This window comes from Nocardioides agri (assembly GCF_013778305.1).
Lineage (GTDB): Bacteria > Actinomycetota > Actinomycetes > Propionibacteriales > Nocardioidaceae > Nocardioides > Nocardioides agri.
Map to the genome: position 1 here is coordinate 111,558 of NZ_JACEIC010000002.1, position 223,447 is coordinate 335,004.

Consider the following 223,447-nt stretch of genomic DNA (forward strand, 5'->3'; position numbering starts at 1 on the left):
ATCACGCCGCCCTTGAGCATCTCAGCCATGCCGCGCTTGACGCGGGTGGTGCCGGTGCTCGTCTCGTCAGTGGTGCTCTCAGCCATGCTCAGATCGTAGTGCGGGCCTCGGCCAGTGCCTGACGCCGGACCACCCACACCCGCTGGCCGACCGTGATCGTCGACGCGATCGCGAGCGTCCACAGCGCGATCGGCAGCAGGATCGGCAGGTCGAGGATCTCGCTGAAGGCGGTCATCACCAGGATCAGCACGAGGCGATCGGCCCGCTCGGCGATGCCGACCTTGACGTCGAAGCCCAGCGTCTCGCCGCGAGACCGGGCGTACGACGTGACCGCGCCCATCAGCAGGCAGACCAGGCTGAGCACGAGGTAGACCTTGCTCGGCTCCTCCCACGCGAAGTACAGCGCGAGACCCATGAAGATCGCGCCGTCGCCGATCCGGTCGAGCGTGGAGTCCCAGAACGCGCCGAACTTGGTGACCCGGCCCGACGTGCGCGCCATCGTCCCGTCGAGCAGGTCGCTGAAGACGAACGCCGTGATCACCAGGCACCCGGTGAGCAGCTCGCCCTGGGGGAAGAAGATCAGCGCGCCGGCGCAGACGCCGAGCGTGCCGACCAGCGTGACGGCGTCGGGGCTGACGCCCAGGCGCAGCAGCAGGTGGGCGATCGGGGAGATGACCTTCGTCCAGAAGGCGCGGAAACGTTCCATCATGGCGGCAGCAGGCTACCGGGCCGCCGCCCAGGTCAGCGGGTCAACCCGCTTGGGGAACGGTCTGCGGGTGGTCGATCACCGGCTCGAAGGCGAGCTCGGCGGCGCCGATGAGCGGCGAGTCGTCGCCCAGCCCGGCGGATCGGATGACGGTGTCCGCACGCTGGTAGACCAGGGCGCTGCGGTGCATCGCCTCGTCGACCTGCTGCTCGGCGGCGCGCCAGACCTGCGCCAGGCAGCCGCCCAGGACGACCACGTCGGGGTTGAAGAGGTTGACGATCGCGCGGATGCCGACCCCGCACCACTCCGCGACCTCCTCGACGGCCGCGGCCGCCCGGGCGTCGCCGGCCCGCGCAGACGCGATCACCTCGGCCACCGCCGGCGGGCCACCGCCGGACAGTCGCCCTGCGTGCTGGAGCAATACGTTCTCGCCGACCTTCATCTCCCAGCAGCCGACCGCACCGCACCGGCAGACCGGCCCCTCGGTGTCGACCTGCATGTGGCCGACCTCCCCGGCGTACCCGCTGGCGCCGGTCAGCGGACGGCCACCGACGAGGAAGCCGCCACCGATGCCGACGCTCGAGGACAGGTAGGCGACCTCGGAGAACCCCACGGCAGCACCGCGGATGTGCTCGGCGAGCACACCGAGGTTGGCGTCGTTGCCGGTCGACACCGGCAGGGACAGGCGCTTGGCGAGCAGCTCGGTGAAGGGTTCGTCGACCCACCCGAGGTTGGGTGCGAATCGCACCAGCCCGTCGTCGGCGCGCACCGCGCCCGGGACGGCGACGCCGACGCCCAGGCAGCGAGAGTGAGCCGAGGAGGTGAGGATGTCCTCGACCATCTGCGCGACCGAGTCCACGACGTGCGCGACGTCGTGCTTGCCGCGCTGGTGGCCCCGGGTACGGCGGGCGAGGACCTCGCCGCCGAGGCCGACCTCGGCGACCGCGATGCGGTCCACCCCGACGTCGACCGCGACGACCACGTTGTCCGTGCTCGGCACGACCAGGTTGGACGGTCGACCGCGCCCACCCACCACCGGCGTCTGCTCGGTCACCAGACCGAGCGACTGGAGCTCGCCGGTCAGCGCGCCGATCGTGCTGCGGTTCAGCCCGAGCTGCTTCGTCAGCACTGCACGCGTGGTGGGACCGTGCGTGTGCACCGTCTGGAGGATCGCGCGCAGGTTCGCGCGACGGAGCTCCTCGGTGCCGACGCCGATGGGGGTGGGCATACGGCTAGACCCGGCCGGATGCGGTCGCCCGCCGCCGGCTGATCGCGTCCACGGAGGCGGCCAACAGCAGCACGGCGCCGGTCACCATGTAGTACACGCTCGACGGCTGGTCGAGCAGGATGATGCCGTTGCGGATCACGGCGACGACCAGGCCGCCGATGACCGCGTCGGTGATCTTGCCCTTGCCGCCGAACAGGCTCGTGCCGCCGATGACCGCTGCGCCCACGGCGAGCAGCAGCGTGTCGCTGCCACCGGTGTTCGGGGAGACGGAGTTCGTACGGCTCGCCGCCAGGAAACCAGCCAGGGCAGCGATCGTCGAGCAGGTCATGAAGCAGCTGATCTTCACCCACGGCACGGCGATGCCGGACCGACGAGCGGCCTCGGCGTTGCCACCGGTGGCGTAGACGTGCTTGCCCCACGACGTGCGCGACAGGGCGTAGCCGAGAAGGACGACGAGCGCCAGGATGATCACGACGACGTTCGGGACGCCCTTCAGCGACTTCAGGGCCGGGTTCGGGCTGCGCTCACGCGAGAGGTACGCCGTGAAGGCCACGACCAGGATCGCGAACGCGCCGGACTTGATCGCCCACAGGAGCATCGGCTCGGCGCTGAGCCCCTTCGCCCGCCGCGTGCGGATCTTCAGGAGGTTCGTCCCGGCGTAGCCGACGACGGTGAGCACCGTCAGCAGCCAGCCCAGCCAGATCGGCATCGACCCGTTGTTGAGCTTGAGGACGAACTCACTGCGGAGGCCGATCGTGCCGCCCTCGCCGATGATCCAGAGCATCACGCCTTGGAGTGCCAGGAAGAGCGCCAGGGTCACGACGAACGACGGGATCCCGACCCGGGCGACCAGCAGGCCGATGAACAGGCCGATGAGCGTGCCGGTGAGGATTCCCGCGAGCAGCGCCGGCACCAGCGGCCAGTCGTGGTTGGTGAGGGTGACGCCGAGCACGGCGGCGGCCGCACCTCCGGTGAAGCCCGCGGACAGGTCGATCTCGCCGAGCAGCAGCACGAAGATCAGGCCCATCGCGAGGACCATGACGGCCGCGGACTGGCCGATCAGGTTCGCGAAGTTGAGCTCGGTCGTGAAGGTGTCCGGCCGCAGCACCGAGAACACGATGACCAGGGCGATCAGGCCGAGGACAGCCGGCAGGGAGCCGACGTCACCGCCACGCACCTTGTCGAGGTAGCCACGGGCGATGGAGCCGAGGCTCGCTCGCTCCTCCGGGGGAGCCTGGGTGGTGGCGCTCATCGGTCTACTCCGTTGGTCGTGTCGGTGCCGCGCTTCTCGGAGGAGCCGGTGGTGATCAGCTCGACCACCTCGCCGCGGGTCACGTCGTCCTTGCGGACCTGGGCGACCAGCTGGCCGAGGTAGAGGACGGCGATGTCGTCGGCGACCTCGAACACGTCGTTGAGGTTGTGGCTGATCAGCACGACGCCGAGGCCACGGTCGGCCAGGCGCCGTACCAGCAGGAGGACCTGCTCGGTCTGCGCGACGCCGAGGGCGGCGGTCGGCTCGTCGAGGATGACGACCTTCGAGTTCCAGAGCACGGCGCGCGCGATCGCGACGGTCTGCCGCTGACCACCCGAGAGGGCGGACACGTGGGTGCGCACCGACTTCAAGGTACGCACCGAGAGACCGTCGAGGGTCTCGCGGGCGCGCTGCTCCATGGCGTTGTCGTCGAGCCGGACGCTGCGCCCGAGCTCGCGGCCGAGGAACATGTTGTCGACGACGTCGAGGTTGTCGCACAGGGCGAGGTCCTGGTACACGACCTCGATCCCGAGCTGGTTGGCGTCTCTCGGGCCGTGCACCTTCACGGGCTTGCCCTCGAAGTGGTACTCGCCCTCGTCGAAGGCGTGGATGCCGGCGATGCCCTTGATCAGGGTGCTCTTGCCGGCACCGTTGTCGCCGACCAGCGCGGTCACGTGACCGGGCCGGACGTCGAGGTCGACGCCGCGCAGCACGTGCACGGCGCCGAAGCTCTTCTGGATGCCCCGCAGGCTCAGCAGCGGCTGGCCCGACGTGGTCGGTGCTGCCTCTTCGGCGGCTGGGACGGACACAGGGGTCTCCTCCGTCGGTGGATGGAACGCAACGCGCACCCGAGGTGCTTCGCGTCGCGGTGAAAAGGGGCTCGGGGGCCCGTCCCGGTAGGGACGGACCCCCGAGCGGTGCCTTGCGGCGCCGGCGTCGTTACTTGATGCCGGCCTTCTCGCAGGCCTTGGCGAACTCGTCGACGCAGATGTCCGACGCGCTGGCGAAGCCGTCGTCGATCACGCTCTGCACCTTATCGGCGGTGACCCACACCGGGACGGCGAGCGAGGACGGGACGTCCTTGCCGGTCTCGGTGTCCTTGACCGAGCCGGTCGCCAGCGACGACGGGTCGTCACCGTTGATCAGCGCGATCGCGAGGTCCGAGGCAGCCTTCGCCTCGAGGTCGGTGTTCTTGTAGACCGTGCCGCACTGGTAGCCAGCGAGCACGTTCTGCAGGCCCTCGACGGAGGCGTCCTGACCGGTGACCGGGACGGTGCCGGCGGTGCCGTTGTCCTTCATGCGGGCGATGATGCCGCCGGCCATGGTGTCGTTGGCCGACACGACGCCGTCGATCTTGCCGTTGTTCTTCGTGTACAGCTGCTCGTAGGCGTCACCGGCCTTGGTGGCGTCCCAGAAGCCGCTCTGGTCGCCGACCAGCTTGTACTGGGTCATCGGCTTGAGGACCTCGTCGTAGCCGGACTTGAACAGCGCCGCGTTGTTGTCGTTCGGGTCGCCGTTGATGTAGATGATGTTGCCCTTGGACTTGCCGTCCGCGTCGAGGCAGTCCGCGAGGCCCTGGCCCATCAGCCGGCCGACCTCGACGTTGTCGAACGACACGTAGTACGACGCGCCGCCGCCGAGCGTCAGGCGGTCGTAGTCGATGCTCTGGACGCCGGCCTCGGTGGCCTTCGACAGACACGCCTTGCCGGACTCGGAGTCCAGGTTGACGATCATCAGGACGGTGACGCCCTCGTTGATCATGCTGTCGCAGATCTCGCCGAACTTGGCGACGTCGCCGCCAGCGTTGTCGATGATCGACTCGACACCGGCGTCGTCGAACGCGGCCTGCAGGCTCGGCCGGTCGTTGGCCTCCCAGCGCGGGGAGGTCGTCTCGTCCGGCAGGATGACCCCGACCTTGCCCTCGGCAGCCGGCGACCCGCTGCTGTCGCCGCTGTCGCCGCTGTTGTTGTCGCTGTCGCTGTCGTCGCCGCACGCGGACAGCGCACCGAACGCCAGCACTCCGACCGCAACGAGAGACGCCATCCGCGCCCCCTTGCTCCTGACCATTTCCTCGACCTCCATGGCTTGGTACCTGTGATGTGACGACCATCACGGTATATGTTGTCCGGGACAACATACTTAGCCGGGCCATGCGCAGCAAGCACTTCCAGCGCGCGTGTTTTGTTGCACGTTCAAACCAAGTGCAGCCCCGCCTGAGCGTAACCAAATCGTGATCGAGACGAGGACTCCGATGACTGCGAGCAGCACCGATCCGACCGCCTTCACCCCTACCCGCGAGGACCGCTTCTCCTTCGGCCTCTGGACCGTCGGCTGGCAGGGCGTCGACGTCTTCGGCGGCGCGGTGCGACCCGTGCTGGACCCCGCCGAGGCGATCCACCGGCTCAGCGACCTGGGCGCCTACGGCATCACCTTCCACGACAACGACGTGTTCCCGTTCGACGCCTCCCCGGCCGAGAAGGAGCAGCACCTAGCGCCGTTCCGCAGGGCGCTCGAGGAGACCGGGCTGGTCGTGCCGATGGTCACCACCAACCTCTTCTCGCACCCGGTCTTCCGCGATGGTGGCTTCACCAACAACGACCGCGACGTCCGCCGCTTCGCGATCCGCAAGGCCGCCGACCAGATCGACCTCGCCGCCGAGCTCGGCGCGAAGATCTTCGTGGCGTGGGGCGGTCGCGAGGGTGCCGAGTCGGGTGCCGCGAAGGACGTCAAGGACGCGCTCTCCCGCTACAAGGAGGCCTTCGACGTGCTCGGTGCCTACTCCGAGGAGCAGGGCTACGGGCTGCGCTTCGCGATCGAGCCCAAGCCCAACGAGCCGCGCGGCGACATCCTGCTGCCGACCGTGGGGCATGCGCTGGCGTTCATCAACGAGCTGGAGCGGCCCGACCTGGTCGGCCTCAACCCCGAGGTCGGCCACGAGGAGATGGCATCGCTGAACTACGCGCACGGGCTCGCCCAGGCGCTGTGGCACGGCAAGCTCTTCCACATCGACCTCAACGGTCAGACCGGCCCGCGCTACGACCAGGACCTGCGCTTCGGCGCCGGCAACGCCCGCGGTGCCTTCTGGACCGTCGACGTCGTCGAGAACGGCGGGTACGACGGTCCGCGGCACTTCGACTACAAGCCACCGCGGACCGAGGACATGGACGGCGTCTGGGAGTCGGCCCGCGCCTGCATGCGCAACTACCTGATCCTGCGCGACAAGGTCCGGGCCTTCCGCGCCGACCCCGAGGTCCAGCAGGCGCTGCTCGACGCCCGGCTCGACCAGCTCGCCCAGCCGTCCCTGGCGGCCGGTGAGACCGTGGCCGACCTGCGGGCCGAGTCCTTCGACCCCGACGCCGCCGCTGCCCGCGGCATGGCCTTCGAGCGCCTCGACCAGCTGGCCCTCGAGCACCTGTACGGCGTGCGCTAGGCCCCCACGGCGCGATACCCACAGACGTAGTGGTCGTTCCGGGCCGCCCGGAACGACCGGTACGTCGCTGGCTATCGGGACAGGGCGCCGATGACGTCGGCGGCCGCCACGGCGGGATACCCACAGACGTAGTGGTCGTTCCGGGCCGCCCGGAACGACCACTACGTCGCTGGCTATCGGGACAGCGCGCCGACGACGTCGGCCACCGCGGTCAGCGCGCCGGCGGCGTACCAGGTGACGCCGGCGGCCTCGACCTGCGCGGTCGTGCCACCGGCGCCGCGGATGATCGCGGCGCCGGGGAGCTCGTCCCACGGCGGGACGGAGTGCTGGCACACCACGTGCAGCCGGCCCTCGGCGACCGCAGTCGCGTCCATCGACCCCGAGCCCAGCATCCGCAGCGTCGCCGCCTGCCCGGCCACCCGGTCGAAGACCGTGCCCACCTCGCTCTCGAGGAAGGGCGGGTGCAGGTAGGTGGCCAGGCACGACGCGGCCAGCGGCCGGTCGGTGATCCGGGGCAGGCGCTGACCGTTGACGGTCGAGGGCAGGTCCGGACCGCCCACGAACGTGCGGCCCGACGGCGCGTGGTGGATGGCGCCGAGCACGAGGTCGTCACCGTCGACCAGCGCGACCGCCGAGCACCACCAGTCCAGGCCCGCGACGAAGTTGTAGGTGCCGTCGACCGGGTCGACTACCCAGCGCCGGCCGGACGTCCCCTCGTGCGCGGCGCCCTCCTCCCCCAGCACCCCGTCGTCGGGTCGCTCGACGGCGAGGGTCTCGACGACCAGCCGCTCGGCGGCCCGGTCCGCGGCGGTCACGACGTCCGAGATCGACGCCTTCTCCTCGGCCTCGAGCCCCTCCTCGCGCATCCGGCTCGCCAGGGTGCCGGCCTCGCGCACGAGCCGGGCGGCCAGCTCCGCGTCGTTCACGTCCACGCCTCTGCGAGCAGCGAGCGGGTGTCGGAGAGCAGCTGCGGCAGGGTCTTCGTGCCGGCGAGGACGGTGATGAAGTTCGCGTCGCCGGACCAGCGGGGTACGACGTGCTGGTGCAGGTGCTGCGACAGCGACCCGCCCGCGATCCCGCCGAGGTTGAGCCCGATGTTGAACGCGTGCGGGCCGCTGACCTCGCGCAGCACCCGCACGGCCTGCTGCGTCATCGCCATCACCTCGTTGGCCTCCTCGGTCGTGAGGTCCTCGAGCTCGGCGACGTGGCGGTGCGGCAGCACCATGAGGTGCCCGGGGTTGTAGGGGTGCAGGTTGAGCACCGCGAAGCACGTCTCGCCGCGGTGCACGACGAGGCTCTCCTCGAGCGGCCGGTCGGCCATCGAGCAGAAGGGACAGCCCTGCTGCTCGGCGGGCTCCGTCGGGACGATGTACGCCATCCGGTGCGGGGTCCAGAGGCGGTCGAAGCCCTCGAAGCCGTCGCGCTCCTGTCCCACGGGGTCGCTCATGCAGGCAACCCTAGGGTGAGCCCATGGAGCTCCGACCCGCGCGTCCCGACGACATGGCGACCGTTGCGGACATCTGGCACCGCGCCTGGCACGTCGCCCACCCCGGCCACGTGCCGGACGGGCTCACCCAGGGCCGGACCCTCGCGGCCTTCCACGAGCGCACGCCCAGCAGGGTCGCCGACACCACGGTGGCCGAGGTCGACGGTGAGCTGGTCGGGTTCGCGATGGTCGCGGGAGACGAGGTGGAGCAGGTGTTCGTCGACCCCGACCGGCACGGCACCGGCGTCGCCGGCCCGCTGCTCGCGGCTGCGGAGGAGCGGGTCGCAGAGGCGGGGTACGACGTGGCCTGGCTGGCCGTCGTGGTCGGCAACGCGCGCGCCCGCCGCTTCTACGAGAAGCACGGCTGGAGCGACGCCGGCGACCTCCCGTACGAGGTGAGCGCCGGCGGGACGACCTACGTCTCGCCGTGCCGCCGCTACGAGAAGCGCCTCCTCTAGTACTGCTGGAACCAGCGGCCGAGGTCGCTCACGCCGGGACAGGTGACGTCGTGGTCGCGCCGGTCGGCGACCCACTGCCCCATCACCGGTTCTCCGCCCTGGATCATCCAGTCGTCGCCGCATCGCGCCAGCGCCTCCTCCTGAGAGGTCTGGCCGGCGGCGCGCCACTCGGGCACCCGGAGCGCGAGGTCGCCGACCACGTCGCTCCACAGGAGCGGGGTCGAGTAGACGCCGACGGCATAGCCGGCGTCCGTGTAGCCACGCGCCGACCCCTGCACGACGGCCGCGTTCGCCGTCAGGTCGTCGCTCCACTCGAAGTCCGGCACGTGCTCCACGTCGAGCCACACGCTCGGGGAGGCGAGGCCCGCGGCGCGCATCGTCGCGACGTTGGCCAGCGCCTGCTGGTAGCCGGCGTTCGCCAGTGCGCCCAGGTCGGTGGCGGCGTCGAACGGGCCGCGGCCGCCGTACGCCGCGACCTGCTCCTCGGACGGCTGGCTGACCACGGCGTACGCCGCTGCGAGCAGGTGCCGCTCGCGGATCCAGGCCACCTGGTCGGCGAGGCAGGGGTTGGCGGTGAAGCCGGGGCCGTTGGTCAGCCCGACCACGACGTACCGCGCCTGCGGGAGCGGCATCGGCCGGCCGAGCGTGCGCCGCTCGGGGATCCCGAGCCCCTCGGGGCACTGCGGCCAGCCGATGTCCGCGCCCAGCACCGGCCGGCCGCCGGCCGTGGCTGGGTCCGTGACGGAGGCCGTGGCGGTCGGCACGGGCAGCTCCGCGGCACGCTGCTCGGCGAGCTGCGCGAGCGCCTGGAGCCGCGCCGCCTCGGGGTCCGCCGTGGGCGTGACGACCGCCGTCGGCCTCGGCGAGGCGGACGGCTCCGGCGCTGCCTCGGGGTCGGACGAGCAGCCTGCGAGCAGCGCGACCGCGGCGACGAGCACCGCGGCGCGCCGGATCACACCTGCTCGCGCGAGGCGACCGCGTCGGCGACCCGCTGGATCGCCTCGTCGAGCGGCACCCCGTTGTCCTGGCGGCCGTCGCGGTAGCGGAAGGAGACCGCGCCCGCCGCCACGTCGTCGGCGCCGGCGATGACCATGAACGGCACCTTCTGCAGCTGCGCGTTGCGGATCTTCTTCTGCATCCGGTCGTCGGAGTCGTCGACCTCCACCCGGATCCCACGGGCCCGCATCTGCTTGGCGACGTCGTGCAGGTAGTCGGCGAAGGTGTCGGCGACCGGGATGGCCTGCACCTGCACGGGCGCGAGCCACGGGGGGAATGCGCCGGCGTAGTGCTCGACGAGGACGCCGAAGAAGCGCTCCAGCGAGCCGAACTTCGCGGAGTGGATCATCACCGGCTGCTGACGGGAGCCGTCGGCGGCCGTGTAGTGCAGGTCGAAGCCCTTCGGCTGGTTGAAGTCGTACTGGATCGTCGACATCTGCCAGGTCCGGCCGATCGCGTCGCGCGCCTGCACGGAGATCTTGGGGCCGTAGAACGCGGCCCCGCCGGGGTCCGGCACCAGGTCGAGGCCGGAGCCGACCGCGACGTCCTCGAGGACCTTGGTGGCAGTCGCCCAGTCCTCGTCGGTGCCGACGAACTTGTCCGGCTTGGAGTCGTCGCGGGTCGACAGCTCGAGGTAGAAGTCGTCGATCCCGAAGTCACGCAGCAGACCGAGCACGAAGTCGAGCAGGTGCTTGACCTCGTCCGGCGCCTGCTCGGGGGTGACGTAGGAGTGCGAGTCGTCCTGGGTCAGGCCGCGGACGCGGGTCAGCCCGTGGACGACGCCGGACTTCTCGTAGCGGTAGACCGACCCGAACTCGAAGAGCCGCAGCGGCAGCTCGCGGTAGGACCGCCCGCGCGACCTGAAGATCAAGTTGTGCATCGGGCAGTTCATGGCCTTGAGGTAGTAGTTGGCGCCCTCGAACTCCATCGGCGGGAACATGGTGTCCGCGTAGTACGGCAGGTGCCCGGAGGTGTGGAACAGCCCCTCCTTCGAGATGTGCGGGGTCCCGACGTACTGGAACCCCTCCTCGATGTGGCGCTGGCGGACGTAGTCCTCCATCTCGCGCTTGATGACCCCGCCCTTGGGGTGGAACACCGCCAGGCCCGAGCCGATCTCGTCCGGGAAGCTGAAGAGGTCGAGCTCGCGGCCGAGCTTGCGGTGGTCGCGCCGCTCGGCCTCCTCGATCCGGTGCAGGTGCTCCTCGAGCGCCTCCTTGGACTCCCAGGCGGTGCCGTAGATGCGCTGCAGCTGCTTGTTCTTCTCGTCGCCGCGCCAGTACGCCGCCGCGGTGCGCATCAGCTTGAACGCCGGGATCCGCTTGGTGGTCGGCAGGTGCGGGCCGCGGCACAGGTCGCCCCAGGCGACCTCGCCGTTGCGGCGCACGTTGTCGTAGATCGTGAGCTCGCCGGCGCCGACCTCGACGCTGGCCCCCTCGGCGGCGTCGTCGGACTTGCCCGAGCCCTTGAGCCCGATCAGCTCGATCTTGTAGGGCTCGTCCTTGAGCTCGCCGATCGCGTCGTGGTCGGTGGTGACGCGGCGCTCGAACCGCTGGCCCTCCTTGATGATCTTCCGCATCGCGGTCTCGATCTTCGCGAGGTCCTCGGGCACGAACGGGGTCTCGACGTCGAAGTCGTAGTAGAAGCCGTCCTGCACCGGCGGTCCGATGCCGAGCTTCGCCTCGGGGTAGAGCTGCTGCACGGCCTGCGCCATCACGTGCGCGGTCGAGTGCCGCAGGATGTCGTGACCGTCCTTGCTGTCGATGGCCACGCCCTCGACCTCGTCGCCGTCGGCGAGCTCGTAGGACAGGTCCTTGAGCCCGCCGTTGACGCGCGCGGCGACGATCGAGGGGTCCTCGGCGAAGAGCTCCCACGCCTTGGTGCCCGTCGTCACCGACCGGTCCTCACGCGCGTCGGCGTGGGCGAGGACGATCTTCAGGTCGGACACGGGTGCTCCTTGTCGTGGGGGACGGACCCCTCGATCGTATCGACCGCGGTCCCCCACCCGCGCGGCGGTTTCCGACCAGGGCGCCGGTACGCCGCCCGCTGGACGAGGCCGTTCACGAATCAGGCCCCGGTCCGGTCTTCTGCGCCCGCGTCCTAGCGTTGTGCCGTGGACGTGAACCTCGACGACCCCCGCCGCGACGACGTGAGCGCGCTGCTCCAGCAGCACCTCGACGACATGCACTCCGAGTCGCCTCCGGAGAGCGTCCACGCCCTCGACCTCGACGCGCTGACCGCGCCCGGCATCACGTTCGTCACCGCACGAGCGGACGGCGTGCTGCTCGGCTGCGGCGCGATCAAGGTCGTCGCCGACCACGGCGAGATCAAGTCGATGCGCACCACGGACACCGCCCGCGGCCGCGGCGTCGCGACCGCGGTGCTCGGCTGGCTGCTGGAGGAGGCACGGCGCCGGGGCCTGACCCGGGTCAGCCTCGAGACCGGCACGCAGGACTACTTCGCGTCCGCCGTCCGGCTCTACCAGCGGCACGGCTTCGTCGACTGCGGCCCGTTCGGCGACTACCGCCTCGACCCCTACTCCCGCTTCATGACCATCGCCCTGGACTGACAGCAGAAGGCCCCCACGCTGAGCGTGAGGGCCTTCTCGACGGTGGGCGATACTGGGTTCGAACCAGTGACCTCTTCGGTGTGAACGAAGCGCGCTACCACTGCGCCAATCGCCCGTGCGGAGAGCGACTCTAGCCCAAACTCCGGCACCGATCACATTCGGGGTGCCAGCCGCGTCACGTACGGCTCGCCCGCCCGTCTCGTCTTCGTGAACCAGCCGAGCTCGCCCCACGTCACCCAGCGCGTCGGGCTCCAGTGCCTGGACGCTCGGGGCCGCAGCGTCGAGCTGCCGGCCGGGCTGCGGTACGACCCGCTCGACCCGTGGGCGGTGGAGATCGCCTTCGGCCGAACGGGCGAGGAGGTCCGCTGGCTGATCGGTCGGGAGCTGCTCATGGTCGGCCGCACCGACCCCGTCGGCGAGGGCGACGTGCTGGTGTCGCCGAGCATCGACGAGCGGGGGCGCGCCTCGGTGATCCTCGAGCTGTGCTCGCCCAGCGGCCGGCTGATCGCGCAGCTGTCCACCAGGGAGCTCACGGCGTTCCTGGACCGCACGGTCGCAGCAGTGCCACCCGGCACCGAGCAGGTCGACCTCGACAGGCTGGTCGCAGCCCTCGTCTCAGCCTCCGAGTAGCTCCGGCTCGCGCTGGCGCCAGAGCGCGGCCACCTCGGCCGTGACCGGCCCGGGAGCTGCCAGAGGGCGGCCGTCCCAGCTCGCCACCGCCTGCACGTCACGGGTGGTCGAGGCGAGGAACACCTCGGTGGCGTCGGCCACCACCTCGATCGGCTCGTCGACCTCGCGGCCGCCGTACCACTCCAGGATCAGCGCCCGGGTCACCCCGGCCAGGCAGCCGCTCGCCAGCGTCGGCGTGCGCAGCTCGCCGTCGACCACGTAGAAGACGTTGGAGCCGGTGCCCTCGCACAGGTGACCTGCCAGGTTGGCGAAGATCGCCTCGCTGGCGCCAGCCTCGCGGGCCACGGCGAGCGCGACGACGTTCTCGGCGTACGACGTCGACTTCACGCCGGCGAGCGCCCCGCGCTCGTTGCGCGGCCAGGGCACCGTCACCACCGCGGTCGTCTCGGACCAGGGCGCCATCGCGTCGGCGGCCACCACGACGGTGGGCGGCGCGTCCCCGCGGCCCGACCCCATCGGCGCCGGCCCACCCGTCACGGTGATCCGCAGCCGTCCGAGCGGCAGGTCGGCGCCGTCGAGGACAGCGGCCACCCCACGGCGTACGTCGTCGTCGTCGACCCCGGTCAACCCGAGCGCCTCGGCCGACCGCTGCAGCCGAGCCAGGTGCCGGTCGAGCGCGAACGGCCGACCGTGGACGACCTTGATCGCCTCGAACACCCCGTCGCCGACGGTGAGCCCGTGGTCGGTCACGGACACCGCCGGTCCGGTCGGGTCGGCGAGCAGAGCACCGTTCAACCACACGCGCATGCCGTCACCCTAGGCGCGCAGCGGGCGCCCGACCGATGCCGCAACTCGCCCGAGGGGGGTGGATTTTGCATGGTCTGGGGCATCGGCTACTGTTCTGACCGCACGCCGACCGGGTGACCGGACGGAGCGCAAGCGGACGTAGCTCAGTTGGTAGAGCGCAACCTTGCCAAGGTTGAGGTCGCGAGTTCGAGCCTCGTCGTCCGCTCGGAGAGGTCTCTCCCAGGTTTGGCCTCCACGGTGGGTTGGCCGAGAGGCGAGGCAACGGACTGCAAATCCGTGTACACGGGTTCAAATCCCGTACCCACCTCCATGCAGTCCCTCCCCACAATTCAAGACCCGGGCGATTGGCGCAGCGGTAGCGCGCTTCCTTGACACGGAAGAGGTCACTGGTTCAAACCCAGTATCGCCCACCAGCAACGTAAGACCCCTGACCTGCGGAGACGCAGTCCAGGGGTCTTGTGCATGTCCATCCGTGTCGGACCGTGCGCCCCTCTCGAAAGAGCCGAGTCGCCTCGAGAAGTGGGAGACCGAGCGAGTCGCCGCCGGAGTGACGCGCCGCACGGGAGGTGTCGGCGATCACCGCACCGGGTATCACCAGCGCATGAACTCCGAGTTCCTGAGCTGGGAGGTCGCTCGGTGCCCAGCCTGTGGGCGACGGTCGATGGTCGTCACCTACGAAGGGCTGGCCGACCCCGCCCGACCCGAGGTGGCGGTCGTGTGGCTGCCGACCCACGGCGCCTGCGAGCACGGGTGCGACACGCACGACCACATGCTGCCGGGGCTCTCCCACGACGCCGCCTGACCCGCCCCTCGGTCAGTCGTCGTACGCCGGGAGGGTGAAGCGGAAGACCGACCCCTGCCCGACGGGGTTCGGCAGGGCCTCGATGGTGCCGCCGTGCCGGGTGACGATCCGCCGCACGATGGAGAGGCCCAGCCCGCTCCCCTCGTAGTCCTGGAAGTGCGCCCGGTGGAACTCCTCGAAGATCCGCTGCCGGTCCTCCTCGAGCACGCCGATCCCGTTGTCGTGCACCTCGACGGTCACCAGCCGGGCGTCGCTGCGGTGCCCGATCACCGCCACCTTCGGTTCCTCCCCGGGCGCGACGTACTTGAGCGCGTTGCCGATCAGGTTGTCGAGGACCTGCCGGACGAGGACCGGGTCGCCGAGCACGGCCGGCACCGGCTCCGAGCTGACCAGACCGTCGGCGTGCTGGGCCGCGGCGACCTCGCTGACCAGGGCAGCGACGTCGATCGGCCTGACGTCGAGGTTGCGCGCGCTGCTGGTGGCGTGCGCCAGGAGGTCGCGGATCAGCTCCCGCATCCGGCGTGAGGAGGACCGGACGCGGGAGACGAACTCCTGTGTGAGCTGGGTGTCGAGCGCTCCGGCGTCCAGCTCGTCAGCGATCATGTCGGTCCACCCGTCGATCGCGGCGAGCGGGTTGCGCAGGTCGTGGGCGACGACGCCGGCGAACGCCGCGAGCTCCTCGCGGTGGGCGTGCTCGCTGGTGCTGTCACGGAGCAGCACCATCGCCCGGTTGCGGTCGTGGGCGTCGTCGTGCGGCAGGGGGATGGCCGAGACCGTGAGCACCCGCTCCCCCACGTTCGCCACCCGCACGACCACCAGCTCGCCCTCGACGCGCTCGCCGCGCAGCGCCCGGGCGGTGGGCCGCTCGGCGGCGGTCATCTCCACGCCGTCGATGGTCCAGCTGGTCATCGAGAACCGGGACTGGGTGCTGAGCTGGTCACCGAGCCCGAGGATCCTGGCCGCTGCGTCGTTGTGGACCAGGAGGTCGCCGGTCTCGTCCACGACGAGGACGCCCTCGGTCATCGACCCGATGACCGCGGCGCGCACGCTCTCCTCGTAGCTCACCTCCTCCTGTGCCCGGCGCAGCGCGTCGGCGAGCGCCTGCCGCTCGTCGCGACCGGTCGCGATCGCCAGGCCGGTGATCGCGATCGTCGCGATGTAGAACTGGGCGATCAGGAACCCGACCTCGATGTCCTCCACCGCCGCGAACGGGCCGATCCCCCGGAGTGTGAGCGCCATCGTCGCGAGGCCCACCACGAACGAGTGCGCCGCGCTGAGCAGGGTCGTGAACCGGGCGCCGAACCACACGGTCGCGGCGAGGAGGGGGAAGGCCAGCGGCAGCTCCTCGAGGCTGAACGCCAGGCCGTACATGACGACCGTGAAGAGGGCAGCGGCCAGCAGCTCCAGCGGGCCGGCGTCCGGTCCCCGGAGTGAGGGGCGCGGCCCCGGCGAGGTGATGCGGTGCCCGACCATGATCGCGAGCGGTACGACGACGAGGGCGCTCCCGAGGTTGCGCCCGAACCACAGCAGGCTGTCCACCGGGTCGAACGCGAGCCCGAGCGACGGGACCGCGGCGGACGCGGCGACACCGACCACGGCCCCGATCCCCAGCGCGAGGAAGAGCGTCCCGCCGAGTCGGGCGATCGTCCGCGGGGTGTCGAGCCCCCGGCTGCCTCCGCACCCCCACACCTCCGGGCACCAGCGGCGCAGCAGGGCGACCGCGAGCCACGTCTGAACGACGTTCGAGACCGCGAACACGGCGGCGAGGGCCGGCTCGGCACCGACGAGGAGGTTGACGAGGTAGAGCGCGCCGGCCATCAGCAGGCTGTCGATCGACACCACTCGCGCCCCGCGGACCAGCAGCCACACGATCGGCAGGCCGCCCGCCGGCCAGAGCTCGCTGGCGAACACCGACCCGGCGAGCTCGCCGTCGCGGGTGAGGATGCAGAGCCCCAGGATCAGCGCTGCGCAGACAATGCCGAAGCCCAGGCCGGCGTACTCACGCGACCTCGTCCGCACACGCGGCAGCGCGCTGCCGTCAGGGCCCCCACCCACGCCGAGCAGGGTAGTCCGGCCCGGTCACGGAATGTGGGGAACCGCGCGATTACGGCTCGTCGGTCGCGAACTCCTCGTTGTGCGTGCCCGGCCGGGGCGCCCACGGCAGCTCGCGCGCCGGGCGTACGACGATGAGGCGGTCGCCGCGGGCCAGCTGGGTGACCACCGGGTCGAAGTAGCGGTAGACCCGCTCGTCGCGGACCACGGCGATGACCTGGTCGGGCAGCTGCTGGGGCTGCTTGCCGACCTCGGAGACGATCAGCTCCCGCTCGGCGACCTCGAGGCCCTCGCCGTAGGTGAGCAGGTCCTCCATCACCGTGCCGAGCGTCGGCGACAGGGAGGAGAGGCCCAGCAGGCGGCCCACCGCGTCGGAGGAGGTGATGACGGAGTTGGCGCCCGACTGGCGCATCAGCGCGACGTTCTCCTGCTCGCGCACCGCGGCCACGATCCACACGTCCGGGTTCAGCTGGCGCACCGTGAGGGTGGCCAGCACGTTGGAGTCGTCACGGTCGGTCGTGATGATGACCTGCTCGGCCTCGCTGACGCCCGCGCGGCGCAGCACGTCCCGCCGGGTGGCGTCGCCGGTGACGACCGCGAGCCCGTCGGCGTGCGCCTCCTGGAGCGCGGCCGCGCCCGGGTCCACGATGATGATGCCCTCGCGGTCGAGCCCGTTGTTGATGAGTGTGTCGACGGCCGCTCGGCCCTTGGTGCCGTAGCCGATCACCACCACGTGGGACTTCATGTTCTTCCTCCATCGGGCGTTCCGGAAGTGCTCGCGGCCCTGGGAGGCGAGCACCTCGATGGTCGTCCCGATCAACAGCACCAGGAACGCGATGCGCAGCGGGGTGATGACGAACGCGTTGATCATCCGCGCGTGCGGGGCGACGGGCGCGATGTCGCCGTAGCCGGTCGTGCTCAGCGTGACCGTCGTGTAGTAGATCGAGTCGACCAGGTCGACGCCGAAGTTCGGCGGGTCGTTGCCGTCGCGGTACGCCGTGCGGTCGACGTAGACGATCAGCACGGTGACGATGAGGATCCCCGCCGCCAGCAGCAGCCGGCGGCTCAGCTGCCACCACGGGGACGCCGTGCTCGCCGGCAGCGACAGCTGCCCGCGGACCCGTCCCTGGGTGATGTCGCTCGAATCGTCCGGCACGGTCGTGAATCTAGTGGGTGTCCGGTCGGGCACCGAGGCGGCGTAGCCGTTGCACCAGCTCCGATCGCGCCAGCACCGTCGAGGCCTGCGGGAAGACGGTGTCGAACGAGGCGTTGACCGCGGCACCGACGAGCACCGCGATCGAGACGAGGTAGAGCCACAGCAGCACCGCGATCGGCGCGGCGAGCGGGCCGTAGATCGACCCGGAGCCGGTCGCGGTGACTGTCAGGAACCACCGGAGTAGGAACGAGCCGAAGATCCAGCAGCCGAGGGCGAAGGTCGCGCCCGGCAGGTTGAAGCTCCAGTTGGTCCGCACCGGCACGGACACGTGGTAGAGCGTCGCCAGGAAGCAGATGCTGATCAGGACGACGACCGGCCAGTAGAAGTGGATGAGGAGGTCGAGCCGCTCCGGCAGCCAGTCCTGCACCAGGTCCGGGCCCGCGACCACCAGCGGGATCATGAAGACCGCCAGCACCATCGACACGACGTAGAGCAGGAACGACAGCGCGCGCGCCTTGACGATCCCGCGGTGCCCGCCCAGCCCGTGCATGATCGTGATGGTGTCGACGAAGACGTGCAGCGCACGCGAGCCCGACCACAGCGCGAGGATGAAGCCGAGCGAGATCACGTCGAAGCGGCCCGGCCGGAGCACGTCGTCGATCGTGGGCACGATGATCGTGTTGACCGCGTCCTGGGTGAGCGCCTGCGCGGACAGGTCGATGACGGCGACCCGCACCTGCTCGACCTGGTCGGGGCTGAACTGGTCGGCGACGAAGCCGATCGCGCCGGCCAGCGCGAAGATCAGCGGCGGCACGGAGAGCACCGCGAAGAACGCCGCCTCGCCGGCCAGGCCGGTCACCCGGTAGCGCAGGCACGACCCGACCGTCGTCACCAGCAGCCGCCACACGAGCTCCGCCTGGACCCGCAGCCAGAGGCCCAGGCGGTCGGCGAGAGCGGACGCGGGTTCCCGGGACTCCGCACGCTCCGCCGCAGGCATGGATCTACCGTAAGCACATGGCTTCCGACATCCGGGTAACGACGAACCAAGCCCCGCCGCTGGTTGGTCACAATGTGGTCACCGCCGACGCCGCCCTCGTCGAGGCGGTCGCCCGCCACGCCGCACCCGAGGTCGTCGACGACATCGCCCCGATCGGAGCGCTCGCCGGCACCGCCGAGGGCCGTGAGCACGGGATGCTGGCCAACGAGCACCACCCGCGCCTGACGCCGTACGACCGCTACGGCAACCGCATCGACGAGGTCGAGTTCCACCCGTCGTGGCACTGGCTGATGGAGCGCGCGGTCGGCCAGGGCCTGGCCGCGGCCCCGTGGGAGTCCGACTCGCCGCACGCGCACGTGCGCCGCGCCGCCGGCTTCATGGCGTGGTCGCACACCGAGCCCGGTCACGGCTGCCCGATCTCGATGACGTACGCCGCGGTGCCCGCGCTGCGGGCCGACGACGCACTGGCGAAGGAGTGGACGCCCCTGCTGGCCTCGCTGTCCTACGACCCGGGCGTCCGCGCCGCGTCGGGCAAGCGCGGCGCGCTGGCCGGCATGGGCATGACCGAGAAGCAGGGCGGCTCCGACGTGCGCGCCAACGTCACCGAGGCGCGGCGTACCTCCGTCGACGGCGAGTACACCCTGCACGGCCACAAGTGGTTCACCTCGGCACCCATGAACGACGTCTTCCTGGTGCTCGCGCAGGCCGAGGGCGGGGTGACCTGCTTCGTGGTGCCGCGGGTGCTGGCCGACGGCACCCGCAACCGCCTCGACGTCGTCCGGCTCAAGGACAAGCTCGGCAACCGCTCCAACGCGTCCTCGGAGCTCGAGTTCGAGGGCACGGTCGCGCACCGGCTCGGCGACGAGGGCCGGGGGGTGCGCACGATCATCGAGATGGTCGCCGCGACCCGGCTCGACTGCGTGCTCGGCTCCACGTCGCTGATGCGGCGCGCCGTCAACGAGGCGACCTGGCACACGGCGCACCGCTCGGCCTTCGGCTCGCTGCTCGTCGACAAGCCGCTCATGCAGAACGTGCTCGCCGACCTCGCGGTCGAGGCGGAGGCCGCCACCGCGCTGGCGATCCGGCTCGCGGCGGCGGTCGACGACATCGCCGACCCGCACGAGGCGGCGCTGCGCCGGATCGCGCTGCCGCTGTCGAAGTTCTGGGTCTGCAAGCGCACGCCGGCGCTGGTCGCCGAGGCATTGGAGTGCCTGGGCGGCAACGGGTACGTCGAGGAGTCCGGCATGCCGCTGCTCTACCGCGAGGCGCCGCTGAACTCGGTCTGGGAGGGCTCGGGCAACGTCAACGCCCTCGACGTGCTGCGCGCCCTCGGTCGCGAGCCCGAGGTGCTCGACGCGTGGATCACCGAGGTCGGCCGAGCCCGCGGTGGCGACGTCCGCCTCGACCGCGCGATCGAGGACACACTGGCGCTGCTCGGCTCGCTCATGGGCGACCCGGCCTCGCTCGAGGTCAACGCGCGCCGGCTGGCCGTGCGGATGGCGCTGGTCCTCCAGGGATCGCTGCTCGTGCGGCACGCCCCCGCCGAGGTGGCCGACGTCTTCTGCGCCTCGCGGCTCGGCACGTCGTACGACGGCGTCTTCGGCACCCTCGACGGCGGCGACCTGCGGGCGATCGTCGACCGCGCGACGCCCGTGACCGCGTGAGCAGCCTGCCCATCGGTCAGCTTCGGCGTCTCGTGACCTGCTAGGCAGGTGCCGGTTCGCGCTCGCGCTCCGGCACCTCGTCGATCATCGTCCGCTCGTCGAACGGCAGCTCTCCGGCGAGCACCTTGTCGAACCGCTCGCGGTCGAGGCCGTCGGTCCAGTTGCCGATGAGCACGGTGGCGACCGAGTTGCCGGCGAAGTTCGTCAACGCGCGGGCCTCGGACATGAACCGGTCGATGCCGACGATCAGCCCCACGCCGTCGACCAGCTCGGGCCGGTGCGACTGGAGGCCACCGGCGAGGGTCGCCAGGCCGGCACCGGTGACGCCGGCGGCGCCCTTGGAGGCGATGATCATGAACACCAGCAGCGAGATCTGCTCGCCGATGCTGAGCGGGTCGTCGAGCGCCTGGGCGACGAACAGGGTGGCCATCGTCAGGTAGATCGCGGTGCCGTCGAGGTTGAAGGAGTAGCCGGTCGGCACCACGATGCCGACGGTGGTCTTGTCGACACCGGCGTGCTCCATCTTGGCGATCAGCCGCGGCAGCGCCGACTCCGACGAGGAGGTGGCCAGGATCAGCAGGAACTCGCGTGCCAGGTAGCGGAACAGCGAGAAGATGTTGACGCCCGCGAAGACCCGCAGCACGGTGCCGAGCACCCCGAAGACGAACACCGCGCAGGTCAGGTAGAAGCCGAACATCAGGATCGCGAGGCTCTTCAGCGCGTCGGCCCCGGTCTCCCCCACCACCGCCGAGATCGCGCCGAAGGCGCCGACGGGAGCGGCCCACATGATCATCGCGAGGACCCGGAAGACCAGCTTCTGCGCGTACTCGACGACGGTCAGGATCGGCTTGCCGGCGGGGCCCATCTGCTGGAGTGCGAACCCGATCAGCAGGGCGACCAGCAGTGTCTCGAGCACGTCGCCCGAGGTGAGCGAGGAGAACAGCGAGTCCGGGACGATCCCGAGGAGGAAGTCGACCGTGCTGCCGTGCCCCTCCTCCGCCTGGGCGGCGCCGGCTGACGCGACCTCGTCGTCGATGTGCAGCCCGTCGCCGGGGTGCAGGAGGTTGCCGACCACGAGGCCGATCGTCAGCGCGAACGTCGACATCGCCAGGAAGTAGAGGATCGCGCCGAGCCCCACCTTGCCGACCTTCGCGGCGCTCGCCACCGACCCGACACCGAGGATGATCGTGCAGAAGATGACCGGCTGGATCATCATCGTGATCAGGGCGACGAACGCTTCGCCGAGCGGCTTCAACCGGACCGCGAAGTCCGGGAAGAGCAGTCCCACCAGGATGCCCAGCCCCACGGCCACGACGACCGCGACGTAGAGCCAGTGGGTGCGGTTCTTCGGCGGAGGTACGGCGTCGCCGTGCGTGCGGTCGACGGTGGCAGTCATGTCGTCCTCCCGAGACGAGGCGTGTGGACTACCTCACTGCGTACCCGGGGGGACGATCGACAAACGGTGCCTCAGGAGAGGTCGATGCCCGGGTAGAGGGGGTGCTTGTCGAGCATCTCGGCGGACGCGTCCCGCACCTTGTCGGCCACACCCTCGCCCAGCGTGTACGACGCCTTCGACGGCTTGCCGTCCTTGGTGGTGCCCGGCTGGGTGTTCTGCAGCACGTGCACGATCAGCTCGGCGACCCGGTCGAACTCGTCGTGGCCGAAGCCGCGGGTGGTGAGCGCCGGGGTGCCGAGCCGGACGCCCGAGGTGTACCAGGCGCCGTTGGCGTCGTGGGGCACCGAGTTGCGGTTGGTGACCACGCCCGCGTCGAGCAGCGCGGACTCCGCCTGCCGGCCGGTGAGGCCGAAGGAGGAGACGTCGAGCAGGACGAGGTGGTTGTCGGTGCCACCGGTGACGAGCGTGGCGCCGCGGGAGAGGAAGCCGTCGGCGAGCGACTTGGCGTTGTCGGCGATGCTCTGTGCGTAGACCTGGAACGAGGGCTGGCGCGCCTCGGCCAGCGCGACCGCCTTGGCGGCCATCACGTGGGACAGCGGACCGCCGAGCACCATCGGGCAGCCGCGGTCGACGTCGGCGGCGTACTCCTCCTGCGCGAGCACCAGGCCACCGCGCGGGCCGCGCAGCGACTTGTGGGTCGTCGTGGTGACGACGTGCGCGTGCGGCACCGGGTCCTCGTCGCCGGTGAACACCTTGCCGGCGACCAGGCCGGCGAAGTGCGCCATGTCGACCATCAGCGTCGCGCCGACCTCGTCGGCGATCTCGCGCATCTTGGCGAAGTTCACGCGGCGCGGGTACGCCGAGTAGCCCGCCACCAGCACGAGCGGCTTGAACTCGCGCGCCTTCGCCGCGACCGCGTCGTAGTCGAGCAGACCGGTCTCCGGGTCGGTGCCGTACTGCTGCTGGTGGAACATCTTGCCGCTGATGTTGGGGCGGAAGCCGTGCGTGAGGTGGCCCCCGGCGTCCAGCGACATGCCGAGCAGGCGCTGGTTGCCGAGCTCGTGGCGCAGCGACTCCCAGTCCTCCTCGCTGAGCTCGTTGACGTTCTTGGCGCCCAGCTTCGCGAGCGCCGGCGTCTCGACCCGGTGCGCGAGGATCGACCAGAACGCCACCAGGTTGGCGTCGATGCCGGAGTGCGGCTGCGCGTAGGCGTAGGGCGCGCCGAACAGCTCGCGGGCGTGCTCGGCGGCGAGCGCCTCGACGGTGTCGACGTTCTGGCACCCGGCGTAGAAGCGGTGGCCGACCGTGCCCTCGGCGTACTTGTCGCTGAACCAGGTGCCCATGGTGAGCAGCACGGCCGGCGAGGCGTAGTTCTCGCTGGCGATCAGCTTGAGCGAGCCGCGCTGGTCGACCAGCTCCTGGCGCGTCGCCTCCGCGATGCGGGGCTCGACCGAGGCGATCACCTCGAGAGCCTGCCGGTAGGCGCTGCTGGTCAGGGAGTCGATGCGCTGGTCGCTCATGCGCCAAGACTAGAGCCGTCGCCCGTCCACCCGGGAAGGGCCTGCGGCCCGGGAATGTGACGTGGGCCGCACAGGTTCCAGAGGATGAGCGGGTGCACCCGGCGCCGTGTCTCACATCTTGAAACGCCGTCTCGCATCACGAGATTTCGCCTTGTGGGCAGGCGGTCCAACCCCTGAGACTTCTTGACATGACCTTCGCTGCAACGACGACGTACCTCGTGGCCCGGCGCCACGTGGACTTCGGCCGTACCCGCAGCATGATGTGTTGGCATTCCTGATCAGTCGCCGTCCCCCAGGCCGCTGACCTCCCGGCAACGTCGCCGGTCGCAGGTCGCGAGCCCCGCCTCGTCAAGGAATCGCCAGAGATGTCTGACCTCCGATTCACCGCCAAGCGTGCCGAGCGCACCGAGATCCCCCGCCCCAAGCGTGGCGAGGGCCAGTGGGCGCTCGGCTACACCGAGCCGCTGAACAAGAACGAGCAGTCCAAGAAGGACGACAGCCCGCTCAACGTCCGCGACCGGATCCTCTACACCTACTCCAAGCGCGGCTTCGACTCCATCGACCCCGCCGACCTGCGCGGGCGCTTCCGCTGGATGGGCCTCTACACCCAGCGCAAGCCCGGCATCGACGGCGGCAAGACCGCGATCCTCGGCGAGGAGGAGCTGGACGACCGCTACTTCATGCTGCGGGTCCGCTCCGACGGCAAGCTGCTCTCCCCCGCGACGGTCCGCGCGCTCGGCCAGATCGGCGTCGACTTCGCCCGCGACACCGCGGACGTCACGGACCGCGAGAACATCCAGTACCACTGGATCCGCATCGAGGACGTGCCGAGCATCTGGGAGCGCCTCGACGCGGCCGGGCTGCACAGCCTCGAGGCGTGCGGCGACTCCCCGCGACCGTTCCTCGGCTCGCCGGTCGCCGGCGTCGCCGTCGACGAGATCATCGACGGCAGCTCCGCGCTGGCCGAGATCGAGCGCCGCTACATCGGCAACCCCGAGTTCGCGAACTTCCCCCGGAAGTTCAAGACCGCGCTGACCGGCCACCCCTCGCACGACGTGGCGCCGGAGATCAACGACGTCGCGTTCGTCGGCACCGTCCACCCCGAGCACGGTCCGGGCTTCGACCTGTGGGTCGGTGGCGGCCTCTCGACCAACCCGATGCTCGCCCAGAAGATGGGCGTCTGGATCCCGCTCGAGGAGGTCCCCGACGCCTGGGAGGCCGTGGCGTCGATCTTCCGCGACTACGGCTACCGCCGGCTGCGCTCGCGGGCCCGCCTGAAGTTCCTCGTCGCCGACTGGGGCATCGAGAAGTTCCGCGAGGTCATGGAGAACGAGTACCTCGACCGCGCGCTCGTCTCGAACCCCTCGCCCGAGTCGCCGGTGGGCCACCGCGACCACATCGGCGTCCACGACCAGAAGGACGGCAAGAAGTACGTCGGCGTCGCACCGACCGCCGGCCGCGTCTCCGGCACGCTGCTCGTCCAGCTCGCCGACCTGCTCGAGGAGTACGGCGTCCAGGGCGCCCGCCTCACGCCGTACCAGAAGATCGTGCTCATCGGCGTCGAGCCGGCCGTCGTCGACGCGCTGCTCGACCGGCTGGACGCGATCGGCCTGTCGGGCCGTCCCTCCGGCTGGCGGCGCAACACGATGGCCTGCACCGGCATCGAGTTCTGCAAGCTCGCGATCGTCGACACCAAGAACCGCGCCCGGGACCTCGTCGACGAGCTCGAGCGCCGCTTCCCCGGCCTCGACGCGCCGATCACCGTCAACGTCAACGGCTGCCCCAACGCCTGCGCCCGCACCCAGGTCGCCGACATCGGCCTGAAGGGCCAGCTCGTGCTCGACGACGACGGCCGGCAGGTGGAGGGCTTCCAGGTCCACCTCGGCGGCGCGACCGGCCTGCAGGCCAACTTCGGTCGCAAGCTGCGGGCCCACAAGGTGACCAGCGCGGGCCTGGACGACTACATCACCGCGATCGTGACCAACTACCTGGCCGACCGCGCGGACGGCGAGTCGTTCGCGACCTGGGTCGCCCGCGCCGACGAGGAGCTGCTGCGCGGCGACAAGACCCTGGCGCCCCTGCTGGAGGGCCGGGTCTCATGAGCGAGCGCGCCGTCCCCTTCCACTGCCCCTACTGCGGGGAGGAGGACCTGCGCCCGCACGAGTCCACCCACGGTGGCTGGGAGTGCCGGTCCTGCATGCGCGCCTTCTCCCTCAAGCTCATCGGGCTGCTCCGACCCCAAGGAGGTCAGTCATGACCGCCGCAACCACGATCACCGCCCGCAACAACCGCGCCACCCACACCGAGGGCCGCTCGCCCGAGGAGCTGCGCGAGCTGGTGTCCCACTGGGGCGCCGAGCTCGAGCTCGCCCCGGCCGAGGACATCATCGAGTGGGCGGTCGCGACGTTCGGCGAGCGCTTCTGCATCACCTCGTCGATGGGCGACGCGGTGCTCGCCGACCTCGCGTCGAAGGTGGCGCCGGGTGTCGACGTCGTCTTCCTCGACACCGGCTACCACTTCGTCGAGACGATCGGCACCCGCGACGCCGTCGAGGCCACGATGCCGGTCAACCTGCTGACGATCACGCCGGTGCAGTCGGTGGCCGAGCAGGACGCCCAGTACGGCAAGGACCTCTACAAGACCGATCCCGACCTGTGCTGCGCGCTGCGCAAGGTGCAGCCGCTCCAGCAGTCGCTGGCGTCCTACGACGCGTGGGCGACCGGCCTGCGCCGCGCCGAGACGCACAACCGGGTGATCGCTCCGGTCATCGGGTGGGACGCCAAGAAGCAGAAGGTCAAGGTCTCCCCCATCGCACGCTGGTCCGACGAGCAGGTCGAGCGCTACATCGCCGAGAACGGCGTGCTGGTCAACCCGCTCGTCTACGACGGCTACCCCTCGATCGGCTGCTGGCCCTGCACCCGGCGCGTCGCCCCCGGCGACGACCCGCGCAGCGGCCGGTGGGCCGGCACCCACAAGACCGAGTGCGGGATCCACTCATGACGCCCCGCACCTGGCAGACCGGCAGCGTGGCCGGTCCTGCACACCCCGCAGAAACACGCACAGCGAAGGAGGCAGTGTGATGGCTGCTCCTGCTCTGGTGGCCCTGGCTCACGGAAGCCGTGACCCGCGGTCCGCCGCCACGATCAAGGCCCTCGTCGACGAGGTCAAGGCGATGCGCCCCGACCTCAAGGTCGAGACGGCCTTCCTCGAGCTCTCCAAGCCGTCCTTCCAGACGGTGGTGGACCGCCTCGTGAAGGCCGGCCACGAGGAGATCGTCGTGGTCCCCCTGCTGCTCACCGAGGCCTACCACGCCACGGTCGACGTCCCCCAGGCGATCGCCGAGGCGACGCAGCGGCACCCCGGCCTCCAGGTGCGGGCCACGGCCGTCCTCGGCCTGGAGCCGCGCTTCCTGGAGGTCCTCGACGTCCGGATGCGCGAGGCGCTCAGCGCCTCCCGGGTGCGCGAGCTCGACGCGCTGGTGCTGGCCGCGGCCGGCTCCAGCGACCCGCTCGCCAACCAGGCCGTCGCCCGTCTCGCCCGCGTCTGGGGCGCGCGGCACAAGCTGCCCGTGGTCGCGGCGTACGCCTCCGCTGCGCCGCCGGCCGCCGGCGAGGCCGTCCGCCAGTTCCGCGCCGAGGGCCGCCGCCACATCGCGGTCGCCTCGCTCTTCCTGGCGCCGGGCTTCCTGCCCGACCGCGCCGCGGAGCTCGCGCTCGAGGCCGGTGCGGTGGCCGTGTCCGAGCCACTGGGCGCGCACCCGGAGCTGGCGCGCACGATCCTGGCGCGGTACGCCGTGGGCGCGGTCGAGCTGGTCCCGGTCTGAGTTCAGGCAGACCGGCGGCGGTAGGCCGCGAGCGCGAGGGCGTGGGCCACGACGAGGATGCCCAGGCACCAGGCGACGGCGAGCCAGCCGTCGGTGCCGACCGGCTGCTGCTCGATCAGGGCGCGCAGGGTGTTGACGATCGGGGTGACCGGCTGGTGCTCGGCGAAGGCCTGCACCACGGTCGGCATCGTCTCGGTGGGCACGAAGGCCGAGCTGATGAACGGCAGGAAGATCAGCGGGTAGGCGAACGCGCTCGCGCCCTCCATGGTCTTCGCGGACAGGCCGGCGCCGATCGCCAGCCAGGTCAGCCCGAGGGTGAAGAGCACCAGGACACCGGCGATGCCGAGCCAGGCGAGCACGCTCGCCCCCGACCGGAAGCCGATCACCACCGCGACCGCGAGCACGACCGCGAGGGAGATCACGTTGGCGACGAGCGAGGTCAGCACGTGCGCCCACAGCACGGACGAGCGGGCGATCGGCATCGACTGGAAGCGCTCGAAGACGCCGCCCTGGACGTCGTTGAAGATCCGTAGGGACGTGTAGGCGACCCCCGAGGCGACCGTCATCAGCAGGATGCCGGGGAGCATGTAGTTGACGTAGGCGACCGAGCCGGTGTCGATCGCACCGCCGAAGACGTAGACGAACAGCAGCATCATCGCGACCGGCATGATCGCGGTCGTGATGATGGTGTCCACGCTGCGGGTGATGTGCCGCATGGACCGCCCGGTGAGGACGACGGTGTCGCCGATCGCGTGGGTCGCGCTCATGACTTCTGCTCCGCTCCGATGATGGCGAGGAAGATCTCCTCGAGGGTGGGCTGCTTCTCGACGTACTCGACGTGCGCCGGCGGGAAGAGCTGCTTGAGGTCGGCGAGGGTGCCGTCCGCGATGATCCGGCCCTCGTGGAGGATCGCGATCCTGTCGGCGAGGCGCTCGGCCTCCTCGAGGTACTGCGTGGTGAGCAGCACCGTGGTGCCGCGCGCGGCGAGCTCCTTGACGCTCGCCCACACCTCGGTGCGCGCCTGCGGGTCCAGGCCGGTGGTCGGCTCGTCGAGGAACACGACCGGCGGCTCGCCGATCAGGCTCATCGCGATGTCGAGCCGGCGCCGCATCCCGCCCGAGTACGTCGCGACCTTGCGGGCGCCGGCCTCGACCAGGTCGAACCTCGCGAGCAGGTCGTCGGCGACCCGACCGGCGTCCGGCAGGTGCCGCAGGCGGGCCACCAGCATCAGGTTCTCGCGCCCGGTGAGGATCTCGTCGACGGCCGCGAACTGACCGGTCAGGCTGATCGACTCCCGCACGTCCGCGGCCTGCGCGGCCACGTCGTACCCCTGGACGCTGGCGGTGCCGGCGTCGGCGCGCAGCAGCGTGGAGAGGATGCGCACGAGCGTCGTCTTGCCGGCGCCGTTGGAGCCGAGCAGCGCGACGATGCTGCCCTGCTCGACGTGGAGGTCGACGCCGCGCAGGACTGCGAGCTCGTCGTAGGACTTCTCGAGCCCCTCCACCCGGATGGCGGTGGCGGTGGCGGTCATGCCTCCCCCCGCTCCGCGTCCTCGATCGCCCGGACCAGCCGGGCGCGCTCCTTGTCGATCCAGCGCTTGCCGACGTAGGCCTGGGCGAACGTCTCGGCGAACTCCACCGGGTCGTCGCCGACGATCGCGCGCACCGGGGTCCCGTCGACGGCCGCGCGCTCCCACAGGTCGGCGAGGTCGGCCGACATCTGCACGATGGTGTCGCCGTCGGTGATGCCGCCGTAGTACATGAAGTACCGGTTGAAGGCCTCCGCCGACGCGCGGTAGGGCTCCGGGAGCGCCTCGACGCGGGCCTTGGTCTCCTTGTACTGCTTCTTCTGGGCCAGCGACCCGGTGACCTTCTCGATCCACTTCGATGCCATGTCTATTTCTCCTCTTCGCGGAGCCGGTCAAGGCGTTCTGCGAGGAAGCTCCAGGTCCTCCAGAACTCGTCGAGCTGCGTCTGTCCCTGGTCGTTCAGGGAGTAGACCTTGCGCGGCGGCCCCTTCTCGGACGGGACCTTCTCCACGTCGACGAGGCCGCGCTGCTCGATGCGCACGAGCAGGGCGTAGACGGTGCCCTCGGCGATGTCGGTGAAGCCCTGGTCGCGCAGCCAGGCGGTGATCTCGTAGCCGTACGCCGGCCGGCCGGCGAGGATCGCGAGCACGATCCCCTCCAGCGTGCCCTTGAGCATCTCGCTCATCTGCTTGCCCACGAGGCCTCCTCTCACTACTCAGTGTTGTTGACTACCAGTACATAGTGACACTGAATACCGGGTCGTGCAAGCCGGTACCTGAGGCGGGTCGACCGGCACCTGGGGTGGACGCGGAGGGCCGCTCGTCGTCCCTAGCGTCGGGAGCATGACGATCCTGCTGTCCGACCCGCGGGTGCGTGCCGTGCCGGTCGTGGAGTGCGGCGAGCCGCTCGTCCGGCTGCCCCGAGACCTCTCCCCTGCCGGTGCCGTGGTGCGCCTGGGCCTGGCCGAGCGGCTGGTCGCCGCCGACGCGCTGCTGCCGCTCGGCGTGCGGCTGCGGGTGGTCGACGGCCACCGGCCGGTCGAGCAGCAGCGCGCGATCATCGCGTCGTACGCCGCGACGCTGCGGGCGCTGCACCCCGGCGCCGGCGAGGCCGACCTCGAGCGGCTGACCAGCCGCTTCGTCTCGCCGGTCGACGTAGCGCCGCACGTGGCCGCCGCGGCGGTGGACCTCACGCTGGTCGACGCGTGCGGGGAGGAGCTCGACCTGGGCACCGCGATCGACGCGACCCCCGAGGAGTCCGACGGGCGCTGCTGGACCGCGGCCGACGGCATCGGCGCCGACGCGCGGGCGCACCGCGACCTGCTCGCCGAGGTGCTCGGGGCGCAGGGGCTGGTCAACTACCCGACCGAGTGGTGGCACTGGAGCTTCGGCGACCGCTACTGGGCGCTGGTCACCGAGGCCCAGCACGCCCTCTACGGCCCGATCGCCCAGGCGGTGGCGGCATGAACCACCCCACGAAACCGCGGAGCTCCCCCGCTTCGCTCCTCCACTCCACGCTTCCGCGGGGACCCCGATGAGCGCCCTGGCGGTGCTGGCCCCGCGCCTCGGCAGCGGCCCGCGCCTCGACATCGACCTCGGCGCGGTCGCCGCCAACACCCGGCTGCTCGCGGGCCGGGCCACCGGAGAGCTGATGGCCGTGGTGAAGGCGGACGGGTTCGGCCACGGCGCCCTCGGCGTCGCCCGCACCGCCCTCGCACACGGCGCGACCAGGCTCGGCGTCACGTCCCTGGACGAGGCGTGGGCGCTGCGCGACGCCGGCCTCGCCGTACCGCTGCTGAGCTGGCTCAACCCCGTCGACGCGGACTGGGCGACGGCCGCCGCCCGCGACGTCGAGGTCGCCGTGCCGAGCCTCGAGCACCTCGCCGCCGTTGCGGCCGCGCCCGGCCGGCACCGCGTCCACCTGCACGTCGACGCCGGCATGGCCCGGGACGGCGCCGACCCCGCGTGCTGGGCGCAGCTGTGCCGCGCGGCCCGCCGGGCCGAGCAGCGCGGCGAGGTCGAGGTGGTCGGCGTGATGGGCCACCTCGGCTGCGCCGACGACCCCAGCGACGAGTGCAACGCGCTGGGCCGCACCCGGTTCGCGTGGGCGCTCGAGACCGCCCGCGCGACGGGCCTGCGGCCGGTCGACCGGCACCTCGCGTCGACGGCGGCGACGCTCACCGACCCCCGCGCGCACCACACGATGAGCCGCGTCGGTGCCGGCCTGGTCGGCATCGACCCCTCCGGCACGGTCGCGCTGCGGGCGGGCCTGACGCTGACGGCACCGCTCGTGTCGGTGCGCCGGGTGCGGGCGGGGACCGCGGTCGGCTACGGCCACGCACACCGCACCGCGCACCCGACCTACCTCGGACTGATCCCGCTCGGGTACGCCGACGGGCTGCCCCGACCGGCCTCGGACCGCGCCGAGGTGCTGGTGCGTGGCGCTCGGCGCCCCCTCGTCGGCCGGATCTCGATGGACCAGTGCGTCGTCGACGTCGGCCCCGGCGGCGCGGAGCCCGGCGAGACCGTGACGATCCTCGGCCCCGGCGACGACGGCGAGCCGACAGCCGCCGACTGGGCGGGCTGGTCGGACACCATCGAGCACGAGGTCGTCACCGGCCTCGGCGCCCGGGTGCGGAGCCGGACGTGAGCGCCCGCACCCGCGTGGCCGTCATCGGCGGCGGCCAGAACTGCGAGCACGAGGTCTCCCTCGCGTCCGCCGCCTCCGTCGCGGCGGCGCTGGACCCGGGGACGTACGACGTGGTGCCGTTGACGATCGACCGCGACGGCACCTGGCGCGACCGGGGGCTGCGCCCGATCGGACTCAGCGGCGCGGCGCAGGTGCTGCGCGGCTGCGACGTCGTCTTCCCCGTCGTGCACGGGCCGCGGGGTGAGGACGGCGCCCTCGCCGCGCTGTGCGAGCTCGCCGGCCTGCCCTACGTCGGCTCCGGCATCCGCCCCGGCGCGCTCGCCATGGACAAGTGGGCCACCAAGCTGGTTGCCCAGGCCGTCGGCATCGCCACCGCGCCCGGGGTCCTGGTGAGCGCCGCGACCGCAGGTCACCTGAGGTGGACGCACCCGGTGGTCGTGAAGCCGGTGGCGGCCGGCTCGAGCCGGGGCGTCAGCCTCGTGCGGTCGGTCGAGACGCTGCGGCCCGCGCTCGACGCCGCGCTGGCCCTCGACGACCGGGTGCTCGTCGAGGACGTCGTGGAGGGCCGCGAGATCGACATCGCGGTGCTGCGCTGCGCGGACGGCGCCGTGGTCGCGTCGCCCGCGCTGGAGATCGTGGCCGACGGCATCTTCGACTACGACGACAAGTACGGCGGAGAGGCGGACCTCCGGGTGCCGGCCGCCCTCGACGACGTCGACGCCAAGGCGCTCGAGGACGCCGCACTCGCGGCGTACGACGCCCTCGGCTGTGCCGGCGTCGCTCGCGTGGACTTCTTCCTGACCTCGGCCGGGCCCGTGCTCAACGAGGTCAACACGGTGCCGGGGATGACCGAGCACTCGCAGGTGCCCCGGATGTTCGCGGCCGCCGGGCTGGGCTACGCCGACCTGCTGGACGAGCTCGTCCGGAGCGCCCGCTGAATGTGGAACGCTGACCGCATGACGTGGCGCAGCTGGCTGCCCGACCTCGCAGTCGGCCTCGGGGTGCTGCTGGTCGGGCTCGTCGAGATCTTCAGGATCGACGCCTCCGCCTACGTCGACGACCCGCGCCCGGCTCTCGTGCTCGTCGTCGTCGGCATCGCCGGTGCCGCGGCGCTCGCGCGGCGGCTGCCGTCGGTCGCGCTCGCCGTGGTGTGGGTGGTCGGCACGCTCCAGGTGCTGACCGGCACCCAGCTGCTGATGACCCAGCTCGCGATCGGCGTCGTGGCGTTCGGCGCCGCCCGCTGGGGCAGCGCGGCGACCGTCCTGGCGAGCGCCCTCTCGATCCCGCTGGCCGCCGCGATCGCGGTCGTCTGGATCTCCCCCAGCGTCTTCTACACGGCGCTGGACACCGCCGGCTTCGAGATGCTCGTCGAGAGCACCCGTTTCGGTGACCGCTGGCAGGTCACCGCCGCGGTCGCCGGCATGGCCGTCCTCGGCGTGCCGTGGCTGGCCGGGCTCGCGCTGCGCTTCTCGGCCCGCGCCGACCAGTCCCGGGCCTCGCAGGTCGCCGCCGAGGCCGAGCGCGACCAGGCGGAGGAGATCGCCCGACTGCGCGAGCAGCAGGCCCAGCTCGCCCGCGACGTGCACGACGTCGTCGGCCACTCGCTGGCGGTGATCCTGGCCCAGGCGGAGTCGGCGCAGTACCTCGACGACGTCGACACCCAGGGCCTCAAGCGGACCATGCAGAACATCGCCACCTCCGCCCGCAGCTCGCTCGACGACGTGCGCCAGGTGCTCGCCTCCACCTCGGGCGCCGTGTCCGCGCCGACCCGGCAGGTCGATCTGGACGCGCTGGTGGAGGGCGTCCGCGCCAGTGGGCACGAGGTGGTGTCCACCGAGGTCGGCATCGCGCAGCCGATGCCGCCGGAGCTCGAGGTCGTCGCGTTCCGGGTGCTCCAGGAGATGCTCACCAACGCGATCAAGCACGGCCGCCGCGACCAGCCGGTCCGGGTGGAGCGGCACTGGGAGGGCGACCTGCGCATCGAGGTGCAGAACACGCTCGACACCACGGCGCCGGAGACCGAGCCCCTGGTGCGGCTCGACCCGGCCGCACCGCCCCCGCCGGCCGGGCAGGGGCTGGACGGGATGCGCCGCCGCCTCGAGGCGGTCGGCGGGCGCCTCGACGTACGCCGACGGCTCGACCCGCCGACCTTCACCACGACCGCCTGGGTGCCGGTGAGGCCGCGATGACCGAGCCCATCCGCGTCCTCCTCGTCGACGACCAGGACCTCTTCCGCGAGGGGGTCCGCGTCATCGTCGACGCCCAGGACGGCATGGAGGTCGTCGGCGCGGCCGGCGACGGGCGCGAGGCGGTCCGGCTCGTCGAGGAGCTCGAGCCCGACGTCGTGCTGATGGACATCCGGATGCCGGAGATGGACGGCGTGGAGGCGACCCGGCAGATCTTCCTGCCCGAGCGCACCGCCCGCCGGGAGCGGCCGACGCGGGTCATCGTGCTCACCACGTTCAACCTCGACGACCGCGCGGCGACCGCGATCCGCTACGGCGCCAGCGGCTTCCTGCTCAAGGGCACCACGCCCGTGATGCTGCGCGACGCGATCCGCACGGTGCACGCCGGCAACGCGGTGCTCGCGCCGACGGACCTGTCGGCCCTGCTCGAGGGGACGTTCCGGGAGCAGACGCCCGCGCCCGCGTCGTACCTCTCCCTGACCGAGAAGGAGCGCGAGGTCTTCGGCGCGGTCACCCGCGGCCTGTCCAACACCGAGATCGCCGGGCAGGTCTTCCTCAGCGAGTCGACCGTCAAGACCCACGTGGGCGCGATCCTGCGCAAGCTCGGGCTGCGCGACCGGGTGCAGATCGTGGTCTTCGCCCACGAGCACGGACTCGCCCAGAGGCCGGGCTAGGAGACCAGCCGCTCCAGCAGGTGCTCGAGCTGGCGGGCCGGGTCGGCCGTGACGCCGCCGTGCACCGGGCCGGGCTGGATGACCGTGCTGCGGGGCGCCTTGACGAATCCGAACCGCTGGCTCATCGGGCGACCAGCGGCCGCTCCGCCCCGCGCGTCGCCAGCGCAGACGCCCTCGACGAACTCGAGCGCCTCGCACACCTGGTCGAGGTCGAGGCGCGGGTCGAGGGCGGTGAGCCGGTCGCGGTCGACGTGCCACGCGGCCTGCAGGAAGTCGGTGGCCTGGCAGTAGAGCACCACCCCGACGTTGACGAACTCCTCGCGGTCGACCCGCGGCACGCAGCGCAGCACGACGTACTGGTAGGCCAGGGAGGTCATCGAGCCACCTCCGCCGCGTCGTCGGCGAGCGGCAGCCACTGGCGCGTGCCGAGGCGAGCGGTCAGGAACGAGACGTACGCCGCGCGCACGGCGTCCGGCGTCTCCGCCCCTGGCACCGGTTCGAGCCACTCGTCGGGGACCTCCGCGAGCACCTCCGCGAACACCTGCTCGTCGAGCAGCGTGCTGATCTCGGCGTCGGCGTCGGCCAGGCCGGTCGTCTGGGAGCTGAAGACGTGGTCCTCGATGCTCCACGGCTGGTCGGCGAACCGCTGCTCGGCGCCCTCCTTCTCCAGGGCGCCGCCCGCCCAGGCGTGGTGGAAGTACATCGAGGCGCCGTGGTCGATCACCCACACGTCGCCGTGCCAGACCAGCAGGTTGGGGTTGCGCCACGAGCGGTCGACGTTCGCGGTGAAGGCGTCCAGCCACAGCACCTTCGCCCCCACGCCCGGCTTGGCGATCGCATGGCTGTCGTAGCCGAACGAGCCGGGCAGGAAGTCCACGCCGAGGTTGAGACCGGCGCTGGCGTTGAGCAGGTCCTGCACCTCCTCGTCCGCCTCGTAGCGGGCGATCTCGGGGTCGAGCGCGAGCGCCACCAGCCGGGGCGTGCGCAGCCCGATGCGCCGGGCGAGCTCGCCGACGACGACCTCCGCGACCAGGACCCGCAGCCCCTGCCCGGCGCCCCGGAACTTGCACACGTAGGTGCCGAGGTCGCTCGCCTCGACGATGCCGGGCAGGCTGCCGCCCTCGCGGAGGGGCGTGGCGTAGCGGGTCACGGCGACGATCGGGAGCACGGGCGCCAGCCTAGGGTTTCGCACCCGATCCTGCGGATAGGGTCGTCGTGGCGCCCGATGGAGGCGCCGTTTCCGGGAGGACAGGACACCCATGAACGTTCGTCGTGCCATCAGCTCAGTGATCGCGACCATCCTGGTCGGATGCGCTCTCGGGGTGGCCGGCGCCGCCCCCGCCTCCGCGCAGGAGGCGACCGTCGTCTCGACCTACAACTCCAGCGGCCAGTGGGTCGAGGTGAGCGACTACCAACAGCAGCCGGGAGTGCCCGTCTACGGATCGCAGTACTACTACAACATCGTCATCCAGACGGCGTCCGGCAGCGCGGCGATCGGCACCGACGCCGTCACGACGCTGCAGCAGCTCGACGCCGGCTCCTCGACCTGGGTCACGGTCGCCCAGGCGACCGGCCCCTACCTGAGCGGCTACACGAAGGCGCTGACGAGCGGGACGTTCCGCGTCACCTACAGCGGCAACCCGAACTTCGCGCCGACCAGCGCCGACGCGCCCTACCAGGTCCAGCGCAAGGTGACCGTCCAGAACAAGGGCGTCCGCCGGGTCCTGCTGGTCGGCAAGGTGGCGCCGACGTACCACGGCAAGGTCCTGATCCTGAAGAAGGCCGGCAAGAAGTGGAAGACGTGGAAGGTCCTCCGCACGAACAAGCGGAGCGTCTTCAAGACGGGCCTGCCCGCGCCGCGCCACGGTCGCTACTACTGGCGCGCGGTCATCAAGCCGAGCGGCGGCTTCGTCGCGACCGACAGCGGCATCTTCTACACCTACAAGCGCTGAGGCCGGCCGAGGTTCAGCCGAGGACCCGGCGGACGTCGAGCGTGCACCCGACCACCGTGTCGACGCTTCCGTCCTCCTGGGGCTCGTCGAACCACAGGCCCTCGGTGAAGCCGACCTTCGCGAGCAGCCTCAGCGAGGCCGCGTTGCGGTGGTCGGGAGCAGCAAAGTAGGCCGTGGCCTCGGGGAACCGGTGGCGGGCGCGCAGCATCCACGCCCACAGCACCCGGACCCCGAGGCCGCGGCCGCTCCACTCCTCGGCGAGCGCGTAGTCCACGCCGATGGCCGTGGGATCGGGGCCGAGCACGGCGTACTCGGGGTAGTCGCCGACCCGGTAGTCCTGGACGAACCCCACGGACCGCCCGTTGACCTCGGCGATCCACATCCGGGTCGGGGTCATCCCGTCGATGCTCGGGCCGTACTGGGCGGCGACGCGCTCGGCCGTCGGCTCGCCGTCGGACGCCCACCAGCGGTGCAGGTGCTCGGACTGGCGCCAGCGAACCACCTCCGGCAGGTCGCCGCGCGTCATCGCCCGGACCGCGACGCGGTTGTCGTGGTCGACGACGAACCGCTTCACCTCGCCGGAGAGGTCCAGCGGCACCGGCTCGACGTGCAGGCTCGCGACCGTCCGACGCGCGGCCGCGGCCCACGCCTCGCCCTCGCGCGCGACGCCGGCGAGCTCGTGGCCCCGGTCCTGCACGACCAGGCGCAGGCTCATCTGCGTCGGACCACCTGCCGGGCCGGCTCCCGGACCGCGGTGCCGAACAGCTCGCAGGCCAGGACTTCGCGCTCAGCCGCCACGCCGACATTGTGTCGGGTCGGTGGGGTCAGTCGTCCATAGCCGTCTCAGGCCCCTCCCGGCCCGAGGCCGCGAGCTCGTCCTTGACCACGGCGAACGCCAGCCCGGAGCCGTAGCCCTTGCGAGCCAGCATCCCGACGAGGCGGCGGGTCGCCGTGGTGTCATCGACCCGGCTCAGCGAGCGCAGCTTCTTGCGCACCAGCGCCCGCGCCGCCTCCTCCTCGTCCGCCGGGTCGATCTCGTCAAGCGCCTCGCGGGCGACCTCGTCGTCGACGCCCTTGCGGCGCAGCTCCTGGGCCAGCGCCCGGCGGGCGAGGTGCTTGCCCGGCTGCCGGGAGGCGATCCACGAGCGCGCGAAGGCCTCGTCATCGACCAGGCCGACCTCCTCGAACCGGTCGAGGAGACGGGTGGCGACCTCGGGCGGGACGTTCTTGGCGCTCAGCTTGTCGGCGAGCTCCTTGCGGCTGCGCGCCTGCCCGGTGAGCTGGTCGAGCAGGATCTTGCGGGCGACCGACTCCGGGTCGGCCTCCGGGACCTGGACGGCCGTGTCCTCGGGGGGCGGGGCGCCGCCTCGTCGCGAGACGGGACGTCCGTTGTCCTCCACCGCCGGGGCCGCGGCAGGGGCGGACGCGCGGCGTGTCCACGCGTCCACCCCCGTCGAGACGTCACCGAGCCAGTCGGGCGGCGGCCGGTCCTCCTCGAGCGTCATGTCGTTGCTCCTCAGTCCCCCGAGGCCACCGTCAGAAGGAGTCGACGCCGATCGGCTCGTCGGAGAGCGGCGCCTCCTGGTCGACCTGCGGGCCGACGCCGAGCTTCTCGAGGATCCGCTTCTCGAGCTCGTTGGCGAGGTCGGGGTTGTCCTTGAGGAACTTCCGCGAGTTCTCCTTGCCCTGGCCGAGCTGGTCGCCCTCGTAGGTGTACCAAGCACCGGCCTTGCGGACCAGGCCCGCCTCGACGCCGACGTCGATCAGGCCACCCTCGCGGCTGATGCCCTTGCCGTACATGATGTCGAACTCGGCCTGCTTGAACGGCGGGGCGACCTTGTTCTTGACGACCTTGACGCGGGTCCGGTTGCCGACCATGTCGGTGCCGTCCTTGAGCGTCTCGATGCGGCGCACGTCGAGGCGCACCGAGGAGTAGAACTTCAGCGCCCGGCCACCGGTGGTGGTCTCCGGCGAGCCGAACATGACGCCGATCTTCTCGCGCAGCTGGTTGATGAAGATCGCGGTCGTCTTGGAGTTGTTGAGCGCACCGGTCATCTTGCGCAGCGCCTGGCTCATCAGGCGGGCCTGCAGGCCGACGTGGCTGTCGCCCATCTCGCCCTCGATCTCGGCCCGCGGCACGAGCGCGGCCACCGAGTCGATGACGATCAGGTCGAGGGCTCCGGAGCGGATCAGCATGTCCGCGATCTCCAGGGCCTGCTCACCCGAGTCGGGCTGGGAGACCAGCAGGGCGTCGGTGTCGACGCCGAGGGCCTTCGCGTACTCCGGGTCGAGCGCGTGCTCGGCGTCGATGAACGCCACGATGCCGCCGGCCGCCTGGGCGTTGGCCACGGCGTGCAGCGCGACCGTCGTCTTGCCCGACGACTCGGGGCCGTAGATCTCCACCACGCGGCCACGCGGCAGACCGCCGAGGCCGAGGGCGACGTCGAGGGCGATCGCCCCGGTCGGGATCACCTCGAGGGGGGCGCGGGTCTCGTCGCCGAGGCGCATGACCGAGCCCTTGCCGAACTGTCGCTCGATGTTGGCGAGGGCGGCGTCCAGGGCCTTCTCGCGGTCTCCTCCAGCCATCTGCTGCTTCCTTGTCTCTCGTCGGGTTCCAGGCACATCGGCGACGTTAGAGCGAGCCACCGACAGCGCCTGATCAGCGCCGTCCAGATCTGTGGAGAACCTCGTTCGAGTCGTGCCTGTGGAGAGAAACTAGCCCGAACACCTGTTCGATGCCGGCATTGGCCCCGGCGTGTCCGCGCGCTCCTCGGCGCTCAGCCGGGCAGCAGCACCCGGAACCGGCAGCCGGCCGGGCCGCCGACGTTCTCCACCTCGACGACCCCGCGGTGCGCCTCGACGATCCCCTTCACGATCGCCAGGCCCAGCCCCGCGCCGTGCTGGGCCTCGGACTGCTGGGCGGGCTCCGGCTGGGGCGTCCGCGCGGCCGCGCCGCGCCAGGCGACGTCGAAGACGCGGTCCATCTCCTCCGGGCTCAGGCCCCCGCACTCGTCGCGCACGCTCAGCTCCACCCCGTCGGGGACGGCGCGGCCGAGGATCTCGACCGTCCCGTCCGCCGGAGTGTGCCGGACGGCGTTCATGACCAGGTTCGTCAGCACGCGGCTGAGCCCCGCAGGGTCGGCCACCACCTCGACGCCGTCCTCCGCGCTGCCACCCAGCTGGACGCTGAACGCCCGCGCGACGGGGTCGGCACCCGCGATCGCCTCGCTGACCAGGTCGACCAGCGCCAAGGGCTCGGGGTTGATGGCCAGGACGCCGGCGTGGATGCGGGAGAGCTCGAAGAGGTCGTCGACCATCCGCGCCATCCGGTCGACCTCGACGCGGATCTGGCGGTGGTAGCGCTCCGGGTCGGCGGCCATCCCGTCCTCGAGGGCCTCGGTCATCGCCCGCATGCCGGCGAGCGGGGTGCGCAGGTCGTGGGAGACCCAGGACACCAGCTCGCGGCGAGAGCTCTCCAGCCGCGCCTCGCGGAGCCGGGACTCGGCGAGCCGCTCGCTCGTCCGCGCCAGCTCCTCCGAGAGGGCCTGGAGCTCGCTGGGCCCGCGCGGGTCGGCGACGTAGGACCCGTGCAGGTCGAGGGTGCGCGCGCCCTGGCGCAGCGTCTCGGACCAGCGCGAGATGGCCGCACCGAGCGCCAGTGCCACCACGAGCGCGACCACGCCGGCCACGGCAGCGACCAGGCTCACGACCTCCCAGTCGTGGTGGGAGATGAACATCAACCGGGAGACCGCGACGACCCCGGCCAGCACCGAGCCGATCGACACGACGACGATCAGGCCCAGCTGCCACCGGATCGAGCGGTGCCGCACCAGCCATGCGGCGAGGAGGCCGACGGCGCCGACGCCGACGGCGCACCCGGCCGCGACCAGCACGATCTGCACCTGGTCATCCGTCATCGCGAGCCTCCCAGCGGTAGCCGACACCCCACACCGTCACCAGCCGCTCGGGGCGGGTCGGGTCGGCCTCGACCTTCTCCCGGAGCCGGCGGACGTGGACCGTGACCGTGGACTGGTCGCCGACCGACCAGCCCCACACCTCGCGCAGCAGGTCCTCGCGCGAGTACGCCGTGCCCGGGTGGGCCAGCAGGTAGCGCAGCAGCTCGAACTCCCGGCCGGTCAGGGCCAGCTCCGCGCCGTCGCGGGACGCCGTGCGGGCCGCCTCGTCGATCACCAGGTCACCGTCCCTCAGCCGGCGCGGCACGCTCCCCCGCGCGCTCCGCCGCAGCACCGAGTCCACCCGGAGCGCCAGCTCGCGCGGGCTGAAGGGCTTGGTGACGTAGTCGTCGGCCCCGACCTCCAGCCCCACGACCCGGTCGGTCTCCTCGCCGAGCGCGGTCAGCATCACGACCGGGACGTCGCGGGTCTCGCGCAGGCGGCGGCACACCTCGATCCCGTCGATGCCGGGCAGCATCAGGTCCAGGACGACCAGGTCGGCCGGCGCCTCGGCCATCGCCCGCAGCGCCGCCTCACCGTCGCCGGCCTCGACGACCTCGTGCTCGTGCGCGCGCAGGTAGGAGACGACCACCTCGCGGACGGTGTGGTCGTCGTCGACCACCAGGACCCGGGCCATCCTCACCTCCTCGCCGACCGCGAGCGTACGAGTGCGGCCACGGCGACCGCCAGCGCCGTCAGCCCCGCGAGCACCAGCCAGCCGGTGGTGTAGTCGCGGTCGAGCAGCGTGGGGTTGTCCGCCCGCGCGCCGAACCGGCCCAGCACCGGCACGGCCAGCAGTGTCAGCGGCCCGAGCACCACGAACCCCACGACGAGCGGCGCGCGCAGCGCGACCGGTGCCAGCCGGACGGCGAGCCCTCCGAGTGCCACGGTCACGACCGCGAGCACGGCGTCGTGAAGCAGCACGCCCGCGACCAGCCAGGTGGCGACGCCCAGGAGGTCGTGGCCCCGGCTGAGCAGCAGCCAGCCGCCGTACGCCGCCAGCAGCAGGCCGAGGGCACCGAGCGCCGTCCGCACCGCCCCGGTCACGCGGCCACCTCCAGACGGGACACCCACTTGGTCTGCAGCACGCCCGGCCGGTTCGGCGCGATGATGCGGGCCGGGTACCCGTGGTCGAGTGCGAGCGGCTCACCGGCGAGCGAGAGCGCCAGCAGCGTGCGGTCGTCCTCGACGAAGCTCGCGTGCAGACGGGTCGTGCGGTAGGGGCCGGACTCCTGCAGGGAGGTGACCACGACGTCGGCACCCGACGGTGCCCCGACGAGGTCGAGCAGGTCGCGCACCCGCACCCCGGTCCACACGCCGGAGGCGCTCCAGCCCTCGACGCAGGCGATCGGCAGGGTGCAGGAGGCCTGGGGCAGCGCGAGGAGGTCCGCCCGGGTGAAGGTCCGCGACCGGTCACCGTCGGCGACCGTGAGCAGGTAGTCGTCGGCGGTGGCGCTGGCCGTGACGCCGGCCGCGGCGGCGGACTTGTTGATCGGGACACCTGCCGGTCCGTCGCCGGACCGCACCCCGAGCACCGACACCTGCCGCAGCCACGGCACCGTGCTGCCGGCGGTCGCGAGCACCGCGACCCCGGCCGAGAGCCAGGTCGCCCGCAGCAGACCGCGGCGAGAGAGCACGCCGTCGGCGGTCGCCGCCGGCCGGTCGTACGCCGTGGCGTCGACGTCCGCCCGCAGGGCTCCGCGGATCACGGGCAGCTTCACCGCGACGTGCAGCAGCAGCGCGCCGACTGCGACCCACGCGATCGCGTAGTGCGTCGATCGGAACGAGAACGCCCACGGGTACCACTGGGCGGAGTTGGCCAGTCCCGTCGCCAGCTGGAAGACGGCTGCGGCGACGAGCACGGCGATCGAGGCCCGTTCGGCGAGGTCGACACCGAGGCGGCGCCAGCCGCGCTCGGGCGGGCGGAAGAGCAGGGGGTAGACGGTCCAGAGCTTGACCAGCAGCAGCGGCACGGCGGCCGTGCCGGTGACGACGTGCAGCCCTTGCGTCACCCGGTAGCCCCAGGCGGGGCTGGCCGGGAACGGCACCGGGTGCGCGGCGTTCTGGGCGTAGTGGCTCACCAGACCCGTGGCGAAGCAGACTCCGAAGCAGATCCCGAGCCAGAGGCCGACCCGCGCCGTGACCGCCGCGCTCCGCAGCCGGGAGCCGAACGAGGCGTCGGACGGGATCCTCATGCTGCCGCCGCGAGCACCACGCACCAGCGCGAGCAGCACTCGAGCCGGTCGACGACCGCGAACCCCGCGCGGTCCACGATCGCGTCGATCCCGTCCATCCCCACGACCGCCCACGGGACCACCTGGGTGGCGCCGCCGTGCTCGACCGCGGCGTAGTCGCGGACCGCCTCCGTGCCGGGCTCCGCCACCTCCGCCACCACCCGGCCGCGGGGGTCGAGGAGGGTCCGGAGCCGGCCGAGCAGGGCGACCGGGTCGCCGCCGATGCCGAGGTTGCCGTCGGCGAGCAACGCCGTCCCCCAGCGTCCCTCGCCCGGCAGGTCGCCGAAGACGTCGCGCCGCAGCGCGGCACCGCCGCGGTCGCGGGTCGAGCTGACCGCGCTCGGCACCACGTCGATGCCGAGCACGACGTGCCCCCGCTCGGCCAGGCCGGCCGTGAACCGGCCCGGACCGCAGCCGACGTCGAGCGTCGGCCCGACGCAGCGCGAGAGGATCGCCGCGTCGTGCTGGTCGACCGGTCGGTCCCAATGGTCGATCCGCAGCCGGGTGACCGGTTGCTCGACGCTCACGGCGCGACCGCCCGCCAGGTCCGGGCGAACTCACCGGCCGCGGCGAGCCCAGCCACCGCCCGCGCGTCCGCGGCGTCGTCGACGTCCCGCATCGTCCTCGCGGTGCCGACGGTGAGACCTCCGCCGATCAGGGCCGCACGCGTCTCGTCGTACGTCGTCGGTGCAGACATGGACACGTCGCGCAGGAGGGTCGCCGCGCTCGGGTCACGCAGGCCGAGCACCCACCAACCACCGTCCTCGGCGGGCCCGAGCACCGCCTCGTGGTCGCGGAGCGCCACGGCGACGGCGCGCAGGTCCTCGGGCCTGACCTGCGGGGTGTCCATGCCGATCTGGACGACCGGCGGGCCGGCCGGCAGGTCGGCGTGCGCGTTGGCGAGCCGCTCGGCGAACCCAGGCCCGCGCTGGGGTCGCACGGCCCAGCCCTCCAGAGCCTCGCCGATCTCCTCGCCCCGGACGGCCTCGGACAGGTCGCCCGCCAACGCGAGCAGGCACGCGCGGGCGCCGAACGCCGCCTCGCAGGAGGCGATCGTGTCCAGGAGCGCCGACGCGGCCACCTCTGCCGCCGCCCGAGCGCCGACGTGCACGGCCAGGCGGGTCTTGACCTGGCCGGCGACGGGCGCCTTGGCGACCACGAGGGCTCGGACGTCGCTCACGCCATCACCCGCCAGAAGTCACGGGCCGTGCGGAGCGTGCCACGCATCGACCCCGAGACCTTCGACCGCGTCCCCGCGGCGCGTGGACGGTAGGCGACGTCCCGCTCGACGAACCGCCATCCGGCGGCGGTCGCCTTCAGGAGCAGCTCGAGCGGGTAGCCGAAGCGTCGGTCCTGAACTGCCAGCCCGAGGAGCGCGTCGCGGCGGCACACCCGGATCGGGGCGATGTCGTGCACGGTGACGCGGATGCGGCGGCGCAGCAGCCAGAGGACGATCGCGTTGCCGGTGCGGGCGTGCCAGGGCCACACGCCGCGCCCGACCGGTCGCCGCCGGCCCACGGCGAGGTCGGCGCGTCCGGACCGGACGTCGGCGAGGAGGGGCAGCAGCGCGGCCGGGTCGAACGAGTCGTCGCCGTCCATGACCGCGACGAACTCGCGCCTGGCCGCCAGCACGCCGGCGTGCACCGCCGCGCCGTACCCGGCCCGGGACTCGGCGACCACGGTCGCGCCGAGCGCGCGCGCCACGTCGGCAGTCCCGTCGCGCGAGCCGTTGTCGACGACGATGACGGCGAACTCCTCCGGCACGGTCGGCAGCAGCACCCTCAGCGCGGGCGCCTCGTCCCGGCAGGGCAGCACCAGGTCGCAGACGGGATCCATGTCGCGACCGTAGGCGCGGCGGCCGTCGGCTGACCCCGGCCAACCCTTACGAACCCGTGACGAAGCAGCGTGCGCGGTCGCCGCGGCGCCGCGCGCCCCTAGGGTCGATCCATGTCCACCACGCGCGCCGCCTGGGTCGGCCTCGGGGTGGCGTTGCTCCTCGTGGCGCTGGCGTTCGCCGTCCCACCGGTGCTCGGCTGGGAGGTCTGGCCGCGGGCGCCGCGCAGCACGGTGAGCGGCGAGGTGCCGCCGCTCCACGGCTTCTGGCGGCCCACCTGGTGGGGCCCCGGCACCCTGCCGGCGGTCCTGGTCGCGGCGCTGGGCGTGCGCTTCGGCCCTGGCCTCGCACGGCGGCTCTCCTGGGGTCGGCTGCTCGCGGCGTCGTACGCCGCGGGGCTGGCGTGGCTGCTCTCGCTCGCGCTGGTCGACGGTGGCGACGGCCTGGGCCGCGCGATCGGCGACCGCTACGAGTACCTGCCGGCCGCGCGCGCCGTCACCGACGTGCCCGGCCTCCTGCATGGCTACGTCGACCGGATCCCGATCGACTCACCCGAGGCGTGGCCCACGCAGCCGGCCGGCCACCCGCCCCTGGCCCTGCTGTTCTTCGTCGGGCTCGACCGGCTCGGGCTCGGCGACCCGACGGTGGCGGGGGTCGTCGTGACGGCCCTGGCTGCAACAGCCGTGGTCGCCGTCCTCGTCACGCTGCGCGCGCTCGGTGCCGAGGAGGCGGCCCGGGCGGCCGCCCCGCTCCTGGTGCTCACCCCGGCCGCGGTCTTCCTGGCCGTCTCGGCGGACGCGGTGTTCACCGCGGTGGGCGCCTGGGGCCTGGCGTGCCTGGCGATCGCGGCGACGGCAGCGTCGCGCCGAGGCGCGACGGCGTGGGCGGCGCTGGCCGGCCTGTTGCTCGGCGCCGCCGTGATGATGTCCTACGGCCTGCCGCTCCTGGGCGTGCTGGCCCTCGCGGTGCTGCTGGCCGCGCGCTCCTGGCTGCCGCTGCCGGTCGCCGCTGCGACCGCCCTGGCCGTGGTGCTCGGGTTCGCCGCCGCCGGGTTCGCCTGGTGGGAGGCGATCGGAGTGCTGCACGAGCGCTACTGGGACGGCATCGCCGCCGACCGACCCGCGTCGTACTGGCTGTGGGGCAACCTCGCGGCCCTGCTGGTGTGCGCCGGCCCGCTGCTGGGCGCCGGTCTGGCGCAGACCGCCGTCGCGCGCCGACCGCGTGCGGTCGCGCTCCTGGTCGCGGCGGCCGCGCTGACCGTGCTCCTCGCCGACGCGTCGCGGATGAGCAAGGCGGAGGTCGAGCGGATCTGGCTGCCGTTCGTGCCGTGGCTGACGATCTCGGTCGCGCTGCTGCCGGAGCGGTGGCGCCGCTGGGGGCTGGGCCTGCAGGTCGTCTGGGCGCTGGCCGTGCAGCACCTGCTCTACACGAGCTGGTGAGCCCTCACGGCCGCAGTGGAGCGGTCGCGAACGCCCGGAGCCCGATGTCCGGACGGATCGCGGCGGCGAACCCGAGCTCGGCGCGGGCCAGCGCCGGCGAGGCCACGACGTGCCGCACGTCGCCGAGCCGGAAGCCGCCGGTCACCTCGGGGTCGATCCCGCTTCCGGCGCCGACCAGCTCCGCGACGCGCAGGATCGAGACCGGCTCCCCGGAGCACACGTTGTAGGCGTCGTACCGGCCCGAGGGAGCCTCGACGACAGCCTCGAGCGCGAGCAGGTTGGCCCGCGCCACGTCGGAGACGTGCACGAAGTCGCGCATCTGGCCGCCGTCCTCGTAGACGCGTGGTCGCTCGCCACGCTCGAGCGAGGAACGGAACATCGCGGCGACGCCGGAGTACGGCGTGTCGCGCGGCATCCCCGGTCCGTAGACGTTGTGGTAGCGCAGCGCCACCGCCGCCGCGTCGGCCTGCCGGACCCACGCGGAGGCGTAGTGCTCCTGGGCGACCTTGCTGGCGGCGTACGACGAGCGCGGGTCGAGCCGGGCCGACTCGTCGACCAGCGCCCAGCCCAGGACCCGGCCACACTCCGGGCAGTGGTTCTCCACGTCGCCGGCCTCGAGGGCCTCGCGGCGGCGCGGTGGCGGCACCTGGTCGCCGTGCTCGGGGCAGGTGTAGCGACCCTCGCCGTAGACGACCATCGAGGAGGCGAGCACGAGCCGCGCGACCCCGGCGTCGTGCATCGCGGCCAGGAGCGCTGCCGTGCCGAGGTCGTTGTGCCCGGCGTACGCCGGCAGGTCTCCGACGCGCACGCCCGCGCCGACCACGGCCGCCTGGTGGCAGACGGCGTCGACGCCCGCGAGCAGATCGCCCCATGCCGCGGCGTCCCGCACGTCGAGCCGGTGGGTCCCGGGCGGCGGGTCGGTGGCGCCGTGCGCCTCCGGCAGCATCAGGTCGACCCGCACGACCTCGTGGCCGGCGTCGCCGAGCGCGGCGTCGACGGCGCTGCCGATGAACCCGGCCGAGCCGGTCAGCAGCACCCTCACGGCACGTCGTAGGTCAGGTCGATGCCGTCGGCCCAGGTCGAGCACGAGCAGCCGGCCGGGTCGGGCAACGCCGCGACGGCGCGCGCGAGCAGGCCGGTGAGCCGCTCGAGGTTCGCCCGGAAGAGCGCGAACACCTCCTCCTGGCCGACCCCGGCGCCGGACTCGGCGCCGGCGTCCATGTCGGTCACCAGCGCCAGTGCCGCGTAGCAGAGCCGCTGCTCGCGGGCGAGGGCCGCCTCCGGGGCGCCGGTCATGTTGATCAGCGTGCCCCCGGACTCCGCGTAGCGCTGCGACTCGGCGCGCGTGGAGAAGCGCGGTCCCTCGATGACGACCATCGCTCCCCCGGACCTCACGTCCGGGTCGGCCGCCGCGAGTGCGCCCGCGACACCCGGGCAGTAGGGATCGGCGAACGGGAGGTGGACCGCCCCCGTCTCGACGTACGACGAGATCCGGCGGTGGGTGCGGTCGACGAGCTGGTCGGGCACGACGAGGTCACCGGGCGCGACGTCGTGGGTCAGGCCGCCGACGGCGCACGGTGCGAGCACCTGCCGCACGCCGAGCGCGCGCAGCGCCCACAGGTTGGCGCGGTAGGGGATGGCGTGCGGCGGGAACTCGTGGTGCCGGCCGTGCCGGGGCAGGAAGGCCACCCGCCGGCCGGCCACCTCGCCGACGGCGATCGGCGCCGAGGTCGCGCCGTACGGCGTCTCGACGGCGTGCTCCTCGACGTCGTCGAGGAAGGAGTAGAAGCCGGTGCCGCCGATGACGGCGACCTCCGCGGTGGAGTTCACGGACGTCAGACTGCCAGGCGGGTGGTGGCGCGGGCACCCAGTCCGCCGATGGCGACCAGCGCGACCAGGCCGCACGAGGAGATCGCCAGCTCGGGGTAGCCCCATGTGCCGACGACCAGGCCCGCCAGCCCACCGGCCGTCGCGGCGGTCAGGCCCATGACGAGGTCGGCCGCGCCCTGGACGTCGGTGCGGGCGTCGAGCGGGGCGAAGCGCGCGATGAGCGTCGAGGCGGCGACGGTGGCGAACGACCAGCCCAGCCCGAGCAGGAAGAGGCCGACGAAGATCTGCCATGAGCTGCCCTCGGGGGCCGAGCCGCAGAGCACCAGCGCGGCCAGCAGCAGCACCGCGCCCTCGACCAGGACCGCCGGCGGACCGGTGCGGTCGGCGAGCACGCCGACCAGCGGCGAGAAGGCGAACATGCCGAGCACGTGCAGGCTGATCACCAGCCCGATGACGCGCAGCTCGGCGTGCCCGTGCTCCATGTGCAGCGGCGTCATCACCATCACCGCGACCATCGCCGCGTGCGCGCAGGCCATCCCGAGCACGGCGAAGGCCAGCACCGGGCGGGCGCGGGCGGCCTCGACCGCCCGCGCCCAGGCCGTGCCCGACGGGGGTGTCGCCTGGGCGCCCGCCGCCTCCCGGGCGAGCAGCAGGGGGTCGGGGCGCAGCAGCAGGCCGACCAGCAGGGCGGCGCCCAGCATCCCGATCGAGCCCAGCGCGAACGGACCGGTGAGCTCCGGGATGCCGAGCCACTCGGCGAACGCGCCGGCGGGACCGGTGAGGTTGGGTCCGGCGACGGCACCGATCGTGGTCGCCCACACCACCGTCGAGAGGGCCCGGCCCTTGTGCGCGTCGGGGGCGAGGTCCGTGGCGGCGTAGCGCGCGCCGCTGTTGGCGGCCGCCGTGGCGCCCAGCAGGAGCGCGCCGACCAGCAGCACCACCATCGAGTCGAGCACGCCGGCGACGACGGCGAGCACCGCGCCCGCGGCGCCGACGAGGTAGCCCGTCATCAGGCCGACCCGCCGCCCACGCCCCGACATGAGGCGGGCGAGCAGGTAGGCGGCGATGGCCGCGCCGAGGACCTGGAAGGTCTGCGCGAGTCCGGCCTGGCGCTCCGAGCCCGAGATGTCGCGGGCGAGCAGCGACGCGGTGGCGATGCCGATCGTGATGCCGATCGCGCCGACCGCCTGGGAGGCCACCAGCGTGCGGATCGTCCGGCGCTGGACCGCCGCCAGGCTCACCTCTTGCTCGGTGGCAGCTCGAGAACTCGCCATACTGCGGCCCACACCTCCTTCGGCAGTACCCCGGCGGCGAGCGCATCGTTGACGGTGCGTCCGCCCAGCTCTCCGATCACGAACATGTCCGCCCAGGACCGGGCGTACCCCGGCCCGAGGGCGTCGTCCATCCGACTCCAGAACTCGGTGTGTCTCATCGGTCCCGCCTCATGCGCGCCGCCGCGCCCGGACGTCGAGCCAGGGCTCGCCGGTGCGGGCGCTGCGGGTGTGGCCGACCTGCTCGACCTCCCACCCGGCCGCGTCCAGGACGGCCCGCAGCCCGGGCTCGCGCCAGTAGACGAAGTGCCGCGGGGCGCCGACGAACCCGTGGGTCGACCAGGCGTCGCCGTCGCCCTCCTTCAGCGCCAGTGCGAGCACTCCCCCGGGCCGGGTCGCCGAGGCGAGCCGGGCGAGCACCGCCGGCAGGTCGGCGCGGTCGACGTGCAGCAGGCTCGCGCTCGCCCAGACGCCGTCGTAGGGCGTGCCCGGGCGCGCCGGGTCGTCGAGGTCGTCGGTCAGGGGGTCGAGGACGTCGGCGGCGTGGCCCTGCGCGCGGAGCAGGTCGACGAAGCCCGGGGTGATGTCGGTGCGCCGGACGTCGAGGCCCAGGCTCTCGAGCAGGGCGGCGTCGCGGCCGGGTCCGCTGCCGACCTCGAGCACCCGGGCGCCGGGGCCGAGCGCCGCCGCGAAGTCGCGCTGCTGCGCCTCGAGCTGGTCGTCGGCGGCCGGGATGCCCTGGGCGTACGCCGCCGCGTGTGCGTCGTAGGCCGCGACCGTGGCGCGGGCGACGGCGGCCCGGACGTCCCAGGCGTGGTGGACGAGGTCGTGCAGGTGGTAGCGGCCGATGCTCTCGACCGTGAACTCGCTGCCGTTGCTGCGGAGACCACGGCGTCCCCACGCGTCGGGCGGCACCGACTCGTAGCGCTCGGCGACCCGCTCCGCAGCGTCGAGCAGCTCGGTCGAGACGGCGGCCGGGTCCTGCTCGGCGTATCGCTCGGCGATCGCGGTCTCGTCCTGGTCCCAGTTGGGGAACTGGGGCTCGTCCTCGGCGAGCATCAGCCCGACCCGCAGGTCGAAGATCCGGTTGACGTCGCGGACGTGGCAGGCGTACTCCAGCGGCGACCAGGTCGCCGGGGCCGGGCGGGTCGCCGCGTCGTCCAGGGTCAGCACCGCCGCCCACGTGGTCGCGTTGTCGCGGATGGTCGTCGGGATCTGGTCGACGGTCACCGCGCCCGCGTCGAAGCCGCACTCGGGGCACGTCTCGTCGAGGACCCACGTCCAGTCCTTGGTGTCCGGCCCGACCACGGCTCCCTCGCTCATGGCGTCATCCTTCCAGCCGCCGTCGACGTCGCGCGCGCGAGATATCGCCATCGGACGACGAGATGGCGCCAGTCAGCCGGCGCCGGCCAGCGCCTTCACCACGGCGAGCCCGTCGGGCGTCCCAGGCCAGTGCCGCTCCAGCGCCTCCGGCCCCGCCCGGCGTACGACGTGGCGCAGCACGAGCGCGATGACGACCACGTCGTCGGCGTACCCGAGCACCGGGACGAAGTCGGGCACCAGGTCGATCGGCAGCGCGACGTAGGCCAGCAGGAGCCAGAGCCAGGCGCGGACCGAGCGCGGCAGCCCGGGGTCGGCGGCCAGCCGGCGCAGCAGCCGCAGCACGTCAGGGAGCAGGCGGACGGCGTCGGCGAGCGACACCCGGCGGCCGGTGCGGCGGGCGTGGAGAGCGAGCGCGGCGACCAGGAGCAGCCAGACGGCGAGCAGCCCTGCGGTGACCCCGAGGAGAGCCTGCCACCAGGTGCCGGTCACGGGGTGGACGGTAGCGCCTGGCCCAGCCGCCTCCGCTCGACGAGGCTCGTGCCGGTCACCAGGCTCATCGGCGGCACGTCCGTGGCGACGACGGCGCCGGCGCCGACGACCGAGCCGCGGCCGATGGTCACCCCCGGCGTGACGGTCGCGCCCGCCCCGATCCACACGTCGTCCTCGATGACGATCGCGGCGTGGGTGAGGAAGTCGAACCGCTCGTCCGGCTCGACCGGATGGCCGGCCGTGCACAGCGTCACCCGCGGGCCGATCAGCACCCGGTCGCCGATCGTGATGCCGCCGAGGTCGAGGAAGTAGCAGCCCTGGTTGATGAAGACCCGCTCGCCGAACGTCACCCCCAGCCCGTAGTCGCAGTGGAACGGCGGCAGCACCGAGAGCGACTCCGGCAGCGGCTGGCCGAAGATCTCGCTCAGCAGCTCACGGCGCGCGTCGAGGTCGTCGAAGGGCAGGGCGTTGAGGCGAGCGGTCAGCGTCATCACCAGCTGCACGCGCTCGGCGAAGGCACGCGACTCCGGTGACCGGGTCGGCAGGCGCTGCTCGTCGCGCATCTCAGGTGAGCAGCAGCTTGTCGAGGCGGCGGCGTACGACGAGCAGCCCGACGACGCCCATGACGACCAGGTAGACGACCGAGATCAGCGACGCCCAGGAGACCGCGCCCGTCGTCAGCTCGCGGCACAGCACGACGCCGCGGTAGAGCGGGGTGACCTCGACGATCCAGCGCACCGCGGCGGGGTAGGCGTCGACCGGGAAGAACGTGGCGGAGAACAGGAACATCGGGATCGTCGCCAGCGTCACCCACTCGAAGTCCTGCCAGGAGCGCATCCACGTGGTCAGCGCCATGCAGACCCCGCCGAACGCCAGCCCGATCAGCAGGGCCGCCGGCACGGCGAGCAGCGCCCACCACGACGACACCAGGTCCATCGCGACCATGACGACCAGGAAGCCGGCGGCGTAGGTGCCGCCGCGCAGCAGCGACCAGCTGAGCTCGCCGCGGGCGACGTCCATCGTGGTCAGCGGCGTGGCCAGCATCTGGTCGAAGAGCTTGTTGTACTTCAGCTTGAAGAAGAAGTTGAACGTGCTGTCGAGCAGCGAGCCGTTCATCGCCGACGCCGCCAGCATGCCCGGCGCGACGAACTCGGCGTAGGGGATCTCCTGCCCGTTGAGCTCGAAGCCGGTCACCAGCTGGCCGACGCCGACGCCGATGGAGAAGAGGTAGAAGACGGGCTCGAGGAAGCCGGTCGCGAAGATGTACCAGGCGCGCCGGTAGGCCAGGAAGTTGCGGTAGACCAGCAGCCCGGTGGCCTCACCGGCTCCGAGCGGGCGGCCGCGGAGCGCGGTCGCGGTGACGAGCGCCATCAGACCGACATCCTCTGCGTGAGCCGGGCGACCGCCCAGAACCAGCCCAGCACGGCGAGCACCGCGAGGTAGGTGACGTGCACCAGCGCGGTGGCGCCGTCGACCGTGCCGAGCGTGAGCATCCGGGTGAGGTCGACGCCGTGCCACAGCGGGGTCGCCTTGGCGAGCGCCTCCATCCAGGGGTCGAGGTTGGAGATCGGGAAGAACGCGCCGGAGAAGAGGAAGAGCGGGATCATGCCGAGCCGGAAGACGATCGCGAACGCGCTCTCGTCCTTGAGCCCGGCGGAGAACGCGTAGATCGGCGTCGCGAACGCGAGCCCGAGGAGCAGCTGGACCAGGAACGCGAGCACCGCGCCGTACGCCGTGGCGTAGACGCCGAACGGCGCCATCACGATCGCGAAGACGCCGCACGTCAGCGCCACCCGGAACAGCACGAAGCCGAGGTGCCCGAGGATCACCTCGCGCACGCTCAGCGGCGTGGCGGTCATCCCGAAGTAGGTCTTGTGCCACTTGATCATGCCCATGACCGGGTAGGTGACCTCGCCGAACACCGTCTGCATCGCCTGCGCGGCCAGCAGGCCCGGCGCGATGAAGACGAGGTAGGACGAGGCACCCTCGAGCTGGGCCGGGTCGCTGGTGACGTAGTCGCCGAGCAGCACCCCCATCGCCAGCACGTAGAAGAGCGGCGTGACGAACGACGAGATCGCCGACCCCTTCCAGGTGCGGCGGTAGACGGTCGCCCAGTAGTCGGCGAGCCGGCCGGCTCCGGCGAACGCGTTGCTGGGCGCGGTGCTGCGCGCTGGCTCGGTCATCAGTCCACCAGCGTCCGGCCGGTGAGGCGGAGGAAGACGTCCTCGAGCGTCGAGCGGCGGACCAGGGTCGCCGCGGGCGTGAGTCCGCGCTCGTGCACCTTCGCGACGGTCTCCTCGCCGTCCGCGGTGTAGAGGAGCAGCCGGTCGGGGAGCACCTCCACGCGGTCGGCGAGGTCCTCGACCTTGCTCGCGTGCTGCTCGTTCTCCCCCACCCCGAACCGCAGCTCGGCCACCTCCCGCGTGGAATGCTCGGCGATCAGCGACAGCGGCGACCCCTCGGCGACGATCACGCCCTTGTCCATCACCACCAGACGGTCGGCCAGCTGCTCGGCCTCGTCCATGTAGTGCGTCGTCAGCACCAGCGTCACGCCCTGCTGCTTGAGCCGGAACAGCCGGTCCCACACGACGTGACGCGCCTGCGGGTCGAGCCCGGTGGTCGGCTCGTCGAGCAGCAGCACCTCGGGACGGTTGATGAGGCTGCGCGCGATCGTCAGGCGCCGCTTCATGCCGCCCGAGAGGTCGTCGACCATCGCGTTGGCCTTCTCGGTGAGCTGCACGAACTCCAGCAGCTCGTCGACCCGCTGCCGGACCTCGCCGCGTGGCAGCCCGAAGTAGCGGCCGTAGACGTAGAGGTTGTCGCGCACGGAGATCTCGGTGTCGAGGGTGTCCTCCTGCGGGCAGACGCCGATCCGGGCGCGGATCTGCGGCCCGTCGGTCGCCGGGTCGAGGCCGAGGATGCGCAGGGTGCCCCCGCTGACCGGCGACACGGCCGCGATCATCCGCATCGTGCTCGACTTGCCAGCGCCGTTGGGGCCGAGGAAGCCGAACGCCTCGCCGCGGCGTACGTCGACGTCGATGCCGCGCACCGCCTCGAAGCCGCCGAACGACTTGCGCAGGCCCGCGGCGAGGATCATGGAGTCGTCGACCGGTGTGTGCACGTGCCGAACCCTATGCGCACCCGCCGACAGCGCTCATCTGGTTTGCTCCTGGCATGTCCCGCACCTCCGCCCGCTCGGGCTCCCCGTTCGAGGCCGCCATCGGCTTCAGCCGCGCCGTGCGCGTCGGCAGCACGATCGCCGTCAGCGGCACGGCGCCCGTCTGGCCCGACGGCGGCGTCGACCCCGATCCCGTCGTCCAGGCCCGCCGCTGCTGGGAGATCATGCTCGCCGCCCTCGAGGAGCTCGGCGGCACCGTCGACGACGTGATTCGCACCCGCCAGTACGTCGTGGACCCGGCCTACGGCGACGCCGTCGGTGCCGTGCACGGTGAGATCTTCGGCGACGTGCGGCCCGCCAGCACGATGGTCGTCGTCGCCGGCCTGCTCGACCCCCGTTGGAAGGTCGAGATGGAGCTCGATGCGGTGCTGTCCGCCTGACATCTGTCATGGTCGGTCGACCACGTTCAACCCTGCATCGCGGACGGGCGCGTCCCTAGCGTCGAGGTGGCGCTCAGAGGGAGCGGGAAGGGATGTGGTGACGATGGCTGTTCGGGACGACGAGCACACCGAGGTAGGCCCGGGACGGTGGCGCGAGGCCGTGCTGGTGGCGGTGTGCGCCGCCGGTGTGGCGGCCGGGATCTGGTGGCTGGCGACCGGGGCCGCATCGGTGGACCTCCGGGTGGGATCGGGATCGGACGCGCGGGAGATCGGTCTGGGATCCGTGGTGCTCACCGCGCTCGTCGTGACTCTCGCGGCGGCCGGGCTGCTGCGGGTCCTGGAGCGCCGTACCCGTCACGGGGTCGCGATCTGGACCTGGGCTTCGGTGGTCGTCCTCGCGCTGTCGCTGGCCGGCCCGCTCGGCGCGACGACAGGCGCGGCCGGCTCGTGCCTGGCCGCGATGCACCTCGCGGTCGGCGCTGTGGTCGTCGTCGGGCTCCGGGCCCGGTTCGCCCGCCGCGTAGCGTGGACGTCGTGATGAGCTGGCGACCCCGATCGTCGTGGGGACGCAACGCTTCGCGCAACGCCTCGATCCTGGTCTGGACGCCCGTGCTGCTGCTCGGCCCGGTCCTCGACCTGCACGGCACCACCGAGTCGCTGGTCTTCCAGGTCGCGATGATCGTGGTGATCGCGGCCTCCGCGGTGACCGCTGCGCTGACCGGCGGACCGCCGTGGCTCGACCCGCGGGCGCCGATCGCCCTCTCGACACTGGTCGCAGCGACGTTCGCCGGCGCGGCCCACGCCCACGACATGTGGCTGCCCACCTGGCTGCTGCTGGCGAACGTCCTCCCGAGCGCGCTCCGCGGCCGCTGGCTGCTGGCTGCCGTGCCGATCACCGCCGCGGCGTCGATGTGGGCGGCGTGGGCCGCCGAGCCCGACGGGAGCCGGGTCCTCGCGCAGGGCTTCGTGGTCCTGCTCGCCGGAGTCGCCAGCTCCGCCTTCGCGACGCTGATCGACACGGTCTCCGAGCTGCGCCGGACTCGTGAGGAGCTGGCGCGCGCAGCCGTGGCCGACGAACGCGACCGCTTCTCGCGCGACCTCCACGACCTCCTCGGTCACACGCTGTCGGTGATGGTCGTCAAGGCACAGGCCGTCAGGAGGCTGGCTGTCGCCGACCCGGACGCCGCCATCGCGCACGCCGTGGACATCGAGCAGATCGGGAGGCAGGCCCTGACCGACGTACGCCAGGCCGTCGACACGATGCGGACACCGAGCCTGGCCGAGGAGCTGGACGGCGCGCGCCGGGCGCTCGACGCCGCCGGAATCGCCACCACGGTCCACCACTCAGGCGTGGTGGTGACCGACGCCGAGGACGAGTTGCTGGCGTGGGTCGTGCGCGAGGCCGCCACCAACGTGCTCCGGCACTCCGGCGCCTCGACCTGCCGCATCTCACTCGCCGACGCGGACGGGCAGGTCACGTTGACGATCACGGACGACGGCGTGGGTGCACCGACGCCGCCGGCTCTCCGCCCGGGGGGTCTGGAGGGCCTGCGGTCGCGCCTCGCGGCGGGCCGCGGGGAGCTGGCCGTGGCGCCTCAGGACGGCGGCTTCCGTCTGGTGGCAACGGTGCCCCGAGGCCGCGCATGATCCGGGTGCTGCTGGCCGAGGACCAGGCGATGATGCGCGGCGCCATCGCCGTCCTCCTCGACCTGGAGGATGACATCGAAGTCGTGGCCCAGGTCTCCACGGGGACCGACGTTCTGCCGATCGCTCTGCGGAAGCGCCCGGACGTCGCGCTGCTCGACATCGAGCTGCCCGGTGTCTCCGGCCTGGACGCTGCCGCGGATCTCGCTGCGCAGCTGCCGGAGTGCCGGGTGGTCATCGTGACGACGTTCGGCCGGCCCGGCTACCTGCAGCGCGCGATGGCGGCGGGCGCGGTCGGCTTCCTGGTCAAGGACGGACCGGTCGAAGGCCTGGCCGACGCCATCCGGAAGGTCGCCTCGGGGCGGACGGTGGTCGACCCTGATCTCGCGGGTGCCGCGCTGCGGGCCCCGCGCAGCCCCCTCACGCTGCGCGAACGCGACGTGCTCGCGGCCGCAGAGCGCGGCGCCACCGTGGCTGACATCGCTGACCTGCTGCACCTCTCCCAGAGCACGGTTCGCAACTACCTCTCCGACGCCATCGGCAAGACCGGCACGCGCAACAAGACCGAGGCGGCCCTGCTCGCCCGGCGCAACGGTTGGCTCTGACCGAGCTGCGGCCCTGCCCTCGGCGGGCTCATCCGGCCGGCGCGACCGCCTCCACCGTCCGCATGACATCGTGCTCCCGCTCCCGGAGTCCACGGCGGCTGAGGCCGAGGGTTGCGCCGGCCCCCGAGCCCGGCGATCCTCGAGTGGGGACACTCGGGAGGTCACCATGGTCAGCATCCGCCAGGCCGCGGCAGCAGCCACGGCCGCGGCGTCGGCGCTCTGCGTTTCGTCGCCCGCGACCGCCGCGCCCAGCAGCATGCTCCACGAGCGCGACTGCGTCGAGGTCACCCTCCCGCGCGCGGTGGACTCCGCCGAGACGCGGGCCCTCGTGCCCTCGCGCTACGACCTGACGCCCCTCGTCGGCCCGAACGGCATCGTGGCCGCGCGACTGTGGGTCTACACCTACACGTGCGAGTCGATCACCGTCGACGGCGTGCCCGCGCACGGCGCCGACGGCCGGTCGACGGTCTCGATCGGCGCCGTGCAGGTAGCCGCGCGCGACGGCGAGCCGGTGGACGGGTTCGCGACGTACGTCCTCTGGTACGCGACCGACGATCCCGTGGCGTTCGCCCACCTGCGCGCACGCGGCTGGCCGGCCGAGCGCCTGACCGCCGACACCGAGGCGACCCTCGACATCGGAGCGGCGGGCGCGCCGAGCGCCGGGACCTGGCGCGTCGACGCGCCGGGCGTCGCCTACAAGCTGCGAGCGGTCAGCACCGAGCCGGCGCCGGAGCCCGTCGACGGCGGCATCAGCTTCTTCCACGACGGGCACCGCGGTGACCTGGAGATGGCGGTGAGCAACGAGGAGCTGGCGACCTCACCGGCCGCCCTGCAGGCCGACTTCCGGCGCGCCGGGCCGCTCCCCGACCTGCTCCTCAACCCGGCCAACGCCGTGATCCCGGCCGGCGTCGGCATCAACGACGACGGGATCTACTCCGCGCCCATGTTCATCTACGCGCGTGGCAGCTGGACCTCCGAGGTGCGGCCCGCACCATGACGCCCGAGGAGGTCGTGCGAGCCAACTTCGAGGCCTACGTCCGGCAGGACCGCGCCGCCGCGGAGGCCCTCGTCGCCGACGAGCTCGTCTTCACGAGCCCGCAGGACGACCACATCGGCCGCGACGCGTTCTTCGAGCGCTGCTTCCCGACGGCCGACCGGGTGTCGCGCCAGGAGCTCCTCCACGTCACCCCCGCCGGAGGCGGCGACGTCTTCATCCTGTACGAGTACGACCTCGAGTCCGAGGGCACGCACCGCAACACCGAGCTGATCACGGTCGTCGACGGACGGATCACCGAGATCCAGGTGTTCTTCGGAGGCGCGGTCCGCTGACGCAGCCCGGTCGGGCGGTTGGTGGCGTCTGTCAGGCTCGAGACCATGTTGGTCGAGGCCAGCGGGAGCGCGCATCCCGACACGGTCTGGCGCCGGTTCACCAGCCCGTCGCAGTGGCCGTCGTGGGCGCCGCAGATCCGGGGCGTGACCGCCGCCCCATCCGGCCTGCGGACGGGCGGCACCGGCCGCGTGCTCGGACCGGGACCGCTGGCCGTCGACTACGAGGTCGTCGAGGTCGATGCCGGCCTGCGGTCCTGGTCGTGGGACGTGATGGTCGGGCGTGCGCGGGTGCGGATGCACCACCACGTGCTGCCGACAGCCGAGGGCGGCAGCCGTGCGCTCATGCAGGTGCATGGTCCGGCGGCGGTCCCGGCTCAGGCCTACCGGCCGGTGGCGCGTGCAGCGCTGCGCCGCCTGGTCGCCACGTCGCCGGACACACCGGTGGTCGAGCAGGACCCGCCGACCGAGATGGTCCGCGAGTTCGAGTTCGCCTTCTCCCCGGCGTACGCCGCGGCGGCCCGCCCGTTCGGCATCGCGCCTGCCACCACGTCGGCGGAGGTCGGCCCCCGCTGGCTCTACGTCCGCTACGGCCCGTGGAGGCTGCTGACCCCGCGTGCCAACGTCGTCGCAGCGCACGTCACCGGCGACTTCAGCTTCGTCAAGACCGCCGGTCCCCCGCACCTGTCGTTGAGCGACCGCGGCGTGACGATGGCCAGCAACGGCGACCGGGCACTGTGCCTGGAGTTCACCGAGCCCGTGACGGCCATCGACACCACCGGCCTCGTCCGGCACCCGGGGGCGACCCTCGCTGTCGCCGACCCCGAGGGGCTGGCGGCGGCGCTGGGTGTGGGCGCGTGACCGCCCCGACGAGTACGCCGCGTCATCCGGACGAGTCCCGCCGGCGCAGGAGCGAGGCCAGGCGCAGCGCCGCGAGGACGCCGACGGCGGCGATGCTCGCGACGAACACGAGCTGGTAGGCGATGTGCAGCGTCGAGCGGTCGGGGTCGCTGTAGCCGCCGTCGTAGAAGCCGGAGACGATGCAGATCGGCTCGACGAGGGCGAGCAGCGCGCTCGCCACGAGCGCCGGCCGCCGGCGCGGGCCTGCGGCCAGCCAGGCGGCGACGAGCTGGGCCAGCATCATCGGGATCGGGATCGAGAGCCGTCCGGTCGGGCCCATCGCCTCCCAGATCGTGGAGCTCAGCCCACTCGCGACGGAGATGACCGCGCCGCCGACCGAGAGGGCGGCCAGGACCACGACGCCGGCGAGCACCCGGCGGTCGCGGGGGACGGTGGTCGGCTCCGGTCGCTGCTGGGTCGGCGCGATGCGGTGGGGCTCGGTGGAGGTGCGGGCGGACATGGTGACTCCTTCGCTCAGGTCGTCGTGCAGCTTCGGGTGCTGCGTCGTTCCCGCACGCTAGGAGTCGGAGCATCCTTGCTACATCGACCTCCAGGCTGGTCGTGACGGTCGTGGCGGGATGACCGCCGCTCCGCCTCAAGGCTGATGCCAGTGGCAAGGTGGGAGTGATGAGACGTCATCGCGTCACGGACACCGGGGTGCGCAGGCCGCAGAGCGAGCGGCTGCGCCGACGTCAGCGGTGGTACTTCGCCCTGATGGGCGCGTGCCTGGTGCTCATCGTGCTGGCCTGGAACCTCGTCCGCCTGTGGTCGACCACGGCAGCCGTGGCCATGTCCGCCGTCGCTGCTGTGCTGCCGGCGATCGCCGTCGTCGTCGCCAACTGGGGCGAGGACCGCTGAGACGGCGCTGGCGACCCGAGCCGGCGCGACGGCTAGCGTGGGGCGCGTGCCCATCAAGCTCGAGAACGTCGGGATCGCCGTCCGCGACCTGGAGGCGACGATCGCGTTCTTCACCGACCTCGGCCTGACCGTCCTCGGCCGCGACACGGTCAGTGGCGACTGGACCGACACCGCTGTGGGACTCGACGGCAACCACGCCAAGATCGCCATGCTGCAGACGCCGGACGGCTCCGGGCGTCTCGAGCTGTTCGAGTACCTCCACCCCGACGCCATCGAGTCGGAGCCGACGCGACCCAACGAGATCGGCATGCACCGCGTGGCCTTCTCGGTCGATGACCTCGACCGGGCGCTGGAGGTCGCCGCCCGGCACGGCTGCCATCCACTGCGCGGCGTCGCGACCTACGAGGACGTCTACAGGCTGACGTACGTCCGCGGCCCCAGCGGCATCCTGGTGATGCTCGCCGAGGAGCTGCAGAAGGGCTAGAGCTTGCGGCCGAACTTCCGCCTGAGCCGCTCGGCCATCGTGCGCGGCGGCTTGATGTCGACGAGGTTAGAGCGGTCGGGCACCGGGAGGTTCGCCGCCTGCTCCGCGGTGAGCGTGGTGCGGACGTGCGAGGTGTAGATCGTCCCGATCTCGTCGGCATCGACGAACCGGGTGCCGTCGGTGGTCTCGACGACGATGCCGTCGAACACCGACACCTTCTCGTCGACCAGCACCGCCTGGACCGTCGCGAACGGCTGACCGTCGCTGGTGTGCACGGGCGTGCCCGGCTGGAGGGCGGTGTAGGCGATGGGGTGGTCGTGCGCCTCGGACATGTCACAACCCTACGGCGCACCGCTCACCGGCGGGCGACGAAGGCATCGAGCGCGTCGCTGACGAGCTGGCTGGGCGTGGTGCCGAGGTCGCGCGCCGTGGCGACCAGGCGCGCCTGGACGGGAGCCGCCAGGGTCGCCGGTGCCGCCGCCTCGGGCTGCCGGCCTCGGAAGAGGCCGAGCGCCATCAGGACCACGGTGCCCAGCACGTCGAGGATCGCGAGGACGCCGAGCAGCCGCCAGTACCCGTCGTCGAGCTCGGGCTCCGCCACGATCGGGTAGATCACCATCAGGGCGACCGCGGCGATGGCCAGAAGCGTGGCGGCGAGTGCCGCACGCAGCGAGCGGCGGCGGACCAGCGCGATCAGGAGGGAGGCCTGGGCGAGTGAAGCCGCGACGGTGACCGCGACGCCGAACGTACGCCAGGCGCCGTCGGGGACCCCGTCGCCCCAGGTCGCCCACAGGGCGATGCCGCTGGCGACGAGCGAGCTGGCCCCACCTGCCAGCCCGACCGCGGCGTACCGGTGTCCGGCGAGGGCCAGGTAGCAGAGCGCCGCGACCGACTGGAGCCCGATGACGAGCGTCGTCCCGAGCACCCGGGCCTCGGTCTCACCGAAGCTCCCGCCCCCGAGCAGGGCGGCGATCCCCAGGAGCGCGGCGACCGAGAAGCAGACGATGACGACGGTGCTGACGAGCCTGCGCAGATCTCTCATGGCCCGATCCTGTCGGGGAACGGCGCCCGCGGCCTGAGCACCCGTACTCAACTTCTCGAGAGCGTCAGCCCCGTCCGTCTGGGCTCGGAGCCCGTGCCGGATCGCTGCCTCGGGTCGTCCACGGGTCGTCCACGGGTCGAGTGTCGGTGGCGTGGGCAAGACTGGGACCGTGGCAGATCCGCTCGAGAGGTTCAGCGAGCCGACCCGCACCTGGTTCGGTGCGGCGTTCGCGGCACCGACGCCTGCCCAGGCAGGGGCGTGGGAGGCGATCGGGGCGGGGCGGCACGCGCTGGTCGTCGCGCCGACCGGGTCGGGCAAGACGCTGAGCGCGTTCCTGTGGAGCCTGGACCGGCTGCTGACCGAGCCGCCGCCCGACGACCGGGCGAAGCGGTGCCGGGTCCTCTACATCTCCCCGCTCAAGGCACTCGGCGTCGACGTCGAGCGCAACCTCCGGGCGCCGCTGACCGGCATCCGGCACACCGCCGACCGCCTCGGCGTGCCGGTCCCGGAGGTCACGGTCGGCGTCCGCTCCGGCGACACCCCGGCGGCGGACCGCCGCAAGCTGCAGACGGCACCGCCGGACATCCTGATCACCACGCCGGAGTCGCTGTTCCTGATGCTCACCAGCCAGGCGCGCGAGAGCCTGCGTGGCGTCGAGACCGTCATCCTCGACGAGGTGCACGCGGTCGCGGGCAGCAAGCGCGGCGCCCACCTCGCCGTCAGCCTGGAGCGCCTCGACGCGCTCCTGGACCGGCCGGCACAGCGGATCGGGCTCTCGGCGACGGTCCGCCCGCTTGAGGAGGTCGCCCGCTTCCTCGGTGGCAGCGCCCCGGTCGACATCGTCGCGCCGCGCAGCGAGAAGGAGTGGGACCTCCGCGTCGTCGTGCCCGTCGAGGACATGACCGCCCCCGACGAGTACGACGAGGACAGCGACGACCCGCAGCGCTCGCAGAGCCTCTGGCCGCACGTCGAGGAGCGCGTCGTGGACCTCGTCGAGCAGCACCGCTCGACGATCGTCTTCGCCAACTCCCGGCGGCTGGCCGAGCGCCTGACCGCGAGACTGAACGAGATCGCCACCGAGCGAGCGGGCGCGGAGCTGACGGACGGTGCTCCCCCGGCCCAGCTGATGGCGCAGTCCGGGCAGAGCCACGGCGCCGAGCAGGTGATCGCCAAGGCGCACCACGGCTCGGTGTCCAAGGAGCAGCGGGCGCTCATCGAGGACGACCTCAAGCGCGGTCGGCTCCCCTGCGTGGTCGCGACCAGCAGCCTGGAGCTCGGCATCGACATGGGCGCGGTCGACCTGGTGGTCCAGATCGAGAGCCCGCCGAGCGTGGCCAGCGCCCTCCAACGCGTCGGCCGGGCCGGCCACCAGGTCGGCGAGGTCTCCCGCGGCGTACTTTTCCCCAAGCACCGCGGCGACCTCGCCCAGACCGCGGTCGCGGTGTCCCGGATGCGCAGCGGCGCGATCGAGTCGCTGCGGGTGCCCGCCAACCCGCTCGACGTGCTCGCCCAGCAGGTCGTCGCGGCGACGGCCCTCGAGGCCTGGGGCGTGGACGACCTCTACGACCTGGTCAGGCGCAGCGCGCCGTTCACCAACCTCCCCCGCAGCGCCTACGACGCCACCCTCGATCTGCTGAGCGGCCGCTACCCGTCCGACGAGTTCGCCGAGCTGCGCCCGCGCATCGTCTGGGACCGGGTCGCCGGCACGCTCACCGGCCGCCCCGGCGCCCAACGGCTCGCGGTGACCAGCGGTGGCACGATCCCGGACCGCGGCCTGTTCGGCGTCTACCTCGTCGGGGAGGGCACGGGCCGCCGCGTCGGCGAGCTCGACGAGGAGATGGTCTACGAGTCCCGCGTCGGCGACGTGTTCGCGCTCGGCGCCACCAGCTGGCGGATCGAGGACATCACCCACGACCGGGTGCTGGTCACTCCGGCTCCCGGCATCCCGGGCCGGTTGCCGTTCTGGAAGGGCGACGCGCTCGGCCGGCCCGCCGAGCTGGGCGCCGCGATCGGCGCGTTCACCCGCGAGCTCGGCGCGCTGCCGCCCGAGCGCGCCCGGACCCGCGCTCAGGACGAGGGCCTCGACGAGTACGCCGCGGGCAACCTCGTCACCTATCTCCACGAGCAGCTGGAGGCCACCAACCTGCTGCCCAGCGACAGCACCCTCGTCGTCGAGCGCTTCCGCGACGAGCTCGGCGACTGGCGGCTGGTCGTGCACTCGCCCTACGGCGTCCCGGTCCATGCCCCCTGGGCGCTCGCGATCAACGCCCGGCTCCGCGAGCGCTACGGCGTCGACGGCCAGGCGGTCGCCTCCGACGACGGCATCGTGGTGCGCATCCCCGACACCGAGGCCGAGCCCCCCAGCGGCGACGTGATCGTGTTCGAGCCCGACGAGATCGACGCGCTGGTCACCCAGGAGGTCGGCGGCTCGGCGCTGTTCGCCAGCCGCTTCCGCGAGTGCGCCGCCCGGGCGCTGCTGCTCCCCCGCCGCGATCCCGGGCGCCGGTCGCCCCTGTGGCAGCAGCGGCAGCGCTCGGCGGCGCTGCTCGAGGTCGCCGCGCGCTACCCGTCGTTCCCGATCGTCCTCGAGGCCGTCCGCGAGTGCCTCCAGGACGTCTACGACCTGCCCGCCCTGGTCGCGCTGATGCGCGGCATCGACCGCCGCGAGGTGCAGGTCGCCGACGTCGCGACCCACCAGCCGTCGCCGTTCGCCCGTACCCTGCTCTTCGGCTACGTCGCGCAGTTCATGTACGAGGGCGACTCGCCCATCGCAGAGCGCCGGGCCGCCGCGCTCTCCCTCGACCAGGGCCTGCTCGCCGAGCTCCTCGGACGAGCCGAGCTGCGCGAGCTGCTGGACCCCGAGGTGCTCGCCGAGGTCGAAGCAGAGCTCCAGCGCACGGCGCCCGACCGGCGCGTGCGCGACGCCGAGGGAGTGGCCGACCTGCTCCGGCTGCTCGGCCCGCTCAGCACCCTCGAGGTCGCCGAGCGCAGCGCCGAGGGGGCCGACGTCGGCGCCTGGCTGCAGGCGCTGGCCGACAGCCGCCGGGTGGTCGAGGTCCGCATGGCCGGCGCCGAGCGCTGGGCCGGCGTCGAGGACGTGGGCCGGCTGCGCGACGGGCTCGGGGTGCCGGTCCCGCCCGGCACGCCGGACGCCTTCACCGACCCGGTCGAGGACCCGCTTGCCGACCTCGTCGCGCGGTTCGCCCGCACCCACGGCCCGTTCACCACCGAGGAGGTCGCGGAGCGGCTCGGCCTCGGGGCCGCGGTCGTCCGGCACACGCTCCAGCGGCTCGCGAGCCAGGGACGGGTGCTCGACGGCGAGTTCCGGCCGTCGGGATCGGGCACCGAGTGGTGCGACGCAGAGGTGCTGCGCCGGCTGCGGCGTCGCTCGCTCGCCCGCCTGCGCCAGGAGATCGAGCCGGTCGAGCCCTACACCCTGGGTCGCTTCCTCCCGGCCTGGCAGCACGTCGGCGGCCGCCACCGCGGCGTCGACGGCGTGCTCACCGTCGTCGACCAGCTCGCCGGGTGCCCGGTGCCCGCCTCCGCGCTCGAGCCGCTGGTGCTCGCGGCCCGGGTGCGCGACTACGAGACGTCCTACCTCGACGAGCTCACCGCCTCCGGCGAGGTCCTGTGGGCCGGTCACGCCCCGCTGCCGGGTGCCGACGGCTGGGTCTCGCTCCACCTCGCCGACCAGGCCCACCTCACGCTCCCCGAGCCGCAGCCCTTCGAGCACAGCGAGCTCCACCAGGCCGTCCTCGACGCCCTGGCGCCCGGCGGCGCGTGGTTCTTCCGCCAGCTCGCCGACAGCGTCGGAGCGAAGGACGACAAGGCGCTCTCGGCGGCGCTCTGGGACCTGGTCTGGGCGGGCCGGGTCAGCAACGACACGCTGACTCCCCTGCGCGCCCTCACCCGCGGCGGCACCCCGGCCCACCGCACCCGTCGCCCGCCCCCGAGGCTGGGCCGGCGACCGGGCGCCGGGCCGGTCCGCACCGGCCCGCCCGAGACCGCCGGTCGCTGGGCACTGCTGCCCGCGATCGACACCGACCCCACGCGTCGGGCGCACGCCGCGGCCGAGCGGCTGCTCGACCGCCACGGGGTCGTCACCCGCGGCGCGGTCGTGAGCGAGCGCGTGCCCGGTGGCTTCGCCGCGGTCTACAAGGTGCTCGCCGCGTTCGAGGAGTCCGGGCGCTGCCGCCGCGGCTACTTCGTCGCCGGGCTCGGGGCCGCCCAGTTCGGCACTGCCGGGTCCGTCGACCGGCTGCGCACGTTCAGCGAGGTGCCCTCCGACGCGAAGCCCGTCGCGCTCGCGATCGCCGCCACCGACCCGGCCAACCCGTACGGCGCGGCGCTGCCGTGGCCGGCCGCCACCGAGGCCGGCGGGCACCGCCCCGGCCGCAAGGCCGGCGCGATCGTGGTGCTCGTCGACGGCGCTCTCACCCTCTACGTCGAGCGCGGCGGCCGCACGCTCCTCACCTGGACCGAGGATCCCGACCTGCTCGGCCCCGCGGCCGCGGCGCTCGCCGAGGCGGCCCACCGTGGCTCGCTCGGCCGGATCACCGTCGAGCGCGCCGACGGCGAGCAGCTGCTCGGCGCCGGCTCGACCCCGTTGCGCCAGGCGCTCCAGGCGGCCGGCTTCATCGCGACGCCCAAGGGCCTGCGACTGAGGTCGGCGGGTGCCTGAGGGCGACGCGGTCTGGCGCACGGCCGACCGGCTCCGCAGCGCGCTCGACGGGCGCACCCTGGTGCGCACGGACTTCCGCGTCCCGCAGCACGCCACGTCCGACCTGTCCGGCGGCACGGTCGTCGAGACCGTCTCCCGGGGCAAGCACCTGCTGACCCGGATCGACCACGACGGCCGGCAGTGGACGCTGCACACCCACCTGAAGATGGAGGGCTCTTGGCGCGTCTACCGCCCGAGCGAGCGGTGGAGCAAGCCCGGGCACCTCGCCCGGGTGGTCCTGGGCGCGGAGGGGCGCACCGCGGTCGGCTTCGAGCTGGGCATCGTCGAGCTGCTCCCCCGCGACCGCGAGCAGGACGTCGTGGGCCACCTCGGCCCCGACCTGCTCGGCCCGGACTGGGACGAGCAGGAGGCAGTGCGCCGGCTCACCGCCGACCCGGACCGGCCGCTCGGCGAGGCGCTGCTCGACCAGCGCAACCTCGCGGGCATCGGCACGATCTACCGCACCGAGCTGTGCTTCCTCACCGGCTACGACCCGCGCGACCCGGTCTCCGTGGTCGCCGACCCGCTGCGGATGGTGCGCCTGGCCCACACGATGCTGGTCCAGAACCGGCACCACCCGCAGATCGTCACCACCGGCGACAAGCGCCGAGGTCGCAGCCTGTGGGTCTACGGGCGTGGCCAGGAGCGGTGCCTGCGCTGCGGCACACCGATCGAGCGGGGCGAGCTCGGCCAGGCGGGCGTCGAGCGCGTCGCGTACTGGTGCCCGAGCTGCCAGCCGCCGCGGTGATCGCGGTCAGGCAGCCGACGTGACGACCGCGTCGGCCGTGCTGGGCTCGGCGGCGGACGCCACCGGGAGCCGGCGCAGACCGGCCGCGGCCTCCTCGACCGCCACCAGGTCGGAGACCTCGCGCAGCACGGAGGACAGCGGCACGCCGAGAGCCGCGCAGAGCGACGCGAGCAGCTCGGAGGAGGCCTCCTTCTGCCCACGCTCGATCTCGGAGATGTAGCCCAGGCTCACCCGCGCCTCGGCGGACACGTCACGCAGCGTCATGCCGCGCTGGGTCCGCTGGTCACGGAGCACGTCGCCGAGCATCCGACGAAACAGCGCCATGCGACTCTCCTCTCCACGGATGGACCTGTCGCTCCTGTCATCGGCAGGTGTCCGCCCAACGTTACCTGAGTGGTGTTTCTTCCCGCCGGAGGACGTCCTCCAGCGCGGTGAGCGCCTCGCGGACGGTCGCGTCCTGGATCTGCTGCCGCTTGCCGCGCAGCTCCAGCGCGACCGCCTCCACCAGGCCCGGGCCGGCGATGCCGACGAAGACCGTGCCGGGGGGCTTGCCCTCCTGGTCGGACGGCCCCGCGACCCCCGTGGTGGCGACGCCGAAGGTCGTGCCGGTCAGCGCGCGCACTCCGGAGGCCATCGCCTTGGCGCACTCGGGCGACACGACACCGTGCTCCTCCACGAGCGACTCGTCGACGTCGAGCATCGCCGTCTTCAGCTCGGTGGCGTAGGTCACCACGCCGCCCCGGTAGGTCTCGGAGGCGCCCGGGGTGTCGGTGAACGCGGTCGCCAGCCGGCCGCCGGTCAGCGACTCTGCCGTGGCGACGGTCGCTCCAGATGCGCGGAGCAGCAGGTGGACCCGCGTGGGCAGGTCGGTCACCGGTGCCGCACGACCCGTACGTGGAGCGCCTGGCGAGCGCCCACCGTGGTCAGGGTGGGCAGGTAGGTCGCCCTGACCCCCCGCGGACCTGTCCTGTGGAACGCGTGCAGCCGCACCTTCGCGACGCCCCTGCGGAGCGGCACGGTGTAGCTCTGGCCCGCCGTGCGCACCCGGACCAGGCCGGTGGCGGGCTGACCCTCCGCGGCCACGCGGACCGTCACCGTCGGCCGGCTCCTGCCGACGAGCAGCCGCTTGCGGGAGATCCGGGCCTTCATCGTCGACCGCAGCCGGTCACCGGTGAACCTGATCGGGTACCGGACGACGGTGCCCGTGGTCGCACCCGTGACCTCGACCACCTGCACGCCCCGAGCCATCCCGCCCGGCACGCGGAACGCGACCTCGACCCGGCCCGACTCGTCGTCGGTCGCGCCGGGCGCGACCGCGTTGCTGATCCGGCGGACGGTGCCGAGCCGGTAGCGACCGACCTCGACGGTCGCCTGCGCGTCGGTCCTGTCGCTCGTGCCGGTGAAGGCCAGGGACGACAGCTGGAAGCGGAGCACGTCACCGGCGCCGTACGAGGACGGCGCCCCCGCGGGCAGGGACAGCCCCACGGCGCGCTGCCGGTAGTTGACCGGCAGCGCCCTCTTCTTGGTGCGCGCGGCCACATAGCTCACCAGCGCGTCGAGGTCGGTCTGCCCGGTGTCGCGTCGGTCGGTGCCCTCGGTGAAGACCGAGAAGCTGTCGCCTCCGCCGGCGAGGTAGGAGCTGACCGTGACGGAGTAGGTCTGGTCGTCGACGACCGGCTTGGTGCCCAGCCACATCGCGGTGACCCGGTGGGTCGCGGGGTCGTAGACGTAGTTGAAGCCGAGCGACACCCCCAGCCGGAGGAACGGACGGGCCGCGCCCGCCGGCTGCCACTGCTGCTCGAGCACCCGGCGCAGCTGGGCGCCGGTGAGCCGCATGTTGACCAGCGTGTTCGCGAACGGCTGCACGTCGGCCGCCTGCTTGTAGGTCATCTGAGCCGGGTATCCGGCGCTGTTGTTGCCGACCAGGTCGGCGCGTACGCCACCCGGGTTGGTGAACGCGACCTGCGCAGCCCCGGACGTCGCCGTGCGGGTCGCCCAGCGCTGGGACTCCGCGACCAGGTTGGCCAGGGTGGACTCACCGCCCCGGTTCTCCTCGCGCGCCCCGCCAGAGGCCGACGGGCGGCCGGCCCGCTCGAAGGGCGCCGCGATCCGCCCGATCGCGGCCGACCCCTTCACGGCCGCGGCCGCGACGGCGGCGTCGACGATCGCCTTGGTGGCCGGGTCGTCGGAGTAGCGGGGGGTGAAGCTGTTGTCGGCGTTCTTGGTGGTGAGCGGCACCGGGTCCGCGGTGATCGAGGTCAGCGTGCCGGCCGCAGCGTCGATCGTGAGGTCGAGGCGGTCGAGCGTCGTGCCGTACTGACCGGCCGACACCACCGGGCGGCTCCCGCCGCCGGGCTTGGGGAGGTCGCAGTCGTAGGCGAGGTGGGTGTGCCCGGAGACGATCGCGTCGACGTCGCCGCTCACGCCGGTCACGATCGAGCCGAAGTCGGACGCCGGGTCGGCGGCCATCGTCGAGCAGTCGGTGCCGGGTGCGCCCTCGTGGACGAGCAGGACGACCGCGTCGGCGCCGGCGGCGGTGAGCGCCGCGGCCTCGGCGTTGACGGCGGCGACGACGTCGGTCACCTGGAGGCCGGTGATCCCGGCCGGGGCGACCAGCTCGGGCAGGTGCTCGGTGACGGCACCGACGAACCCGACCGACACCTCGTTCGCCGTGCCCGGGTTGAAGGTCTTGACCATCGACGCCTTGATCGCGTCGGCCCCGCTCGGCTCGACGATGTTGGCGGCGAGGTAGCGCCAGCCCGCTCCGCCCTCGGGGTTGGTGGCCGACGCCGGGGCCATCACCCGGTCGACGAGATCCTTGTAGCCCTTGTCGAGCTCGTGGTTGCCGACCGCGGAGACGTCGAGCCGCGCCGCGTTGAGCGCGTCGATCGTGGGCTTGTCGTGCGCGATGTAGGACTCGAACGTCGACGCGCCGATCAGGTCGCCGGCGGCGGCGAAGACCGTGTTGGCGTTGCTGGCCCGCACCTGCTTCACGTAGGTCGCGATCGCGGCCGCCCCGGCCGCCGCGCCGTCGGCCTTGATCCGGCCGTGGAAGTCGTTGGTGCCGATGATCGTCACGTCGACGTCGGCGGCCTGCGCAGGCGCCGCCCCGAGGACGGTGAGCACGCTGGCGCCGAGGGTGAGCGAGGTAGCGACACCGAGTGATCGCAGCAGCATGGCCCCGACCCTAACGCGCGGCACGGACGGGGCCCTGGAACTCCGGGCCCCGTCCGTGCGCGTCGCTACTTCCCGGACTTCGTGACGTTGACGGTGACCGTCGTGGAGCTCGGCGTCAGCACGTCGCTGCCGAGGTACTCCACGGTGATCGTCTTCGTCCCGGTGGTCGGGAACGGGTCGAGCACGACCGACCCTCGGCCGAGGACGAGAGTCACCGTCCGGGGCGGCTGGCCCGGTGCCGTCACCCGGACCTGGCCGGTGACCGGGACGTCGTTCTGCCCGAGCACCACGACCCGCACCACGGCCGCGTCCTTCTTGACCTTCAGCGTCTCCTCTACCGCCGCGGCGGACGTCGAGGAGGCGGCCTTGGCGACCGTCACCGTGAACGTGTCCGTGGCCGGCAGGTGTGCGCTGTCGCCCGAGTACGCGGCCGTCAGCGTGTGCTGACCGGGCATCAGCGAGCGGGCCGGCAGCACGACCTGCGCGTGCCCACCGACGACCGGCGCCGATCCGAGCACCGTGCTGCCCGACCGAACCTCGACGGTGCCGGTCGCGCCGCTCGGCGTGACCACGACGTCCACCGTCCTCGGCTGGCCGTAGGTCAGCGAGACGTCCGGAGCGGTGACGGTCGACGCGGCGAGCGCCACCTCGATCGGCACCCGCACGCGGGTCCCGGTGGTGGTGCCGACCACCGTCAGCTCCGTCGCCCCGGCTGCCGTGCCCGCCGGCAGCGTCACCGACACGTGGGCGGTGCCCGCGTCGTCGTTGCTGTTGGACCCGTTGGACGTCGGCGCGCTGATCGTGGTCGTCACGGGGAACGTGCCGAGCACGGTGCTGCCGCTGCGGACCTCGACCTGGGTGTCGCGCTGGTCGCCCGGGTCGGTCATCGACAGCGAGCCGAGGTCGAAGACCACGGTCCCGCCGGGCGTGTACGTCGCCGGCGCGCCGGCCGGGAACGTCACGTCGACGGCCCGCTGGGCGAAGTCCACGTCGACGACCTTGCCGTCGGACCCGAACTCGTCCAGGTAGTCCACCATCGCCTGCAGGTCGGTGATGCCCGTGTCCTGCTTGGTCGTGCCGTTCGCCAGCTCCCGGAAGTTGTCGCCACCGGAGGCCAGGAACGAGTTCACCGTCACCGAGTAGGACGCCGCCGGGTCGATCGGCTCGCCGTCGAGCCACATCGCGGTGACCTCACCGAGCTTCTGGCCGGCGTTCGCCGGGTCCGGACGCTGCGTGTAGGTGTAGGTGAAGCCCTCCGATACCCCGAGCCGCAGGAACGGCCGGGTCGGGACGGCACCGGCAGCGGTGCGCTGCCACTGCTGCTCGAGCACGGTCTCGATCTGGGCACCGGTCAGGTCCATGTTCACGAGGGTGTTCGCGAACGGCTGGACGTTGGCGGCCTCCCGGTAGGTGAGGTCGCGGGCGGTCCCGTTGACGGTCCCGACCATGTCGGTCCGCAGACCGCCCGGGTTCATGAACGCGATGTCCGCGGCGCCCACCGTGTCCGGCGTGGCCCAGCGCTGGACCTCGGCGACCTGGTTGCCGAGCGTCGACTCGCCACCGCGGTTCTCCGTGGTGCCGTTGGCGAACTTGGCCCGGGTGAACGGCGCCTCGATCTGGCCGAGCACCTGCGCGCCGAGCTCGTCGGCGACGTCGACGGCGTCGGCGACGATCGCCTCCACTGCCGGGTCGGCCGGGTAGAGCGCCGGCGGCTGGCCGGGGCCGGAGCCGTCCGGGTCGGGGCCGAGGAGCGGCAGGACCTGCTGGTCCTTGGCGAGCACCTCGCCGGTTGCGTCGTCGATCGAGAACACCAGCTGGTTGAGGAAGGTGCCGTACTGGCCCGCCGAGACGACGGGACGCTCGGTCACGTCGCGCCCGGCCCAGGCCGCGACCGGGAACGAGCAGTTGTAGGCCAGGTGCGTGTGGCCGGACACCAGCGCGTCGACGTCGCCGCTGAGGCCGGTGACGATCGCGCCCCAGGCGGTCGCCGGGTCGGTCATCGTCGAGCAGGTCGTGCTCGGCGAGCCCTCGTGCACGAGTGCGACGACCAGGTCGGCGCCCTCCTGCGAGCGCAGCCGCGCGGCCTCGGCGTTGACCGAGTCGACGATGTCGGTGACGGTGACCCCGGCCATGCCGGACGGCGCCACCAGCGACGGCAGCTCCTCGGTCACCGCGCCGACGAAGCCGACCTTGACGCCGTCGAAGGTGCGCGTCCAGGACTCGGCCAGGTCGTCACGACCGGCGGGCTCCTCGATGTTGGCCGCGATGTACTCCCACTGCGCACGGTCCTGCACGCGGCCGACGAGGTCCTCGTAGCCCTTGTCGAACTCGTGGTTGCCGGCAGCGGAGACCTCGAGGCCGGCCTCGTTGAGCGCGTCGATCGTCGGCAGGTCGTCCTGGATGAACGACTCGAACGTCGAGGCGCCGATCAGGTCGCCGGCGGCGGCGAACACCGTGTCGGGATTCTTCGCCCGCAGCTGCTTGACCGCCCCGGAGAGCACAGCCGCACCGGCGGAGTTGGCGCCGTCCTTGAGCAGCCGACCGTGGAAGTCGTTGGTCGCGAGGATCTGCACGTCCCGGACGCCGTCGTCCACGGTGATCGTCACCGGGACCCGGGTGCCGGTCTGCGTGCCCACCAGCGTCAGCTCGGTCTCGCCGTCGGGCAGGCCCGCGGGCAGCTGCACGCTGACCGCTGCCTTGCCCCAGGCGTCGTAGGGCTTGTTGCCGACCGTGTTGTCCACGGAGGCGGTGCCGAGCTCGGTGTCGCCGAGCAGCACCCGGATCGTGCTGTCCTGCAGGTCACCGGGGGCCGACATCGCCCACGAGGCGACGTCGAAGGCGACCGTGTCGCCGGCCAGGTACGCCGCCGGGGCGTTGCCCGGGAAGGTGACCTCGACCGCGCGCTGGCTGTAGTCGACGGCCAGCGGGTCGGTCGCGTGCTGGGCCATGTAGTCGACCATCGCCTCGAGGTCGATCACGCCCGTGTCGACCTTGTGGGCGCCGTTGGCCAGCTCGCGGAAGTTGTCACCGCCGCCGCCGAGGAACGAGTTCACCGTGACCGAGTACGTCGCCGTCGGGCTGATCGGCTCGCCGTCGAGCCACATGCCGGTGACCTCGCCCTTGAACGTGCTCACGGGCGCGGAGTTCGGTGCCTCGACGGTCTCCGGGGTCTCCACGTAGGTGTAGGTGAAGCCCTGCGAGACGCCGAGCCGCAGGAACGGCCGCGACGGCACGCCACCCTGGGGGTTGCGCTGCCACTGCTGCTCGAGCACGGTCTCGATCTGCGCGCCGGTGAGGTCCATGTTGACGAGGGTGTTCGCGAACGGCTGGACGTCGGCGGCCTGGCGGTAGGTCAGGTCGCGCAGCGCGCCGTTGGCCGTGCCGAGCATGTCGGCGCGGAGACCACCGGGGTTCATGAACGCGATGTCCGCGCCATCGGTCGCCCAGCGCTGCACCTCGGCGACCTGGTTGCCCAGCGTCGACTCGCCGCCGCGGTTCTCCGTGGCACCGGAGGACGGGAGGTACTGCGCCCGGCGGAACGGACCGGTCATCTTGCCGAGCACCTGGGCACCCGCGGTGTCCGCGTAGGCGACGGCGGCGTCGACGATGCCCTGCACCTCCGGGTCGGGCGCGTAGCCGACACCGGCGGTGGCGATGACGTCCTGCGAGACCGCAGCAAGCTCACCGGTGGACTCGTCGAGCTTGAACACCAGCTGGTTGAGGTTGGTGCCGTACTGGCCGGCCGAGACGACCGGGCGCTTGGTGACCGCGCGGCCCGCCCAGTCGGCGACGGGGAAGCGGCAGTTGTAGGCCAGGTGGGTGTGGCCGGAGATGATCGCGTCGACGTCGCCCGAGGTGTTCTGGACGATGTTGCCCCAGGTCGTCGCCGGGTCGGTGAAGCTCGGCGAGCCGCACTCGGTCGACGGGGAGCCCTCGTGGACCAGCAGGACCACCAGGTCGGCGCCGTCGGCCTTGAGGTCGGCGGCCGCGGCGTTCGTCGCGTCGACGACGTCGGTGACGGTCACCCCGGCGATGCCGGCGGGGTTGACCAGCGCGGGCAGGTCCTCGGTCACGGCGCCGACGAAGCCGACGGTGACGGCGTCGTCGCCGGTGCCGAAGGTCTTCGTGAACGTCTCCGCGAGGTCGTCCCGGCCGGCCGGCTCGTCGACGTTGGCCGCGATGTACTCCCACTGCGCGCGGTCCTGGATCCGGCCGGCGAAGTCCTCGTAGCCGCGGTCGAACTCGTGGTTGCCCGCGGCCGAGACCTCGAGGTCCATGGCGTTGAGGGCGTCGATCGTCGGCTCGTCGTCCTGGATGAACGACTCGAACGTCGAGGCACCGACCAGGTCGCCGGCGGCGACGAAGATGGAGTCCGCGACCTGCGACTTCAGCTCCTTCACCGCGGTCGCGAACGGCGCGGCGCCGGCAGCGTTGCCGCCGTCGGGCAGCAGGCGTCCGTGGAAGTCGTTGGTGCCGAGGACCTGGATCTCCCGGTACGTCGTGCCGGAGACCTCCGGCACGTCGATCCCGACGATCTCCGGGTTGTGGTCCGAGGTCCCGAACGGCAGGTTCGGCTGCCAGAAGTTCGTGACGTTGTAGTTGTAGCGGCTGTACTGGAACGCCGGGGACTCGTCGGCGTTGATCTCCCAGATGTCCGCGCCGGTCACCATGTCCACCGCGGCCTCGTTGCCGAGCACGTGGTCGAGCGACCCGGAGAGGCCCTGGTAGGAGTAGGACTCGTCGTCGGCGTCGGTGGAGTCGATCAGCTCGTAGCCGCCGTCCTCCAGCGTCGTGATCGGGTCCTCCATCGTGTAGGCGTTGAAGTCGCCGGCGAGGAAGACCGCGTCGATGTCGCGGTCCGCCGCGAACTGGTCCGCGAACTGGACCAGACGCGCGGCCTGGCGGGTCCGGTCACCGTTGAAGGCGCCGACACCGGTCACGTCGTCGTTGGCGTTGTCACCGGTCGCCGGCGGGGCCGGGGAGGCGTTGTCGCCCTTGGACTTGAAGTGGTTGACGATCACCGCGAAGGCGTCGCTGTCCGGGGCGCCCTTGGCCTTGAACGCCTGGGCGAGCGGCTCGCGGGCGTTGGCGAACTGGTCGGTGCCGAACAGGATGTCGGACTGCCCGACCGGCGAGACCTTGTCGACCTGGTAGATGAACGCCGGTCGGATGACGTCCTGCTCGCCGACGGCCGTCGCGGTCAGCGCCTCGCCCGGGCTCTTGACGTAGGCCCACTTCTGCTCGCCGGCCGCGTTGTTGATGATCTGGACGATGCGGGCCAGCGCGTCGTCGCGGTTGGTCTCACCGGGGAGCTTGATCGAGTTCTCGACCTCCTCGAGGCCGATGACGTCGGCGTCGAGCGCGTTGATCGCGTGGGAGAGCTTCTCCTCCTGGCGCGCCAGGCTCGCGGCGGTCGCCGCGCCCCGCGGGCCGCGGCCGTCGTTCTGGTTGGCCTCGTTGGTCTCGGTGTCCGGGTCGTCCTGCAGCCGGACGCCGCACGAGTTGTTGCCGATCCGGTTGCTCTGGCGGTCGGTGTAGTAGGTGCAGAACGTGTCGAGCGGCGGGTTCTGCGCCGGACCGGCGGCCGCGTAGGCCTCGCCGGTGGTGTTGAAGTAGTTGAGCACGTTGAAGGTGGCGATCTTGAGGTCGCCGCCCACCGGGCGCGGGGCCAGGTTGTCGGCCCGGGTGTCCTCGAAGGTCGCGACCTCGGCACCGGTGCCGGTCACCTGGTGCGTGGGCTGGAACTTCCAGGTGTTGTTGCGCCAGTCGAGCACGACCGGACCGGTGAAGGTCACGGCGGCCCCGACCCGCACGGCGTTGGTCGGCGACAGCCACGGCACCGGGATCGCCTTGGTCGTCTGGTTCTGCAGGAAGTTGGTGGTCGCGCCGTCGTCGAGCACGACCGCGCGGGCGGCGTTCTCGTCCTTGATCGCGTTGATCGCGGCCAGGTCGTGCGGGGAGGCGTACTCGCTCCACTGGCGCAGCGGGGTGTCGCCGGTGGCGAGGCCGATCTCGGCGTACTGGTTGGTGCTGTAGCTGTTGGTGACCGTGAAGTCGTCGGTCGGGGCGAGCAGCTCGCCCTCGCGGGCCTCGCGGCCCGCGGCGGTGGTCGGGTAGGCGATGTGCCGCGGCTCGACGGTGCCGAGCGAGGTGCCGAGCTCGCCGACCGCGCTGGCCGAGGTCGGCACGATCTGGGTCAGGTCGAAGAACTCCGCGACCGGGCCGGTGACCCGCACGGAGTCACCGACGTCGACGCCGGCGGGGATGTTGTTGTTGCCGCTGCCGGCGTAGACGAAGATGCCGTCCGAGGCACCCTCGGTGTCGGCACCCGGGTCCTGGACGTACATGCCGTTGAAGCCGCCGTCGGCGTACCGCGCGGTGACGACGCCCTCGACGGAGACGACCTTCGAGCCGCTGCCGTTGCCGGTGGCGGGCGCGTACGGCGAGCGCGCGCCGTCGCCCTGGATCTCGGCGATCGGGGTGATGTCCGGGGCCTGGTCGATGACCATCTGGAAGCTGACGCTGTCGGTGCCGCTCGCGCCGTCCGTCACCGTCGCGGTCACCGGGAACGTGCCGGCCTGCGTGGGCGTGCCGGACACGGCGCCCGCGTTGGTCGCGGTCACGCCGGTGGGGAGGCCGCTGACGCTCCAGGTGTACGGCGGGGTGCCGCCCGAGGCCTGGAGGTTGAAGCCCACGATGCTCATGCCGACGATGCCGGTCTTGTCGCCGGGCGAGGTGGCGTCGAGCGGGGTGGTGACGACCGTGGCGGGCGTCGGGCTCGGGTCGGTCAGGGTGAGGTCGGCGGCGTTGTTGTCGGTGTCGACGCCACCGGGCGCGCGACTGATCGACTTCGAGGTCGTCCCCGCGACGGTCGCGACGGCACCCTCGAACGTCGACGAGCCGCTGGCAGCGACCATGTCGACGATGTTGGCCGCGCCGGCGACGTTGCCGTTGACCGTGCCGGCCGGGAACTGGGCGGAGGCCGTCGTCAGGAAGACCTGACCGCCCGCGGCGGCGAGGTTGAGCGCCGGGGACGCGACGTGGTCGGGGGTCGGGAGTGCCGTGCCGTTGGCGCCGGCCGCGCTCGCCTGGACGAGGAAGGTCGAGTGCGGCGGGACCGACTTCGCGCCGGGCAGCGCCGCGACGCCGCCGTACGAGTTGGCGGCCGAGCGGTAGTGGAGGTAGAGCCCGGTGAGCGGGATCGCCGCTGCCGTCGGGTTGTAGAGCTCGATGTAGTCGGCGTTCTTCAGCGCGCCGTTGTTGCCGCCGGCGCCGTAGACCTCGTTGATGACCAGGCCGGTGCCCGCGGGGTTGGCGGACGCGGGCGCGGAGGGGATGAGCAGGCCGCTGGCGGCCAGCGCCAGGACGGCGAGTGGAACGAGACGCTGGGGGGCACGCATGACGTGGGCACTCCGAAGGGTTGGCGAACTGGGCGTGAGCGGCGCCCCGAACCACGCCGGGAGAGCGTCACGTCCAGGCCGAGAACCGCGCAGGCGTTCCGAGGCCTGGTCCGCGAAGGGGAAGGGCTCCGGCTGACCGAGGTGAACGAAACCTAACCCCGAAACGGCCGTCTCTTGCAAGAGTTCGGGTGAACAAGTTGTTACAGCACCGTGCCGATCACCCAGATGGATGAAGCCGGGCTAGCCCCGCAGGCTGGCGCGCTGCTTCCAGACGTCGCGGAAGAACTCCCAGCCCGACCACAGCGTGAGGGCGACGGCGATCGCGAGGCAGGCCTGGGCCAGGTAGAAGATCACCTCGCCGGGCACCTCGAGCGCGGCGGGCAGGTCGGGGTCGCGCAGCGGCAGGCACAGCGTGGCGAGGGCGACCGCCTGGAACGTGGTCTTGATCTTGCCGAGGTCCTTCGCGGCGATCACGACCTTCTTCAGCACCGAGAGCCGCAGCAGGGTGACGCTCCACTCGCGCAGCAGCACGACGATCGTCACCCACCACCAGATGTCGCCGACGATCGAGAGGCCGATGAAGGCCATGCCGGTGACCGCCTTGTCAGCGATCGGGTCGGCGATCTTGCCGAAGTCGGTGATCAGGTTGTGCTTGCGGGCCAGGTCACCGTCGATCTTGTCGGTGATCATCGCGGCCACGAAGATCGCGAACGACACGCAGCGCCAGGTGATCGACTCCCCGCCGTCGACGAGCAGCGCCCAGGCGAAGAACGGGACGGAGATGATCCGCACCGTCGTGAGGACGTTGGGGACGTTCCAGTTGCTCGGCTGCGCCTCCAGCTCGGTCATCACAGCACCCGAGCGTAGAGGTCCGCGCCCTCGGACTCGACGACCACCGCGCGGACCAGGTCGCCGACCTCGGCCGTCGCGCCGAGCAGGTAGGTCGAGCCGTCGACCTCGGGGCCCTGGTGGGCGGCCCGGCCCTCGACGTCGCCGTCGGGACCGACTGCCTCGACCAGCACCTCGACCTCCTCGCCGATCCGCTCGGCGGCGCGCTGGTTGGTGAGCTCCTCGACCAGCGTGGTCACGTGCTCCACCCGGGCGCGCACCTCGTCGTCGTCGAGCTTGCCGTCGTACGTCGCCGCCTCGGTGCCGTCCTCGTCGGAGTACCCGAAGACGCCGGTGACGTCGAGCCGCGCCGCGACGAGGAAGTCGCACAGCGTCTCCAGCTCCTCCTCGGTCTCCCCCGGGAACCCGACGATCACGTTGCTGCGGACCCCGGCGGCCGGCGCGTGCCCGCGCACCTGCTCGAGCAGCCCCAGGAAGCTGTCGGGGTCGCCGAAGCGGCGCATCCGGCGCAGCACGGTGGCGCTCGCGTGCTGGAACGACAGGTCGAAGTACGGCGTGACGCCGGGCGTGCCGGCGATCGTCTGGACCAGCCCGGGGCGGGTCTCGGCGGGCTGGAGGTAGGACACCCGGACCCGGTGCACACCCTCGACGGCGGCCAGCTCGGGCAGGAGCGTCTCGAGCAGCCGCAGGTCTCCGAGGTCCTTGCCGTAGGACGTGGAGTTCTCGCTGACCAGGAACAGCTCGCGCACGCCCTGCTCCCCCAGCCAGCGCGCCTCCTGGAGCACGTCGCTGGGACGGCGGCTGACGAAGGAGCCGCGGAAGGACGGGATCGCGCAGAAGGAGCACCGTCGGTCGCAGCCGCTGGCGAGCTTGAGCGAGGCCGTCGGGCCGGCGTCGAGGCGGCGGCGCAGGGACGCCGGCCCCGACGCGTGGCCGGGCACCGGCGCCGTCGAGAGCGCGCGCTCGACGGGCGTGATCGGCAGCAGCAGCCGGCGGTCCTGCGGGACGTGCGCCTCGTGGGTCTCGCCGGCCATGATCGAGCGCAGCCGGTCGGCGATGTCGGGGTAGTCGTCGAAGCCGAGCACCGCGTCGGCCTCGGGCAGCGACTCGGCGAGCTCCTTGCCGTAGCGCTCGGCCATGCAGCCGACAGCGACGACCGCCTGCGGGCGGCCGCTGGCCTTGAGATCGGCGGCCTCGAGCAGCGTGTCGACCGAGTCCTTCTTCGCCGACTCGACGAACCCGCAGGTGTTCACGACCACGGTGTCGGCGTCCTCGGGATCGGCGACCAGCCGGAAGCCGCCCGCCTCGAGCCGGCCCGCCAGCTCCTCGGAGTCGACCTCGTTGCGGGCGCACCCGAGGGTGACCATGGCGACCGAGAGGAGTTCCTGCGCGTTGCTCGTCATAACCGAGCAAGTATCCCGCGCCGGCGCGCGGGCGCCTACTCGACGGACCTCAGGCCGACTTCACGGCGAGCACCGGGCAGTGCGCGCCGAGCAGGATCCGCTGCGCGACGCTGCCCATGATCAGCTTGCCGACGGGCGTACGGCGCCGCAGCCCCAGCACGATCAGCGCCGCGTCCACCTCGGCGGCGGCCTCGAGCACCTGGTCGCCGACGTCGGCGCCGACCGACTGGCGCACGTCGTACGCCAGGCCGGCCTCGTCGAGCTCGGCCCGCACCCCGGCCAGGTCGTCGTCGGTCGCGAACCTGTCGTCGACCAGTGCGTCGCCGCGGGAGGCGTTGACGACGAGGAGCCCGAGCCCCCGCAGCCGGGCCTCGGCCACGGCGTGCACGAGGGCCGCGCGACCGTAGTCGTCCGGGGACCAGGCCACCACGATCCGGCTCATCGGCCCACCCTCTCGTCGTCCTGCGCGGCTCGGGCGACCTCGGCCGCCGGGGTGTCGAGGTCGGGCCGGACCCGCTTGACCACGATCGGCACCACGACCACCAGGGCCGTCAGCACGTAGACCGCGACAGCGAGCGGCTCGCTCCACAGCCCGGACAGGTCACCGTCGGAGATCGTCAGCGCCTCGCGCAGCTTGAGCTCCATGATCGGCCCGAGGATGACGCCGAGGATCAGGGGCAGCACCGGGAGCCCGAAGCGCCGCATCGCCAGTCCCAGCAGGCCGAAGGCCAGCAGCAGGAAGACGTCGAAGGCGTCCTGGTTGGCGGCGAAGGCGCCGAGGCAGGCGAAGAAGAGGATGCCGGCGTAGAGCTGCGGTCGCGGGATCCGGAGCAGCTTGGCCCACAGCGGCGCGAGCGGCAGGTTGAGCACCAGCAGCAGCGTGTTGCCGATGAGCAGGCTGGCGAGCAGCGTCCACACGAGGTCCGACTGCTCGGTCATCAGCTGCGGCCCGGGCTGGATGCCGTAGCTCGTCAGCGCCGCCAGCATCACCGAGGCCGTGGCGGTGACCGGGATGCCCATCGCGAGCAGCGGCACGAACATCCCGGCCGCCGAGGCGTTGTTGGCCGCCTCCGGTCCGGCGACGCCCTCGATCGCCCCCTTGCCGAACTCGTCGCGGTGGCGGGAGAGCCGACGCTCGGTCACGTAGGAGAGGAACGTCGGGATCTCGGCGCCGCCCGCGGGGATCGCGCCGAACGGGAAGCCGTACGCCGTGCCGCGCAGCCACGGCCTCCAGGACCGGCTCCAGTCCTCGCGGCCCATCCACGGCCGCCCGACGGGGATCACCTGCAGCGGCTTGCGCCGCAGGTGGGCGGCGACCCAGAAGGCCTCGCCGAGCGCGAAGATGCCGACCGCGACGGCCACGATCTCCAGCGGGTCGCGCAGCTGAGCCACGCCGAGGTCGAGCCGGGCCTGGCCCGTGTTGAGGTCGAGCCCGACCAGGCCGATGGTCAGGCCGAGGAAGAGCGAGAGGAAGCCGCGCACCTTCGATGAGCCGAGCATCGTCGTGGTCATCACCAGGGCGAACAGCAGGATCGCGAAGTACGACGGGGCGCCGATCGTGACCGCGAACTCGGCCAGCATCGGCGCGAAGAACGCGACCAGGAGGGTGCCGATGGTGCCGGCGATGAACGACCCGATGGCCGCGGTCGCGAGGGCCTGTGCCGCTCGGCCGGCCTTGGCCATCTTGTTGCCCTCGAGCGCCGTCATCACCGACGCGGACTCCCCTGGTGTGTTCAGCAGGATCGACGTGGTCGAGCCGCCGTACATGCCGCCGTAGTAGATGCCGGCGAACATGATGAAGGCCGAGGTCGGCTCCAGGCTGTAGGTCACGGGCAGCAGCAGGGCCACCGCCATCGCCGGGCCGATGCCGGGCAGGACGCCGACGAAGGTGCCGAGCAGGACGCCGATCGCGGCGTAGAGCAGGTTCTCGGGCGTGGCCGCGGACTGCAGGCCGCCGAGCAGGAGGTCGAGGTCGCCCATCAGAGGATCCCGTCCAGGATGCCGGCGCTGAGCGGGATGCCGAGGCCGACGTAGAAGGCGTACCAGCTGAGGACCGACAGCACGACGCCGACGATCACGTCGCGGACGAGGGTCCGGCTGCCCAGGGCCCAGGTCGAGCCGGCGAAGAGGATCGCGCCGCTGATCGCCCAGCCGAGGAAGCCGACGGTGGCGATCGTGAGCCCGACGATGCCGACCAGCTTGGCGACCGTCGCCCAGTCGGCGCGGGCGTCGAGGTCGACGTCCTCGCCGCCCTCGGCCTCGGGCAGGTCGCCGCGGAGGGCGGCGACGACCAGCAGCGCGCTGGTGACCAGCAGCCCGGTGCCGATGGCGTAGGGGAAGAGCCGCGGCCCGACCGGGTCCGCGAAGCCGACCTGGAGGGTGCTGGCGTCGTAGATCGTGTAGGCGCCGACGACGGCGGTGACCGCCGCCAGGCCGATCTGGGCGAGGTCGCGCCGCGGCGCGGTGCTCGGGCTCGTACCCGGATGCGTCGTGCTGCTCATATGAGTCCCAGCTCCTCGAGGGTCGAAGCGACACGGTCGTCCTGCTCCTGCAGGAAGGTGCTGAAGTCGTCACCGGTCTTGAAGGCGTCGGTCCAGCCGTACTTCTCCAGGGCCTGCTGCCACTCAGGGCTGTCGTGCATCTCCTGGAGGTAGGCGATCAGCTCGTCGCGGCGCTCGTCGGAGATGCCCGGCGGTGCGAGCACCCCGCGCCAGTTGACGAAGACCAGGTCGACGCCGGACTCGGTCAGGGTCGGGATGTCCTGGAACGGCTCGCTCTCGAGTCGCTCCTCCCCCGAGACCGCGAGGGCGCGCAGCTCACCCGACTCGATCTGGCCCTCGAACTCGCCGAGGCCCGAGAAGCCGACCTGGATCTTCTCGCCGATCAGCGCGCTGGTGAGCGGGCCGCCCCCGTCGTACGGCACGTAGAGGACGTCCTTGGGGTCGATACCGACGGTCTCCGCGAGCTGCATCGGGAAGAGGTGGTCCGGCCCGCCGGGCGACGAGCCGCCACCGACGGCGATCGAGTGCGGGTCCTTCTTCCAGGCGGCGAGGAAGTCGTCGACGGTCTCGTACGGCGAGTCCGCGGGCACCAGGATGCCCTCCTGGTCCTCGATCAGCTGGGCCAGCGGCGTGGCGTCGTGGACCCGGTCCTCGAGGCCGAAGGAGTAGAGCGAGCCGACCACGCCGAGACCGACGGTCATCATCGTGTGCTCGTCGCCCTCGGCGCCCATCAGCCGGGTCATCGCGACGGAGCCGCCGGCGCCGAGGATGTTGGTGACCTCGAAGTTGCCGCCGGTGACGTCCTCCTGCTCCATGACCGAGACCGCGGCCCGTCCGGTCTGGTCGTAGCCGCCGCCCGCGCTGTTGGGGATCCACATCGCGATGTCCTTGTTGTCCTCGCCGCGGGTGACGCCGCAGGAGGACAGCGCCGCGGTCAGCGCCAGGCCCGTGAGGGCGGCGACGACGGCACGTGCCGGCCGGCGTCGGTCTGGCGATGGGGTGGCCATGTCAGGCTCCTCTCGGTGGATCGGAGTCCCGATCGTTCACCTACCCTGTGGCGGCCGTCACCCTTCACCAAGCAATGGAGGTTGTGGAACTTGTGGTCCCGCCCGCGCCTGCCTCGCCCGCGCACGCTGGCCGGGCAGTTCCTCGCGCTCCAGGCGGTGCTGCTGCTGCTCGTCGTGGCGGTGACCAGCGTGGTGTCCTTCCGGCAGAGCGACGCCGACTTCCGTGACTCCCGGGGCGCCCGGCTGCGTGCGAGCGCGGAGAACCTCGCCAGCACCCAGCCCGTGCAGGTCGGCGTGGGCAACGGCAGCCAGCAGCGCGCGCTGACCTTCTACGCCCAGCAGCGCCAGGACGACACGGGCGCCACCGCCGTCCACCTGGTCGGCCCCGGCGACAGCATCGTGGTGTCGACCGACCCGACCCGGGTCGGCGACGAGATCGACCTCGGTCCGGGCGTGTCCGACGGCCGCGCGTGGACCGGCGACCTCGACGACAGGGGGCAGCGGGCGATCGCCGCCGAGGTGCCGATCATCGGCATCCAGCGAGGGGTCGACGCCGGCGAGGTGGTCGGGGCCGTGGTCGTCACCGAGCGCTACCCGTCGCTGGCCGAGCGGTTGCGGCAGACCCTGCCCGACCTGCTGTCCTTCCTCGCCGTGGGGCTCACGCTCGGCCTGGTCGGCGCCTGGCTGCTCGCGCGGCTCATCAAGCGGCGCACCCGCGGGCTGGAGCCCGCCGAGATTGCCGACCTCGCCGACCAGCGCGAGGCCCTGCTCACCTCGCTGCGCGAGGGCGTCCTGGCGGTCAACGAGTCCGGCACCGTCACGCTGCTGAGCGAGAGCGCCCGCGCGCTGCTCGACCTGCCTCCCGACAGCCAGGGCCGCCTCCTCGCCGACCTCGACCTGCCGCTGCGGGTGCTCGAGCTGCTGATCGGCGACGACGACGTGCACGACGCGGTGGCCGTGGTCGGCGGCCGGGTGCTGGTGCTCAACAGCAACCGGGTGGTGCAGAACGGCCGCCCCGCCGGCACGGTCACGACCCTGCGCGACCGCACCGAGCTGCTCGCCCTGCAGAGCCAGCTCAGCGCCCGCGAGAGCGTGACCGAGACGCTCCGCGCGCAGACCCACGAGTTCGCCAACCAGCTGCACACGATCTCCGGCCTCCTCGAGCTCGAGGAGTACGACGAGGCCGGTCGCCTGATCGGCACCCTCACGCGACGCCGGGCGGCGATCAGCGACTTCGTGCTCGAGCGGGTCGAGGACCCGGCGGTCGCCGCGATGCTGGTCGCGAAGACCAGCCTGGCCGCCGAGCGCCGGGTCGAGCTCGCGCTCAGCCCCGACAGCCGGCTCCCGCGGCTCGCGCCCGACCTGTCGGCCGACCTCGGGACGGTGCTCGGCAACCTGGTCGACAACGCCGTCGACGCCGCGGCCGGCGCGGACGCCGCACGCGTCGACGTACGGCTCACGAGCGACGGCGGCGACGCGGTCGTCCAGGTCGCCGACTCCGGCCCGGGAGTGCCCGGCGAGCGCATCGACGACATCTTCGAGCGCGGCTTCAGCACCAAGCCCAGCGACGCCAGCGGACGCGGGGTCGGACTGGCCCTCGTGCAGGTCGTCTGCGAGCGCCGGGGCGGGTCGGTGTCGGTGCACAATGACGACGGCGCGGTCTTCACCGCGCGGCTGCCCATGACCGAGGACCACGGATGACCGACGATCCCGAGCTCACGGTCCTGGTGGTGGACGACGACTTCATGGTCGCCTCGATCCACACCCGGTTCGTCGAGCGCACCCCGGGCTACCGCGTCGTCGGCACCGCGGCCACGGGTGCGACCGCGCTGAGCGAGATCGACCGCCTCGCCCCCGACCTCGTGCTCCTCGACGTCCACCTGCCCGACCTCAGCGGGATCGAGGTGCTGCGCCGGCTCCGGGGCGAGGGCAACGACGTCGGGGTGCTCGTCGTGACCGCGGCCCGGGAGGCCGACACGGTGCGCGCCGCGGCCGCCGCCGGGGCCGCGCACTACCTGGTGAAGCCGTTCGAGTACGACGACCTCGCCGCGCGGCTCGACGCCTTCCGCAGGACCCGGCTGGCGCTCACCGGGGTCGACCGGGCCGGCCAGGACGACATCGACGCGTTCTTCGCGCCACTCGGACGTGGACGGGAGGTGCTGCCCAAGGGGCTCAGCACCGAGACGGCCGAGGCGGTCCTCGCGACGCTCGCCGGGGGCCGCGAGGTCTCGGCCACGGAGTGCGCCGACGAGGTCGGGCTCTCGCGGGTCAGCGCGCGCCGCTACCTCGAGCACTTCGTGGCCCGCGAGCAGGCGGTCGTCCGGCTGCAGTACGGCGGGTCCGGCCGCCCGGAGCGCCGCTACCGGCTGCGGACCTGACGGCTCGGCTACTTCGCGGCGGCGTAGGTGTTCTGCGCCGGCGCGCCCTCGGCGCCCAGCGCCCCGCGGTCCTCGCCGTCGACGCTGACGACAAGCGCACCGTCGGAGGACTGCACGTGCACCGGCGGGGCCGCCTCGATCGACTTCTGCTCCCCGAACGCCAGGTCGCCGTTGAACACGACCTCGCCCGCGCCGTCCTTGACCACGACGTGCGCGCCGCCCGCCGCCGCGTTGAGCAGCACCGGCACCGGCGCACCCAGCTTGCGCTGGCCGGACGGCGAGCCGTTGAGCACCGGCTGGTCACCCGAGACGTGGACCGGGCTGTCCATGAGCAGGCGCGCGATCGACCAGGCGAGGACCAGCGCCATCACCGCGGCGATGAGCACCGACCAGTTGGGGCCGCCCTTGGTGCTGCGGATCGGGCCCTGGGCGCCGGTCGCGAGCTCGGCCTCGAACACCCGGCGCGCGTCGAGGGGGGCGTCGGCATAGAGCTCGTCGTACGACGCGAGCAGCGGTGCGGCGTCGACCCCGAGGACCCGCGCCAGCGTGCGCAGGTGGCCACGGGCGTAGAAGTCGCCGCCGCACGGCGCGAAGTCGTCGACCTCGATCGACTCGATGACGTGCGGGCGGATCCGGGTGCGCTCGGCGAGCTGGTCGACGCTCAGCCCGAGCCGGGTGCGGGCCCCGGCGAGCTGCGGGCCGACGACGGGGTCGGCGACCGGCTCGAACACCGGCTCCTCGAAGACCGGCTCCTCGAAGACCGGCTCCTCGATGATCAGCGGCGCGACCTCGGCGATCGGCTGGGTCGGCTCCGGGGCCCGGTAGACCGCCTCGACCCGCGTCCCCTCCACGGCGTCGCGGAGCGGCAGCGGCGTCGCGCTGGCGATGGTGACCTCGGGCTCCGGCGCGCGGTCCGGCTCGGGATCGGGGTGCAGGCGGAGCCTCTCGGCCAGGTAGTCGATGCCGCGCGCCAGCGTCGGGCGCGGGTCGTGCAGCACGGGGTGCGGGTGCTCGGCGGGCTCGTCGAGCGGCTCGTCCAGCTCGTCGCTCGGCTCGTCGCCCGGCTCGTCGTCCGGCTCGTCCAGCTCGTCCACCAGCTCGACGACCCGCTCCGGGTCGCCGGCCAGCGCCAGGAGCGCCTCCGGCAGGTCCGCGTCGCCGCCGGTCACCCAGGTCGAGAGCGACAGCGGCACCGCGAGCGGGGAGCCGTGCAGTCGGCGCGCGATCGCCGCCTGGCGGCGGCCGGCGCGGTCGAGGTCCGCGAGCAGCGCGTCGGGGTCGTCGAGCAGGATCACGACGCGGCCGTCGCGCAGCAGCCCACGCCGGGCCTGCACCTCGACGCAGTCGAGGGAGTCCCACGGCACGCCGCGCCAGGTGCGGCCCAGCCGCAGTCGGATGCCCTGGTGGTCGGCGACGAGCAGCGGCGTACGCGCGTCGACGAAGGCGCTGAGGTAGGCCGCGGCGACCAGGCCCATGGCCAGCGCCAGCAGCCAGTCGAGCGCCGAGCCGCCGCCGAGCGCGCGGGTGAGGTAGGCGAGCGCGACGATCGCGGCGACGCCGCCGATGCCGCCGGCCAGGAGGCCGTTGCGGCGGATCTCGACGGGCTCGGCCTCGACGTCGAGCAGGTCGATCTCGGGTGCGCTGATCGTGGTCACATCTCCCCCTGGATGGTCGCGATGACGGAGTCGATCTCGTCGGGCTTCACGAGCACGTCGCGGGCCTTGGAGCCCTCGCTGGGCCCGACGACGCCACGGCTCTCGAGGATGTCCATGAGCCGGCCCGCCTTGGCGAACCCGACCCGCAGCTTGCGCTGGAGCATCGAGGTCGACCCGAACTGGGTGGAGACCACGAGCTCGATCGCCTGGACCACGAGGTCCATGTCGTCGCCGATGTCGTCGTCGAGCTCGCGCTTGGCGGCGGCGGGCGCCGTGACGTCCTCCCGGTAGTTGGGCTGGAGCTGGCCCTTGCAGTGCTTGACCACCTGGGCGATCTCGGCCTCGGTGACCCAGGAGCCCTGGATACGCGCGGGCTTGGAGGCGCCCATCGGCAGGAAGAGGCCGTCACCCTGGCCGACCAGCTTCTCCGCACCCGGCTGGTCGAGGATGACCCGGCTGTCGGCGAGGCTGGAGGTCGCGAACGCGAGCCGCGACGGCACGTTGGCCTTGATCAGGCCGGTGACGACGTCGACGCTCGGCCGCTGGGTGGCGAGCACCAGGTGGATGCCGGCGGCGCGCGCGAGCTGGGTGATGCGCACGACTGCGTCCTCGACGTCGCGCGGGGCGACCATCATCAGGTCGGCGAGCTCGTCGACGATCACCAGCAGGTAGGGGTAGGGCTCGAGCTTGCGCTCGCTGCCCGGCGGCAGCTCGACCTTGCCCGCGCGGACCGCCTTGTTGAAGTCGTCGACGTGCCGGAACCCGAAGTTGGCCAGGTCGTCGTAGCGCAGGTCCATCTCGCGCACGACCCAGGCGAGCGCCTCGGCGGCCTTCTTGGGGTTGGTGATGATCGGGGTGATCAGGTGCGGCACGCCCTCGTAGGCGTTGAGCTCGACCCGCTTGGGGTCGACCATGATCATCCGGACCTCGTCGGGAGTCGCGCGCATCAGGACCGATGTGATCATCGAGTTGATGAACGACGACTTGCCGGAGCCGGTGGCGCCGGCCACCAGCAGGTGCGGCATCTTCGCGAGGTTGGCGACCACGAAGCCGCCCTCCACGTCCTTGCCGAGTCCGGCCACCATCGGGTGGTGGTCGGAGCGCGCCGTGTTGGAGCGCAGCACGTCGCCGAGGGAGACGATCTCCTTGTCCAGGTTGGGGATCTCGACGCCGACCGCGGACTTGCCGGGGATCGGGCTGAGGATCCGCACGTCCGCCGAGGCGACGGAGTAGGCGATGTTCTTCTGGATGTTGGTGATCTTCTCGACCTTGACGCCCGGGCCGAGCTCGACCTCGTAGCGGGTCACGGTCGGGCCGCGCGTGTAGCCGGTCACCTGGGCGTCGATCGAGAACTCCTCGAGCACCTGGGTCAGCCGGTCGACGACCGCGTCGCTGGCCTTGGAGCGCGCCTTGTGCGGCGAGCCGGGCTTGAGCACGTCACTCGTCGGGAGCGAGTAGACGATGTCGCCGGACAGCGCCAGCTGCTCGACCCGCTGCGGCAGCGGCGTGTGCGGCGGCGGCTCGAGCTCGACCTTCTCCTCCACCTTGTCCTCGAACACCGGGATCTCCGCGACCGTCGCGTCGGCATCGACGCCGAGCACGTCGGGGGCGAAGATGTCGAGGCCCTCCTCGGTGGTCTCGAGGCGCTTCTTGCGCTTGCGCATCTCGCGGTCGACGAGGACCGGGCTGTCGTACGCCGGGTCGCCCATCTCGGGGTCGATCTCGTCCTCCGCGGACTTGCCGCGGCGGCGCCGGGTCGGCGCGGGCTCGTCGTGGTCGTCCTCGTGGTGCGGGTGGCCGAGCAGCCGGTCGCGGGCGTCCGCGAGCCGCGCGGGCACCTGGTAGAGCGGGGTGCCGGTGATGATGAGGACGCCGAAGAAGCCGAGCAGCACGAGCAGCGGCACCGCGACGTACGGCGAGCGCAGGAGGTCGAGCAGCAGGCTGGCCACGACGTACCCGATCGCGCCGCCGGCGTCCTGGAGGTCGCTGGTGTCGCCGAGGTCGGGCTGCGGGTTGCCGTCGGCGATCTGGACGATGCCGAGGACGCCGAAGGCGAGCGAGCTCCAGCCGATGGCCTGCCGGCCGGCCGGGCCGGTGCGCTCGGGGTCGCGCATGGTGCGCCAGCCGACGAACAGCAGCGCGAGCGGGACGACGAACCCGACCTTGCCGACCGAGCCCTGCACGACCGTGCGGGCGCCGTCCATGACCGCGCCGGGCAGCTGCCACCAGATGGCGGCGGCGACCACGACCGCCGAGCCGATGAGGAAGAGCCCGACGCCGTCCCGGCGCTGGTCGGGCTCGAGCTCCTCGGCACCGTGCCCGATGCCGCGGGCGAGGGTGCCGACGCCGTGGGCGATCGCCAGCCAGACCGCGCCCAGCGCGTGGAAGAGCGCGCCGAACATCCTCGAGATCGGGCCCGGCCCGGTGCGGACCGCACGCGGTGCCGGTCGCCGGGCCGCGGGCTTCTTCTTCGCGACCGGCTTCTTCTTCGGGGCAGGCTTGCGCGACGAGCCGGTGCTCCGGCTCGTGGACCGGGTGGTGCCGGTACTCCGGGATCGGGAGGTCGAGGACGTGCTCTTGCTCCGCGACCCCGGCGGGGAAGACGTACGGGTCGCCATGGTGATCACCCTACGCAGGGGTCACACCAGTCACACGCACCACAGGAGTGCGTGTCTTCGCCCGGGCGGGCCCCGCGAAGATTTCACCCACATGGTGATTTACCGGGTGGAGGCGCTCACCCTAGGCTCCCGCCAGACCCCGGCACTCGCCGAGGATCATCTCGGGAAGAAGGCTTGCCCATGAAAGCCCTGCTCGTTCCGCGCCGTCTGCGCGGAGGATCTCTGGCGGTCCTCGCCAGCGTCGCCCTGGTCGCCGCGACCCTGTCCGCGGCTCCCGCCTCGTCCGAGCCGACGGCTCCGGCCAGTGGGTCGGACGCCGCGGTCGCCGACCCGGTCAAGGAGACGGCCGGCAACGACCCGCTCGGCGAGCGGGACCGCGCCCTCCTGGCCGAGGCGATCGCCGACGGCGACGAGAACGTCACGATGATCCTGGCGACCGACGCCGGCAGTGCGGACGAGGTCGAGGCCTCGGTCGAGCGGCTCGGCGGCACGGTCGGCATGCGCTCGCAGCGGATCGGCTACGTCCGCGCCAGCGTGCCGACCGGCAAGGTCCTCAAGACCGCCTACCTTCCCGGCGTCGACAAGGTCGACCTCAACGAGACCATCAAGCAGCCCGACCCGCGCCTCGAGGGCCGCGCCGGGCGGGCCGCGACGGCCGCCGGCCCGGGCGCCGGGACCCCCGACGACAACCCGTACATGCCCACCAACGAGACCGGCGCGGTGGCGTTCAAGCAGAACCACCCGACCTACGACGGTCGCGGGGTGACGATCGGCGTCCTCGACTCCGGTGTCGACCTCGACCACCCCGCCCTGTCCACGACGTCCACCGGCGAGCGCAAGATCGTCGACTGGGTGACCGCGACCGACCCGCTCGAGGACGCGACGTGGCGCGCCATGCTCACCCAGGTGACCGGCCCGACCTTCACCTACGCCGGCTCGACGTGGAAGGCGCCGGCAGGCACCTACCGCATCAACCGGTTCTCGGAGTCGATCACGGCCGGCAGCGAGCCCGCCGGGGACGTCAACCGTGACGGCGACACCACCGACCGGTGGGGCGTGCTCTACAACCCCGCGACCCACGACGTGTGGGTCGACGTCGACCAGGACTTCGACTTCACCGACGAGACCGCGATGCGTCCCTACCGTGAGGACTTCCAGGTCGGGCACTTCGGCACCGACAACCCGGCGACCACGGAGGTCGTCGAGAGCATGCCGTTCGTCGTCCAGTATCGCGAGGACGTCGACACGACCCCGGCCGGCCTCCCCGGCGTCGCCGACTTCGTCAACATCGGCATTCCCGAGGACGCCCACGGCTCCCACGTCGCCGGCATCGCCGCCGGGCACAGCCTGTTCGGCGGTCAGATGGACGGCGCGGCGCCGGGCGCCCAGATCGTCTCCTCGCGAGCCTGCACCTGGGGCGGCGGCTGCACCGCGGTCGCCCTGACCGAGGGCATGATCGACCTGGTCACCAACCGCGGCGTCGACGTGGTCAACATGTCGATCGGCGGCCTTCCCGCCCTCAACGACGCCAACAACGCCCGCGCCGAGCTCTACGACCGCCTGATCGACGAGTACGGCGTCCAGCTCATCTTCTCGATCGGCAACAGCGGCCCGGGCCTGAACACGGCAGGCGACCCCGGCGTCGTCACCGACGTGATCGGCGTGGCCTCGTCGATCTCGAAGGAGACCTGGGCGGCCAACTACGGCTCGGTGGTCTCCTCGAAGCTGAACCTGCACAACTACTCCTCGCGCGGCCCGCGCGAGGACGGCGGCTTCAAGCCCGACCTGATGGCGCCCGGCTCGGCGATCTCGACGGTGCCGCGCTGGCTCAAGCAGCCCGACGTGGCCGAGGCCGGCTACGCCCTGCCTCCGGGCTACGCGATGTTCAACGGCACCTCGATGGCCTCCCCGCAGACCGCGGGGGCCGCCGCGCTGCTGCTGAGCGCCGCCTTCCAGACCGACACGGCCGTGACGCCGGCACAGCTGCGCACGGCCATGGAGACCTCGGCCGACTTCGTGAAGGGTCTCCCGGCCGTCGCCCAGGGTCACGGGCAGCTCGACGTCCCGAGCACCTGGTCGCTGCTGAAGAAGGAGCCCGAGGTGCGTGACTACACGGTCTCGGCGCCGGTCTGCACCCCGATCTCGCAGTTCCTGGCCACCCCCGATCGCGGGACCGGCGTCTACAACCGTTGCGCCGCCGGCGACGGCGGCCAGGCGGCCGGCTCGACCCGGACCTACCAGGTCCGGGTGACGCGGACCAGCGGCCCCGCGCGGGCGATCCGGCACCGGCTGGAGCTGGTCGGCAACGACGGCACCTTCTCGGCGCCGTCATCGGTCAGCCTGCCCCTCGGCACTGCGGTCACCATCCCGGTCGTCGCCAGTCCGTCGGCAGGCATGCACTCGGCGATCCTGCGCATCGACGACCCCGGCACGGCCCTGATCGACCACACGATGCTCGCCACGGTCGTGGCACCGACGCCGCTGCGCGCGCCGAGCTACGCCACGACCACGACCTCACGGGTGGAGCGCAACCTGACGCAGAGCATCTTCGTGACGGTGCCCGAGGGCGCCCGGGCCCTGCAGGTCAACCTCGGTGGGATCGCGACCGGCAGCCAGACCCGGTTCATCGCGATCAACCCGTACGGCGTCCCGGTCGAGAGCACGTCGTCGCTGGTGTGCTACACCAACTTCAGCGACCCGGCCGACTGCAAGCCGACGTCGCGGGCGTACGCCGATCCGCTGCCCGGCGTGTGGGAGATCGAGGTCGAGAGCAGGCGGACCACCCCGTCGCTGAACAACCCCTACCGCCTGACGGCGGCGGTGCAGGGCGTGACGGTGTCGCCGGAGACCCTCGAGCTCGCCTCGGTCGAGGCCGGCACGCCGACGCCGGTGTCGTGGACGGTGACCAACGCCTTCGGGCCGGTGACCGTGCACGGTGAGGGTGGTCCCCTCGGCAGCGCGCACTCGGCGCGCCCGTCGATCGCCGACCACGCGACCGCCGAGTACACGGTCGAGGTGCCGGCCGGCGCCGACGCCCTGACCGCGACCATCGGCAACCCGAGCGACCTGAGTGCCGACCTCGACCTGTCCGTCTACCTGGGCGACACCCTGGTCGGGCAGACCGCCGACGGCGACTCCGAGGAGTCGGTGACGATCACCTCGCCGGCCGCGGGCACCTACACGGTCGTGGTCGACGGCTACTCGGTGCCTGCCGGCACCACGGAGTACGACTACCTCGACGTGTTCTTCTCCCCTGCGCTCGGGGAGCTGACCGTCGACGACAGCGCGCACTCGCTGGCCGGGGGGCAGAGCGTCGAGATCGGCGGCTCGCTCACGGCGCAGCAGGCTCCGGCGGCCGGTCGCAGCCTGTTCGGCGAGATGCGGGTGGTCAGCACCGAGGGCGCCGTGCTCGGCACCGGCGCTGTCCAGATCGGGGAGGTCACCACGCCGTAGCGCACGCCGGCGCGGGTGTGCCTGCGGGCGCACCCGCGCCGGTCAGCGCTCGGTGATCTCCTGCACCCGCAGGGGCACGCCCTGCTGGCAGGTGGACATGGCGCCGGGGTCGAGAGTGCCGACGACCTCGACCCGGGCCCCGACCTCCGGCCGCGCGCCGAGCAGCAGGTACTCCTGACCGGAGGCGACCAGCAGCAGGCAGCCGTGCTCGACGCCCTCGACCACGGTGCCCGCCACGCGGACCTGCGGACCCTTCGGGTCCGGGGTGCGACTGAGGTCCTCGAGTGGCGCGCTCGGCGAGGCGCTGGCCGACTCGGAGCCGGCGGGTCCGTCGCTCATCCGTCCATCATCCCCGGTCCGGGCGGTGGGGTCGCCGCAGGCCGCCAGGAGCCACACCACGGCCAGACCGGCGGCCGCTGCCGAGACTCGTCGCTGCACATCGGTACGACGGGCCACGGCCGGCCCCGGTTCCCTCACGCCTCGATGACCACCGGGATGATCATCGGGCGGCGCCGGTGGGTGTTGCTGACCCAGCGGCCGATGACCCGACGCACGGTCTGCTGCAGCTGGTGGGCGTCGGTGTTGCCCTCCGCGATCGCCCGGTCGAGGGCGTCGATGATCGGCTGCTTGATCTCGTCGAAGGTGGCGTCGTCGAGGGCGTTGCCGCGGGCGTGGATCTCCGGGCCGGCGGCGACCTTGCCGCTCACCGAGTCGACGACCACGATCACCGAGATGAAGCCCTCCTCGCCGAGGATCCGGCGGTCCTTGAGGTCGGACTCGGTGACGTCGCCGACCGAGGACCCGTCGACGAAGACGTAGCCGCAGTCGACCTTGCCGGCGACCCGGGCGACCCCGTCGATCAGGTCGACGACCACCCCGTCCTCGGCGATCACGACGTTCTCGATGCCGGTGGCGCGCGCCAGGTCGGCGTTGGCCAGCATGTGCCGGATCTCGCCGTGCACCGGCAGCACGTTGCGCGGCTTGACGATGTTGTAGCAGTAGAGGAGCTCGCCGGCGCTGGCGTGGCCGGAGACGTGCACGAGCGCGTTGCCCTTGTGCACGACCTTCGCGCCCCAGCGGGCGAGGCCGTTGATGACCCGGTAGACGGCGTTCTCGTTGCCCGGGATCAGGCTCGAGGCGAGCAGGACGGTGTCGCCCTCCTCGATGTGCACGAAGTTGTGGTTGCGCTGCGCGATCCGGCTCAGCGCGCTCATCGGCTCGCCCTGCGACCCGGTCGAGATGAGCACCTGCCGCTCGGGCGGGAGGTCGGCGAGGTCCTTGGTGTCGACCAGCACGCCCGGCGGCACCTTGAGGTAGCCGAGGTCGCGGGCGATGCCCATGTTGCGGACCATCGAGCGGCCGACGTAGGCGACCTGGCGCTCGTGCTCGTACGCCGCGTCGAGCACCTGCTGCACGCGGTGCACGTGGGAGGCGAAGCAGGCGACGATGATCCGCTGCTGCGACTCGCGGAAGACCTGGTCGATGACCGGCGTGATCTTCTTCTCCGCCGGCGTGAAGCCCGGGGTCTCGGCGTTGGTGGAGTCGGTGAGGAAGAGGTCGACGCCCTCCTCCCCCAGCCGCGCGAACGCCCGCAGGTCGGTGATCCGGCCGTCCAGCGGGAGCTGGTCCATCTTGAAGTCGCCGGTGTGCAGCACCATCCCCGCACCGGTGCGGATCGCGACCGCCAGCGCGTCGGGGATCGAGTGGTTGACCGCGACGAACTCGAGCTCGAAGGGCCCGAACGTCAGCCGGTCGCCCTCCTTGACCACGTGGTGGACGGTCTCCTTGAGCCGGTGCTCGCGGAGCTTGGAGTCCAGCAGCGCGAGCGTGAGCTTCGATCCGACGAGCGGGAGGTCGCCGCGCTCGCGGAGCAGGTACGGCGTCGCGCCGATGTGGTCCTCGTGGCCGTGGGTGAGCACCAGCGCCTCGATCTGGTCGAGGCGGTCGCGGATGGAGGACCAGTCCGGGAGGATCAGGTCGATGCCGGGCTGGTGGTCCTCGGGGAAGAGCACGCCGCAGTCGACGAGCAGCAGGCGACCGTCGTACTCGAACGCCGTCATGTTGCGGCCGACCTCGCCGAGGCCGCCGAGCGGGGTCACTCGCAGGGCACCCTCGGGCAGCGGCTCGGGCGCGGACAGCTCCGGGTGCGGGTGGCTCACAGGAGGCCCGCTGCGGTCAGGCCGGCGCGCAGGGCGGCGAGCTCGTCGTCGTCGAGCTCGACGAGGGGCGATCGGACCCGCCGGTTGTCGAGCACCCCGAGGAGCTCCAGCGAGGCCTTCGCGGTGGTGGCGCCGTAGTTGGGCACCCCCATGACGGCGTCGAACGCCGGCACCAGCCGCTGGTAGGTCTCCAGCGCCCCCGCGTGGTCGCCCGCGAGGAACGTGTCGATCATCGACGCGATCTCCTTGCCGGCCGCGTGGCCGACCACGCTGACCAGGCCGCACGCGCCGTGCGCGAGGTAGCCGAGGGTGTTGGCGTCGTCGCCGGAGTAGACGGCGTAGCCGAGCTGCACGAGCCGCGCCGTGCGGGGGATCTCGCCGGTCGCGTCCTTGACCGCGACGACCTGCTCCCAGCCGGCCATCTCGGCGTACGACTCCAGCGCGATGATGCTGCCGGTGCGGCCCGGGACGTCGTAGAGCATCACCGGGATCTCGGCGGCGTCGACGACCTGGCGGAAGTGCGCCACCATGCCGCGCTGGCCGGGCTTGTTGTAGTAGGGCGAGACGAGCAGCACGCCGTCGGCGCCGCGCTCGCCGGCCTGCTTGGCGAGGTACGTCGAGGTCGCGGTGTCGTTGGTGCCGACGCCCGCGACGAGCTTGATGCCGGGTCCGACGGCGTCGCGCACGGCGGCGAGGATCTCGCCGTCCTCCTCCTTGAGCGTCGTCGGCGACTCGCCGGTCGTGCCCGAGACGACCAGGCCGTCGTGGCCGTGGGCGACCAGGTGCTTGGCCACCTTCTGGACTCCGTCGAGGTCGAGGCTCCCGTCGGGACCGAAGGGGGTCGCCATCGCGGTGAGCATGCGTCCGAACGGAGCAGCCGGTGCAGCAGAGGTCATGGGGTCCAGGTTATCGGCTCCCGGCCCTCACCCGACGTTCGGCATCACGTCGCGCGCCACGAGACGCAGATGGTCGAGGTCGCCGAGGTCGAGCACCTGGAGGTAGATCCGCTCGGCGCCGAGCGCGGCGAACCGGCCGATCTTGTCGACGACCTCCGCGGGTGTCCCGGCCAGGCCGTTCTCCCGCAGCTCGGCCTTCTCGCGCCCGATCGCCGCGGCCCGACGGCCGATCTCGGCCTCGTCCGCGCCCACGCAGAGGACGAGGGCGTTGGACCAGCGCATCGTCTGCGGGTCGCGGCCCTGCCGCTCGCAGGCCTCGCGCACCCGGGCGAACTGCTCCTCCGTGGTCGCCTCGTCGACGAACGGCAGGTTGAACTCGTCGGCGTACCGCGCCGCGAGCTCGGGCGTCCGCTTCTTGCCGACGCCGCCGATCAGCACCGGCGGCTTGGGCTGGACGGGCTTGGGCAGGCCGGGACTGTCGGCCACCTGGTAGTGCTCGCCGTCGAACGTGAAGCCGCCCTCGGTCGCCCACAGGCCCGTGATGATCGCGAGCTGCTCCTCGAACCGGTCGAACCGCTCCCCCGTGCTCGGGAACGGGATGCCGTACTTGGTGTGCTCCTGCTCGAACCAGCCCGCGCCGATGCCCAGCTCCACGCGGCCGCCGCTCATCTGGTCGACGTTGGCGACGCTGATCGCCAGCGGGCCGGGCAGCCGGAACGTCGCGCTCGTCATCATCGTGCCGAGCCGGATCGTGCTGGTCTCCCGGGCGATCCCGGCCAGCGTGATCCACGCGTCGCTCGGCCCGGGCAGCCCCTCGGTGCCCATCGCGAGGTAGTGGTCGGAGCGGAAGAACGCCCCGAATCCGAGCGCCTCCGCCTCCTTCGCGACCGTCACCAGGTCGTCGTAGGTGGCTCCCTGCTGGGGTTCGGTGAAGACGCGCAGCTCCATGGCTCCACCCTGTCAGGCTGCCCAAGTCCCGGCGCACCTGACCTCAGCGTCGTGGTTCCGGTCCGATCACGACGCTCAGGTCAGGTGCGACGGACTACAGCCGGTCGGCGGCCCTGACCAGGAAGACCCGCTCGTAGCCGTCGTACGGCTCGCGGGCGGTCTCGATCCACTCGCCGGCGTCGTACGCCGGGTAGAAGGCGTCCCCGGCCGGGGACAGGTCGACGAGGGAGAGCACCTGCTCGTCGGCGTGCGGCATGGCGGCGGCGTAGACCTCTCCCCCGCCGGCGACCATCACCTGGGCGGCCGCGTCCAAGGTGTCGGCGAGGTCGAGCGCCTCCTGGAAGGAGTGCGCGACGAGGACGCCGTCGGCCGACCACGACGGCGAGCGGGTCAGCACGATCGTGGTGCGGCCGGGGAGCGGCCGGCCGATGGACTCGTACGTCGTGCGTCCCATGACCAGCGTGTGGCCGAGCGTGACCGCCTTGAAGAGCGCCTGCTCGCCGGGCAGCCGCCAGGGGATGTCGGGCCCGTCGCCGATGACGCCGTTGTTCGCCACCGCAGCGACCAGGACGACGCGGCGCCCGCCCCTAGACGGCAATGGGGGCCTTGATGCCGGGGTGCGGGTCGTAGCCCTCGACCGAGATGTGCTCGAGGTCGAAGGCGTCGAGCTCGGTCACCGACGGGTCGAGCACCAGCGTCGGCAGCGGGCGGGGCTCGCGGGTGAGCTGGAGCTGCGCCTGCTCGAGGTGGTTGAGGTAGAGGTGCGCGTCGCCGAGCGTGTGCACGAAGTCGCCGACCCCGAGTCCGGTCACCTGGGCGACCATGTGGGTGAGCAGGGCGTACGACGCGATGTTGAACGGCACGCCGAGGAAGACGTCGGCCGAGCGCTGGTAGAGCTGGCAGGACAGCCTGCCGTCCGCGACGTAGAACTGGAAGAACGCGTGGCACGGCGCGAGCGCCATGTCGGGGATGTCGGCGACGTTCCAGGCCGAGACGATGTGGCGCCGCGAGTCGGGGTTGGCGCTGATCTCCGACACGACCTGCGCGATCTGGTCGATGTGCCGGCCGTCGGGCGCCGGCCAGGACCGCCACTGGTAGCCGTAGACGGGACCGAGGTCGCCGGCCTCGTCGGCCCACTCGTCCCAGATCGTGATGCCACGGTCCTGCAGCCACTTCACGTTGGTGTCGCCGCGCAGGAACCACAGCAGCTCGCCGAAGACCGAGCGGGTGTGGACCTTCTTCGTGGTGACCAGCGGGAAGCCGGCCGTCAGATCGAAGCGCATCTGGTGGCCGAAGACCGACCGGGTGCCGGTGCCGGTGCGGTCACCCTTCTCGACGCCCTCGTCGAGGATCCGCTGGAGGAGGTCGAGGTACTGCTGCACGGTCTGACCCTAGTCCAGCGAGACGGTCCCGGAGACCGTCGTCCGCGTGTCGCCGCCGACCCAGACCTGCCCGTCGACCAGCGAGACGTGCACCCGTCCGGCCCGCTGCAGGACGGTGCCCTGCGCGGCGACGTACGACGTGGGCAGCGTCGTGCCCGCGAGCCACTGGCCGATCCCGGCGTTGAGGGAGCCGGTGACCGGGTCCTCGGGCACGCCGTACTGCGGGCAGAACGCCCGGACCTCCACGTCCGCCGGCCCCCCGGCGGGGTGGGGGCCGACCACGCCGATCTTGAGGTCGCCGAACGCCGCCCAGTCGGGGCGGAGGTCGAGCACGGTCTGCGCGTCGCGGAGCAGCACGCCGACCCAGCCCGGCCCGTTGTCGATCCACTGCGTGTCGAGCAGGTCGGCGCGGCTCAGCCGGAGCGCGGCGGCGATCGCGTCGAGGTCGCTGTCGGACACCGCGCCGGTGCGCATCAGGGGCGGCGCCTGGAAGGCGAGCACGTCGGCCCGTCGGATCGTGACGAGCCCGGAAGCGCACTCCTGCACCACGTCCGCCCCCCGCGGCACCCCGCCGGCCTGGAGCCAGGCGTGCGCGCTGCCCAGGGTCGGGTGGCCGGCGAACGGCAGCTCGTCGCCCGGCGTGAAGATCCGCAGGCGGTAGTCGGCGGCCGGGTCGGTCGGCGCGAGCAGGAACGTCGTCTCCGACAGGTTCGTCCAGCGCGCGAACGCAGCCATCTCCTCGTCGCTGACACCGTCGGCGTCGTGGACGACCGCGACGGGGTTGCCGCGCAGCGGCTCGCTGGAGAAGACGTCGACCTGGCTGAAGCGCACCCCGACAATCTAGGGCGCCGACGCTAGTGGGCCAGCAGCGGCCGCTCGTCGGACTGGCTGACCGGCGTCACGTCCGAGCACTGCTCAGCGTCGAGCTCGCAGGTGCGGAGCACCAGCAGGTCGTCCGGACCGGCGCCGGCCTCGGGCGCCACGAGGTAGACGGCGCTGTAGTTGTCCCCGAACGTCGCGTCCAGCACCCGCTCACCGGGCTGGAGCCCGATCGGCATCTTCCGGCCGCTCCTCGCGTCGTAGAGCAGCGGCCGGTACGGCGTGCCCGGCTCGCCGTCATCGGACCGGCTGAGCACGAAGGTGCCGCCGGGCGACAGCAGCGCTCCGATCCCCGGCCTGTGGAACGCGACACTGAAGATGCCCTGCTCCATCTCGATCTCGCCCCCGACCTGGAAGACCTGGGTCGCCGACTCGACGTCGGCCAGGCCCGCCTGGTCCAGCGCCTCCGGGGCACCCGGGCCCGGGTTCCACACGTAGCTCGCGTCGGGGGTGTCGAAGTAGACGAAGCCGAGGTCGATGGCGACCGGCCGGATCTCCTCGTCGCCGGGGTAGGTGAAGATCTCCTCGTCCTTGCTGACGTCGTAGACCACGAGGCGGGAACCGCCCGGCTCCGTCCACGCGGCCCACCCCTCGTCCGCCGACGCGACCAGCGGCGAGCCCGGCTCCTTCGTCCCGAGGCGCCGCCGCTTGCCGTCGGCGGCGACGAACGCGACGGTGCCGTCGGTGTCGGCGTAGACGGCGCCGCCGTTGAGCTCGGAGAGGTCGGTGAGGGGCGGCACCTGGACCTTGACCAGGTCGAGGTGCAGCACGCCGTCGGCGTACCACGCCACGTCGACCGGGTTCGGCGACCGGGTCACCTTCGCCGGGGGTAGCTGCTCCTCCTGGGCGTCGCGTGCCAGGACCGCGGCGACGCCGCCCAGGACCAGGGCGGCGGCGACGCCAACGGCCAGCACCCGCACGTGCCGACGGTGCCGGCTCCGCGCGTCGGCCAGCACGTCCTCCACCGGCGCAGCCGGGACGGCGATCAGCTCGGCCGCCTGCCGCACCTCCGCGGCCCCCGGCGGGACGGTCCTGTCCGGCACGTCGAGGACGTCGGCGACCTGGGCGGCGCTGAGGCCCGCCACGGCGGCCAGCACGAGACGCTCGCGCTCGTCGTGGGGCATCCCCTGGAGCCGCTCGTCCACCTCCTGGAGCAGTGCCGTGTCCTCGTCCGAGACGGCCGAGAGGGTGCGGGCGACCAGCGGCGGACGACGCTCGAGCACGACACCGAAGACGTAGGCGTCGACGTCCTCGGAGCTGCGCACCCGCTCCCAGTCGGCACGGCAGCGCGCCAGCCCCTGGCGCGCGGACGCCTCGGCCCCGGGCCGGTCGTGGCCGAGCAGCACCAGGGTCCGGACCAGCGTCGACCAGCGCGCCGCCAGGTAGGCGGCGAAGTCGGCATCATCGCTGGCCACGCCCGGAGCCTAAGGCTGAGCGCCTAGGGGTGCAGCGACATGGGCCCGTAGACCTGGCGGTCGGTCTCGAAGAGCGTGACCGCGTCGACGCCCTGGGCCGCGAGCTCGGGCCAGGTCTCGCCGACCCACGACTCCGCGTCGGCCTGGCTGGCGAACCGCTGACCGGCCAGATCGCCCTCGACGGCGACCTCGCCGCCGGCGCCGTCCTCGAGGCGCCACCACCAGGGCCGCTCGGCGGGGGTCGGTGAGCGGAACGTGGGTGGCTGCTCGGGGAGGTTCATCGCCTCAGGCCTCCCGGACCGAGGGGTCGAGGAACGGTGGCTTCACGAGCTGGAAGACCTCTTGGCGGCCGCGGACGTCGACGGTCACCTCGGCGTCGGCGTCGACCGACGCCGCCACCAGCGCGAGGCCGATGCCCTTGCGCAGGCTCGGCGAGAACGTGCCGGAGGTGATCTCGCCGACCTGCTCGCCCGACGCGAGGCCGACCGCCATGTGCGGCCGCGGGATGCCCCGGCCGGTCGCGACCAGGCCGCGCAGCACCCGCTGCGGACCGGCCTCGCGCTCGGCGGTCAGGGCGTCGCGGCCCCAGAAGGCGTCCTTCTTCCAGCCGACCGCCCAGCCGAGCCGCGCCTGCACGGGGGTGATGTCGAGGGAGATGTCCTGGCCGTGCAGCGGGTAGCCCATCTCGGTGCGCAGCGTGTCGCGCGCGCCGAGGCCGCACGGGAGGATGCCCCACTGCTCGCCCGCGGCGAGGAGTGCGTCCCAGAGCGCGGGCGCGACCGCGTTGGGGGCGACGAGCTCGTAGCCGCGCTCGCCGGTGTAGCCGGTGCGGCAGACGATGACGTCGGAGCCCTCGAACGAGGCGACCGCGAACGACATGTAGTCGTGGCCGGTCGGGAGGCCGAGCGCCTCGAGCGTCTCGTCGGACCGGGTGCCCTGGACGGCGAGGACGGCGTGGTCGCGGTGCTCGTCGGAGACGGTGACCCCATCCGGCGCAGCCGCCCGGAGACGGCGGACGACCTCGGGGGTGTTGGCGGCGTTCGGGATCAGGAACACCCGGTCGTCGGAGTAGACGTAGGCGATCAGGTCGTCGACGACGCCGCCGGTCGCGTCGTCGCAGCACAGCGTGTACTGAGCCTGGCCCGGTCCGATGCGGGTGAGGTCGTTGGTGAGCGTGCTGTTGACGAAGTCGAACGCGCCGGGGCCGGCGACGACCGCCTTGCCGAGGTGGCTGACGTCGAAGACACCGACGCCCTCGCGGACCGCCGTGTGCTCCTTGACGACGCCCGCGGCGTACTCCAGCGGCATCGACCAGCCGCCGAACTCCCCGAACTTCGCGCCGAGCGCCTCGTGCCGGTCGTGGAGCGGGGAGCGGAGCAGGTCGGTCATGGCGGCGAACCTACCCGACTATCCTGCACCGGTGACGACGTACACCCTGCGCAGCGCCAGCCCCGCCAAGACCAAGTGCGACGTGGTGGTCGTCGGCGTCGTCCAGTCCGCCAAGGGACCCGAGCTGGCGGCGGGTGCCGAGGACGTCGGCAAGGCCTACGGCCGCAGGCTCCGGCCGCTCCTCTCGACCCTCGGGCTCACCGGCAAGGCCGGCGAGACCGCGAAGATCCCGACCTCGGGCGCGCTGGCCTCGCCGCTGCTCGTGCTGGTCGGCCTCGGCAAGGCCGTCGACCCGGTCGCCGTACGACGTGCGGCGGGCGTCGCGGCGCGCGCGGTCAGCAACGCGGCGTCGGTCGCGGTCGCCCTGCCGGCGGGCGAGCCGGAGCTGGTGCGGGCGGTGACCGAGGGGCACCTGCTCGGCGGCTACACGTTCACGACGTACAAGAAGGACGGTGCGAAGAAGGCCCCCGGCGAGGTCGTGGTGCTGAGCGAGATCGCGCGCCGCAAGGAGGCGGTCACGGCCTTCGAGGAGGCGCAGGTCGTCGCCCGGGCGGTCGCGGTGACCCGGGACTGGGTCAACACCCCGCCGGGCGACCTGACGCCGCCCGCCTTCGCGGACGCCGTGCTGGCCGCGACCAAGGAGCTCACCAAGGGCCGCGGCGCGCCGAAGGTCTCGATCACCGTCCATGACGAGCGGGCGCTCGCCGAGCTCGGCTGCGGCGGCATCCTCGGCGTCGGCGCGGGCTCGTCCGCCCCGCCGCGGCTGGTGGAGCTGACCTACGCCCCCAAGGGCGCCACCAAGCACCTGGCGCTGGTCGGCAAGGGCATCACGTTCGACTCCGGGGGCCTGACCATCAAGCCGGCCGCCAGCATGAACGAGATGAAGTCCGACATGGCCGGCGCGGCCGCGGTCGTGCAGGCGACGTACGCGATCGCGACGCTCGGGCTGCCGATCAAGGTCAGCACGTTCGTGCCGATGGCGGAGAACATGGTCTCCGGCTCGGCGGTGCGGCCCGGTGACGTGCTCACGCAGTACGGCGGCACCACCGTCGAGGTGCTCAACACCGACGCCGAGGGCCGGCTGATCCTCGCCGACGCCCTGGTGCGCGCGACGGAGCAGAAGCCCGACGTGATCGTGGACGTCGCCACCCTGACCGGGCACATGGTCGTCGCGCTCGGCGACCGCGTCGCGGGCGTGATGGGCTCCGCCGACGTCGTCGACGACGTCCTCGCCGCGGCCGCGACGGCCGGCGAGGAGATGTGGCCGATGCCGATCCCCGAGGCGATGGGCGAGCGGATCCGCTCCAGCAAGATCGCGGACCTCTCCCAGCACGACTGGATCCGCTGGGGCGGGGGGCTCTACGCGGCGGCGTTCCTCCGCGAGTTCACCGGCGGGCTGCCGTGGGCGCACGTCGACATCGCCGGGCCGTCGTTCAACTCCGGCGGCCCGTGGGGCCACACCACCGCCGGCGGCACCGGCGTCGCCGTGGGCACGCTGGTCGACTACGCGCGGGCGTTCGCGGCGTCCTAGCCCGGGCTACAGCCCGCCCTCGAGCTTCTTCCGGCGGTTGTAGTCGCGCATCCGCTGCGGAACGCCGACCACGGCGGCGTCGTAGGACGGGATCCGCTGCTTGTTGCAGAAGTCGTGCGCCCAGGCGACCGACGGCACCCGCCGCCGGGTCCACTCGCCGTCGTGCGCCACGAGCAGCAGCGTCACGTCGCTGACCGCCGTGCGGGGCTCGACGAATCCCTCGACCCCGCGCCGCTCGGCCACCCAGAGGTAGAGGTGCTCGACGTCGAGGCCGTCGGCGGCCCGGACCCGGGTCGATCCGGTGCGCGCGGCGTCCCGCGCAGGCGCGCTCATCTTCGGCCCGCGCCGGAACCGGTCCATCCATGACATGAGGACAAGTGTGCCAACAACTCCTACTCGTCCGTAGGAGGTCGGTGTGTGGACACGTCGAGCGGAAGTGGAAGGATGGGCCCGTGCCCGATCCCGACTTCGACGTACTCATCCTCGGTGCCGGTTCCGGCGGTTACGCCTGTGCACTCCGAGCAGCACAGCTGGGGCTCTCGGTGGGCCTGGTCGAGAAGGGCAACCTCGGCGGCACCTGCCTGCACGTCGGCTGCATCCCGACCAAGGCGCTGCTGCACGCCGCGGAGGTCGCCGACCAGACCCGCGAGGCCGGCCAGTTCGGCGTCAACGCGACGCTGGAGGGCATCGACCTCGCCGGCGTCAACGCCTACAAGGACGGCGTCGTGTCCCGGCTCTTCAAGGGCCTCACCGGCCTGATCAAGGGCCGCGGCATCACCGTGATCGAGGGTGCCGGCCGGCTCACCGGCCCGCGCGAGGTGACCGTCGACGGTACGGCGTACACCGGCAAGCACGTGGTGCTGGCGTCCGGCTCCTACGCCAAGAGCCTGCCCGGCCTGGAGATCGACGGCGAGCGGGTGATCAGCTCCGAGCACGCGCTGCGGCTCGAGGAGGTGCCCGCGTCGGTCGTGGTGCTCGGCGGTGGCGTGATCGGCTGCGAGTTCGCCAGCGTGTGGCGCTCCTTCGGCGCCGAGGTGACCATCGTCGAGGCGCTGCCCCGGCTGCTCGCGGTCGAGGACGAGGCGTCGTCGAAGGCGCTCGAGCGGGCGTTCCGCAAGCGCAAGATCAGCTTCCGCACGTCCACGCCCTTCCAGAGCGTCAAGACCACCGACACCGGTGTCGCCGTGACCGTGGAGGGCGGCGACGTGATCGAGGCCGACCTGCTGCTCGTGGCCGTCGGCCGCGGCCCGGTCACCGAGGGCCTCGGCTACGACGAGCAGGGCGTCGCGATGGAGCGCGGCTTCGTGCTCACCGACGACCGGTGCCGCACCAACCTCGACGGCGTCTACGCCGTCGGCGACATCGTGCCCGGCCTGCAGCTGGCCCACCGCGGCTTCCAGCAGGGCATCTTCGTCGCCGAGGACATCGCGGGCCTGGCCCCGCAGCCGATCGACGAGGCCGGCATCCCGCGGGTCACCTACTCCCACCCCGAGGTCGCCTCCGTCGGCCTCGACGAGGCGGCCGCGACCGCGGCGTACGGCGCCGACGGCATCGAGACGGTCACCTACGACCTCGGTGGCAACGGCAAGAGCCAGATCCTCAAGACCCAGGGCTTCGTGAAGCTGATCCGCCAGAAGAACGGCCCCGTCGTCGGGGTGCACCTGGTCGGCGACCGCGTCGGCGAGCTCATCGGCGAGGCCCAGCTGATCTACAGCTGGGAGGCGCACGCCGAGGACGTGGCGCCCCTGGTGCACGCCCACCCCACCCAGAACGAGGCCCTCGGCGAGGCGCACCTGGCGCTCGCGGGGAAGCCGCTGCACGCGCACTCCTGATAAACCTGAACCACACGCCGGCACACGAAGCGAAGGAATTCCATGGCCACCGAAGTCAACCTCCCGGCACTCGGCGAGTCCGTCACCGAAGGCACCGTCACCCGCTGGCTCAAGCAGGTCGGCGACACGGTGGCGGTCGACGAGCCGTTGCTGGAGGTCTCGACCGACAAGGTCGACACCGAGATCCCCTCCCCCGTCGCCGGCACGCTGCTGGAGATCAAGGCCAACGAGGACGACACGGTCGAGGTCGGTGCCGTGCTCGCCGTGATCGGTGACGAGGGCGAGTCCTCCGGCTCGCAGGAGGCCGCGCCCGCCGAGGAGCAGCAGGCCGAGGAGCAGCAGGCCGAGCCGGAGCCCGAGCAGCAGCAGGCCGAGGAGCCGGCCGCGGCCGAGGAGCCCGCCCCCGCCGCGGAGGAGGCGGAGAAGCCGGCCGCCGAGGCGAAGCCCGCCGGTGGGGGTGGCGGCGGCACGTCGGTCACCCTGCCCGCGCTCGGCGAGTCGGTGACCGAGGGCACCGTGACCCGGTGGCTGAAGCAGGTCGGTGACGACGTCGCCGTCGACGAGCCGCTGCTCGAGGTCTCGACCGACAAGGTCGACACCGAGATCCCCTCCCCGGTCGCCGGCACGCTGCTGGAGATCAAGGTCCAGGAGGACGAGACCGTCGAGGTCGGCGCCGAGCTCGCCGTCGTCGGGGACGGCTCCGCCGCGCCCGCCCATGAGGAGGCGCCGAAGCAGGAGGAGAAGCAGCCGGAGCCGGAGCCGGAGCCGGAGCCCGAGCCGGAGCCCGAGCCGGAGCCGGAGCCGGAGCCGGAGCCCGCGAAGGAGGAGCCGAAGCAGGAGGAGGCCCCGAAGCAGGAGGAGCCGAAGCGCGAGGAGTCCACCCCGCCGCCGGCCTCCGCGCCGCAGGCCGCCCCCGTGACCCCGGCCGCCGAGACGAGCGGGTCGGGCGAGGACGCCGAGGGGCACGGCTACGTCACCCCGCTGGTGCGCAAGCTGGCCGCGCAGCACAACGTCGACCTGGCCACGGTGACCGGCACCGGCGTCGGTGGCCGGATCCGCAAGCAGGACGTCCTCGACGCCCGCCAGCAGCCGGCGGCGGCGGCCCCGGCCGCGGCCGCTGCGCCCGCTGCCCCGGCCGCGTCGGCATCGCCGGTGCCGGTGACGCCGTCGCCGCTGCGCGGCACCACGGAGAAGATCTCCCGGCTGCGCAAGATCATCGCCGAGCGGATGCGCGACTCGCTGCAGACCTCCGCGCAGCTGACCCAGGTGGTCGAGGTCGACGTCACCAACATCGCCCGCCTGCGCGAGGCCGTGAAGGACGACTTCCTGGCCCGCGAGGGCGCGAAGCTGACCTACCTGCCGTTCTTCGCGAAGGCAGCGATCGACGCGCTCAAGCAGCACCCGTCCCTCAACGCCACGATCGACACGGAGGCCGGCGAGGTCACCTACTTCGACCGTGAGCACGTCGCGTTCGCCGTCGACACCGAGAAGGGCCTGCTCACCCCGGTGATCAAGGACGCCGGCGACCTGTCGATCGCGGGCCTGGCGAAGAAGATCGCGGACATCGCGCAGCGCACCCGCACCAACAAGATCGGCCCGGACGAGCTGTCCGGCGGCACGTTCACGATCACGAACCTCGGCAGCTTCGGCGCCCTGTTCGACACCCCGATCATCAACAAGCCGCAGGTCGCGATCCTCGGGCCCGGTGCCGTCGTGAAGCGTCCGGTCGTCATCGACGACCCGAACCTCGGCGAGACGATCGCGGTGCGCCACATGGTCTACCTGTCGCTCACCTACGACCACCAGCTGGTCGACGGCGCCGACGCCGGCCGCTTCCTGCGTGAGGTCAAGCAGCGACTCGAGGCGGGTCAGTTCGAGGTCTGACCCACCTCACCGCCGAGTCGGCGCAGGCGTCCCCTGGACGGCTGCGCCGACTCGGCATTTCGGCGCCGTGACAGGGTTGGGGGCATGAGCGGCAAGACCGTGGTCATCGGCGGCGCGTCAGGGTTCCTGGGCCGGCACCTGGCGACAGCGCTGGTCGAGCGCGGGCACGCGGTGGTGGCGCTGACCCGGCGGCCGACATCGGCGCCGGACGAGTCGACCTGGGATCCCTACGCCGGGGTCTACGACCGCGACGTGATCGAGCGCGCGGACGTGGTCGTCAACCTGGCCGGCTCCCCCACCATCGGCAACCCGCACTCCGGCCAGTGGGCACGCAACCTCCGCGAGAGCCGGGTGACCACGACCCGGGTCCTGGCCGGGGCGATCGCGAGCAGCGAGCGCCGACCGGCGTACCTCGCCGGCAACGCCGTCGCCTGGTACGGCGACCACGGCGACGAGGTCGTCACGGAGGGGTCCGAGAGCCGCGGCGACAGCTTCATGACGACCGTGACCCGCGAGTGGCAGGACGCCACCCTCGACGCGGTCGATGCCGGCGCCCGGGTCTGCCTGCTGCGCACCGCCCCGGTCATGGACCGCGAGGCCGCGCCGCTCAAGCAGCTCCGCCTGCTCTTCAAGGCCGGCCTCGGCGGCCGGATCGGCGACGGCCGGCAGCGGATGCCGATGATCTCGCTCCGCGACTGGGTCGGTGGGGTCGCCCACCTGGTCGAGGACGACACCGTCAGCGGGCCGGTCAACCTGTGCTCGCCGCAGACGCCGACGAACGCCGAGTTCACCGAGGCACTCGCCCAGGCCCTCAACCGCAAGGCGCTGCTGCCGGCACCGGCGTTCGCGGTCCGGCTCGGTGCGGGCAAGGTCTCCGGCGAGATCCTCGGCTCGATCAACCTGCGGCCGGCGGTGCTCGAGGAGGCGGGCTACTCGTTCCGCGATCGCACCGTGCACGAGGTCGTGCGGGCCGGGCTCACCTGAGCCATTCGCCACTCCTCGCCCACCCGGCGCAACGCCAGTCGCCACGTGGACGGCCGGTCCGCGCCCGCGCCCACCACCCGGTCGGTGACCACCAGCACCAGGCGCCCGTGTCGGGCCGGGAGCACCGCGACGCACCGCAGCTGCATCTGCATCTCGCGCACCCGGGAGCCCCGGGCGCCCCACTGCCGCAGCAGGCGTACGTCGGCGCGCCCGGCCGCCGAGCCCGGCACGTAGAGCGACCGCAGCGCGGCGGCATCGACGGCCGCCCAGGCCGCCGCGCGCCGGTCGTCCCAGTCGTGCAGCACGGCCGCGGCCGAGACCTCCGGCCGCGGCTGGGGCAGCAGGGCGAGCACGAGGGGCAGCAAGACGTGGGCCAGCAGCATGGAGACGTCCTATCCCGAACGGGCGGGCCCGCGCGCCGCTCCTCCACAGGTGGGCGCGTACGCTCGAGCACGTGAGGTTCGAGGACGCCGGCACCGTCGACTACCTGACCGCCTGGGAGCGCCAGCGCGCGGTGCACCAGCGGGTCGCCGACGGCGAGCAGCCCGACACCGTGCTGCTGCTCGAGCACCCGCCGGTCTTCACCGCCGGCAAGCGCACCGAGGCCCACGAGCGGCCGCTCGACCCCGGCGGCGCCGCGGTCATCGACGTCGACCGCGGCGGCAAGATCACCTTCCACGGCCCCGGCCAGCTGGTCGGCTACCCCATCGTCACGCTCCCCGACCACGTCAAGGTCGTCGACTACGTGCGCCGCGTCGAGGAGGCGCTGATCCAGGTCTGCGCCGACCTCGGCGTCACCACCGCCCGGGTGCCCGGACGCAGCGGCGTGTGGCTGCGCGCCGACGACCGCGGCCCCGAGCGCAAGGTCGCCGCGCTCGGCATCCGGGTCAGCCGGGGGGTCACCATGCACGGCTTCGCGATCAACTGCGACGTCGACCTCGGGTGGTACGACCGGTTCGTCCCCTGCGGCATCGCCGACGCCGGCGTCACCTCGCTGAGCCACGAGCTCGGCCGCGACGTGACCGTCGCCGAGGTCACGCCGTACGTCGAGCGCCAGCTGACCCGCTACCTCGACTGGACGCCGTACGACGCGACGCCCGACTACGAGCCGCGACCCGACCCCGCCCACTCCTCAGCGCGCCACCCCCGCATCGAGCTGCTGACGCCCTAGGGTCTGGCCGGTGACCGACTCACCGGGTGGCTACGTCATCGAGACCTCTGGTCTCCGGAAGGAGTTCCGGTCCCGTCGCGGCCTGCGCGTCGCCGTGGCCGACCTGGACCTCGCGGTGCCTGCCGGCGGTGTGCACGGGTTCCTCGGACCCAACGGCTCCGGCAAGACCACGACGATCCGGATGCTGCTCGGCCTGGCGCGGGCGACGGCCGGGACGATGCGGCTGTTCGGCGAGCCGGTGCCGAACCGGCTGCCCGCCGTCATCGGGCGCGTGGGAGCGGTCGTCGAGAGCCCGAAGTTCTCCCCGCACTTCTCGGGCCGGCAGAACCTCACGCTGCTCGCGCGCTCGATCGGCGCGCCGGCCTCGCGCGTCGACGCCGCCGTCGACACCGTCGGGCTGACCGGCCGTGACCGCGACCGCTACAAGTCCTACTCACTCGGCATGAAGCAGCGACTCGCGATCGCGGCCACCCTGCTGAAGGACCCGTCGCTGCTGATCCTCGACGAGCCGACCAACGGGCTCGACCCGGCCGGCATCCGGGAGATCCGGGACACGATCCGCGGTCTCGGCGAGGCCGGCGTGACCGTGTTGCTGAGCTCGCACATCCTCGCCGAGGTGCAGCAGGTCTGCACCTCCGCGACGATCATCGGCCAGGGCCGGATGCTGGCGTCGGGCCGCGTCGACGAGCTGGTCGGCGCCAGCACGGCGTACCGGGTCGGGGTGCCCGACCCGGTCGCGGCCAGGCGGGTGCTGGCCGAGGCCGGCTTCACCGTCTCGGCGGAGATGCTCGTCGAGACCGATCGCCCGGCCGACCTCACGCAGGCGCTCGGCGCCGCAGGCATCTGGCTGAACGAGCTCACCCCGGTGCGCCGCGACCTCGAGGCGGTCTTCCTCGAGCTCACCGCCGGCACCGAGCTGGGCGGCGACGCATGATGCGGCTCGTCGGGGTCGAGCTGACCCGGCTGCGCTGGCGGCGCGCGGTCCTGGCGCTGGTCCTGCTCGCGATCGTCGTGCCCGCGCTGATCGCGGCGTCGCGGATCTGGGCGACCCGCCCACTCTCGCAGGACGAGCTCGACGACGTCGCGAGCATGAAGGCCGAGGAGGTCGCGAGGTGCGTCGAGCACCCCCGCCAGTACGGCATCCCCAAGGCGCACGCCGAGGAGCAGTGCGAGGACCTGGTGCGGGGCTGGTACTACGGCGCCCGCCAGCCACTGAGCCTGAGCCGTGAGCGTCGCGAGGGATCCGGCATCGGGGTGGTCGCGGTGCTGACCGCCTTCCTGCTGCTCGCCGGCACCACGTTCGTCGGCCACGACTGGAACACCGGGTCGATGAGCAACCAGCTGCTGTTCGAGGCGAGGCGAGGCCGGGTCTGGACCGCGAAGGCCGTCGCGGTGACGGGGGTGGCCCTCGCCGTCTCCGCGGTGGTGAGCACGGCGTTCTGGCTGACGATGTGGTCGACGATGCGCGCCCGCGACATCCCGATGCTCGACGGGGCCCTGGGGGACTCGCTGGCGTTCGGGCTCCGTGGCGCGCTCTTCGCGGCCGCCGCGGCACTGGGCGGCTACGCGCTGACCATGCTGTTCCGGAGCACCGTGGCGACCGTCGGGGTGCTGTTCGGGGTGGCGCTCGCCGGCGGCATCATCATCTCGGTCCTCGGGATCGGCGACCAGTGGCAGCCGCAGAAGAACGTCTCGGCGATCGTCAAGAACGGCACGCTCTACTACGTGCAGCCGCCGCCGTCCTGCGAGGGCCGGGTCATCGAGCCCGGCGACGACGAGTGCCTCGGCGAGCGCGAGCTGCCGCTGTGGCGGGGCGCGACCTACTACGGCCTCGCGCTCGTCGCGACCGCGGGTGCGTCGGTGGTCTCGTTCCGGCGTCGCGACGTCCCCTGATCCCGAATCGGCGCGTCACTCCCCCGCGCGTACAGTTGGTCCACGTGACGCAGGTTGCCCCAGAAGGACGCAAGCTGCTCCGGCTCGAGGTGCGCAACGCGGAGACCCCGATCGAGCGCAAGCCGGAGTGGATCAAGACCCGGGCCAAGATGGGCCCGGAGTACAAGCACCTCCAGAGCCTCGTGAAGTCCGAGGGTCTGCACACCGTGTGCCAGGAAGCGGGCTGTCCCAACATCTTCGAGTGCTGGGAGGACCGCGAGGCGACCTTCCTCATCGGCGGCGACCAGTGCACCCGGCGCTGCGACTTCTGCCAGATCGACACCGGCAAGCCGCAGCCGCTCGACCGCGACGAGCCGCGCCGCGTGGCGGAGTCGGTCCAAACGATGGGGCTGCGCTACGCGACGATCACCGGCGTCGCCCGCGACGACCTCGAGGACGGCGGTGCGTGGCTCTACGCCGAGACCGTGCGCGCGATCCACGAGCTCAACCCGGACACCGGGGTCGAGAACCTGATCCCCGACTTCAACGGCAAGCCCGACCTGCTGCGCGAGGTGTTCGAGTCGCGGCCCGAGGTGCTGGCCCACAACGTCGAGACGGTGCCGCGGATCTTCAAGCGGATCCGCCCCGCATTCCGCTACGAGCGCTCCCTCGACGTGATCACCCAGGCCCGCGCCTTCGGCCTGGTGACCAAGTCGAACCTGATCCTGGGCATGGGCGAGACCCGCGAGGAGGTCTCCCAGGCGCTCCAGGACCTGCACGACGCCGGCTGCGAGCTCGTCACGATCACGCAGTACCTGCGCCCGTCGGTGCGCCACCACCCCGTCGAGCGCTGGGTGAAGCCCGAGGAGTTCGTCGAGCTCAAGGACGAGGCCGACCAGATCGGCTTCGCCGGCGTGCTGTCCGGCCCGCTCGTCCGTTCGTCCTACCGCGCCGGGCGGCTGTACCGTCAGGCGATGGACGCCCGCGCGGGCGTCGCGACTGCCTGACCCGATCACACAGAACGAGGCACACCAGAAGATGGCGAAGGACCCGAAGCCCGTCGACCCGGACAAGATGAGCCGGCGCGCGCAGTTCATCGAGACCTACCGGATGGCCAAGCGGTCCGACCCGCGGCTCGGCCTCTGGATCCTCGGCTCGTTCCTGCTCGGTGCGGCCGTCGGATTCTTCGTCTTCATGCTCCTGCCCGGCGAGGGCTGGCTGGGCTGGCTCCTCGCGGTCGTCGGCGGCCTGCTCCTCGGCACCCTGCTGGCGATGGTGATCTTCGGCCGGCGCGCGCAGAAGGCGGCGTACGCCCAGATGGAGGGCCAGCCCGGCGCCGCGGCCGCCGCGCTGCGGATGCTGCGCGGCCGCAGCTGGAAGACCGACCCGGTCATCGGCTTCACCAAGCAGCAGGACGTCGTGCACCGCGTCGTCGGCCCTCCGGGCATCGTGCTGGTCGGCGAGGGCAACCCCAACCGGCTGCGCCAGCTGATGACCAGTGAGCGCCGCAAGCACGAGCGTGTGGCCGCCGACATCCCGATCCACGAGATCTACTGCGGCAACGGCGAGGGCGAGGTGCCGCTGCCCAAGCTCGTCAAGCACGTGCAGAAGCTCGGCCGCAAGGTGAAGCCCGCCGAGATGACCGACGTGCTCTACCGCCTCAAGGCGCTCGACGCCGCCCGGCCGGCGATCCCGATGCCCAAGGGCCCGGTCCCGACCTCGATGAAGGGCATGCGCTCGCAGATGCGCGGGCGCTGACCTCGGGCCACACTGGCGGGAACCCTCCGGGCCGGGAACGCGTGTTCCTCCCGAGAGGGGAGGACGACCGTGCCGGATCCCGCTGCTTTCGACGACTTCTACCTGGCGACCAGGGAGCTGACCCTGCGCCAGCTCACCGCGATGACCGCTGACCGCGAGCTGGCGGCCGACGTGGTGCAGGAGGCCTACGAGCGCGCCTGGCGGCGTTGGCGCAGGGTGTCGACGCTCGAGCAGCCGCAGGCGTGGGTCCGCACGGTCGCCTGGCGGGTGGCAGTCAGCCACTACCGGCGTACGGCGGTCGCCCGGCGGCTCCTCCCCCGGGTCGCCGAGGGAGCGACAGCCGGCCAGTCGGCGTCCGACGAGCGTCTCGACGTCGAGCACGCGCTGCGTGCCCTGGCACCGGAACGCCGCCGGGCACTGGTGCTGCACGACCTGTGCGGGCTCACCGTGGCGGAGGTGGCCGCGGAGACCGGCGTGGCCGAGGGCACCGTGAAGAGCCGGCTGTCCCGGGCACGCGCCCAGATCGCGGAGGCCCTGCAGCCGGGCTACGCCGCCGACGTGCCGGATGGAGGGCGGATCTGATGACGGACCACACCGCACTGCTCCGCCAGGTCGCCGACCGGGCGGACCCCACCGCGCTCCCCTCGCCCCGCGCGATCCGCGACGCCGGCCGGCGCCGCGCCCGCCGCGAGCTCGTGGCCTGGGCGTCGGCCGCCGTGGTGGCCGTCGCGGTCGTCGTCGGCCTGGTCGCGAGCGGCGGCGGGGACCGATCGCAGCCCGCACCGGTGCTGCCGAGCCCGTCCCCGTCTCCGCAGCCCACGCCACCGGGCGGGTGGGACCGGGCTCGGATCGCCCCGGTCGAGAAGGGCGTCGAGCCCAACGCCGTGGCCGCCATGGGGGGCCGGTTCGTCGCCGCCGCTGACACCAGCGTCAGCCGCGCCGTCGATGGGACCGACCTGCCGCCACTGTGGTGGTCCGACGACGGCCGGACCTGGCACGCGGCCACCGGCGGCCCCGCGGTGCCGAACGCCTGGGACGTCGCGGCCTCGGACGACGTGTTCGTCGCCGTGGCACCGCGGGGGCTGCGCCGCAGCACGGCGTGGTACTCCTCGGACGGGAGCTCGTGGCAGCGGGCCGACGTCCCGGACGCCTTCCACGCCTTCTCGATGTCGAGCACCGCGGCCGGTCTCTTCGCCTGGTCCGAGACGGCGGTCTACACCTCGGCCGACGGCCACTCCTGGACCGAGGTCACCGACCTCCCCCGGACCGCGAGGGACGGACAGGTCTGCTTCGTCCACGACCTCGGCGACGAGGTCGTCCTGGGTGCCGTCGACGCGTCGGACCGGCCTCGCGGGTGGAGCCGCCGGGACGGCTCCTGGCAGCCAGCGGACGCCGACCGCCCGGCGCTGGGGCGGTGGTGCCGGGTGCACGAGGCGGTCGCGTGGACGGCCGAGGGTCCGGACACCGTGATCAGCGTGCTGCCCTACAACGGCTACGGCAACACGGTGTTCCTGCGCGACCGCTGACGGTCAGCTCGACGAGGTCCCCGGCAGCATGCCCTCGGGCATCTCGACGACGTCGTCCTCCGGCGGCGCCTCGATGTCGACGTCCCCGTCCCAGTCGGTGAGCTCGATCGTGACATCGCCCAGGTCGCCCAGCGCGATCTCGGACCTGGTGACCCGGCCCTCGTCGTCGGTCCAGAGGTCGTAGGTCAACGCGCTGGGGAGGTCGGCGCCCTCCGTGCCGCCGAGCTGGTCCTGCAGGTCGCGGAACGCGTCGCTGCGCACCGTGAGTTCGTAGTGGTCGCCGGTGTCGTCCTCGCCGACGTAGGTGACCTCGGTGACCGCGTCCTTCATGGTCTCCAGCTGGGCGCCGGGGTTCAGCTGCTCGAACAGGTCGTCGCTGAGCGGGCCGCTCTCCGAGCCGACGTCGAGCTTGACCCACTTGTCGGCCTGGCCGAACGGCATCTGGATGTACATGGTGCCGTCGACCAGCCGGACCTCGAGGTCGCGGCCGTCCTCGCCGAGCCCCATCATCGCGCCCGACATCGTCATGGCCATCTCGGGTGGGGACGTCGTGTAGTCGACGTCGCCCTCCATCGCCACCTCGGCCCGACCACCCTCCATCGACATCTCCATGTGCGCGGTGGTCAGGTCGCTCATCCCACCGAGTACGTCGTCGACGAACTGGTCCGGGTCGACGGTCTGGCCCTCCTCGGGCTCGTCGCCGGACGCGTCGGTCGCGGCGTCGGAGGTCGTGTCGCCGGACGGCTCGTCCTCGGCCTTCGGCTCGTCGTCGGCGCAGCCGGCGAGGGCCAGCGTGAGCAGGGCGGCCGCGCTCGCGGCAGCGGCACGGCGTACGGCGCGATGGGTGGTCATGGCTTCCAGGCTAGCCGCGACCCGTTCACCCGGACCGGCCCGAAGCGACTAGTCGGCAGCCATGTCCCCGAAGCTGGGCGCGTCCGTGACCTCGTCGGCCGGCGGGGCTTCGATGTCCGCGTCGGTGCCCCAGTCGTCGGCCGTCATCGTCATCGACACCGGCACGTTCGTGGCCTCGTAGGCCATGACGAGCTGGGCGAACCGGCTCTCGTCGTCGAGCCAGACGTCGTAGGTGATCGAGTCCGGCAGCTGGCTCTCGACCTGGGTCGAGACGTCGCTCCCGAGCGCGTCGATCGCCTTGGCGAGGTCGACGGTCAGCTCGTAGTGGTCCAGGTCGCGTCCGTCGACGTCCTCCTCGCCGGCGTACGTGACGGACTCGATTGCCGGCTCCATCCTGGTGACGGCGCCGATGGGGTCGGACTGGTCGAGGACCTGGTCGAGCCCCATCTGGGCCAGCGGGCTGGCGGGGTCGCTCGGGTCGAGCTTCCAGAACTTCCCGCCGCTCAGCGCGCCCATGTTGACGTACAGCAGCCCGTCGACCGCCCGGACCTCGTAGTCGACGTCCTGACCGCCGCCCCCGATCGTCATCGTCATCTGCAGCTCGGGGGTGTCGGCGGCGTAGTCGAGGACGCCGTCGCCGGTGAAGGTCGTGTCCTCCCCCATGTCCATCGACATCGTGACCTCGGCGGTCGAGGATGCCGCGACGCCGTCCTGGATCGTGTCGATGAACTCGGCCGGGGCGACGGTGTCGCCCTCCTCGAGGCCGCTCAGGGCGACGACGTCGGCGGCGGTGTCGTGCCCGCTGTCGGGGTCGTCACCGCAGGCGGCCAGGCCGGCGAGGGCGAGCGCCGTGACGGCGAGGGACGCGAGGGGACGGCGGGCGCGGCTCATGCGCTCTTCCTACCCGATTCAGGCCCGGTCAGGTGTGAGAAGCGGGACGGTCGCCGTGCCCGCGGCCAGGTCGTGCAGACCACGCCGGTCCGGTCGGAAGATCAGCGGTGGGATGACGAGCGCCACGAGGATCGCGCGGGCGAAGGACCGCAGCAGGTCGACCCGGCCGCCGGTCTCGACGCGGACCACCCGGAGCCGGGTCACCATCTTGCCGAACGAGCCCCCGACGGTCGCGGTGAGCACGGCGGACTCCACGACGAAGACCAGCAGCGTGTAGAAGCTGCCCGGCCCGCCCGTCGTACCGAAGACCGGCACGAAGAGACTCACGACCAGGATGCTGGCGAACCAGTCCACGAGCAGGGCCAGCACCCGGCGTCCCCAGGACGCGGTCTCGTAGGGCAGCGACTCCTCCACAGGCACGCTCGTCAGCGTAGGTGGCGGCGCGTCCCGACCGACCACCGGGCACCTGTTACATGCCGGAAACAAACCGGATACGGTCGAGAAACTGCCCCTGCATAACTTGCGGTCACAGCCCGGTGCAGCGCCGCCCCGGTCGCTCCGCACCGCACACTTGTCGGTTGCCCCACCCTGGCAGCCAAGGAGGACGCATGTTCCAGAACAGCGACGAGCTGCTCAAGTACATCAAGGACGAGGGCGTCGAGATGGTCGACGTGCGCTTCGTCGACCTGCCCGGCATCGAGCAGCACTTCACCGTGCCCGTCTCCTCGTTCGACCAGTCGGTCTTCGACGACGGCCTCGCCTTCGACGGCTCCTCCATCCGGGGCTTCCAGGCGATCAACGAGTCGGACATGGCGCTGTTCCCGGACCCGACCACGGCGTTCCTCGACCCGTTCCGCACCGCGAAGACGCTGAACCTGAGCTTCTTCATCCACGACCCGATCACCGGTGAGGCCTACTCCCGCGACCCGCGCAACATCGCGCGCAAGGCGCTGGCCTACCTCTCGACCACAGGCATCGCGGACACGGCGTTCTTCGCGCCGGAGGCGGAGTTCTACATCTTCGACAACGTGCGCTACTCCACCGGCGCCAACGAGGGCTACTACCACATCGACTCCGTCGAGGGCTGGTGGAACTCGGGCAAGGAGGGCGACAACCGCGGCTACAAGACCCGCTTCAAGGGCGGCTACTTCCCGGTCGCGCCGTACGACCACTACGGCGATCTGCGCGACGACATGGTGAAGAACCTCGAGGCCTGCGGCCTGCTCGTCGAGCGCTCGCACCACGAGGTCGGCACCGCCGGCCAGGCGGAGATCAACTACCGCTTCGACACGCTGCTCAAGGCCGCGGACGACGTGATGAAGTTCAAGTACCTCATCAAGAACACCGCGTGGGAGGCCGGCAAGTCGGTCACCTTCATGCCGAAGCCGATCTTCGGCGACAACGGCTCGGGCATGCACGTCCACCAGTCGCTCTGGAAGGACGGCGAGCCGCTCTTCTACGACGAGACCGGGTACGGCGGCCTCTCCGACCTCGCCCGCTGGTACATCGGCGGCATCCTGAAGCACGCCCCGGCGCTGCTGGCGTTCACCAACCCGACCGTGAACTCCTACCACCGCCTGGTGCCCGGCTTCGAGGCCCCGATCTCGCTGGTGTACTCCTCGCGCAACCGCTCCGCGTCGGTCCGCATCCCGATCACCGGCTCGAACCCGAAGGCCAAGCGCATCGAGACCCGGTTCCCCGACCCGTCGGCGAACCCGTACCTCGCGTTCTCGGCCCTGATGCTCGCCGGTGTCGACGGCATCAAGAACAAGATCGAGCCCGCCGCCCCGATCGACAAGGACATCTACGAGCTCCCGCCGGACGAGATGGCCGAGATCCAGCAGGTCCCGACCTCGCTGAACGCGGTCCTCGACGCGCTCGAGGACGACCACGACTTCCTCACCGTCGGCAACGTCTTCACGCCCGACCTGATCGAGACGTGGATCGACTACAAGCGCACCCACGAGATCGCGCCCGTGCAGCTGCGCCCGCACCCGCACGAGTTCGAGCTCTACTACGACATCTGAGCCAGACCCCTGAAGGGTCTCTGACCCGCACGAACGCGCGGTCCCGCTGAGGAATCCCCTCAGCGGGACCGCTGCGCGTGAGGGCTGACGGATACAGATGCCCCTTGCGCTTGAGACGCCCTACGACGTCGACGCCGAGCAGGCCACGGCTCCCGTCCATCGGCTAGCCACGAACGTGGTCTCCGACAGGCTTTCATCTCCCGGGTGACGCACGCCATGAGGTCGAGACGCCCAACCTCACGGCTTCGGGATGTGGATGTCGTACTGGGCGATCTTGCGGTAGATCGTGGCGCGGCTCATGCCCAGCTCCTCGGCTGCGTCCTTCATCGACGTCTCCGAGTGGGTCAGCACCCGGATGATCTCGTCTCGTTCGAAGGCCTCGATGCGGGAGAGCCGCCGGGACGACCCGGAGAGCACGCTCGGTGGGAGGTGGCGTACGTCGATGACGTCGGAGCGGTTGACCCCGTGCCGCACGACCTCGACCAGCTCCTCGACGTTGCCGGGCCAGGAGTGGTCGCCCAAGGCGCGGTCGGCCGCCGGCGTGAAGGCGACATCGCGGCCACGGAGTCGTCGAGCGATGTGACGGGCCAGGGGCAGGATGTCAGCGGGCCGGTCGCGCAGCGCCGGGACCGGCACCACGGCCTCGACAAGTCCCGCCAGCGGATCGGGGATGTCCTCGAATCGCTCGGCAGTCATCGACAGGGGTACGCCGTCGGCTGACCGGATGAGGTCTCGAAGGCGCTCCGCGGCCCAGACCGGGAGGGCGTCGACGTCGCGCACCACGATGCCCGTGTGTGGCTTGGTCAGCTCGGGAGTCCACAGCGAGAGCCAGGCCTCCACGTCCTGCGGGGCCGGCGCGCGAGCCGCGAGGATCCGGTCACGCGGACGCAGTCGGCGTTCAGCCTGGGCCAGCAGCGTGGACCGTCCGCTAGAGGGCTCTCCCAGCGCGGCGACCACCCGCCCGGCCGCGAGCTCCCGCGCAGCGCGATCGATGGCCTGCGTCCAGTCCGCCGAGAGGTCGTCGCGGGTTCCCGCGCCGGGTTCGAGCCTGGGTGCCTCGACCCGGAACACCTCGCCACGGGGAGCAGGACGTGGGCGATGGCCCTGCGAGCGCGCGAGCATGAGGCTCGCCGTCGAGCCGGCCGCCGACTGGGCGAGGGCGAGCAGCAGCTCGCTGGACGACTTCGACCAGGTCGTGAGGTTGACGGCTCCTTCGAGGCGGCCGGTGCGAGGGTCGATCACCGGAGCCGCGGCGCATGTGTAGGTGCACAGGCTCAGGGCGTAGTGCTGGTCCGCCTTGACGACTGTCGGGGCGCGGTCGGCCAGGGCAAGGCCGAGGCCGTTGGTCCCGGCCTCACGTTCGGAGTAGGAGAAGCCGGGCGCCAGATGGACGGCGTCGAGGGCACGCAGGAGCGACTGGTCCCCGCTGAGCCGGTTGAGGACGAGGCCGTCGGCATCGGTCAGCATCAGGCTGACGGGTTCCGAGGCGAGGGTCCGGTGCAGGTCGGCGAGCACCTCGCGGCCGCACTGGAAGAACAGGGACTCGTCGTCGACGGTGCCGTTGAAGACCGGCTGGATGTCCTCGAGCGGCACCCCGTAGTCCTCGCTGCGCCGCCAGGACGCCAGCAACCGCTTCGGAACGGTCCCGAGCGCGGTGTCGTGGACCCTGGCCCGCGCCGGGACGGCGTCGTCGTCCATGCGCACCTCCACCCTGCTGACCTGTGAGCCACGTTACATCGGCGTCGATCGAGGGCCGCCGTCGTCGTGTCTCAGATTGAGACAGCGGGGCGTCTCGGATTGAGACACCGCGGGACCTCCCGTCGACCCGAACCGCGCTTACGTTCGCCCTGACCGGTGACGCCCGTCACGGTCGAACGGAGGCTCAGGGATGTACACCAAGGACGGCGAGAGCTACTTCATCGTGGATGCCCACGTCGCGTTGTGGGACGCACGGCCGGAGAACCAGCGCAACATCCACGGCAAGCAGTTCATCGACTGCTTCTACGACTACCACCGCAACCTCTCCCCGGAGTCGGAGGTGTGGTCCTACGAGGACTACCTCTACCAGGGCGGCGAGCGGTTGATGAAGGACCTGTTCGAGGACGGGTACGTCGACCACGCGATCTTCCAGCCGGCGTACCTGGGCGAGTTCTACAACACTGGTTTCGGGCAGAGCGAGGAGGCCTCGGAGCTGGCGAAGAGGCATCCGGGCAAGCTCACCTACAACCACCACTTCGACCCGCGCAACGGCGAGCAGGGCCTCGAGCAGCTGCGCGCCGACGCGGAGAAGTACGGTCTCAAGGGCGTCAAGCTGTACACCGCCGAGTGGCACGGGGAGTCCCGCGGCTGGAAGCTCGACGACCCGTGGGCCTACCGCTACTTCGAGGCCTGCCGCGAGCTGGGCGTCACGAACATCCACGTGCACAAGGGCCCGACCATCCGGCCGCTCGACCGTGACGCCTTCGACGTCGCCGACATCGACCACGTCGCGTCGGACTTCACCGACCTCAACTTCATCGTCGAGCACGTGGGACTCCCCCGGCTCGAGGACTTCTGCTGGATCGCGACCCAGGAGCCCAACGTGCACGGCGGCCTGGCGGTCGCCATGCCGTTCATCCACACCCGGCCGCGCTACTTCGCGCAGATCATCGGTGAGCTCATGTACTGGATCGGCGAGGACCGGATCCAGTTCTCGTCCGACTACGCGATCTGGACGCCGCGATGGTTGATCGAGAAGTTCGTGGACTTCCAGATCCCCGAGGACCTCAACGAGTACGCGCCGCTCACCACGGACCAGAAGAAGAAGATCCTCGGCCTCAACGCCGCCAAGATGTACGACATCGAGGTGCCGGCCGAGCTGCGGCTCCCGGATGCCGACGAGACCGCGACCGGACCGCGGGAGCCCGACCGGGCCGACTTGGCGTCGGTGTGAGATGACCGCCGTGCTCGCCCACTCCCCGCGTCAGCACGAGGCGTACGACGCGCTCGGCGTCGTCATCGACCCCGAGCTCGACGAGCCGATCACCGACCTCGGCTTCGTCCGGTCGGTGGTCGTCTCGGGTGCCGACGTCGAGGTGCACCTCCGGCTGCCCACGTCGTTCTGCGCGCCCAACTTCGCCTACCTGATGGCGTCGGACGCCAAGGACGTGCTGGTCGCACTGCCCTGGACGGACGTGGTGGTCGTCGAGCTCGACGACCACCACGACTCCGACCTCATCAACCGCGGACTGGCAGCGGATGCCGGCTATCGCGGCACGTTCCGCCACGAGGCGGACGAGGACCTCGACGAGCTGCGCACGACGTTCCAGCGCAAGGCCCACACGGCCGCGGTCGAGCGCTGCCTGACCGGTCTGCTCCGCGCGGAGCCGGACCGACCAGTCGAGTCGGTGGGCGACGTCCGGCTCGGCGACCTGCCCGGGGACGACCACACCGAGGCGCTGCGCCGACGGCGTACGACGCTGGGCCTGCCCGACCGACCCGACGCGCTGGTGCTCGTCGACCACGAGGGTCGCGCGCCCGACGACGTACCGATGGCGTTGCGCCGGGCCCGGTCGACGCGGATCTCCATCGACGGCAACGCGCACTTCTGCCGAGGACTGCTCGGCACGCGCTACCCCGACGAGCCGACCTTCATCCCGTTGACCCAGATCAAGGAGCACACGTCATGAGCACGATGCGAGCCGTCCAGGTCGTCGCCTACCACCGCAACCTCGAGCTGACCGAGCTGCCCGTGCCCGAGGCCACCGGCCCCTGGGACGTGGTCGTCCGCATCGGAGGCGCCGGTGTCTGCCGTACCGACCTGCACATCCTCGAGGGGCAGTGGGCCGAGAAGTCCCAGGTGCAGCTGCCCTACACGATCGGCCACGAGAACGCCGGCTGGGTGCACGCCGTCGGCACCGCGGTGACCAACGTGCGCGAGGGCGACAAGGTCATCGTGCACCCGCTCATCACGTGCGGGCTTTGCCGGGCCTGCCGCTCGGGGGACGACGTGCACTGCGAGGCCAGTCAGTTCCCTGGGATCGACACCAACGGCGGATACGCGGACTACCTCAAAACCTCGGCCCGGTCCGTCGTACGACTGGACGACGCGCTCGAACCTGCCGACGTGGCAGCGCTCGCGGACGCCGGCCTGACGGCGTACCACGCCGCCGCGAAGGCGGCCCGGCGACTGACTCCCCGCGACCGGTGCGTCGTGATCGGGGCCGGCGGTCTGGGCCACATCGGCATCCAGGTCCTCAAGGCGCTCAGCCCCGCAGGGCTGATCGTGGTCGACCGGAACCCGGACGCCCTCGAGCTGGCGCTCTCCATCGGCGCCGACCACGGGGTCGTCGCCGAGGGCAAGCAGGTCGAGGAGGTCCTCGAGCTGACCGGTGGGTTCGGCGCCGAGGTGGTCATCGACTTCGTCGGTGAGGGGGGCTCGACCTCAGCGGGACTGGCGATGATGCGGCGGGCCGGCGACTACCACGTGGTCGGGTACGGCGAGAACATCGACGTGCCGACCATCGACCTCATCTCGGCCGAGAAGAACGTCATCGGCAACCTCGTCGGCTCCTACAACGACCTGTGCGACCTGATGGCTCTGGCCGCCCGCGGGGCCGTCACCCTGCACACCGCGAAGTACCAGCTCGACGACTTCCAGAGCGCCATCGACGACCTCGACGCCGGACGCGTCCGCGGCCGGGCGATCCTCGTCCCCTGATCCACGGCCACAGAAGAGAGAACTGTCATGATCGGACGCATCAAGGCAACACTGCCGCTGGCGGTGGTGATCGGTGTCCTCGCACTCGTGTGGACGGACGTCGCGCTCAACTTCACGTTCCACTGGGTCACCGACGGCGACCTGGGCAACGGGCTGTCCCTCCCGAGCAACTTCCACCTCGTCGTCCCGGCCGCCTTCGTGGCGTGGGGCTTCTTCTTCGCTGCCGGTGCCGACACCGCTGCGTTCGTGAAGGTCGTGATCGCCTCGGTCGTCGGCGGGCTCGCCGCCCTGGGTGCGATGGCCGCTGCGTCGGCCACCGCAGACCTGCCCGACTTCTGGGGCATCGCGCTCTGGGTCGGCATCTTCGCCACCGTGCTCGTCCTCCTCAGCGTGCTCGGCGACTGGCACTACGTCCCGGCCACCTTCGGCGCGTTCGCCTCGGTCTTCTTCTGGTGGACGGCGACCGGGCTCGACTACTGGGCGCCCGACGGCGGTGGGGTCGGCAACGGCCTCGAGGCACTCAGCGACCCGGCGACGGCTGGTGCCGGCGCGTTCGGCGGCGTCATCTCGACACCGTTCGTCTACGTCTGGCTCAGCATCACGGTCAGCCTGCTCTGCGGCTGCGTGCTCGGTCTTCTCTCGGTCAAGCTCACCGCCCTTGTCACGCCGCGGTCCCCGGCCGAAGCCGAGGCCGAGGTCGTCGACAAGCACCCGTCCCACTCGTCGTAAGGAGATCGGCCGTGTACTTCATCGTCGTCAAGTTCCAGACCAAGCCGGACTGGACCGACCGCTGGCTCGACCTGGTCGCTGACTTCACCGAGGCCACCCGGGCCGAGCCCGGCAACCTCTGGTTCGAGTGGTCGCGCAGCGTCGACGACCCATCGGAGTTCGTCCTCGTCGAGGGTTTCGCCGATGACGGCGCCGGCCCGCACGTCCAGAGCGAGCACTTCAAACGGGCGATCGAGGCGATGCCCCAAGCGCTGGCGAGGACTCCACTGATCATCAGCCGCCAAGTCGACGGGGACAGCTGGGATCGCATGGGCGAGGTCACTGTCCCCGGCAGCTGACCCGAGGTCGGGCGGCGGCTCAGGCGTAGCCCGACGGCCGGTCGTCGGCGCTGCGGGCGACGACGAACCAGATCGCGGTGCACGGCTCGTCGTGGGGGTTGCTGAGGCGGTGCGGCGCCGTGGAGTCGAAGTGGATCGAGTCGCCCGGGCCGACCGTGTAGGTCTCGAAGCCGATCTGCACCTCGAGCCGCCCGGTGAGCACGTGGCCGTACTCGCGGCCGCCGTGCCGCATCAGCTCCTCGGCGGCGCAGGACTCGCTGCCAGGGGCGTACTCGACGTGCAGGAAGTCGACGAACGGGTCGTGGTCGTGGGTGAGCCGCTCCCAGACGACGCCGGTCATCTCGAGCCGCTTGCGGCCGGCGGCGGGCTGCAGCGGCACCTCGACGGGCGGCCACGACTCTCCAGGGGTTGGCTTCGCGACCACTGGAAGGTCACCGTTCATCAGGTCGTCGAGCGAGGTGCCGAGCACCCCGACGAGCGCGTAGAGGGTGCCCACCGACGGGTTGGCCTTGCCGGTCTCGACCTGGCTGACGAAGCTCGGGGACACCCCGACCCGGCGGGCCACCTCGCGGAGCGACAGCCCGCGCGTCTCCCGCACCGCGCGGAGCGCGGCACCGACCTGGACGACGTCCTCCGCCACTTCCACCTCACTGTTCACCCGTGTTAACCACTGCTTGACACCCATGTGAAGCAGAACTTTACTCGGTGGATGGCCATCCGCACCTTCGGGCCGAACGCCGTCGACTGGGAGCAACGGGTCGATCTCGACCGGCTGCGGGCGGCCCGGCTAGCCCGGCTCGACGCGACGCTCGAGGCCTCCTCGCTCGGTGCGCTGCTGACCTTCGACTTCTCCAACATCCGGTACATGACCGCCACCCACATCGGCACCTGGGCGATGGACAAGCTCATCCGGTTCGCGGTGCTCCCCCGCGGCGGCCAGCCGGTGCTGTGGGACTTCGGCTCGGCGGCCAAGCACCACCAGCTCTTCAACCCGTGGCTCCACGGCACCGAGCGCGCCCGAGCCGGGATCTCGACGCTGCGCGGCGCGTTCCACCCCGACGCCGGGATCGCCGAGGAGGTGGCACACAAGGTCGCGACCGTCCTCCGTGAGCACGACCTGGCCGGAGAGCCGCTCGGCGTCGACCTGGTCGAGATGCCGATCCTGGCCGCCCTGCGCGCCGAGGGCCTCGACGTCGTCGACGGGCAGCAGGTCTTCCTGGAGGCACGACGGATCAAGACCGAGGACGAGATCAGCCTGCTCACCCACGCCTGCTCGATGGTCGACGCGGCGTACGACGAGCTCTACTCCTTCATGCGCCCCGGTGTCCGCGAGAACGAGTGCGTCGGCCTCGTCAGCAAGGTGCTCTACGACCTCGGCAGCGAGTACGTCGAGGGCGTCAACGCCATCTCCGGCGAGCGCTGCTCGCCGCACCCGCACGTCTACAGCGACCGCATCCTGCGCCCCGGCGACCCGGCCTTCTTCGACATCCTGCACAGCCACCTCGGCTACCGCACCTGCTACTACCGCTGCTTCGCGATCGGGTCGGCGTCGCCCGCCATGCGCGACGCCTACACCCGCTGTCGCGAGTACATGGACGCCGCGATCGCGATCGTGCGGCCCGGCACGACGACCGCCGACGTGGTGAGCCTGTGGCCGACCGCCCAGGAGTTCGGGTTCCCCGACGAGGAGGCGGCCTTCGCCCTGCAGTACGGCCACGGCGTCGGGCTGTCGATCTGGGAGAAGCCGATCTTCAGCCGGCTGGTCTCCCTCGACCACCCCGAGGTGCTCGAGGAGGGCATGGTGTTCGCGCTGGAGACCTACTGGCCCGCCGGGGACGGCTGGTCGGCGGCCCGGATCGAGGAGGAGGTCGTGGTCACCGCCGACGGGTGCGAGGTGATCACCAAGTTCCCCGCCGAGGACCTCCTGGTCGCCGGCCAGCGCTACTGGACCGTGGACGGCCCGCTGCCGACGGTCCGCGACTCCCAGTCCCACCTCAACACCGCGGCCGGGCGGGGCGAGAGGTGACCACGGCCGAGGCGGTCGCGATCGCCATGCTGCTCGACTGGTACGAGCAGATGGCGGTGATCCGCGGCACCGAGAAGGCCGCGCACGACCTGTTCCTGCGCGGCCTCGTCAAGGGCACGACCCACCTGGCCGCCGGCCACGAGGCGGTCGCGGTCGGCGCGAGCGCTGCGCTCCGACCCGACGACTACGTGTTCGCGACCTACCGCGGCCACCACCACGCGATCGCGCGCGGCGCCAGCCCGGAGAGCTGCCTGGCCGAGCTGATGCAGAAGTCCACCGGCCTCTGCGGCGCCAAGGGCGGTTCCATGCACCTCACCCGCGCCGACCACGGGATGCTCGGCAGCTACGCGATCGTCGGCGCCCACCTGCCGATGGCCAACGGCGCCGCGTGGTCCGCGAAGCTGCGCGGTACGACGCAGGTCGCCGTCGCGTTCTTCGGCGACGGCGCCACCAACATCGGCGCCTTCCACGAGGCGCTCAACCTGGCCGCGGTGTGGAAGCTGCCGGTGGTGTTCGTCTGCGAGAACAACAAGTACATGGAGTACACCCCGATCGAGGCGGTGACGTCGGTGCCGAACCCCGCGGCCGACCGGGCGGCCGCCAACGGCATGCCCGGCGTGCTGGTCGACGGCAACGACGTGGTGGCGGTCCAGCACACGATGTCGGACGCCGTCGAGCGCGCTCGCAGCGGGGACGGGCCGACCGTGGTCGAGGCGCTGACCTACCGGCACTTCGGGCACAGCCGCACCGACCCCGCGACGTACCGCCCGGCCGACGAGGTCGAGGCGTGGCTGGCCCGCGACCCGCTGATCGTGGCCCGCCAGCTGCTGCTGGAGATCGGCGCGACCCAGGCCGACGTGGACGCGGCCGACGCGCGGGCCAAGGCCGTCGTCGACGCCGCCTCGCAGGCGGCCCAGGCCGCTCCCCCGGCCGATCCCGCCACGGCGTTCACCGACGTCTGGGCGGACGGAGGTGCCGCGTGGCGGACCTGACGACCTACCGCGACGCGGTCTCCGAGGGGCTGGCCCGCGAGCTGCGGCGCGACCCCACCGTGGTGCTGCTCGGCGAGGACATCGGCGCAGCGGGCGGCGTCTTCAAGACCACCGCCGGGCTCTTCGAGGAGTTCGGCGCCGAGCGGGTCTGGGACACGCCGATCTCGGAGCAGGCGATCGTCGGCGCCGCGATGGGCGCCGCGATGACGGGGATGCGACCGGTCGCCGAGATCATGTTCAGCGACTTCTTCGCCTGCTGCTGGGACTACCTCGCCAACGAGATCCCCAAGGCCCGCTACATGACCGGCGGCCAGGTCACCGTGCCCCTCGTCGTGCGCACCGCGAACGGCGGCGGGCTCGGCTTCGGCGCCCAGCACTCGCAGTCGGTGGAGAACTGGGCGCTCACCGTGCCCGGCCTCAAGATCGCTGCCCCGTCGACGCCGGCCGACGTGGTCGGGCTGATGGCGTCGGCCGTCCGCAGCGACGACCCCGTGGTGTTCTTCGAGCACAAGGGGCTCTTCGCGTCGAAGGGCGAGGCCGCGCCGCCTGGGCACGTCGTGCCGCTCGGCGAGGCCCGGGTCGCACGTGAGGGCGCCGACGTCACCGTGGTCGCACTCGCGGCGACTGTCCCGCTCGCGCTCGCTGCCGCCGACGAGCTCGCCGGCGAGGGCATCGACATCGAGGTCGTCGACCTGCGCTGCCTGATCCCCCTCGACATGGCCACGGTCCTGCGCTCGCTGGAGAAGACGAGCCGGCTCATCGTCGTCGAGGAGAACCCCTACCAGGGCGGCTGGGGCGCGACCGTGGCCTCGGTCGTGGCCGACGAGGGCTTCGAGATGCTCGACGCGCCGGTCCGCCGGTTGGCCGGCGAGAACGTCCCGCTGCCGTTCGCCGACGCCCTGGAGCGCGAGGTCATCCCCACCGTCGCCAAGCTCGTCGAGGCGGTACGCCGCCTCGCGTCGTACTAGCGCACCAGCAACAGAAAGGGCACCACCATGGGCAAGATCCTCCTCAAGGGCGGCACCGTCCTGTCCGTCGACCCGAGCATCGGGGACCTGCCCACCGGCGACGTGCTGATCGAGGACGACGCGATCGCCGGCGTCGAGGCGAGCATCGACGCCGACGCCGAGGTCGTCGACTGCAGCGGCAAGATCGTGATCCCGGGGTTCGTCGACACCCACCGGCACACCTGGGAGACCGCGATCCGCAACGTCGCGCCCAACGCGACGCTGGACGACTACTTCGTCGACATCCTCGACACCTTCGCCCCGCTCTACCGGCCCGAGGACGTGTACAGCAGCAACCTCGCCGGGACGCTGGAGTGCCTCAACGCGGGCATCACGACGCTCGTCGACTGGTCGCACATCAACAACACGCCCGACCACGCCGACGCCGCGATCCAGGGGCTCAAGGAGACCGGCATCCGCGCGCAGTACGCCTACGGCAGCGCCAACACCTCCCTGGAGAAGTACTGGTTCTTCAGCGCCGAGGCGATCCCCGGTGACGACGTACGGCGGGTGCGGTCGACGCACGTCCCCGGTGACGACGGGCTGATCACGATGGGGCTGGCGACCCGCGGGCCGGGGTTCACCCAGGACCAGGTGGTCACCTCGGAGTGGCAGCTGGCCCGCGAGCTCGGCATCCCGATCACCGTGCACGTCGGCATGGGCCGCATGGCCGGCCGGTTCGGCATGGTCGAGCAGCTGGACCGGCTCGGCCTGCTCGGCCCGGACACGACGTACATCCACTGCTGCTACTTCAGCGACCACGAGTGGCAGCGGGTCGCGGACACCGGCGGCACGATCTCGATCGCGGCGCAGGTGGAGACCCAGATGGGGCACGGCTGGCCGCCGATCAACCGGGCCCGCCGGTTCGGGCTGCGGCCGAGCCTGTCGATCGACGTGGTGACAACGGTGCCCGGTGACATGTTCACCCAGATCCGGGCCGGCTTCGGCGCCGAGCGGGCGCGGGTCAACGAGGTCACCTGGGACATGGACATCCCGACCCCCGACTACATGCTGACCGCGGCCGACATGCTGAAGATGGCGACCCTCGACGGCGCGCACGTGGCCGGGCTCGAGGACCGCACCGGCTCGCTGACCCCGGGCAAGCAGGCCGATGTCGTCGTCATCGACGCACGGGCCATCAACGTGGGGCCGATCCACGACCCGGTCGCCGCGGTGACGCTGAGCGCCGACGTGTCGAACGTCGAGCACGTGCTGGTCGCGGGCAGCTTCGTCAAGCGCGACTTCAGGCTGTCCGGCGACGTCGGCCGCGCGATGTCGCTGGTCGAGGACTCGCGCGACCACCTCGTCGCGGCCGCGGCCGCCAAGGCGCCGGCGTGACCGATCACCTGGTCGCTCGGGCGACCGACCTCGCCTGGACGGCGCCCGCCGGCCCGCTGGCCGGCGCGTCCGGGCTGGACGGCTGGTCGGTCGTGGACGCGAGCACGGCCGCGGTGCACACCGGCTTCGGGATCAGCCGGCTCGCGGCCGGCGGGTCGGTGCCGGCGCACGTGCACTCCTACGAGGAGAGCCTCTACGTGCTCGACGGCGAGGTCGTGGTGCAGACACCGGGCGAGGCGGCCCGGCTGGGACCGGGTGGCTACGGGCTGGTCCCGGTCGCCGTGCCGCACTCGCTGCGCAACGACTCCGCCGGTCCCGCCCGGTTCGCCCGGATGTCGGCGCCGATGCCGCGGCCGGCGTACGACCTCGACACGCAGCTGGTGCCGGAGGTGCCGCACACCGACCCGCTGACCGCCGACGTGCGGGACCCGCGGACCCGGCGCTACGGCCACATCGACCCGTCGAACATGGACCCGGCGATGCAGACCCAGGACAAGCTCGCGGTGTCGGCGAGCATGCGCACCGCGCTGCTCGTCTACAGCGGCATCACGGTGAAGATGATGGTCGACTCCGACCTCGGCGCCGTGCTGTCGACGATGTTCATGGTGCAGTACGAGCCGGACGGGCTGGCCGGTCCGCACGACCACCCGTTCGAGGAGACCTACCTGATCCTCGAGGGCGCGGTGGAGGCGACGTTCGACGGCACGGCGTACGTGCTCGAGGCGGGCGACGTGGCGTGGGCCGGCGCGGGCGCGGTGCACGGGTTCCGCAACGTCGGGGACGGGCCCGTGCGCTGGCTGGAGACGCAGGCGCCGCAGCCGCCCGGTCGGCACTCCTACCGGTTCGCGCGGGACTGGGACTACCTTCGGGACCGGCTGGGAGGTCAATGATGCGGACCGTGATCATCGGCGGTACGGCGGGGATCGGGCTGGAGGTCGCCCGGCACCGGCTGGCCCGCGGCGACGAGGTCGTGCTCACCGGCCGGGACGCCGACCGGGCCGCAGCGGTGGCGGCCACGGTGGGCGACGGCGTCACCGGGCTCGCGCTCGACCTCAACGACACGCACGGCCTCGCCGACGCGCTGGCCGGCGTCGACACGGTCGACCGGCTGGTGGTGGCCGCGATCGAGCGGGACCAGAACTCCGTGGCCGACTACGACGTCGACCGCGCCACGCGGCTGGCCGTGCTCAAGCTGGTCGGCTACACCGAGGTCGTGCACACGCTGCTGTCGCGGATGCACTCGGAGTCGTCGGTCGTGCTCTTCGGCGGCCGCGCCAAGGACCGCCCCTACCCCGGGTCGGTGACGGTCTCGACGGTCAACGGCGGCATCGTCGGGCTGGTCAACGCCCTGGCGCTGGAGATGGCGCCGATCCGGGTCAACGCCCTCCACCCGGGCATCGTCGGCGACAGCCCGTTCTGGGCCGAGAAGCCGCCGGCCGTCCTCGACGGCTACGTGTCCCGCACGCCGACCGGCCGCCTGGCCACCATGCAGGACATCGTCGACGGCGTGGACTTCCTGCTGGAGAACCGCGCCGTCAACGGCACCAACCTCTACCTCGACGGCGGGTGGCTGGTCACATGAGGGTCGCCGTGGTCGGGACCGGCCGGATGGGCGCGGCCATGGCGGCCCGGGTGGCCGGCGCCGGGCACGACCTGACGGTGTGGAACCGCACCCCCGCCAAGGCCGAAGGGCTCGGCGGCCCCGTGGCCGGCACCGCCCGCGAGGCCGTCGCGGACGCCGACGTCGTGGTCGTCTCGCTCGCCGACGACGCGGCCGTGCGCGCGGCGTACGGCGGCCCGGACGGTCTGGTCGCGGGGCTGGGACCGGAGCAGGTGGTGGTCGACACCAGCACGGTCGCGCCGGAGACGGTGCGCGCGCTGGCCGGGGACGTCGCCGCCACCGGCGCCGCGCTGCTCGACACCCCGGTGTCCGGCAGCGTCCCGAGCGTCGAGAGCGGCACGATCCTGGTGATGGCGGGCGGCGACGCGGACGCGCTCGAGCGGGCGCGGCCGGCGCTCGAGTCCTTCGCGGAGCGGATCATCCTCCTCGGCCCGGTGGGGGCCGGAGCCACCATGAAGCTCGCGGTCAACGCGATGGTCTTCGGGCTCAACCAGACGCTCGCGGAGTCGCTGGTGCTGGCCGAGCGCGCCGGCGTCGACCGGGAGCAGGCCTACGAGGTGATCGCGAGCAGCGCGGTCGCGGCGCCCTTCGTGCACTACAAGCGCGCCGCCTTCGCCGACCCGGGCTCGGCGCCGGTGGCGTTCGCGCTGGACCTGGTCGCCAAGGACCTCGACCTCGCGGCGGCCCTCGCCGCCGAGGTCGGCGCCGAGGTGCCGCAGCTGGCCACCAACCGGGGCGTCGTCGGCGACGCGATCGCGGCCGGCCGTGGCGGTGAGGACCTCAGCGCGCTCGCCGAGCACCTGCGCGGCGGGTGAGCCGCGACGTGACGAGCCGCCACCCCAGCATCGTGACGGTGAGGAAGACGGCCGCGACGACGAGGAAGCCCGGAGCCAGACCACGGTCGCTGAGGCTGCGCAGGAGCATGCCGAGCACGTAGGTGACCGCGACGACGGTGGCGCCCTCGGGCCAGACCCGACGCGTCGGCCGGCCTCGCCAGAGCAGCATGACGTGGCCGAGGACCGCAGCCACGGCGAAGGGCCAGGCGATGACGAGCACCACCCAGTCGGAGTCGCCGGGCTCGTGGGAGCTCTTGCCGCCGAGGGCGAGGGCGAGCACGCAGACGAGGTCGGCGACGAGGGGAAGCAGCCGTCGCGAGGTCACGGGTCCCAGGGTCGCAGGCCGGCCGGTTCGTCGCCGCCTGGGCCCCACGAACGCGACCCCGACCCGGGGAGCGCTCAGCGGAACGCGGCGATCCCGGTGAGCGCCTGGCCGAGCACCAGGGTGTGCATCTCCACGGTGCCCTCGTAGGTGAGCACGGACTCGAGGTTGTTCTGGTGACGGATGACCGGGTACTCCAGCGAGATTCCGTTCGCGCCGAGGATGGTGCGCGCGGTCCGGCAGATCTCGATCGCCTCGCGGACGTTGTTGAGCTTGCCGATGCTCACCTGCTCGGGGCGCAGCAGCCCCGCGTCCTTGCGGCGTCCGAGGTGCACGGCGAGCAGGTAGCCCTTGATGTACTCCAGCGACATGTCGGCCAGCTTCTGCTGGGTCAGCTGGAACGAGGCGATCGGCCTGCCGAACTGGACCCGGTCGATGGCGTACTGCCGCGCGGCCTCCAGACTCGACCGGGCCGCGCCGAGGGCTCCCCAGACGATGCCGTAGCGCGCCTCGTTGAGGCAGGACAGCGGTCCCTTGAGGCCGCGCACCTCCGGGAGGACGGCGGACGCCGGCAGCCGGACCCCGTCGAGCACGAGCTCGCCGGTCGCGGAGGCGCGCAGCGACATCTTGTGCTTGATCTCGGGCGCCGAGAACCCGGGGACGTCCGTCGGGACGACGAACCCGCGGATGCCCTCGTCGGTCCGTGCCCAGACGACGGCGACGTCGGCGTATGGCGCGTTGGAGATCCACATCTTGCGGCCGTCGAGGACCCAGTCGGAGCCGGCCTTGCGCGCCCGCGTCGTCAACGCACCCGGATCCGAGCCGTGGTCGGGCTCCGTCAGGCCGAAGCAGCCGATGGCCTCGCCCGCTGCCATGCGCGGCAGCCACTCCTGCTTCTGCTCCTCCGAGCCCCAGCGCCAGATCGCGTACATGGCGAGCGAGCCCTGCACTGAGACCAGTGACCGGAGGCCGGAGTCGGTGGCCTCGATCTCGAGGCACGCCACGCCGTACTCCGTCGCGCTCATGCCGGCGCATCCGTATCCCTCGAGATGCATGCCCAGCACGCCGAGCGAGCCGAGCTCGCGGGCGAGCTCACGGATCTCCGGGATGGCGCCGCGCTCGAACCAGTCGGCGATGTGCGGCTCGACGGACTTGTCGAGCATCTGGCGGACGGAGGAGCGCACCGCCCGCTCGTCGTCGGTCAGCAGGTCGTCGAGGGCGGCGATGTCGGCGGGATCGAGGGCCGGAAGGGCCATGGGGTCGGTGTGACTCACGTTCTCAAGTGCTCCTGGTCTCGTCTGTGCGTTGCGGTCGCGGGTCAGCCCGCGAGGACGACGGATTTCGCCTCGAGGAAGGCCGACAGGCCGTCGGCCCCCATCTCGCGGCCGATCCCCGACGACTTGAAGCCGCCGAACGGCGCGGTCGGCTCGGTGGCGAACCCGTTGACGGTGATCGTCCCGGTCCGGATGCGACGCGCGACGTCGAGCGCGTGCTCGCTGTCGGCGCCGAACACCGCGCCGGAGAGGCCGTAGTCGGAGTCGTTGGCGATGCGGACGGCGTCGTCCTCGGCGTCGTACGGGATGAGGCAGACGACGGGCCCGAAGATCTCCTCCTGCGCGATCCGCATGGAGTTGTCGACGTCGCCGAAGAGGGTGGGCGCCAGGTAGCAGCCGTCCTCCAGGCCGTCCGGCACTCCCCCGCCGGTCAGCAGCATGGCGCCCTCCTCCTGGCCGATGCGGACGTAGTCGAGGTTGCGCTCCTGCTGCCGACGCGAGACCAGGGGGCCGACCTGCGTCGCGGGGTCCATCGGGTCGCCGACCACCAGCGCCGACGCCGCGGCGGTCAGCCGATCGGCGACCTCGGCGTACCGGCTGCGTGGCGCCAGCACCCGGGTGAGGGCGATGCAGGCCTGGCCGTTGTTCAGCGCCCAGGACGCGCCGGCGATGGTCGGCACGGCGAGGTCGAGGTCGGCGTCCTCGAGGAGCACCGCTGCGGACTTGCCCCCGAGCTCGAGGGTGATCCGGCTCAGGTTGCCGGCGGCGACCTCCATCACGCGCTTGCCGGCGGCGACCGACCCCGTGAACGACACCTTGTCGACGCCTGGGTGACCGACGAGGTACTCGCTGACCTCGCGGTCGGCGGGCAGGACGCTGAGGACGCCCGCGGGCAGACCTGCCTCGGCGGCGACCTCGGCCAGCAGGTTGGCGTCCAGAGGCGCTTCGGGTGAGGGCTTGAGGATCACGGTGCAGCCTGCGGCGAGCGCGGGAGCCAGCTTCAAGGCGGCGGCGAAGGCCGGCACGTTCCACGGGATGACGGCGGCCACGACGCCGACGGGCTCCCGGCGGACGACGACGGGACCGCGCATCCCGTCGCGGCGCTCCTCGAACGGGTAGCTGCGCGCGATGCTGGCGGTGACGGCGTAGATCGCGGCCGACACACCGGCCTGGGCGCGCGTGCTGAAGGTGATCGGCGAGCCGTTCTGGCGCGTGATGAGCGTGGCCAGCTCGGGAGCCCGCTCGGTCAGCAGCGACCCGATCCGTTCGACGACGGCCAGGCGCTCCTCGAGCGTGAGTCGCGGCCACGGCCCGGACTCGAACGCCGTCCGCGCGGCAGCCACCGCCGCGTCCACGTCGCCGGTCGTCGCGTGCGGCACCCGGCCGACCGGGGTGCCGTCGTGCGGGTTGACGACTTCGATGGACCCGTCTCCGCTCGGGTCCACCCACCGCCCGCCGATGAAGAGCTTGTCGTAGTCGTTCACATGAACCTCCCACCAGTGACCTCGGCGACGGTTCCCGTCATGTACGACGAGAGGTCGGAGGCGTAGAACAGCGCGACGTCGGCGACCTCGTCCGGCTCACCCGCGCGCTGCATCGGGATTTCGGACAGCTTCTGCTCCCAGATGCGCTCGGGCATGGCCTCGGTCATCGCGGTGCGGATCAGGCCGGGCTGGATGACGTTGACGCGGATGCCGCGGTGCGCGACCTCCTTCGCCGCCGCCTTCGAGAGCCCGACGATCCCTGCCTTCGCGGCCGAGTAGTTGGTCTGACCGACGAAGCCGACCTTCCCCGAGACCGACGACAGGTTGATGATCGAGCCGCGGCCGGCCTCCCGCATCACCGCGACGGCGGCCCGGGTGCCGTTCCAGCAGCCCTTCAGGTGCACGTCGACGACCTGGTCGAAGTCGTCCTCGGTCATCGTGCGCAGCGTGGCGTCGCGGGTGATGCCGGCGTTGTTGACCATCACGTCCAGGCCGCCGTACGCCGTCGTCGCGGTCTCGACGAGCTGCGCCGTGTCCTCGGCGGAGGTGACGTCACAGCGGACGCCGAGCGCGTCGCTGTCGAGGGACGCCGCTGCATCCTTGGCCCGCGCCTCGTCGAGGTCGCCGATCACGACCCGCGCGCCGTGTGCGGCGAACGTGCGCGCGATGGCGAGCCCGATGCCCTGGGCCGCGCCGGTGATCACGGCCGTGCGTCCGGCGAGCATCATGCCCCAGGCACCCGGGCGCCACGGACCAGTGCACCGCCGATGATGAGGCGCTGGATCTCGCTGGTCCCCTCGTAGAGGCGCAGCAGACGCACGTCACGGTAGATCCGCTCGACCGGCACCTCGCGCATGTAGCCGGTGCCCCCGTGGACCTGGACGGCGAGGTCGGCCGCCTTCCCGGCCATCTCGGTGCAGTAGAGCTTGGCCACCGACGGCGCGACGCGGGTGTCGGCGCCGGTGGCGTACAGACGGGCGGCGTCGCGGACCAGCGCTCGCCCGGCATGCACGCCGGTCTGGAGGTCGGCCAGCATCGCCTGGACCAGCTGGAACTCACCGATCGGGGTGCCGCCCTGTGTCGCGGACGCGGCGTAGGAGACGGACTCGTCGAGCGCGCGCTGCGCACACCCCACGGCCATCGCCGCGACGACGATGCGGCCTCGGGCCAGCGAGGTCATGGCCGCTCGGTAGCCGACCTCGACGTCGCCGCCCACCAGGGCCTCGGGACCGACCCGGACGCCGGCGAAGGTGACCTCCGCGGTGCGGGACCCCTCCTGCCCCATCTTGACGTCCTTGGCCCCGACCTCGACACCGGGCGTCTCCGACGGCACCAGGAAGACCGCGATCCCCGCGTCCTTGCCGACGGCCGGCCGCACCCGGGCGAAGACGACGAACAGCTGCGCGTCGGGCGCGTTGGTGATGAAGCACTTCGATCCGTCGATCACCCAGTCGTCGCCGTCCCGAACCGCGGTCGTGCGCATCCCTGCGGGGTTCGAGCCCGCGCCCGGCTCGGTCAGGGCGAAGGACGCGACCACCGCGCCGGACGCGATGTCCGGCAGCCAGCGCGCCCGCTGCTCCTCGGTGCCGTAGCCGACCAGCACCTGGCCGGCGATGCCGTTGTTCGTGCCGAACATCGAGCGCAGCGACAGACAGGTGTAGCCCAGTTGCATCGTGAGCTCGACGTCCTGGACGAGGTCGAGGCCGAGGCCGCCCCACTCCTGCGGGATCGCGTACCCGAACAGGCCCATCTCCGCCACCTGGGCGCGCAGGTCGGCCGGGACGGCGTCGGTCGTCATGATCTCGGTCTCGCGAGGGACGACACGGGTGCGTACGAAGTCGGTCACCTGCGCGAGGACGTCGGCGAACACGTCGTCGGGGACGTCCGGGTTCCCGGCGTACGTCGACGGGTCGCTGGCGAGGGTGGTCATGGTCGCTCCATCTCGAGCTCGGGGGTGGGCGAGAGCGGCGCGGCGTGCGCCACCGGCGGGGATGTCGCGGGGACCTGCGGCACGACGACGACGAACCGCGCTCGGAGGCGGCGGACGAAGGTGACGACCCCGCCGGGCATCACGAAGACGACGAGGATCAGCACAGCGCCGTACACCGCCGTCGACAGGGCCGTCCCGTCGCTCTCGGAGACCAGCGGCAGGGCGCCGGCCCAGTGCTTGCTCAGCTCGGGCAGCCACACGACCGCCACCCCGCCGATGACCGCGCCCGAGATGGTGCCGGCGCCGCCGATCACCATGCCGGTGATCAGCGTGACGGCGACCAGGAAGCCGCCGCTGTCAGGCGTGACGATCGGCACCGCGAGCATCATCAGCGAGCCGGCCAGCGAGGCGTAGGCCGCGCTGACGGCGAAGGTCGACGTCTTCCAGGTCGCGGGGTGGACCCCGGAGACGGCGGCGCCGATCTGGTTGTCCCGCAGCGCCACGACCGCACGGCCGACCCGGCTGCGCATGGCGTTCGACGCGAGCAGGAAGAGCACGGCGGCGAAGGCCGACAGGGTCAGGAACACCCAGGCGGCGCTCGTCACCGTGAACGGGAGCCAGGTGGGCGGGAGCCACTGGATGTAGGCGAGCTTGCCGTTGGCGCCGCCGGTCAGGGCGCTGAGCTGGTCCATCTTGGCGATGGCCGGGAACGCCAGCGCCAGCGCCAACGTGACGAGGGCCAGGTACAGGCCGCTGATCCGCAGCGCCGGCAGACCGAGGAGGAAGCCGATCGCGGCACCGGCCAGCGCCGAGATCGGGAGGGTCCCGACGAAGGACACCCCGTAGTCGGCGTACAGGATCGCGGTCAGGTAGGACCCGAAGCCGAAGAACGCACTGTGCCCGAGGGCCATCTGGCCGCCGTACCCGATGATGAGGTTCATGCCGAGCAGCGCCACCGACCAGGCCGCCACTGCGCTGAACTGGGCCATCCGGTAGTCCGGCTGGGTGAGTGCGATGGCGAGCACGACGGCGGCGATCCCGCCGTAGAGGAGCACCTGCCAGATCCGGTGCTCGGTCGAGCCGTGCTGGATGGTCCTGGTCGTCATACGCGCACCACTTTCGCCTTGCCGAAGATGCCTTGCGGTCGCACGAGCAGGACGGCGACGATGACGACCAGGGCCATCACCAGGCTGAGCTCGGAGCCGATGAAGCTGAAGAACGCCGGGACGAGCGACTCGACCAGGCCCACCACCGCGCCGCCCACGACGGCCCCGGGGATGCTGTCGAACCCACCCAGGGCTGCCGCCGCGAGGCCGTAGAGGATGACGGCGGCCATCAGGTTGAAGTCGAGGGACCCGGTCTTCTGGGAGAACAGGACGGCGGCGAGCGTGCCGATCCCGGCCGCCAGCGCCCATCCCAGCATCAGCATGCGGTCCTTCGGGATCCCGACGAGGAGCGCCGACTCCGGGTTGGCGGCGACCGCGCGGTAGCCGAGCCCGAGCCGGGTGCGCTGCAGGAGCAGCCAGAGCAGCCCGACGACGACGGCGAGGGTGATCCAGATGCCGATGGTCGAGTACCGGATCGCGAACTGCGGTGGTCCGTCCAGGATGATGAAGCGGTCACCCGCCTCCGACGGGAACGGCGTCACCGGCGTGACCGGGTCGGCGCCCCAGATCACCGCGTCGACCGCGTTGATGATCAGGAAGAGACCGAGCGTCACGAGCACCACGCCCATGCCGCCCCTCCGCTCCACGGGCTGGACGAGCGTGCGCTGCAGGACCGCGCCGACGACCATCGACAACGCGATGGCGGCCGGGATGGAGATCCAGTACGGGACCCCGCGCTCGACGGAGATCGAGAACACCAGCAGGCACCCGATGGTGCCCATCTCGCCCTGGGCGAAGTTCATGTGACCGGTGGTCCGGTAGACGATCACGACGCTGAGGGCCATCAGGGCGTAGACGGCACCGTTGGCCAGGCCGGTCGTGACCAGCTGCAGCACGTAGGACAGGTCGAAGAAGGCGTCGTTGACCCCCGGGACCGCCCAGGGAAGGGTCTGGAGCAGGTTCATGTCGTTCTCCTCAGAACCCGAGATAGGCGCGACGGACACCGTCGTCGTGGTGAAGCTCCGCGGCTGGCCCGGTCAGCACGATCTGCCCTGACTCGATGACGTAGGCACGCGTCGCGATGGAGAGCGCCAGCGTCGCGTTCTGCTCCACCACGAGGATCGTGGTCCCGTCGCTGCGGTTGAGCTCCGCGAAGATCTCGAACAGGTGCTGGATCACCAAGGGCGCCAGCCCGAGCGAGGGCTCGTCCAGGAGCAGGAGCTGAGGACGGCTGAGGCACGCGCGGGCGACCGCCAGCATCTGCTGCTCGCCGCCGGAGAGCGTGCCGGCCGACTGGTGGCGCCGGTCAGCGAGTCGGGGGAAGGTGTCGTACCAGCGCTCGATGTCCTGGCGGACCTCGCGCCGGTCGCGGCGCAGGTAGGCGCCTGCATCGAGGTTCTCCTCGACGCTGAGCTCGGGGAACGTGCCCCGGCCCTGGGGCACGTGCGCGATCCCGCGGCGGACGACCTCCTCGGTGCGGCATCCGACCAGGGACCGCCCGTCGAAGTCGACCCGGCCGCTGGTGCTCAGACCGGGGAGCTGGCACAGCGCGCGCAACGTGGTCGTCTTGCCAGCGCCGTTGGCGCCCAGCAGCACGACGACCTCGCCGCGCTCGACCGTCAGGTCGATGCCGTGCAGCACGCGCACCGGGCCGTACGACGCCTCGAGGCCCTCGACCGTCAGGAGCGTCATGCGACACCGCTCCCGAGGTACGCCTCGACCACGGCCGGGTCCTCGCGGACGAGGGCCGGGGTGCCGTCGGCGATCTTCTTGCCGAAGTCCAGCACGACGACGTTGTCGGAGAGTCCCATCACCATCTGCATGTGGTGCTCCACCAGCAGGATCGTCAGGTCGAAGTCGGAGCGGATGGCGCGCAGGGTGTCGGCGAGCTCGGCGACCTCGGCGTGGGTCAGGCCGGACGCCGGCTCGTCGAGCAGCAGCAGTCGCGGCCGCGCGGCGAGCGCACGCGCGATCTCGACACGCTTGAGCGTGCCGAACGGCAGCCCGGCACAGGGCCGGAACGCGATGTCCTGCAGTCCGAGGTAGGTCAGGAGCTCCCACGCCTGCGAGCGCAGCTGGTCGTCCTCGCGGTGGGTGCGCAGCCGCAGGGCCGCGGTCAACCAGTTCTGCCGGGAGGCGGCATGGGCGCCGACCATGACGTTCTCAGCGACCGTCATCGTAGGGAACAGCGCCAGGTTCTGGAACGTCCGGGCGATGCCCTTCGCGGCAGTCCTCCAGGCCGGGACCGAGAGCAGGTCCTCACCGTCGAAGAAGATCGAGCCGCTGGTGGGCTGGTAGACCCGGCTGACGCAGTTGAAGAGCGTCGTCTTCCCGGCACCGTTCGGGCCGATCAGCCCGCAGATCTGACCCCGCTCGACCTCGAACGACAGGTCGCTGAGAGCGACGATGCCGCCGAAGCGGACCGTCACGTCGTCGACCGCCAGTAGTGCCATGTCCATGTCCCTTGTCCGTCGAACGGGTTGCCCGGGGGCGGCGGCTGGCGCCGCCCCCGGGGCGCACGTCAGCCGCTGAACGCGGCGGTCTTGCCCTCGCGGTCGATCGGCTCTCCGACCGGGACCAGCTCCTTCTTGGCGGCGTCCCAGGACACCATCTGGCCGGTCTCGAGCGCGTAGGCGTCCTTCGTGCCGTCGGTGCGCGCCGCGCCGCCGACGGACGCGAACCACTGGCTGTCGAGGTTCCACGCCGCGTCCATGAGGTTGGCCCGGGTCAGACCGCCGTCGAGCTCGGCCGCTGCCTTGGCGGCCTCGACGAAGACCATCGCGTAGCGGTAGCCGGACAGCGCGTCGTCGCTCGGCTCCGTGCCCTCGCCGTACTTCGCGATGTCGTCACGGAACTTCTGGATGTCCGCGTCGCTGGCGTCGGTGACGTTCTTGTTGACCGCCACCGCCAGTGCGCCCTGGGCGGCCTGGCCGAGCACCGGGAAGATCGCCGCTGCCGCGCAGGTGTACGCCGCGATGGTCGTGCCCTTGAAGCCGCCGGCGGCCATGGCCCCCATGGCCTTGGCGCACGACGCGCCGACGGACATCAGGATGATGACGTCCGGCTTGGCGGCCAGCAGGTTGGTGACCTGGTTCTCGACGGTCGCGGCGTCGGGCGCGACCTTCTCGCTCGCCACCACGGTGAGCCCATCCTCCTTCGCGGCAGCCTCGAACCCGTCGGAGTACGCCTTGCCGCCGTCGGTGTCGATCGCGAGGTAGGCGACCTTCGCGCCGGGCTTCTCCTGCTTGAGGTAGTCGGCCCATGCGTCAGCCTCGGTGTTGTACGCCATCGCACCGGAGATCGTCCACGGGTGGTTCGCGGGGTCGCCGTACTGCGGCGCGCCCGTCCCGACGAAGAGCTGCGGGGTGCAGCTCTGCTCGTACAGCGGCTGGACCGCGGCGACGTTGGGCGTGCCGGCCTGCGCCACCGTGGCGAAGACCTTGTCCTGCTGGATCATCTTGGTGACGACCGGCAGCGTCTTCGACGGGTCGTAGCCGTCGTCCTCGGCCTCCAGCTCGACCTGGTGGCCGTCGATGCCACCATCGGCGTTGACGCTGGCCAGCGCCGTCTTCATGCCGGCGACGATCGGCTCCCCCAGCGCGGCGTACGGCCCGGACAGCGGCCACACCGTGCCGACCTTGAGAGGCTCCCCGTCGCCGAGCGCCTGCGTGGCCTCCGGCGGGCAGCTGCTCGTGCTGACCTCGAAGGCGCCGCTGGCGTCGGATCCCCCGGTGCTCTTCGATCCCGCGTCCGCGTTGGAGCAGGCCGCGGCGGTCGCGGCGACCGCGACGACGGCGACCAGCACGCTGAGCCGGCTGTTGCTCTTCATTCCTGGCATTCCCTTCGTGGAGCCCTGCGGCGCCGACAGACCCAACCCGAGGGTGATCGGTCAACGCACCGTCAGAGCGAGGCAAAGTGACTATCCGTTTGGAGTTGATCTCTGGCTGGTCGATGCTGTGGTGCCCCGAGAACGACGCCGGCTCGGCGAGTAGGTGTGCGCCAACGCCGGGGCATCGTCGTACTTCATGCGCGGCGGCCGCCCCGATCGGGAGGTCGCGTTATGTGAATGACCGTTAGGGTAAGTAGGGTCACAGCTGGTGTCAAGCAGTTGTGCTCGTCAACTCCGGCGTCACGCGATGACGCCGCTGGCCCGGAGCGCGCGGATCACGTCCGCGTCGTATCCGGCCTCGCCCAGCACCGCATCGGTGTCCGCCCCGACGGCGGGCGCCGGACGCGGGGTCCCCGACGGTGTCGCGGAGAACCGCGGCGCCGGCGCCGGCGCGATCGCGGCGCCCGGGCCCGTGAGGAAGGTCGAGCGCGCCGCGTTGTGGGGATGGGCCGACGCCTCGGTGAGTGAGAGCACCGGCGTCACACAGGCGCCGCGGCCCGCGAAGACCTGCTCCCACTCGTCGCGCTCCCGGCGCGCGAAGATGTCGCCGAGCGTCTTGCGCATCCGCGCCCAGGCAGCGCGGTCCGCCCGGTCGGCGAAGTCCGGGTCGTCGGCGAGTCCGAGCACGTCGAGCAGCACGCGGTAGGAGCGCTCGTCGCCGACGCCGAGGGCCACGTGCCGGCCGTCCGCACACCTGTAGGTGCCGTAGGACGGGGACGCGCCGTCGATGGAGTTGCTCGCGCGCTCGTCGCGCCACCGTCCCTGGTTCATGAAACCGTGCACCATCGCGAGCAGGGTGGCCGAGCCGTCGGTCATCGCCGCGTCGACCACTTGGCCCCGTCCGGTGGCGCGGGCGCTGAGCACCCCGCCGAGCACGCCGAGGGCCAGGAGCATGCCGCCCCCGCCCATGTCCGCCACCAGGTTCAACGGGACGGCTGGCTGCTCGGCCGCGCCGATCGCGTGCAGCACCCCGGTGAGGGCGAGGAAGTTGATGTCGTGCCCGGGCTCGTCGGCCAGGGGGCCCGACTGCCCCCACCCCGTCATCCGGCCGTAGACCAGTCGCGGGTTGCGGGCGAGCATCTCGTCCGGCCCGATCCCGAGCCGCTCCGCGACCCCGGGGCGGAAGCCCTCGATCGCGATGTCGGCGTTCTCGGCCAGTCTCAGCGCGACCTCGACCCCTGCGGCGTGCTTGAGGTCGATCGTGACCGACCGACGGTTGCGGAAGAGCACCGGGTGGGTGCTCTCCTCCCCTGCCTCGGCCGGGCGGTCCACGCGGATGACGGTGGCGCCGAGGTCGCCGAGCAGCATGCCGGCGAACGGACCGGGGCCGATGCCGCCGAGCTCGAGGACGCGTACCCCGGCGAGCGGACCGCCGCGCGGCGCGTCAGGCCCGGGCATAGTTCGGCGCCCGCTTCTCCACGAACGCGAGCCGCGCCTCCTCCACGTCGGGCGAGGACGCGCAGAGGGCGTACTGCTCCGCCTCGAGCGGGAGGTAGTCCCCCAGCGACAGGCTCATGGCCGCCTGGAGGTTGCGCCTGGCCGCTGCGACGCCGTACGTCGAGTACGACGCCACCTGGGCGGCGACCTCCCGCACCCGCGCGGCGAGCTCGGCGTCGGGGACCACCTCGGTGACCAGCCCCCACTCCCGGAGCTGCTGCCCGCGGATCTTCGGCGAGAGGAGCATCAGCTCCTTGGCGCGCATCGGGCCGACGAGCTTCGTCAGGTGCCACGGCGCCGCGAGGTCGCCACCGAAGGCGACCTTGACGAAGGCGGTGCTCATGACGGTGGTGTCGGAGGCGTAGCGGAGGTCGCAGTTGAGCGCGAAGGAGAGACCGGCGCCGGCGCAGCCGCCTCGGACCTCGGCGATCGTCGGGGTGTTCATCTCGTAGAGGAAGGTCACCAGCCGAGCGAAGTGCAGCAGCTTCGTGCGGCCCTGCAGGTGGTCGCCCGGGGGGTACGGCGGCGGGTCGGTGTCGGCGTTGTCGCGACCGACGCAGAAGTCCTTGCCGGTGCTCGCGACGATCACCGCGCGCACATCGGGATCGTTCTCGGCCCGCTCCAGCCCCGCGAGCAGGCCGTCGGCCATCTCGATGGTGAAGGAGTTGCGGCGGTCGGGGCGGTTCATCGCGACGGTCGCGATTCCGCCCTCCTGCTCGTACACGACGGTGTCGGTCATCAGGGGGTCCTCACGAGTGGCGGGTGGTCGCGCAGCTGCTCGACGAGCTGCTGGCGCAGGGTGCGTGCTTGGCGGGGCATGTTCCAGGCCGCGACGGCGGTCAGCCGCCCGGCCTCGTCGTGCTGGACGGCCGCGAACGGGCCGTCGTCCGCGTCGCCCTCGACGACGGTGAAGTCGGCGCCGATCGGCCGTCCGTACATCTGGATCCGCACGTCGAACTGGTCGCTCCAGAAGTAGGGCACGGGCGCGAACGGCTCGCGCTGGCCCAGGAGGGTCCGGGCGGCCGCCATGCCCTGCTCGGTGGCGTTCATCCGGTGCTCGAGTCGCACCCGGCCGAGTGCCGGGTGCGGCCACGACGCGACGTCGCCTGCGGCGACCACCCCGGGCGCGGCTCGGCAGTACTCGTCGCAGACCACGCCGTCGTCGAGGGCCAGGCCGCTGTCGCGCAACCAATCCACGACGGGCTCCGCGCCGATCGCCACCAGCACCGCGTCCGTCGCGAGCACCTCGCCGTCCGAGAGCACGACCCCGGTGACCCGCCCCTCACGGTCGGAGAAGCCGGAGACGCCGGTCTCGCAGCGCACGTCGACGCCTCGCTCGCGGTGGAGCCGCGCCACGCGCGCACCGATGCGCGCGCCGAGCTGGCGCACCATCGGAGCGCTGAGCGGGTCGACGACGGAGACCTCGCAGCCGAGCTCGCGGGCGACAGCGGCCGCCTCGCTGCCGAGGAAGCCCGCACCGACGACGACCACGCGGCCACCGGACAGGAGGTCGGCGCGCAGCGCGTCGGCGTCCTCGACGGTGCGGAGGACGTGGACGCCGTCCAGGTCGGCGCCGAACGGCAGACGGCGCGGTCGGACCCCGGTCGCGACCACCAGGCCGTCGAACTCGAGTGCGTCGCCGCCGACCAGGCGGACGCGGCGGGCGGTGAGGTCGAGCCGCTCGGCGCGCGCGCCCAGCCGCCACTCCGCATCGAGCCCGGCCAGTGCGTCCGCGGGTCGCAGGGCGAGCCGCTCGCGCTCCCAGTCACCGCGCAGCCACTGTTTGGACAGCGGCGGCCGGTCGTACGGCGGGTGCGGCTCGGCGTCCACCATGGTCAGCCGACCGGCGTACCCCTCGCGGCGCAGGGTCTCGGCCGCGGTGAGACCGGCGGCCGACGCACCGACGACCACCACGTTCGACAGGCTCATGCCTACAACCCCATGTCCTTGGCGATGATCGTCTTCATGACCTCGCTGGACCCGCCGTAGATGCGGTTGACCCGGATGTCGGCGTACAGCCGGGCGATGGGGTACTCCCGCATGTAGCCGTAGCCGCCGTGCAGCTGGAGGCACTTGTCGACGACCCGGCCGGCCATCTCGGTCGCGTGCAGCTTGATCCGTGCCGCGTCGGCGGGCGTGAGGTCGCCCTGGTGCTCGAGCTCGATGCCCCGGTCGACGAGGGCCTGCGTCGCCAGCACCTCCGTGTCGCACTCCGCGAGCACGAACTTGGTGTTCTGGAAGGCGGCGACGGGCTTGCCGAAGACGTGCCGCTCGAGGACATAGTCCTTCGCCAGCTGGACAGCCGCCGCGGCGCGGGAGACGGCGTCGACGCCGACGACCAGGCGCTCGCGCGGCAGGTTCTGGCCGAGGTAGGAGAACGCCTTGCCCTCCTCGCCGAGCAGGTCCTCGACCGGCACCCGGACGTCGGTGAAGGACAGCTCGTTGGTGTCGCTGGCCTTGAGCCCGATCTTGTCGAGGTTGCGCCCGTACGCGAAGCCGGAGCTGTCGGTGCGGACCACCAGCAGGCTCAGGCCGCCCCGGCGGTCGTCGGCCGTCGCCGGCGCCGTGCGGGCCACGACCACGCAGAGCTCGGAGTTGCGGGCGCCGGAGATGAAGGTCTTGGCGCCGTTGAGCACGTAGTGCGTGCCGTCCTCGGACAGCTTCGCAGAGGTGCGGATGCCGGCGAGGTCCGACCCGGTGCCGGGCTCGGTCATCGCGATGCACAGGACGATGTGACCGGCCGCGATGCCGGGGAGCCAGCGGGCCTTCTGCTCGTCGGTGGCGAGCGTCAGCAGGTAGGGCAGCACCATGCCGGTGCTGAGGCCGTAGTGGCCGAGCATGATGCCGGCGCGGGCGCTCTCCTCGCTGATGATGGCCGAGTACTTGTAGCTGATGTCTCCGGGCCCGCCGTACTCCTCCGGGATGCCGAAGCCGGTGACGCCGAGCTCGCCGAGCTTGGTGAACAGCTCGCGGGGCGGCAGGCCCGCCTGCTCCCAGTCCGGGTAGTGCGGCACGACCTCCTTGGCGATGAAGTCCCGGATGACCAGCCGGAACGACTCCTGGTCCTCGTCGTAGACGGTGCGCTTCATGAGGTCTGCTCCTGCGAGGTGTCGTGGGCGGCACGCAGCTCGCGCTTGAGGATCTTCCCGGTGCCCGACACGGGCATCGCGGGGACGAACTCGACGCTGCGCGGGGCCTTGTAGCCGGCGATCAGGGTCTTGGCGTGGGCGCGGATCTCCTCCGCGGTGGCGGTGAAGCCGTCGCGCAGGACGACCACCGCGTGGACGCGCTCGCCCCACTCGGCGTCGGGGAGGCCGATGACGGCGCTCGTCTCGACGGCGGGGTGCGAGGCCAGGGCGTTCTCGACCTCGGCGGAGTAGACGTTCTCGCCGCCGGTGATGATCATGTCCTTGATCCGGTCGACGATGTAGAGGTAGCCGTCCTCGTCGAGGTAGCCGCCGTCGCCGGTGTGCAGCCACCCGTCCCGCAGCGCCTCGGCGGTCGCCTGCGGTTGGTTCCAGTAGCCAGCCATCACGTGGTCGCCGCGGGTCACGACCTCGCCGACGGCGCCCGGCGGCAGCGTGTTGCCCTCCGGGTCGACGACCGCGAGCTCCACCATCGGGGTCGGCAGCCCGGCCGAGCGCAGCCGCGGTCCACCCCGCCGGTGCTCCTCGCCACTGAGCGACGTGAGCACTCCGGTCTCGGTCATGCCGTAGACGTGGACGAGGCTCGTGGTCGGGAAGTGCTTCAGTGCCGCCTCGAGCTGGCTCTGCGGCGTGCCGGCCGCGCCGTACCCGATGAACTCGAGGCTGCTGACGTCGTAGGAGTCGAAGTCGGGGTGCTCGTAGAGGCGCTGGATCATCGCCGGCACCAGCGCGCAGCTGGTGACGCCGTGGTCCTGGATGGTGCGGAGGACCTGCTCGGGCACGAAGCCCGGCACGAACACCAGGCTGCCGCCCAGGATCGTCTGGGCGTACCAGCTCAGCAGCGCCCCGATGTGGAAGAGCGGCGCGGTGAGCATGGTGGTGCCGCCAGGCTTCACCGAGGAGCCCGCGATCTGGTAGCTCAGCAACGAGGTGCCGAACGACCGGTGCGTCACCATCACGCCCTTCGGCGTGCCGGTGGTGCCACCGGTGTAGAGCAGCAGGGCCAGGTCGTCACCGTCGCGGCGGGCGTCCTCGAGCGGCTCGCCCCCGGCGACGAAGTCCTCGTAGGCCACCATGCCCTCCGGGACCTCGCCACGACCGCAGTGCACCAGGACCCGGAGGCCCGGCACGCGCCGGCGCAGCTCGGGTCCCATCGCGACGAAGCTGTCGTCGAGGAAGACGACCTCGCTGCCGGAGTCGTTGAGCGCGAACGCGATCTCGGTCGCCGACCACCGGGTGTTCACCGGGTTGGCGACCGCTCCGGCCCACCAGCTGGCGAAGATCACCTCGTGGTGCCGGTCGCAGTTCACGGCGACGATGGCGACGCGGTCGCCCTCCGCGACGCCGGCGCCGGCCAGCGCGCCGGCCAGCCGCGCGACCCGGTCGACCGTCTCGCGCGTGGTGCGCACCCGGTCACCGTCGACGGTCATCACCTGGTCGGGCCACAGACGCAGGGCCCGGTGCAGTGCGTGGGTGAGATTCACGATGTCCTCCTGAGCAGCTGGGGCGTCCGCACCTCGATAGATCTGGGGAAGTCGCCGGACCCCATGACGTCGGCCAGCTCGGCGACCGTCCATCCCTGGTCCGTCTCCGCAACATGCCCCACCGAGTGGCCGGCGTACAGGCCGACGTGTCCGCCGGTGACCGAGAAGACCTGTCCAGTGAACGGGCAGTCGGCGCTCGCGAGGTAGGCGACCAACGGGGAGACGTTGCGCGGGTGGAACCGGTCGAACGCCTCCTCGTCCTCGGGCGCCGCGACGGCAGCCGCCAGCGCCGGAGCCGACGTCACCATCGCGGTGCGCGCTGCCGGCGAGATCGCGTTGGCGCGTACGCCGTACCGACCGAGCTCCTGGGCCGCCACGGTCGCCTGGACGGCGAGCCCGGCCTTGGCCGCCGCGTAGTTCCACTGACCGACGTTGCCGTGCAGGCCGGCGGCCGAGGTCGTGTTGACGATCGACCGGTCCAGCCGCTCGCCCGCCTTGGCCCGGTCGCGCCAGTGGCGCGCCGCCGCGCGGGTGAGCGAGAAGGTGCCCTTGAGGTGCACGTCGAGCACGAGGTCGAACTCGTCCTCGGTCATGTTCCAGACCATCGCGTCGCGGACGACCCCGGCGTTGTTGACGATCGCGTGCAGGTCGCCGAAGTGCTCCAGCGCAGTGGCGACGAGCAGCTCTCCGGTGGCCATCTCGGCGATGCTCGCCGCCACGCCGACCGCCCTTCCGCCCGCAGCCCGGATCTCCTCGGCGACCTCGTCGGCGCCCACCAGGTCGTTGACGACGACGGCCGCGCCCTCCGCGGCGAAGAGCAGGGCATGCTCGCGCCCGAGCCCCGTGCCGGCGCCGGTGACGACCGCGACGCGGCCCTCCAGCTGTCCCATGGTCGTGCTCACCTCTCGTTCGGCGGTCCGGAGACCGCTTCGTTCGTGGGTCGGCTCCGCACGGTGCGCAGCACCGACTCCTGCGCGGCCGAGGCGACCAGGACCCCGTCGCGGGTCCAGAACTCGCCATGGTTCATACCTCGACCGTCGCCTGCCGAGGGGCTTCGCTGGACGAAGAGCAGCCACTCGTCGGCGCGGAACGCACGGTGGAACCACACCGCGTGGTCGATCGACGCCAGGGCCAGCCGAGAGGGCGCCTGGCGCAGCGGGTAGAGCACGTCGTGGTCGAGCGTCGCGGTCTGCGCGAGGCTGATGTCCGAGCAGTAGGTCAGGGCCGACGCGTGCAGCATCGGGTCGTCTCCGAGCGGGTGCGCGCTGCGAATCCAGACGCACTGACGGATCTCCCCGGCCCGGTCGGCGCCGGTCTCCTCGACCGGCACGACGCGCAGCTGGGTCACGTGGGCGTACGGCGAGGTCTCGTAGGAGGACGGATGGATCTCCGACCACACCTGCCAGGCGTCGACCAGCTCCTCCGGCGGCGCCACCTCGGGCATCGCCGGCTGCCGCTCCGGGCCGGCGTCCGGCCCCTCCGGCGCCTTGAAGGACGCGGCCAGGGTGAAGACCGGCTCGCCCCCCTGCGAGGCGACGACCCGACGGGCGTCATAGCTGCGTCCGTCCCGGAGCCGCTCGACGGCGTACTCGACCGGGCGGCGGGTGTCACCGCTGCGCAGGAAGTAGCCGTGCAGCGAGTGGACGACGCGTCCGGCGTCGACGCTGCGCCCGGCGGCCGTCAGCGCCTGTGCCGCGACCAGGCCGCCCATCGCCCGCAGCGGCGCACCCCCGTGGCACCACGCGGTGTAGCGGTCCGGGTCGACCTCCTGGACGTCCAGCCAGTCGGCGAGCGCGGAGGCAGTGCCGAGGACGGCCGGTCCGACAGGGGACGTCACGGAGCGGTCTCCTCGAGGGTGATCGCGAGCGCGGGGCACAGCAGCGCGGCCTCGCGGACCTGGTGGTCCAGGTCGTCGGCCGGCTGCTCCTGCAGCAGCACGACGATGCCGTCGTCGTCGCGCTGGTCGAACACCTCCGGGGCCGCGAGCACGCACTGCCCGCCTCCGACGCACCTGTCCTCGTCGATGTGGATCTTCATGGGGTTGCTCCTTTCGTCACCAGGTCACGAGCAGCTCGTGCGCGCCGTAGATCGACATGTCCGTCTTGAACGGGACGTCGGTCAGCGGCTGCGCGAGAGCGAGCGTCGGGATCCGGCGGAAGAGGGTGGAGAAGACGACCTGCAGCTCGACGCGGGCGAGCTGTTGGCCGAGGCACTGGTGCACGCCGAAGCCGAAGGCCAGGTGGTGGCGGGCCGGCCGCGTGATGTCGAGGCTGTCGGGGCCGGCGTGCTCGCCGTCGGCGAACGCCGCAGCGTCGCGGTTGCCGGGGCCGAGCGCCAGGATGACGCCCTCACCGCGGCGGATCGTGGTGCCCGCGACCTCGAGGTCCTCGATCGCCACCCGACGCAGGCCGCTGTGCACGATCGTCAGGTAGCGGAGCAGCTCCTCCACCGCCCCAGCGGCGACCGCGGGGTCCTCCGCGTCACGGATCAGTGCGAGCTGGTCGGGGTTCGTCAGCAGCGCCGCCGTGCCGAGGGCGATCATGTTCGCCGAGGTCTCGTGGCCGGCGGTGAGCAGCAGGAGGCCCATCCGGGACAGCTCCTCGCGGGTGCGCAGGCCCGGAACGAGCTGCTCGGTGGCGAGCCGGCTGAGCAGGTCGTCGCCGGGCGCCTGGGCCTTCTCGTCGAGAAGGCCCCCGATGAGGTCGAGCAGCTCCTCCGCAGCGGCGGTGGTGTCAGCCGGCGTCGAGGAGGCAGCCACGAAGACCTTGGTCAGGTCCTGGACCCGGGCGTGATCGACGTCTGGAGCGCCCAGCAGGTCGCAGATCATCACCGTGGGCACGGGCAGCGCCAGCTTCTCGACGAGGTCGGCCGGCTTCTCGCCGGCGAGCATCTCGTCGATGGCCCGGTCCGTCACCCCCTGGATGACCTCGCGGAGCGACTGCATCCGCTTGGCCGTGAACTCGCGCGCGAGCACGCGGCGCGGCTCGTCGTGCTCCTCGACACCGTCGGCGGTGAAGAACGTCTTCGCGCGCGACCTGCGGGCGCGGATGGCCGCGGACTGGTGCGGATAGCCCTCGTTGTCGATGTCGGCACTGATCGCCGGGTGGCTGAGGACGGCGCGGATGTCCGCGTGGCGGGTGACCAGCCAGGGCCGGCTGCCGTCCCAGATCTGGACCCGGCGGATGCCGTCGGTGTCCCGGATCTCGGCGAGCTCCGCCGGCGGGTCGAACGGGCAACGCGCGGCGTCCCGCGGCATCGGGTAGGCGGGTGCGTCACCGGTGTGCAGCATGAGGGCTCCCAGGGGTCGAACTCTGACAAACGCCCGGATGGACGTGACCCTAACCATAATTCACTTCTTGTCGTCGCTGTCAAGCCAACGCCGCCCGTCGATTCCGGCTCGGGAGCGCACATGCGCCCGGTCGAGCGTCACGAAGGCGCGAATCTGTGTTCTGCCATGTCTGTCGAACTGGGAATTACATGGCAATGCGCCGCGCGATCTTGACAATCCGTCGGCCGGGTACCTATAAGTGAACCATCGTTAGATCCAACGAAGGGTTGACATGAGTCGCAGAGTGCTCGTTGCAGGCGTCGGCATGGTCCCGTTCACGAAGCCGAGCGCCGGCCTGACCTATGATCATCAAGGCGCCGGTGCTGCGAGAGCAGCGCTCGAGGACGCCGGCTTCCAGTACGACGACATCCAGCAGGTGTACGCGGGCTATGTTTACGGCGACTCGACCGCCGGGCAGCGCGTGGTCTACCAGCTGGGCAAGAGCCGCGTTCCGGTGCTCAACGTCAACAACAACTGCGCATCCGGATCCTCCGCGCTGTGGCTCGCCCGCCAGGCTGTGGCGAGCGGGGTGGTCGACTGCGCACTCGCCGTCGGCTTCGAGCAGATGCCGCCCGGCGCCCTCAGCGCGAAGTGGACCGACCGCCCCGCCCCCCTGACCGACTTCAAGGCGACCCTGGAGGACATCTACCCGGTCGACCCGTCGCTGCCGATGACGCCGCAGTACTTCGCGGCAGCCGGCGCCGAGTACGTCGAGCGCTACGACGTCCGGCCGGAGATGTTCGCGTCCGTGTCGGTGAAGGCGCGCGCGCACGCGGCCGGCAACCCCTACGCCGTCTTCCGCGACCAGGTCACGGTCGAGCAGGTCCTCGACTCCACTCCGGTCGCCGGGCTGCTGACGCGGCTCCAGTGCTGCCCGCCCACGTGCGGCGCCGCAGCGGCCGTCGTCTGCTCCGACGACTTCGCCCGGGCGCACGGGCTGCAGCCGCGGGTCGCGATCGCCGCCCAGACCCTGCAGTCCGACGCCGACGACGTCTTCGAGAGCCGGAGCGCGATGACGTTGGTCGGCAGTGACGTGACCCGCCGGGCCGCCGCGGAGGTCTACGCCGCCGCGGGCGTCACGCCCGCCGACGTCGACGTCGTCGAGCTGCACGACTGCTTCACGGTCAACGAGGTGCTCTCCTACGAGGCGCTCGGTCTGTGCGAGGAGGGCGGCGCCGAGAAGTTCATCGCCGACCGCCAGAACACCTACGGCGGCCAGGTCGTGACGAACCCTTCCGGCGGCCTGCTGTCCAAGGGACACCCCCTCGGCGCCACCGGGCTCGCCCAGACGGCGGAGATCACCTGGCAGCTGCGGGGAGAGGCCGGAGACCGCCAGGTGCCCGACGCGCGGGTGGGCCTCCAGCACAACCTCGGCCTCGGCACCGCCGGCGTCGTCACCGTCTTCGAGAGGCTCTCCTGACATGCCCGTCGACCGCAGCATCATCGGTTCGCGGACCCCGGCGTTCTCGACCGTCGCCGAGCGCGGCCGGCTGAGGTTCTTCGCGCAGGCGACCGGCCAGACCGACCCCGTCTACACCGACGTGGCGGCCGCGGCGGAGGCCGGGCACCCTGACCTCCCGGTCCCGCCGACGTTCCTGTTCTGCCTCGAGATGGACAACCCGGCCCGCGGCAGCTTCCTGTCCGACCTCGGCATCGACGTCCGCACGATCCTCCACGGGGGCCAGTCGTTCCGCTACCACGCTCCGGCGTACGCCGGGGAGACCCTCACCTTCTGGACCGAGGTGGCCGACGTGCAGAGCAAGAAGGGCGGTGCGCTCGAGCTCATCGTCCGTGACACGCACGTCGAACGGGACGGCGCCGAGATCGCGACGCTGACCGGCACCATCGTCGTGCGGGACCCGAGGGCGGGCCGATGATCGCGGCCGATCTCGCACCCGGCGCCGTCCTCTCGCTGGAGTGCCCGACCATCACCCGCACCGCCCTGGCGCTCTACGCCGGCGCATCGGGCGACCACAACCCCGTGCACATCGACATCGACGCGTGCCGAGCCGTCGGCATCGACGACGTCTTCGCCCACGGCATGCTCTCGATGGCCTACTTGGGCCGGTTGCTCACCGACAGCTTCCCGCAGCAGAGCGTTCGGTCCTTCGAGGTGCGCTTCACCGCGATCACGCCGGTGAACGCCTCACCCACCTGCCACGCCACCGTCACCGACGTCGAGGACGGGCACGCCCACCTCGACCTCTCCGTCCAGCTCCCCGACGGGACCGAGACCCTCCGGGGTCGCGCCGTCGTCTCCCTCCCCTGAATCCCCGACCCGAGGAAGTCCCCCACATGAGCACGTTGCAGGACAAGGTCGCGATCGTCACCGGCTCCGGTCGCGGCATCGGCCGCGAGGTCGCCCTCAAGCTCGCCGCCGAGGGCGCCAGCGTCGTCGTCAACGACATCGACGAGGCGCCCGCCAAGGAGACCGTCTCCGACATCCTCGAGGCGGGCGGCCAGGCGGTCGCCTGCGTCGGGTCGGTCACCGACCACGACTTCGCGGACAGGTTCATCGGCACCGCCGTCGACACGTTCGGGGGCCTCGACATCATCGTCAACAACGCCGGCTACATCATGGACAGCGTCATCCAGCGGATGACCGACGAGCAGTGGAGCACCGTGCTCGACATGCACCTCACGGCACCGTTCCGCATCCTGCGCGCCGCGCAGCCGTACATCAAGGCGAACCCGACCGACTACCACCGCAAGGTCGTCAACGTCTCGTCGGTGTCTGGCGTCTACGGCAACATCGGACAGGCCAACTACGCCGCCGCCAAGTCCGGCGTGATCGGCCTGACCAAGACGCTCGCCAAGGAGTGGGGGCGCTACAAGGTCAACGTCAACGCCGTCGCGTTCGGCTTCATCCTCACCCGGATGACCGAGGCCGTCGCAGGCGAGGACATGTTCATCGAGATCGAGGGCCGCAAGGTCCGCGCCGGCGTCAGCCAGGCGGCGATGGACAGCGTCACCCGCACCAACCCGCTCGGCAGGCCCGGCACCCCGGCGGAGGCCGCCGGCGCCGTCTACGCCTTCTGCCTGCAGGAGATGAACTACGTCTCCGGGCAGTGCATCACCGTGGACGCGGGTTCCCGGTGATGCGCGACGCGGTGATCGTCGACGCCGTCCGCACGCCCGTGGGCAAGCGGAACGGCTCGCTGTCCCGGCACCACTCGGCCGACCTCTCGGCCCACGTGCTGAACGCGCTCGTCGAGCGCACCGGCCTCGACCCGGCCACGGTCGACGACGTCATCTGGGGCTGCGGCATCCCGATCGGCATGCAGAGCGGCTGCGTCGGCCGGGCCGCCGTCCTGGCCGCCGGCTGGCCGGAGTCGGTGCCGGGCGTGACCGTCGACAGGCAGTGCGGGTCGTCCCAGCAGGCCGTGCACCAGGCGGCCGCCGGCGTGATCGCGGGCCAGTACGACGTCGCCGTGGCGGGCGGCGTGGAGATCATGAGCGCCGTCCCCGCCCGCGCCGCCGTCGGCGACGGGTCCCACGGTCTGCCGTTCGGTCCGACGGTCTGGGACCGCTATGACGGGTTCCGCTTCCACCAAGGCGTCGGCGCGCAGCTGATCGCGGAGAGGTTCGGCATCTCCCGCACCGAGATGGACCAGCACGCGCTCGACTCCCACGCCCGGGCGGCCCGCGCCATCGACGAGGGCCGGTTCAAGGACCAGATCGCGCCCGTCACCGTCACCGACGAGGACGGCTCCACGCGCGTCTTCGACACCGACGAGGGCATCCGCCGCGGCTCCACCATCGACAAGCTCGCCGCCCTGCCACCGGCGTTCGACGAGAACGGGTCGATCACCGCCGGCAACGCGTCCCAGATCTCCGACGGATCGGCAGCCGTGCTCGTCACGACCAGCGAGCACGCCGCGGCGCAGGGGTGGACCCCGATCGCCCGGATCCACACGGCGGTCGTCACCGGCGCCGACCCGGTCACGATGCTGACCGGGCCGATCCCGGCGACCGAGAAGGCGCTGGAGCGCAGCGGCCTCGCGCTCGACGACATCGGCGTCTTCGAGATCAACGAGGCCTTCGCCTCCGTGACCCTCGCCTGGCTCCGAGAGACCGGCGCCGACTACGAGGCCATGAACCCCAACGGCGGCGCGATGGCGATCGGGCACCCGATCGGCGGCTCGGGCGCACGCATCATGACGACCCTCGTCCACCACATGCGCGACCAAGGCATCCGCTACGGCCTCCAGTCGATGTGCGAGGGCGGCGGCATGGCGAACGCGACGATTCTGGAGCTGCTATGACCAAGACAGCGTTGGTCACGGGCGCCGCCCGTGGCATCGGACGACAGATCGCGGTGAGCCTCGCGAAGGAGGGGTACGCCGTGGCCGTCGTCGACACCGACCTCGACGGCTACCGCGAGTTCGAGGAGGCGGAGTGCTCCGTCGTCGACGAGCTCGAGGGGTACGGCGTACCCACGATCGCCGTCGAGGCCAGCACCACCGACGTCGCCGCGATGACCGCCCTGGGCGCGCGCATCACCGCGGAGTGGTCCGGGCTCGACGCGTTGGTGTGCAACGCCGGCGGTGGCTCGGGCGGCTTCGACGAGAACAACGCCGCCGACATCGACCTCGCAGCGTTGGACACCGTGCTGCAGCGAAACCTGCACGGCACCATCGTCACCGTGCAGGCGGCCCTGCCGGCCCTGCGCCGCTCGACGAGCGCGACGATCGTCACGATGGGCTCGGTGACCGGCGTCGTCGCCAACCCCCGCGGCACCTACGCCCACTACGGGATCACCAAGGCGGCGGTCATGCACTACACCCGCTGCCTGGCCAACGACCTCGCCCCCGAGGGCATCCGCGTCAACTGCATCGCTCCGGGCCTCATCGCCACTGGTCGCGCCCGCAAGCGGCTCAGCGAGCAGCCCGACCGCGAGAGCTCGGTCCTGGACCGGATCGGCACGCCCGAGGAGGTGGCCGAGGCCGTTCGCTTCCTCGTCTCCCCCGCCGCGTCGCACATGTCCGGGCAGGTCCTCCAGCTCTGGCAGCCCGACGTCCACCCCGCCTGACCCCACGACAGAAGGTCCTCCCTCCATGCCCTCGACGTACGACTTCCAGCTGCTCGAGACCTCCTTCGAGGACGGCGTCCTCGAGGTCCGGCTCAACCGGCCCGACGACTTCAACGCCATCAACCACGACCTGCACTGGGAGCTGATCAGCCTGTGGCGGGAGATCCGCCGCGACCACGACGTACGAGCCGTGGTGCTCACCGGCAACGGCAAGGCGTTCTCGGCCGGTGGGAACCTCAAGGGTCCCCGGATGCAGGCAGGCCCTGAGCTCGACGCCTTCTTCCAGGACGCGCGGTCCATCATCGTGGACCTGCTCGAGGTGCCCCAGCCGGTCGTCGCGGCCATCAACGGTCCAGCCATCGGGCTGGGTGCCACGCTCGCCCTGCTGTGCGACGTCACGTTCATGTCGCGCACCGCCGTGATCGCCGATCCGCACGTCAACGTCGGCGTGGTGGCCGGTGACGGCGGCGTGATCGCGTGGCCCTGGCTGGTCGGGATGTCGCGGACGAAGGAGTACCTCTTCACCGGCGACCGGCTCTCCGCGCAGGAGGCCGAGCGGATCGGTCTGGTCAACCACGCCGTCGAGCCAGAGGACCTGCTCGCGTCGGCCCACGCCTTCGCCCGTCGCGTCGCCGACGCTCCCCTGCTCGCGGTCCAGGGCACGAAGGCGGTGCTCAACACGATCCTGCGCGACACGGCGAACCTGGTGCTCGACAGCGCTCTGACGAAGGAGAAGGAGACCTTCGCGAACGGCGACCACGCCCGGGCCGTCGAGGCGTTCCTCGCGCAGCGCGAGCTGGCGAAGCAGAGCCAGGCAGAGGGGAAGTGAGCCGGGTGTCCGACATGATGTCGCTGGCCGAGGTCGTCGAGGCGCCGAGCCTGTGTGCCGTCTTCCAGGCCACCGTGGCCGCCTGTCCCAACGTGGTGGCGCTGCGCAGGTGGGAGGACGGCCACGAGATCACGTGGGGTGAGTACGGCGAGCGGGTCCGGCGGATCGCCGCAGGCCTGGCCACCCTCGGCGTCCGTCGTGGCGACACGGTCGCGATCATGCTCACCAACCGCCCCGAGTTCCACCTGGTCGACGCCGCGGTCATGCACCTGGGCGCGACCGCGTTCTCGATCTACAACACGTTCACGGCCGAGCAGGTCGCCTCGCTCTTCGACAGCGCCGGCAACCGGGTCGCCATCTGCGAGCAGCGGTTCGCGGACACGATCCGCCAGGCGACCGCACACCACCCGCTCGAGCACATCGTGTGCGTGGACGCCAGCGTGTCCGACCTCCTCTCGCTCGACGCGCTCGTCGAGTCCGCCGATCCGGCGTTCGACTTCGAGGCGACGTGGCGCGCGGTCGACCGCGAGGACCTGGTGGCGCTGATCTACACCTCCGGGACGACGGGCGACCCCAAGGGGGTCGAGCTGACGCACGCGAACCTGCTGTTCGCGGTCGCCGCGAAGGCGGAGCAGCAGCGGGAGTTCACCCAGGAGGTGGACGAGGAGCGAGTGATCTCCTACCTCCCGGACGCCAACCTCGCGAACCGGTTCGCCGCGCACTACGTCCCGATGGTCACGGCGACGACGGTCACCGACGTCGCGGACGGTCGCTCCGTCCTGCGCGCGTTCGCCGACGTCCACCCGACGACCTTCATGGGCGTGCCGATGATCTGGTACAAGCTCAAGGCCCTCCTCGAGGGCGAGCTCGCATCGGCCGGCGGGCAGCACGCGCTCGAGACCGGCCTGCGGAAGGCACGTCTGGAGCTCGCCGGTGAGCCGGTGCCCGTCGACCTGGCGGAGGAGTACGCCGAGGTCGACGCGGCCGTGCTCGCTGCCGCGCGCGCCAGGCTCGGCGTCGACGCGCTCGTGTTCGCGACCTCGGGGGGCGCGCCGATCGCGCCGGAGACGCTGGAGTTCCTCCTCGCGGTCGGCGTCCGCGTCTGCGAGGTCTATGGGCTGACCGAGAGCGCCGCCTCCGGCATCGGCAACCACCCGGACCGGATCCGGATCGGCACCGTCGGACAGCCACGGGGCGGCGTGGAGGCGCAACTCGCGGAGGACGGCGAGCTGCTTCTCCGCAGCCGCGGCGTGATGCGCGGCTACCGCAACGACCCGGAGAAGACCGCCGCCACCATCGACGCGGACGGGTGGCTGCACACCGGAGACATCGCCACGATCGACGCCGACGGGTACGTCCGGATCGTCGACCGCAAGAAGGACATGATCATCAACTCCTCGGGCAAGAACCTGGCGCCCACGAACATCGAGAACGCCGTCAAGCTGGCCTCTCCCCTCCTGAGCTCCGTGGTCGCGGTCGGAGAGGGGCGGCCGCACATCGCCGCGCTGCTGGTGCTCGACCGCGAGCAGGCGGAGGCGTTCGCCGAGCAGCACGGGATCGACGACCGCCGCCCCGAGGCCCTGGCGCGCGATCCGCAGGTCCTGGCCGCGGTCGCCGAGGGCGTCAGGCGGGGGAACGAGCGCCTCTCCCGGGTCGAGCAGGTGCGAGCGCACACCGTGCTCCCGACATACTGGGACGCGAACGGCGACGAGCTGACCGCCACCACCAAGGTGCGCCGCAAGCTCGTCAACGAGAAGTACGCCGCCGAGATCGAGTCGCTCTACGCCTGATCCAGGCCGACCATGGCCCGCCCCAGGGCCAGGAGTGCCTGTTCGGAGGTCGTCGGGTCGGCGGGGAGGTGCTTGCGCAGCATGTTCATCACCGACTGCGTGGTGCGCACCAGCGCCTCGGCCTCCGCAGCCGACCGGTCCCCGCGGACCTGCGCGAGCAGGGCGACCCACTCGTTGACGTAGTCCTGCTGGATGCGCCGGATCGGAGCGCGCTCCTCCTCGGGCACGTTGACCACCTCGGTCGCGAGGGCACCCAGCGCGTCGCCGTGCGCGACGTTGATGCGGGCGAACGACGCCAGGGTCAGCTCGAGCGCCTCCCCCGGCTCATCCGTGCTCCCCAGCGCCGCCGCGAGGTCGAAGTAGAGCGCCTCGAGGCAGCGCATGATGATCGCGACCAGGATGGCGGTCTTGCCCGGGAAGTGGTGGTAGAGGGTCGGGCCGGAGATGCCCGCGGCCGCGCCGATGTCGTCCATCCCGACCGCCTGGAACCCGCGCGCGGCGAAGAGCTCGACCGCCGAGACCAGCGCCGCCTCGCGGCGCGACGCCGGGAGCAGGTGACCGCGGCCGGTGGCAGCGGTCCAGCGGACGTCGTCAGGCACGAGGGGCCCGCGCACCGCCGTGACCGCCGTGGCGGCCTCGGCCATCAGCGCGGCTGCCCGGTCGCGGTCGAGCTTCGGCCACTCGAACGCACGGCCGCTGCTGATCACGCCGTGGGTGGCCCAGGTGATGATCGTCTGGTCACGATCGCTCAGCTCGGGACGGGCGTCGGCGATCGCCTGGCGCAGCGGCTGGAGCGCCGCGTCGTACCGGCGGCCCAGCGCGTCGCGCTGCGGAGGCTCCAGGAACATCTGGTTGCGCTCCCACAGCGCGTCCGCGCGGTTCGGGCGCAGGTTGGTGCGCGCCGCGTCTGCGAGCAGCTCGGCGACCCCGCGGCCGGGGTCACGGTACGACGTCTCCAGCTGCTCGATCTCCCGCTCGATCGCGGCCACGAGCAGCTCGTGCTTGCCACGGAAGTGGCGGTAGAGCGCCGGCCCCGTGATGCCGACGTCGCCGGCGATGTCGGCGATCGAGGCGTCGTGGTAGCCACGCCGTTCGAACTGCTTGGCCGCCGCGGTGACGATGAGCTGCTTGCGGTTGCGCGGCCTGCGCTGGACCTCCGTGTCCGGCATCCATCGTCCTCTCGTCCCGTCGGGCGCCTGATGCTATCGGTTCACGGCCTCCCGGCGACTCAGGCGAGGACCTCCGCGGCGGCACGCCGGCCGGACCGGATGGCGCCGTCCATGTACCCGTTCCACACCTCGGCCGACTCCGCGCCGGCCCAGTGGATGCGCCCGACCGGCGCAGCGAGGGCACGTCCGTACTGCGTCCACACGCCCGCGCCGAGACGGCCGCCGTAGCAGCCGCGGCTGTACTCGTCGGCCGACCAGTCCTTCTCGACGTACTCCAGCGGCTCGGCGGCCTGGGGGCCGAAGTAGCGCACGAGGCAGTCGACGGCGAGCTTCTCCCGCTCGGCCGGCGACTTCTCGCTCAGCGGCCGGGCGTGGGCGCCCTCGAAGAACCCGAGCAGGACACCGTGGTCGGTGCCCGGCGGGGTGTTGTCGATGACGACGGCGAGCGGGTCCTGCGTGCTGAAGGCCTGGCCGCTGAGGCCGGCCTCCCGCCAGAAGGGCCGTTCGTAGACGACCTGGACCTTGATGACGCTGCCCATCGGCACCTGCTGCGTCAGGCCGTCGCGCGCCGCCGGCAGCGGCGGCTCGTAGCGCAGCCGCCCGGCGAGGGTGGGCGGCAGCGTGACGATCACGTGCTCGGCGGTGACCTCACCACCGTCGTACGCCACGCGCACGCCGGAGTCGTCGTGCCGGATCGTGTGGACGCGCACGCCCAGCCGGACGGCGTCGCCGAGGTCCTCCGCCATCCGCTCCGAGATCCGGTGGGAGCCACCGAGCACCCGGCTCTCCTGCGCGCCGCCTCGGATGCCCATCAGCATGCCGAGCGATCCGGCCGACTTCACGTAGAAGAGGAAGTGCAGGAGCGAGAGCTCCGAGGTCTCGGCGCTGAAGATCGTGGGCACGAGCACCCGCAGGTACTGCAGCGCCTCGTCGTCCTCGACATCGGCCACCAGCCACGACTCGAAGGTCATCGAGTCCCAGACCTCGGCCTCTCCGGTCAGCCACGGCGACGACAGCGACACCGTCGACGCCATCTGGTCGAGGCGGTCGATGACGGCGGCGAGCGCGGCGCCGCCGGTCGCGGAGATCGTGGGGGCCTCCTGGAGCCGGTGGCTCTCCGAGCCCTGGAGGACGGTGACCCGCTGGCCCTCGTCGTACTGCGGGAAGGTCTCCAGACCCAGCTCCTCGATCAGCGCGAGCACCTCGGTCTGGCTGCCACCGACCCACTGGCCGCCCATCTCGAGCACGCCGGCCCGGGTGACGGCGTGGTCGGTGCGCCCGCCGACGCGGTCCCGGGCCTCGAGGACGACGATCCGCTTCCCCGCGGCGGTGAGATCCCGGGCCGCTGCCAGGCCGGCCAGGCCGGCTCCCACCACCACGACGTCGTACTCCGGCATGCCTGCATCCTCTCGAAGTCACTTGGTTACTCTTGCCTAACGGTTACTAACATAGGATGCCAGAACACGCTGCCGAAAGCGAGGAGATCTCCATGGCACACCAACCCAACATTCTCTTCTTCCACGTCGACAACCTCGGTTTCGGCGAGCTCAGCTGCTATGCCGCCGGCTCCTTCCGGGGTGCCACCACTGCCAGGATCGACGCCTTCGCCGCCGAGGGCTTCCGGCTGACGAACTACTGCCCGGAGTCGCAGTGCACGCCGACCAGGTCCGCGCTGCTCACCGGCCGGCACGCCATCCGGTCGGGCACGCACACGGTGCCGATCGGGGTCGAGGGCGGCTGGGGCCTGGTCGCGTGGGAGAAGACCCTCGGCGAGCTGCTCGACGACGCGGGCTACCGGTGCGCGACCTACGGCAAGTGGCACGTGGGCGAAGGACCCGGTCGGTGGCCGACGGACCGCGGGTTCGAGGAGTGGTACGGCCACCCGCGGACCTACGACGAGGCGCTGTGGCCCGACGACCCGTGGTACGACCCGGAGCGCGACCCGGTGAGCACCATGGTGCACATCAAGCGGGGCGACGACGACGTCACTCCGGGCGACGCGCTGGACCTCGACGTACGACGCGACTGCGACCTGGAGTACCTCGACCGGGCGGAGGCGTTCGTGCGCAGCGCCGTCGAGACCGAGGACCCGTTCTTCCTCTACTTCAACCACTCCCTGATGCACTTCCCCGTGATCCCCCGCGCGGAGTTCCGCGGGCGCAGCGGCCAGGGCGAGTGGGCCGACTCCCTGCTCGAGCTCGATGCCGACTTCGGGCGACTGCTCGACCTCCTCGACGAGCTCGGGATCGCCGACGACACCGTCGTCGTCTTCGCCGGCGACAACGGGCCGGAGGACTTCCTGCCGTGGCGCGGCTCTCCTGGCTTCTGGCGGGGCTCGTACTTCGCCGGCGGCGAGGGCAACCTGCGCACGCCCTGCATCGTGCGCTGGCCCGAGCGCGTCCCCGCGGGTCGCACGAGCGACGAGATCATGCACGTCACCGACTGGTTCACCACGCTGCTCGCAGCCGCCGGGGTCGCGGTGCCTGACGACAGGGTGATCGACGGCGCCGACCAGCTCGACTGGCTGACCGGAGGGACGGAGTCCTCAGCGCGCGACGGCTACCTCTACTGGATGGGGTCCGAGCTCTACGGCGTGAAGTGGCGCAACTTCAAGCTCGTCCAGGTGGAGCAGGAGAGCCAGCTGGACGCTCCAGCACGACTGGCGACCCCGCGCCTGGTGAACCTGACCGTCGACCCCCACGAGCGGGAGCCGGTCAACTACCCCTACCTGCACACCTGGGTGGCCACGCACGTCAACCGGCTCGTGCAGGGGTTCCGCAGGAGCGTGCGGGAGGAGCCGATGATCCCGGTCGGCGCGCCGCTCGACCACGTGCCCACCCGCCGAGAACAAGGAATGAGCCGATGAGCGAGACGATGACGACCCGCGGTTGCCCGTGCCAGAGGTCGACGCGAACCGGCCCCTGGATCGTGTCGACCGCCCACCGCTCCCAGGTCTTGGTCGGGTTCGACCTGGTGTGGGTCCCGCACGGACTGAGACACGCACGCCAGATCGGGTCCACGACCACGGCCTGCGGCCAGCCGGCCCACCTCTGGAGGAACTTCCACGAGATGGCGTTCGTGCCCGGCGCAGCGCAGACGTGCCGAGCGTGTGCCGAGCGGGTTCTCGCCAGTCGGTCGGAGCACCGTGACCGAAGGCCGTCCGGCGTGCTGTCCTGAGCCCAGGCAGCGCCCGCCCGAAGGGTGGTGTGGGCCAGGTCACACTGGCTAGCCTGCCAACATACGCGGTCGCCGGGAGGGCTTCCGCCTACTCGGGTCGGTGGTCGTGGTGGTCCCAGAGCGAATGAGAGGAATCGTCAGCGCCGCGGTGTCGGTGGCCCTGATGGTCGCGACGGCAGCGGCGGGGAGCGTGGCGGTCCAAGTCGCCACAGCACCTCCGGCTCAGGCGGCGCAGGTGAAGTGGCGGTGCGGCAGTGCCGCGTTCCTCTTCCAGTCGCCGAACGGCTCGGCGCCGGATCACCTGGTCCAGGCGGTCGACCTGGTCACCGGAGCGGTGACCAACGCCGGCACCACCGTCGACCAGGTGAACGCGGTCAGCTACAACACCGCGGACGACTTCATGTACGGGTGGGACCTGCGGACCGACACCCTGGTGCGCATCTCGGCGGACCTCTCGCTGGTCGACCTCAGGGTGCCGGCCAACACGCCGGCGAGCCACCAAGGCGTCGCCTACAACGTCGGTGACTTCGACGGGTCCGGGAACCTCTGGCTGATGGACAACCAGTCCGGCAAGTGGTTGCGCATCGACATGTCGAACCCCGACGCGCCACGGACCACGGCCGTCGGTACCGCCGATCCGCCCGCCAACCTGCTCCTCCCCGGCGACTGGGCGTTCGTCAACGGTCTGTTCTGGGGCGTCGCGCCCATGGTCTCGTCGCTGTCCACGAACCCCGCACGTCTGGTCTCCTTCAGCCCGACGACACGAACCTTCACCAACCGCGGGATCCTCCCCGGCATGAAGTCCGGGTCGACGTTCGGGGCGGTCTACTCCGACGACACCTACCTGTACGTCTCGCGCAACCAGGACGGCGGCATCTACCGGGTCACGCCAACCACCAACCCGACGAACATCTTCCTCTCCGATGGGCCGTCGGCCAGCTCCAACGACGGCGCCCGGTGCCGGTCCAACGTCATCCCGACCGTGACCATCACGAAGCAGGTCGCCGGCCGGCACCAGGCAGCGGACCAGTTCGACGTACGCCTCCTCGACGCGTCGGGCGCCACCGAGACGACGGTGGCCACGACCGGGACCCAGACCACGGTGACCTCGCTCGACCGGCCCGTCGAACGGGGCGCGACCTACGTGATCGCCGACTGGCTCACGCTCGACTCGCCGTCCTTGCCGAGTGACTACACGGGCTCGCTGTCCTGCGTCACCGAGGACGGTGGCGTGAGCGTGTCCCCACCGGTCGCGATCGCGACCTGGCCCCTGACGATCGGCACGGCGAACGACTACCGGTGCACGGTGACGAACGCCCCGACCACTCCGGCGCCGCGGCTGACGCTCGCGAAGTCCGTCTCTCCCGTGGACGCCGGCTCCTTCACGGCCGGAGAGGTGCTGACCTACTCCTTCGTCGTCACCAACACCGGCAACGTGCCCGTGTCCGGCATCACGGTCACCGAGACCTCCTTCTCCGGCGCCGGGACGCCCCCGACGCCGGCCTGTCCGGTCACCACGTTGATCCCACGCGCGTTCACCACCTGCACGGCCACCTACACCGTGCAGGCCGCCGACGTGCTCGCGGGGACCATCACCAACACCGCGCAGGCGAGCGGCAACGACCCCGGCGGCGCCCCAGTCGTCTCCAACAACGACGACGCGCAGGTGCCGGCCGCCCCGGCGCCGGCGCTGAGCGTCGAGAAGACCGCTCTGCCGCCCATCGTGGTCAAGGCGGGCGAGGTGGTGGGGTACCTGTTCACCGTCACCAACACCGGCAACGTGGCGGTCAACAGCGTCGCCATCGCCGAGGACTCCTTCAACGGCACCGGTGGCGCGATATCGGTGGCGACCTGCGACCGCACCACCCTGGTCCCTGGGCAGCGGGCCCTGTGTCGCGCGACGTACGCCGCCACCCAGGCCGACGTCGACCGCGGCACACCCCTGGTCAACACCGCCCACGCCACCGGCACCGTCCCGGGTGGCGGCCCGGTCGTCTCCCCGCCGGACAACGCCACCGTCCCGGTCCACCAGAGCCCCGAGCTGTCGCTGGTCAAGGAGGCCCGCTCGCAGGGCACGCGGGCCGGCGACGCTGTGGACTACCGGTTCACCGTCACCAACACCGGCAACACCACGGTCTCCGGCCTCGTCATCGCCGAGGACCAGTTCTCCGGCACCGGGGCCGTCGGCCCGATCACCTGCGCGCAGACCACCCTCGCTCCAGGAGCCTCGACCACCTGCACCGCCCGCTACGCCCTCACCAGAGCAGACGTCGGCGCCGGATTCGTCTCGAACACCGCGCACGCGGGCGGGGCCGACCCGCAGGGGACCGCCGTGGTCTCCGGCCCGGCCACCGCCGTCATCTCGATCCCCCAGGGGGTGCGGGTCCCGCCCCGGATCATTACCCGCACCACCGACGACCGCGTCACCCCGGGCGAGCCGTTCCGCGACCGGGTCCGCATCCGTGGGCTCGTCCGAGGCACCGAGGTCCAGGTCACGGCGCGCCTGTACGGGCCGTTCGCGAGCCGCGCCGATGCCCGCTGCCGGGCGGCCGACGAGGCTCGCTCGGTCAGCTGGCGGGCCGGGAACGGCTGGAGCCGGTCCCCAGCGGTCCGGGTGCAGGAGCCCGGCGTCTACTCGTGGCGGGTCACGACCCGAGCCTCGGGAGGCAACGCCGCAGGCCGGCACGCCTGCGGCCTGAAGTCGGAGACGACCACCGTCGCGAAGCCGGCGTACGCCGCGCCCGTCGTCAACGGCGGCTACTCCGGGACTCTGCTGCCCGGTCACGACCGCAAGGTCCTTCCCGTCGTCAAGGCACGGAGCATCGGTCTGCGTGCCGCGGTCCTTGCCACCGGCGTGACCCGGGGCTCCTTGCCGCTGCCGGCGGACGTCGGCCGGGTCGCCTGGCTGCGCAGGTCCGCCGGCTACGGCGACGCGATCGGCGCGACCGTCATCGCCGGTCATGTCTCCGACCGCCACGACCGCCCCGGTGCGATGTGGCAGCTGAGCAAGCTCCATCGCGGCCAGCGGGTCGCGGTCGCCGTCGGCAAGCAGAGCATCGGCTACCGCGTCGCAAGGACTCTCACCTTCGAACGCGGACGCAGGCTGCCAGCCAGGTTCTTCAGCACACTCGGTCCGAACCGGCTGGTGCTGATCAGCTGCACCGACCGGGTCGTGACCACCGACGGGCACTTCCACTACGCGCGCTACCAGGTGGTGGTCGCCAACCGGACCCGGTGAGGACCCGTCGGCGCCGCAGCCGCGGGCCGGAGCCGCGGCGCAGCGGCTCGTCGACGATCAGGCACTCACACGTCGCCACCGGTGTCCCCGGGGTCGTCGACGTGCTGGACCTGGGCATCAGGGCCTGGGAAGACGAGGGCCTCGTGTCCCGTGTCGGACCAGCGGACCAGGTACGGCGGGGTGCCGTCGTGGTGACGGACCTCCAGGATCTCTCCGTCCCGGACCGGGCCGCCTACGTGCGTGCTCCTGACGATCAGACGATCGCCCGCGGCTGCGTACATCTGCTGACCTCCCGTGGATGGGGCGTCCCCCGCCCCGTTCCCTCCAGCGTGGTTCGATCCCGCCACGGCTCCTACGGCCGAAGGGCACCAGCGCACCGGGACCAAGTGCCCCTCACGGACGCGCGACGGGGGCTCCACCCACGAGCTGGGTGGAGCCCCCGCGGCGGCGCGCCAGTGCGCTCGGATGCCGGCGCGCCGCCGGTCCGGTGACGGTCAGCGCAGGGCGGGCAACCGGCGCACGAGCGTGGTGTGGGCCCAGGCTCGGCCAGCGCCCCACGTGTCGCCGGCGTAGGTGAGCGCCAGGACCACCATGCTGATCGCGCCGAGGACGTGCTCGTCGAGCACCGGGTTGTTGTCGGGCGGCAAGTAGACCGACCACATCATCAGGTAGAGGAGTGCGCCGGCTGCGCCGGCGATCCGCATCCCGATGCCCAACGTGAGGGCCAGGCCGATGCCGAGCAGACCGAGCATGAACAGCCAGTCGGCCCAGGCATCACCCGCGATCGACTGGTAGAAGTCCTCGAACGGCCCCTTGGTGCCGTAGGTCAAGAACCCCTCCGTCGGGCTGCCGCCGTTGATCCAGGCCGCGTCGCCGAACCTGTCGAGGTTGCCCTCCGCGTCGTACCCGGTGTGGTAGCCGAGCGCGAGCAGCTTGTCGAAGAACGCCCACAGGAACGTGAGGCCGAAGGCGATCCGCAGCACGGCCAGAGCGCGTGCCGCCGGAACGGTGAGACCGCGAGCGATCGTCGACATCTGCGGGGTCGTGGCGGGTGTGTCTGTGCCGTGCGTGGTGCTCATGGGTTTCTCCTCCCGGTCTGCACGTGGATCTCGTCTTGTCCTCAGTGCACGCCCGCACGTCGGCGGAGGGTAGGGCCGGAGTCCCCCTCGCGCACCGGGACCTTGTGCCTCCGCTCCTGCGGCGCCCGGGTCCTTCGGCTCTGGCTCGGTCACCCCTGCGCCGCGAACGTGGGAACGTCGTAGGAGGCAGGCCGATGGGAGCAGACCGTCGAACCCGGGCGATCGCCGGGCTCGAGGTGACGATCGCGGGCGTCGTCGTGGCGTTCGACCTCCTGCTGCCCTCGCTGGTCCTGGTCGGCGCGGCGGCCCTGTCGCTGGTGGCTCGCCGTGAGGGTCCCGCGTCCCTCGGGCTACGTCGTCCGACGCACGCGCGCCGACTCGTCCTGGCGATGCTGGTGTTCGCCCTGGTCTGGGCGCCGGTGCACGTGGCACTCCTCGACCCGGTGGTCAACCACCTGACCGGAGAGCGGCAGGACACGAGCGACTTCGCCGAGCTGCAGGGCAACGTCGCGCTGCTGCTCCTGCTGGTGGTGCTGAGCTGGACGCTGGCGGCGTTCGTCGAGGAGCTCGCCTTCCGGGGCTACGTGCTGACCAGGACCGCGGAGGCGGGCGGTGGCGGGCGGTCCGCGACGGTCGCGGCGATCGCCGTCTCCGCCGTCCTCTTCGGACTGATCCACACCGAGCAGGGACTCGTCGGGGTGGTCCTGGCGACCGTGGACGGCGTCGCGTTCGCCGTCCTGCGGCTCGTCCACCGCACGCTCTGGGCTCCCGTGCTCGCCCACGGCTTCGGTAACACGATCGGCTTCGTGACGTTCTTCCTCGTCGGTCCGGTCGGCGCCCTGTGGTGACCCTGGTCATTCCTCCGCGACGGCCCGCAGGACGTCCACCCTGCTGGCGCGTCGAGCAGGCGCGACCGCCGCGAGCACACCCACGCCGATGGCGATCACGACGTACGCCGCCAGCGTCACGAGGGGTACGGCGACGGTCGTGATGCCCTGCTCGGAGAGCGATCGAGCGAGGCCGACACCGGCAGCGGCGCCGAGCGCGACACCGGTGACCGCGCCGAGCGTCGACATCAGCACCGACTCCCGGCGGATCGTCTGTCGCACCTGGCGGCGCGTCGCGCCGACCGCCCGCAGGACTCCGAGCTCGCGCGAGCGCTCCATCACCGACAGCACGAGCGTGTTCACCACGCCCAGGACGGCGACCACCACCGCGAGCAGGAGCAGTGCGGTCACGATGCCCAACAGCTGGTCCACCGAGTGCTGCGCCTTGCGGGTGATGTCCTGCGGCGTGTTGACCGTGACGTTCGGGTAGTCGGCCAGCGCCGCTCCGATGCGCTCCTTCGCCCGGTCGGGATCGAGACCCGGCGTCGTGAGGAGGATCGCCTGGTCCAGCCGTGACGTGACGTTCTGCTCGAAGTCGCTCAGCGTGATGACGTAGGTCGCGTTGATGAGGCTGCCCTTGTCGAACGTCCCCGCGACCCGGAACGGGCGTGGTCCGGTCTCGGGGAACGTGACCGTCACCGACTCTCCCGCAGAGACCCCGAGGTGGCGTGCCTGGGCGGTGCTCACCAGGATGCTGCCGGCGCGCAGGGCGTCGAGGCTGCCGCTGGCGATGCCGAGGTCGATCACCCGGTCGAGGCCGGCGGTGTCGACCGCCGTCACCAGCTGGTCGTCGCCGTTGATCTGGGCGCCCCACTCGCGGAGCTCGACGACGGCGTCCACGTCGGTGCGGGCGCGCAACAGGTCAGCGACCGACGAGCTGACTCCCATGCCCGCTCCCTCGGGCTCGAGGATCAGGTCGGACCGGTTGCCCCCGCTGACCGCGGCCGAGACGGAGTCCTTGAGCGACGCAGCGGTCACGGCGACCGCCGCGACGACGGTGAGCCCGATCGTGAGCGCCAGCGCGGTGGCCGCCGCACGGCGCGAGCTGCGGGCCACGTTCCGCGCGGCCATCCGCCACCCCGGTCTGCGAGCGTGGGCGACCACTGCGGCCAGCCCGCGCGCCAGGCTCGGGCCGACGAACACCAGGCCGAGGAAGGTCGTGAGGGTGGCGACCACCGTCCACCAGCGCTGGTCCCCTGCGACCGAGCACGCGGCGAGCATCAGGGCGCCGACCGCGAGGACCGACCAGCCCACCGCGTGGCGGATCCTCCCGGACCCACGGTTGACGGGCGCGGCGGTGCGCAGCGCCTCCATCGGCGCGATCCTCGCGGCCGACCACGCGGGCAGGACCGCCGCGAGACAGGTCACCACGACGCCCACCGAGAACGCCGCCACGACGGTGCGGGTCTCGATCGCCGGGGTGGTCGTCGGCAGGTCGACTCCGATCAGCTTCAGCAGCTGCCGGATGCCCGCCGCCAGCGCCACGCCCAGCCCGAGCCCGGCCGCGCTCGAGATCACGCCGACGACGACGGCCTCCAGGAGCACGCCGGTCAGGACCTGCCGGCGCGTGCCGCCCACTGCGCGCAGGAGGGCGACCTCGCGGCGCCGCTGGGCGACGAGCACGTTGAACGTGTTCCAGATGACGAACGAGCCGACCAACAGCGAGACTCCGGCGAAGACGAGCAGCACGGTGGTGAAGACCCCCATGGCGTCCCGGACGGCGTCGGTGCTGTCGGCCGCGACCTGCTCGCCGGTCTCGGCGCCGACGCCGTCGGGGAGGACCGAGGCGATCCGGTCCCGCAGGGTGCTGTCGCTGATGCCGTCAGCGCCGCGGACGTCGATCTCGTCGACCACGCCGGTCTTGCCCAGGACCGTCTGGGCGGTCGGCAGGTCGAACCCGGTCATCGTGGCGCCGAGGATGCTGTCGGTCTCACCGAACCCGACGATGCCGACCAGACGGAACGTGCGCCGCGCGTCCTCGAAGACCACGTCGACGTGGTCGCCGAGCGCGAGGCCGGCTCGCCGCACCGTGCGCGCGTCGACGACGATCTCGCCGAGACCGACGGGAGCGCGGCCCTCGCGGATGGTGGCCGCGCCGGAGAGCCGCCGGTCGACCGCGATGCTCGTGCCGAAGGTCGGCGCGCCCCCGGGCTGCACCGGCTGCCCGTGGGAATCGATCACCAGCGCGTAGCCGAACACCGATCCCTCGGCGACCTCGACACCGGGAACCGCACGCACCCGCGCCACGAGGCCCTCGTCCACGGGGCGCACCTGCCCACCCGTCGTCGTGAGGTCGGCGTCGTAGGCGCTCTCCGAGCGGACCACCACGTCGGTGCCGGCAGTCAGGCCGGCGTAGAGCTCGTCGAACGCCTTCGCCATGGTGTCGGACAGCACGAACGTGCCCGCCACGAACGCGACCCCGACGGCCACGGAGGCCATCGTGAGCAGCAGCCGGACCTTGCTGGCCAGCAGGTTGCGCAGGGAGAAGCGGAACATCTCAGCTCGCCAACCGTCCCATGACCTCCAGCACGCGGTCGCGGGTCGGAGCCTCGAGCTCCTCGACGACGCGACCGTCGACGAGGAACACGACGCTGTCGGCGTAGGCCGCCGCGCCCGGGTCGTGCGTCACCATCACCACGGTCTGGCCGAGGTCGTCGACCACCGACCGCAGGAAGCGCAGCAGCTCCGCCCCCGCCTTGGAGTCGAGGGCACCCGTCGGCTCGTCGGCGAACACGACGTCGGGCCGCGAGATGAGCGCTCGCCCGACGGCGACGCGCTGCTGCTGGCCTCCGGACAGCTCGGACGGACGGTGGCTCAGCCGGCCGCCCAGCGCGAGGTTGTCGACCACGGTCTGGAACCACTCCCGGTCCGGACGGCGGCCGGCGAGGTCGCACGGCAGCGTGATGTTCTCCTCGGCGCTCAGCGTCGGGAGCAGGTTGAACGACTGGAAGACGAAGCCGAGGCGGTCGCGGCGAAGCAAGGTCCGCTCCCGGTCGGACAGCGCGGCGAGGTCCGTGTCACCGATGAGGACCCGCCCCGAGGTCAGGGTGTCCAGCCCCGCCAGGCAGTGCATCAGCGTGGACTTGCCGGAGCCGGACGGACCCATGATGGCCGTGAACCGGCCCGCCGGCAGGTCGAGCGTCACGTCGTCGAGTGCGGTCACCGCCGTGTCGCCCGCGCCGTACACCTTGCAGGCGTCGACCGCTCGTACGGCGGGCGTCACCTCCCCCGAGCCCGTGGTCCGCGCTGGGCCGGTCGTCGGAGCCGACATCGGAGCTGGTGTGGTCCTCATGGCTTCCAGCCTCCGACGATCCCGGACGGGCAGCAGGGGCGAAGGTCCCGGCCTCTGCCTACCCCGGGTCCCGTACGCGCCGGGTGGGCCAAGGTCCCGGAGATGGCGGGACGCATGGCCGTGCTCACTGCGACGCGGGCGCCCGATGATCGATGTGGGACCACCGGGACGTGCTCGGCGCTGCCCGGTCCAACTGCCAGGAGGTCATCATGAAGGCGCTGACGTTCGAAGGCCCAGGCCGAAGGGTCTGGCACGAGATCCCCGATCCCGTCATCGGCGGACCCGAGGACGCGGTCGTCCGCGTCGATGCCGTGACGATCTGCGGGACCGATCTGCACATCCTCAAGGGCGACGTCCCGGAGGTGACGCCCGGTCGGGTGCTCGGTCACGAGGCCGTCGGCACCGTGCTCGAGGTCGGCGCCGCGGTCTCCGGATTCGTCCCCGGGGACCGGGTCCTGATCTCCTGCGTGGCCGGGTGCGGCCGCTGCCGCTACTGCCGCGAGAACCAGGACGGCCAGTGCCTCTCCGGAGGCGGCTGGACCCTCGGCCACCTGATCGACGGCACCCAGGCCGAGCAGGTCCGGGTCCCGTTCGCCGACCGGGCCCTGCACCGCCTGCCGAGCTCCGTCCCCGACGAGCAGGCGCTGCTCCTGGCCGACATCCTCCCCACCGCCTACGAGGTGGGCGTCCGCAACGGACGGGTGGTCCCGGGCTCGACCGTCGCCATCGTCGGAGCCGGCCCGATCGGCCTGGCGGCCATCCTGACGGCCCGCCTGCTGAGCCCGTCCCGCATCGTCGTGGTGGACCCGGCGGCCAGCCGACGTGAGGCGGCGGAGCGGCTCGGCGCCGACCTCGCCGTCGCTGACGCCGACGCCGCCCACGAGGCCGTGAAGACAGTCACCGACGGCCTGGGCTTCGACACCGTCATCGAGGCCGTCGGCATCCCGGAGACCTTCGAGCTCTGCGCAGACCTGGTCCGCGCGGGCGGCACGGTGGCCAACGTCGGCGTGCACGGTGCCCCGGCCACGCTGCACCTGGAGCGGCTCTGGATCAGCAACGTCACCATCACCACCGGGCTGGTCGACACCTCGTCGACACCGACCCTGCTCCGGCTCCTGGCCGACGGCCGGCTCGACACCTCGGGCCTGGTCACGCACCGGTTCGGACTGGACGAGATCCACGACGCGTACGACGTGTTCGGGCGGCCCCAGGAGAGCGGCGCCCTCAAGGTCGCGCTCTTCAACCAGTAGGCGGAGGCGTTCATGGCACCGACCTCGGTGTGGAGCGCCCTGGCAGTCGCGGTGCTGCTCACCGCGACGCTGACCTCGTGCTCCGGCTCGGACCCAGCGACATCCGCCGGGAGCTCACCCGCCGCCTCCTCGTCGGTCACCGTCGAGTACTCGCCCGGGCTGACCGAGGACATCTACCTGCCCGCAGACTCGAAGCGGGTGCCGTTGGTGGTGCTGATCCCGGGCGGCGGCTGGATGACGGCTGACCCGGCGGGACTCGCGAGTCTGGCTGCAGGGCTCGCAGAAGCCGGCGTGGCCGCGGCTCCCGCGCACATCCGGGCCTCCGACGACGGCGTCACCTACCCGGCACCGGTCGAGGACGTGCTCTGTGCGGTCGCCGCGGCGACCGAGCACCTCCGATCGGCTGGATACGCGCCCAGGCCCGTCGTGGTGCTGGGCCACTCCTCGGGCGCACACCTCGCCGCCCTCGCCGTGCTGGCGGTCGACGACTACGCGCCGACGTGCGACTCACCCGAGGTGCGACCGGACGCGTTGGTCGGCCTGAGCGGGCCCTACGACATCAGCCAGGTGCCCGACGTCGCTGCCGCCCTGCTGGGCAGCAGCCCGGACGAGGATCCCGGAGCCTGGGCCAGCGCGAACCCGGTCGCGCGGGCCGGTCTCCGTCCCGAGGTGCCGGTCCTCCTGCTCCACGGCGACGCCGACGAGCTGGTCCCGGTCGACCTCACCACCCAGTTCGCCGAGGCGCTGGACGCCGCCGGGCACCGCACGACCGTGGAGGTCGTCCCGGGCGCTGACCACGAGACGATCTACTCGGCCGAGGTGGCCGCCGACCGGATCACGAGGTGGCTGCGGTCGAGCGGCCCGTGGACATCGGCGTCCCGCAGCGCGACGCCCTGACCCCGGGCCGGTCGACCCAGCGGCGCTGCCGCTCACCTCACCAGCTCGCCGTGCTCCTCGGTGACGAGGGCGGGCGTCGGCCGTTCGTGTGTCGGCACCACGACCTCGACCGGGCAGTGCGCGGCGTGCAGGACCGTCCGCGCCGTGCTGCCCAGGTGCAGTGCCGCCGGCACGCCGTGCTCGCGGCGGACGATCACGAGGAGGTCCGCGGCTCGGGATGCCTCCACCAGCGCGTGACCCGCGTGGTCGTGCACGATGCGCACCTCGACCTCGACGTCGGGGTACGCCGTGCGCCCGTCGCGCAGCAGGGCCTCGACCTCGAGCGTCGCCTCGCGCCGCCAGCTCTCGGTGTCGACCCGAGCCTCGATGATGTCGTCGTAGGCGCTCGGGAGCTTCCAGGCGTGGACCACCACGAGCTTGGCGCCGGCGCGGCTCGCGGTCGCGAAGGCGACGGCGAGCAGCTCTGCGGCATGCTTCGGTGCCTTGACCCCGACGAGCACGACGCCGCGCCGCTCGGGCTCCCACGTGGCCGGCACCACCACGACGGGCACCTTCGCCCGCGCGGCTACGCCGGTCGCGAGGTCACCGCGCAGAAGCCGATGGCTCAGGGGACGTGCGTCCCGGCCCACCACCAGCAGCGCTGCGTGCTCTGCGGCTTCCGCGAGCCGCACCGAGCGGGTCCCGCAGCACAGCCGGCCCTCGACCCGCACGGTCGGGTCCGACGCCCGAGCCAGGGTGGCCGACTCCTGCAGGATGATCGTCCCGGTCTCCATCAGCTCGTCCGGGGTCAGGGGGAACATCGGCGAGACCGGCAGGTAGTCGGGCACGACGTGCACCAGCCTGAGCACGGCTTCTCGTGCGGCAGCCTCGGCAACCGCGTAGCGCACGGCTCCGAGGTTGTCCGACGAGCCGTCGACACCGACGACGACATGGGGGTTCTGCTTCTGGGTGGTCATGACGCCCTCCTCTGCACGGCGCGCTGAGCTGTCTGTCCCTCAACGGTCCCGCCGTGAGGGTCCCGCGCGGCAGGGCCGGCCGTCTGTCGCGGGCAGGCCGTTCGTCATCCGCGCCACGAACGCACCCCGCGGGGCTCAGTCGAGACGGACCCGCTCCCCGCGCCGCGGCACCACGGCCGTGATCCCGAGGTCGCGGTGGATCCGCTGGGCCAGCGCGTGCGACGCGTCGGCCTCGCCGTGGACGACGTACGCGACCTGCGGCGGCTCCGAGGCGGAGCCGAGCCAGGCGACGAGCTCGTCGGCGTCCGCGTGCACCGAGAAGGTGGCGTCATCCACGATCTCCGCACGCACCGGGACGTACCTGCCGTGGATCTTGACCTGCGGCGCGCCGTCGAGCAGCTGGCGGCCACGGGTCCCGACCGCCTGGTAGCCGGTCAGCACGACGCAGTTGCGGCGTTGCGGCAGCTGGTGCTTCAGGTGGTGGATCACCCGACCCCCGGTGGCCATCCCCGAGGCCGAGATGATGATGCAGGAGGTCCCGGGCCGGTTGAGGCGCATCGAGCCCTCGGCGTCGCGCACCTCGCGGACCCGCAGGGAGTCGACCGCGGTGAGGAGCTTCGCGGCGGCCGGTCGCAGCTCGGCTGATCCGGCGTGGATCGCGGCCCGGTAGACACGGAGCGTCGCGAGCGCCATCGGGCTGTCGACGAAGACCGGCACCCGCGGCACCGCGCCGGACTCCATCAGCTGGTGGATCTGGAGCAGCACCAGCTCGGTGCGGTCGACGGCGAACGCGGGGATCAGCACCGATCCGCCGCGACCGACGGTGCGCCGGACGGCCGCCGCCAAAACGTCCGCCGTCGGGGCGGGGTGGAGTCGGTCGCCGTACGTCGACTCGATCACCGCCGTCGACGCCGCGGTCGGCGGTGGCGGCGGGTTGAGCAACGGGTGGGTGGGGCGGCCGAGGTCACCGCTGAGCACGACCGTCGCACCGTCGACGTCGAGGTGCACGGTCGAGGAGCCCAGGATGTGCCCCGCCGGACGAAGGACGACCCGGGCGCCCGGCCCCGCCTCGACCTCCTCGCCGAACCCGACCGGCGCGATGAGCCGGAGGGTGCGCTCGACGTCGTCGACGTCGTACAACGGCAGCGCGGGCCGGTGCCGGGAGAACCCGCTGGCGTTGGCGAACCGGGCGTCCTCCTCCTGCAGGTGGGCGCTGTCGCGGAGCACGATCTCGACGAGCTCGGCCGTCTCGGGCGTGCACAGCACCCGGCCGCTGAACCCTTCCTTGACCAGCCGCGGCAGGTATCCGCAGTGGTCGAGGTGCGCGTGGCTGACGACGACCGCAGCGAGCTCCGACGCCGGCACCTCGGACGGCTCCCAGTTCAGGCGCCGCAGCGCGGAGGGCCCTTGGTACAGCCCCGCGTCCACCAGCAGGCGGCAGGCGTCGGACTCGACGAGGAACCGGCTCCCGGTGACGGTGCCGGCGGCGCCGAGGAAGGTGAGCACCGGCCTCCGGTGCGTCCGTGGCACAGGGCGCGCCGCCCTGGTGTCGTCCATCCGTGCCTCCCTTCGCGGAGCGGGCGCCGATGCGCGTGGTGGCTCTAGTGGTGCCCGCTCCGGGCGTGCTGGCGGGCGGCGATGATGGCCGCCTGCGTGCGGCTCTCGACGCCGAGCTTGCTGAGCATCGTGGACACGTAGTTCTTGACGGTCTTCTCCGCCAGCGAGAGCCGCTCGGCGATCTGACGGTTCGTCATGCCCTCGCCGACGAGGTCGAGGATCTGGTGCTCCTTGGGTGTCAGGTGCCTGGTCACCGGGTCCTCGGGCGGGCCGCTGCGCAGTCGGCTCAGCACCTGGGCGGTGACCGCGGGATCCAGCATCGACTGCCCGGCGGCGACGCGGCGCACGGTCGTCACGAGGTCGTCGCCCTTGATCTGCTTCAGCACGTAGCCGGCGGCCCCGGCCATGATCGCCGCGAACAGCGCCTCGTCCTCGTCGTACGACGTCAGGATCAGGACGGCGATGGTGGGGTCGACGGAGCGGACCTGGCGACAGACGTCGACCCCGGAGCCGTCGGGGAGACGACAGTCGAGGACGGCGACGTCGGGACGCAGCGCGGGGATGCGATGCGCCGCCTCCCGCGCGAGACCGGACTCGCCCGCAACCTCGATGTCGCCCTCGGCCTCGAGGAGGTCGCGGATCCCCCGGCGGACCAGCTCGTGGTCGTCGAGCAGGTAGACCGTGATCGGTCGCGGGTCAGGACGACCCGGTTCGGCGTACCGCTCCCACATACATCGACGGTAGGCGTTCCTGGCCCGCGGCGCCGCGGGCGATGGCCCTCCGCGTCCCGGGACCTTGGTCCCGTCCGTGGGGAGCGATCGTGACCTTCGCCCCTGCCGGCCGCGGCTCGCCCGACCGACGATGGCAGGGCAGACGAGCAGAGCTGCGTCAAGGAGGTCGCGAGCACCATGACCACCACCGCGGCCCGATCAGCCGCCCCGACTGCGCGAGGACCCTGGACTCCCGGTCGCCTGGTCGGCACCGTCGCCGCCTCCGCCCTCCTGCTGATCGGGGCGCTGCTCGTCGTGGCCGGGGTCGCGGTCGGCGTCGGCTCGGGCGTGCTCCGAGACGACGACGGGCTCTACCGCACCAGTGCCACGACGTGGCGCAGCCCCGGGTACGCCGTCCGCTCCGAGGACGTCTACCTCCACCGCGCACCGATGATGCCCGGCTCGCCCGGCCGGATGATGGGCAGGGTCGAGGTCAGCGCCGTCTCCACCGACGGGAGGGCGGTTTTCGTCGGAGTCGCGCGAGCGGCCGACGTGCACCGCTACCTCCAGGGGGTCGCCGGGTCGACGGTCGCGGACCCGTGGGGAGCCGCCTCCGCGTCGACCCGCGACACCGTGGGCGGGCCACCGGGCCTGCTACCGACCGAGGCGTCGTTCTGGGTCACGTCCGCCTCCGGTCCCGGCACCCGGGTCCTGTCCTGGACGCCCGGGTCCGGACGCTGGTGCGTCGTCGTGATGAACGCCGATGGGTCGGCACCTGTCTCGGCCGACGTCACCGTCGCGGCGGAGCTCCCGTTCGTGGACGGAGCCGCGACGACGCTCCTCGTGTCGGGCGTCGCCCTCGTCGCCGTGGCGGCGATCGGCCTGCTGCTCGCGATCCCGCCGACGCGACGACCGCCCGGCGATCAGGAGTAGCGAGCCGCGCTGCGCCTCAGCCCTCGTCGACGACGTCGCGACCGTCGGCGGTCAGCGGGTGCTCGTCGATCGCCTCGACGGCCTCGGTGATCTCCGGCTCGGCGGCGGGACGGCGGTCGAGGTGGATGCCGGCGATCATGCAGCGCACGGAGCCGCCCGCCAGCTCGATCGTCGGGATGTCGACCGCCACGATCGTGCAGGACTTCTCGATCTCGGCGACCTGGTCGGGGCGCAGGCTGCGGTGCGCGCTGGCGGACATCGCCATGATGTAGTTGCGGCGGCCGTCCGAGGTGCGCCCGCACAGCTCGACGGCGTTGCCGGCGAACTGGCGGACCTGCTCCTCGGTGAGCTCGACGACCGTGCGGCCGTTGACGGTCAGCCGCTCGCGCACCTGCTCGCGGCGCTGCTTGTCGGGGATCAGGTCGAGCGCGAACAGGGCGACGTCGGTGCCCACGCAGCCCATGACGTTGGTGTGGTAGACCGGCACGCCGTCGTGGTCGACGGCGTCGAACGCCATCGGCTCGTAGCCGAAGTCGGTGCAGAAGCGCTCGAGCACGTGCGTGTCGGCGCGGTGGCTGCGCGCGGCGTACGCGACCCGGGAGACGTGGTCGAGGACCATCGCGCCGGTGCCCTCGAGGAAGATGCCGTCGGGCTCGAGGCCGGAGTAGTCGATGATCGTCTGCACGCGGTACTCCGACTTGAGCATCTCGAGCACGTCGGCGCGGCGCTCGTGGCGCCGGTTGGAGGCGTACATCGGGTAGACCGCGACGTTGCCGCCGGCGTGGGTGGAGAGCCAGTTGTTCGGGAAGACGCTGTCGGGCCGGGTGTGGTCCTCGTCGGAGAACACGTGCACGCGGACGCCGGCCGCGCGCAGGGCGTCGGCGACCGCGTCCATCTCGGCCAGGGCCTTCACAGCGGTGGCGTCGTCGGACTGACCGGCCGGGACGTCGCCCTGGAAGGCGTTGTCGGCGGCGGTCGCCGGGTTGGGCTTGAATCGCTCGGCGCGGATCAGGATGACCGCGGAAGGGGCCTGGGCACTCACAACAGATGAATGTAAGCCCTCATCGGCGCGCGGACGGCATCGACGCCGGCCCCGGCCGTCACCTCCCCGCGGCGTCCGATATCGACGTGATCCACGCCTGGTGGGTGCTGGCGTTCTTGGTGATCGCGAGCAGCTCGTCCATGTGCGGCTCGAGACCGGTCACCTTGTCGAGCGGGACGCCGACGATCAGCTGGAACCCGAGTCCCCGCCACGCCTGCACCGCGCGGCCGGCGAACTCCGAGTCCGCCTTGACGAAGCCCTCGTCGAGGAAGACCGGCGCGAAGCGCGGCCGCGACCGCATCTCGTCCCCGAGCCGGAAGCGGAGCGCGGACCCGACGATGAAGGCCACCAGCTCCTGGCTCTCGCCGCCGCTCTTCTCGCCGAGGGTGCGGTACGTCGCGCGCAGCTCACCCGTGAGGTGGTCGTAGCGCTCGGCGCTGATCTCGACGTGGCGCCGCACGTCGAGCAGGCGGTCGCGGTCGGTGAGCGCGGCCGCGGCGTCGCCCACCTGGCTGGGCCTGCGCAGCTGCTGCATGAAGCGGCTGAGCTCGGCGAAGCGCTTCTCCAGCGCCTCCTCCCCCAGGTCGGTCGTCGAGCCGGACGAGAGCGCCCGCAGGTCCTTCATGAACACCTGGACATGCGCCGGGCTCAGCCGCCGCAGCCGGATCCGCAGCCGGTCGCCGGAGGCGCCGAACTCCAGGCGTCGCAGGATCGCGTTGATCGGCTCGAGCCGGTCCTCGATCTCCTCGACCGACGCGGCCATCGCCCCCACGAGCGGAACCAGGTCCTGGCCGCTCCACTCGGTGAGCCGGCGTCGCCACTCGGCGCGCCGGTCGGCGAGGCCCTTGCCGCGGATCTCGTCGAGGATCCGGGCGTAGTCGGGGTAGGAGTCGACGGTGGCACCGAGGTTGGGCGAGTCCCACTGGAACTTGTAGACCCGGAAGATCTGCGTCAGGTCCTCGTCGACCCGCCGGATCTCGGCGTCGGCGTCGGCGACCGCGTCGCGCAGACGCTCGGCCAGCCGGTGCGAGGTCTCCGGGAACCGGTCGAGGTCGTCGGGGTCCGCCGGGGCGGCGGCCGCCGCGAAGTCGGCCGCCAGCGCGGCCTCCTGCTGCTCGGTGACGGCGACCCTGCCGGTGGCCTCCATCGCCTGCAGCCGGTCCTTGACCAGGTCCTCGGAGTCGACGAGCTCGGTGTGCGCGGCCTTGAGGTCGCGCTGCCGCTGCTCGACGCCGTAGCGGGCCCGGCGGGTCTCCTCCAGCCGAGCCGCGAGGTCCTCGATCTGGGTCTCCAGCGCGTGCAGCTGGTCGTCGGAGCCGAGGATCTCGGCGCGGCGCTGCTCGAGGTCGGCGAGCCGGCGGTCGCTGCCGTCGACGTCGAGGTCGTCGAAGCGGGCGGTGGCGACCGCGTCGTACGACGCCTTCTGCTGCTCCAGCACCCGCGACCGCCGGTCGAGCTCGGCGATGTCGGCGGCGATCTCCTCGAGCTGCCGCTCCAGGCCGTCTGCCTCGGCGTCGAGCTCGGCGATCGCGTCGGCGTTGGAGAAGCCGATGATGCTCCGCGCGTCGTTGCGGCCGTGCGCTCCGCGGCGGCCGTTGCGGGTCTGACCCGCGAGCGTGACCCGGAAGCCCGGCCCGGCCAGTCCGCCGGCGGTCTCGACGCAGAGCGCGTTGCGGCCGGGCTCGTCGAGGTGCGCCTGCACCCAGCCGCTGAACGGCGAGTCCTGGAAGACCAGCTTGCCCGCGACCCGCTCCGGGTCGGCCGGGCCGAGGTCGGGCAGACCGAGCTCCGCGCCCTCGAAGGTGAGCCGGCCCCGCAGCTGCAGGCCGTCGATCGCGCGGGAGAACTCGTCCAGCCGGTCGAGCGGCACCAGCAGCGTGCGGGCGGTGGCCCCGAGCACGGTCTCGATCGCCGTGCGCCAGCGGGTCTCCTCCGGTGCCACGTCGATCAGTTCGGCCACGAACGGCAGCTCGTCGAGGCCGAGCCCGCTGGCGGCGGCGACCTCGGCGCGCAGCTCGTGCATGCGGGCCGGCACCCGGCCGGAGCGGCTCTCGAGCGACGCCCGCTCGCGGCGCAGCTCGGCGCGCCGCTCGCTCAGCGGGAACTGGCGGCGCAGGGCGGCGTCGCGCTCCTGCCGGATCCGCTCCTGGTCGCGCTGCCAGCCGGCCAGCCACTGCCGGGCGTGCAGCTGAAGCACAGCGAAGGCCTCCGCAGACATCAGCGCGGCGTCGACGTCGGGCGCCTGGGCGTCGGTCGCGTCGATCAGCGGGAGCATCCGCTCCTGCAGGACGGTGCGCCGCTCGAGGCGGTCGTCCCGCACCACCTGCTCCTGCTCGAGCGACAGGGCAAGCGCCTGCAGCGTCGAGCCACCCGCCGCGCGGTGCGCCTCCTTCGCCGCCTCGAGGTCCGTCTGCAGCGCCCGTTCCGCCGACGCCGCCGCGGTGAGCTCGTCGGCCGCCGCCGCGCGGTCGTTGCGGTTGGCAGTCACCGCGGCCTCGATCAGCCGCAGGTGGGTCCGGAGCAGCCACAGCCGCAGCGGGGTGTCACCGGCCAGCGTCACGCCGTAGGAGTCGAGCTCGGCGAGTCGGCGGGTCGCCGCCGTCTTGCGCTCGTGGAGCTCGCCGATCGGCTCGAGGAGCTCGAGCTTCTGCTCCTCGGTGCGCATCGCCGAGTGCGCGGTGTCGAGGTCGTCGAAGTGCTCGATGGCGCGGTCGGCGGCGGCGTACGTCGCCGGCCGCTCCAGCACCATGTCCTTGTAGAGCTCGTCGACGCTGCGCACCTGGTTGCCGGCCTGGATCCGGGCGAGCAGCCGCAGCGCCTTCGCGCCGTCGCCGTTGGCGCCGATGCCGAGCCGTGCATGCAGGACCGCCGAGAACTCGGCGTAGGTGCGGTGCACGCGGATGCCCGGGAAGAGCTTCTTGAGCGTGTTGGCGTGGAACCGCTCGGGCACCGCGACCTCGAGCGCGTCGAGGGCCAGCGCGCCCTCGTGCGTCGCGAGCTGCATCTGCACCTCGCTGGAGCGGGCCGCCCGCCGCGGGACGTAGTAGGTGCGCAGGGCGGTGAAGCGGCCGCCCTGGTCGTTGACGAACGTCATCGCGATCGCGCCCCAGGTGTCGGAGCCCTTGCCGCGCAGCAGCTTCTCGACCGGCCGGCCGGTGCGCGGGTCGTCGACCACGTCGACGGCGCCGCGCAGGTAGGACAGCAGGTTGCGCTGCCCGACGCCGCGGGCGCGGCCGGCGACGGCGTCGTTGGAGGCGCCGTTGAACTTGGTGTCCGACGGCATCATCAGCGCGGTGTAGGCGTCGAGGATCGTGCTCTTGCCGACCCCGGAGGCCCCGGAGATCATCGTCGCGTCGCCCCGCAGCGGCACGGTCGTCAGGCCGCCGAAGCCGCCCCAGTTGACCAGCTGCAGGAGCGCCGCGCGCCACTGCACGGTGTCGTCGGCCGGCGTGTCCACCACCTGCTGCTCGAAGAGCCCGTCGGAGGCGACCTGCTCGATCTCGTCGATGGACATGGTCAGCTCTCCTCGTCGAACAGGTCGGCGGGCTCGTCGCTCTCGGGCGGTACGTCGGTCGCGTTGGCGGCCTGCAGCGCCTCGAGCAGCTCCTGGAGCAGCTCGAGCGGGATCAGCGACTCCACGGCCTCGCTGACCTCGAAGCGCTCCTCGGTGCTGGTGGCGATGAGCAGCCCGGCCTTGGCGATGCTCGCGACGGCGTTGCGGGCACGCTTCTCGTCGCCCGCGACGTCGGTCGCGTGCCGCGGCCGGAAGCTCGCGACGTAGCCGACGAGGTCCTCGCGGTCGATGAAGACCCGGGTGTCACCCCCGGCGAGGCCGGACCGCAGCCGGTCGCGCAGGTGGACGAGCACGAGCGTCTCCTCGCGCGACCACGCGGCGTCGTAGAGCATCGTCGGGAAGCGCGCGCTGCCCTCCGCGACGGCCTGGCGCTTCCACGCGACCTCCCGGACCCGGTCGACCTGCAGGTCGAGGAAGAGCTCGTTGAGACGCGACCGCAGCAGTCGCTCGTGCTCCACCAGCACCCGCCAGTCGCGAGGGTGCGTGCGCGCACTGATGAAGCGCTGCTTGAGCAGGGTGACGAGCGCGTGCCGCTGGGCGTACTCGAGTCCGCCCTCGTCGCCCTCGAAGAGCGAGACGCCCTGGCTCTCGAGCTCGTCGGCGTACTCGACCTCGGCCTCGATCTCGACGCTCATGCGATCTCCTCCGGCAGGTCTGGGTCGGGCAGCGGGGTGCGGGGGACGGCGAACGTGCGCCGGGTGCCGTCGGGCCGGACGGCGGCGAAGGACTCGACCGCGTCCTCGGCCCGCCAGTCGCGGTCGGCGGCGAGGTGCAGCAGGCCGAAGATCTCCACCGGGCGGCGCAGCGACGGCTCGAAGTCGTCGAAGAGGGTGCCGAGCGAGCTCGCCGGCAGCAGCGACTCCAGCGCCGCGTCGAGCCGCTCGCGCAGCGTGGCCAGCTTGGGGCCGCCCTGGGCGACCAGGTCGGCGAGCGAGACCGGCGGCGCCTCGTCGGGGTCGGGGGTGCTGATCCGCTCGGGCAGCACGTCGTCGGCGGGGTCGTAGAAGCGCTCGCGCAGGTGGTCGACGCCGACCCGCGCCGGCAGCAGGGGTACGTCGTGCGTGGCGCGGGGGCCGGTGGTCGCCATCCAGGTCATCAGCTCCGACTCCACCTGGCGCAGCGTCTGCTCGAGCTCGCGGTCGCGGGCGGCGTCGTGGGAGACGATGTACTCCTTCAACGTGGCCGTCACGCGCGAGCGCTGGGCGAGCACCCGGTCGAGACCGTCGCGCACCAGCCGCACCGTGCCGCGCAGCTCGGCGCGCTCGGCGTCGCTGAGGATGCCGTCGGAGAGCGGGTGCTCGAGCAGCGCGGCGAGGTCCTCGCGCAGCTGGGTGACCAGCGCGTCGTCTCGCAGCAGCGTGAACGCGCCCTCGAACGCCCGTCCCTCGTGGGTCGCGGTCATCAGCGCGTCGGCGCGGGCGAGGTAGTCGTCGATCACCTCGCCGGCCGGCCGGTCCTCGGCGCGGAACGCCGCGAGGATCTCGGTGCGGATCGTGGCGAACCGCTCCTCGACCCGGGCGAAGTCGCTCGGCAGCGCCGAGATCAGCGAGAGCAGCTCGGTGAAGCCCTCGAGCATGTAGTCCTCGGTCGCGCTCACCAGGTCGGCGCCGTCGACCAGCCGGTCGCGCTCGGCCTGAAGCCGGGCGATCTCCTCGTTGAGGATCGTGACCCGGGCGGACCGGTCCGGGTTGGCCTCGGAGTTGAACCGGCGCACCGTGCCCAGGATCGTCGCGATCCGGTGCTCGCTGAGCGTGGCCCGGTCGCGGGCGAGGTTCTTGACCAGCTCCAGCGCCTGCTGGGCGTGGGAGGTGAGGGCGTAGACCTCGTGCCCGCCCTCGTCGAGCGAGCGCACCAGCCACTGGCCGCGCATCCAGCGCTGGCAGATCTCGCGGCCGGTGCCGACCGGCACCTCCGACTCCCCCGCCCGCCTGATCGCGGCGAGGTGCTCCTCGACCTGCGTGTGTAGCCGCGCGGTCGGGATCGGCCGGTTGTTGCGACCGAACGCCGCGCGGAAGATCGTGATGACGACCGGCGCCTGACGCTGGTGGAGCAGGGTCAGCGTCGGCTGCCCGAACGCCCCCTTGACCCGGGCCAGCTCGCCCGCGATCTCGCTCACTCCACCCTCCCCGCTCTCGGCTGCAGTGGGCAAGCATCGCAAAGGGCACCGGCGGCGCGGCCAGGGCCCCCGGCACGGGCCGCGACGTACCGTTGGCGTCGATGACACTCCACTACCCCGAGCTGGCCGAGCGGGTCCGCAGCCAGCGCGAGCTCCAGCCCGCGATGTACGGCGACCTCGACCTGACGCGCACGCCGTACCGCTTCACGGTCGACCCCGCGGTGCGCTCGTCGCTGCCGAGGTGGGTCGGCGGCCGGGAGGAGCTGCTCGAGGACGACGCGACCGTCGAGCTGATGCGCACCGCCACCATGCTCGGCGACGTCGTCGCGGACCCGTACGCCGCGCTGGTCGACACCTACGGCACGAAGCGGCTGATCGAGATGCTGACGCGGGCCTGTCGCGAGGGCGTCGACGCCGTGCCCGACGCTCCCGAGGAGCTGCGCACGTTCATCGCGGCGATGGAGGTCCGGCCCGACTGGCTCGACATGGACCTCGTCGAGGAGGGCGCCCGGCTCTCGCGGGTCAGCGCGGCCTTCCTGGCGCCGTACCTCACCCGGGGCGCCTTCCTCGCGACGTTCATCAACACCTACGCCGCACTGCCGATGGCGCTGACCGGCGCGCTCTCCGACAAGCGCGCGGCCCGCCGGGTGACGGAGACGACGAGCTTCTTCGCCGTCACGACCCTGCCCGGCGCGCTCGACCGGCACGGCATCGGGTTCGAGACCACCGCGCACGTGCGGCTGATGCACTCCGTGGTGCGCTTCAACGCGCTGAAGCGGTCGGCGAAGTGGGACCAGGACGTCTACGGCGTGCCGGTGCCGCAGGTCGACCAGATGCCGGCCGGGATGATCAACATCTACATCCTCGCCGCCGGCGCGGTGCGGGCCGGCCGGACGGAGTGGACGGCGCGCGAGCGCGCGATCCACGAGTTCGTGCGCTACCGCTGCTTCCTCATGGGGCTGCCCGAGGACCTCCTGCCCAGCGACCCGGCGGGCATCGTGCGGGTCTTCCACGCCCGCGCGGCCACCCTGCGCCACGACTTCGACGACGCCATCTGCGGCGAGCTCGTGCGCTCGACGCTCGCGGCCTACCTGCGACCCGGGCACACCTGGCACGACCGGGTCGCCGACCGCGTCGAGAAGGCGTGGAGCAAGACGTTCTTCACGCGCAGCTTCGGGCGCGGCGACGGCGCCTCCGCCGCCATGGGCGTCGAGCTGGACCGGCTCGACCGGGCGCTCGTGCTCGCCACCACGCCGTACGTCCTCGGGCGCTTCGCGCTGATGGTCCGGGCCAGCAACATCGCGCCGCTGCAGGGGTGGGCCGACGCCACGACCCTCCGCGTGCTGCGCAAGTACCTGGCGACGTACGGCGTCGATGAGGCCATGACCGAGGCGCACGGTCACATCGCGCACTGATCGGGCATGCCGGACCGCCGCTCGGGGCACCTGCGTCAGATGATCCGAGTAGCCCTGTCCAACGACTACGAGATCGCGCTCCTCGGACTCGCCGCGATGCTCGCCCAGCACCCCGACCGGGTGCAGATCGTCGACCTGACGACCGAGACCGACATGTCGCACGACCCGGACCTGGTCCTGTTCGACACCTTCGGGCGGTTGCCGGAGGAGGACGCGAAGCTGCGGCAGGTGATCGAGTCCAACGACGCCAAGGTCGTCGTCTACAGCTGGGACGACTACCCCGAGGAAGCGGCCCGCCGCCAGGGCGCGGCGGGCTACCTGAGCAAGAGCCTGAGCTCCGCCGACCTGGTGGCCGGCATCGTCGCGATCCACGAGGGCCGTCAGCCGACCGCGCCCACGGACGACGGCGACGCGGAGCTCACCTGGCCCGGCCAGGTGCACGGGCTGTCCGCCCGGGAGGCCGAGATGCTGACCTTCATCGTCCGCGGGCTGCGCAACGAGGAGATCGCCCGGCGCGCCTACCTCAGCATCAACACCGTCAAGACCTACATCCGCACCGCCTATCGCAAGATCGGCGTGACCAACCGCGCCCAGGCCGTCGCGTGGGGCTTCCGCAACGGCTTCGGCTCGACCGACGAGACCGGCGTCTGAGCCGTCCCCTCACAGCGGCCTGCGGGTCCGCTGGGGTGGGCCGCCGCAAGGCAGCAAAGCGGGTGAGGTCGGCGGCGGGTTGCCGCCGCTTCCCGGGTCTCCGGCCGCGTCGGTGGTTGAGGAAGGCGCGCTAGCGCCTGTCTCGAAACCATCACCGCTGACAGTGGCTTGCGGGTCGCTTGAGGTTGGCCGCCGACAGGCAGCAAAGCGGCGACGGCGGGCGTCGGGTTGAGCTCGCTTCCCGGCTTTCCAGAGACGCAGTTTCGCGCAGAGTATATTCGTCTGGATTGTCCACATACCGGGCAAACACTGGATTCTGGGGCGCTGATTGTCGGTGGTCGGTGCTTGGATTTCTCTATGACAGCGATCGCCACCCCCAGACACCGAGTGTCGGTGGCGACCGCCCGTGTCCACCAGGAGCTCGACGCTGTGGCCGGGGCGTCGGTGTGGTCGATGGACGCGTCCGAGACCGCCGCCACGCTTGTCGCGCTGGATCGTGCCGAGGCCAAGCTCGCGGAGCTGAAGGCCCGCGTCGCGGCCCACGCCGACGACCTCCACGTCGGGCAGGACGTGGCCGCCTCGAGTGCCGCGAACTGGCTGGCCCACCAGACCAAGCAGACCCGCGCCGAGACCGACCGGACGGTGCGGCTCGGGCACGACCTCGAGCAGCACCCCCTGACCCGCGACGCGCTGGCCGCCGGAGACGTTTGTGTCGACCAGGCCCGCGTGATCGTCCAGGCCGTCGACCGGCTCCCCGCCGAGGCGCGGTCCCGGGCCGAGCAGCACCTGCTGGCCGAAGCGCAGCACCACGACGCCAAGACGCTGCGGGTCCTGGGCAGGCGGCTCTACGAGGTGATCGATCCCGATGCCGCCGACGCCGACGAAGCCGCCCTCCTGGAACGTGAGGAAGCGGCGGCCATGAAGGCGTGCCGGCTCACGCTCCACGACGACGGCCACGGCACCACCCACCTGCGCGGCCAGATCCCCACGTTCCACGGCGCCGCACTCCGCAAGATGCTCGCCGCGATCACCGCCCCCAAGCACCAACGCGCCACCAGGAGCGCCGGCGCGGAGCAGCTCCGCGGCCCCGACGCCATGGGGCAGGCGCTCTGCACGCTGATCGAGCGCTACCCGGTCACGCAGCTGCCCAAGCTGGGCGGCCTCAACGCCACCCTCGTCGTCACCATCACCGAGGACTCGCTGTTGGGACGCGTCGAGCGCGCCGGCCTCCTGGACACCGGCGACCGCATCTCCCCCGGTGCCGCCCGGCGGCTGCTGTGCGAGGCCGGCGTCATCCCGGTCGTCCTGGGGGGCGACTCGATGCCCATCGACGTCGGCCGGGAGCGGCGGTTCCACCCCACGTACCACCGCCTCGCGATCACGGTCCGCGACCAGGGCTGCCGCGCCGAGGGCTGCGACCGCAAGCTCGGCCTCCACACCCACCACGTAGACCGGTGGGCCGACGGAGGGACCACCACCGTCGACCAAGGCATCAGCCTCTGCCCGTGGCACCACTCCCGCATCCACGACACCACCTACGCGACCACCAAGCTGCCCTCCGGGAAGGTCGCCTTCCACCGGCGGACGTAGACCGGAGATCTTGATCCACCAGGTGCATCAGAATCTCCGCTGGAACGCTCGCGCGCCCGACCGCAGGTCGGCGTCCTCCCGATAGGCGCCAACTGGGCGTGCGGGAGGAGCCGTCAAGGGCGCGAAGCGGCGAAGCGAACCCTTGACGGCGGAGGACGCACGCCCATCCTTGGCGCGCCGGGAGGACGACGACAGCCACACGACACCCAGGAGCAACGGCTCAGGTGCGGTCGACGACCATCACCGGCCCGGCGGCGTGCTGGAGGACGGCGCGCGTGACCGGGCCGAGGTGGGCGCCGCCGAGGAGGCGGGGGCTGCGCCGGCCGAGCACGACGACCGACGAGGTCCCCGTCGCCTCGACGAGGGCGTCGGACGGACGCTGCCATCGGACGTCGAGGCGGGGCGCGGTGTCTCCGGCGTCCAGGCACGGCTTCAGCGAGCGCTGGATCTCATCGGTGGCGTCCCGCATCCAGCGGAGGCGGCCGTCGTCCATGAACGCCAGGTCCTGGTAGGGCTCGGCGAGCCACACGGCATGCAGGACGACCAGCGGACGGCCGGTCTCCCGGGCGTACGCCGCCGCCGGCGCGACCTGGCACCAGGCGTCCTCGGGGAGGTCGACGCCGACCGTGATCCGCAGCTCCTCCGGCGCCGGCTCCCAGCCCCGAGGTACGACGACGACCGCGGCGGGCGCATGGGCGGCGACCCGGGACGAGACCGACATGGTGAGGATCCGCTCGACCGTGCCGGCGTCGCGCCGTTCGAGGACCACGAGGTCCGCTTCGGCCGCGCGCTCGGTCAGGGTCGCCGCGACCGGGCCGTACCGCAGCTCGGTCGACACCGGTACCTGGTCGCCGAGGACGGCGCGCGCCTTCGCCGCCGCCTCGGTGAGCACCACCCGCCCGACCCGGCCCATCGCCTGGTCGATCGACTGGATCTGGCCGGCGTCGGCCGGGGCCACGAGCGAGTGCACCACGTGCACGAGCTCGAGCCCGGTCCCCCGACGGGCGGCCTCGGAGGTGGCGACGCCGAGGGCGCCGGCACCGACGCCGTCGGGGCCGACCGCGAGAACCACGCCGTACTCGTTGCTGGCCATCACGGACCTCCCTGCTCGATCGGGGCGTCGGGTGCGCCTCTCTGCTCCCAGCGTCCGCCCGGTCGGTCCGCGGCATCAGAGGCCTTCGTCCCAGCACGCGGCGCCGTTGGGCCCCGTGGCGAGCAACCTCAGTCGAGCGCCGCGAACAGCTCGTAGACCATCAGTGCGGGCCACACGAGGCCCTCGAGCACGGCGAGCCCGTGCTCCCAGAAGCCGTCCGCCTGCTGCCAGAACCACACCCACGCACCGAAGATCCCCAGCGCGTAGAGAGCGCCGCCTCCGGCTGCTGCACCGCTGTCGCTCATGTCCGCTCCTCCCGTGGTGGTTGGACCCACGGTCCCGCTCAAACGTGGCGCCGACCAGGGCCGAATGTACCGAGACCGCCTCAGCGCGCGAGCCGGCAGCGCGCGAGGAACGCGTCGTCGGACCGGGACTCGAGGAGCTCGACGAGGACGCCGTCGTGGGTGGTGCCGTAGCAGACAGCAGCGATGCCGCCGCTGGACTCGGTGACGCCGTGGTGCCACCGCACGCCGGCGGCGAGCGACGAGCGCATGCCGGCGATGCCCGCGACGTCGAGGCAGAGGTGGTTGACGCCCAGGTCGACGGGCCTGGCGGGAGCGACGTCGGCTCCCCCGTCCACGACGACTTCGACCGGGCCGGGCACGGGCGGCAGGGGGTGCGCGTCAGGGTCGGCCACGCGCACGCGTACGCCGACCAGCCCGCGCGGTCCGTCGCCGGCCTCGACCAGTGACACCGGGGTCCCGTCCGGGCAGGTGACGCCGCCGGTGGCGGTGCCGGGCGGCACCGCCCACACCAGACCGGCGACACCGGGGGCGCCCGCGGGCAGAGGCGCAGGGGTGGGCGAGGCGAAGGAGAACAGCTCCAGGAACGCCGCATCGGTCCGCAGGATCGACACGGACGCCGCCGTCCCGGCGGTGGCGAGCGACTCGTCGGCCGGCGCGGTGCCGACCGGCCACGAGAAGCAGTCGTGATCGACCGCCCCCAGCGAGCTCCAGAACGAGCGGGCGCGATCGAGGTCGGCCACGCTCACGCCGACGTGGTTGAGGGCGACGACGCGCGGCTCGGTCACGGCGGCAACCTACCGTCGCCGGCGCGGCAACCGCAGAGCATCGGCACACGCGCGTGCGCCCGTGCTGACGGCACTGTCCGACTTCCACAGCCGCGGCGACGTCGTCGTCGGCCCGCCCTTCGTCCGGGGAAGTTAGCCCGAACGGGTGAACATGCGCCTACCCCGCGGGGGTACTGCATTCGCCATGACCACCGTCTCGTACAACGCCCGGGAGCGTCGTGTCGTCATCGACGACGACGGCTGGCCGGTCGACGCCGATCGCGTGGCCAGCGCGATCACCGCCTGCGGCGAGCCCGACCACCTCCTCGTCGTCGACCTCACCTACCTGCCCTCCGTCCCCGCAGCCATCAGCGACGCCGTCGACGCCGCGTGCCGGGAGCTCCAGGCCGGCGGCTGCCCGGTGCGGGTGTGGACGGCAGCCCCGGTGTCCGCCTGAGTCAGGCGCGCACGTAGTCGCGGCCGCGACGTACGACGAGGCCGAGCTCCGCCATCTCGTCGAGCCAGCCACGCATCGGCCACTCGCCCCAGAGGTCGCAGTAGAGCCGCCCGTTGCGGAGGATGTCGTCGAGGTGCTCGACCGGCGGGCTGCTGACCGGGTGGTGCTGGTGGTAGGCCCGCGCAGAGCCCACCCAGCTGAGGCAGAGGCCGGCCGCGGCCACGCGCTGGCCGAAGTCGGTGTCCTCCCCGCCGTAGCCCACGTAGCGCTCGTCGAACCCGCCGGATCGGTGCCAGGCTTCGGCGGACAGCGCGTAGGACAGCGACCAGAAGAGTGCCGGGTCACCGCCGTGCTCGACCTCGCCGGGGGCCGGCGCCGGACGGGCGGGGTGGGGGTCGTCGAGGTCCGCCAATCGCTCCAGCGGGTAGCCGCCGGGTCCGGCGGGATCGAGGTAGGTGACCGGACCCGCCCACACGTGCCCCGGGTCCCCGCGAGCGACGTCGGCGTAGCCCGACACCAGACCGGGACCGGCCAGGCAGTCGACGTCGAGGCCGACCAGCACGTCGCAGCCGAGGTCGCACGCCAGGTCCATCCCCCAGTTGCGTGCCGCCGCCAGCGGCAGGCCACACGGGTCCACGTCGATCGGTACGACGTGCGGCCGCGGGTCGTCGCCGAGCACCGCCTCGAGGTCCGGGTCGCCCATCGCGACGACGACGTAGACGTCAGGACGCCCGGGCGACCTGGCCAGCGTCTCCTGCTGGGCGCGCAGGTGCTCGTGCCGCCCGTGGGCGACGGTGACGACGCCGACGCCGGTCATCAGGCGGCCTCGGCCAGCACCTGGGCGAAGCGGCGCGCCGCACCGCCGTCGCACCAGCCCGCCCAGCCCGCACCGTCGAGCGTGGACGCCCGGTGGAGTCGCTCGCGCCAGCCGCCGGTCGGGAGGTCCTGCTCGACGAGCGCCGGCCAGCCGCCCTCACGCAGCGCCGCAGCGGTCACGTGCTGCTCGTCGTGCGGTCGGGGTCGCGGCACCACGACCGCCGGACGTCGCGCCGCGGCGACCTCGGCCAGGGCGTTCTGGCCGGCATGGGTCACGACCACGTCGGCGTCGAGGACCAGCTGGTGCGGTTCGGCACACCACGGCCCGGGCGGTCCGCAGACGAGCCACTCCCAGTCCGGTGCGGACCCGACGGCGCGGGCCAGCAGCGCGGGGTCCCACCCCTCGTCGCCGGCCCCGCCCAGCACCAGCACGCGCGGCGGCCCCGGTCGTCGCGCGCGCCCCAGCGCGACGGGGAACCGGGACAGGCCGCCCACCGCGCGCACCCGGGTCAGCACCGCCTGGTCGAGCCCCGGCAGGAGCGCGCCGGTGGCGGCGGCCGGCCAGGTCGCGACCAACCGCTCGGAGACGTCGAACCCCAGCCGGTGCGCGACGTCGTCGCGGCGGCCCGGCACCAGCACGGAGACGACCGGCACGCCGTGCAGCCGGGCCAGCAGGGCGACCTCCACCGAGACGTCCGCGACCAGGAGCCGCGGCCGCTCCCGCTCGATCCAGTGCGACACCTGGTGCATGCGCCGCCGCAACCCGTCCTGGCCCAGCGGAGCCCAGTGCATCCGGCCTCCGGCAGACGGCTCGCCGCCACCGTGGTCGTCGCGGTCGAGCCGCACCCAGTCGCCGGCGTGACCGGCGGGCGGGTCGAGGGAGGACAGCACCGTCACCGGCTCGTCGAGCTCGGCACCCACGGCCATCGCCCGGTGCAGGTGACCGCGCCCCTGGTGGTGCACGTACCAGCCGATCACGCCGCGACCTCGCCGCCCGCGAGCGCGAGGTAGCGGGCCTCGTACTCCTCGATCATCCGGGCGGCCGACAGCCGCTCCACCGCGTGCGCCCGGACCGTACGACGGTCGCGGCGGCGCGCGCGGTCGAGCGCGACCGCGAGCCCGTCGACGTCGCCCGGCATCGCGAGCGCGCCGACCTCGTCGTTGACCAGCTCCGGGAGCGCGCCCCGGGCGTAGGCCGCCACGGGCGTCCCGCACGACATCGCCTCCGCCGCGACCAGGCCGTAGGGCTCGTCCCACTCCGGCGTCACCACCGCGACCGCGGCCCGCCCGAGCAGGCGGGCCAGCGCCCGGTGGTCGAGATGGCCGACGTGCACGGCGTGCGGCCCGAGGCGGGGCGCGATCGCCTCCTCGAAGTACGCGTCGTCGGTCACCGGCCCGGCCAGCACGAGGGGCAGGCCGGCGACGCGGGCCGCGTCCATCGCGTCGTGCGGCGCCTTCTCGCGCACCAGGCGACCGGTCCACACCACCGGGCCGCCGCCGGGACCCCACGGCCACGCATCGGTGTCGACGCCGTTGAGCACCGGCGCGCTCGTCACGACGTGCGCCCACGCCTGCGCCGTCCACCGGCTCACCGCCGTGAAGGCGGTCGCGCCCGGCGCCGCGAGGATCGCCGACTCCAGCCACGGGAGCGGCGGCGTGTGGAGGGTCGTGAGCATCGGCACGTCCAGCATCGGCGCCATCGCGACCGGGAGGTGGTGGAGGCTGTGGTTGTGGACGACGTCGTAGCGGGACGCGCCGCCGTCGGCCAGGCCGAGCATGAGTGAGAGGTAGGCGTGGTGCTCGGCCATCCACCGCTCGGGCGGTGCGTTGACGTCGCGGCCCGCGACCCGGCTCGAGCGGAACTCCACGGCCTCCAGGGAGGTCACGCGGAGGGCGGGGTCCGACCCGGCCGCGGCGAAGAGCGAGACCTCGTGCCCCCGCGCGACCAACCCGCGGGCGAGCTGGTGCACCAGCGCCTCGAGGCCACCCGCGAACGGCTCGGCGACCGGGTAGGCACTGGACGCGATCAGGCAGATGCGCACGCCGTCACCTCAGGACCGACCGGTAGAGCGCGTCGTGTGCGTCGGCGACGGCCCGGCGCTGGGCACGACGCTCCTCGACGTCGGCACCGAGGCGCGGCCGCTCGTCGTACGCCGTACGGATGGCCGTCGCCAGCGAGTCGGCGTCGTAGGAGGACTCGTCGTGCCCGTAGGACAGCACCGGACCCTGCTCGGCGAAGAAGCCGCACGTCGGTGCGACGACCGTGGTGCCGAGGTCGCGACACGCCTCCAGCCACCCCGAGTGGGTGCCGAAGCGGTAGGGCAGCACCGACACGTCCAGGCTGCCGAGGTAGCGCCACAGCTCCTCGTCGGACAGGAAGTCGTGCACGTGCAGCTCGAGGTCGCCGGCGTCGGCGCGGGCGCGGAGGTATGCCGCGAGGTCGTCGTCGCGACGGGCACCGTCGTCGTCGAGCACGTCACGGTGCGCGTTCACCTGGAGGACGGCACCCGGGAGCCCGCGCACCGTCTCGACGAGCGTCGGCAGGATCGTCGCGGGGTCCATGCTCGGCCGGAGGCTCTTGACGTGCAGCCCGACCCGGAACAGCCGGGAGGCGTGCCGCTGGGCCTGGCGGTCCTGCGTGCCCGCCATCGTGGGCAGGTCGACCACGTGGGGGTGCGGGAGCACCACCGTGTCGTCGCGCCCCCAGCGACGCTCGATCTCAGCGGCCGCACCGGGCGTCAGCGTCACGAGCGCGTCGGCGGCCGGCACCAGGACGTCGAGGTGGGCCTCGTGCGCGCCGGGGTCCTCGTGGTGCGGGTTCCGGAGGTCGTGCACGGTGAAGACGAAGGGCTTGCCGCGGCTGCGCAGCACGTCCACCAGGTCGGCGAGCCGATCGGGATCGCACGCGTCGAAGCCGAAGTGCAGGTGGAAGACGTCGAAGTCCGCGCGCGCCGCCCACTCCGGGTCGAGCATCACCGGAGGCCACCACACCGCTCCCGCGGGGTGGGTCGGACGGCAGGGGTCGGGGTCGGGCAGCCGCTCCGGGCCCCCGCCCTGCTCGGGCGAGAGGTGCCGGACGTAGACGTGACCCGAGGGCACGGACGCGACGAGGGTGGACACGCCACCTGGTACCCGTGGCGGGTCCAGCCACGCGACCCGTAAGGGTGAGTCAGACCGCGAACCGCTCCCACACGCGGTGCAGCGCCATCTGCTCCTGCACCCGCCCGAGCACCTCGGGACCGCTCTCGCCGCGCACGATCCCCGGCGTCCCGGTGATGCCGGCGGCCTCGAGGGCCGACGGCCCAGCACCCCACGCGCCGATCACCTTCGCGTGCCGGAAGCACTCCTCGAGCAGCAGCACCACGCGAGGGTCGACGCTGGGGGTGTCGCCGGCGCCGGCCTTCTCGTCGCGCAGCGGCAGCGCGTCCGGCGCCGGCACCGGAGAGCCGGCGACGAGGACCGCGTCGAGCTCGACCGAGCGGACGGTCGCGAACGTGCGCTGCGCGACCAGCCCGTCTCCGACCTGCCCGCCGCGCGGAGCGATCACGAGCGGCACCATGCCGGCGGCGAAGATCGCCGTGCGCACCTCGGCGACTCCCGCCAGGTCGCCGTCGGGGTCGACGACGATGCCGACCATCCGCCCGTCGGACGGCCACTCCTGGCCGACCTGTGAGAGGGCGGGGCTCGGCTCGGCGTCGACGAGCTCGAGCGTCGCGTCGGGCACCGGCAGGCCCAGCCCGGTGGCGACCTCGGCGCAGAGCCGCGCGTCGATGTTCGCGAGGCACTGCAGCTGCCGCTCCTTGACCGCCTGCTCGTAGCACTTGCCGAGCTCGAACGTGTACGCCCGGATGATGTGCTGCTGCTCGACCGGCGACATGCTCAGCCAGAACTGCCGCACCTGGCTGTAGTGGTCGTCGTACGACGCCGGGTTGGCACGCACCTTGGTGCTCTCCGCGACCCGGACCGCCAGGTCCTCCATCGCCCGGGCGTCCCCCTCGACAGCAAAGGGGCAGCCGCCGTCGAGCGAGTTCGGCCTGTACGGCGCGGCGCCGACGTGCACCGCGTGCTGGTGGAAGCCGTCGCGCAGCATGTCGTTGACCGGCGCGTGCGGCCGGTTGATCGGGATCTGCGAGAAGTTGGGCCCGCCGAGCCGGGTCAGCTGGGTGTCGACGTAGGAGAAGAGCCGCGTCTGCAGGAGCGGGTCGTCGGTGACGTCGATGCCGGGCACCAGGTGCCCGACGTGGAACGCCACCTGCTCGGTCTCGGCGAAGAAGTTGGTCGGGTTGCCGGTGAGCACCATCATCCCGACCGGCTGCACGGCGGCGAGCTCCTCCGGGACGATCTTGGTCGGGTCGAGCAGGTCGATGCCCGCGAACATCTGGTCCGGCTCGTCCGGGAACACCTGCAGGCCCAGCTCCCAGGCCGGGTAGGCGCCGGCCTCGATCGCGTCGTAGAGGTCCCGGCGGTGGAAGTCGGGGTCGATGCCGCCGAGCAGCTGCGCCTCCTCCCACGTCAGCGAGTGCACCCCGAGTCGCGGCTTCCAGTGGAACTTCACCAGCGCGGTCTCCCCCGCGTCGTTCACGCAGCGGAAGGTGTGGACGCCGAAGCCCTCCATCATCCGGTAGGAGCGCGGGATGCCCCGGTCGGACATGTTCCACATCGTGTGGTGCTGGGCCTCGGTGTGCAGCGAGACGAAGTCCCAGAAGGTGTCGTGGGCGCTCTGCGCCTGCGGGATCTCCCTGTCCGGGTGCGGCTTGCCGGCGTGGATCACGTCGGGGAACTTGATGCCGTCCTGGATGAAGAAGACCGGGATGTTGTTGCCGACCAGGTCGAAGGTGCCCTCGTCGGTGTAGAACTTCGTCGCGAAGCCGCGGGTGTCGCGCACCGTGTCGGCCGACCCGCGGGAGCCCAGCACGGTCGAGAAGCGCACGAAGACCGGGGTCTCCTCGCCCTCCTGGAGGAAGGCGGCGCGGGTGACGGTGTCCGCCGTGCCGTAGCCGACGAAGACGCCGTGCGCCCCGGCCCCTCGCGCGTGCACGACGCGCTCGGGGATCCGCTCGTGGTCGAAGTGCGTGATCTTCTCGCGCAGGTGGTGGTCCTGGAGCAGCGTCGGACCGCGCTCCCCCGCCTTCAGCGAGTGGTCGGTGTCGCGGACTCGCGCGCCCTGCGAGGTCGTCAGCCACGCGTCCTGCTGGGCCCGGGCGTTCGCCGGCGCCCCGCTGTCGGCGCCGGTGGCGGTGAGGTTCGCGGGCTCGGCCTGGTCCGCCTTCGGCGGCAGCGGGTCTCGCGGTTCGGTGGGCTCGGCGACGGTCGGCGGCTCCGCGCCCGGTACGCCGGGGACGGCCGGCTCGGCCTTCGACGCCAGTCCGTTCACGACCTTGTCGAACGTGTCCTGGGCAAGCTGCTTGAGGTCCATGACTCTCCTGATCTGAGCGCTGGATGGATGGAGCAGGGATGGAGCAGGTCAGTGCTGGGGCTTGGTCATCCGCGCGAGGATCGGTGCCGCGAGGGCGTCGGGCAGGTGGGTGCCGAGCTCGGCCTGGACGCGGTTCATGAAGGACCCGGCGACGACGCTCGCCTTGCCGGCCATCAGCGCCTCGTAGCCGTCGCGGGCCACGTCGTCGGCGTCGTCCTTGTCCTCCATCTGGCCGATCCGGGTGTCCTCCATGTCGGCCCGCGAGAAGAACTCCGTGTCGGTCGGCCCCGGCATGAGCGACGTGACGGTCACCCCGGTGTCCCGCAGCTCGGTGCGGATGCCCTCGGCGAAGGAGTGCACGAACGCCTTCGAGGTGGCGTAGGTGGCGTGGTAGGGCCCGGGCGCGACAGCGGCGATCGACGACGTGATCAGCAGCCGCCCCTGCCCGGCGGCCACCATCTCCCGGGTCAGCAGCTTGGCGAGGTGGACCGTGGACCGGACGTTGAGGTCGACCAGCGCGAGGTCGTCCTCCAACGCCGTCTGGTCGAAGCGGCCGTTGACGCCGATGCCCGCGTTGAGCGCCGCGGCGTACGGCGTGCGGCCGGTGTCGCGCACGGCGTTCCACGCGGTCTGGACGCCGTCCGCGGTGGTCAGGTCCGCCTGCACGGCGATGGCCCGGCGACCACCCGCACCGAGCTCGGCCGCAGCACTGTGGATGCGGTCCTCGTCGGCGACCACGACGACGTCGAAGCCGTTGTCCACGAACTGCTGGGCGAGCGCGCGGCCGATCCCGGTGGAGGCCCCGGTGACGAAGGCGAGCGCGGTCTCCTGCTGCTGGTCCATGCGTCCAGGTATCCGTGCCCCGGACCGCCCAACCCCCCGTAGGGGTGGTGGGGTGGGCGACCTACGCGGCCGGCACCAGCTCGTCGTGCAGCCGCTTGAGGATCTTCGCGAGCAACCGGGACACCTGCATCTGCGTCACGCCGATCTCGGCACCGATCTCTGCCTGCGTCTTCTCCTGGAAGAAGCGCAGCTCGACGATCCGCCGTTCCCGCTCGGTGAGCTTGGCCAGCACGGGCCGCAGCAGCAGGCGGGCCTCCGCGAGCTCGAAGCCGGTGTCCTGGAAGGGCAGGGTCGAGCCGATCGTGCTCTCGGCGCCGTCGTCGTGCGCGGGCACGTCGAGGGAGACCGGGGTGAAGCAGCCGACGGCGCCGAGGGCCTCGATCACGTGGTCGAGGTCCATCCCGAGGTGCTCGGCGATCTCGGTGGGGCGGGGTGCCCGACCCAGCTGCTGGTAGAGCTCGGCCTCGCAGGCGGTGATCTTGCCCTGCGTCTCCTGGATCGACCGCGTGGGCCGAACGGTCCACCCGTGGTCACGGAAGTAGCGACGCACCTCCCCCCGGATGGTGGGGATCGCGAAGCTGAGGAAGTCGTGGCCGCGCTCGGGGTCGAAGCCCTGGACCGCCTTGACGAGACCGAGGTAGGCGACCTGCTCGATGTCCTCGTCCGGGATCCCCCGGTCGCGGAAGCGACGGGTGGCGTCCTTGGCCATCCGCAGGTTGAGCCGCACCAGCTCGTCCTCGATCGCGGACCGCTGGGCGGCGTCGGTCGCCTCGGCTCGACGGCCGAAGAGAAGGGTGGTGCGTTCGCGGCGCTCCTCACGGGGAACCGATACGGGGGTGGGGCGGTGAAGGTGGGGCACGGGGGTTTCGCCTCCTGGTTACCGGACGCACTGCGGCCTGTTGCTGGACCGCTTCCAGTAACTGCCACTCGTGGGTGTCCGCGAAACCACCCCAAGGGGGGAGTCGACCGGGCGTGTGAGACCGGGCCGACCGGATACCGGTGGGCCCCATCGCCGACCCGAGAGGACCCGAAGATGACCACCGCACGCGAGATCATGACCAGCGGCGTCGAGTGCGCCGGAGCCAACGAGACCGTCACCGAGGCGGCCCGGAAGATGCGCGACCTCGGTGTCGGCGCGCTGCCGATCTGCGGAGACGACAACCGGCTCAAGGGCATGATCACCGACCGTGACATCGTGCTCAACTGCGTCGCCGAGGGCATGGACACGACTCAGACCAAGGTCCAGGACTACGCCGGCGGCGAGGTGGTGACGATCGGCGCCGACGACTCGATCGAGGACGCGCTGGCGACGATGAGCCAGCACGGCGTACGCCGGCTGCCGGTCATCGACGGGCACGACCTGGTCGGGATGATCAGCCAGGCCGACATCGCCAAGAACCTCCCCGAGGAGCGGGTCGGCGACCTGGTCGAGGCGATCTCGGCGGCACCCAGCGACTGACCCCGCATGACCGGGCCGCGTCGACCAGCGCCTGGTCGGGCCTGCTCCGCGACCGCGGTCAGGTGACCCGCACGGGGAGGCCGCGCGCCGGCAGGGTGGGGATCCGCGTCGGGTCGTGCGCCGTGTCGGTCGTCGGCTGGTAGTCGATCTTCGCGAGCACCCGCGCGGTCTCCGACAGCATCCGCACGGTCAGCGGCTCGCCCGGGCACCGGTGCCCGGTGTCCGGGTAGCCGCCGCCCTGCGGGACGAAGCCGAAGGGGTCGGGCGGGATCCCGGCGAAGCGCTCCGGCAGGAACGCCTCCGGCTCTGCCCACATCGCCGCGTGCTGGTTGGTGCCAGGCACGTCCAGCACCACGAGGTCACCGGGCTCGACCGAGGTGCCGTCCAGCTCCGCGGGACGGCGCGCCCGGCCGGCGAGCGCAGGCACGAACGGGCAGGTGCGGCGCACCTCGTGCCCGAACGCCGCCCCCTCCTCGGGGCGGTCGACCCGGTCCCGCCACTGCGGGTGCCGCGCCAGCTCGCGGGCCAGGAACGTTCCGGGCCAGGCCACGGCCACCGTGGGCCGCAGCACGTTGAGGAGCTCGACGCCGGCCACCCGGGCGGGGAGCTCGGCACCCGCACCGGTCGCGATCTCGGCGAGGACGCTTCCTGGTCGGGGCGCCGGCCAGCCACCGCGCGCTCGGAGCACCAGGCGGGTGGCCCAGCGGTCGGCCCAGAGGCGGGCCGCCCAGGCCCTCGGGTACGCCGCCGCCGCGCCGCCGAACCCGTCGACGATCGCGGCCAGCCGACGGCTCGTCCGGCGGACCTGGTCGGGCGCCGCCGCCACCCCGGCCCACGCCTGCACCGCTGCGCCGTACACCTCGACGAGCTCGTCGAAGACGACGACCTCGCGACCGGGCCACCCCACCACGCGTCGCTCCAGGTCGAGGCCGATCGTGGTCGCGAGGTCCTCGGTCCGGTCCTCGGTCAGCAGGTCGAGGAACATCCGCTTCCGCGCGGCGTGCTCGGCGCCGTCGGTGCCGTGCACGGCGCCGCGGCCGAAGAGCAGGGCCGCCAGGGGTGGCGGCACCGCGCCGCGGCGCTCGATGACCGAGGTGTCGTAGAAGAGGCTGGCGCCGTCTCGGCCGCGCAGCACGATCGCCCGGCGACCGAGCACGGTCGTCTCGAAGGCGTCGGCGCCGCCGTGCCGGCGACGAGCGCGCGGGATCGCCAGGTAGCCCTGCCTGAGCAGCTCCGCGGCGAGGTCGCGGGCGACGGGAGTCAGTGGCTGGCCTTCCCGCCCTTGCGGCCGGCCTCCTTCTTCTGGGCGGTCGTGCCGCCCTGCTTGCTGCTGCCGCCCGTGCCGGACTGCTGGCCGCCGTGCTTGGACGCGTCCTCGGAGTTCGCGATCTTCGCGGCGCGCTCCTTCGACATGCCCTTGTCCTCGAGGGCTTCGTACTGCTTCTCGTTCTTGACGTTCGACGACCTGCTGGGCATCACGCACCTCCTGGGAAGTCCCTCCGCCCGAGTACCCGGCGACCCGCTCGCCATGCGACCGCATGACCCGGCACGCGACGGGCACTGCACCAGAAGACCTGAGAGGAGAGAGTGATGGCCGCAGGAACCGCACCACAGCACCAACAGGACCCGTCGACCGGCGAGCTGGTGTCCCGGCTCTCCAGCGAGATCTCGCAGCTCGTCCGCGACGAGCTCCAGCTGGCCCAGGTCGAGGTGACAAGGAAGGCCAAGCAGGCGGGGATCGGCGCGGGGATGTTCGGCGCGGCCGGAGTCCTCGCCCACTACGCCGGCGGCGTGCTGATCGCGACCGCGATCCTGGCGCTGGCCCTCGCCCTCGACGCGTGGCTCGCCGCGCTGATCGTCGGCGTGGTCCTCCTCGCCGCGGCCGGCGTCGCAGCTCTCGCCGGCAAGAAGCGGATGAGCAGGGCGGCGCCGCCGGTCCCGACCCAGGCCGTCGCGAACGTCCGCGAGGACGTGCAGACCCTGCGCCACGGGAGCGGGTCGTGAGCGGCACGGGCAACGACGTCGACGCCATCCAGGCCGACGTCGAGCGCACCCGCGAGGAGCTCGCCGAGACCGTCGACCTGCTCGCGGCGAAGCTGGACGTGAAGGCCCGGGTCCGCGACCAGGTGACGACCGCCGACGGACGCCCCACGCCGGCCGTCCTGGCCGTGGCGGGCGCCCTCGCCGGTCTCGTCGCGCTGGTTGTCGTCCTCAAGATCCGGCGTCGGTGACGGGGATGGCCAAGCACGCTGACGCCGCGACCGACGACCGTGAGACGCGGACCGACCTCCCCCAGCCCGACGACCCGCGCAAGCCCGAGTCGCCGCCCGAGCTGACGAAGCCCTCCTGGCGCTACGTCGCGCGCAAGACGTTCCGGGAGTTCTCCGACGACGAGTGCACCGACCTCGCGGCCGCGCTGACCTACTACTCCGTGCTGGCGCTCTTCCCGGCGGCGATCGCGATCCTGTCGCTCGTCGGCCTCTTCGGCCAGGGCGACGAGACCGTCGACACCCTGCTGCAGATCCTTCGCGACGTGGGTGCCAGCAGCGCGGCGGACACCCTCGAGCCCACGCTCGTCGAGCTGAGCAAGTCACAGAACGCCGGGCTAGGGCTCCTGCTCGGGCTCGCGCTGGCGCTGTGGTCGGCGTCCGGGTACGTCGGCGCGTTCGGGCGCGGCATGAACCGGATCTACGAGGTCGCCGAGGGCCGACCCGTGTGGAAGCTGCGCCCGGCGATGCTGCTGGTCACCCTGGTCACCGTCGTGCTGACCGCGCTGGTCGCGCTCGGTCTGGTGCTCACCGGCCCGGCCGCCCAGGCCGTCGGCGACGCGGTCGGGCTCGGCGACACCGCCGTGCTCGTCTGGAGCATCGCGAAGTGGCCGGTGCTCCTGGTCGTGGTCGTGATGATCGTGGCGCTGCTCTACTACGCGACGCCCAACGTCAAGCAGCCCCGCTTCCGCTGGATCAGCGTCGGCGCCGTGGTCGCGATCCTCACCTGGGTGGTCGCGTCGGCCGCGTTCGGGTTCTACGTCGCCAACTTCTCCAGCTACAACCGCACCTACGGCTCGCTCGCCGGCGTCGTCGTCTTCCTGCTGTGGCTCTGGATCACCAACCTCGCGCTGCTCTTCGGCGCGGAGCTGGACGCCGAGCTCGAGCGAGGTCGCGAGCTGCAGGCGGGCATGCCCGCGGAAGAGGTCATCCAGCTGCCGGCCCGTGACACCCGCAAGAGCGACAAGGCCGCGCGGAAGGCCGAGAAGGACGTGGAGCGTGGCCGCGAGCTGCGGCTCTCGCGCGGCAAGCCCGAGGACGAACCCGAGGACGAAGGAGAGCAGGCATGACCACCAAGCCCGAGAAGCGGACCAGCCGGTCCGCGAAGATCCTCTACCGCCCCTGGGGCCTGGCCGCGAGCATCATCGGCGGCATCATCGCCGGGCAGGTCTTCCAGCAGGTGTGGAAGCGCGTCGACCCGGAGGCCACCGACGACCCGCCGAAGCCGTTGCAGTCGGAGTACCCGCTCGCCAAGATCCTCGTGGCCGCGCTCATCCAGGGCGCGATCTTCTCCGTCGTCCGGGCGCTGATCAACCGCGGCGGTGCGCGCGCGTTCGAGCGCTGGACGGGCGAGTGGCCGGGCGACTGACCCTCAGGGCTCGCGCCGCTGGCTGACCGGTCCCTGCCGCACGGCGCGGCGCAGGCCGTCGACGATGCTGCGCGGGCGCAGCACCGCCGTGTCGCCGTGGCCCGGTGCCGACAGCGCCTCGACCATCTCGGCGAGCACGTCGAGAGCGTCGTGCGCGGGCACCCAGCCGAGCTCGTCGCGAGCCCGACCGGCGTCGAGGACGGGAGCGTTCCGGGCCATGTCGACCCAGCCCGCGTCCACCGGCTGCACGTGCGCGTGCCACGAGAGGCTCGCGGCCGCCCGCAGCACCGGGAACGGCACGTGCACGGGGCGGGCGTGCAGCGCCCGCGCGATGTCGTCGCGGCCCAGCACCGGCTCGGCGACCAGGTTGAACGCGCCCGGCAGCGTGCCCTCAACGGCGCGGACGATCGCGTCCGCCACGTCGTCGGCGTGCACCACCTGGAGCGTCAGCCGACGGTCGAGGGGCAGGACCGGCACGTGGCGCAGCGCGACCGCCGGCACCAGGGTGGGCAGGAAGTAGCGCAGCTGCGCGCTGCCCGCGGGGTGCTGGCTGATGATGCCCGGCCGGGTGCGCGTCACCGCGACGTCGCTGCGCGCCTCGAACGCGTCGAGCAGCCGCTCCGCGGCCGCCTTGTGCCGGCTGTACGGCGAGGACGGGATGCCGTCGGTCGGCCAGTCCTCCCCCACGGGCGCGCTGTCGCGACGCGGCGAGTAGGCGCCGATGGACGACTGGTGCACCAGGTGCGGCACGCCGGCCTCGGCGACGGCGTCCAGCACGCGCCGCGTGCCGCCGACACCGACGGCCTCCAGGTAGTCGATGCGGTGCGTGGGCTGGAAGCCCCACACCAGGTGCACCACCGCGTCGGCGCCGCGGAACGCGTCGACCAGCGCCTCGTGGCACTCCTCCGCCAGGTCGGCCTGGACCCAGACGACCCCGCCCGGCCCGGCGGGCGTGTCGGGCGGACGGCGTACGACGCCCACGACGTCGTGCCCGCCGGCGAGCAGCCGGCGCACCACCGCGCTGCCGACGTTGCCGGTCGCGCCGGTGACCGCTACGCGCATCATGACCTCCGGGTGAGAGCGAGGCGGCCGAGCCGCCGGGCGGCGACGGCGGCGCGCGCGGCGTTGCTGCCCGCCGCGCCGTGGACCCCGCCACCGGGATGGGCGGACGCCGAGGCGAGGAAGAGGCCGCGCACCGGCGTCTCGGGCCGGCCGGTCCCGGGGATCGGCCGGAAGACCAGCTGCTGGTCGAGCTGGGCGGTGCCCCCGTTGATGGCCCCGCCGATCAGGTTGGCGTCGCGCGCCTCGAGCTCGCGCGGGCCGAGCACCCGGCGGGCGCGCACGAGGTCGCCGAAGCCGGGAGCGAGGCGCTCCAGCCGCGCCTGCATCCGGTCGGCCAGCCGCTCGCAGTCGTCGTGGTGCCACGCGCCGGTGATGCCGTCGTCGCCCGCGTCCTGGCGGACGTCCTGGGGCATGTGGGTGTAGGCCCACACCGACTCCGTGCCGGCGGGCGACCGGGTCGGGTCCGTCGTGGTCATCTGACCGGCGAGCAGGAAGGGACGGGCCGGCACCGCGCCGCCGCTGATCTGCGCGAACGTCTCGGTCAGCTCGGCCACCGAGTCGGCGACGTGCACCGTGCCGGGCGCGTGCGGGGGCGGCACCGCCCAGGGCACGGGCCCGCTGAGCGCCCAGTCGACCTTGAGCGTGGAGGGGTCGAGGCGGAAGCCGCGCATCCGGCGGACGGTGCGCGCAGGGAGGTCATCGGGGCTGACCAGCCGCCCGTAGAGGTGCGGCGCCGCGACGTCGGCCAGCACGGCTGCTGCCTCGATGCGCTCGCCGTCGACGAGGCGTACGCCGGTCGCCCGCCGGTCGGCGACCTCGACGGCGGCGACCTCGGCCGAGCAGCGCAGCGTGCCACCGGCGGCCTCGAAGCGGCGCACCAGGGCCGCCGTCAGCTCACCGGCGCCGCCCTCGGGCACCGGCCACCCCACGGTCTGACCGAGCATCGCCAGCAGCATCGCCATCAGGCCGGACCCGGGCGCGTCGAGGGGGATGTCGGCGTGGCTGGCGTTGCCGGCCAGCAGCAGCCGCGCTGCCTCGCCGCTGAAGCGCTGGCGGGCCAGGTCGCCCGCGGGCATGAGCAGCGTGCGCACGAGGTCGAGGCCCCCGGCGCGGGGCACCCGGACCGCGGTGGCCAGGCCGGCGCGCACGGGTGGGAAGGGCGAGACCAGCGCCGTGACGAGCTGGTCGCCGATCCGGTCCCAGGTGTCGCAGAGCGCCAGCCAGGCCTCGCCGTCGCCCGGGCTCGCCTCGTCGAGCAGGGCGGCGCTGACGGCGCGGTCGCGGTGCAGCACCGCCCACGACTGCGACGCGGGCACGAAGTGCCCGAGGACGGCCGGGGCGTGCCGCCACCGGAGCCCGTGCGCCTCCAGGCCGAGGCCGCGGACGACGGGCGAGGCGGCGGCGAGCGGGTAGAAGGAGCTCATCGTGTCGTGCACGAACTCCGGGTCCACGTCGCGGTCGCTGCGCACCGCTCCCCCGGGCGTCGGCTGTGCCTCCAGCACCAGCACCGACCAGCCCGCGTCGACGAGCAGGTTCGCCGCGACCAGGCCGTTCGGCCCGGCGCCGACGACGACGGCGTCCCAGGCGCGGCCCGGGTCAGGCACGTGACTCCATGCGGCTGGCGCGACGCTCGGCGACGTACGCCAGGCGCCGCAGGGCCTCGTCGTTGCGCCACTTCAGGCCGACGTCGCGCACGACCTTGGGCACCAGCAGCGCAGGCCCCGAGACGGCGTCCTCGTCGATGACGACCCGGGTCTCGGCGCCGATCGCCTCGAGGCGGATCGTCACCCGCGCGATCCCGCTCGGCTGGGCCCGCGCGTGCAGCGTGAGCGACGCGCCGGGCGTCACCTCGACGACGTCGGTGGTGTCGTCGACGAGCAGCGGCCAGGTGCCGACGGAGTGGTGCAGCCGCGTGCCGACAGCGGGCCAGCCCTCGTCGACGTCGCGCATGCGCGACGCCCCGACCACCCACAGCGGGTAGAGCCAGCCGTCGGCCAGGACCGCCCAGACCGCGTCGGCGGTCGCCTTCATCGTGCGCTCGTTGGTCGCCATGTCCTGGGGGTACCCATCGCGTGCCTAGCGGAACGGGTGACCGGGCGGTCGCGTCGGCTCCGACCGCAGCCGCACCGTGGCGTCGGCCCACGAGATGCCGGCGTCCTCGGCTGCGACGATCGCCGTGTGCCGGTGCAGGGCCAGCACGATGGCCCGGAGCAGCCACGGGCCGTGCGCCGAGCCGCGGCCGTGCCGGTCGTAGCCGAGCAGGGTGCCCGGCCGGCCGTGCCCCACCACCAGGGAGCAGAGCACCAGCCGGCCGCTCTCGGGCTCGAACCTGGCGTCGAGCACCCGCCCGATCCGCTGCCCGTCCGCACCCTCGACGTCCATGCCGGTCAACCGGCCGAGGCGGAGGCGCTCCCGGTCACGGCGCAGCACCCCCTCGCGGCGTACGGCGAGGTGCACCGCGCTGTCGAGCCGATCGACGTCGGCGACGTCGACGCGCCACGGCCGCGTGCGATCGGGCTCCGAGACCCGCAGCTGCCCCCAGCGCTCGCCGAGGATGCGACCGAGCCGGCCGCCGAAGCGGTCGAGCAGCGCCTCAGGTCCGGTGAGCAGCCCGGTGATCGTCAGGCGACCGTCGATCTCGCTCAGCTCGACGTCGTCGACCTTGCCCAGCATCCGGCCCTCGCTGTCCAGCAGCTGCCGGTCCAGGAGGTGCAGCGCTCCGTCGATCGGGCCGCTGAGGCGGTTGTCGAGGTCGCCGCTCATTGCCCCATCCTCGTCCAGATCATCAGCGGGATCGCCGCGACCGCGGCCACCCCGATCACCACCAGGTAGACCATGCCCAGGGCATTGGCCAGCCGCCCGTTGCCGTGCTCGCCCATGTAGTCGGGGTCGTTGGCGACCACGAGGATCGGGAAGTACGTCAGCGGCAGGGCGACCGCGGAGAACACGACCGAGACCTCCGTGACCACGATCGGGTCGACCGCGGTCATCAGGAACGCCGTCGCCGCCAGCGTCGCCAGCAGCAGGATCGCGTGGAAGACCGCGGCCTCCGGCGGCCGGACGTACTTGCCCCACTGCGCCCCGAAGTACTGCGCGATGCTGTAGCCCACGCTGAGGCCGGTCTCGCAGGCGGCGCCGAACGTGGCGGCGACGAAGCCCACGATCGCCACCGCCAGGCCGACCTTGCCCAGCGCGGCGGCGACGGGCAGCGCCACCTGCCCGAGCGTGTCCACGCCGATCTCGAGCGGCCCGAGCACCAGCCACGCGCTGGCGGCGACCGCGACCGAGAGGATCCCGCCCAGCGGGAAGCCGATGAAGACGTTGGCCCGCATCGTCCGCAGGTCCTCCGGGCCCCAGTGCTCCTCGACGCCGCCGGAGGAGAAGAAGAACACCTCGTAGGGCGTCATCGCGGCGCCGAACAACGCGACGGCGTAGTAGGCGTAGGTGCGCCAGCGCTCGTCGGCCGGCTTGTCGGCGGTCACCGCCTGGTGCACGAGCGCGCCCCAGTCGGGACCCAGCTGCCAGACCGCGACCGCGAAGACCACGAGTGCGAGCCCGAGCAGGCCCAGCACGTTCTCCATCAGCGAGAACCGCGCCCGCCACAGCACCAGCCAGACCAGCAGCCCGACGAGCGGCACGATCAGCAGGACGTGCACCGAGGAGACCAGCTGCAGCGACAGGGCGACGCCGCCGATCTCGGCGACGAAGGTCAGGAACGTGATCAGCATCGAGGCCCCGAGGTTGAGCAGGCCGACCCGGGGTCCGAGCCGCTCGCGGACGAGGTCGAACGTCGCCCGGCCGCTCACCGCGGCCACCCGACCCGACATCTCGGCGAAGACGCAGATCCCCAGGACACCCATCAGCACGACCCACACCAACGAGAGCCCGAAGCGCGCGCCGACCTGGGCGTTGGTGACGAGGTCGCCGATGTCGACGAACCCGCCGATCGCGGTGAGGATGCCCAGCGCGACCGCGAAGACCCGCTTCATCGCAGGCCCCGCCGGACGCGCTCGAGGTCGCCGTGGACCTCCTCGAGCTCGGACAGCAGGCCCGGGTACGCCGCCGTGTCGCGCCGCACGATCGCGATCCGCGTCTGGGCCAGCACGTCGGAGGCGTCCGACATCGCGCCGGTCACCTTCGCGTAGTCGGCGTCGTCGGCGGGGGTGGGCTGCTCACCGCCGAAGCGGGCCATCGTCGCGCCGACGGCCGTCTCGCTGTCCTGGGCCACGACCTGCTGGTACTTCCCCGGCACCTTGCCCTGCTCCTCGAGGCGCAGCAGCAGCGCCACCGTCGCGACCGCGCCCTCGACGTCCTCGAGCGACTGGTCGGCCTGGTCGACCCACGACGAGTGGTCCGGGCTCTGCGGCGCGCAGGCAACCGTCGCAGCGATGACGAGGGCGAGCACCACCGCGCGTCTCAACGCGTTGCGCGGCGGCGGCCCCTCGTCATCGTCCACGCGGTGCCTCCTGTCAGGGCTTGAAGACGACCTTCACCATGCCGTCCTCCTTGGCCTGGAACTTCGCGTACGCCGCCGGCGCCTCGTCGAGGGGCAGCCGGTGGGTCGCGAAGGACTCCACGCCGAGCCGGTCCTCGTCCTCGCTGAGCACCTTGAGGATGTCGTCGGTCCACGCCCGCACGTTGGCCTGCCCCATCCGCAGCTGCACCTGCTTGTCGAACAGCTGGAACAGCGGGATCGGGTCGGCGGCTCCGCCGTAGACGCCGGAGATCGAGATCGTGCCGCCCCGGCGGACCGCCTCGATCGCCGTCATCAGCGCGGCGAGCCGGTCGACGCCGGCCTGCTTGAGGAACGCGGCCTGTGCCGGCTTGGGGATCAGCCGCAGCGCCTTCTGCGCCGTCTCGGCGAACGGGGAGCCGTGTGCCTCCATCCCGACGGCGTCGATGACGCTGTCGGCGCCGCGACCGCCGGTGAGCGCGCGGACCCGCTCGGGCACGTCGTCGACCTGGCTCATGTCGATCGTCTCGGCACCCCGGGCCGCGACCCGCGCGAGCCGCTCGGGGACGCGGTCGACCACCACCACGCGCAGGCCACGGTCGAGCGCGATCCGCGCCGCCATGTCGCCGATCGGACCCGCACCCAGCACCAGGAGCGTCCCGCCGTCGGGCACGGCGGCGTACTCGACGCCCTGCCACGCCGTGGGCAGCACGTCGGAGAGGTAGAGGAAGCGCTCGTCGGGTGGCCCGTCCGGCACCGGGACGGGCAGGAAGTCGGCGAACGGGACCCGCAGGAGCTCCGCCTGCCCACCGGGCACCTGGCCGTAGAGCTTGCTGTAGCCGAACAGGCTCGCTCCCGTGCCGTGGTCGCGGTTCTGCGTCGTCTCGCACTGGCTGTAGAGGTGGCGCTCGCACATCCAGCACGAGCCGCAGCTCACGTTGAACGGGACCACGACCCGGTCGCCCTTCTTCAGGTCGCGCACCCCGGCGCCGACCTCCTCGACGACGCCCATCGGCTCGTGGCCGACGACGTCGCCGGGTGTCATGAACGGCGTGAGTGGGTCGTAGAGGTGCAGGTCGGACCCGCACAGCCCGGTGCTGGTGATGCGCACGATCGCGTCGGTCGGCTCGACGATGGTGGGGTCGGGGACCTCCTCGACCCGCGTGTCCTTGCGGCCCTGCCAGGTGACTGCCTTCATGGCCCAGTGGTACCCACGTCGAGCCCCCGGACTCGGTCCGAACAGGTGGTTTATGGCCACATCCGAGGGGTACGCGCATCAGGGACGGGCCACCGCGTCCGCCACCCCCTCTTGCTGAAGCAACCCGGCAAGGCGCACCACGCTCGGATGGGAGTCGCCGTGACTACCACCACCACCCTCCTGCGTCCGCTCGCGGCCGAGGAGCTCCACTCCAGCGACTGCGGCCTCACCCGGCCGGAGCGCGCCGAGCAGACGGCCGTGCTGCTCCGCGCGGCGCACGAGACGACCGACCCGGACGAGGCGCTGCGGCTGCGGGCCCGCGCGGTGCTCATCAACCGCGGGGTCGCCGAGGCGGTCGCCCGCCGCTACCGCCACCGCGGCATCGCCGATGACGACCTCAACCAGGTCGCCTACGAGGGCCTGACGAAGGCGATCGCCCGCTTCGACCCCGACCTGCGCAACGACCTGCTCACGTTCGCCGTCCCGACGATCCGGGGCGAGCTCCAGCGCTACTTCCGGGACCAGGGCTGGACGGTCCGCCCGCCCCGCCGCGTCCAGGAGGTGCAAGGCCACGCCAACGCGGCGATCCGCGACCTCGAGCAGTCGCTGGGCCGGGAGCCGACCGAGGCGGAGGTCGCCGCCGAGCTCGACATCACCGTGGAGGAGTACGGCGAGGCCATGGCCGCGCTGGGCTGCTTCCGACCCGCGTCCCTCGACCTGCCGGTGGGGACCGACACCGCCACGCTCGGCGACCTGCTGCCCGACGAGCAGGAGGAGGAGCACGATGCCAGCGACGCTCGGGTGATGCTCGCTCCGGTCGTCCGCCGACTCTCCGAGCGCGACCGCCGCATCCTCTACCTGCGGTTCTTCGAGGACCGGACCCAGGCCGAGATCGGCGACGACCTCGGCGTGACCCAGATGCAGGTGTCCCGGCTGCTCAGCCGGATCCTGGAGGACCTGCGAGACCACTTGGAGGAGACGGGGTGACTGACGAGCGTCGGCTGGCGGCCCGCTTCGCGGAGATCAGCAGCGACCTGCACGGCGCGCCCAACGAGGACCTGACCTTCGACGCGGTCGTCCGGCGCGCCGTCGAGGTGGTGCCGGGCTGCGACGCCTGCAGCATCACGCTGCGCCGCCGGCGCAAGCAGGTCGAGACGATCGCCTCCACCGACCCCGTGGTCAGCGAGCTCGACGCCGCCCAGTACGCGCTCGACGAGGGCCCGTGCCTGGACGCCGCGTTCGAGCGCGGTTCCGTGGTGGCCGCCGACCTCGCGCATGCGCCCGCGTGGCCCCGCTGGGCCGCCCGGGCGCAGGAGGCCGGCATCGGGTCGGCGATGGCCATCCGGCTGCACACCGAGCGCGAGACGCTCGGCGCGCTCAACCTCTACGCCCGCAGCCGCGGGGCGTTCGACGACGAGGCTGTCGACATCGCGGTCGTCTTCGCTGCGCACGCCACGGACGCGATGAGCAAGGCGCGCCTGGTCACCGGCCTGCGCGCCGCGCTCGAGTCCCGGCACCTGATCGGCATGGCCCAGGGCGTCCTGGCCGCCAAGTACGACATCTCCTTCGAGCGGGCCTTCGAGGTGCTGCACCGCTACTCCAACGACACCAACACCAAGCTCCGCGACGTCGCGGCGATGGTGGCCGAGTCCCGGGACCTGCCCGGCGACCTGCGCAGCCCCCTGTCGAACACGCTGCCGAACGGGCTGCCGACGCCCCAGCCGCGCACGGCTCCCGACCTGGACGTGAACGTCGACGAGGTGGGTACCGGCCGCGCATGACGCGCTTCGGCTACACCCTGATGACCGAGCAGAGCGGGCCGCGCGAGCTCGTGCGCTACGCCGTCGCCGCCGAGGAGGCCGGCTTCGACTTCGAGGTGATGAGCGACCACTACTCGCCGTGGCTGACCGAGCAGGGCCACGCGCCGTACGCCTGGACCACCCTCGGGGCGGTCGCGCAGGCGACGTCGCGGGTGGGGCTGCTGACCTACGTCACCTGCCCGACAATGCGCTACCACCCTGCGGTCGTCGCGCAGAAGGCCGCCACGCTGCAGATCCTCGCCGAGGGCCGCTTCACGCTCGGTCTGGGCAGCGGGGAGAACCTCAACGAGCACGTCGTCGGCGAGGGCTGGCCTGCGATCCAGGACCGCCAGGACATGCTCCGGGAGGCCGTGGAGATCATCCGGGCCCTGCACACCGGCGAGCTCGTCGACCATCGCGGTGAGTTCTTCCAGGTCGACTCCGCCCGGATCTGGGACCTCCCCGAGGAGGGCGTGGAGATCGGGCTCGCGGTTGCCGGGGAGCGCGCGATCGAGGCGCTGGCACCGCTCGGCGACCACCTGATCGGCGTCGAGCCGGACGACGCGCTGGTCTCCGGCTGGAACGCGGTCGACGGCGCGCCCCGGATCGGCGACGGCGCGCGGGCGATCGGCCAGGTCCCGATCTGCTGGGACCCCGACGAGGAGACCGCCGTACGCCGGGCGCACGAGCAGTTCCGCTGGTTCGGTGGCGGCTGGCCCGTCAACGCCGACCTGCCGACCCCGGCCGGGTTCGCGGGCGCGACCCAGTTCGTGCGGCCCGAGGACGTCGCGGACGCGATCGCGTGTGGCCCCGACCTGGACAAGATCGTCGACGCCGTCGCGGAGTACTGGAAGGCGGGCTTCACCGACGTCGCCGTCGTGCAGGTCGGCGACGAGGGTCAGGACCGGTTCCTCGCCGAGGCGGCGCAGCCACTGCTCGATCGGCTGCGGGACGCGGCGCCCTGATCCGTACAGGTGGGTACCGCTGCCGCATGGACCCCACCTCCGCCGCCGTGCTGCTGGACATCGACGGCACGCTCATCGACTCCACCTACCACCACGCGCTCGCCTGGCACCGGGCGTTCGCCCGGCACGCCGAGCCGCCGCCGCTGTGGCGGCTGCACCGTGCGATCGGGATGGGCGGCGACAAGCTGGTCGGTCACGTGGCCGACGAGGAGACCGAGGAGCGGCTCGGCGACCGGCTCCGCGACGGGTGGCGCGAGGAGTACGCCGCGGTGCGCGGCGAGGTCCGGCCGCTGCCGGGCGCCCGCGACCTGGTGCGCGCGCTGCGCGACCAGGGCTACCGGGTGGCGCTCGCCTCCTCGGGCGACCCGGAGTTCTCCCGCGAGGCGGTCGACCTGATCGGCATCGCCGACGACATCGACCTGCTGACGACGGCCGAGGACGTCGACGAGTCCAAGCCCGAGCCCGACCTCCTCGGCGAGACGATCCGCCGGCTGCGCGACCAGGGCGCCGAGGTCCAGCACGCGGTGCTCGTGGGTGACACGGTGTACGACGTCGAGTCGGCGTCCCGAGCAGGGTTGGCGTGCGTCGGCGTGCTCACCGGCGGGGTGAGCGAGACCGAGCTGCGCAGCGCCGGCGCGGTGCAGGTCGCCGAGGCGCCCCGGGACCTGGTGGGGCTCGACTGGCCGGCGTACCTCTCGGCGGTCAGGTGACCGCCGGCAGCACCCGCTCGCCGTAGAACTCGATCATCTCGAGGAAGTGCGGGCCCATGTTCGCGACGTAGAGCTCGTCGTACCCGGCGTCGGCGTACTTCTCGATCTGCTCGAGGTGGTCCTCGAGCTCGTTGCCGGCGACCACCGACTCGCGGGTCGAGTCCATCGTGACGAGCTGGGTGGCCTGCTCGAAGTGCTCGGGGGTCGGCAGGATCTGGGCCATCTCACCCGGCAGCCCGGCGTTGGGCCACAGCCGGTGCGCGTGCTTCCAGCCCTCCTCGCGGCTGGACGCGAACGCCACCTTCGCCCCTGCCTGCGCGGGCCGGTCGCCGGCGGCCTCCTTGAAGCGGCCGACGAGGTCGGCGTCCGGCGAGGTGCCGATGTAGCCGTCGCCGATCCGGGCCGCGACATCGACGGCCTTCGGCCCGAACGCGGACACGAAGATCTCCGGCGGCACCTCCGGCACGTTGTAGATCCGGGCGTGCTCGACGGTGTAGTGGCGACCTCGATGGCTGACGACCTCGCCGGTCCACAGCTCGCGGATCAGGCCGACCGCCTCCTCGAGCATCTCCAGGCGCACGTCGAGCGTCGGCCACGGCCCGCCGAGGATGCTCTCGTTGAGCGCCTCTCCCGTGCCGACCCCCAGCGTGAACCGGCCGTCCAGCAGCTCGGCGCAGGTGCCCGCGGCCTGGGCCACGATCGCCGGGTGCACCCGGACCGTCGGGCAGGTGACGGCGGTGGTGACGTGCAGGTCGCAGACCTGGCTGATCGCCCCGATCACGCTCCACACGAGAGGGCTGTTGCCCTGCTCGTTGTTCCAGGGGTGGAAGTGGTCGCTGATCCAGAGACCGGTGAAGCCGGCCTGCTCGGCCGCGCGGGCCTGGGCGACCAGGTCCGCGGGGGTGTACTCCTCGGTCGACAGGAAGTATCCGATGCGCATGGCCGCGGGTACCCGGGGCACCTATCCCCCATGCGACCACCCCGACTCCCACAGGCTCGCGGTCCCCTGACCGCTGAGCTCCTCGGCGCACTCCGCGTCGGGACGGACTTCTCGACCGTGCTCACCACCGCGCCCACCGCTGTCGGCGACGACGCCGCGCTGGCGCTGTGGGTCCTCCACGAGCTGCACTACCGCGGCTTCGCCGGGGTCGACGACGGCCTGGAGTGGGAGCCCACGCTGCTGCAGGTGCGCGGCCTGCTGGAAGCCGACCTCGAGCGGCGGCTCCGCGGCCGCTGGACGCCGCCCCAGGGACTGTCCTTCGTCGACGACGCCCTCGAGTGGATCGACGGCCAGGACGGCGTCTCCCTCGCCCGGCACGTCCACCGCGACGCCGACCGCGACCAGGTGCTCGACCTGCTGCGGGTCCGGTCGCTCTACCACCTCAAGGAGTCCGACCCGGTCTCCTGGCTGGTGCCGCGCCTCGGCGTACCGGCCAAGGCGGCCCTGATGGAGCTGCAGTTCGACGAGTACGGCAACGGCGACCCCAACCGCCTGCACCACCACCTCTTCGCGACCGGCATGGCGGCGGCCGGGCTCGAGCCGTCCTACGACGCGCACGTCGACGTCGTCCCGCTCGAGGTCCTGGAGCAGAACAACACGCTCTCGCTGTTCGGCCTCCACCGGCGGCTGCGCGGGGCGGCCCTGGGCCACCTGGCCGCGTTCGAGGCGACCAGCTCGCTGCCGTCCCGGCGGATGGCGGAGGGCCTGAAGCGGCTCGACCTGCCCCCCGAGATCATCGCCTACTACGCCGAGCACGTGGAGGCCGACGCCGTGCACGAGCAGCTCGCCGTGCGCACGATCGCCGCCGCCCTGCTCGACGAGGAGCCGGACCTCGAAGCCGACCTCTGGTTCGGGGCGTTCACGTGCCTCGACCTCGAGGACCGGTTCGCCCGCCGGATGCTCGACCGCTGGGGCGTCGGCGAGGTGGCGGCATGAGCGAGCCCGGTGTGGCCTTCGAGCACCCCGACGTCGTCCTGTGCCCCGGCGGGCCGATGCTGCTGCGCGGCCGGCACACCGTGGAGGACGCCGACGGCGTCCCCCACGAGACCACCCGCCCGGTCACCGCCGTCTGCCGCTGCGAGCGGTCGGCGTCCTTCCCGTGGTGCGACGGCACCCACAAGGTGCTGCCGCCGAAGCTGCGGCCCGCGTAGGGCCTCAGCCGAAGTCGATCCGCGCGACCACGCCCCGGTCGAAGATGCGCACGTCGCTCGGCTCGGCGCCGGTGAGCAGGTCGACCTGCCCCACGGTGCCGAGCTGGAGCAGGAGCGTCCCGCCGGGCAGGACGTGCCGCCACGCGATGTCGAGGCAGGCCTGGGCGACGTCCATGCCGTCGAGGCCACCGTCGATGGCCGTCACCGGGTCCTCGGGGTAGCGGCCGACGTCGGAGCGGCGCACCCAGGGCGGGTCGGCCACGACGAGCGCGAACCGCTCGTCGTCGCCGAGCACGTCCTGCATCCGACCCTCCCGGACGTCGACCCGGTCGGAGAGCCCGGCGCCGGCGGCGTTCTGGCGGGCGTAGTCGCACGCGACCGCACAGGCGTCGACGCAGACCAGGTGCCGGTCGGTGTCGACGACAGCGCGGAGGCCGATCTGGCCCGCGCCCGCGCACAGCTCGAGCACGGGACCGGCCGGCGCCGTGGCGAGCAGCTCGGCCGCCCAGCGGGACTGCGCGGCCGTCCAGGGGCGCGGCTCGAGCACGCGGGCGTCGTACTGGATGCGGAGGCCGTCGAAGTCGATCTCACGAGGGAGAGAGGTGACAGTCATGCGCCGGAAGTACCCCCGTCAGGCGCGCGGCAACCTCACCACCTGACCGGCGTAGCTCAGCCCCGCGCCGAACGCGATCAGCAGCGCGATGTCGCCCGGCTTCGCCTCGCCGGAGCTCAGCATCGCGTCGATCGCCAGCGGCACGGAGGCGGCTGAGGTGTTGCCGGAGTCCTGGACGTCGCGGGCGATCGCGATGCCCTCGGGGAGCTTGAGGTTGCGCGCCAGGGTCTCGGTGATGCGCAGGTTCGCCTGGTGCGGCACGAACACGTCGAGGTCGTCGAGCGTCAGCCCCGCGCGCTCGACGGCGGTGCGGGCGACATCGGCCATCGCGAACGGCGCCCAGCGGAAGACCTGGGTGCCCTCCATCCGCACGAACAGCGGGTGCTCCGGGGAGAGCTCGTCGCAGCGCACCGACTGGGTGATGACGTGCGATTGGGAGCCGTCCGACCCCCAGGCGACCGGGCCGATGCCCGCCTCGTCCGCCGGGCCGACCACCACGGCGCCGGCACCGTCGGCGAAGATGAACGCGGTGCCCCGGTCGGTGGGGTCCATGAACGTGCTGAGCCGCTCGACGCCGACCACGAGCACGTAGCCGGCGTTGCCGCCGCGCACCAGGTCGGAGGCCACCGACAGCGCGTGGCAGAAGCCGGCGCAGCCCGCGGAGACGTCGAACGCCGCCGCGCGCGAGCCGAGCCGGTCCGCCAGCAGCGGAGCGGCCGCCGGGGTGTGCTGCACGTGGGTCGAGGTCGCGACGATCACCGTGCCGAGGTCGCCCGCAGCGACCCCCGACGCCTTCAGCGCCCGCTCGGCGGCGATCGTGGCCATGTCGAGGAGCGACTCGCCCTCGGCGGCGTAGCGGCGGGTCCGGATGCCCGACCGGGTCTGGATCCACTCGTCGCTGGAGTCGAGGACCTCGCAGATCTCGTCGTTGGTGACGACGCGTTCGGGGCGGTGGACGCCCAGGCCGAGCATGGCGGTCGCGGCCGCGCCGGCTTGCTGGTTGATCGTGGTCATTCCTGCAGCCTAGGACCACTCCGCGCACCGGCGTCGTCAGGCACGACGGCGACCACGCCGGCAGACCGCCGCCCGCCACACGGCCCGTTCCCGGGCAGAGGACACTCGGATCATGGCATCATCCGTCCCCATGGAGAGAGGTGCGGAGGCCGTACGGCGCGCCGTGGTCATCGAGGACGACGGCGACATCCGCCTCCTCATCACCCACGCCCTCTCCGACATCGGCCTCGAGGTGACCTCGGCCAGCACCGGCCCCGACGGGATCGCGGCGGTCGAGTCGGTCGACCCCGACGTCGTCACCCTCGATCTCGGCCTGCCGGGCATCGACGGGATCGAGGTCTGCCGCCGGATCCGCGAGAAGACCGACGCCTACATCATCATGGTGACCGCCCGGACCGACGAGATCGACCGGCTGCTCGGCCTCGAGACCGGCGCCGACGACTTCATGTCCAAGCCCTTCAGCCCGCGCGAGCTCCAGGCCCGGGTCAACGCGATGTTCCGCCGCCCCCGGCCGGGCCTCGCCGCCAACCAGGAGGGCGACACCCTCGTCCACGGCGCGCTGCGGGTCGACCTCGGCGCCAGGCGGGCGTTCCGGGAGGACGAGGAGCTGCTGCTCACCCGCACGGAGTACGAGCTGCTCACCGCGCTGATGCGCAACCCGACCAAGGTCGCGACCCGCGAGGACCTGCTCACCGCCATCTGGGGCTCCCCGTGGGTCGGCGGCACGCACGTCGTCGAGGTGCACGTCGGCAACCTCCGGCGCAAGCTCGGCGGCCGCTACATCCGCACCGTGCGCGGCGTCGGCTACCGGCTCGAGGAGCCGGCTTCCTGAGCCTGGGTCACTCCCAGAAGATCCGGTCGACCACGCCTCGCGCCAGCCGCGTGTAGCGCAGCTGGTCGTTGACCATCGCGTCCGACGAGCCGGGCGGGTAGCCCAGCACCGCCGCGACGGCGGCGCGCACCCGGATGTCGTGGGGCAGCTCGTCCCCCGGCTTGCCCCGCACCAGGGTCACCGCGTTGCGGACCCGGCTCACCCGGCGCCAGCTCTGCTGCAGGACGGACGCGTCGTCCTCGCTGACGAGACCCGCCTCCCGGGCGGCCTCGAGGGCATCGAGCGTCCGTGAGGTGCGCAGCGCCGGCACCTGCCCGGCGTACCGCATCTGGAGGAGCTGGACGGTCCACTCGATGTCGGCGAGGCCACCGCGGCCCAGCTTGAGGTGCAGGTGCGGGTCGGCACCCCGGGGCAGCCGCTCGGAGTCGACCCGAGCCTTGATCCGCCGCACCTCGACGACGTCGTCCGGGGTGATGCCGTCGGGCGGGTAGCGCAGCGGCTCGATGAGCGCCTCGAAGCGCTGCCGCAGGTCGAGGTCGCCGACGACCGCGTCGGCGCGCAGCAGCGCCTGCGCCTCCCAGACCACCGACCACTTCGCGTAGTAGGCGGCGTAGGAGTCCAGGGTCCGCACGAGCGGACCCTGCTTGCCCTCCGGGCGGAGGTCGGCGTCGACCTCGAGCGAGGGGTCGGGGCCGGGCAGCGCGAGCAGCCGGCGCAGCTCGTTGGCCACCGCCTGGGCGTACGACGCCGCCTCCTGCGGGTCCGCGCCGGGCTCCGGGTCGTGCACGAACATCACGTCGGCGTCGCTGCCGTAGGAGAGCTCGAAGCCGCCGTAGCGGCCCATCGCGACGATCGCCATCCGTGTCGGCGCCACATCGAGCCCGCGCTGGGTGCGCGCGACCCGCCCGGCGACCTCGAGCGTCGCCTCCAGCGTGGCGTCGGTGAGCCGGGACAGGCCGGCGCCGACGTCGGCGACGTCGATGAGGCCGAGCAGGTCGCCGGCGGCGATCCGGAGCAGCTCGCGGCGGCGTACGCCGCGGATGGCGCGGACCGCTGCCTCGGGGTCGTCGTGCCGGCGGGCGGAGGCGAGCATCTCCTCGGTGAGCGCCTCGGCGGAGAGCGGCTGCAGGTCACCCCCGAGCATCCGGACGCCCTGGGGCTCGCGCTCCAGCAGGTCGGTCGCGTAGCGGGAGGTGGCCAGCAGCCGGGCCAGGCGCTCGGCGACCTGGCCCTCGTCGCGCAGGGTGGAGAGGTACCAGGGGGTGGCGCCGAGCGACTCGCTGAGCCGCCGGAACCCGAAGAGGCCCGCGTCGGGGTCGGGCGCATCGGCGAACCAGCCCAGCATCACCGGCAGCAGCGTGCGCTGGATCTGGGCCGTTCGGGTCACGCCCGCGGTGAGCGCCTCGAGGTGCCGCAGCGCCGAGCGAGGGTCGACGAAGCCGAGCGCGCCGAGCCGCTGCTCCGCGGCCTCCGGGGAGAGCCGGGCCTCGTCGCCGGAGATCCGCGCCACCGCGGTCAGCAGCGGCCGGTAGAAGAGCTTCTCGTGCAGCCGCCGGACCTCCCGGCGGTGGTGCTGCCAGGTCTTCTCGAGGATGCCGGTGGGGTCCTTGAGGTAGTTCATGCTGCGGCCGAGCCGGCGCAGGGACGCCTCGTCCTGGGGCACGACGTGCGTCCGGCGCAGCTGGTGGAGCTGGATCCGGTGCTCGAGCGTCCGCAGGAACGCGTAGGCCTCGTGCAGCGCCAGCCCGTCGTCGCGCCCGACGTAGCCCGCCTCGGTGAGCTCGGCGAGCGCGCTCAGGGTGGCGGTCGCCCGGATCCGCTCGTCGACACGGCCGTGCACGAGCTGCAGCAGCTGCACCGCGAACTCGACGTCGCGCAGGCCGCCGGCCCCGAGCTTGAGCTGCCGGTCGGCGTCGCGGGCCGGGATGTGCTCGAGGACCCGCCGCCGCATCGCCTGCGTGTCCTCGACGAAGCCGTCGCGCTCGACCGCCGACCAGACCATCGGCCGGGTCATCTCGACGAGCTGGCGACCCAGCTCGAGGTCGCCGGCCACCGGCCGGGCCTTGAGCAGCGCCTGGAACTCCCAGGTGCTCGCCCAGCGCTCGTAGTAGCTCTGGTGGCTGGCCAGGGTGCGCACCAGCGGTCCGGCCTTGCCCTCCGGCCGGAGGTTCGCGTCGACCGGCCAGATCGTGCCCTCGCCGGTGTGGTCGGAGCAGACCCGCATCAGGTGGGTGGCGAGCTGGGTGGCGGCCCGCTGGGCCGCCTGCTCGTCGGCCCCGTCGGCGGGCGCGTAGACGTAGACGACGTCGACGTCGGAGACGTAGTTGAGCTCGTGGCCGCCGCACTTGCCCATCGCCACCACGGCCAGCCGCGCGAGGTCGGCGTCCGCGCCGACCCGGCCGCGGGCGATCTCCAGGCCGGCCTCGAGCGTGCCCGCGGCGAGGTCCGAGAGCTCGGCGGCGACGTCGTCGACCCCGAGGTGGTGGGTCAGGTCGCGGGCGGCGAGGCGCAGCAGCAGCCGGCGGTACTCGACCCGCAACGCGTCGACCGCCTCGGCGTCGGGCTTGCCGGCGACCGCCGCCAGCAAGGCGTCCCGCAGCGCCCACGCCGCAGGCCGGGTGTCGCCTAGGGAAGGATCGGTGAGCTCCCGCCAGTGCTCGGGGTGCCGGACCAGGTGGTCGGCGAGCGCCTCGCTCGCGCCGAGCACGCTGAGCAGCCGCATGGCGGTGCCCTCGTCGTCGACGAGCGTCTCGAGCAGGTCCGGCCCGGCCGCGTCGCGCAGCCGGAGCAGCCCCTCGAGCGCCGCCCCGGGGTCGGCGGTGCGGCCGAGCAGGGCGAGCAGCGGCTCGGCCGCGTCACCCAGGCGAGCCAGCCCGTCGAGCGCCGCGTCGGAGTCCTGGAACCCCAGCCGCAGCAGCTCGCGCTTGCCGGTCGCCGTTCGGCTCATCGCAGCTGCTCGACGAACCCGACCGCCAAGGGCCGCCACGCCTCGTCCAGCTCGGCCCGGGCCACGCGCACCGCGTCGAGCAGCGCGTCGGTGTCGATCCCGCGGGTCTCGTGGCTCCCCTTGTCCTCGTCGGCCCACGGCTGGAGCACCGCGTCGTCGACCTCGGGGTGCAGCTGCACGCCCCACATCCGGGCGCCGTAGCGGACGACCTGCGCCTCGCCATGAGCCGTCTCCGCGAGGAGCGTCGCGCCCGGCGGGAGCTCGGCGACGATGTCGTCGTTCCACTGCACGCCACGTCGCGGCGTGGCGAGCGGTCCGAAGAGCGCGTCGGCCCCGGCGGCGTCGGTCCAGCCGAGGTCGAGCAGCCCGACCTGCTGGCCGCGCGGGTTGCGAGTGACGGCACCGCCGAGCGCGGCCGCGATCAGCTGGTGCCCCAGGCAGATGCCGAGGGTCGGCAGGCCGGTGGCGTGCGCGCCGCGCAGCAGCTGCTTGACGGGTCCGATCCAGTGGTGGGTCGCGTCGTCGTCGGCGCCCATCGGGCCGCCGAGCACGACGAGACCGCCGTACGACGTGGCGACCGGGAGGGCGTCACCGGCGTAGGGCCGGCAGACGTCGAGCTCGCAGCCGAGCTCCTCGAGCCAGGTGCCGAACCACGCCGGCGGGCACTGGGCGTCGTGCTCGACCACCAGGACGCGGGTCACCGGGGCTCCCGCTCGGGGGCGAAGGTCACCACCAGGATCCCGACGCCGAGGACCCCGGTCAGCAGCCCGACCAGGATCGCGACCAGTGGCAGCGAGGCCAGGATCAGCACGACACCGGTGGCGATGCAGAGCTTGCGCGCGGACTCGCGTCGGCGTCGGACCGCGGCCAGCGCGGCACCCCCCACGCCGCCGAGGACGGCGGCGATCACGAGGAGGGTGACGACGTACTTCTCGAACTCGCCGAGGATCCCCGGCAGCGCGAGCAAGGCGACGGCGACGGCAAGGGCGATGTCGACGTACAGCAGCCGGGTGAGGGTCTTGCTGCGGTCGGCGGTGAGGAACTCGTCGACCATCAGATCACCGGCAGCATCCGGTCGCGCTCGTACGCCGACACCTGGCCGCGGTAGTCGTCCCACTCCGCCCGCTTGTTGCGCAGGAAGAAGTCGAAGACGTGCTCGCCCAGGGTGTCGGCGAGGAGCTCGGAGCTCTCGGCGATGTTGATCGCGTCGTAGAGGCTGCGCGGCAGCTGCTCGATGCCCATCGCCTTGCGCTCCCGCTCGGTGAGCGACCAGACGTCGTCCTCGGCCTCGCGCGGCAGCTCGTAGCCCTCCTCGATGCCCTTCATGCCCGCCGCGAGCACCACGGCGTACGCGAGGTAGGGGTTGCAGGCGGCGTCGAGCGTGCGCAGCTCGATGCGCGTCGACTGGCCCTTGAGCGGCTTGTACATCGGCACGCGCACCATCGCGGAGCGGTTGTTGTGGCCCCAGCAGACGTACGACGGCGCCTCGGCGCCCCAGAGCATCCGCTTGTAGCTGTTGACCCACTGGTTGGTGACGCAGCTGATCTCGTTGGCGTGCTTGAGGATGCCGGCGATGAACTGGCGGCCGGTCTTGGAGAGCTGGTACTCCGCGCCCGCCTCGAAGAACGCGTTGTTGTCGCCCTCGAACAGCGAGACGTGCGTGTGCATGCCGGAGCCCGGGTGCTCGGTGTAGGGCTTGGGCATGAACGACGCCCACATGCCCTGGGTCAGCGCCACCTCCCGCACGACCGTGCGGAAGGTCATGATGTTGTCGGCGGTGGTCAGCGCGTCGGCGTACCGCAGGTCGATCTCCTGCTGGCCCGGGCCGCCCTCGTGGTGGCTGAACTCCACCGAGATGCCCATCGCCTCGAGCATCGAGATCGCCTCGCGGCGGAAGTCGGCGCCCATCGACTGCGCGGTGTGGTCGAAGAAGCCGCTGCGGTCGGCCGGCACCGGCGGGGAGCCGTCCTCGGGCACGTTCTTGAAGAGGTAGAACTCGATCTCGGGGTGCGTGTAGAACGTGAACCCCTTGTCGGCCGCCTTGCTCAGCGTGCGCTTGAGCACGTGCCGGGGGTCGGCGTACGACGGGGAGCCGTCGGGCATCGAGATGTCGCAGAACATCCGCGCCGTCGACGGCCCCTCGCCGCTGCGCCACGGCAGGATCTGGAACGTCGTCGGGTCCGGCTTGGCGAGCATGTCGGACTCGTAGACCCGCGCGAAGCCCTCGATCGAGGAGCCGTCGAACCCGATGCCCTCCGAGAACGCCTGCTCCAGCTCGGCCGGCGCCACCGCCACCGACTTCAAGAACCCGAGCACGTCGGTGAACCAGAGCCGGACGAACCGGACGTCACGCTCCTCGAGAGCGCGGAGAACGAAGTCTTCCTGCTTGCCCATGCCCGAAGACTAGAGGCTGCCGCCGCGGCTCAGGCGCGCGGTCCGCAGACGTTCACGTCCTGGCTGGCGAGCACGCCGCGGAAGGTACGGCGCATCGGCTGGAGCCAGGACTGGGTCTCGGTGGCGAACGCGATGGTGCCGGCGACCGGGCCGTGCACGCCCTCGACGCGCACCTGGCGGACGGTGAGCGGGATCGTGACGTCCCCGCGGCGCGTCCCCTCCCAGCAGGCCGAGGCCTTCCGCTCGTCGCGGGCGTCCGCGAAGGTGACCTCGTCGCCGACGTCGTGGCCGGCGTAG

General features: G+C 72.4%; 218 protein-coding genes and 4 tRNA genes (2 of these 222 only partly in view). 88 read left to right on the forward strand and 134 right to left on the reverse strand.

Translation table 11 applies throughout. The annotated features are described in order from the left end of the window. The 6 genes from pdxS to HZF07_RS05070 all read right to left on the reverse strand — a co-directional run. Positions 1-86 carry the start of a pyridoxal 5'-phosphate synthase lyase subunit PdxS gene (gene pdxS, locus HZF07_RS05045; RefSeq protein WP_157340061.1) on the reverse strand. The gene continues 820 nt to the left of window position 1, outside the view, so the window shows 86 of its 906 coding nt (coding positions 1-86); its start codon is at positions 84-86; the stop codon falls past the left edge of the window. 2 nt (positions 87-88) lie between these two features. Beyond that, the gene (gene pgsA / locus HZF07_RS05050) at positions 89-709 is read right to left on the reverse strand and encodes a phosphatidylinositol phosphate synthase (RefSeq protein WP_157340062.1); all 621 of its coding nucleotides are present in this window, start codon (positions 707-709) and stop codon (positions 89-91) included. 40 nt (positions 710-749) lie between these two features. Beyond that, complete coding sequence (locus HZF07_RS05055) at positions 750-1,934, reverse strand: ROK family transcriptional regulator (RefSeq protein WP_157340063.1); 1,185 nt, start codon at positions 1,932-1,934, stop codon at positions 750-752. Between the two features lie 4 nt (positions 1,935-1,938). Beyond that, positions 1,939-3,186, reverse strand: a complete 1,248-nt coding sequence (locus HZF07_RS05060) for a sugar ABC transporter permease (protein WP_157340064.1) — start codon at positions 3,184-3,186, stop codon at positions 1,939-1,941. Continuing rightward, a complete protein-coding gene (locus HZF07_RS05065) occupies positions 3,183-3,995 on the reverse strand; it encodes an ATP-binding cassette domain-containing protein (protein ID WP_309504513.1) in 813 nt (270 codons plus the stop codon). The genes HZF07_RS05060 and HZF07_RS05065 overlap by 4 nt, the downstream gene beginning before the upstream one ends. 130 nt (positions 3,996-4,125) lie before the next feature. Further along, positions 4,126-5,229 carry a sugar ABC transporter substrate-binding protein gene (locus HZF07_RS05070; protein ID WP_232523014.1) on the reverse strand — a complete coding sequence of 368 codons (1,104 nt, stop codon included), beginning with the start codon at positions 5,227-5,229 and terminating at the stop codon, positions 4,126-4,128. Between the two features lie 208 nt (positions 5,230-5,437). Between HZF07_RS05070 and xylA the strand changes: the two genes are divergently transcribed. Next, positions 5,438-6,616, forward strand: coding sequence for a xylose isomerase (gene xylA, locus HZF07_RS05075; RefSeq protein ID WP_157340065.1), 1,179 nt, complete (start codon positions 5,438-5,440; stop codon positions 6,614-6,616). 173 nt (positions 6,617-6,789) lie between these two features. Here xylA and HZF07_RS05080 read toward each other — a convergent pair whose 3' ends face one another. Together HZF07_RS05080 and HZF07_RS05085 are read right to left on the reverse strand one after the other, a co-directional pair. After that, entirely contained in the window at positions 6,790-7,542 is a 753-nt protein-coding gene (locus HZF07_RS05080; protein WP_309504515.1) for an inositol monophosphatase family protein, read from the reverse strand. Next, positions 7,539-8,063 (reverse strand): HIT family protein, encoded by a 525-nt coding sequence (locus HZF07_RS05085; RefSeq protein ID WP_157340066.1) that lies wholly within the window; start codon positions 8,061-8,063, stop codon positions 7,539-7,541. The genes HZF07_RS05080 and HZF07_RS05085 overlap by 4 nt, the downstream gene beginning before the upstream one ends. 23 nt (positions 8,064-8,086) lie before the next feature. On the opposite strand from HZF07_RS05085, the gene HZF07_RS05090 reads away from it, so the two are divergent. Then, entirely contained in the window at positions 8,087-8,560 is a 474-nt protein-coding gene (locus HZF07_RS05090; RefSeq protein WP_157340067.1) for a GNAT family N-acetyltransferase, read from the forward strand. On the opposite strand, the gene HZF07_RS05095 is transcribed toward HZF07_RS05090, so the two are convergent. Both HZF07_RS05095 and thrS read right to left on the reverse strand, forming a co-directional pair. Further along, on the reverse strand, positions 8,557-9,516 hold the full coding sequence (locus HZF07_RS05095) for a glycoside hydrolase family 25 domain-containing protein (protein ID WP_181644821.1): 960 nt from the start codon (positions 9,514-9,516) through the stop codon (positions 8,557-8,559). The two genes, HZF07_RS05090 and HZF07_RS05095, sit on opposite strands and share 4 nt — an antisense overlap. Continuing rightward, entirely contained in the window at positions 9,513-11,501 is a 1,989-nt protein-coding gene (gene thrS / locus HZF07_RS05100; protein ID WP_181644822.1) for a threonine--tRNA ligase, read from the reverse strand. The genes HZF07_RS05095 and thrS overlap by 4 nt, the downstream gene beginning before the upstream one ends. A gap of 165 nt (positions 11,502-11,666) precedes the next feature. On the opposite strand from thrS, the gene HZF07_RS05105 reads away from it, so the two are divergent. Beyond that, positions 11,667-12,122 (forward strand): GNAT family N-acetyltransferase, encoded by a 456-nt coding sequence (locus HZF07_RS05105; protein WP_309504517.1) that lies wholly within the window; start codon positions 11,667-11,669, stop codon positions 12,120-12,122. A gap of 43 nt (positions 12,123-12,165) precedes the next feature. Here HZF07_RS05105 and HZF07_RS05110 read toward each other — a convergent pair. Then, a tRNA-Val gene (locus tag HZF07_RS05110) sits at positions 12,166-12,237 on the reverse strand. Between the two features lie 92 nt (positions 12,238-12,329). Between HZF07_RS05110 and HZF07_RS05115 the strand changes: the two genes are divergently transcribed. Beyond that, positions 12,330-12,752 (forward strand): SsgA family sporulation/cell division regulator, encoded by a 423-nt coding sequence (locus HZF07_RS05115; protein ID WP_309504519.1) that lies wholly within the window; start codon positions 12,330-12,332, stop codon positions 12,750-12,752. Here the strand turns inward: HZF07_RS05115 and HZF07_RS05120 are convergent. Then, positions 12,738-13,559, reverse strand: a complete 822-nt coding sequence (locus HZF07_RS05120; protein ID WP_157340068.1) for an aminotransferase class IV — start codon at positions 13,557-13,559, stop codon at positions 12,738-12,740. The genes HZF07_RS05115 and HZF07_RS05120 overlap by 15 nt on opposite strands. Positions 13,560-13,691: 132 nt before the next feature. On the opposite strand from HZF07_RS05120, the gene HZF07_RS05125 reads away from it, so the two are divergent. From HZF07_RS05125 to HZF07_RS05140, 4 genes are all read left to right on the forward strand, one after another. Continuing rightward, positions 13,692-13,764 (forward strand) — tRNA-Gly (locus HZF07_RS05125). Positions 13,765-13,795: 31 nt separating this feature from the next. Continuing rightward, positions 13,796-13,869: transfer RNA gene (locus tag HZF07_RS05130), tRNA-Cys, on the forward strand. A gap of 28 nt (positions 13,870-13,897) precedes the next feature. Continuing rightward, positions 13,898-13,972 (forward strand) — tRNA-Val (locus HZF07_RS05135). 188 nt (positions 13,973-14,160) lie between these two features. Further along, entirely contained in the window at positions 14,161-14,361 is a 201-nt protein-coding gene (locus HZF07_RS05140) for a hypothetical protein (RefSeq protein WP_157340069.1), read from the forward strand. Positions 14,362-14,373: 12 nt separating this feature from the next. Here HZF07_RS05140 and HZF07_RS05145 read toward each other — a convergent pair whose 3' ends face one another. Genes HZF07_RS05145 through HZF07_RS05155 form a run of 3 tightly spaced genes read right to left on the reverse strand, consistent with a single transcriptional unit; the run spans position 14,374 to position 18,566 of the window. Further along, positions 14,374-16,416, reverse strand: a complete 2,043-nt coding sequence (locus HZF07_RS05145) for an ATP-binding protein (protein WP_157340070.1) — start codon at positions 16,414-16,416, stop codon at positions 14,374-14,376. Positions 16,417-16,465: 49 nt separating this feature from the next. Beyond that, positions 16,466-17,569, reverse strand: a complete 1,104-nt coding sequence (locus HZF07_RS05150) for a potassium channel family protein (RefSeq protein ID WP_181644823.1) — start codon at positions 17,567-17,569, stop codon at positions 16,466-16,468. A 10-nt stretch (positions 17,570-17,579) separates the two neighbouring features. Further along, on the reverse strand, positions 17,580-18,566 hold the full coding sequence (locus HZF07_RS05155) for a YihY/virulence factor BrkB family protein (RefSeq protein WP_157340071.1): 987 nt from the start codon (positions 18,564-18,566) through the stop codon (positions 17,580-17,582). Between the two features lie 17 nt (positions 18,567-18,583). Between HZF07_RS05155 and HZF07_RS05160 the strand changes: the two genes are divergently transcribed. Next, entirely contained in the window at positions 18,584-20,230 is a 1,647-nt protein-coding gene (locus tag HZF07_RS05160) for an acyl-CoA dehydrogenase family protein (protein ID WP_157340072.1), read from the forward strand. Positions 20,231-20,270: 40 nt separating this feature from the next. On the opposite strand, the gene HZF07_RS05165 is transcribed toward HZF07_RS05160, so the two are convergent. Together HZF07_RS05165 and HZF07_RS05170 are read right to left on the reverse strand one after the other, a co-directional pair. After that, positions 20,271-21,626 (reverse strand): cation:dicarboxylate symporter family transporter, encoded by a 1,356-nt coding sequence (locus HZF07_RS05165; RefSeq protein WP_157340073.1) that lies wholly within the window; start codon positions 21,624-21,626, stop codon positions 20,271-20,273. A gap of 71 nt (positions 21,627-21,697) precedes the next feature. Continuing rightward, positions 21,698-23,146, reverse strand: a complete 1,449-nt coding sequence (locus HZF07_RS05170; RefSeq protein ID WP_157340074.1) for a glycine hydroxymethyltransferase — start codon at positions 23,144-23,146, stop codon at positions 21,698-21,700. 365 nt (positions 23,147-23,511) lie between these two features. Between HZF07_RS05170 and HZF07_RS05175 the strand changes: the two genes are divergently transcribed. The 4 genes from HZF07_RS05175 to HZF07_RS05190 all read left to right on the forward strand — a co-directional run bounded on the left by HZF07_RS05175 (position 23,512) and on the right by HZF07_RS05190 (position 26,969). Next, a complete protein-coding gene (locus tag HZF07_RS05175; RefSeq protein WP_157340075.1) occupies positions 23,512-25,248 on the forward strand; it encodes a nitrite/sulfite reductase in 1,737 nt (578 codons plus the stop codon). Then, on the forward strand, positions 25,245-25,403 hold the full coding sequence (locus HZF07_RS05180) for a hypothetical protein (protein WP_181644824.1): 159 nt from the start codon (positions 25,245-25,247) through the stop codon (positions 25,401-25,403). The genes HZF07_RS05175 and HZF07_RS05180 overlap by 4 nt, the downstream gene beginning before the upstream one ends. Continuing rightward, on the forward strand, positions 25,400-26,146 hold the full coding sequence (locus HZF07_RS05185) for a phosphoadenylyl-sulfate reductase (protein ID WP_157340076.1): 747 nt from the start codon (positions 25,400-25,402) through the stop codon (positions 26,144-26,146). The genes HZF07_RS05180 and HZF07_RS05185 overlap by 4 nt, the downstream gene beginning before the upstream one ends. 79 nt (positions 26,147-26,225) lie before the next feature. Further along, positions 26,226-26,969 (forward strand): sirohydrochlorin chelatase, encoded by a 744-nt coding sequence (locus tag HZF07_RS05190; protein WP_157340077.1) that lies wholly within the window; start codon positions 26,226-26,228, stop codon positions 26,967-26,969. Positions 26,970-26,971: 2 nt separating this feature from the next. Here HZF07_RS05190 and HZF07_RS05195 read toward each other — a convergent pair whose 3' ends face one another. Genes HZF07_RS05195 through HZF07_RS05210 form a run of 4 tightly spaced genes read right to left on the reverse strand, consistent with a single transcriptional unit; the run spans position 26,972 to position 29,194 of the window. Further along, entirely contained in the window at positions 26,972-27,736 is a 765-nt protein-coding gene (locus HZF07_RS05195) for an ABC transporter permease (protein WP_157340078.1), read from the reverse strand. Continuing rightward, positions 27,733-28,500 (reverse strand): ABC transporter ATP-binding protein, encoded by a 768-nt coding sequence (locus HZF07_RS05200; protein WP_157340079.1) that lies wholly within the window; start codon positions 28,498-28,500, stop codon positions 27,733-27,735. The genes HZF07_RS05195 and HZF07_RS05200 overlap by 4 nt, the downstream gene beginning before the upstream one ends. Continuing rightward, positions 28,497-28,862 carry a DUF1048 domain-containing protein gene (locus tag HZF07_RS05205; protein ID WP_157340080.1) on the reverse strand — a complete coding sequence of 122 codons (366 nt, stop codon included), beginning with the start codon at positions 28,860-28,862 and terminating at the stop codon, positions 28,497-28,499. Before HZF07_RS05205 ends, HZF07_RS05200 begins: the two co-directional genes overlap by 4 nt. A 2-nt stretch (positions 28,863-28,864) precedes the next feature. Continuing rightward, positions 28,865-29,194 (reverse strand): PadR family transcriptional regulator, encoded by a 330-nt coding sequence (locus HZF07_RS05210; RefSeq protein WP_181644825.1) that lies wholly within the window; start codon positions 29,192-29,194, stop codon positions 28,865-28,867. A gap of 145 nt (positions 29,195-29,339) precedes the next feature. Here HZF07_RS05210 and HZF07_RS05215 point away from each other — a divergent pair, with 145 nt between their 5' ends. The 5 genes from HZF07_RS05215 (at position 29,340) to HZF07_RS05235 (ending at position 34,006) form a co-directional block, all read left to right on the forward strand. Next, positions 29,340-29,963, forward strand: coding sequence for a M15 family metallopeptidase (locus HZF07_RS05215; protein ID WP_157340081.1), 624 nt, complete (start codon positions 29,340-29,342; stop codon positions 29,961-29,963). Positions 29,964-30,030: 67 nt separating this feature from the next. After that, complete coding sequence (gene alr, locus HZF07_RS05220) at positions 30,031-31,146, forward strand: alanine racemase (protein ID WP_157340082.1); 1,116 nt, start codon at positions 30,031-30,033, stop codon at positions 31,144-31,146. After that, positions 31,143-32,084 carry a D-alanine--D-alanine ligase family protein gene (locus HZF07_RS05225; protein ID WP_181644826.1) on the forward strand — a complete coding sequence of 314 codons (942 nt, stop codon included), beginning with the start codon at positions 31,143-31,145 and terminating at the stop codon, positions 32,082-32,084. Before alr ends, HZF07_RS05225 begins: the two co-directional genes overlap by 4 nt. An 18-nt stretch (positions 32,085-32,102) precedes the next feature. After that, positions 32,103-33,335: a sensor histidine kinase gene (locus HZF07_RS05230; RefSeq protein ID WP_181644827.1), complete on the forward strand. Its 1,233-nt coding sequence runs from the start codon at positions 32,103-32,105 to the stop codon at positions 33,333-33,335. Continuing rightward, positions 33,332-34,006, forward strand: coding sequence for a response regulator (locus HZF07_RS05235; RefSeq protein ID WP_157340084.1), 675 nt, complete (start codon positions 33,332-33,334; stop codon positions 34,004-34,006). The genes HZF07_RS05230 and HZF07_RS05235 overlap by 4 nt, the downstream gene beginning before the upstream one ends. Here the strand turns inward: HZF07_RS05235 and HZF07_RS05240 are convergent. Further along, positions 34,003-34,383 carry a DUF3037 domain-containing protein gene (locus HZF07_RS05240; protein ID WP_157340085.1) on the reverse strand — a complete coding sequence of 127 codons (381 nt, stop codon included), beginning with the start codon at positions 34,381-34,383 and terminating at the stop codon, positions 34,003-34,005. The two genes, HZF07_RS05235 and HZF07_RS05240, sit on opposite strands and share 4 nt — an antisense overlap. Then, a complete protein-coding gene (locus HZF07_RS05245; RefSeq protein WP_181644828.1) occupies positions 34,380-35,174 on the reverse strand; it encodes a HipA family kinase in 795 nt (264 codons plus the stop codon). The genes HZF07_RS05240 and HZF07_RS05245 overlap by 4 nt, the downstream gene beginning before the upstream one ends. Positions 35,175-35,292: 118 nt before the next feature. Between HZF07_RS05245 and HZF07_RS05250 the strand changes: the two genes are divergently transcribed. Then, positions 35,293-35,958 carry a hypothetical protein gene (locus tag HZF07_RS05250; RefSeq protein WP_157340086.1) on the forward strand — a complete coding sequence of 222 codons (666 nt, stop codon included), beginning with the start codon at positions 35,293-35,295 and terminating at the stop codon, positions 35,956-35,958. 13 nt (positions 35,959-35,971) lie between these two features. On the opposite strand, the gene HZF07_RS05255 is transcribed toward HZF07_RS05250, so the two are convergent. The 10 genes from HZF07_RS05255 to HZF07_RS05300 all read right to left on the reverse strand — a co-directional run bounded on the left by HZF07_RS05255 (position 35,972) and on the right by HZF07_RS05300 (position 43,981). Next, complete coding sequence (locus HZF07_RS05255; protein WP_157340087.1) at positions 35,972-36,673, reverse strand: GNAT family N-acetyltransferase; 702 nt, start codon at positions 36,671-36,673, stop codon at positions 35,972-35,974. A 109-nt stretch (positions 36,674-36,782) separates the two neighbouring features. Then, positions 36,783-37,463 (reverse strand): regulatory protein RecX, encoded by a 681-nt coding sequence (locus HZF07_RS05260; RefSeq protein WP_157340088.1) that lies wholly within the window; start codon positions 37,461-37,463, stop codon positions 36,783-36,785. Positions 37,464-37,494: 31 nt separating this feature from the next. Next, positions 37,495-38,544, reverse strand: coding sequence for a recombinase RecA (gene recA / locus HZF07_RS05265; RefSeq protein ID WP_157340089.1), 1,050 nt, complete (start codon positions 38,542-38,544; stop codon positions 37,495-37,497). A gap of 191 nt (positions 38,545-38,735) precedes the next feature. Beyond that, positions 38,736-39,875 carry a sensor histidine kinase gene (locus tag HZF07_RS05270; RefSeq protein WP_157340090.1) on the reverse strand — a complete coding sequence of 380 codons (1,140 nt, stop codon included), beginning with the start codon at positions 39,873-39,875 and terminating at the stop codon, positions 38,736-38,738. Beyond that, positions 39,865-40,548: a response regulator transcription factor gene (locus HZF07_RS05275; protein WP_157340091.1), complete on the reverse strand. Its 684-nt coding sequence runs from the start codon at positions 40,546-40,548 to the stop codon at positions 39,865-39,867. Before HZF07_RS05275 ends, HZF07_RS05270 begins: the two co-directional genes overlap by 11 nt. A gap of 2 nt (positions 40,549-40,550) precedes the next feature. Further along, on the reverse strand, positions 40,551-40,958 hold the full coding sequence (locus tag HZF07_RS05280) for a hypothetical protein (RefSeq protein ID WP_157340092.1): 408 nt from the start codon (positions 40,956-40,958) through the stop codon (positions 40,551-40,553). Next, entirely contained in the window at positions 40,955-42,106 is a 1,152-nt protein-coding gene (locus tag HZF07_RS05285; RefSeq protein WP_157340093.1) for a molybdopterin-dependent oxidoreductase, read from the reverse strand. Before HZF07_RS05285 ends, HZF07_RS05280 begins: the two co-directional genes overlap by 4 nt. Then, on the reverse strand, positions 42,103-42,672 hold the full coding sequence (locus HZF07_RS05290; RefSeq protein ID WP_309504531.1) for a class I SAM-dependent methyltransferase: 570 nt from the start codon (positions 42,670-42,672) through the stop codon (positions 42,103-42,105). The genes HZF07_RS05285 and HZF07_RS05290 overlap by 4 nt, the downstream gene beginning before the upstream one ends. Next, positions 42,669-43,325 (reverse strand): TIGR04282 family arsenosugar biosynthesis glycosyltransferase, encoded by a 657-nt coding sequence (locus HZF07_RS05295; RefSeq protein WP_181644829.1) that lies wholly within the window; start codon positions 43,323-43,325, stop codon positions 42,669-42,671. The genes HZF07_RS05290 and HZF07_RS05295 overlap by 4 nt, the downstream gene beginning before the upstream one ends. After that, positions 43,322-43,981 (reverse strand): glycosyltransferase family 2 protein, encoded by a 660-nt coding sequence (locus HZF07_RS05300; protein ID WP_157340094.1) that lies wholly within the window; start codon positions 43,979-43,981, stop codon positions 43,322-43,324. Before HZF07_RS05300 ends, HZF07_RS05295 begins: the two co-directional genes overlap by 4 nt. Positions 43,982-44,092: 111 nt before the next feature. Here HZF07_RS05300 and HZF07_RS05305 point away from each other — a divergent pair, with 111 nt between their 5' ends. Further along, positions 44,093-45,418 carry a hypothetical protein gene (locus tag HZF07_RS05305; protein ID WP_157340095.1) on the forward strand — a complete coding sequence of 442 codons (1,326 nt, stop codon included), beginning with the start codon at positions 44,093-44,095 and terminating at the stop codon, positions 45,416-45,418. Between the two features lie 4 nt (positions 45,419-45,422). On the opposite strand, the gene HZF07_RS05310 is transcribed toward HZF07_RS05305, so the two are convergent. The 10 genes from HZF07_RS05310 to HZF07_RS05355 all read right to left on the reverse strand — a co-directional run bounded on the left by HZF07_RS05310 (position 45,423) and on the right by HZF07_RS05355 (position 53,452). Beyond that, complete coding sequence (locus HZF07_RS05310; RefSeq protein ID WP_181644830.1) at positions 45,423-46,460, reverse strand: NAD-dependent epimerase/dehydratase family protein; 1,038 nt, start codon at positions 46,458-46,460, stop codon at positions 45,423-45,425. Continuing rightward, positions 46,457-47,248 carry an S-methyl-5'-thioadenosine phosphorylase gene (locus HZF07_RS05315; RefSeq protein WP_309504534.1) on the reverse strand — a complete coding sequence of 264 codons (792 nt, stop codon included), beginning with the start codon at positions 47,246-47,248 and terminating at the stop codon, positions 46,457-46,459. Before HZF07_RS05315 ends, HZF07_RS05310 begins: the two co-directional genes overlap by 4 nt. Positions 47,249-47,253: 5 nt before the next feature. Continuing rightward, positions 47,254-48,489, reverse strand: coding sequence for an MFS transporter (locus HZF07_RS05320; protein WP_309504536.1), 1,236 nt, complete (start codon positions 48,487-48,489; stop codon positions 47,254-47,256). Beyond that, positions 48,486-48,680: a DUF3046 domain-containing protein gene (locus tag HZF07_RS05325; protein WP_157340098.1), complete on the reverse strand. Its 195-nt coding sequence runs from the start codon at positions 48,678-48,680 to the stop codon at positions 48,486-48,488. The genes HZF07_RS05320 and HZF07_RS05325 overlap by 4 nt, the downstream gene beginning before the upstream one ends. A gap of 10 nt (positions 48,681-48,690) precedes the next feature. After that, complete coding sequence (locus HZF07_RS05330) at positions 48,691-49,842, reverse strand: methyltransferase domain-containing protein (RefSeq protein ID WP_157340099.1); 1,152 nt, start codon at positions 49,840-49,842, stop codon at positions 48,691-48,693. Between the two features lie 72 nt (positions 49,843-49,914). Continuing rightward, the gene (locus tag HZF07_RS05335; protein WP_181644831.1) at positions 49,915-50,331 is read right to left on the reverse strand and encodes a YkvA family protein; all 417 of its coding nucleotides are present in this window, start codon (positions 50,329-50,331) and stop codon (positions 49,915-49,917) included. Continuing rightward, on the reverse strand, positions 50,328-50,894 hold the full coding sequence (locus HZF07_RS05340; RefSeq protein WP_157340100.1) for a sugar O-acetyltransferase: 567 nt from the start codon (positions 50,892-50,894) through the stop codon (positions 50,328-50,330). The genes HZF07_RS05335 and HZF07_RS05340 overlap by 4 nt, the downstream gene beginning before the upstream one ends. Before the next feature lies 1 nt (position 50,895). Continuing rightward, positions 50,896-51,702: an ABC transporter permease gene (locus tag HZF07_RS05345; RefSeq protein ID WP_157340101.1), complete on the reverse strand. Its 807-nt coding sequence runs from the start codon at positions 51,700-51,702 to the stop codon at positions 50,896-50,898. Beyond that, a complete protein-coding gene (locus HZF07_RS05350; protein ID WP_157340102.1) occupies positions 51,702-52,514 on the reverse strand; it encodes an ABC transporter permease in 813 nt (270 codons plus the stop codon). The genes HZF07_RS05345 and HZF07_RS05350 overlap by 1 nt, the downstream gene beginning before the upstream one ends. Next, on the reverse strand, positions 52,514-53,452 hold the full coding sequence (locus HZF07_RS05355) for an ABC transporter ATP-binding protein (protein WP_434063452.1): 939 nt from the start codon (positions 53,450-53,452) through the stop codon (positions 52,514-52,516). Before HZF07_RS05355 ends, HZF07_RS05350 begins: the two co-directional genes overlap by 1 nt. Positions 53,453-53,505: 53 nt before the next feature. On the opposite strand from HZF07_RS05355, the gene HZF07_RS05360 reads away from it, so the two are divergent. From HZF07_RS05360 to HZF07_RS24320, 7 genes are all read left to right on the forward strand, one after another. After that, positions 53,506-53,889 carry a RidA family protein gene (locus tag HZF07_RS05360; RefSeq protein ID WP_157340103.1) on the forward strand — a complete coding sequence of 128 codons (384 nt, stop codon included), beginning with the start codon at positions 53,506-53,508 and terminating at the stop codon, positions 53,887-53,889. A gap of 103 nt (positions 53,890-53,992) precedes the next feature. Further along, positions 53,993-54,427 carry a DUF6069 family protein gene (locus HZF07_RS05365; RefSeq protein ID WP_157340104.1) on the forward strand — a complete coding sequence of 145 codons (435 nt, stop codon included), beginning with the start codon at positions 53,993-53,995 and terminating at the stop codon, positions 54,425-54,427. Continuing rightward, positions 54,427-55,536 carry a sensor histidine kinase gene (locus tag HZF07_RS05370; RefSeq protein WP_232523104.1) on the forward strand — a complete coding sequence of 370 codons (1,110 nt, stop codon included), beginning with the start codon at positions 54,427-54,429 and terminating at the stop codon, positions 55,534-55,536. The genes HZF07_RS05365 and HZF07_RS05370 overlap by 1 nt, the downstream gene beginning before the upstream one ends. Next, positions 55,533-56,138, forward strand: a complete 606-nt coding sequence (locus HZF07_RS05375) for a response regulator transcription factor (RefSeq protein ID WP_157340106.1) — start codon at positions 55,533-55,535, stop codon at positions 56,136-56,138. The genes HZF07_RS05370 and HZF07_RS05375 overlap by 4 nt, the downstream gene beginning before the upstream one ends. Positions 56,139-56,304: 166 nt before the next feature. Further along, positions 56,305-57,135, forward strand: a complete 831-nt coding sequence (locus HZF07_RS05380) for a hypothetical protein (protein WP_157340107.1) — start codon at positions 56,305-56,307, stop codon at positions 57,133-57,135. Continuing rightward, entirely contained in the window at positions 57,132-57,467 is a 336-nt protein-coding gene (locus HZF07_RS05385) for a nuclear transport factor 2 family protein (RefSeq protein WP_157340108.1), read from the forward strand. The genes HZF07_RS05380 and HZF07_RS05385 overlap by 4 nt, the downstream gene beginning before the upstream one ends. A gap of 45 nt (positions 57,468-57,512) precedes the next feature. After that, a complete protein-coding gene (locus HZF07_RS24320) occupies positions 57,513-58,325 on the forward strand; it encodes an SRPBCC family protein (protein ID WP_157340109.1) in 813 nt (270 codons plus the stop codon). A gap of 22 nt (positions 58,326-58,347) precedes the next feature. On the opposite strand, the gene HZF07_RS05395 is transcribed toward HZF07_RS24320, so the two are convergent. Then, positions 58,348-58,824 carry a hypothetical protein gene (locus HZF07_RS05395; RefSeq protein WP_157340110.1) on the reverse strand — a complete coding sequence of 159 codons (477 nt, stop codon included), beginning with the start codon at positions 58,822-58,824 and terminating at the stop codon, positions 58,348-58,350. 167 nt (positions 58,825-58,991) lie between these two features. On the opposite strand from HZF07_RS05395, the gene HZF07_RS05400 reads away from it, so the two are divergent. Then, entirely contained in the window at positions 58,992-59,222 is a 231-nt protein-coding gene (locus HZF07_RS05400; RefSeq protein WP_157340111.1) for a DUF3099 domain-containing protein, read from the forward strand. A 46-nt stretch (positions 59,223-59,268) separates the two neighbouring features. Then, positions 59,269-59,706, forward strand: coding sequence for a VOC family protein (locus HZF07_RS05405; RefSeq protein WP_181644832.1), 438 nt, complete (start codon positions 59,269-59,271; stop codon positions 59,704-59,706). On the opposite strand, the gene HZF07_RS05410 is transcribed toward HZF07_RS05405, so the two are convergent. Together HZF07_RS05410 and HZF07_RS05415 are read right to left on the reverse strand one after the other, a co-directional pair. Further along, entirely contained in the window at positions 59,703-60,038 is a 336-nt protein-coding gene (locus tag HZF07_RS05410) for a hypothetical protein (protein ID WP_157340112.1), read from the reverse strand. The genes HZF07_RS05405 and HZF07_RS05410 overlap by 4 nt on opposite strands. A gap of 23 nt (positions 60,039-60,061) precedes the next feature. Further along, positions 60,062-60,748 carry a hypothetical protein gene (locus HZF07_RS05415; protein ID WP_157340113.1) on the reverse strand — a complete coding sequence of 229 codons (687 nt, stop codon included), beginning with the start codon at positions 60,746-60,748 and terminating at the stop codon, positions 60,062-60,064. Between the two features lie 169 nt (positions 60,749-60,917). Between HZF07_RS05415 and HZF07_RS05420 the strand changes: the two genes are divergently transcribed. Further along, positions 60,918-65,429, forward strand: a complete 4,512-nt coding sequence (locus tag HZF07_RS05420) for an ATP-dependent helicase (protein ID WP_181644833.1) — start codon at positions 60,918-60,920, stop codon at positions 65,427-65,429. Next, a complete protein-coding gene (locus tag HZF07_RS05425; protein ID WP_181644834.1) occupies positions 65,422-66,216 on the forward strand; it encodes an Fpg/Nei family DNA glycosylase in 795 nt (264 codons plus the stop codon). The genes HZF07_RS05420 and HZF07_RS05425 overlap by 8 nt, the downstream gene beginning before the upstream one ends. A gap of 6 nt (positions 66,217-66,222) precedes the next feature. Here HZF07_RS05425 and HZF07_RS05430 read toward each other — a convergent pair whose 3' ends face one another. From HZF07_RS05430 to HZF07_RS05475, 10 genes are all read right to left on the reverse strand, one after another. Next, positions 66,223-66,540, reverse strand: coding sequence for a helix-turn-helix domain-containing protein (locus tag HZF07_RS05430; RefSeq protein ID WP_157340114.1), 318 nt, complete (start codon positions 66,538-66,540; stop codon positions 66,223-66,225). 61 nt (positions 66,541-66,601) lie between these two features. Further along, complete coding sequence (locus HZF07_RS05435) at positions 66,602-67,090, reverse strand: CinA family protein (RefSeq protein ID WP_181644835.1); 489 nt, start codon at positions 67,088-67,090, stop codon at positions 66,602-66,604. Further along, positions 67,087-69,393, reverse strand: coding sequence for a bifunctional metallophosphatase/5'-nucleotidase (locus HZF07_RS05440; RefSeq protein ID WP_157340115.1), 2,307 nt, complete (start codon positions 69,391-69,393; stop codon positions 67,087-67,089). Before HZF07_RS05440 ends, HZF07_RS05435 begins: the two co-directional genes overlap by 4 nt. Before the next feature lie 65 nt (positions 69,394-69,458). After that, a complete protein-coding gene (locus HZF07_RS05445; protein ID WP_157340116.1) occupies positions 69,459-76,793 on the reverse strand; it encodes an ExeM/NucH family extracellular endonuclease in 7,335 nt (2,444 codons plus the stop codon). Between the two features lie 240 nt (positions 76,794-77,033). Beyond that, positions 77,034-77,642 (reverse strand): CDP-diacylglycerol--glycerol-3-phosphate 3-phosphatidyltransferase, encoded by a 609-nt coding sequence (pgsA, locus tag HZF07_RS05450; RefSeq protein WP_157340117.1) that lies wholly within the window; start codon positions 77,640-77,642, stop codon positions 77,034-77,036. Continuing rightward, positions 77,642-79,045 carry a 30S ribosomal protein S12 methylthiotransferase RimO gene (rimO, locus tag HZF07_RS05455; RefSeq protein ID WP_157340118.1) on the reverse strand — a complete coding sequence of 468 codons (1,404 nt, stop codon included), beginning with the start codon at positions 79,043-79,045 and terminating at the stop codon, positions 77,642-77,644. Before rimO ends, pgsA (HZF07_RS05450) begins: the two co-directional genes overlap by 1 nt. A 49-nt stretch (positions 79,046-79,094) precedes the next feature. Beyond that, positions 79,095-79,487, reverse strand: coding sequence for a universal stress protein (locus HZF07_RS05460; protein WP_157340119.1), 393 nt, complete (start codon positions 79,485-79,487; stop codon positions 79,095-79,097). Then, positions 79,484-81,025: a tripartite tricarboxylate transporter permease gene (locus HZF07_RS05465; protein ID WP_157340120.1), complete on the reverse strand. Its 1,542-nt coding sequence runs from the start codon at positions 81,023-81,025 to the stop codon at positions 79,484-79,486. The genes HZF07_RS05460 and HZF07_RS05465 overlap by 4 nt, the downstream gene beginning before the upstream one ends. Continuing rightward, entirely contained in the window at positions 81,025-81,546 is a 522-nt protein-coding gene (locus tag HZF07_RS05470; RefSeq protein WP_157340121.1) for a tripartite tricarboxylate transporter TctB family protein, read from the reverse strand. The genes HZF07_RS05465 and HZF07_RS05470 overlap by 1 nt, the downstream gene beginning before the upstream one ends. Continuing rightward, on the reverse strand, positions 81,543-82,553 hold the full coding sequence (locus tag HZF07_RS05475; RefSeq protein ID WP_157340122.1) for a Bug family tripartite tricarboxylate transporter substrate binding protein: 1,011 nt from the start codon (positions 82,551-82,553) through the stop codon (positions 81,543-81,545). The genes HZF07_RS05470 and HZF07_RS05475 overlap by 4 nt, the downstream gene beginning before the upstream one ends. Before the next feature lie 90 nt (positions 82,554-82,643). On the opposite strand from HZF07_RS05475, the gene HZF07_RS05480 reads away from it, so the two are divergent. Together HZF07_RS05480 and HZF07_RS05485 are read left to right on the forward strand one after the other, a co-directional pair. Next, positions 82,644-84,254 (forward strand): sensor histidine kinase, encoded by a 1,611-nt coding sequence (locus HZF07_RS05480; protein ID WP_157340123.1) that lies wholly within the window; start codon positions 82,644-82,646, stop codon positions 84,252-84,254. Further along, positions 84,251-84,931 carry a response regulator gene (locus HZF07_RS05485; protein ID WP_157340124.1) on the forward strand — a complete coding sequence of 227 codons (681 nt, stop codon included), beginning with the start codon at positions 84,251-84,253 and terminating at the stop codon, positions 84,929-84,931. Before HZF07_RS05480 ends, HZF07_RS05485 begins: the two co-directional genes overlap by 4 nt. 8 nt (positions 84,932-84,939) lie before the next feature. On the opposite strand, the gene HZF07_RS05490 is transcribed toward HZF07_RS05485, so the two are convergent. Together HZF07_RS05490 and HZF07_RS05495 are read right to left on the reverse strand one after the other, a co-directional pair. Then, positions 84,940-86,586, reverse strand: a complete 1,647-nt coding sequence (locus HZF07_RS05490; RefSeq protein ID WP_157340125.1) for a helix-turn-helix domain-containing protein — start codon at positions 86,584-86,586, stop codon at positions 84,940-84,942. After that, positions 86,583-89,204: an FtsK/SpoIIIE family DNA translocase gene (locus tag HZF07_RS05495; protein ID WP_181644836.1), complete on the reverse strand. Its 2,622-nt coding sequence runs from the start codon at positions 89,202-89,204 to the stop codon at positions 86,583-86,585. The genes HZF07_RS05490 and HZF07_RS05495 overlap by 4 nt, the downstream gene beginning before the upstream one ends. Before the next feature lie 180 nt (positions 89,205-89,384). Between HZF07_RS05495 and HZF07_RS05500 the strand changes: the two genes are divergently transcribed. Beyond that, entirely contained in the window at positions 89,385-92,657 is a 3,273-nt protein-coding gene (locus HZF07_RS05500; protein WP_157340126.1) for a S8 family serine peptidase, read from the forward strand. Between the two features lie 42 nt (positions 92,658-92,699). Here the strand turns inward: HZF07_RS05500 and HZF07_RS05505 are convergent, their stop codons facing one another. The 10 genes from HZF07_RS05505 to gcvT form a co-directional block, all read right to left on the reverse strand. Beyond that, complete coding sequence (locus HZF07_RS05505) at positions 92,700-92,996, reverse strand: hypothetical protein (RefSeq protein WP_198346328.1); 297 nt, start codon at positions 92,994-92,996, stop codon at positions 92,700-92,702. A gap of 134 nt (positions 92,997-93,130) precedes the next feature. Further along, on the reverse strand, positions 93,131-94,816 hold the full coding sequence (locus HZF07_RS05510; RefSeq protein ID WP_181644838.1) for a ribonuclease J: 1,686 nt from the start codon (positions 94,814-94,816) through the stop codon (positions 93,131-93,133). Continuing rightward, positions 94,813-95,712: a 4-hydroxy-tetrahydrodipicolinate synthase gene (gene dapA, locus HZF07_RS05515; RefSeq protein ID WP_157340127.1), complete on the reverse strand. Its 900-nt coding sequence runs from the start codon at positions 95,710-95,712 to the stop codon at positions 94,813-94,815. The genes HZF07_RS05510 and dapA overlap by 4 nt, the downstream gene beginning before the upstream one ends. 27 nt (positions 95,713-95,739) lie before the next feature. Then, a complete protein-coding gene (locus HZF07_RS05520; protein ID WP_157340128.1) occupies positions 95,740-96,660 on the reverse strand; it encodes an LLM class F420-dependent oxidoreductase in 921 nt (306 codons plus the stop codon). Between the two features lie 94 nt (positions 96,661-96,754). Then, positions 96,755-97,258 carry a dihydrofolate reductase gene (locus HZF07_RS05525; protein WP_157340129.1) on the reverse strand — a complete coding sequence of 168 codons (504 nt, stop codon included), beginning with the start codon at positions 97,256-97,258 and terminating at the stop codon, positions 96,755-96,757. Then, the gene (locus HZF07_RS05530) at positions 97,248-98,042 is read right to left on the reverse strand and encodes a thymidylate synthase (RefSeq protein WP_181644839.1); all 795 of its coding nucleotides are present in this window, start codon (positions 98,040-98,042) and stop codon (positions 97,248-97,250) included. The genes HZF07_RS05525 and HZF07_RS05530 overlap by 11 nt, the downstream gene beginning before the upstream one ends. A gap of 9 nt (positions 98,043-98,051) precedes the next feature. Then, positions 98,052-98,873: a PhzF family phenazine biosynthesis protein gene (locus HZF07_RS05535; RefSeq protein WP_181644840.1), complete on the reverse strand. Its 822-nt coding sequence runs from the start codon at positions 98,871-98,873 to the stop codon at positions 98,052-98,054. A 23-nt stretch (positions 98,874-98,896) separates the two neighbouring features. Beyond that, positions 98,897-100,336 carry a SigE family RNA polymerase sigma factor gene (locus HZF07_RS05540; RefSeq protein ID WP_157340130.1) on the reverse strand — a complete coding sequence of 480 codons (1,440 nt, stop codon included), beginning with the start codon at positions 100,334-100,336 and terminating at the stop codon, positions 98,897-98,899. A gap of 23 nt (positions 100,337-100,359) precedes the next feature. Next, the gene (locus tag HZF07_RS05545; RefSeq protein WP_157340131.1) at positions 100,360-100,617 is read right to left on the reverse strand and encodes a hypothetical protein; all 258 of its coding nucleotides are present in this window, start codon (positions 100,615-100,617) and stop codon (positions 100,360-100,362) included. A gap of 4 nt (positions 100,618-100,621) precedes the next feature. Continuing rightward, the gene (gcvT, locus tag HZF07_RS05550; RefSeq protein WP_157340132.1) at positions 100,622-101,725 is read right to left on the reverse strand and encodes a glycine cleavage system aminomethyltransferase GcvT; all 1,104 of its coding nucleotides are present in this window, start codon (positions 101,723-101,725) and stop codon (positions 100,622-100,624) included. Positions 101,726-101,756: 31 nt separating this feature from the next. On the opposite strand from gcvT, the gene HZF07_RS05555 reads away from it, so the two are divergent. Beyond that, on the forward strand, positions 101,757-103,256 hold the full coding sequence (locus tag HZF07_RS05555; protein ID WP_309504551.1) for a leucyl aminopeptidase: 1,500 nt from the start codon (positions 101,757-101,759) through the stop codon (positions 103,254-103,256). A gap of 6 nt (positions 103,257-103,262) precedes the next feature. Here HZF07_RS05555 and HZF07_RS05560 read toward each other — a convergent pair whose 3' ends face one another. Continuing rightward, positions 103,263-103,625: a hypothetical protein gene (locus HZF07_RS05560; protein WP_232523015.1), complete on the reverse strand. Its 363-nt coding sequence runs from the start codon at positions 103,623-103,625 to the stop codon at positions 103,263-103,265. Between the two features lie 83 nt (positions 103,626-103,708). Here HZF07_RS05560 and lpdA point away from each other — a divergent pair, with 83 nt between their 5' ends. The 3 genes from lpdA to HZF07_RS05575 all read left to right on the forward strand — a co-directional run bounded on the left by lpdA (position 103,709) and on the right by HZF07_RS05575 (position 107,956). Then, the gene (lpdA, locus tag HZF07_RS05565; RefSeq protein ID WP_181644841.1) at positions 103,709-105,088 is read left to right on the forward strand and encodes a dihydrolipoyl dehydrogenase; all 1,380 of its coding nucleotides are present in this window, start codon (positions 103,709-103,711) and stop codon (positions 105,086-105,088) included. 42 nt (positions 105,089-105,130) lie between these two features. Continuing rightward, a complete protein-coding gene (gene sucB, locus HZF07_RS05570) occupies positions 105,131-106,972 on the forward strand; it encodes a 2-oxoglutarate dehydrogenase, E2 component, dihydrolipoamide succinyltransferase (RefSeq protein ID WP_157340134.1) in 1,842 nt (613 codons plus the stop codon). 84 nt (positions 106,973-107,056) lie between these two features. After that, positions 107,057-107,956, forward strand: a complete 900-nt coding sequence (locus tag HZF07_RS05575; RefSeq protein ID WP_157340135.1) for a TIGR01777 family oxidoreductase — start codon at positions 107,057-107,059, stop codon at positions 107,954-107,956. Here HZF07_RS05575 and HZF07_RS05580 read toward each other — a convergent pair. Then, positions 107,902-108,339, reverse strand: coding sequence for a hypothetical protein (locus tag HZF07_RS05580; RefSeq protein ID WP_157340136.1), 438 nt, complete (start codon positions 108,337-108,339; stop codon positions 107,902-107,904). The genes HZF07_RS05575 and HZF07_RS05580 overlap by 55 nt on opposite strands. Before the next feature lie 71 nt (positions 108,340-108,410). Between HZF07_RS05580 and lipB the strand changes: the two genes are divergently transcribed. From lipB to HZF07_RS05615, 7 genes are all read left to right on the forward strand, one after another. Then, the gene (gene lipB, locus HZF07_RS05585; protein ID WP_181644842.1) at positions 108,411-109,127 is read left to right on the forward strand and encodes a lipoyl(octanoyl) transferase LipB; all 717 of its coding nucleotides are present in this window, start codon (positions 108,411-108,413) and stop codon (positions 109,125-109,127) included. Positions 109,128-109,137: 10 nt separating this feature from the next. Beyond that, the gene (locus HZF07_RS05590; protein ID WP_181644843.1) at positions 109,138-110,061 is read left to right on the forward strand and encodes an ATP-binding cassette domain-containing protein; all 924 of its coding nucleotides are present in this window, start codon (positions 109,138-109,140) and stop codon (positions 110,059-110,061) included. After that, a complete protein-coding gene (locus HZF07_RS05595) occupies positions 110,058-111,020 on the forward strand; it encodes an ABC transporter permease subunit (protein WP_157340137.1) in 963 nt (320 codons plus the stop codon). The genes HZF07_RS05590 and HZF07_RS05595 overlap by 4 nt, the downstream gene beginning before the upstream one ends. Positions 111,021-111,064: 44 nt before the next feature. Further along, positions 111,065-112,006: a lipoyl synthase gene (gene lipA / locus HZF07_RS05600; protein ID WP_181644844.1), complete on the forward strand. Its 942-nt coding sequence runs from the start codon at positions 111,065-111,067 to the stop codon at positions 112,004-112,006. 31 nt (positions 112,007-112,037) lie between these two features. Beyond that, positions 112,038-112,757, forward strand: a complete 720-nt coding sequence (locus HZF07_RS05605; protein ID WP_157340139.1) for a DUF4191 domain-containing protein — start codon at positions 112,038-112,040, stop codon at positions 112,755-112,757. A 69-nt stretch (positions 112,758-112,826) separates the two neighbouring features. Continuing rightward, positions 112,827-113,339: an RNA polymerase sigma factor gene (locus HZF07_RS05610; RefSeq protein WP_181644845.1), complete on the forward strand. Its 513-nt coding sequence runs from the start codon at positions 112,827-112,829 to the stop codon at positions 113,337-113,339. Continuing rightward, on the forward strand, positions 113,339-114,283 hold the full coding sequence (locus HZF07_RS05615; protein WP_157340140.1) for a beta propeller repeat protein: 945 nt from the start codon (positions 113,339-113,341) through the stop codon (positions 114,281-114,283). Before HZF07_RS05610 ends, HZF07_RS05615 begins: the two co-directional genes overlap by 1 nt. A 3-nt stretch (positions 114,284-114,286) precedes the next feature. Here HZF07_RS05615 and HZF07_RS05620 read toward each other — a convergent pair whose 3' ends face one another. The 3 genes from HZF07_RS05620 to HZF07_RS05630 are packed head-to-tail and all read right to left on the reverse strand — an operon-like array spanning position 114,287 to position 116,446. Then, positions 114,287-115,135 carry a DUF6612 family protein gene (locus HZF07_RS05620; RefSeq protein ID WP_157340141.1) on the reverse strand — a complete coding sequence of 283 codons (849 nt, stop codon included), beginning with the start codon at positions 115,133-115,135 and terminating at the stop codon, positions 114,287-114,289. 48 nt (positions 115,136-115,183) lie between these two features. Further along, positions 115,184-116,026, reverse strand: a complete 843-nt coding sequence (locus HZF07_RS05625) for a LolA-like protein (RefSeq protein ID WP_157340142.1) — start codon at positions 116,024-116,026, stop codon at positions 115,184-115,186. Positions 116,027-116,044: 18 nt separating this feature from the next. Further along, positions 116,045-116,446: an RDD family protein gene (locus HZF07_RS05630; protein ID WP_309504555.1), complete on the reverse strand. Its 402-nt coding sequence runs from the start codon at positions 116,444-116,446 to the stop codon at positions 116,045-116,047. A gap of 188 nt (positions 116,447-116,634) precedes the next feature. Between HZF07_RS05630 and glnA the strand changes: the two genes are divergently transcribed. Beyond that, the gene (gene glnA, locus HZF07_RS05635) at positions 116,635-118,053 is read left to right on the forward strand and encodes a type I glutamate--ammonia ligase (RefSeq protein WP_157340143.1); all 1,419 of its coding nucleotides are present in this window, start codon (positions 116,635-116,637) and stop codon (positions 118,051-118,053) included. A gap of 237 nt (positions 118,054-118,290) precedes the next feature. Here glnA and HZF07_RS05640 read toward each other — a convergent pair whose 3' ends face one another. Next, positions 118,291-119,751 carry an AAA-type ATPase lid domain-containing protein gene (locus HZF07_RS05640; protein WP_157340144.1) on the reverse strand — a complete coding sequence of 487 codons (1,461 nt, stop codon included), beginning with the start codon at positions 119,749-119,751 and terminating at the stop codon, positions 118,291-118,293. Between the two features lie 190 nt (positions 119,752-119,941). Here HZF07_RS05640 and HZF07_RS05645 point away from each other — a divergent pair, with 190 nt between their 5' ends. From HZF07_RS05645 to HZF07_RS05665, 5 genes are read left to right on the forward strand one after another with little or no spacing between them, the layout of a single operon-like run. Beyond that, positions 119,942-120,985 carry an amidohydrolase family protein gene (locus HZF07_RS05645; RefSeq protein ID WP_157340145.1) on the forward strand — a complete coding sequence of 348 codons (1,044 nt, stop codon included), beginning with the start codon at positions 119,942-119,944 and terminating at the stop codon, positions 120,983-120,985. 1 nt (position 120,986) lies between these two features. Continuing rightward, complete coding sequence (locus HZF07_RS05650) at positions 120,987-121,721, forward strand: iron-sulfur cluster assembly protein (RefSeq protein ID WP_157340146.1); 735 nt, start codon at positions 120,987-120,989, stop codon at positions 121,719-121,721. Next, positions 121,718-122,752, forward strand: a complete 1,035-nt coding sequence (locus HZF07_RS05655; RefSeq protein WP_232523016.1) for an NAD(P)-dependent alcohol dehydrogenase — start codon at positions 121,718-121,720, stop codon at positions 122,750-122,752. Before HZF07_RS05650 ends, HZF07_RS05655 begins: the two co-directional genes overlap by 4 nt. Before the next feature lie 27 nt (positions 122,753-122,779). Continuing rightward, positions 122,780-123,481, forward strand: coding sequence for a DUF1097 family protein (locus tag HZF07_RS05660; RefSeq protein WP_157340147.1), 702 nt, complete (start codon positions 122,780-122,782; stop codon positions 123,479-123,481). An 11-nt stretch (positions 123,482-123,492) separates the two neighbouring features. Continuing rightward, a complete protein-coding gene (locus tag HZF07_RS05665; RefSeq protein WP_181644846.1) occupies positions 123,493-123,819 on the forward strand; it encodes a putative quinol monooxygenase in 327 nt (108 codons plus the stop codon). Positions 123,820-123,838: 19 nt separating this feature from the next. Here HZF07_RS05665 and HZF07_RS05670 read toward each other — a convergent pair whose 3' ends face one another. Beyond that, the gene (locus tag HZF07_RS05670) at positions 123,839-124,477 is read right to left on the reverse strand and encodes a helix-turn-helix domain-containing protein (RefSeq protein WP_198346329.1); all 639 of its coding nucleotides are present in this window, start codon (positions 124,475-124,477) and stop codon (positions 123,839-123,841) included. A 51-nt stretch (positions 124,478-124,528) separates the two neighbouring features. Between HZF07_RS05670 and HZF07_RS05675 the strand changes: the two genes are divergently transcribed. Genes HZF07_RS05675 through HZF07_RS05705 form a run of 7 tightly spaced genes read left to right on the forward strand, consistent with a single transcriptional unit; the run spans position 124,529 to position 131,618 of the window. Continuing rightward, positions 124,529-125,845: a M24 family metallopeptidase gene (locus HZF07_RS05675; protein WP_157340149.1), complete on the forward strand. Its 1,317-nt coding sequence runs from the start codon at positions 124,529-124,531 to the stop codon at positions 125,843-125,845. Continuing rightward, positions 125,842-126,837 (forward strand): thiamine pyrophosphate-dependent dehydrogenase E1 component subunit alpha, encoded by a 996-nt coding sequence (locus HZF07_RS05680; RefSeq protein WP_198346330.1) that lies wholly within the window; start codon positions 125,842-125,844, stop codon positions 126,835-126,837. The genes HZF07_RS05675 and HZF07_RS05680 overlap by 4 nt, the downstream gene beginning before the upstream one ends. Continuing rightward, positions 126,825-127,805 (forward strand): alpha-ketoacid dehydrogenase subunit beta, encoded by a 981-nt coding sequence (locus HZF07_RS05685; protein WP_181644847.1) that lies wholly within the window; start codon positions 126,825-126,827, stop codon positions 127,803-127,805. Before HZF07_RS05680 ends, HZF07_RS05685 begins: the two co-directional genes overlap by 13 nt. A gap of 27 nt (positions 127,806-127,832) precedes the next feature. Next, positions 127,833-129,182, forward strand: a complete 1,350-nt coding sequence (locus HZF07_RS05690) for an amidohydrolase family protein (RefSeq protein ID WP_157340150.1) — start codon at positions 127,833-127,835, stop codon at positions 129,180-129,182. Further along, positions 129,179-130,072 carry a cupin domain-containing protein gene (locus HZF07_RS05695; RefSeq protein ID WP_198346331.1) on the forward strand — a complete coding sequence of 298 codons (894 nt, stop codon included), beginning with the start codon at positions 129,179-129,181 and terminating at the stop codon, positions 130,070-130,072. Before HZF07_RS05690 ends, HZF07_RS05695 begins: the two co-directional genes overlap by 4 nt. Continuing rightward, entirely contained in the window at positions 130,072-130,764 is a 693-nt protein-coding gene (locus tag HZF07_RS05700) for an SDR family oxidoreductase (RefSeq protein ID WP_198346332.1), read from the forward strand. The genes HZF07_RS05695 and HZF07_RS05700 overlap by 1 nt, the downstream gene beginning before the upstream one ends. After that, positions 130,761-131,618, forward strand: a complete 858-nt coding sequence (locus tag HZF07_RS05705; RefSeq protein WP_157340152.1) for an NAD(P)-dependent oxidoreductase — start codon at positions 130,761-130,763, stop codon at positions 131,616-131,618. The genes HZF07_RS05700 and HZF07_RS05705 overlap by 4 nt, the downstream gene beginning before the upstream one ends. On the opposite strand, the gene HZF07_RS05710 is transcribed toward HZF07_RS05705, so the two are convergent. From HZF07_RS05710 to HZF07_RS05800, 19 genes are all read right to left on the reverse strand, one after another. After that, positions 131,584-131,964 (reverse strand): DUF3054 domain-containing protein, encoded by a 381-nt coding sequence (locus tag HZF07_RS05710; RefSeq protein ID WP_181644848.1) that lies wholly within the window; start codon positions 131,962-131,964, stop codon positions 131,584-131,586. The genes HZF07_RS05705 and HZF07_RS05710 overlap by 35 nt on opposite strands. Before the next feature lie 74 nt (positions 131,965-132,038). Then, complete coding sequence (locus HZF07_RS05715; RefSeq protein WP_157340153.1) at positions 132,039-133,217, reverse strand: acyl-CoA dehydrogenase family protein; 1,179 nt, start codon at positions 133,215-133,217, stop codon at positions 132,039-132,041. A 62-nt stretch (positions 133,218-133,279) separates the two neighbouring features. After that, positions 133,280-134,719 carry an aldehyde dehydrogenase gene (locus HZF07_RS05720; protein ID WP_181644849.1) on the reverse strand — a complete coding sequence of 480 codons (1,440 nt, stop codon included), beginning with the start codon at positions 134,717-134,719 and terminating at the stop codon, positions 133,280-133,282. Then, positions 134,716-135,447 carry a 3-oxoacyl-ACP reductase FabG gene (gene fabG, locus HZF07_RS05725; RefSeq protein ID WP_198346333.1) on the reverse strand — a complete coding sequence of 244 codons (732 nt, stop codon included), beginning with the start codon at positions 135,445-135,447 and terminating at the stop codon, positions 134,716-134,718. Before fabG ends, HZF07_RS05720 begins: the two co-directional genes overlap by 4 nt. After that, on the reverse strand, positions 135,444-136,649 hold the full coding sequence (locus tag HZF07_RS05730; protein WP_157340154.1) for an acyl-CoA dehydrogenase family protein: 1,206 nt from the start codon (positions 136,647-136,649) through the stop codon (positions 135,444-135,446). Before HZF07_RS05730 ends, fabG begins: the two co-directional genes overlap by 4 nt. Beyond that, positions 136,646-137,755 (reverse strand): branched-chain amino acid ABC transporter permease, encoded by a 1,110-nt coding sequence (locus tag HZF07_RS05735; RefSeq protein ID WP_157340156.1) that lies wholly within the window; start codon positions 137,753-137,755, stop codon positions 136,646-136,648. Before HZF07_RS05735 ends, HZF07_RS05730 begins: the two co-directional genes overlap by 4 nt. Beyond that, a complete protein-coding gene (locus HZF07_RS05740; RefSeq protein ID WP_157340157.1) occupies positions 137,752-138,720 on the reverse strand; it encodes a branched-chain amino acid ABC transporter permease in 969 nt (322 codons plus the stop codon). Before HZF07_RS05740 ends, HZF07_RS05735 begins: the two co-directional genes overlap by 4 nt. Positions 138,721-138,730: 10 nt before the next feature. Further along, positions 138,731-139,447, reverse strand: a complete 717-nt coding sequence (locus HZF07_RS05745; RefSeq protein WP_157340158.1) for an ABC transporter ATP-binding protein — start codon at positions 139,445-139,447, stop codon at positions 138,731-138,733. Next, positions 139,444-140,208 carry an ABC transporter ATP-binding protein gene (locus HZF07_RS05750; RefSeq protein ID WP_157340159.1) on the reverse strand — a complete coding sequence of 255 codons (765 nt, stop codon included), beginning with the start codon at positions 140,206-140,208 and terminating at the stop codon, positions 139,444-139,446. The genes HZF07_RS05745 and HZF07_RS05750 overlap by 4 nt, the downstream gene beginning before the upstream one ends. A 68-nt stretch (positions 140,209-140,276) precedes the next feature. Further along, a complete protein-coding gene (locus tag HZF07_RS05755) occupies positions 140,277-141,584 on the reverse strand; it encodes an ABC transporter substrate-binding protein (RefSeq protein WP_157340160.1) in 1,308 nt (435 codons plus the stop codon). Between the two features lie 300 nt (positions 141,585-141,884). Then, positions 141,885-143,042: a CaiB/BaiF CoA transferase family protein gene (locus HZF07_RS05760; RefSeq protein WP_157340161.1), complete on the reverse strand. Its 1,158-nt coding sequence runs from the start codon at positions 143,040-143,042 to the stop codon at positions 141,885-141,887. Next, the gene (locus tag HZF07_RS05765) at positions 143,029-143,820 is read right to left on the reverse strand and encodes an enoyl-CoA hydratase/isomerase family protein (RefSeq protein ID WP_157340162.1); all 792 of its coding nucleotides are present in this window, start codon (positions 143,818-143,820) and stop codon (positions 143,029-143,031) included. Before HZF07_RS05765 ends, HZF07_RS05760 begins: the two co-directional genes overlap by 14 nt. Further along, complete coding sequence (locus tag HZF07_RS05770) at positions 143,820-145,010, reverse strand: NAD(P)/FAD-dependent oxidoreductase (RefSeq protein WP_157340163.1); 1,191 nt, start codon at positions 145,008-145,010, stop codon at positions 143,820-143,822. The genes HZF07_RS05765 and HZF07_RS05770 overlap by 1 nt, the downstream gene beginning before the upstream one ends. A gap of 2 nt (positions 145,011-145,012) precedes the next feature. Then, positions 145,013-146,170 carry an acyl-CoA dehydrogenase family protein gene (locus tag HZF07_RS05775; protein WP_157340164.1) on the reverse strand — a complete coding sequence of 386 codons (1,158 nt, stop codon included), beginning with the start codon at positions 146,168-146,170 and terminating at the stop codon, positions 145,013-145,015. Beyond that, the gene (locus HZF07_RS05780) at positions 146,167-147,711 is read right to left on the reverse strand and encodes a long-chain-fatty-acid--CoA ligase (protein ID WP_181644850.1); all 1,545 of its coding nucleotides are present in this window, start codon (positions 147,709-147,711) and stop codon (positions 146,167-146,169) included. The genes HZF07_RS05775 and HZF07_RS05780 overlap by 4 nt, the downstream gene beginning before the upstream one ends. Next, a complete protein-coding gene (locus HZF07_RS05785; RefSeq protein ID WP_157340166.1) occupies positions 147,708-148,601 on the reverse strand; it encodes an SDR family NAD(P)-dependent oxidoreductase in 894 nt (297 codons plus the stop codon). The genes HZF07_RS05780 and HZF07_RS05785 overlap by 4 nt, the downstream gene beginning before the upstream one ends. An 8-nt stretch (positions 148,602-148,609) precedes the next feature. Continuing rightward, a complete protein-coding gene (locus HZF07_RS05790) occupies positions 148,610-149,548 on the reverse strand; it encodes an acyl-CoA thioesterase (protein ID WP_181644851.1) in 939 nt (312 codons plus the stop codon). Then, entirely contained in the window at positions 149,545-149,748 is a 204-nt protein-coding gene (locus HZF07_RS05795) for a ferredoxin (RefSeq protein WP_157340167.1), read from the reverse strand. Before HZF07_RS05795 ends, HZF07_RS05790 begins: the two co-directional genes overlap by 4 nt. Before the next feature lie 16 nt (positions 149,749-149,764). Next, the gene (locus HZF07_RS05800) at positions 149,765-151,000 is read right to left on the reverse strand and encodes a cytochrome P450 (RefSeq protein WP_157340168.1); all 1,236 of its coding nucleotides are present in this window, start codon (positions 150,998-151,000) and stop codon (positions 149,765-149,767) included. A gap of 271 nt (positions 151,001-151,271) precedes the next feature. On the opposite strand from HZF07_RS05800, the gene HZF07_RS05805 reads away from it, so the two are divergent. From HZF07_RS05805 to HZF07_RS05840, 8 genes are read left to right on the forward strand one after another with little or no spacing between them, the layout of a single operon-like run. Next, positions 151,272-152,459 (forward strand): thiolase C-terminal domain-containing protein, encoded by a 1,188-nt coding sequence (locus tag HZF07_RS05805; RefSeq protein ID WP_157340169.1) that lies wholly within the window; start codon positions 151,272-151,274, stop codon positions 152,457-152,459. A 1-nt stretch (position 152,460) separates the two neighbouring features. After that, on the forward strand, positions 152,461-152,916 hold the full coding sequence (locus tag HZF07_RS05810; RefSeq protein WP_157340170.1) for a MaoC family dehydratase N-terminal domain-containing protein: 456 nt from the start codon (positions 152,461-152,463) through the stop codon (positions 152,914-152,916). Beyond that, positions 152,913-153,308 (forward strand): MaoC/PaaZ C-terminal domain-containing protein, encoded by a 396-nt coding sequence (locus tag HZF07_RS05815; RefSeq protein ID WP_157340171.1) that lies wholly within the window; start codon positions 152,913-152,915, stop codon positions 153,306-153,308. The genes HZF07_RS05810 and HZF07_RS05815 overlap by 4 nt, the downstream gene beginning before the upstream one ends. Positions 153,309-153,334: 26 nt before the next feature. Beyond that, positions 153,335-154,138: an SDR family NAD(P)-dependent oxidoreductase gene (locus tag HZF07_RS05820; protein ID WP_157340172.1), complete on the forward strand. Its 804-nt coding sequence runs from the start codon at positions 153,335-153,337 to the stop codon at positions 154,136-154,138. After that, complete coding sequence (locus tag HZF07_RS05825) at positions 154,138-155,304, forward strand: thiolase family protein (protein WP_157340173.1); 1,167 nt, start codon at positions 154,138-154,140, stop codon at positions 155,302-155,304. The genes HZF07_RS05820 and HZF07_RS05825 overlap by 1 nt, the downstream gene beginning before the upstream one ends. Further along, positions 155,301-156,071 (forward strand): SDR family NAD(P)-dependent oxidoreductase, encoded by a 771-nt coding sequence (locus HZF07_RS05830; protein ID WP_157340174.1) that lies wholly within the window; start codon positions 155,301-155,303, stop codon positions 156,069-156,071. The genes HZF07_RS05825 and HZF07_RS05830 overlap by 4 nt, the downstream gene beginning before the upstream one ends. A 25-nt stretch (positions 156,072-156,096) precedes the next feature. Further along, positions 156,097-156,900 carry an enoyl-CoA hydratase/isomerase family protein gene (locus HZF07_RS05835; RefSeq protein WP_157340175.1) on the forward strand — a complete coding sequence of 268 codons (804 nt, stop codon included), beginning with the start codon at positions 156,097-156,099 and terminating at the stop codon, positions 156,898-156,900. Between the two features lie 14 nt (positions 156,901-156,914). Beyond that, the gene (locus tag HZF07_RS05840; RefSeq protein WP_157344621.1) at positions 156,915-158,690 is read left to right on the forward strand and encodes an AMP-dependent synthetase/ligase; all 1,776 of its coding nucleotides are present in this window, start codon (positions 156,915-156,917) and stop codon (positions 158,688-158,690) included. Here the strand turns inward: HZF07_RS05840 and HZF07_RS05845 are convergent. Together HZF07_RS05845 and HZF07_RS05850 are read right to left on the reverse strand one after the other, a co-directional pair. Continuing rightward, positions 158,681-159,859 carry a TetR/AcrR family transcriptional regulator gene (locus HZF07_RS05845; protein WP_157340176.1) on the reverse strand — a complete coding sequence of 393 codons (1,179 nt, stop codon included), beginning with the start codon at positions 159,857-159,859 and terminating at the stop codon, positions 158,681-158,683. The two genes, HZF07_RS05840 and HZF07_RS05845, sit on opposite strands and share 10 nt — an antisense overlap. A gap of 59 nt (positions 159,860-159,918) precedes the next feature. Beyond that, positions 159,919-161,256 carry a flavin monoamine oxidase family protein gene (locus tag HZF07_RS05850; protein WP_157340177.1) on the reverse strand — a complete coding sequence of 446 codons (1,338 nt, stop codon included), beginning with the start codon at positions 161,254-161,256 and terminating at the stop codon, positions 159,919-159,921. Positions 161,257-161,348: 92 nt separating this feature from the next. On the opposite strand from HZF07_RS05850, the gene HZF07_RS05855 reads away from it, so the two are divergent. After that, positions 161,349-162,725 carry a sulfatase-like hydrolase/transferase gene (locus HZF07_RS05855; protein ID WP_157340178.1) on the forward strand — a complete coding sequence of 459 codons (1,377 nt, stop codon included), beginning with the start codon at positions 161,349-161,351 and terminating at the stop codon, positions 162,723-162,725. Between the two features lie 546 nt (positions 162,726-163,271). Continuing rightward, positions 163,272-166,274: a DUF7507 domain-containing protein gene (locus tag HZF07_RS05860; protein WP_157340179.1), complete on the forward strand. Its 3,003-nt coding sequence runs from the start codon at positions 163,272-163,274 to the stop codon at positions 166,272-166,274. A 65-nt stretch (positions 166,275-166,339) separates the two neighbouring features. Here the strand turns inward: HZF07_RS05860 and HZF07_RS05865 are convergent, their stop codons facing one another. Both HZF07_RS05865 and HZF07_RS05870 read right to left on the reverse strand, forming a co-directional pair. Further along, the gene (locus HZF07_RS05865) at positions 166,340-166,555 is read right to left on the reverse strand and encodes a DUF1918 domain-containing protein (protein WP_157340180.1); all 216 of its coding nucleotides are present in this window, start codon (positions 166,553-166,555) and stop codon (positions 166,340-166,342) included. A 213-nt stretch (positions 166,556-166,768) separates the two neighbouring features. Beyond that, the gene (locus HZF07_RS05870; protein ID WP_157340181.1) at positions 166,769-167,353 is read right to left on the reverse strand and encodes a hypothetical protein; all 585 of its coding nucleotides are present in this window, start codon (positions 167,351-167,353) and stop codon (positions 166,769-166,771) included. 194 nt (positions 167,354-167,547) lie between these two features. Between HZF07_RS05870 and HZF07_RS05875 the strand changes: the two genes are divergently transcribed. After that, on the forward strand, positions 167,548-168,201 hold the full coding sequence (locus HZF07_RS05875) for a CPBP family intramembrane glutamic endopeptidase (RefSeq protein ID WP_157340182.1): 654 nt from the start codon (positions 167,548-167,550) through the stop codon (positions 168,199-168,201). Between the two features lie 6 nt (positions 168,202-168,207). Here HZF07_RS05875 and HZF07_RS05880 read toward each other — a convergent pair whose 3' ends face one another. Together HZF07_RS05880 and HZF07_RS05885 are read right to left on the reverse strand one after the other, a co-directional pair. Next, positions 168,208-170,736: an ABC transporter permease gene (locus HZF07_RS05880; RefSeq protein ID WP_157340183.1), complete on the reverse strand. Its 2,529-nt coding sequence runs from the start codon at positions 170,734-170,736 to the stop codon at positions 168,208-168,210. Between the two features lies 1 nt (position 170,737). Beyond that, positions 170,738-171,532, reverse strand: a complete 795-nt coding sequence (locus tag HZF07_RS05885; protein ID WP_220131829.1) for an ABC transporter ATP-binding protein — start codon at positions 171,530-171,532, stop codon at positions 170,738-170,740. Between the two features lie 152 nt (positions 171,533-171,684). On the opposite strand from HZF07_RS05885, the gene HZF07_RS05890 reads away from it, so the two are divergent. Continuing rightward, entirely contained in the window at positions 171,685-172,782 is a 1,098-nt protein-coding gene (locus HZF07_RS05890) for an alcohol dehydrogenase catalytic domain-containing protein (protein ID WP_220131830.1), read from the forward strand. A gap of 12 nt (positions 172,783-172,794) precedes the next feature. After that, positions 172,795-173,679 (forward strand): alpha/beta hydrolase, encoded by an 885-nt coding sequence (locus tag HZF07_RS05895; RefSeq protein WP_157340184.1) that lies wholly within the window; start codon positions 172,795-172,797, stop codon positions 173,677-173,679. A 32-nt stretch (positions 173,680-173,711) separates the two neighbouring features. Here the strand turns inward: HZF07_RS05895 and HZF07_RS05900 are convergent, their stop codons facing one another. The 3 genes from HZF07_RS05900 to HZF07_RS05910 form a co-directional block, all read right to left on the reverse strand. Further along, complete coding sequence (locus tag HZF07_RS05900) at positions 173,712-174,635, reverse strand: universal stress protein (protein WP_157340185.1); 924 nt, start codon at positions 174,633-174,635, stop codon at positions 173,712-173,714. Between the two features lie 135 nt (positions 174,636-174,770). Further along, positions 174,771-176,192 carry an MBL fold metallo-hydrolase RNA specificity domain-containing protein gene (locus tag HZF07_RS05905; protein WP_157340186.1) on the reverse strand — a complete coding sequence of 474 codons (1,422 nt, stop codon included), beginning with the start codon at positions 176,190-176,192 and terminating at the stop codon, positions 174,771-174,773. A gap of 44 nt (positions 176,193-176,236) precedes the next feature. Continuing rightward, positions 176,237-176,923 (reverse strand): response regulator, encoded by a 687-nt coding sequence (locus tag HZF07_RS05910; protein ID WP_157340187.1) that lies wholly within the window; start codon positions 176,921-176,923, stop codon positions 176,237-176,239. Positions 176,924-177,100: 177 nt separating this feature from the next. Between HZF07_RS05910 and HZF07_RS05915 the strand changes: the two genes are divergently transcribed. Next, positions 177,101-177,835 (forward strand): hypothetical protein, encoded by a 735-nt coding sequence (locus HZF07_RS05915; RefSeq protein WP_157340188.1) that lies wholly within the window; start codon positions 177,101-177,103, stop codon positions 177,833-177,835. Positions 177,836-177,851: 16 nt separating this feature from the next. On the opposite strand, the gene ctlX is transcribed toward HZF07_RS05915, so the two are convergent. From ctlX to HZF07_RS05935, 4 genes are read right to left on the reverse strand one after another with little or no spacing between them, the layout of a single operon-like run. After that, positions 177,852-178,877, reverse strand: a complete 1,026-nt coding sequence (gene ctlX, locus HZF07_RS05920; RefSeq protein ID WP_181644852.1) for a citrulline utilization hydrolase CtlX — start codon at positions 178,875-178,877, stop codon at positions 177,852-177,854. Positions 178,878-178,935: 58 nt separating this feature from the next. After that, positions 178,936-182,391, reverse strand: a complete 3,456-nt coding sequence (locus tag HZF07_RS05925; protein ID WP_157340189.1) for an ATP-binding protein — start codon at positions 182,389-182,391, stop codon at positions 178,936-178,938. Between the two features lie 2 nt (positions 182,392-182,393). Further along, positions 182,394-183,086 (reverse strand): DUF4194 domain-containing protein, encoded by a 693-nt coding sequence (locus tag HZF07_RS05930; RefSeq protein ID WP_157340190.1) that lies wholly within the window; start codon positions 183,084-183,086, stop codon positions 182,394-182,396. Next, positions 183,083-184,567 (reverse strand): DUF3375 domain-containing protein, encoded by a 1,485-nt coding sequence (locus tag HZF07_RS05935; protein WP_181644853.1) that lies wholly within the window; start codon positions 184,565-184,567, stop codon positions 183,083-183,085. The genes HZF07_RS05930 and HZF07_RS05935 overlap by 4 nt, the downstream gene beginning before the upstream one ends. Before the next feature lie 101 nt (positions 184,568-184,668). Here HZF07_RS05935 and HZF07_RS05940 point away from each other — a divergent pair, with 101 nt between their 5' ends. The 3 genes from HZF07_RS05940 to HZF07_RS05950 all read left to right on the forward strand — a co-directional run bounded on the left by HZF07_RS05940 (position 184,669) and on the right by HZF07_RS05950 (position 188,223). Beyond that, positions 184,669-185,982: an oxygenase MpaB family protein gene (locus tag HZF07_RS05940; RefSeq protein WP_157340192.1), complete on the forward strand. Its 1,314-nt coding sequence runs from the start codon at positions 184,669-184,671 to the stop codon at positions 185,980-185,982. Positions 185,983-185,988: 6 nt separating this feature from the next. Then, on the forward strand, positions 185,989-186,633 hold the full coding sequence (locus HZF07_RS05945; protein ID WP_232523017.1) for a response regulator transcription factor: 645 nt from the start codon (positions 185,989-185,991) through the stop codon (positions 186,631-186,633). A gap of 393 nt (positions 186,634-187,026) precedes the next feature. Next, entirely contained in the window at positions 187,027-188,223 is a 1,197-nt protein-coding gene (locus HZF07_RS05950; RefSeq protein ID WP_309504564.1) for an HNH endonuclease signature motif containing protein, read from the forward strand. 220 nt (positions 188,224-188,443) lie between these two features. Here the strand turns inward: HZF07_RS05950 and HZF07_RS05955 are convergent, their stop codons facing one another. The 3 genes from HZF07_RS05955 to HZF07_RS05965 all read right to left on the reverse strand — a co-directional run bounded on the left by HZF07_RS05955 (position 188,444) and on the right by HZF07_RS05965 (position 190,406). Then, complete coding sequence (locus HZF07_RS05955; RefSeq protein WP_157340194.1) at positions 188,444-189,316, reverse strand: universal stress protein; 873 nt, start codon at positions 189,314-189,316, stop codon at positions 188,444-188,446. 128 nt (positions 189,317-189,444) lie between these two features. Beyond that, positions 189,445-189,621, reverse strand: coding sequence for a hypothetical protein (locus HZF07_RS05960; RefSeq protein ID WP_181644854.1), 177 nt, complete (start codon positions 189,619-189,621; stop codon positions 189,445-189,447). 80 nt (positions 189,622-189,701) lie between these two features. After that, positions 189,702-190,406 carry a VOC family protein gene (locus HZF07_RS05965; RefSeq protein ID WP_157340195.1) on the reverse strand — a complete coding sequence of 235 codons (705 nt, stop codon included), beginning with the start codon at positions 190,404-190,406 and terminating at the stop codon, positions 189,702-189,704. A 184-nt stretch (positions 190,407-190,590) separates the two neighbouring features. Between HZF07_RS05965 and HZF07_RS05970 the strand changes: the two genes are divergently transcribed. Next, a complete protein-coding gene (locus HZF07_RS05970) occupies positions 190,591-190,842 on the forward strand; it encodes a hypothetical protein (RefSeq protein WP_157340196.1) in 252 nt (83 codons plus the stop codon). A gap of 1 nt (position 190,843) precedes the next feature. On the opposite strand, the gene HZF07_RS05975 is transcribed toward HZF07_RS05970, so the two are convergent. From HZF07_RS05975 to HZF07_RS06005, 7 genes are all read right to left on the reverse strand, one after another. Continuing rightward, positions 190,844-191,659 (reverse strand): glycosyltransferase family 2 protein, encoded by an 816-nt coding sequence (locus HZF07_RS05975; RefSeq protein WP_157340197.1) that lies wholly within the window; start codon positions 191,657-191,659, stop codon positions 190,844-190,846. Further along, the gene (locus HZF07_RS05980) at positions 191,659-192,636 is read right to left on the reverse strand and encodes a glycosyltransferase (protein WP_157340198.1); all 978 of its coding nucleotides are present in this window, start codon (positions 192,634-192,636) and stop codon (positions 191,659-191,661) included. The genes HZF07_RS05975 and HZF07_RS05980 overlap by 1 nt, the downstream gene beginning before the upstream one ends. Further along, on the reverse strand, positions 192,633-193,700 hold the full coding sequence (locus HZF07_RS05985) for a glycosyltransferase (RefSeq protein ID WP_181644855.1): 1,068 nt from the start codon (positions 193,698-193,700) through the stop codon (positions 192,633-192,635). The genes HZF07_RS05980 and HZF07_RS05985 overlap by 4 nt, the downstream gene beginning before the upstream one ends. A 4-nt stretch (positions 193,701-193,704) precedes the next feature. After that, positions 193,705-194,778, reverse strand: a complete 1,074-nt coding sequence (locus HZF07_RS05990; RefSeq protein ID WP_181644856.1) for a glycosyltransferase family protein — start codon at positions 194,776-194,778, stop codon at positions 193,705-193,707. Between the two features lie 49 nt (positions 194,779-194,827). Continuing rightward, entirely contained in the window at positions 194,828-197,074 is a 2,247-nt protein-coding gene (locus HZF07_RS05995; protein ID WP_157340199.1) for a catalase, read from the reverse strand. 48 nt (positions 197,075-197,122) lie between these two features. Beyond that, positions 197,123-197,917, reverse strand: a complete 795-nt coding sequence (locus tag HZF07_RS06000; protein ID WP_157340200.1) for an SDR family NAD(P)-dependent oxidoreductase — start codon at positions 197,915-197,917, stop codon at positions 197,123-197,125. 61 nt (positions 197,918-197,978) lie between these two features. Continuing rightward, positions 197,979-198,776, reverse strand: coding sequence for a SigB/SigF/SigG family RNA polymerase sigma factor (locus HZF07_RS06005; RefSeq protein WP_309504568.1), 798 nt, complete (start codon positions 198,774-198,776; stop codon positions 197,979-197,981). 174 nt (positions 198,777-198,950) lie between these two features. Between HZF07_RS06005 and HZF07_RS06010 the strand changes: the two genes are divergently transcribed. Next, complete coding sequence (locus tag HZF07_RS06010) at positions 198,951-199,376, forward strand: CBS domain-containing protein (protein WP_157340201.1); 426 nt, start codon at positions 198,951-198,953, stop codon at positions 199,374-199,376. Between the two features lie 58 nt (positions 199,377-199,434). Here HZF07_RS06010 and HZF07_RS06015 read toward each other — a convergent pair whose 3' ends face one another. Then, positions 199,435-200,532, reverse strand: a complete 1,098-nt coding sequence (locus tag HZF07_RS06015; protein WP_157340202.1) for a cytochrome P450 — start codon at positions 200,530-200,532, stop codon at positions 199,435-199,437. 104 nt (positions 200,533-200,636) lie between these two features. Then, on the reverse strand, positions 200,637-200,852 hold the full coding sequence (locus HZF07_RS06020) for a DUF7218 family protein (RefSeq protein WP_157340203.1): 216 nt from the start codon (positions 200,850-200,852) through the stop codon (positions 200,637-200,639). Between the two features lie 114 nt (positions 200,853-200,966). Between HZF07_RS06020 and HZF07_RS06025 the strand changes: the two genes are divergently transcribed. The 4 genes from HZF07_RS06025 to HZF07_RS06040 are packed head-to-tail and all read left to right on the forward strand — an operon-like array spanning position 200,967 to position 203,012. Further along, positions 200,967-201,380 (forward strand): phage holin family protein, encoded by a 414-nt coding sequence (locus HZF07_RS06025; protein ID WP_157340204.1) that lies wholly within the window; start codon positions 200,967-200,969, stop codon positions 201,378-201,380. Further along, a complete protein-coding gene (locus tag HZF07_RS06030; RefSeq protein ID WP_181644857.1) occupies positions 201,377-201,607 on the forward strand; it encodes a DUF3618 domain-containing protein in 231 nt (76 codons plus the stop codon). The genes HZF07_RS06025 and HZF07_RS06030 overlap by 4 nt, the downstream gene beginning before the upstream one ends. Positions 201,608-201,612: 5 nt before the next feature. Continuing rightward, positions 201,613-202,713 carry a YihY/virulence factor BrkB family protein gene (locus HZF07_RS06035; RefSeq protein WP_157340205.1) on the forward strand — a complete coding sequence of 367 codons (1,101 nt, stop codon included), beginning with the start codon at positions 201,613-201,615 and terminating at the stop codon, positions 202,711-202,713. Beyond that, a complete protein-coding gene (locus HZF07_RS06040; protein WP_157340206.1) occupies positions 202,710-203,012 on the forward strand; it encodes a DUF4235 domain-containing protein in 303 nt (100 codons plus the stop codon). The genes HZF07_RS06035 and HZF07_RS06040 overlap by 4 nt, the downstream gene beginning before the upstream one ends. 3 nt (positions 203,013-203,015) lie before the next feature. Here HZF07_RS06040 and HZF07_RS06045 read toward each other — a convergent pair whose 3' ends face one another. From HZF07_RS06045 to HZF07_RS06075, 7 genes are read right to left on the reverse strand one after another with little or no spacing between them, the layout of a single operon-like run. Beyond that, positions 203,016-204,077, reverse strand: a complete 1,062-nt coding sequence (locus tag HZF07_RS06045) for an NAD-dependent epimerase/dehydratase family protein (RefSeq protein ID WP_232523018.1) — start codon at positions 204,075-204,077, stop codon at positions 203,016-203,018. Beyond that, the gene (locus tag HZF07_RS06050) at positions 204,074-205,678 is read right to left on the reverse strand and encodes a phytoene desaturase family protein (protein ID WP_181644858.1); all 1,605 of its coding nucleotides are present in this window, start codon (positions 205,676-205,678) and stop codon (positions 204,074-204,076) included. Before HZF07_RS06050 ends, HZF07_RS06045 begins: the two co-directional genes overlap by 4 nt. Continuing rightward, on the reverse strand, positions 205,671-206,126 hold the full coding sequence (locus HZF07_RS06055; RefSeq protein ID WP_157340207.1) for an SRPBCC family protein: 456 nt from the start codon (positions 206,124-206,126) through the stop codon (positions 205,671-205,673). Before HZF07_RS06055 ends, HZF07_RS06050 begins: the two co-directional genes overlap by 8 nt. A gap of 24 nt (positions 206,127-206,150) precedes the next feature. Further along, positions 206,151-206,837, reverse strand: coding sequence for a PRC-barrel domain-containing protein (locus tag HZF07_RS06060; protein WP_157340208.1), 687 nt, complete (start codon positions 206,835-206,837; stop codon positions 206,151-206,153). Beyond that, a complete protein-coding gene (locus tag HZF07_RS06065; protein WP_157340209.1) occupies positions 206,834-208,063 on the reverse strand; it encodes an NRAMP family divalent metal transporter in 1,230 nt (409 codons plus the stop codon). Before HZF07_RS06065 ends, HZF07_RS06060 begins: the two co-directional genes overlap by 4 nt. Continuing rightward, positions 208,060-208,530, reverse strand: a complete 471-nt coding sequence (locus HZF07_RS06070; protein ID WP_157340210.1) for a hypothetical protein — start codon at positions 208,528-208,530, stop codon at positions 208,060-208,062. Before HZF07_RS06070 ends, HZF07_RS06065 begins: the two co-directional genes overlap by 4 nt. A 13-nt stretch (positions 208,531-208,543) precedes the next feature. Next, positions 208,544-209,725 (reverse strand): zinc-dependent alcohol dehydrogenase, encoded by a 1,182-nt coding sequence (locus HZF07_RS06075; protein WP_157340211.1) that lies wholly within the window; start codon positions 209,723-209,725, stop codon positions 208,544-208,546. Between the two features lie 159 nt (positions 209,726-209,884). On the opposite strand from HZF07_RS06075, the gene HZF07_RS06080 reads away from it, so the two are divergent. Genes HZF07_RS06080 through HZF07_RS06095 form a run of 4 tightly spaced genes read left to right on the forward strand, consistent with a single transcriptional unit; the run spans position 209,885 to position 213,199 of the window. After that, positions 209,885-210,712, forward strand: coding sequence for a sigma-70 family RNA polymerase sigma factor (locus tag HZF07_RS06080; RefSeq protein WP_309504572.1), 828 nt, complete (start codon positions 209,885-209,887; stop codon positions 210,710-210,712). Then, positions 210,709-211,506 (forward strand): GAF and ANTAR domain-containing protein, encoded by a 798-nt coding sequence (locus tag HZF07_RS06085; protein WP_157340213.1) that lies wholly within the window; start codon positions 210,709-210,711, stop codon positions 211,504-211,506. Before HZF07_RS06080 ends, HZF07_RS06085 begins: the two co-directional genes overlap by 4 nt. Next, positions 211,503-212,489 (forward strand): LLM class F420-dependent oxidoreductase, encoded by a 987-nt coding sequence (locus HZF07_RS06090; RefSeq protein ID WP_157340214.1) that lies wholly within the window; start codon positions 211,503-211,505, stop codon positions 212,487-212,489. The genes HZF07_RS06085 and HZF07_RS06090 overlap by 4 nt, the downstream gene beginning before the upstream one ends. A gap of 26 nt (positions 212,490-212,515) precedes the next feature. Next, complete coding sequence (locus HZF07_RS06095) at positions 212,516-213,199, forward strand: HAD family hydrolase (protein ID WP_157340215.1); 684 nt, start codon at positions 212,516-212,518, stop codon at positions 213,197-213,199. Here HZF07_RS06095 and HZF07_RS06100 read toward each other — a convergent pair. Then, positions 213,192-214,139, reverse strand: a complete 948-nt coding sequence (locus tag HZF07_RS06100) for a TIGR03557 family F420-dependent LLM class oxidoreductase (RefSeq protein WP_157340216.1) — start codon at positions 214,137-214,139, stop codon at positions 213,192-213,194. The two genes, HZF07_RS06095 and HZF07_RS06100, sit on opposite strands and share 8 nt — an antisense overlap. 30 nt (positions 214,140-214,169) lie before the next feature. On the opposite strand from HZF07_RS06100, the gene HZF07_RS06105 reads away from it, so the two are divergent. Both HZF07_RS06105 and HZF07_RS06110 read left to right on the forward strand, forming a co-directional pair. Further along, positions 214,170-215,135 (forward strand): iron-containing redox enzyme family protein, encoded by a 966-nt coding sequence (locus HZF07_RS06105; protein WP_157340217.1) that lies wholly within the window; start codon positions 214,170-214,172, stop codon positions 215,133-215,135. Then, positions 215,132-215,350 (forward strand): CDGSH iron-sulfur domain-containing protein, encoded by a 219-nt coding sequence (locus HZF07_RS06110; protein WP_157340218.1) that lies wholly within the window; start codon positions 215,132-215,134, stop codon positions 215,348-215,350. Before HZF07_RS06105 ends, HZF07_RS06110 begins: the two co-directional genes overlap by 4 nt. Before the next feature lie 4 nt (positions 215,351-215,354). Here HZF07_RS06110 and HZF07_RS06115 read toward each other — a convergent pair whose 3' ends face one another. Next, positions 215,355-215,963, reverse strand: a complete 609-nt coding sequence (locus HZF07_RS06115) for a methyltransferase domain-containing protein (RefSeq protein ID WP_157340219.1) — start codon at positions 215,961-215,963, stop codon at positions 215,355-215,357. 18 nt (positions 215,964-215,981) lie between these two features. Continuing rightward, entirely contained in the window at positions 215,982-216,977 is a 996-nt protein-coding gene (locus tag HZF07_RS06120; RefSeq protein WP_157340220.1) for a beta-ketoacyl-ACP synthase III, read from the reverse strand. 130 nt (positions 216,978-217,107) lie between these two features. Here HZF07_RS06120 and HZF07_RS06125 point away from each other — a divergent pair, with 130 nt between their 5' ends. Then, complete coding sequence (locus HZF07_RS06125; RefSeq protein ID WP_157340221.1) at positions 217,108-217,809, forward strand: response regulator transcription factor; 702 nt, start codon at positions 217,108-217,110, stop codon at positions 217,807-217,809. Between the two features lie 7 nt (positions 217,810-217,816). Here the strand turns inward: HZF07_RS06125 and HZF07_RS06130 are convergent, their stop codons facing one another. The 5 genes in view from HZF07_RS06130 to HZF07_RS06150 are tightly spaced (at most 29 nt apart) and all read right to left on the reverse strand, a layout consistent with a single transcriptional unit that may run on beyond the window. Further along, positions 217,817-220,756 carry a bifunctional [glutamine synthetase] adenylyltransferase/[glutamine synthetase]-adenylyl-L-tyrosine phosphorylase gene (locus HZF07_RS06130; RefSeq protein ID WP_157340222.1) on the reverse strand — a complete coding sequence of 980 codons (2,940 nt, stop codon included), beginning with the start codon at positions 220,754-220,756 and terminating at the stop codon, positions 217,817-217,819. After that, positions 220,753-221,457 (reverse strand): type 1 glutamine amidotransferase, encoded by a 705-nt coding sequence (locus HZF07_RS06135; RefSeq protein ID WP_157340223.1) that lies wholly within the window; start codon positions 221,455-221,457, stop codon positions 220,753-220,755. The genes HZF07_RS06130 and HZF07_RS06135 overlap by 4 nt, the downstream gene beginning before the upstream one ends. Continuing rightward, positions 221,454-221,810 (reverse strand): hypothetical protein, encoded by a 357-nt coding sequence (locus HZF07_RS06140; protein WP_157340224.1) that lies wholly within the window; start codon positions 221,808-221,810, stop codon positions 221,454-221,456. Before HZF07_RS06140 ends, HZF07_RS06135 begins: the two co-directional genes overlap by 4 nt. After that, positions 221,810-223,150 (reverse strand): glutamine synthetase family protein, encoded by a 1,341-nt coding sequence (locus tag HZF07_RS06145; protein WP_157340225.1) that lies wholly within the window; start codon positions 223,148-223,150, stop codon positions 221,810-221,812. Before HZF07_RS06145 ends, HZF07_RS06140 begins: the two co-directional genes overlap by 1 nt. A gap of 29 nt (positions 223,151-223,179) precedes the next feature. Continuing rightward, a protein-coding gene (locus HZF07_RS06150; protein ID WP_157340226.1) for a hypothetical protein crosses the window boundary here: on the reverse strand, positions 223,180-223,447 show its final stretch. The gene runs 353 nt beyond the window's last position; 268 of the gene's 621 nt are visible here — the last part of the coding sequence; the start codon falls outside the window, past its right edge — the gene reads right to left on this strand; the stop codon is at positions 223,180-223,182.

Coding starts and splice junctions, on each gene's coding strand:
- HZF07_RS05500 (WP_157340126.1), top strand. CDS start 89,385: ATGAAAGCCCTGCTCGTTCCGCGCCGTCTGCGCGGAGGATCTCTGGCG.
- HZF07_RS06130 (WP_157340222.1), bottom strand. CDS start 220,756: ATGAGCCGAACGGCGACCGGCAAGCGCGAGCTGCTGCGGCTGGGGTTC.
- HZF07_RS05975 (WP_157340197.1), bottom strand. CDS start 191,659: ATGACCGGCGTCGGCGTCGTCACCGTCGCCCACGGGCGGCACGAGCAC.
- HZF07_RS06020 (WP_157340203.1), bottom strand. CDS start 200,852: ATGCCCAGCAGGTCGTCGAACGTCAAGAACGAGAAGCAGTACGAAGCC.
- HZF07_RS05905 (WP_157340186.1), bottom strand. CDS start 176,192: ATGGACGACACCAGGGCGGCGCGCCCTGTGCCACGGACGCACCGGAGG.
- HZF07_RS06145 (WP_157340225.1), bottom strand. CDS start 223,150: ATGGGCAAGCAGGAAGACTTCGTTCTCCGCGCTCTCGAGGAGCGTGAC.
- HZF07_RS05325 (WP_157340098.1), bottom strand. CDS start 48,680: ATGAGACACACCGAGTTCTGGAGTCGGATGGACGACGCCCTCGGGCCG.
- rimO (WP_157340118.1), bottom strand. CDS start 79,045: ATGACGAGCAACGCGCAGGAACTCCTCTCGGTCGCCATGGTCACCCTC.
- sucB (WP_157340134.1), top strand. CDS start 105,131: ATGGCCACCGAAGTCAACCTCCCGGCACTCGGCGAGTCCGTCACCGAA.
- HZF07_RS05690 (WP_157340150.1), top strand. CDS start 127,833: ATGGGCAAGATCCTCCTCAAGGGCGGCACCGTCCTGTCCGTCGACCCG.
- HZF07_RS05765 (WP_157340162.1), bottom strand. CDS start 143,820: ATGACCGACACCGTCGTGTACGAGCAGGAGGGCGGAATCGCGACCGTC.
- HZF07_RS05705 (WP_157340152.1), top strand. CDS start 130,761: ATGAGGGTCGCCGTGGTCGGGACCGGCCGGATGGGCGCGGCCATGGCG.
- HZF07_RS05755 (WP_157340160.1), bottom strand. CDS start 141,584: ATGAAGAGCAACAGCCGGCTCAGCGTGCTGGTCGCCGTCGTCGCGGTC.
- HZF07_RS06045 (WP_232523018.1), bottom strand. CDS start 204,077: ATGATGCGCGTAGCGGTCACCGGCGCGACCGGCAACGTCGGCAGCGCG.
- HZF07_RS06065 (WP_157340209.1), bottom strand. CDS start 208,063: ATGAAGCGGGTCTTCGCGGTCGCGCTGGGCATCCTCACCGCGATCGGC.
- HZF07_RS05815 (WP_157340171.1), top strand. CDS start 152,913: ATGATCGCGGCCGATCTCGCACCCGGCGCCGTCCTCTCGCTGGAGTGC.
- HZF07_RS05070 (WP_232523014.1), bottom strand. CDS start 5,229: ATGGCGTCTCTCGTTGCGGTCGGAGTGCTGGCGTTCGGTGCGCTGTCC.
- fabG (WP_198346333.1), bottom strand. CDS start 135,447: ATGATGCTCGCCGGACGCACGGCCGTGATCACCGGCGCGGCCCAGGGC.
- HZF07_RS05085 (WP_157340066.1), bottom strand. CDS start 8,063: ATGAGCGACCCCGTGGGACAGGAGCGCGACGGCTTCGAGGGCTTCGAC.
- HZF07_RS05605 (WP_157340139.1), top strand. CDS start 112,038: ATGGCGAAGGACCCGAAGCCCGTCGACCCGGACAAGATGAGCCGGCGC.
- HZF07_RS05440 (WP_157340115.1), bottom strand. CDS start 69,393: ATGCTGCTGCGATCACTCGGTGTCGCTACCTCGCTCACCCTCGGCGCC.
- HZF07_RS05745 (WP_157340158.1), bottom strand. CDS start 139,447: ATGACGCTCCTGACGGTCGAGGGCCTCGAGGCGTCGTACGGCCCGGTG.
- HZF07_RS06010 (WP_157340201.1), top strand. CDS start 198,951: ATGACCACCGCACGCGAGATCATGACCAGCGGCGTCGAGTGCGCCGGA.
- HZF07_RS05795 (WP_157340167.1), bottom strand. CDS start 149,748: ATGAAGATCCACATCGACGAGGACAGGTGCGTCGGAGGCGGGCAGTGC.
- HZF07_RS05120 (WP_157340068.1), bottom strand. CDS start 13,559: ATGCGCGTGTGGTTGAACGGTGCTCTGCTCGCCGACCCGACCGGACCG.
- HZF07_RS05820 (WP_157340172.1), top strand. CDS start 153,335: ATGAGCACGTTGCAGGACAAGGTCGCGATCGTCACCGGCTCCGGTCGC.
- HZF07_RS05365 (WP_157340104.1), top strand. CDS start 53,993: ATGGCTGTTCGGGACGACGAGCACACCGAGGTAGGCCCGGGACGGTGG.
- HZF07_RS05395 (WP_157340110.1), bottom strand. CDS start 58,824: ATGTCCGCCCGCACCTCCACCGAGCCCCACCGCATCGCGCCGACCCAG.
- HZF07_RS05660 (WP_157340147.1), top strand. CDS start 122,780: ATGATCGGACGCATCAAGGCAACACTGCCGCTGGCGGTGGTGATCGGT.
- HZF07_RS24320 (WP_157340109.1), top strand. CDS start 57,513: ATGTTGGTCGAGGCCAGCGGGAGCGCGCATCCCGACACGGTCTGGCGC.
- HZF07_RS05255 (WP_157340087.1), bottom strand. CDS start 36,673: ATGAGCCTGCGCCTGGTCGTGCAGGACCGGGGCCACGAGCTCGCCGGC.
- HZF07_RS06035 (WP_157340205.1), top strand. CDS start 201,613: ATGGCCAAGCACGCTGACGCCGCGACCGACGACCGTGAGACGCGGACC.
- HZF07_RS05620 (WP_157340141.1), bottom strand. CDS start 115,135: ATGACCACCCATCGCGCCGTACGCCGTGCCGCTGCCGCGAGCGCGGCC.
- HZF07_RS05650 (WP_157340146.1), top strand. CDS start 120,987: ATGACCGCCGTGCTCGCCCACTCCCCGCGTCAGCACGAGGCGTACGAC.
- HZF07_RS06075 (WP_157340211.1), bottom strand. CDS start 209,725: ATGAAGGCAGTCACCTGGCAGGGCCGCAAGGACACGCGGGTCGAGGAG.
- HZF07_RS05775 (WP_157340164.1), bottom strand. CDS start 146,170: ATGAAGCGCACCGTCTACGACGAGGACCAGGAGTCGTTCCGGCTGGTC.
- HZF07_RS05730 (WP_157340154.1), bottom strand. CDS start 136,649: ATGACCACCCTCGCCAGCGACCCGTCGACGTACGCCGGGAACCCGGAC.
- HZF07_RS05835 (WP_157340175.1), top strand. CDS start 156,097: ATGCCCTCGACGTACGACTTCCAGCTGCTCGAGACCTCCTTCGAGGAC.
- HZF07_RS05850 (WP_157340177.1), bottom strand. CDS start 161,256: ATGCCGGAGTACGACGTCGTGGTGGTGGGAGCCGGCCTGGCCGGCCTG.
- HZF07_RS05940 (WP_157340192.1), top strand. CDS start 184,669: ATGACACTCCACTACCCCGAGCTGGCCGAGCGGGTCCGCAGCCAGCGC.
- HZF07_RS05185 (WP_157340076.1), top strand. CDS start 25,400: ATGACCGCCGCAACCACGATCACCGCCCGCAACAACCGCGCCACCCAC.
- pgsA (WP_157340062.1), bottom strand. CDS start 709: ATGATGGAACGTTTCCGCGCCTTCTGGACGAAGGTCATCTCCCCGATC.
- HZF07_RS05910 (WP_157340187.1), bottom strand. CDS start 176,923: ATGTGGGAGCGGTACGCCGAACCGGGTCGTCCTGACCCGCGACCGATC.
- HZF07_RS05190 (WP_157340077.1), top strand. CDS start 26,226: ATGGCTGCTCCTGCTCTGGTGGCCCTGGCTCACGGAAGCCGTGACCCG.
- HZF07_RS05465 (WP_157340120.1), bottom strand. CDS start 81,025: ATGGGCGACCTCGACCTCCTGCTCGGCGGCCTGCAGTCCGCGGCCACG.
- HZF07_RS05385 (WP_157340108.1), top strand. CDS start 57,132: ATGACGCCCGAGGAGGTCGTGCGAGCCAACTTCGAGGCCTACGTCCGG.
- HZF07_RS06060 (WP_157340208.1), bottom strand. CDS start 206,837: ATGAGCGGCGACCTCGACAACCGCCTCAGCGGCCCGATCGACGGAGCG.
- HZF07_RS06100 (WP_157340216.1), bottom strand. CDS start 214,139: ATGCGCATCGGATACTTCCTGTCGACCGAGGAGTACACCCCCGCGGAC.
- HZF07_RS05380 (WP_157340107.1), top strand. CDS start 56,305: ATGGTCAGCATCCGCCAGGCCGCGGCAGCAGCCACGGCCGCGGCGTCG.
- HZF07_RS05445 (WP_157340116.1), bottom strand. CDS start 76,793: ATGCGTGCCCCCCAGCGTCTCGTTCCACTCGCCGTCCTGGCGCTGGCC.
- HZF07_RS06025 (WP_157340204.1), top strand. CDS start 200,967: ATGGCCGCAGGAACCGCACCACAGCACCAACAGGACCCGTCGACCGGC.
- HZF07_RS05715 (WP_157340153.1), bottom strand. CDS start 133,217: ATGGCCCTTCCGGCCCTCGATCCCGCCGACATCGCCGCCCTCGACGAC.
- HZF07_RS05885 (WP_220131829.1), bottom strand. CDS start 171,532: ATGAGGACCACACCAGCTCCGATGTCGGCTCCGACGACCGGCCCAGCG.
- HZF07_RS05830 (WP_157340174.1), top strand. CDS start 155,301: ATGACCAAGACAGCGTTGGTCACGGGCGCCGCCCGTGGCATCGGACGA.
- HZF07_RS05170 (WP_157340074.1), bottom strand. CDS start 23,146: ATGAGCGACCAGCGCATCGACTCCCTGACCAGCAGCGCCTACCGGCAG.
- HZF07_RS06000 (WP_157340200.1), bottom strand. CDS start 197,917: ATGGACCAGCAGCAGGAGACCGCGCTCGCCTTCGTCACCGGGGCCTCC.
- HZF07_RS05655 (WP_232523016.1), top strand. CDS start 121,718: ATGAGCACGATGCGAGCCGTCCAGGTCGTCGCCTACCACCGCAACCTC.
- HZF07_RS05520 (WP_157340128.1), bottom strand. CDS start 96,660: ATGGAGCTGCGCGTCTTCACCGAACCCCAGCAGGGAGCCACCTACGAC.
- HZF07_RS05810 (WP_157340170.1), top strand. CDS start 152,461: ATGCCCGTCGACCGCAGCATCATCGGTTCGCGGACCCCGGCGTTCTCG.
- HZF07_RS05825 (WP_157340173.1), top strand. CDS start 154,138: ATGCGCGACGCGGTGATCGTCGACGCCGTCCGCACGCCCGTGGGCAAG.
- HZF07_RS05800 (WP_157340168.1), bottom strand. CDS start 151,000: ATGCTGCACACCGGTGACGCACCCGCCTACCCGATGCCGCGGGACGCC.
- HZF07_RS06040 (WP_157340206.1), top strand. CDS start 202,710: ATGACCACCAAGCCCGAGAAGCGGACCAGCCGGTCCGCGAAGATCCTC.
- HZF07_RS05160 (WP_157340072.1), top strand. CDS start 18,584: ATGGCTTCCGACATCCGGGTAACGACGAACCAAGCCCCGCCGCTGGTT.
- HZF07_RS05875 (WP_157340182.1), top strand. CDS start 167,548: ATGGGAGCAGACCGTCGAACCCGGGCGATCGCCGGGCTCGAGGTGACG.
- HZF07_RS05060 (WP_157340064.1), bottom strand. CDS start 3,186: ATGAGCGCCACCACCCAGGCTCCCCCGGAGGAGCGAGCGAGCCTCGGC.
- HZF07_RS05625 (WP_157340142.1), bottom strand. CDS start 116,026: ATGAGCCGCGCCCGCCGTCCCCTCGCGTCCCTCGCCGTCACGGCGCTC.
- HZF07_RS05140 (WP_157340069.1), top strand. CDS start 14,161: ATGAACTCCGAGTTCCTGAGCTGGGAGGTCGCTCGGTGCCCAGCCTGT.
- HZF07_RS05675 (WP_157340149.1), top strand. CDS start 124,529: ATGGCCATCCGCACCTTCGGGCCGAACGCCGTCGACTGGGAGCAACGG.
- glnA (WP_157340143.1), top strand. CDS start 116,635: ATGTTCCAGAACAGCGACGAGCTGCTCAAGTACATCAAGGACGAGGGC.
- HZF07_RS05645 (WP_157340145.1), top strand. CDS start 119,942: ATGTACACCAAGGACGGCGAGAGCTACTTCATCGTGGATGCCCACGTC.
- alr (WP_157340082.1), top strand. CDS start 30,031: ATGAGCGCCCTGGCGGTGCTGGCCCCGCGCCTCGGCAGCGGCCCGCGC.
- HZF07_RS05330 (WP_157340099.1), bottom strand. CDS start 49,842: ATGAGCGAGGGAGCCGTGGTCGGGCCGGACACCAAGGACTGGACGTGG.
- HZF07_RS05055 (WP_157340063.1), bottom strand. CDS start 1,934: ATGCCCACCCCCATCGGCGTCGGCACCGAGGAGCTCCGTCGCGCGAAC.
- HZF07_RS05785 (WP_157340166.1), bottom strand. CDS start 148,601: ATGGGACAGCTGGAGGGCCGCGTCGCGGTCGTCACCGGCGCCGGCACG.
- HZF07_RS05415 (WP_157340113.1), bottom strand. CDS start 60,748: ATGAGAGATCTGCGCAGGCTCGTCAGCACCGTCGTCATCGTCTGCTTC.
- HZF07_RS05090 (WP_157340067.1), top strand. CDS start 8,087: ATGGAGCTCCGACCCGCGCGTCCCGACGACATGGCGACCGTTGCGGAC.
- HZF07_RS05545 (WP_157340131.1), bottom strand. CDS start 100,617: ATGAACCTCCCCGAGCAGCCACCCACGTTCCGCTCACCGACCCCCGCC.
- HZF07_RS05770 (WP_157340163.1), bottom strand. CDS start 145,010: ATGAGCCTGTCGAACGTGGTGGTCGTCGGTGCGTCGGCCGCCGGTCTC.
- HZF07_RS05430 (WP_157340114.1), bottom strand. CDS start 66,540: ATGGCGCTGTTTCGTCGGATGCTCGGCGACGTGCTCCGTGACCAGCGG.
- HZF07_RS05495 (WP_181644836.1), bottom strand. CDS start 89,204: ATGGCGACCCGTACGTCTTCCCCGCCGGGGTCGCGGAGCAAGAGCACG.
- xylA (WP_157340065.1), top strand. CDS start 5,438: ATGACTGCGAGCAGCACCGATCCGACCGCCTTCACCCCTACCCGCGAG.
- HZF07_RS05340 (WP_157340100.1), bottom strand. CDS start 50,894: ATGCGCGACGAGCAGCGCCTGCCGACCCGGTCACCGGAGTCGCGTGCC.
- HZF07_RS05285 (WP_157340093.1), bottom strand. CDS start 42,106: ATGAGGATCCCGTCCGACGCCTCGTTCGGCTCCCGGCTGCGGAGCGCG.
- HZF07_RS05955 (WP_157340194.1), bottom strand. CDS start 189,316: ATGGCCAGCAACGAGTACGGCGTGGTTCTCGCGGTCGGCCCCGACGGC.
- HZF07_RS05930 (WP_157340190.1), bottom strand. CDS start 183,086: ATGAGCGTCGAGATCGAGGCCGAGGTCGAGTACGCCGACGAGCTCGAG.
- HZF07_RS05165 (WP_157340073.1), bottom strand. CDS start 21,626: ATGACTGCCACCGTCGACCGCACGCACGGCGACGCCGTACCTCCGCCG.
- HZF07_RS05760 (WP_157340161.1), bottom strand. CDS start 143,042: ATGCCCGGGCCTGACGCGCCGCGCGGCGGTCCGCTCGCCGGGGTACGC.
- HZF07_RS05925 (WP_157340189.1), bottom strand. CDS start 182,391: ATGTCCATCGACGAGATCGAGCAGGTCGCCTCCGACGGGCTCTTCGAG.
- gcvT (WP_157340132.1), bottom strand. CDS start 101,725: ATGACCGACCTGCTCCGCTCCCCGCTCCACGACCGGCACGAGGCGCTC.
- HZF07_RS05230 (WP_181644827.1), top strand. CDS start 32,103: ATGACGTGGCGCAGCTGGCTGCCCGACCTCGCAGTCGGCCTCGGGGTG.
- HZF07_RS05485 (WP_157340124.1), top strand. CDS start 84,251: ATGACCGACGATCCCGAGCTCACGGTCCTGGTGGTGGACGACGACTTC.
- HZF07_RS05350 (WP_157340102.1), bottom strand. CDS start 52,514: ATGACCGAGCCAGCGCGCAGCACCGCGCCCAGCAACGCGTTCGCCGGA.
- HZF07_RS05740 (WP_157340157.1), bottom strand. CDS start 138,720: ATGAACCTGCTCCAGACCCTTCCCTGGGCGGTCCCGGGGGTCAACGAC.
- HZF07_RS06055 (WP_157340207.1), bottom strand. CDS start 206,126: ATGGCGACCAACGAGCGCACGATGAAGGCGACCGCCGACGCGGTCTGG.
- recA (WP_157340089.1), bottom strand. CDS start 38,544: ATGGCTGGAGGAGACCGCGAGAAGGCCCTGGACGCCGCCCTCGCCAAC.
- HZF07_RS06140 (WP_157340224.1), bottom strand. CDS start 221,810: ATGGTCGACGAGTTCCTCACCGCCGACCGCAGCAAGACCCTCACCCGG.
- HZF07_RS05750 (WP_157340159.1), bottom strand. CDS start 140,208: ATGGCACTACTGGCGGTCGACGACGTGACGGTCCGCTTCGGCGGCATC.
- dapA (WP_157340127.1), bottom strand. CDS start 95,712: ATGACCTCTGCTGCACCGGCTGCTCCGTTCGGACGCATGCTCACCGCG.
- HZF07_RS05240 (WP_157340085.1), bottom strand. CDS start 34,383: ATGACCTCCCTGGCCTACCAGTACGTCGTGCTGCGCTGCGTGCCGCGG.
- HZF07_RS05215 (WP_157340081.1), top strand. CDS start 29,340: ATGACGATCCTGCTGTCCGACCCGCGGGTGCGTGCCGTGCCGGTCGTG.
- HZF07_RS05195 (WP_157340078.1), bottom strand. CDS start 27,736: ATGAGCGCGACCCACGCGATCGGCGACACCGTCGTCCTCACCGGGCGG.
- HZF07_RS06120 (WP_157340220.1), bottom strand. CDS start 216,977: ATGACCACGATCAACCAGCAAGCCGGCGCGGCCGCGACCGCCATGCTC.
- HZF07_RS05895 (WP_157340184.1), top strand. CDS start 172,795: ATGGCACCGACCTCGGTGTGGAGCGCCCTGGCAGTCGCGGTGCTGCTC.
- HZF07_RS05460 (WP_157340119.1), bottom strand. CDS start 79,487: ATGAGCCGGATCGTGGTGGCCTGGTCCCCGGACGACTACGGTCGCGCG.
- HZF07_RS05470 (WP_157340121.1), bottom strand. CDS start 81,546: ATGAGCAGCACGACGCATCCGGGTACGAGCCCGAGCACCGCGCCGCGG.
- HZF07_RS05945 (WP_232523017.1), top strand. CDS start 185,989: ATGCCGGACCGCCGCTCGGGGCACCTGCGTCAGATGATCCGAGTAGCC.
- HZF07_RS05345 (WP_157340101.1), bottom strand. CDS start 51,702: ATGGCGCTCGTCACCGCGACCGCGCTCCGCGGCCGCCCGCTCGGAGCC.
- HZF07_RS05845 (WP_157340176.1), bottom strand. CDS start 159,859: ATGCCGGACACGGAGGTCCAGCGCAGGCCGCGCAACCGCAAGCAGCTC.
- HZF07_RS05960 (WP_181644854.1), bottom strand. CDS start 189,621: ATGAGCGACAGCGGTGCAGCAGCCGGAGGCGGCGCTCTCTACGCGCTG.
- HZF07_RS05595 (WP_157340137.1), top strand. CDS start 110,058: ATGATGCGGCTCGTCGGGGTCGAGCTGACCCGGCTGCGCTGGCGGCGC.
- HZF07_RS05305 (WP_157340095.1), top strand. CDS start 44,093: ATGTCCACCACGCGCGCCGCCTGGGTCGGCCTCGGGGTGGCGTTGCTC.
- HZF07_RS05995 (WP_157340199.1), bottom strand. CDS start 197,074: ATGGACCTCAAGCAGCTTGCCCAGGACACGTTCGACAAGGTCGTGAAC.
- HZF07_RS05735 (WP_157340156.1), bottom strand. CDS start 137,755: ATGACGACCAGGACCATCCAGCACGGCTCGACCGAGCACCGGATCTGG.
- HZF07_RS05805 (WP_157340169.1), top strand. CDS start 151,272: ATGAGTCGCAGAGTGCTCGTTGCAGGCGTCGGCATGGTCCCGTTCACG.
- HZF07_RS05200 (WP_157340079.1), bottom strand. CDS start 28,500: ATGACCGCCACCGCCACCGCCATCCGGGTGGAGGGGCTCGAGAAGTCC.
- HZF07_RS05890 (WP_220131830.1), top strand. CDS start 171,685: ATGTGGGACCACCGGGACGTGCTCGGCGCTGCCCGGTCCAACTGCCAG.
- HZF07_RS05175 (WP_157340075.1), top strand. CDS start 23,512: ATGTCTGACCTCCGATTCACCGCCAAGCGTGCCGAGCGCACCGAGATC.
- HZF07_RS05360 (WP_157340103.1), top strand. CDS start 53,506: ATGTCCCGCACCTCCGCCCGCTCGGGCTCCCCGTTCGAGGCCGCCATC.
- HZF07_RS05575 (WP_157340135.1), top strand. CDS start 107,057: ATGAGCGGCAAGACCGTGGTCATCGGCGGCGCGTCAGGGTTCCTGGGC.
- HZF07_RS05855 (WP_157340178.1), top strand. CDS start 161,349: ATGGCACACCAACCCAACATTCTCTTCTTCCACGTCGACAACCTCGGT.
- HZF07_RS05970 (WP_157340196.1), top strand. CDS start 190,591: ATGACCACCGTCTCGTACAACGCCCGGGAGCGTCGTGTCGTCATCGAC.
- HZF07_RS05235 (WP_157340084.1), top strand. CDS start 33,332: ATGACCGAGCCCATCCGCGTCCTCCTCGTCGACGACCAGGACCTCTTC.
- HZF07_RS06095 (WP_157340215.1), top strand. CDS start 212,516: ATGGACCCCACCTCCGCCGCCGTGCTGCTGGACATCGACGGCACGCTC.
- HZF07_RS05275 (WP_157340091.1), bottom strand. CDS start 40,548: ATGGCCCGGGTCCTGGTGGTCGACGACGACCACACCGTCCGCGAGGTG.
- HZF07_RS05615 (WP_157340140.1), top strand. CDS start 113,339: ATGACGGACCACACCGCACTGCTCCGCCAGGTCGCCGACCGGGCGGAC.
- HZF07_RS06110 (WP_157340218.1), top strand. CDS start 215,132: ATGAGCGAGCCCGGTGTGGCCTTCGAGCACCCCGACGTCGTCCTGTGC.
- HZF07_RS05260 (WP_157340088.1), bottom strand. CDS start 37,463: ATGACGCTCGAGGAGGACCGGCCGCCGCCCGACTGGCTCGGTGACGTC.
- HZF07_RS05300 (WP_157340094.1), bottom strand. CDS start 43,981: ATGGATCCCGTCTGCGACCTGGTGCTGCCCTGCCGGGACGAGGCGCCC.
- pgsA (WP_157340117.1), bottom strand. CDS start 77,642: ATGACCGAGCTGGAGGCGCAGCCGAGCAACTGGAACGTCCCCAACGTC.
- HZF07_RS05840 (WP_157344621.1), top strand. CDS start 156,915: ATGATGTCGCTGGCCGAGGTCGTCGAGGCGCCGAGCCTGTGTGCCGTC.
- HZF07_RS05700 (WP_198346332.1), top strand. CDS start 130,072: ATGCGGACCGTGATCATCGGCGGTACGGCGGGGATCGGGCTGGAGGTC.
- HZF07_RS05900 (WP_157340185.1), bottom strand. CDS start 174,635: ATGACCACCCAGAAGCAGAACCCCCATGTCGTCGTCGGTGTCGACGGC.
- HZF07_RS05560 (WP_232523015.1), bottom strand. CDS start 103,625: ATGTCATGGATGGACCGGTTCCGGCGCGGGCCGAAGATGAGCGCGCCT.
- HZF07_RS05155 (WP_157340071.1), bottom strand. CDS start 18,566: ATGCCTGCGGCGGAGCGTGCGGAGTCCCGGGAACCCGCGTCCGCTCTC.
- HZF07_RS05640 (WP_157340144.1), bottom strand. CDS start 119,751: ATGGACGACGACGCCGTCCCGGCGCGGGCCAGGGTCCACGACACCGCG.
- HZF07_RS05205 (WP_157340080.1), bottom strand. CDS start 28,862: ATGGCATCGAAGTGGATCGAGAAGGTCACCGGGTCGCTGGCCCAGAAG.
- HZF07_RS06115 (WP_157340219.1), bottom strand. CDS start 215,963: ATGACTGTCACCTCTCTCCCTCGTGAGATCGACTTCGACGGCCTCCGC.
- HZF07_RS05505 (WP_198346328.1), bottom strand. CDS start 92,996: ATGAGCGACGGACCCGCCGGCTCCGAGTCGGCCAGCGCCTCGCCGAGC.
- HZF07_RS05880 (WP_157340183.1), bottom strand. CDS start 170,736: ATGTTCCGCTTCTCCCTGCGCAACCTGCTGGCCAGCAAGGTCCGGCTG.
- HZF07_RS05580 (WP_157340136.1), bottom strand. CDS start 108,339: ATGCTGCTGGCCCACGTCTTGCTGCCCCTCGTGCTCGCCCTGCTGCCC.
- HZF07_RS05180 (WP_181644824.1), top strand. CDS start 25,245: ATGAGCGAGCGCGCCGTCCCCTTCCACTGCCCCTACTGCGGGGAGGAG.
- HZF07_RS05400 (WP_157340111.1), top strand. CDS start 58,992: ATGAGACGTCATCGCGTCACGGACACCGGGGTGCGCAGGCCGCAGAGC.
- HZF07_RS05410 (WP_157340112.1), bottom strand. CDS start 60,038: ATGTCCGAGGCGCACGACCACCCCATCGCCTACACCGCCCTCCAGCCG.
- HZF07_RS05475 (WP_157340122.1), bottom strand. CDS start 82,553: ATGGCCACCCCATCGCCAGACCGACGCCGGCCGGCACGTGCCGTCGTC.
- HZF07_RS05865 (WP_157340180.1), bottom strand. CDS start 166,555: ATGTACGCAGCCGCGGGCGATCGTCTGATCGTCAGGAGCACGCACGTA.
- HZF07_RS05270 (WP_157340090.1), bottom strand. CDS start 39,875: ATGACGGATGACCAGGTGCAGATCGTGCTGGTCGCGGCCGGGTGCGCC.
- HZF07_RS05915 (WP_157340188.1), top strand. CDS start 177,101: ATGACCACCACCGCGGCCCGATCAGCCGCCCCGACTGCGCGAGGACCC.
- HZF07_RS06090 (WP_157340214.1), top strand. CDS start 211,503: ATGACGCGCTTCGGCTACACCCTGATGACCGAGCAGAGCGGGCCGCGC.
- HZF07_RS05870 (WP_157340181.1), bottom strand. CDS start 167,353: ATGAGCACCACGCACGGCACAGACACACCCGCCACGACCCCGCAGATG.
- HZF07_RS06125 (WP_157340221.1), top strand. CDS start 217,108: ATGGAGAGAGGTGCGGAGGCCGTACGGCGCGCCGTGGTCATCGAGGAC.
- HZF07_RS05375 (WP_157340106.1), top strand. CDS start 55,533: ATGATCCGGGTGCTGCTGGCCGAGGACCAGGCGATGATGCGCGGCGCC.
- HZF07_RS06105 (WP_157340217.1), top strand. CDS start 214,170: ATGCGACCACCCCGACTCCCACAGGCTCGCGGTCCCCTGACCGCTGAG.
- HZF07_RS05370 (WP_232523104.1), top strand. CDS start 54,427: ATGAGCTGGCGACCCCGATCGTCGTGGGGACGCAACGCTTCGCGCAAC.